The following is a 225,160-nucleotide window of genomic DNA, read 5'->3' on the forward strand; positions in this document are numbered from 1 at the left end:
CGTGGTCGGCGCACAGGATCTCCACGGCGCGGCCGACGGTGTCGGGATCGATGCCGTAGAGCTGCACCGACCGCACCTGCTCGCCCTCGGCGAACGTCAGCATCGACAGGCTGACCCGGTCGCCCTCGACGAGCCCGCGACTGGTGATCATCTCGCACACGTACAGACCGGCGCCCTGCTCGGCGCACAGACGTCGGAAGGCGACGTTGGTGACGCCGGCCATGGGGGCGAGCACGACCGGCACGTCGACGTGGACGCGCCCGAGGTCGAGGCCCCGCGTCAGGACAGCCATCGCACCGCCGTCGTCACGTCGCCGGGCTGGAAGTCGACCGACTCCACCGCCGTGCCCTCGGGCACGAAGTACAGCAGGCAGCCGCGCACCGTCCGGCCGGCGGCCAGCGTGGCGCCCAATCTCGGCGCCTTGCACGTGGAGAGGCCGGACGGGGCGGGCGTGGCCGGGACGAGCACGTCGCCCGCGGCGCGCACCCACCACGGCGCGCCCCCGGGGAACGCCGCGTCGGCGGGGCCGCGATTGCCCATCACGACTCGAACGTAGTACGCCTGCATGCCGTCGGGCACGGCGAACAGGGCGAGGTCGCGGGCGGGCGCCTTGGTCACGCCGGCGACGCCGAGGGTGAGCGCGGTGGCGTCCTCGGCGCCGTCCGGCGGGTAGTCGACCGCGAGCGACTTCCCCAGAGCCGTCTCGGTGGGGGCCGGGGCCTCCTGCGGCGCCGGGTCCTCACCGCCCGAGCAGGCTGAGAGCGCGAGCAGCAGGGCCGCGGCGGCGAGCGCCCGCATGCTCAGCAACCGACGAGGCGCGACGCGAGGTACCCGCTGACCTGGTCCAGGCCGATGCGCTCCTGCGACATGGAGTCGCGCTCGCGGATCGTCACGGCGTCGTCCTCGAGCGTGTCGAAGTCGACCGTGATGCAGTACGGCGTGCCGATCTCGTCCTGGCGGCGGTAGCGCTTGCCGATGGCCTGCGCGTCGTCGAAGTCGACGTTCCAGTTCTGGCGCAGCTCGGCCGCGAGGTCGCGCGCCTTCGGCGACAGGGCCTCGTTGCGCGACAGCGGCAGCACCGCGGCCTTGACCGGCGACAGGCGCGGGTCGAGGCGCAGCACGGTGCGCTTGTCGACGCCGCCCTTGGCGTTCGGGGCCTCGTCCTCGGTGTACGCGTCGACGAGGAACGCCATCAGCGAGCGGTTGACGCCGGCCGCGGGCTCGATGACGTAGGGCGTCCAGCGCTCGTTGTTGGCCTGGTCGAAGTACGACAGGTCCTGGCCCGAGTGCTGGGCGTGGGTCGACAGGTCGAAGTCGGTGCGGTTCGCGACGCCCTCGAGCTCACCGAACTCCGAGCCGGCGAAGCCGAAGCGGTACTCGATGTCGACCGTGCGCTTGGAGTAGTGCGAGAGCTTCTCGGCCGGGTGCTCGTAGAGGCGCAGGTTGTCGGGGTTCACGCCGAGGTCGGTGTACCACTTCAGGCGCGTGTCGATCCAGTACTGGTGCCACTCCTCGTCCTCGCCGGGCTTGACGAAGAACTCCATCTCCATCTGCTCGAACTCGCGCGTGCGGAAGATGAAGTTGCCGGGCGTGATCTCGTTGCGGAAGCTCTTGCCGATCTGGCCGATGCCGAACGGCGGCTTCTTGCGCGAGGAGGTCATGACCTGCGAGAAGTTCACGAAGATGCCCTGCGCGGTCTCGGGGCGCAGGTAGTGCAGGCCCTCCTCGGACTCCACCGGGCCGAGGAACGTCTTGAGCAGGCCGTTGAACATGCGCGGCTCGGTCCACTCGCCGCGGGTGCCGCAGTTCGCGCACACGAGGGTGGACATCTCGACCGCGTCGGGATCGTCGAGGCCGTGCTTCTCGGCGTACGCCTCCTGGAGGTGGTCCTGGCGGTAGCGCTTGTGGCACTGCAGGCACTCGACCAGCGGATCGACGAAGGCGGCGAGGTGGCCGGAGGCCTCCCAGACGGGGGTCGGCAGGATCACCGAGGAGTCGAGGCCGACGACGTCGTCGCGGCCCTGCACCATGGAGCGCCACCACTGGCGCTTGACGTTCTCCTTGAGCTCGACGCCCAGGGGCCCGTAGTCCCACGCGGAGCGGGTGCCGCCGTAGATCTCGCCGCACTGGTAGACGAAGCCGCGGCGCTTGCACAGGCTGATGACGGTGTCGATGACTGATGCCATGGGAAGGAAATCCTGTCCGGCTGGATGTCGGCGGGCCACTGCGCGTCGTCGTGACAACGCGCGCCCGAGGTCAGCGATCCACGATACCCCCGACCGCGAACGAGTCTGCTCGAACCCCTTGACGAGACTTAGTTAGTTTGGTGCACTAACTGCGTGACGACGACCACAGTGAACCGCCGAGCCGTGGGCAAGGTGCGTCCGGCCGACACCCGCCGGCACCACCGCACCCTGCTGCTGCAGCACCTCGTGGACCAGGGCCCCACCACACGGGCCGACCTGGCGCGCGAGACCGGTCTCACCCGCGTGACCGTCTCCGACCTCGTCGCCGAGATGCTCGCCGAGTCGCTCGTCGACGACATCGGCGCCCGCCCCGGCACGCACCTGGGCAAGCCCGCCACCCTCGTGGCGATCTCGGAGAGCGCGCCCGTCATCGTGGCCGTCGACCTCTCCGACGACTCCGGCTTCGACGGCGCTGTCGTCGACCTCCACGGCCGGGTCCTCCTGCGCGAGCAGGCCCCCTTCTCCCGCGGTGCCGACGCCGTCGACGACGTCTCCCGACTCGTCGCCCGCCTCGTCGAGCGCGCTCCACGTCGCGTGCTCGGCATCGGCGTCGGCACCCCGGGCATCATCGACGACGAGGCCGGCGTCGTGCTGCAGGCCCCGAACCTGGCCTGGGACGACGTCCCCCTCGCCGCCACGCTGGGCGAGCGCCACGGACTGCCCGTGTGTGTCGGCAACGACGCCAACATCGCCGCGGTCGCCGAGGGCGCCTTCGGCGACGGCGACGACGCCGGCCTGCTGATGGTCACGATCGGCCAGGGCGTGGGCGGCGGGATCCTCGTCGACGGCCACCCGGTGGCCGGTCCGCTGCGCTCGGCCGGCGAGATCGGCCACATCGTCGTCGATCCCGACGGCGCCGCCTGCGCCTGCGGCAACCGTGGCTGCCTCGAGACGCTGCTCAGCGCGCCCGCGCTGCGCGCCGCCGGCTCAGACGCCGCCCGCAGCCACGTCGGCGACCTCCTCGGCTCGGTCCTGACGCCGATCGTGACGACCCTCGGCATCGCCGACGTCGTCCTGCACGGACCGACCGACCTGCTCGACGGACCCGTGCTGGAGGCAGCACGCGCGGCCGTCGCGCGCCAGAGTCTCCCCTTCGTCGCCCAGCGCATCAGGATCCGCCTGGTCGCCCACGACGAGCTCGTCCTGACCGGGGCGGCGGCGCTGGTGCGCCATCGCGAGCTGGGAGTCGTGTGAGGTGCGCCGCGCCGAACACTCCACCACCACCATTCATGGGAGGCACATCATGAAGCTCCGCAAGTTCGCGGCGAGCGCGGCCGTGGCCGGACTCGCCCTCAGCGCGCTCGCCGCGTGCGGGAGCGGCGACGACGAGGGGTCGTCCGACTCCGGGTCCGACACCATCACGCTCTGGCTCGCCGGCAAGGAGGACACCCCGAAGGAGGCGTCCGACTGGCTCGAGAAGGAGTTCGCCGCCGAGCACGACGGCAAGACCCTCAAGATCGAGCGCATCGACTGGGGCGAGCTGCTGACCCGCCTCAACACCGCGCTGCCGAGCGACAAGTCGCCCGACGTCGTGGAGATCGGCAACACCCAGGCCGCCTCGTTCACCAGCATCGGCGCGTTCACCGACCTCACCGACAAGGCCGACGAGCTCGGCTCGATGGGTCCGGAGTCGTTCGTCGAGGCCGGCACGTGGGACGACAAGCTCTACGCCGTGCCGTACTACTGGGGCTCGCGCTACGTCTTCTACAGCAAGAAGGCCCTCAAGGACGCCGGACTGGAGCCGCCGAAGACACTCGCCGACTTCAGCACCGCCGCCGCGAAGCTGAAGACCGAGGGCGGCGACAAGTACAGCGGCTTCTGGCTGCCCGGCCAGGACTGGCGCAACGGCATCAGCTGGGTCTTCGCGCACGGCGGCGACATCGCCGTCCAGGAGGGCGACCAGTGGGTCGGCAAGCTGTCCTCTGCCGAGTCGGTGAAGGGACTCGAGCAGTGGCAGCAGCTGGCCCAGGACGCCACGACGGCGCCGAAGGACGGCAAGGACGAGGAGGCCTGGACCCCGTTCAACAACGGCGAGGCCGCGATGTTCATGGCGCCCAGCTGGGCCCGCTGGTCGGTGGCCGAGGACAAGGCCGAGGACCTCGGCGCGTTCGCGCTGCCGGGCGTCGACGGCGACGCGGCCCCGGTCTTTGCCGGCGGCTCGAACATCGCCGTGTCGGCCAAGTCGAAGAACCAGGACCTGGCCTTCGACGTGCTCAAGCTGATCTACAGCGACGACTACCAGCAGCTGCTCGCCAAGAACGGCCTCGGCCCGGCGAACGACGAGTTCACGTCCCTCATGGGCGACGACGAGTTCGCCACCGCGGCCGTCGAGGCGGCCAGCAACTCCAAGCTCACGCCGACCTCGCCCAACTGGGCCGCGGTCGAGACGTCGAGCGTGATGGAGGAGTTCTTCGGGGCCATCGCGAGCGGCGAGGACGTCGCCACCGTCGCGAAGGCCACGGACGCCAAGCTCGAGGCCGAGCTCAACAAGTGACGCCTCGACACTGAAGGAGCCGGTGGGGCCCGGTCGATCGGCCGGGCCCCACCGCCTGCCACGAACACACTGCGCAGGGGAGGGAGGGAACGATGAGCACACAGACGATGACCCGTCGGGTCGGACCGTACGCACTGCTGGTGCCGTCGCTGGTGATCCTCGCGATCGCCATGGGATATCCGCTCGTGCGCCAGGTCGTGATGTCGTTCCAGGAGTACGGCCGGGCCCAGCAGTTCGGCCAGCCGGCGCCCTTCGTGGGCCTGGACAACTACGTCGACCTGTTCACCGACGCCCAGATGTGGGCGGTGGTCGGCCGGTCGCTGGCCTTCTGCGCGGTCAACGTGGCCGTCACGATGCTGCTCGGCATCGCGATCGCCCTGCTGCTGCGACGCGTGTCCCGCGGCCCCCGGCTGACGCTCCAGATCGCGATGCTGCTCGCGTGGGCGATGCCGGTGATCGCCGCGATGACCTCGTGGCAGTGGCTCTTCGACACCCGGTACGGCGTCATCAACTGGACACTCGTCAAGCTGGGCTTCGAGTCCTTCGACGGCCACAACTGGCTGACCAACCCGTGGTCGTTCTACTTCGTCGCCACCGTGATCGTCGTGTGGATGAGCGTGCCGTTCGTGATGTTCACCGTCTACGCGGCACTGACCCAGGTGTCGGAGGACGCCCTCGAGGCCGGCGAGCTCGACGGCGCCAGCCCGTGGCAGCGCTTCCGGCACATCGTCTACCCGACGATCCGCCCCGTCCTGACGATCACGCTGCTGCTGCAGGTCGTGTGGGACCTGCGCGTGTTCGCCCAGATCTACTACCTGCAGGGCGTCGGCGGCACCCCGAGCAAGACCCATCTGCTCGGCACGTACATCTACACGCTCGGCATCGGCCAGAGCGACTACGGCATGGCGTCCGCCCTGGCGATGTTCGTGCTGGTGCTGACGCTCGTCCTGACCGCCGGCTACGTCCGCGCCCTGCTGAGGGAGTCCCGATGAGCCGCACCCTGAGCCGACGCCTGTGGGGCGCCCTGGCGATCGTGATCGCGGTCGTGTGGGTGTTCCCCGTCTACTGGATCCTCAACAGCGCGTTCCAGCCGGCCGACCGGCTGCGCTCCCCCGAGCCCGCGTGGTTCCCGCGCGACCTCACCGGCTCGGGCTTCGCCCGAGTCTTCGACGACGCGTTCCTCGACTCGTTCAAGCTCAGCATCACGGTCACGCTGCTCGCCGTCGTCTGCGCCGGACTGTGTGCGTTCCTGGGCGCCGTCGCGATCTCGCGCTTCCGCTTCCGCGGGCGCGTCCAGTTCATCCTCGTCGTGCTGGCAATCCAGATGATCCCGCCCGAGGCGCTGTTCATCAGCCAGTACAAGATGCTCGGCGACGCCGGGCTCTACAACACCGTCGGCGGTCTCGGGCTGCTCTACGTCGCGATGATCCTGCCGTTCACGATCTGGATGCTGCGCGGCTTCGCCGACGGCGTCCCGATCGATCTCGAGGAGGCGGCGATGGTGGACGGCTGCAGCCGCACCCGCGCGTTCTTCACGATCACCTTCCCGCTGCTGGCTCCCGGCCTGGTCGCCGCCAGCGTGTACGGCTTCCTCCAGGCGTGGAACGAGTTCACCCTCGCGGTGGTCGTGATGGATCCGTCCAACCGCACGCTGCCGCTGTGGCTGCGCGGGCTGTCCGACGTCTCGAACGAGGCCATCGACTGGCCCGGCGTCATGGCCGGCGCGACGATGGTCGCCGTCCCGGTGATCGTCTTCTTCATGATCGTGCAGGGCCGGATGACGTCCGGCCTCGTCTCGGGGGCGGTGAAGGGATGAGCGGCTCCGTGCGCGCCGACGCCCACGGCGTGATGCTGGCGGCCTTCCACGGGCCCGACGTGCCCGCGTGGCTCGGTCCGGCGTTCGAGGGCGGCCTGGCGGGGATCTGCCTCTACGGGGACAACCTGCCGGCCGACGGCGACGTCCGGCCGGTCGCGCGCGCCGTCGCGGCGCTCGATCCGACGCGGGTCCTGGCGCTCGACGAGGAGGGTGGCGACGTCACGCGGCTGCACATGGCCGACGGCAGCCCCCACCCGGGCAACGCGGCGCTCGGCGTCGTGGACGACGTCCAGCTCACGCGCACGATCGCCGCCGGCATCGGGGCGGAGCTCCGCGAGGCGGGCGTGTGGCTCGACCTCGCGCCGTGCGCCGACGCGAACAGCAACCCGGCCAACCCCGTCATCGGGACGCGCAGCTTCGGCGCCGACCCGGGCCTCGTGGCCCGCCACGTCGCCGCGTTCGTCGAGGGCCTCGCCTCGGTGGGCGTCGCGGCCAGCGTGAAGCACTTCCCCGGCCACGGCGACACGAGCGCCGACTCCCACCTCACGCTCCCCCGCGTCGACGCGTCCGCCGAGGTCCTGCACGAGCGTGAGCTGGTGCCGTTCCGCGCGGCGATCGCCGCGGGTGCCGCCTCGATCATGACCTCGCACGTCGTGCTGGCCGCGTTCGACCCGGACCGACCCGCCACGCTGAGCTCGGCTGTCCTCACCGGACTGCTGCGCGAGGAACTCGGCTACGACGGCGTGATCGTCAGCGATGCCCTCGACATGGCGGGCGCGAGCGGCACGCTGGGACTCGGTGGCGCCGCGGTCGCGTCCTTGGCGGCCGGTGCCGACCTGCTGTGCCTCGGACCGGAGGCGTCCGCGGAGCCCCGTGCGCTCGCGGAGGCCGTCGACGCGGTCGTCGCCGCCGTCGAGTCCGGAACGCTGGACCGCGGGAGACTCCGCGACGCGGCCGCCCGGGTCGAGCGGCTGCGCGCCACGTGGTCGGAGCGGCCTCCCGTCGAGGCGGGCGCCGTCGAGGCCGGTCGCGTGGCCGCCGAGAAGGTCGCGTCCGAGGTCGTGTCGCGGCTCGGCGTGGCTCCCCTGCACGGCCGCGCCACCGTGGTGCGCATCGACACCGGCACCAACCCGGCGGTCGGCTGGACCGACTGGGGCCGCCTCGACGTGGACGCCGAGGTGGTCGACCTGACCGCGCGCGACCTCGACGGTGTCGGGCCCTTCGGCGGCGAGGTCCTCGTGGTCACCCGTCGCGCCACGGCTCATCCCGACGTCTGGGCGTGGGTAGCGCAGCAGCTCGAGGCGAACCCCCAGGCCCGTCTCGTCGAGCTGGCGTGGCCCGACCCGCGACTGGCCGGACGCCCCGACGTCGTGTGCACGATGGGCTCGTCCGCCGCCCTGCTGGCCGCCCTGTCGCGGGCGCTGAGGGGTGAGGTCTCGTGACCCCGATCCTCGTGGGCCTCGACATCGGCGGCACGTCCGTCAAGGCCGTGGCGGTCTCCCCCGGCGACCCCACCGGGCCCGCCCTGGCCGAGGTGCGTCACCGCACCGAGCCCGGCGAGTCGGGCATCCGCGCCGGGATCACCGCCGCCGTGCACTCCCTCGCGGCCGAGGTCGGACCCGACGCCGAGGTGGCCGGCATCGGCGTCGGCATCCCGGGGTTCGTCAGCCGGGGCGCCGTCTCGCACGCCGTGAACCTCGGCCTCGGCGCCGAGCCGCTCGACCTGCTCCCGACCCTGCGCTCGCTCACGTCCGGCCCGGTGGGGGTCGAGAACGACGTCAACACCGCCGCGCTCGGCGCGGGCGGCTGGGTGGCGCGGCACGACCCCGGCGTCGACGACTACGCCTTGCTGAACATCGGCACCGGCCTGGCCGCGGGACTCGTCCTCGACGGCCGGCTACGCGCCGGTGCCACCGGGATGGCCGGCGAGATCGGCCACCTGGTCTTCGACCGCAGCGGTCCGACCTGCCCGTGCGGCCAGACGGGCTGTCTCGAGCTCTACGCCTCCGGCAGCGGGATGCGGCGCACGTGGAGTGGCACCGCGCGCCAGCTCCTCGACGCCGCGGCGGCGGGCGACCCCGTCGCCGTCCGCACGGCCGCCGACCTCACCGCCGGCATCGCGCACGCGATCACGCTGCTGGCCTACGCGCCTGACGTCGCCCTGATCCTCGTCACGGGTGGGGTCGTCTCGCGCAACCCCGCGCTGCGCCGGGCCGTGACTGCCCGACTCGACCACGACGACCACACGGTGGTCGGCCGCGCCGTCCCGGTCGGCGACCGCGTGCGCTGGCTGCCCGAGGACGTCGCCGTCGGCACCCGCGGCGCCGCCCTCCTCGTCGCCGAGGGGGTGCGGGTCTGATGGAGGTCGTCATCACGTCCAGCCCGGGCGAGGTCGCGGCGGACGCGATCTCCGGGCACGTGCACCCCGGCGCGGTGCTGGGGCTGGCCACGGGCTCGTCGCCGCTGCCGGTCTACGAGGAGCTGCTGCGCCGGCGCGACGCGGGCACCCTGTCGTTCGACGGCGTGCGTGCGTTCACCCTGGACGAGTACCTCGGCCTGCCGCGGTCGCACCCGCAGAGCTACCACTCGGTGATCCGCCGCGACTTCACCGACCGCGCGGGGATCGAGGTCGACGGACCCGACGGCGAGGCCAAGGACGTCCCCGCCGAGGCGGCACGGTACGAGGCCGCCATCGCGGCCGCCGGCGGCATCGACGTCCAGCTGCTCGGCATCGGCACGGACGGCCACATCGGCTTCAACGAGCCCGGCTCGTCGCTCGCGTCGCGCACCCGCACCAAGACACTCACGCCGCAGACCCGGCAGGACAACGCGCGCTTCTTCGACTCGGTCGAGGAGGTGCCAGTCCACGTGCTGACGCAGGGCCTCGGCACGATCCTCGACGCGCGCCACGTCGTCCTCGTGGCGACCGGAGCGACCAAGGCAGCAGCCGTCGCGGCCGCGGTGGAGGGCCCCGTGAGCGCGTTCTGCCCCGCCTCGGTGCTCCAGCTGCACCCGCACGTGACGTTCGTCGTCGACCCCGACGCGGCGTCCGAGCTGCGGCTCCTCGACTACTACCGCTTCACGGTCGCCCACAAGCCGGACTGGCAGCCGTGGTGACCATGACCCCGACGAAGGGAGCAGCACCGTGGCATCGGTGACGTTCGACCAGGCGACCCGCATCTTCGACGGCCAGGAGCGGCCGACCGTGGACGCGATGGACCTGGCCATCGAGGACGGCGAGTTCCTCGTGCTGGTCGGTCCGTCCGGCTGCGGCAAGTCCACGACCCTGCGCATGCTCGCGGGACTCGAGGACGTCGACTCCGGTCGCGTCCTCATCGGCGACCGCGACGTCACGCGGTTGGCGCCGAAGGACCGGGACATCGCGATGGTGTTCCAGAACTACGCGCTGTACCCGCACATGACCGTGGCCGAGAACATGGGCTTCGCGCTGAAGATCGCGGGCATCCCGAAGGCCGAGGTGCGCACCCGGGTGGAGGAGGCGGCCACGATCCTCGACCTCGTGCCCTACCTCGACCGCAAGCCCAAGGCGCTCTCCGGTGGCCAGCGGCAGCGCGTGGCGATGGGCCGCGCCATCGTCCGCTCGCCGCAGGTCTTCCTGATGGACGAGCCGCTGTCGAACCTCGACGCCAAGCTGCGCGTGCAGACCCGCACCCAGATCGCCGCGCTCCAGCGCCGGCTCGGCACGACGACGGTCTACGTCACCCACGACCAGGTCGAGGCCATGACGATGGGCGATCGCGTCGCGGTCATGGAGGCCGGCGTCCTGCAGCAGGTGGCGACGCCGCGCGAGATCTACGACCACCCAGCCAACGTCTTCGTCGCCGGCTTCCTCGGCTCCCCCGCGATGAACCTGCTCGACCTGCCCGTCGTCGATGGCGGCGTGCGGCTCGGCGACGCCGTGGTGCCGATCGAGCGGTCGGTCCTCGCGCAGGCCGGGCCCGTCGTCACCATCGGCGTGCGGCCCGAGAACCTCGGCATCAGCGAGCAGGGGCTGCCGATCACCGTCTCGGTCGTCGAGGAGACCGGCGCCGACGCGTACCTCTACGGGCACACCGAGAGCCTCACGGACAACCTCGTCGCGCGCACCGACTGGCGCAACCCGCCCGAGAAGGGCAGCGAGATCCGGCTGTCCCCGCTGGACCTCTCGCAGGTGCACGTGTTCGACCCGACCACGGGGGGCCGGCTCTGATTTGACAACCGTTCTCACTCTTCTTGAGAATGGTTGTCATGAAGCTGCTTGCCGGTGCCGCCTGCACCGCCCTCCTCGCCGGAACCCTCGTCGCGTGCGCCGGGTCGGGTGACGACGACGGTCGCACCTCGGTCGTCGCGTCGTTCTACCCCGCCGCGTTCCTCGCCGAGCGCATCGGCGGCGAGAGCGTCTCCGTCGAGACCCTGACCTCCCCCGGCGCCGAGGCCCACGACCTCGAGCTCACCGCCAAGCAGGTGGTCGACGTCAACGAGGCCGACGTCGTCGTCTACCTCACCCACTTCCAGGAGGCCGTCGACCACGCCGTCGAGGACGCCGACCGCGACTCGGCCACCACGGTCGACCTGGCCGCCGGCGTCGAGGAGATCGCCGACGAGGAAGGTCACGACCACGACCACGACGAGGACCACGAGGGGCACGACCACGACCACGGCGGCATCGATCCGCACGTGTGGCTCGACCCGGCGAACATGGTGACCGCCGCCGAGGGCGTGCGCGACGCGCTGGTCGAGGCCGACCCCGACCAGGCCTCCACCTTCGAGACGAACGCCGATGAGCTGATCGCCGAGCTCGAGGCGCTCGACGCCGACTTCACGAAGGGCCTCGCCTCGTGCGAGCGCACCGAGTTCGTCACGTCGCACGCGGCGTTCGGCCACCTCGCCCACGCGTACGACCTCACGCAGGTGCCGATCAGCGGCATCGACCCGCAGTCCGAGCCCACCACGGCGGCGCTCGCGGAGATCACCGAGCAGGTCAAGGAGCACGGTCTGACGACCGTGTTCACCGAGCGACTGGCGTCGTCGGCGCTCGCCGAGACGGTCGCCCGCGAGACCGGTGCGGCCACCGCCGTGCTCGACCCGATCGAGGGCCTGTCGGACGAGACGGCCGACGAGGACTACGTTTCCCTCATGAGGCAGAACCTCGAGGCACTGGTGAAGGCGAACGGCTGCCAGTGACCGACCCCTCCACCCCCGTCATCGACGCCACGGGCGTCCGGGTCGACCTCGCCGGCACTCAGGTGCTGCGCGGGGTCGACCTGCGAGTCATGCCGGGCGAGTTCGTGACCATCCTGGGGGCGAACGGCTCGGGCAAGTCCACGCTCGTGCGCGCACTCGTCGGCCTGCTGCCGCACCGCGGCTCGGTCCGGCTCTTCGGCACGCCCCTCGACCAGTTCCGCGACCACCAGCGCGTCGGCTACATGGCCCAGCGTCCCGAGGTGTTCTCCGGCGTCCCGGCCACCGTGACCGAGGTCGTCGTGAGCGGCGCGCTGTCGCGCCGGCCGCGCTTCGGCTGGCCGTCGCGCGCCGACCGGGCCGCCGCGGCCGAGCTCATCGAGCGCGTGGGGCTTGCCCACCTCGCGAAGCGGCCCCTCACCCACCTGTCCGGTGGCCAGCAGCAGCGCGCGCACATCGCTCGCGCCCTGGTCGCCGACCCCGACCTCGTCGTCATGGACGAGCCGATGGCCGGCATCGACGCGCACAGCGCGGAGGTCTTCGCCGACCTGCTGGGCGAGCTGGACGAGCGCGGCACCGCGATCGTCATGGTCGCCCACGAGCTCGGCCCGCTGGCGCCGCTCGTCGACCGCGCGGTGCACCTGGACTCCGGACTCGTCGAGTACGAGGGGCCGGCGCAGGGGCCCGGGACGCACGACCACGCCCACGACCACGCGCACAGCAGCGAGCCCGCGGTGACGCGTCCCGTGCCCGCCGAGGGACCGCTCCCGGGAGGCGCCGCATGAGCGTCCTCTCCTACTCCTTCATGCAGTACGCGCTCGTGGCGGCGATCGTCACGGGCCTGTCGGCACCGGCCGTGGGCACGTTCGTCGTCCAGCGGCGCCTGGCCCTGCTCGGCGACGGTCTCGGCCACGTGGCGCTCACCGGCGTCGCGCTCGGCCTGCTGACGGGCGTCGCTCCGCTGACCACCGCGATCGTCGTGGCCGTCGGCGGCGCGATCCTGCTCGAGATCCTGCGCAGCGTCGGCCGCACCAGCGGGGACCTCGCACTGGCGATGCTCTTCTACGGAGGCCTCGCGGGCGGCGTGCTGTTGACGAACCTCGCCGGCGAGTCCGCCGCCACGCTCAACCAGTACCTCTTCGGCTCGATCATCACGATGAGCCGCACCGACCTCGTGATCGTCGTCGCTCTCGGCCTGGTCGTGATCGCCACGACGATCGCCCTGCGTCCGCAGCTGTTCGCCGTGTGCCAGGACGAGTCCCAGGCGCGCGTCATGGGCATCCCGGTGAGGCTGTACGGCATGCTCATCGCGGTGCTCGCGGCCGTCACGATCACCGTCGCGATGCGCACGGTGGGACTGCTGCTGGTCTCGGCGCTGATGGTGGTCCCGGTCGCGGCGTCCCAGCAGGTCACCCGCAGCTTTCGCTCCACGCACCTCGCTGCCATGGCGATCGGGCTGTTCTCGGCGGTCACCGGCCTGCTCGTGAGCTACCAGATCGACACCCAGCCGGGCCCCACGATCGTCGTGATCGCCCTCGCCGTGTTCGTCGTGACCGCCCTGGCCCACGCACTGACACACGTCCGCACCCGACAGGAGGCACCTCGTGGTTGAGGCACCCCGCAACACCCGCCAGCGCCGAGCCGTCGCCGAGCTGATGGAGGACCTCGACGGGTTCTCCTCCGCGCAGCAGATCCACGCGATGCTCGCGTCGCGCGGCGAGAACGTCGGCCTGTCCACGGTCTACCGCACCCTGCAAGCGCTCGCCGACGCCGAGGAGATCGACGCGCTGCGCTCCGATGACGGCGAGACGCTGTACCGCCAGTGCAGCCGCGGTCACCACCACCACCTCGTCTGCCGCGCGTGCGGTCGCACGGTGGAGGTCGAGGGCCCCACCGTCGAGCGCTGGGCCGACCGGGTCGCCGAGGAGAACGGCTTCGCCGACGTCTCCCACACGCTGGAGATCTTCGGCACCTGCGGATCATGCAGGTCCTGAGCCGATCCGCATGGCTGCCACTCGCCGAGGCGCACCGTGAACGCGCCCGGCGGCACACAGCACCCCACCTGGCACGGCGGGCCGACGGCGAGAAGCACCCCGTCGCGGACTTCCTGTTCGAGTACTACAACCTGTCCCCGGGCGCGCTCGAGCGCTGGCACCCGGGGCTCGGCGTCGGTCTGGCCGATGCACCCGAGTACGCCGCGCTGGGGGCCTACGTCGAGTCCGACGGCGTCGCGACGGTGGACGCCTCCCGGCTGGGGAAGCGGCTCTCGGGGCTGCGGTGGACCCGCGAGCTGCTGGCACGAACGGCTGCCCGGTCCCCGCGCACCGGCTGCTTCGGCCTGCACGAGTGGGCGATGGTCTACCGCGAAGCCGACGACCGCCGACATCCCGCTCCCCTGCGGCTCGGCGCCGCCGGCACGGACGAGGTGGTGGAGTCGAACCGGCTCGTCTGCACGCACGTGGACGCGTTCCGCTTCTTCACCGACGAGGCGCGCCCGCTGAACGTCGAGGTGCTCGGCCGTGAGCACCAGCTCGACCGCGAGCAGCCCGGCTGCCTCCACGCGACGATGGACCTCTACCGGATCGCGTTCCGGCTGCTGCCGTTCGTCGAGGCGACGATCGTCCTCGACACGTTCGAGCTCGCGCTGGCCGTGCGCGAGGTCGACATGAAGGCCTCCCCCTACGACCTCGCGGACCTCGGCTACGAGCCCATCCGCATCGAGACGCCCGAGGGCAAGGCCGAGTACGTCCGCCGCCAACGCGGGTTCACCGAGGCGGCGGCCCCACTGCGCGCGAGGCTCCTCGAGCACGTCGAGCAGCTGCTCGGCCAGCCGACTATCGTCAACCCGTGACGACCCCCACGATCACCGCACGTCCCGGCCCCGAGCTCAGCGCCCGTGAGGTCTATGAAATCTGGCGCATCCGCGACGTCGTCTTCGCGGTCGAGCAGCAGTGCGACGAGCCCGACGTCGACGGCGTCGACCTGGCCGACGACTGCACCCACCTGTGGATCGCGGACGCGAACGGCTTCGTCCAGTCCTACCTGCGCACCTACCTGTCGAACGGCGTCCGCAAGGTCGGCCGCGTGGCCACCCTGAAGGAGGCGCGCGGCCAGGGCCTCTCGGGCGCCCTCGTCCGCGAGGTCGTGAACCGCTGGGGCGACACCGAGATCCGGCTCGGCGCCCAGGCCTACCTCGAGAACTGGTACGGCTCGTTCGGCTTCGTCACCACCGGCCCGCACTTCATGGAGGCCGGCATCGACCACGTCCCCATGACCCGGCAGGCGACTCCGTAGATGAGCGCGGCGCGCGTGCCCCGCGCCCTCGTCGTCGGCGAGGCGCTGATGGACGTCACGCGCATGCCCGACGGCAGCGTCGCCGAGCATCCCGGCGGCTCGCCGCTGAACGTGGCGGTGACCATGGCGCGTCAGGGCATCGACACGACGCTCGCCGCTCACGTGGGCGACGACCACTTCGGCGCGCTGATCCGAGCTCATCTCGCCGAGAGCGGCGTGACGCTGGCGAACGCGAACGTCTCCCTGCCCACCGCGTCGGCGACCGCGACGATCGGCGCCGACGGCTCGGCCACGTACGAGTTCGACCTCCGCTGGAACCCGAACGAGCTGCCCGACCTGGAGGACTTCCACCTCGTCCACGTCGGCTCGATCGGTGCGTGGATGGCGCCCGGCGCCGACGTCGTCCTCGACCTCGTCCGACGCGCGCACGCTGCCGGTCGGGCGGTCGGCTTCGACCCCAACGTCCGGCCCGCGCTCGCGCCGTCGGTCCCGCTGCTCCGCGAGCGCGTCCTCGAGCTCGCCGCCCTCAGCCGGTTCGTGAAGCTGAGCGACGAGGACGCCGACGTGCTCGCCGAGGACCCGGGAGGCCCGCTCTCGGTGCTGCGGCTCCTGGCCGGTCATGGACCCGCGCTGGCGGCCCTGACTCGGGGCGGGGAGTCGGCGCTGCTCTGCTCCGGGTCCGACGAGGTCGAGGTCCGGGTCCCGCCGGTCGAGGTCGCCGACACGATCGGCGCCGGCGACACCTGGATGGGAACGCTGCTGGCCGAGCTGCTGCGGCGGGGCTGGGCCGACCGGACGTCGTTCGCGGCCGACGAGCTGCAGTCCCTCGGACACGCCGCCGTGGCGGCCGCAGCGATCACCGTCTCCCGCCCCGGCGCCGACCCGCCGTGGCGCGACGACTGACCGATTCCGTGGGTAGCGTGCAGCGCATGGACATCAAGCTCGAGAACGTCGGCATCGCGGTGCGCGACCTCGAGGCGGCGATCGCCTTCTTCACCGACCTGGGGCTGACGGTCCTCGGCCGCGACACGGTGAGCGGCTCGTGGACCGACACGGCCGTCGGCCTCGACGGCAACCACGCCAACATCGCGATGCTCCAGACGCCGGACGGCCTCGGCCGGCTCGAGCTCTTCGAGTACCTCCACCCCGACGCGATCGAGACGGAGCCGACGCAGCCGAACGAGATCGGCATGCATCGCGTGGCCTTCTCCGTCCCCGACCTCGATGCGGCGCTCGAGATCGCGGCGCGTCACGGCTGCCACCCGCTCCGCGGCGTGGCGACCTACGAGGACATCTACCGGCTCACCTACGTCCGCGGGCCCAGCGGCATCATCGTGATGCTGGCGCAGGACCTGCGCCAGTCGGACTGATCAGTCGCCGAACTCCTGCTGCAGCGCGGCCAGGATCTCGGGCGCGGCCTCGAAGAACCGGTCCTGGCCCTCGTCGCCGATCTGCAGGAGCGCGAGGTCCGTGAAGCCCGCCTCGGCGAACGGCCGCACGGCCTCGACCACGGCGCCGATGTCGTCGCCGCACGCGATCTGGTCGGCGACGTCCTCCGGCCGCACGAACTGCGTGGCGGCGTCGAACGCGGACGGGCCGGGCAGCTCGGCGTTGACCTTCCAGCCGCCGGCGAACCAGCGGAACTGCTCGTGGGCTCGTGTCACCGCCCGCTCACGGTCAGAGTCCCACGAGATCGGCAGCTGACCGACCTTGCGCGCCGGGGAGTTCGCGCCGACCGCCTCGTCGTAGTTCGCGACGGCGTCGGCGTCGGGCTCGACCGCGATCATGAAGTCGCTCCACGGAGCGGCGACCTCGATGGACTGCGGGCCGCTGACGGCGACGCCGATGGGCACCCGCACTTCGGGCAGGTCCCAGAGCTTCGCCGAGTCGACCCGGTAGTGGTCGCCCACGAAGTTCACGTAGCCGCCGTCGAACAGCTCGTTGATGATCTGCAGTGCCTCGGAGAACGCCTCGTGGCGCACGTTGACCGGGTCCCAGCCCTCGCCGACCACGTGCTCGTTGAGGTTCTCGCCCGCGCCCAGGCCCAGCGAGAACCGACCACCGCTCAGGACACCGAGGGTCGCGGCCTGCTGCGCCACCACCGTGGGGTGGTAGCGACCGATCGGGCACGTCACGTAGGTCATGAGCTCCAGCGCCTGCGTCGCCTGGGCGACCGCGCCGAGCGTCACCCAGGCGTTGGGGCTGTGGCCCTGCTCGTCCAGCCACGGGTTGAAGTGGTCGCTCATGACGGCGAACGGGAACCCCACCTCCTCGGCCTTCCGGGCGTACGTCACCAGGCTCGTCGGCGGGGACTGCTCGCACATGAGGGTGCATCCGATGGAGAGACTCATGCCGGGGGTGTACCCGGGACGGCAGGCCGTCACTCACCTCTCTCCACTTTTGGAACGCGTTGAACCGTTCGTTCACCCAGAACGGTTCAACGCGTTCCAAAAGTGGAGAGGGCGCGCGCCAGGCCGAAGCCGAGTGCGACGCCCGCGGCGACCAGCGCCACGGTCACCATGGGATGCACGGCCATGAACCCGAGGAACAGCGTGACGACGGCGACAGCCAGGGTCGCGCGGGCGCCCAGCACGAGGGCCTGGACGCAGCCCATCACGGCTCCGGCCAACAGCGGGAGCCACACCGCAGTGCTGCGGACGTCGTCGTCCAGGAAGAACGCGGACCCGTACGAGGAGTCGTAGATCGCGTACGCGACCAGGTAGTTCGCCACGGTGGACACGACGACGCCGATCCCCAGGAAGGCCATGCGTCCGAGCCCGGTCTGCTCCGTCGTCGTCACATCCGTCACCCTAGATCCGGGGGCGTGTGCTGTCCGCGGATTCGTCGAGGGGCTCGCGCCGAGGCGACGGGTGCGTCAGACTCGCGGGGATGCGTTCCCGACTTCCCGCCGTCCTGGGCACGGTGCTGGCCCTGGCGCTGCTCGCCGGCTGCAGCGGCTCGGACGACGAGCCCACGCCCAGTGCCAGCACCACCTCGAGCGCGACACCGACCGCGACGACGCCGGCTCCCTCACCCACCGCCACGAGGCCCGCTCCCCCGCCGGCCTCGCGGATCCGTGAGGTTCCCCCGGCGCAGTGGGACCGGATCGTCGCGGCCGGCATGGTGCGCCCGGAGTGCCCGATCCAGCGTCGTGACCAGCTCCGCCGGGTCGACCTGAACTTCGTCGACTTCGCAGACCGCACGCGCCGCGGCCACCTGATCGTCAACGCCGACGTCGCGCCGAGCATCCAGCGGATCTTCGACCGCCTCTACGAGAGGAAGTTCCCGATCCGCAAGATGAAGGGCGTCGAGGCCTACGGCGGCGACGTGGCCAGGAGTCTGGCGGCGGACAACACCTCGGCCTTCAACTGCCGTCGCGCCGACCAGATCAACGCGCCGTTCAAGGACTCGCCCCACGCGAACGGGCGCGCGGTGGACATCAATCCGCTCGAGAACCCGTGGATGGACCTGCGGTGCGACTGCTGGACGCCCTCGGCTCGCCACGCCGAGCGGACCCCAGGCCGAGGCAAGATCCTCGAGAAGGGTCTGGTGTGGCGGCTCTTCGATCGCGAGGGCTGGATCTGGCAGAACATCGACGTGCCGGACTACATGCACTTCGACACGGGATACCCGTCGCGCCCCTTCTGACCCCGCGAGTTGCGCCTCGGGGTGAAGATTGACCCGTGCTCGGACTCGAGATGGTCGTCCTGCTGGGAGTCGCGCTCGTGGCGTGCGGCGCGCTCGCCAGCCGTTACCCGATCGCCCCCGCCATCCTGCTGGTCGTCGCCGGCGTGCTCATCGGGTTCGTCCCGCACCTGCGCCACGCGCATCTGCCGCCGGAGATCATCCTCCTCGTCTTCCTTCCCGCTCTGCTGTTCTGGGAGAGCCTGACGACCTCGTTGCGGGAGATCCGGAACAACCTGCGCGTCGTCGTGCTGACCAGCACCGCGCTGGTGGTGGTCACGGCGGGGGCCGTCGCAGCCACCGCCCACTACGTGCTGGGCATGGCGTGGGGACCCGCATGGGTCCTGGGCGCGGCGCTCGCGCCGACTGACGCGACGGCCGTCGGCGTCCTGGCCCGCAACCTCCCGCGCCGCACCGTCACGACCCTTCGTGCCGAGAGCCTCGTCAACGACGGCACCGCGCTGGTCCTCTACGGGCTCGCCGTCGGGGTGACCGTCGGCGAGGAGCACCTCACCGGGCTCCACGTCACCTGGCTCGTCGTGCTCTCGTACGGAGGCGGTGTCCTGGCCGGCGGCCTGGTCGGCCTCCTCAGCTGGCAGATCCGCCGCCGGATGGACGACCCCATGCTCGAGGGCATCGCCATCCTGGTGACCCCCTTCGCGGCGTTCCTCGCGGCCGAGTCCATTGAGGCCTCGGGCGTCCTGGCCGTCGTCGCGTGCGGACTCTTCCTGAGCCAGGTGGCACCCCGCATCACCGGTGCCGCCACGAGGCACCTCGTCGTCCCGTTCTGGTCGCTCGCCACGACCGTGCTGAGCAGCGCGCTGTTCGTGCTGATCGGTCTCGAGGCGCAGTCGGCGTTCCGCAACCTCTCCAGCGAGTCGATGGGTCGGGCGCTGCTGGACATCCTCCTGGTGGCGGCGGTCGTCATCGGCGTGCGCTGGGTGTGGACCTACACGACGCCCTACGCGATCCGCACGGTCGACCGCCGTCCTGCGCAGTGGGCACGGCGTGTGAGCGCACGCCAGCGCACCGTGAGCGCGGCGGCCGGCTTCCGCGGGGCCGTGTCGCTCGCGGCGATCCTCGCCGTGCCGCGCACCCTGGAGTCCGGCGCCCCGTTCCCCGACCGCGACCTCATCGTGCTCATCGCCTGCGGTGTCATCATGCTGAGCCTCCTCCAGGCGCTGCTGCTGCCGGCGATCGTCCGGTTCGCCCGCCTGCCCGCCGACGACTCGGTCGCCGAGGAGATCCAGCTCGCCGAGGTCTTCACCCTCGACGCGGCGATCGAGGCCATCGACGACACCGCTCTCGAGCTCGGCGTCGGCGATCTCGTGACGGCCAGGGTGCGGCACGAGCTCGACAAGCAGCGCCGCCTCGTGAAGGCCGCGGGCGTCGACGGCGACCCCGTGGTCGAGCACCACGGCCAGTACACGAGCCTGTCGCTCGCCCTCCTCGCCCGCCGCCGCGACGCGCTCGTGCAGCTGCGCGACGAGCGTCGCATCGACGACATCGTCCTGCGCCAGGTCCAGGCCCGGCTCGACATCGAGGAGATCCGCTTCTCCCGCACCGCTCCCCCGGAGTGACCCGGGCGAGATGTGTAGCGGTACCCACCCTTTTCGCGCGGAACGGCCGAAATTCGGTGGGCACCGCTACAGAACTCGCGTCGCGACGACGGCGTAGAGGGTGACCGCGAAGACGAAGGAGCCGCGGGCGGCGCTCTCCTCGAGCTGGCGACGCCAGTCGGCCGCCTCCCCTGCCGCAGCCGCTCGACGGGCGGCGGCCTCGACGACGAACGAGAGCGGCGGCAGGTCCAGCTGGCGCGGGCGCAGCATGAGCACCTCGGTGGTGACGCGGGCATCGACGAACCCGTGACGAAGGACCAGGTCGAGCAGCTGGGCGCCGGCCTCGGGAGAGGTGACACCGCCCCAGTCCTCGTGCCACGCCGCCTTCAGGTGCGGGTCCCCGGGCCACGTCGCGAGCGTTCGCCAGTCGGTGTCGATCAGGCCGATCCGGCCGCCGGGCCGCAGGACCCTGGCCATCTCACCCACCGCCACCGCGGGATCCACGAGGTGCTGGAGCACGCGCTCGCTGCGCACGAGGTCGACGGAGGCGTCGTCGAGGGGCAGCGCCTCGGCCGATCCCTGGACGAACCGCGCGGGGTTGCGGGAGGCCTCGCCTCGCCGACGCGCCTCGGCCAGCATCGTCTCGCTCGGGTCCACCCCCGTGGCCGATCCCGTCGGCGCGACCGACACCGCGAGCCCACGAATGTCCTCGCCGGTGCCGCAGCCCACGTCCAAGGCCTCCATCCCCGGCAGCGGGTCCAGCGCCTCCAGCAGCCACGCGTGCAGCCGCAGGATCGACGGCAGCTGCGCCTGCACGTCGAGCGCCATCAGCGCGGCCAGCTGCGCCGCGTCGGAGGAGGCGTCGACCGCGTGGAACGACGGCGAGTCAGCGCTCATCGTCGGACTCCTTTCGTGCCGTGACCAGCCAGGCGGCCGAGCCGAAGTCCACCCCGTCGGGGCCGGCGTGCTCGGCGAGGCTCTGGCGAAGCCGATCGACCGCGGCCGCGCGCTCGTCCTGGGGCAGCTCGTCCAGGAGCCACGCGAAGAGCCCGCGGAGGAAGCCGAGGGCGTCGTCCACGTCCTTGCCGAACCACTCCCGACCCTCGAGCCCCTTCACCGAGACCTGCGCCCACCCAGCGGCACCGAGCACCTCGCGGATCCGCTCGGGCCTCGAGAGGGAGAACATGCCCGGAGCGTCGAGGTCCGTCGTGGGTCCGGGCGTCCCACCGAGCACGCCGAGCGTCCCGCTGATCCACTCGTTGCGGTCGGGCGGCTGCCACGTCAGCAGTACCAGGCGTCCACCGGGACGCGTGGCGGTCCGCAGGTTCGCGAACGCGGCGACGGGGTCGCCGAAGAACATCGAGCCGGTGCGCGAGAGGACCACGTCGTAGTGGTCCGGCTCGAACGCGTGCACCTGCGCGTCGGCGCGGACGAAGCTCCCGTTGCGGACGCCTTCGGCATCAGCGCGGCGTCGGGCGACGTCGAGCAGCTCGCGCGACAGGTCCACGCCGATCACGTCGCCGTCGATGCTCGCGCGTGCCGCACGACGCGTCGTCAGGCCACCCCCGCACCCGACGTCGAGGACCCGATCGCCGGGCCGCACCGAGACGGCGGCCTCGAATCGATCCTGGAAGTCGGCCACCGCGCGGTCGAACCGGTCGGCGTGCGCGGCCCAGTAGGCGCCGCCGGGGCCGTCCCACGACTCGGCCTGCGTCAGGTTCGTCTCGTGGACCTTCGCGTGCCCGTCGCCGGATTCCATCGCCACCTCCGCGCCTCGTCCGAGGCCTTCTCCTAGTGACCGCCCTGCACCGGGTCCGCGTCAAGAGACCGGTCTGCACGGGTCTGGACGGGGCCCGCGCCGTGGGTCATCCTGACGAGATGGAGCCGTCCCCCGACGCCTCGAAGGCCTTGGCCCGCGCACACGAGCACGCGCTGTCCTGGCTGGCCGGGCTGCCCGACCGGCCGGTCCCGCCGGCCTCGTCCGTCGCGGACGTGATCGAGGCGCTCGGCCCGGAGCTGCCGGAGGGACCGACCGATCTCGTCGAGGTCGTCGACCTGCTCGCCGAAGCGGCAGGGCCGGGACTCACGGCGATGCCGTCGGGCCGCTTCTTCGGGTTCGTCATCGGCGGCACCCACCCGGCCGCGCTGGCTGCCGACTGGCTGACGTCGGCGTGGGACCAGAACGCCGGACTGCGGACCGTCACGCCGTCGGCCACGGCGGCGGACGACATCGCCGAGAGCTGGGTCCTCGACCTGCTCGGCCTCCCGCGCGAGGCGGCCGTCGGCTTCGTCACCGGCGGCACGATGGCCAACTTCACGTGCCTCGCCGCCGCTCGTGACGCCGTCCTCACACGGGCCGGCTGGGACGTCGGCACGCGCGGGCTGCTCGGGTCGCCCGGCGTTCGTGTGCTGGCCGGCGAGGAGCGGCACGACTCGGTCGACCTCGTGCTGCGCTACCTCGGACTGGGCGCGCCCGAGCTCGTGCCGGCGGACGACCAGGGCCGGATCGACCCCGCGGCGCTGCGAGCGCGACTCGAGGAGGACGACCGACCGACCGTCGTGTCCCTCCAGGCGGGCAACGTCCACTCCGGCGCCTTCGACCCGTTCGAGGAGGCGATCGCGGCCGCACACGACCACGGCGCGTGGGTGCACGTCGACGGCGCCTTCGGACTGTTCGCGGGCGCCACACCGACCCACCGGCACCTCGTCCGCGGCTACGAGGCCGCGGACTCCTGGGCGACCGACGCCCACAAGACCCTCAACGTGCCCTACGACTGCGGGCTCGCGATCGTGCGCGACCCCGCCGCCCTGCGCGCCGCGATGTCGATGCACGGTGCCTACCTGATCCGCGACGAGGCCGGCGACCCGTTCGAGAAGGTCCCCGAGCTCTCCCGCCGCGCCCGCGCCTTCACGGTGTGGGCCGTGCTGCGCTCCCTCGGCCGCACCGGCGTCGCCGAGCTCGTCGACCGGATGGTCGGGCACGCGCGTGCGTTCGCCGACGGCATCGCCGAGATCGAGGGTGCTACGGTCCTCAACGACGTCGTCTTCACCCAGGTCTGCGCGGCCTTCGGGGACGACACCCGCACCCGGGACGTCGTGCGCCGCATGTGGGAGGACGGCACCGCGTGGACCACCGGCTCGGTCTGGCGCGACCGCGCGGTCCTTCGCATCTCGGTGAGCAACTGGTCGACGACCGACGCCGACGTCCGACGCACGCTGGAGGCCCTCCGGAACGCTGCGTCCTGACGGCGCTCGCCCTCACAGCCGCGGGTCGACGGGCTCCGACTCCATCGCGAGGACCGCGAAGACGCACTCGTGGACGCGCCACGTGGGCTCTCCATTGACGTGCCGTTTGAGTGCCTCCAGACCCAGGGCGTACTCCCGCAGGGCCATCGACCGCTTGTGGCCGAGGTTGCGGTCCCGGAGCCGCGAGAGGTTGTCGGGCTCCGTGTAGTCGAGGCCGTAGATGATGCGCAGGTACTCGCGCCCACGGACCTTCACACCGGGCTGGACGAGTCCCTTCGCCCCTCGCGTGAGGTTGCCGAGGGGTTTGACGACCATGCCCTCGCCGCCGGCGCCCGTGAGCTCGTTCCACCACACGACGCCGGCACGGACAGAGGTCTCGTCCGAAGGATCCACGACGAGGCGCGCGGTCGTGGTGAACAGGTCGCCGTCGCTCTCCACCAGACGATCGGCGATCGTCAGGTGCCACAGGTGGTCGCGGGTCTCAAACGTCTCCGAGTCGGAGGCGAGCACCTGGAACGGGGCGATCCGGAGGCCATCCAGCCCGTCGACGTCCCAGACGTACCTGCGGTACGCGGCGGTGAACGCGTCGGCGTCCGCCCGGCGGCGAGCAGTGCGGTCCGTCAGAGCACCCACGTCGAGGCCGCGTGAGGCAGCTGCGTCCACGACTCGGAGCGTGGTGGCAAGTCCGGCTCGGGCCGCCGCGCCCACCGCGGCATACTGCTCGCGAATGAGTGCGCCCGCCTTCGTGGACCACGGCATGATCTCCGCGTCGAGCACGACCGACCCCGTCCCCAGCTCGTCCCACAGTCCCGCCCTCGCGAAGGCTGCCGCCGCCCGGTCGAGAACCGCCCTTTCCGTTCCGGCGTCGAAGAACGCTCGGCCGGTCCGCGTGTGGACGACACCCCCACCGTCGCGGTCGACGACCAGCACGGCACGCGAGCCCATGTGCTTCTCCTCGCAGATCACCCGACCGGCACCGGTCCGGGCGAAGTGGGCGAAGGCCTCAGCGGGGTGCTCGAGGTGATCCTCCAGCATCGAGGTGTCGCTCGGCGACATGGTCGGCGGCAGGTAGACCAGACGCTTCGGATCGACGGCGAACCGGCTCATCACCTCGAGCGCGCCGGCGGCATTCTCCTCGCGCAAGGAGATGCGGCCCATGACCGAGGTCTCGATGATCCGCGGACCGAGCACGTCCTCGAGGCGCAGCGTGTCCGGCTCGCGCTCGGGCGCCGCGAGGGGTCGGACCGGCTCGTAATAGGTTCCGGCGGCCTCGACCTGGACGACCTCTCTCTCGGGATAGCGCAGCGCCGTGAGGGAGCCGCCGAACACGCATCCCGTGTCGAGGCACATCGTGTTGTTGATCCACTGAGGCGTCGGCGTGGGCGTGTGGCCGTAGAGCACCATCGCTTGGCCGCGGTAGTCCTCGGCCCACGGGTAGCGGATCGGCAGGCCGAACTCGTCGGTCTCGCCGCTGGTGTCGCCGTAGAGCGCGAAGGCGCGAACCCGGCCGGAGGCGCGCCCGTGATAGCTCTCCTTGAGCCCCGCGTGCGCCACCACCAGTCGGCCCTCGTCCATCACGAAGTGCGCGATGAGCCCGTCGACGAACCGCGCGACCTCCGCGCGGAACTCCTCGGTCTCGGACTCGAGCTGCTCAAGCGTCGCCTCGAGGCCGTGGCTGACCGTGACCTTACGGCCGGACAGGGCGTTCGACAGCTTCGCCTCGTGGTTGCCCGCGACGCAGAAGGCGTGACCCGCCCCGACCATGCCCATGACGAGCCGCAGGACACCCGGGGAGTCCGGGCCGCGGTCGACGAGGTCGCCGACGAAGATCGCGCGACGTCCGTCGGGGTGCGCCGCGTCGACGGCCCGCCCGGAGTCGTCGCGGACGATCGCGTAGCCGAGGCCGTCCAGCAGCTGCTCGAGCTCGGCCCGGCAGCCGTGCACGTCGCCGATGACGTCGAACGGACCCGTGACGTCGCGGAGATCGTTGTGCAGCCGCGTGCGCTCGAAGGTCGCGGCCTCGATCTCCTCCACGGACGACAGCACGTGGACGTGACGGAAGCCCTCGCGTCGCAGGGACTTCAGGGAACGGCGCAGCTGGTCGTGCTGTCGCTTCACGACAGACGCGCCGAACGTCCGGTCGGGCCTCTCCTCGTTGCGCGCGACGGACACGGCCGGGGGCACGTCGAGCACCACGGCGGTGCTCAGCACGTCGTGCTCCTTCGCGACCGCGATGAGGCTCCGGCGTGCGTGCGGCTGCACGTTCGTCGCATCCACCACGGTCAGCAGCCCACGCGACAGGCGCTTGCCGACGATGTAGTGCAGCAGGTCGAAGGCGTCCGTCGTCGCCGACTGGTCGTTCTCGTCGTCCGAGACGAGGGCACGGCAGACGTCCGACGACACGACCTCGGTGGGCAGGAAGTGCTGTGCCGCGAAGGACGTCTTGCCCGAGCCGCTCGCGCCTACCAGCACGACGAGCGACACCTCGGGCACCTGGAGGACGCTCATGCCGCCGCCTCCTCGACACGACGGAACACGGCCAGCTGGGTCGGCGTGCCCCGCTCCGCGTCCTCGGCGCCGATGCCCGAGCGTTCGACCTCGTAGCCGTACCGCGCGGCGACCCCGTCGGTCCACGCGGCGAACTCGTCGCGCGACCACTCGAAGCGGTGGTCGACATGGCGAAGACCGCCGGCCGCGAGTGCGGGATAGAGCGCGTTGTACTCGCGGTTCGGCGTCGTCACGACGACGGAGGCGGGCCGCATGTAGCCGAAGACGTTCGACGCGAGGGCGGGCAGCCTGTCCTCGTCGACGTGCTCGACGACCTCCATCAGGACGGCCAGGTCGAAGCCGACCAGACGCGCGTCCTGGTACTGCAGCGAGGTCAGCCACAGGTCGAGTCGCTCGGCCTGTCGCTCCGTCATGCGGTCGATCCGGAGCCGCTTCGACGCGATCTCGAGCGAGCCGGCCGACACTTCGGTGCCCACCACCCGTGCCACGCCCTGGACTTCCAGGAGCTGACGCAGGAGCGCGCCCTGACCACAGCCCAGGTCGAGGACCGAGGCCGGGCGGAGCCGCTCGACCTGCTCGATGACGGCCTTGTGCCGCAGGCGGACCAACGCCGGCTCGCGCTCCTCGTCCGAGGGCTCGTGGTCGGTCGACCCGTCGAGCTCGGTCAGGCGCTCACGGGCCTCGTCGACCATCGCGCGCTGGCGAGCCAGGTAGCGGCGCGTGATCAGCTCGCGCTCGGGGTGCGTCGCGAGCCACCCCGTCCCGGCGCGCACCAGCTTGCCGACCTCGTCGGAGCTGACCCAGTAGTGCTTGCCGCCGTCCAGCACCGGCACCAGCACGTACAGGTGGTTGAGCGCGTCGGAGAGCGTCAGCGTGCCGACCAAGGTCACGGCGCAGAACTCCGAGTCGCCCCAGCCCGGCAGCTCGGGATCGAGCGCGATCGGCTCAGCGACGACCTCCCAGCCGAGCGGTGCGAGCAGTCGCGTGATGAGGTCGGCCCCGCCGGGCATCGTCGGGACCTCGATCCGCAGGTTCAGCGGCTGATCGACGAGCTCGGGCCGGGGCTTGCACTGGCCGTTGAGGGCGCTGCGGAAGACCTTGCCCATCGCGACCGACAGCAGCGACGTCGCGGCGTAGGGACGGTCGTTCACGTACTGCCCCAGCGTGAAGCCCTCCGCCTTGCCCCGCCGCCCGCGCACGAGGCCGATCGGATCGACCTCGAGGACGAGCGCGACCGTGCACCGTTCGGGAGAGACCTCGGGGTACATCACCGTCGCGGTCCCGCCAAAGACGTCGAACGTCTGCACGCGGTCGGGGTGCTTGTGGAGCAGGTACCCGAGGTCGCTCGCGTCGACGAGGGAGTCGCTCCGGGTGGCGGTGATGGTGAGCAGCACCCACCCATTGTGGCGGTCCGAACTCGCCGACCCGCCGATACCCGCGAAGTCGTGTCCTATCCTCCCCGTGTGCCCGATCAAGCCCTGGAGCTGAGCTTCGACGCCGCGTCCGCCGGTGCCGTCGAGGCCCAGTGGGAGGCGCTCCGGGAGGTGGGCCTGCCGTCGCAGGCGGACCACAAGTCCATGACGAACGCACCGCACGCCACCGTCGTGGCCGCGGTCGCCGTCGACCCCGCGGTCGTCTCCGTGGCGCGGGACGCCATCGCACCACTGCTCCCCGCCCGGATCGAGGTCCGCGGACTCGTCCTGTTCGGTCAGGGACCGCGCTACACGATCGCGCACCTCGTCGAGCCCGAGCGCGAGCTCGCTGCCGCCGTGGCCAGGATCCGTGAGCTGGTGCCGGCACTGCGCCACCCGGTCTGGACCCCGCACGTCACCTTGGCCCGGCGCGTCCCGCAGCGACTCGTCCCGACGGCCTTCGAGGTCCTGCAGTCCTCCGAGACCCCGCGCGAGCTCATCGCCGACCGCCTCCGCTGGTGGGACCCGGCGCTCGAGCTCATCGAGGACCTCGCGGCCGCGCCTGGGGACTGATCCCTTGCCCGTGGCAGCGGAACGGCGCATCGTGAGCACATGAGCGTCGACACCCACGGCTGCATCCGCTACATCGTGAGCGACGTCGAGGCGGCGGTCGACTTCTACACGAACCAGCTCGGCTTCACCCTGCTGAGCCACCCGGCGCCGCCCTTCGCCGACGTCGCTCGCGGCTCGCTCCGCGTGCTCCTGTCCGGGCCGGGCAGCTCGGGCGCGCGTGCCACACCGCCGGACGCCGACGTTCCTGGGCGGAACCGCATTCACGTGGTCGTCGACGACCTCGCCGCAGAGGTCGAGCGGCTCGACGCCGGCCGCGTCACCCTGCTGACCGACGTCGTCAGCGGCCCCGGCGGCCAGCAGGTCCTGGTTGCCGACCCGGACGGGAACCTCGTCGAGCTCTTCCAGCCGGCTTCGCGGTCCTAGTGGTACATCGCCGGGATCACCCGACGATCGTCGCGGACCACGGGGTGCTTCGACTCCGCCACGACACGCTCGATGGCATCGACCGTCCCCGCAACACCGGCGAAGTGCGAGTCGACGTCGTACGCCACGCACCATGAGCGGTCCGTCGGCCAGACGAACGCCGGTGGGAAGTGACGTTCGCGGCCGGAGGTCGTCCAGGTGCGAAAGTCCGCGAGCGACCCGGTCGCCATTGCGCAGCTGCGCAGACGCATGAGGTCGATGCGGTCGACCGCCGGGAGGGCCGGGTCGTACGGGTAGCCGTCCCACATCAGGAAGCGCAGGTCGTCGAGTCCGGACCCCGCGGCCAGGAGCTCCACGGTCTCGACAACGACATCCGACTCGACGGGGGCGGCGTCGAAGACCTCGTCGGCGACGTCGGCCTCCTCCTGACCGTCGTGTGCCGGGTCCGGAAGCGTCAGGACACGCGCGTAGGCCTCGAACCCGGGCGGTCCGACCGTGAGGGTCCTGCCGAACGAGCGCGGGTCCTGGCTCGCCTCGAGCCACGCGGTCGCTGCGCGTACCAGGTCGAAGTGCAGGGTCATCGAGCGTCCTCGTGGTCTGTCGGGGAGCGGAAGTGGGGACTGGTCGCCTGCCAGCGCCGTCGGGCGGCATCGCGCGCGAGCGCCTCTCGCCGGAGGCGCAGGGAGCGCCACAGGAACCAAGTGGCGTAGATAGTCCATGCCGCAGGGATGACCCACCGACCGACACCGGTCCGCGTCGGGCTGACGAGGAAGGTGACGGCGAGCGTCAGTGCGCCGAGAGCGAGGAGCAGTTGACTGATCCAGCCGGGCCTGTCGTACTCCGCATGGGAAAGGTCGTCCGTGATCATGGTGACTCCTCCTCGCTCTCGTCGTGCTTGGGCCACGCGCGGTCCGTCGCCATCTCAAGCAGTCCGAACTCGATCGCGAGCCACGTCACGAGGAAGATGACGGCCGCGACCACCAGTCCGGTGCGGGCCTCGACGACGAACGCCACCAGCATCGTCGGGATCGTGAGTACGCAGAGCGCCTTGAGCACGAACCCCATGCCTCGAGTTTCCCAGCGAACGCCTGCGCCGTCCGCGGTTACTCCAGATCGCGACCGCTCGGCTCGATAGATCCCGATTGTCGCTCAGTTGTGCCTGGGCGTCCCGATGGGGCTTGCATGCATCCGTGCCGCCGCCTGCGAGGTCTGACGAATGACGGCGTCGGGTGTGATCGGCGCTGGCCAGAGCTGTAGCAGGTACCGGTCAGGGCCCAACTCCGCCGACGGGAGCTCTCGTGCCTCGTCGAGTCCGGAAGCGTGGAGGCGCGCCCGATGAGGACCACTGGCTGGCAGTGGAACGTCCCGCCAGTCGTCGAAGGTCGCTAGAACGATGTCCCCGGCTGGAACGTCGATCGACACCTCGACCACGTCCTCCCACGACTCGTCGAGGGACGGCTCGCTGTCGAGCCAGTCGATCGCGAACCGGATGCCGCCCGTGTGGAGGCCGATGAGAAAGACGAGCTGCCCGGCGGTCTTCGCGCCACAGAGTCCGTTCCGCTGACCTGCCATGTCGAGCTCAGCAGGGTCGTCGCCACGCTCCTGAAGATGGCCAAAACCGTAGTGAACCTCAATAGTCCCGTCGAACACCAGCGTCATGGCTGAATGGTCGCACGGACGTCAGTGTCGCGGGGATGACGCGGAGTTGGAGGCCCGCTGCCCTCGGATTCCAGTGCGATCGACCCTCGTGCAGCCGCCCCGGACCGGTGTCCGAGGGTCTCACTAGGTTCGGTGCATGACCTCGGAACTCCCGGCTCGCGCCTTCGACGCGGCGCGTCGTGCCCGCGCTCGGGCGGAGTTCGCGGAGTGGGAGCTGATCGCCCAGCACCACACCCGGCGCGTAGCCGAGATCGACCGTTCCGACGAGATCGCCCTGAGCAAGGATCTGGCCCGCCGCGAGGTCACGCTCGAGATCGCGCAGGCGCTGAAGGTCACCGAACGCCGCGTCTGGGCCGTGGTGTTCGAGGCCGAGACCCTGCAGGAGCGCACGCCACTGGTCTGGGAGGCGTTCCGCGGCGGCGACCTCGACGCCGGCCGGGCGAGCGCGATCGCCGACACCGCCGAGCGTCTCGTCGAGCGCGAGAGCTGGGCCCGGCTCGAGCGCTCCGTGATCGGCTACGCGGCCACGCACACGCTCGGCGAGCTCCGCACGTGGCTGCGCCGATTCCGCGCCCGGCTCGAGCCCGAGGAGACCGCGGTGGAGACGGCGAAGGCCCTCGAGGAGCGTCGCGTCTCAGTCACCCACAACACCGACGGCACCAGCTGGCTCAGCGCCCTGCTGCCCACCGGACTCGCGATCGCCGCGGCCGAACGACTCCGCCGGGCGGCGAAGGCCGAGCCCGGGATCCATCCCGAGACCGGCGTGCGGGACACGCGCACGCGCGACCAGAAGCAGGCCGACATCCTCGTCCGGTGGCTCACGTCCTGCACCGGCACCACCACCGACATCCACGCCGAGATCGCGATCAGCATCGCCGCCACCGACCTCGTCGGGTACACCGAGGGGCCCGGCCTCACCCGCGACGGAGAGCCGCTCGACGCGGCGTGGGTCCGCGAGCTCGCCGCAAGCGAGCACACGGTGTTCCGCCGACTCGTACTCGACCCCGTCGGCCGGGTCATGGACACGACGGTCCTGGCCTACCGACCCTCCGAGTCCCTGCGGCAGGCACTCCACTGGAGGGACGGCACCTGTCGGGTCGCGGGCTGTCGGGCCGGTGTTCGAGACCGATCTCGACCACGCCAAGGACTACGACTCAGGCGGCGAGACCTCCGCGCGGAATCTCAGGTGCCTCTGCCGGAAGCACCACAACATGAAGTCCCACGGTCACCTCGACGACCGCTTCCTCGGCGAGCCCGCAACCTACGGCAGCGCGACCCCGTGAGACCGCAGGCCGAACGTCAGCGCGTCCACGAGGGCCTCGAACGACGCCTCGATCATGTTCGGGCCCACGCCCACGGTCACCCACGAGCTCTTGCCGTCGGTCGTCTCGATCAGCACGCGCGTCACCGCGTCGGTGCCGTGCCCCTGATCGAGGATCCGCACGCGGAAGTCGATGAGGTGGAACTGCGCCACGTCCGGGTAGATCCGCTCGATCGCCTGGCGCAGCGCGTGGTCGAGGGCGTTGACCGGACCGTTGCCCTCCCCCACCACCGCGTGGCGCACGCCGCCCGCCACGACCTTGACGATCGCCTCGGCACCGCCGTCGCCCGCCGAGCCGGCGATGACCCGCCACGACTCCACGTCGAAGTACGCCGGGCGCACGCCCGTGACCGCCTCGGTCAGCAGCAGCTCGAAGGACGCGTCGGCCGCCTCGAACGTGTAGCCCTCCTGCTCCATCTGCTTCACCTGATCGGTGATGCGAGTCAGCAGGTCGTGGTCGCCCGACAGGTCGAAGCCCAGCTCGCGACCCTTCAGCTCGATCGTCGCGCGGCCCGCCATCTCCGAGACCAGCAGGCGCATGTCGTTGCCCACCAGCGCGGGATCCATGTGCTGGTACAGGTCGGGATCCACACGGATCGCGCTCGCGTGCAGGCCGGCCTTGTGCGCGAACGCCGAGACGCCCGTGTACGGCTGGCGCGCCACCGGCGGGTAGTTCGTGATCTCGCTGATCGCGTGCGAGATGCGCGTCGCGTCGGCCAGCACGCCCTCGGGCATCACGCTCATGCCGAGCTTGAACTCGAGGTTCGCCACGCACGTGACGAGGTCGGCGTTGCCCGTGCGCTCGCCGTAGCCGTTGATGCAGCCCTGCACGTGGGTCGCGCCTGCCCGCACCGCCTCGATCGAGTTGGCCACCGCACAGCCGGTGTCGTTGTGCGCGTGGATGCCCAGGCGCGCGCCCGTGCTGTCGCGCACGTCGGCCACGATCTCGCCGACTTGGTGGGGCAGCATGCCGCCGTTCGTGTCGCACAGCACCGCCACCTCCGCACCGGCCTCGGCGGCCACCCGCACGACCTCCAGCGCGTAGTCGCGGTTGTCGAGGTAGCCGTTGAAGAAGTGCTCGAGGTCGAGGAACACGCGCTGGCCCTCACCACGCAGGTGCGTCACGGTGTCACGCACCATCGCGAGGTTCTCCTCCAGCGTGGTCCGCAGCGCGCGGAGCACGTGCTGGTCGTGGCTCTTGGCCACCACCGTCACCACCGAGGCGCCCGAGTCGCGCAGCGCACCCACGAGCGCGTCGTCGGCCGCGGCGCCGCCGGCGCGACGCGTCGAGCCGAACGCCGCGAGCGTCGCGTGGCGCAGGTCCAGCTCCTTGGCGGCCAGGGCGAAGAACTCGGTGTCCTTCGGGTTCGAGCCCGGCCAGCCGCCCTCGATGTAGCCCACGCCGAGGTCGTCCAGGTGCTGGGCGATGGCGAGCTTGTCCTGCACCGAGAGGTTGAGACCCTCCTGCTGGGCGCCGTCGCGCATCGTCGTGTCGTAGACGTGGAAGTCCGCGGGGTCGTGCTTCCCGAAGGTGGTGCTCATGGATCGTCCTGGTGTCTGGGTGTGGCCACAAAAAAACCTCCCGGGTACGGGAGGCGGCGCGTCTGAGGTTCTGCTTCAGACGCGCTGTTGAATGATGATCACGAACGTGCTCATGGCAGCAGGGTACACCCCTGCCGCCACGAGCCCGTCGCGGCTCAGACGCCGCCGGACCGGTCGGCCGGCTTCGGCCCGAGGTGCGCCAGCGTCTCGGGTCGCAGGATGCGCTCCAGCTCGTCCTTCGGCAGCAGGCCCTTCTCCAGCACCAGCTCGGCCACGCCCCGGCCCGACGCCAGCGCCTCCTTGGCCAACTCGGTCGCAGTCTGGTAGCCGAGGTAGGGGTTCAGCGCGGTCACCAGCCCGATCGAGTTGGCCACCTCGATCGCGAGGTGCTCACGGTTCGCGGTGATGCCCTTGACGCAGTTCTCGGTGAGCGACGTGATCGCCGTCCGCAGGCGGTAGAGACCGGCCGACAGCGAGTAGCAGATCACCGGCTCGAACGCGTTGAGCTGCAGCTGGCCCGACTCCGCGGCCATCGAGACGGTGACGTCGTGGCCGATGATCTGGAACGCCACCTGGTTGACGACCTCGGGAATCACCGGATTCACCTTGCCGGGCATGATGCTCGAACCCGCTTGACGCGCCGGCAGGTTGATCTCGCCGAGTCCGGCGCGCGGGCCGGACGACAGCAGCCTCAGGTCATTGCAGATCTTCGAGAGCTTCACCGCGACGCGCTTGAGCACGCCCGACATCTGCACGAACGAGCCGCAGTCCTGCGTGGCCTCGATGAGGTCGACGGCGGTGACGAGCGGGAGCCCCGTGATCCGCGAGAGGTGCTGGCGCGCGAGTGGCACGTAGCCGTCGGGGGCGTTCAGCTGGGTGCCGATCGCCGTCGCGCCGAGGTTGATCTCGTGCAACAGCATGACTGCCTCGCGCAGTCGGGTGCGGTCCTCGGCGATCATCAGCGCGTAGGTGCCGAACTCCTGGCCGAGCGTCATCGGCACGGCGTCCTGCAGCTGGGTGCGGCCCATCTTCAGCACGTCGTGGAACTCGACGGCCTTCTCCGCGAACGCGGACTCGAGCTCGCCCATCGCCGCGATCAGGTCGTGCGTCGCGTTGATGACCGCGATCTTCACGGCGGTAGGATAGACGTCGTTCGTCGACTGGCTGAGGTTGACCTGCTCGTTCGGGTGCAGGCGGTCGTAGCCGCCGAGCGGGTGACCGAGGATCTCCAGCGCCCGGTTGGCGATCACCTCGTTGGCGTTCATGTTCGTCGAGGTGCCCGCGCCGCCCTGGATGACGTCGACGACGAACTGGTCGTGCAGGGCGCCGTGCCGAATCTCCTGACAGGCCTGGACGATGGCCGCGTGCCGCTCGTCGTCGAGCAGGCCGAGGTCGTGGTTCGCCTCGGCGGCGGCCTCCTTCACGGCGGCCAGGGCCTGGGGCAGGTAGGGACTGATGGCGATGGGGACACCGGTGATCGGGAAGTTCTCCATGGCGCGCAGGGTGTGCACGCCCCAGTAGACGTCCGCCGGTACCTCACGTTCTCCGAGCAGGTCGTGCTCGATCCGAACGTTCGTGAGATCGGTCATACGACCATCCAAGCACTCGAGAGCGCCCCGCGCCCCGGTCAGCGCAGCTCGGCTCCGAGTGTCGCGGCGGCCGCGACGATCTGCTCGCGGGCGGCCTTGATGTCGGCGTCCGTGAGCGTGCGGTCCTCGGCGCGCAGGCGCACCTTGAAGGCGAGGGACTTGCGGCCCTCGCCGACCTGGTCGCCCGTGTACACGTCGAACAGCCGCACTGACTCCAGCAGGGGGCTGGCGCCGGCGATCACCGACTCCAGCTCGCCGGCGGGGAGGTCGCTCGCGACCGTGAACGCGAAGTCCTCCTTCGCCACCGGGAAGGCCGAGAAGTGGGGCTTCGGACCGATGGCCGGAGCCGCGGCGATGAGCGCGTCGAGGTCGAGCTCGGCCGCAGCGACGCGACCGGGCAGTCCGTGGGCCTCGGCGACCTTCGGGTGCAGCTCGCCGGCGTGACCGACGACCGTGCCGTCGATGCTCAGGCTCGCGCAGCGACCGGGGTGGAACGGCGCGAGCGTCGCGGCCTCGACGGTGAGCTCGACGTGCAGGTTCGCCGCGACGAGCTGGGCGATCGCGAGCGCGTCGGTCCAGGCGACGGCGCGACCCGGCCCGGCCCAGCCGGAGCGCGTGCGCTCCCCCACCAGCACGAAGCCGGCGTGGCGGGGCTGCTCGGGCAGCGCCGCGTCGAGGGCGGCGAGCTCCTCGTCGGTGGGGCGACGGTCGACGCCCAGGATCGGCGCCGCGGGGCTGCCGGGCTTCGGGCTGAAGACGCGACCGATCTCGCTCAGCGCGACCGACTCGTGTCCGCGTCCGATGTTCAGCGATGCGGCGCGCAGCAGGCCGATGAGGACCGTGGGCGTGAGCCCGGGCTCCTCCGCCGACAGCGGGTTCGCGAGCCGGACGAGGTCGCGGCGCGAGTCGTCGGCGGGCAGGCCCAGCCTGTCGAGGTCGGCAGGACCGACGAACGGCAGCGTGGTGACCTCGACCAGACCGGCCCCGGCCAGCACGTGGCCGACGCGGCGGCGCAGCTCCTGCTCGCGCGACAGGCCGCGACCGCCCGTGGGCGTGGGCAGCACCGACGGCACGTTCTCGTAGCCGGCGGTGCGCAGCGCCTCCTCGACGAAGTCGTAGGGGTCGTTGAGGTCGAAGCGCCAGGACGGAGGCGTGACCGAGAACCGGTCGGCCTCGCGCGTGACCGTGCAGCCGTTGCGCTCGTACGTGTCGTGCGCCTGCTCGGGTGTGATCGGCAGGCCGCTGATCCGCGCGGGCAGGTCGACGGGGAACGAGACGGGCTCGCGGCCCGGAGCCGTGCCGACGACCGTGGCGCCGGGCGCCAGGGTGCCGCCGGCCAGCTCGACGAGGAGCTCGGCGACGCGCGTGGCGCCCACGAGCGGCAGCTGCGGGTCGACGCCGCGCTCGTAGCGCTTCGCGGCCTCGGACGGCAGCTTGTGCCGCTTGACGGCGCGGAAGATCGTGACCGGGTCCCAGTACGCGGCCTCGACCACGACGTCGGTGGTGCTGGCGTCGATCTCGGTGTGGGCGCCGCCCATCACGCCGGCGATGCCGATCGGGCCGCTGGAGTCGGCGACGAGCAGGTCGTCCGGGGTGAGGGCGCGGTCGACGTCGTCCAGCGTCGTGATCCGCTCACCCGCCGCGGCGCGACGCACGACGATGTCCCCGTCGATCTTGGCGCGGTCGTAGCAGTGGTTGGGCTGGCCGAGCTCGAGCATCACGTAGTTGCTCACGTCGACCGTGAGCGAGATCGGGCGCATCCCGGCGTCGGTGATCCGCTTGGCCATCCACGCGGGCGTGGTGGCGGCGGGATCGATGCCCTCGACGACGAGCGTCGTGAACACCGGGCAGCCCTCGGGGTCCTCGACCCGGACCGGATACGCGGGCGCGTCCGCGGACGGCACCTCACGGTCGGCGGGATCGGAGAACGGCACGTCGAACGCCAGGGCGGCGTCGCGGGCCACGCCGCGCAGGCTCAGCGCGTAGGCACGGTCGGGGTTGACCTCGAGGTCGAGGGTCTGCTCCCCCAGGCCGAGCAGGGCGATCGCGTCGTCGCCGGGCTCGGCCGAGCCGGGGGGCAGCACGACGATGCCCTTCGCGGTGGTCTCGTCCTCGGCCAGCCCCAGCTCGGAGGTGGAGCAGATCATGCCGTCGGAGACGTGACCATAGGTCTTGCGCGAGCCGATCTCGAAGCCGAGCGCGGGCAGGTAGGTGCCCGGCAGCGACACGACGACGAGGTCGCCGACGCCGAAGTTGTGCGCACCGCAGACGATGCCGCGCGAGGGCACGTCCTCACCCGGGGCGTCGGGCACCGACGGGTCGTTGTGCGCGCCGACGTCGACCCGGCACCAGTTGATGGTCTTGCCGTTCTTCTGCTCCTCGGGCGAGATCGCCAGCACGCGACCGACTGTCAGCGGTCCTGACAGGCCGCCGCCGACGATCTCCTCGAGCTTGAGGTCGTACATCGTCAGCCGGTCGGCCAGCTGCTCGGTGGTGACATCGGCAGGAAGTTCGACGAGCGACCGCAGCCACTCCACGGGAACACGCATGTCAGAGACCAACTCCGAAGGGCTCGGTGAAGCGGACGTCGCCGTCCCACAGGTCGCGCAGGTCGGCGATGTCGTAACGGCTGGTGACGGTGCGGTCGAGGCCCATGCCGAACGCGAAGCCCGAGTACTCCTCGGGATCGACCCCGCAGGCGACCAGGACGCGCGGGTTCACGACGCCGCAGCCGCCCCACTCGACCCAGCCCTCGCCGCCACACGTACGGCACGAGGCGACCTCGGCCGGATCGTTGTGGCACACGTAGCAGAGCAGGTCGACCTCGGCGCTGGGCTCGGTGAACGGGAAGTACGAGGGACGGAACCGGGTGGTGATCTCGGTGCCGTAGACGGCGCGCGCGAAGTGGTCGAGCGTGCCCTTGAGGTGCGCCATCGACAGGCCCTTGTCGATCGCCAGGCCCTCGACCTGGTGGAAGACCGGCATGTGCGTCGCGTCGGCCTCGTCGGTGCGGTAGACCCGCCCGGGGCACACGACGTAGATCGGCGGCTTGCGCGTGAGCATCGTGCGCGCCTGCACCGGAGAGGTGTGGGTGCGCAGCACCATCGCGGCCGACTCCGGGTCGAGCCAGAACGTGTCCTGCATCGTGCGCGCGGGGTGGTCGGGACCCAGGTTGAGCGCGTCGAAGTTGAGCCACTCGGCCTCGACCTCGGGACCCTCGGCGACCTCCCAGCCCATCGCGACGAAGATGTCGGCGACGTGCTCCTGGATCGTGGTGATGGGGTGGCGCGCGCCGACGGGCTCGACGTCCACCGGGAGGGTCACGTCGACGGTCTCGGCGGCGAGCCGGCGCTCGAACTCGACGGCCTCCACCTCGGCAGTGCGGGCGGCGAGCGCCTGGTTCACGGCACCGCGGGCCTGGCCCACGCGCTGGCCGGCGTCCTTGCGCGCGGCCGGGGGCAGCGCACCGATCTCGCGGTTCGCCAGCGCGAGGGGCGAGCGGTCGCCCGTGTGGTCGATCCGCACCTGCTTGAGCGCGTCGAGGGAATCGGCGGCGGCGATGGCCGCGAGGGCCTCGTCACGCATGCGTTCGACCGCGTCGGCGCGCAGGGGCGTCACCTCGACGGGGTCGTAGTCGGAGTTGGGCGCAGACACGCCCTCCAGTCTATCGGCGCGTCAGGAGGTGAGGGTGTCCGGCTCGTTGATGGGGAACCACACGCAGATCGACGCTCCCCCGCCCTCGGCGTCCTCGATGACGATGGAGCCACCGTGCTGGTCGACGACGCCGCGCACGATGAACATGCCCAGGCCGCTGCCGGCGCCCGGCCCCGACCGCCAGAAGCGGCTGAAGATGCGGACGCGGGACTCCTCGGGGATGCCCTGGCCGTTGTCCACGATGCGCACGGCGACGCCCTCGAGCTCGCCACGCTTCTCGCTCGACACGACGACCTCGCGCAGGCCCTCGCCGTGCCGGATCGCGTTCTCGATGAGGTTCGTCAGCACCTGCGTGACACGGTCGGCGTCGCCCCAGACCACCGGCGCCTCGCCGTCGACGCGCGCCGTCGGCGCGGTCTCGGAGGCGCTGAAGACCGAGCCGAGCACCCGGTCCGCCAGCTCGTCGAGCCGCACGGGCTCGGTGCGCAGCGACAGGCGCCCGGCGTCGATGCGGGCGGCGTCGAGCAGCTCGGTGATGAGGCGGCTCAGCCGGTCGGCGTCCGCATCGATCGTCTGCAGCATGAAGAGGCGCTGCTCCTCGGTGAAGGCGTCCCAGCGGCTCAGCAGCGTGGCGGAGAAGCCCTTGATGCCCGTCAGCGGCGACCGCAGCTCGTGCGCCACCGTGGCGACCATGTCGGACTTCTCGCGGTCGCGCTGCAGGCGCACGCGGGCGTTGCGCATGCTGACGATGACCTTAACGACCTTGCCTGCCGGGCGCTCGCGCACGAGCGAGGCCGTGATCAGGTACTCGCTGCCTCGCGGGGAGTACCAGGACGACTCGCTGATCCGGCTGCGGATGGCGAGCCCGTCGTAGGGCTGCACCGAGTCGAACCAGCTGTTGCCGGCGAGGTCGTCGAACGGCACGGCGTCGCGCAGATGCATGCCCAGCATCTCGTCGCCGACCGCACGGGCCCAGTAGCGGACCCACCGGTTCGCCAGGGTGACCCGGGCGTCGGCGTCCGCGACGATGATCCCGTCGGGGAACTCTTCGAACGGCACGGCAGGAGCCTAGCCCTGCTCACGCGCCGAGGTGTACAGACAGACCGCAGCGGCCGTGGCGAGATTGAGGCTCTCGGCCCGGCCCAGGATCGGCACGTGCACCACGCGGTCGGCTGCCGCGGACCACTCCGCGGGCAGGCCGTGCGCCTCGTTGCCCATCAGCCACGCGGTGGGTGCGGTCAGGTCGAGGTCGTCGTCGAACAGTCCGGTGTCCCCCGCGCCGTCGGCGGCCAGCACCTGGCTGCCGCGTCGCTGGAGCTCGGCGATCGTCGCCTCGACGTCGCGCTCCACGGCGATCGGGAGGTGGAAGAGCGAGCCGGCGGTGGACCGCACGACCTTCGGGTTGAGCGGGTCGACGCTGTCGCCGGCGACGACGACCGCCGCGGCACCCGCGGCATCGGCACAGCGGATGACGGCCCCGAGGTTGCCGGGGTCGCGGATCTGCGCACACACCACGACGAGTCGGGGGTCCTCGGGGAAGTCGTCGAGGGTGGTGAGCATCGAGCGGCAGCGGGCCACGAGGCCCTGCGGGGTGACGGAGTCGGCGATCTCCTCGACCACGTCGTCGGTGACGACGTGCCAGGTCTCGGCGAGCCCGACCAGCTCGGGGTATCGCTCCGTGGCGTCGACGGTGGCGAACACCTCGATCACCACGCCGCCCTCGGCGAGCGCTTCTCGCACTGCCTGGGGGCCTTCGGCGAGGAACTCGCCGGTCTTGGCCCGGAACGCACGCGTGGCGAGCCGCCGAGCGGTCTTGACCCGTCCTGAGCGGACGGTCAGATCGCCGGGGCTCGCCACGTGTGCTGCTGAGCCGGAGCTCAGACGGCCGAGTCGGCCTTGGGAGCGTTGACGTCCTCGGGGAGGTTCGCCTTGGCGACCTCGACGAGGGCGTTGAACGCCGCGATGTCGTTGACGGCGAGATCAGCGAGGATCTTGCGGTCGACCTCGACCTCGGCGGCCTTCAGGCCCTGGATGAAGCGGTTGTACGTGATGCCCTGCGCGCGGGCAGCGGCGTTGATGCGCTGGATCCACAGACGACGGAAGTCGCCCTTCTTGGCCTTGCGGTCGTTGTACGAGTAGACCAGCGAGTGGGTGACCTGCTCCTTGGCCTTGCGGTACAGGCGCGAGCGCTGGCCCCGGTAGCCGGAGGCCCGCTCGAGGACTTCGCGGCGCTTCTTCTGCGCGTTCACCGAACGCTTGACGCGTGCCACAGTGTTACTCCTTCAAAATCTACGAAAAGTTCGGGGCGCTCAGAGACCGAGCAGCTTCTTGACCTGCTTGGTGTCAGCCTTCGACACCTCGGTCGTGCCGGCGAGGCGGCGCTTCCGGGTCGAGGACTTGACCTCCAAGAGGTGGCGGCGGTTGGTCTGCTCGCGGCGGAGCTTGCCCTTGCCGGTGATCTTGACGCGCTTCTTCATGCCCGAGTGGGGCTTGAACTTCGGCACGGTTATGCCTCCATGTCTGGGTCGAGGTTCTCGGAGCGACGGCGCGGCTTCTTCTCCGTCGCGTTCTTCTGGTGTTCTTCGCGGTGCGCCTTCTCGGCCTCGGCCTCGGCGACACGCTCTGCCTCGCGCGCGGCGGTGGTCTCGGCCTTCTCGGCCTTGACCTCGGCCTGCGCCTCGGACTTCTTCTTGTGAGGGCCGAGCACCATCGTCATGTTGCGACCGTCCTGGCGGGCGTTCGACTCGATGAAGCCGAGATCCTCGACGTCGGCGGCCAGCTTCTGCAGCAGGCGGAACCCGAGCTCGGGTCGGTGCTGCTCGCGGCCACGGAACATGATCGTGATCTTGACCTTGTCTCCGGCCTTCAGGAACCGCACGACGTGACCCTTCTTGGTGTCGTAGTCGTGCTGGTCGATCTTCGGGCGGAGCTTCATCTCCTTGATGACCGTGTTCGTCTGGTTGCGTCGCGACTCGCGCGCCTTCTGGGCGGCTTCGTACTTGAACTTTCCGAAGTCCATGAGGCGGCAGACCGGGGGCCGGGCCTGAGGGGCGACCTCGACGAGATCGAGATCGGCCTCGGCGGCCAGGCGCAGGGCATCCTCGATGCGGACGATGCCGACCTGTTCACCGCTCGGTCCGACGAGACGGACCTCCGGTACGCGAATGCGCTCGTTGACGCGCAGATCTGTGCTGATGGATCCTCCTGAGATCGGGTTTGGAGGACACGAAAAAGGTGGCCTCCGTCGAAGCGAAAGCCACCACTCGCACCATACGGTGCCGCGCGCGGTGAATCGTTCGAGAACGACTCACTGCGGGTGACCCCCGGATCCGTGAACCCGGCAGGTGGGAGTGACCTCCACTTCGATCAACAAGCATAGCAGCCGAAACCTTCCCCGACGAACTCGACCCGGTGCGTCGTGGATCACGACTACCGTGTCGGCCATGCAGAGTGAGCTCTTCGCCCAGTCCAACCTCGAGAAGCAGACGACCGAGCGCTTCGTCGTCCAGAACCCGCAGATGCTGCGTGTCTCGCTGGGCGAGGACGTTCTTGCGGTCAAGGGCGCGATGGTCGCCTTCCAGGGTGCGGTGGCCTTTCACCACGAGAGCGCGGGCTCGATGGGCCGGCTGCTGAAGAAGGCCGTCAGCGGCGACGACGTCCCGCTGATGCGCGTCTCCGGGCAGGGCGAGGTCTTCTTCGCCGACACGGCTGGCTTCGTCTTCCTCGTGCACCTCGACGGTGACGCGCTCAGCGTGAGCGGCCACAACCTGCTCGCGTTCGACGCTTCGCTGCGCTGGGACATCAAGCGGCTGAAGGGCGCGAACATGATGACGGGCGGTCTGTTCAACATGGAGCTCTCGGGCACGGGCACCGTCGCGCTGCACGCCGTCGGACAGCCCGTCGTGCTCGACTGCGCGCAGCAGCCCACGCACGTCGACGTGAACGCCGCCGTCGCGTGGTCGTCGTCGCTGCAGCCCCAGGTGGTGAACTCGATGAACATGAAGTCGATGCTCAGGGGCGGGTCCGGCGAGGCCTTCCAGTACCGCTACCACGGGCCGGGCTTCGTCGTCGTCCAGCCGAGCGAGTGGGACAGCGGCGTGAGCGGCTCCTCCGGCGGCTCCTCGGGCGGCAGCGGCATCCTGGGCGACCTGTTCAACTGACTCGACAGGTCAATCGGCACGAAACACCGCCGTCATCCGACGCGCGCACACTCGATCCATGATGTGGCGCGTGCGGACGACCCTGGAGGACAGGCCGGGCATCCTGGCCGAGATCGCCCTGGCGTGCGGCCGGGCCGAGGTGAACATCGCGAGCATGCAGGTCTTCCCCGGGGATCCCACGGTCACGGACGAGTTCGTGGTGACCGCGCCCGAGGGCATGACCGACCTGCAGCTCGCCGAGGTCTTCGAGAAGGCCGGCGGCGGTCGCGTGGCGGTGACGCGCACCGGGCCGGACGCGCTCGACGACGAGGCCACGCGCTACCTGCGGGGCGTGCACGAGGTGCTCGAGGCCGGACGCGACGTCGAGAGCGTCCTGCGCGATCTGCTGGGCACGACTCCCCCGGACGTCCTGGACTACCGCGGGCACGACGTGCTCGACCTCCAGCGGCGCAACGGCACGAGCCTGCGGATCAGCCGAGCCGTGCCGTTCACCCCCACGGAGCGGTCGCGCGCGCAGGCGCTGCTGTCGCTCGTCAGCGACGCCGGGATGGACGTGCCGCTGCTCCAGCCCGCCGAGCGCCATCCCCTCCCTCTCGTCCGGCCGGCCACCCTGGCCGACATCGACGCGGTCGCCGCGCTCCACCAGCGCTGCAGCGCCGAGACGCTCTACCACCGCTACCAGGTGCCGCTGCGGATGCCGATGACCACGCGGATGGCCCGCCGGCTCGTCATGCCCGACAGCGGGGTGGCGATCGTCGTGCAGTCGGGCCTCGACCTCGTGGGGCACGGCCTGATCGAGCGGGTCGAGCACCGCTGGACGTTCCACCTGCTCGTCGAGGACGCGTGGCAGGGGCGCGGCGTCGGCACGATGCTCGTCAAGCAGGGCGCAGGACGGGCGCGGGCCCTCGGTGCCGAGCGACTGACCTTCGTCACGGCCACCTCGAACGACACCCTGCTGCGCACCGTGGGACGCGCGGGCTTCGTCGCGCGGGTGGAGCGGCACGACGGGAACATCCACGTCACGGTGCCGCTCGCGGGGGTGTCACCCCTCGTCGACTGATCCGCCGACCGGCTCGATCCACGCGGTGCCCGCGGGGGTGCGCACGAGGACGTGCTCGGCGGCCACGTGCTCGAGGTCCTCGGTCTCGATGACGCCGAACGTCGGCTGGCCGAGGTCGAGCAGCATGGCCGAGGCGCCATCAGCCAGCGCCGCGCGCGCGGCATCGCGACCGTGGACGGGAACGGGCCGCGACTCGGGGTTCCAGCGGCTCATCGTCTCCAGCGACGTGAACGCGAGCAGGGCCGTGCGGCCGTCGGCACCCGTCATCAGCACGGCGGCCATGTCGGAGTTCTTGTCGCTCCCATCGGTGGCCAGCTCGCCCAGCACCGCCACCACCGGGACGAACACGCGCGCCGTCCCGATCGTGGCGAGCACCGTGGTGTCGTCGGTGAGGTCGAGCGAGGGGTCGAGCCCGCCGTCGTCGTCGGGGAACGCCGGCTCGGCCAGCGAGCGACCTCCGCCGAAGCTGTCGCCGTGGCTCATCGCACGTGGCCGGAGAGCCAGCTCACGGCCGCACGGGCCGGGTCGCCCTCGCTGCCCTGGATCGCGAAGAGCGCGAAGCGCTGGCCGTCCTTCGTCTCGAGCGTGGGCCAGGGGGCGCCGGGGCGCATCGACACGAGGGCGATCTCGTCCCACGCGAGCGAGCGGCGGCGCCAGCCGTTGACGAAGGTCAGCCCTTGCTCGTCGGCGGTGACGCGGCTGAGCGTGACGAACAGCGCGAACAGCGCGACGAAGCCGATCAGCACCCAGATCGTCACGGTCTGCGACGTGGTGAACTTGTAGTCCTCGGGCAGCCGCAGGCCGATCACGAGCGCCAGGATCGCGAGCACGACCGCCGCCGCCCACATGACGAGGATGACGCCGGTGGGCCGGAACGTGCGGCGGGTGGACTCGCTCATCGTCAGATCCGGCACGACAGGATGTCCGTGACGAGGATGCCGCGGCCGCCGAGGGCGTACAGCTCGTCCATGATCTTCTGGGTGGCGTCGCGCGGGACCATCGCCCGGACCGCGACCCACCCCTCGCGATGAAGGGGCGAGACCGTGGGCGACTCGATGCCGGGCGTGAGGCGCACGGCCTCGTCGACGTTCTGGACGCGGATGTCGTAGTCCATCATCACGTAGGTGCGGGCGACGATGACGCTCTGCAGGCGGCGCTGGAAGACCGCGAAGCCCTCGGGCTGCTCGGAGGCCGACCGCGAGACCAGCAGGGCCTCGGACGTGAGGATCGGGTCGCCGAAGACCTCCAGACCTGCCTGGCGCAGCGTGGTGCCGGTCTCGACGACGTCGGCGATCGCGTCGGCGACGCCGAGCCTGATCGACGTCTCGACGGCGCCGTCGAGGCGCACCACCTGGGCGTCGATGCCCAGCCGCTCGAGGTGCGCGCGGACGATGCCGGGGTACGACGTGGCGATCCGGCGGCCCTGCAGCTCGGACTCGCTGGTCATCTGGCCCTCGGGGGCGGCGAAGCGGAAGGTGGACCCGGCGAAGCCGAGCTCCATCACCTCGTCGGCCTTCGCGCCGGAGTCGAGCAGCAGGTCGCGACCGGTGATGCCGACGTCGAGGGTGCCCTCGCCGACGTAGATCGCGATGTCTCGGGGACGGAGGTAGAAGAACTCGACGTCGTTGTCGGTGTCGACGCTGACGAGGTCCTTGGCGTGGCGGCGCTGGCGGTACCCGGCTTCGGTGAGCATCGCGGCAGCGGCCTCGGCGAGGGCGCCCTTGTTGGGGACGGCGACCTTGAGCATGTGGGGATTCCTAGAGGTGGGAGTAGACGTCATCGAGGGAGATGCCAGCGGCGATCATCATCACCTGCGCGTGGTACAGCAGCTGGCTGAGCTCCTCGGCCGCACGCGCAGGTCCCTCATGCTCGGCGGCCATCCACGACTCGGCGGCCTCCTCCACGAGCTTCTTGCCGATCGCGTGCACGCCCGCGTCGAGCTCGGCGACGGTGCGCGAGCCCTCGGGGCGGGAGGCGGCCTTCTCGGACAGTTCCGCGAACAGGCCATCGAACGTCTTCATCGTGGCCATCCTATCGGCGGGGCCTATCGGCGGGGCGTCAGGCCCCGGACGGTCACCCATGCGGACAGCGCGGCCTCGGCGGCCTCGCGGCCCTTGTCCTCGGGCGAGCCGGGCAGTCCGGCGCGGTCGAGCGCCTGCTGCTCGGTGTCGCACGTGAGCAGGCCGAACCCGACCGGCACGCCGGTGTCGAGCGCGACGCGGGACAGACCGTCGGTGGTGGCGGCGGAGACGTACTCGAAGTGCGGCGTGCCACCGCGGATGATGACGCCGAGCGCCACCACCACGTCGTATCCGGCCTTCGCGCAGGCCTGGGCGATGATCGGCAGCTCGAACGAGCCGGGCGCGCGCAGGACGGTGACGTCGGTGACGCCCGCCTCCTCGAGCGCACGCTCGGTGCCGCCGAGGAGGCCGTCCATGACCTCGGTGTGCCAGCTCGAGGCGACGACGGCGACCTTGGCGCCGCTGCCGTCGACCTTCAGCTCGGGTGCTCCGTGTCCGGCCATCTCAGTTCTCCTCGTCCAGCTGCAGGTCCGGCAGGTCATGACCCATGCGGGCGGCCTTCGTCTGCAGGTACCGCAGGTTGTCGGGGGTGGGCGCGATGACCACGGGGAGCCGCTGGGCGACCTTGACCCCGTACTGCTCCAGCTGCGTGGACTTGTCGGGGTTGTTCGTCAGCAGCCGCACCGACGTGACGCCGAGGTCGCGCAGGATCTGGGCGCCGGCGGCGTAGTCGCGCTCGTCCTCGCCGAAGCCGAGCGAGAGGTTCGCGTCGACCGTGTCCTGGCCCTGGTCCTGGAGCTCGTAGGCGCGCAGCTTGTGCAGCAGGCCGATCCCCCGGCCCTCGTGGCCGCGCAGGTAGACGACCACGCCGGCGCCCTCGGCCACGACCTGCGCCATGGCGGCCTCCAGCTGGGGACCGCAGTCGCAGCGACGCGAGCCGAAGACGTCGCCCGTCAGGCACTCGGAGTGCAGGCGCACCAGCACGTCCTCGGTGCCGGGCTCGCCGTGGACGAGCGCGATGTGCTCGGCGCCGTCGATGCGGTCGCGGAAGCCGAGCGCGCGGAACGTGCCGAACTCGGTGGGCAGGTGGGAGTCGGCGAGGCGCGAGACCTGGGACTCGTGCAGGCGCAGGTACACCTGCAGGTCGGCGATCGACACGAGCGCGAGGTCGTGCTCGTCGGCGAACGCGCGCAGCTCGGGGGCGCGCTTGAGGGTGCCGTCGTCGTTCATGACCTCGCCGATGACGCCGGCGGGCGTCAGGCCGGCCAGGCGGGCGAAGTCGACCGCGGCCTCGGTGTGGCCGGCACGCTCCAGCACGCCGCCCGGCTTCGCGCGCAGCGGCACGATGTGCCCGGGCTGGACGAGCTCGAACGGCTCGGTGGCCGAGTCGGCCAGCACGCGGCACGTGCGGGCGCGGTCGCTGGCCGAGATGCCGGTCGTGACACCGTCGCGTGCGTCGATCGAGACCGTGTAGGCCGTGCGGAGGCGGTCGCGGTTGTGCGGGGTCATCAGCGGGATCGCCAGGCGGTCGAGGATCTCGCCGACGACCGGCGCGCAGATGAGGCCGCTGGAGTGACGGACCAGGAAGGCCATCAGCTCGGGCGTCGCCTTCGACGCGGCGAAGATGATGTCGCCCTCGTTCTCACGGTCCTCGTCGTCGACGACCACGATCGCCTTGCCGTCGCGAATGTCGGCGATCGCGCGCTCGATGCTGTCGAGGCGGACCCCGGTGTACTGCTCCTCGCTCATGAGTGAGCTCCCTTCTCGAGCAGGCGCTCGACGTACTTGGCGATGACGTCCACCTCGAGGTTGACGCGGTCGCCGGGCTTGCGGGTGCCGAGCACGGTGTCGGCGAGAGTGGTGGGGATCAGCGAGACGCTGAACCAGTCGTCGCCGGCCTCGACGACCGTGAGCGACGTGCCGTCGACGGTGATCGAGCCCTTGTCGACGACGTAGCGGGCCAGCTCGGCCGGCAGGCTGAACCGCACGACCTCCCAGTGCTCGCTGGGCGTGCGGTCGAGGAGGGTGGCGGTGCCGTCGACGTGGCCCTGCACGATGTGGCCGCCCATGCGGGCGCCGGCCTGCATCGCGCGCTCGAGGTTGACCTCGGCGCCGGGCGCCAGGTCGCCCAGGCTCGTGCGGACGAGCGACTCGCGCATGACGTCGGCGCTGAACGTGTCCTCGGTGGGTTCGATCACGGTCAGGCAGCAGCCGTTGACGGCGATCGAGTCGCCGTGGCCCGCGTCCGACGTGACGACCGGGCCGCGGATCGTGATCCGCACGGAGTCGCCGAGGTCCTCGAGGGCCACGACGGTGCCCTTCTCCTCCACCAGTCCGGTGAACATCAGTCCATGTCCTCTCTGGGCATCCGGCCGGGAGTGCCGATGATGCGGATGTCGGGGCCGACCATCGTCAGGTCGGTGATGTCGATGGGGCGGATGTCCGCCAGCGTGGTGGCCTCGCCCTCGAGGGCGGCGCGGCCGGAGCCGAGCATGGCCGGGGCCATGTAGCCGATGACACGGTCGATGAGGCCCTCGCCCCAGAACGCGCCCGCCAGGCGGGGTCCGCCCTCGAGCCACACGTGGTGGATGCCCTCGGCCTGCAGCTCGGCGAGCACCTCGTGGGGGTCGCGCGAGGCGATCTGGCGCGTGGGCGCGACGCGGTCGAACACGCGGTAGTAGGCCGGGATCTTGGACTCGCCGACGATGACGCGCAGCGGCTGCTGGTCGTACGGCAGCGGCTTGTCGTCCTCGTCGCGCACCGTGAGGCGCGGGTCGTCCGACAGCACCGAGTAGGTGCCGGCCATGATCGCGTCGCACTCGGCACGGAAGCGCTGCACGTCGCGGCGCGCGGTCTGGCTGGTGATCCACTTGCTGGTGCCGTCGGGAGCCGCGCTGAGCCCGTCGAGCGTGGCCGCGTACTTCCACGTGACGAACGGGCGGCCGTGCAGGTGGCGGTGCGCCCAGAAGCGAACGAGGTGGTCGGTCTCGTCGGCGAGGACGCCGCCCTCCACCTCGACGCCCGCCTCGACGAGCGCCTTCGCTCCCCCGGCACCTTCGGCCGGGTCGGTGGTGCCGAACACGACGCGGGCGACACCGGCGCCGATGAGCGCCTGCGTACACGGGCCGGTGCGGCCCGTGTGGTCGCAGGGCTCGAGGGTGACGACGGCGGTGGCGCCGCGGGCGCGGTCGCCGGCCTGCGCGAGCGCGTCGACCTCGGCGTGCGGGGTGCCCGCGCCGCGGTGGACGCCCGTGGCGATCTCGGCGCCGTCCGCGTCGAGCAGGACACAGCCCACCTGCGGGTTGGGCAGCGTGCGGCCCACGGTGCGGGCCGCGTCGATCGCGCGACGCATCGCGTCGGTCTCGGTCTGACTGGCCACCGGTCTCCCTGCGGTCGGGCTCACGACACACCGGGGACGGCTCGGACGCACGGGGCGGCCGAGCAGCGTGCGCCTTCCATCCGGACTTTCACCGTCGGTACCGGAATTCCACCGGTTCAACCTCGGCCCTGCGAGAGGACCTCGGGTCGCGGACTGTCACCGCCGGTTCGGACTTGCACCGACCCCGGAGCACGCGAGCGAATTGCTCGTACGGGGGAAGTCTAGCGGCTCAGTGACAGGCGCCGACGGCCGTCTCACGCAGGCGCTCCACCATGGCGCCTGGATCGTCGGCGCCGTAGACCGCCGAGCCCGCCACGAAGGTGTCCGCGCCGGCCTCGGCGCAGCGCTCGATCGTCTCCAGCGAGACCCCGCCGTCGACCTGCAGCCAGATGTCGCCGCCGACCTTGTCGAGCAGGGCGCGGGTGCGGCGGATCTTCGGCAGGCACAGGTCCAGGAACCGCTGGCCACCGAAGCCCGGCTCCACGGTCATGATCAGCACCATGTCGAGCTCGGGCAGCAGGTCCTCGTAGGGCTCGATGGGCGTCGCGGGCTTGAGCGCCATCGAGGCACGAGCGCCCTGGGCGCGCAGCTCGCGGGCCAGCCGCACCGGGGCCTTCGCGGCCTCGACGTGGAACGTGACGCTGGAGGCGCCGGCCTCGACGAACTGCGGGGCCCAGCGGTCGGGGTCCTCGATCATCAGGTGCGCGTCGATGGGCTGGGTCGCGGCCTTCGCGAGGGCCTCGATCACGGGGGCGCCGAGCGTCAGGTTCGGCACGAAGTGGTTGTCCATGACGTCCATGTGCAGGAAGTCGGCCGTGGGGATCCGGGCCGCCTCCCCCGCCAGGTTCGCGAAGTCGGCGTTGAGCAGGCTCGGCGTGATGCGCATGGGGCCGAGCGTATCGGTCAGGATCGGCGCAGCAGGGCCAGGTACATGGCGTCGGTGCCGTCGGTGTGCGGCCACCAGTGGTGCTCGGACTCGACGGTGACGTCGGAGCGCTCGGCGGTGACGGCCTCGACGACCTCGCGGGTCTCGGCGGGCAGCGGCGAGCACGTCGCGTAGCCCACCACTCCCCCGGGCCGGACGAGGTCGAGCGCGCGCGTCAACAGCTGGCGCTGGAGCTCGACGAGCTCGGGCACGTCCTCGGGACGGCGGCGCCAGCGGGCCTCCGGCCGACGACGGAGCGCACCGAGTCCGGTGCACGGCGCGTCGAGGAGCACGCGGTCGAAGGACTCCTCCTCCCACGGGCCCTCGCGGCCGTCGTGGACGACGACCTGGACGTTGCTGAGCGCGCGCACGGACTGCCGGACGAGCTCGGCCCGGTGCGGCTGGACCTCGTTGGCCACGAGGCTCGCGCCACGCTCGGCGGCCAGCGCACCGAGCAGCGCGGCCTTGCCGCCGGGGCCGGCGGCGAGGTCGAGCCAGTGCGTGTCGTAGCCCTCGACGGGCGCCTCGGCCGTGGTGATGGCGACCATCTGCGAGCCCTCGTCCTGGACCCCGGCGCGGCCGTCGCGCACGGCAGGCACGAAGCCCGGGTCGCCGCCGCCGGTCATGATCCGGGCGTACGGGCTCATCCGTCCCGTCTCGCCGGGCAGTGACCTCGGGTCGATCAGGCCGGGACGGGCGACGAGCGTGACGTGCGGCGGCACGTTGTCGGCGGCGAGCAGCCCCTCCAGCTGGTCGGGGCCCACCGCGTCCTCGAGCGCCGCGACGACCCACGTCGGGTGCGAGTACCGGATCGCCAGCGCCGCGTGCCGGTCGAGACCGGCGGTCAGCTCGGTGATCCAGGTGTCGAGGTCCTTCTGGCCGATCTTGCGCAGCACCGCGTTCGTGAAGCCGACGGGCCGGTGCCCGATCCGCCGGCGGACCAGGTTGACCGTGGTGTCGACCGCCGCGTGCGGGGGCACCCGCATCGCCAGCAGCTGGTGCACGCCGAGCCGCAGGGCGTCGCGGACCGCGGGGTGGACGGTGCCGGTGGCGACCCTGTCGATGATCGCGTCGTACGTGCCCTGGTGGCGGATCGTGTTGCTGGTCAGCTCGGTCGCCAACGCGGCGTCCCGGTCGGAGAGGTCCTTCAGCAGCGTCGGCAGCAGCAGGTTGACGTAGACCTCGCGCGTGCGGACGGCCGACATGACCTCGAAGGCCACCTCGCGGGGATCGGTGATGGCGCTCATCCGAACACCACCTCGGTCGCTCCGCCGAGGCCGCGGCCCCAGTCCGCTGCGCGCATCGCCTTCTTGCCGTGCGGCTGGACCTCGCCCAGGACGACGTCGGTCGTGGTCGTGCCCACCCGGACCTCGCGCTTGCCGATCGCGGCGACGCCGGGCTCGAGCGTGGACTCCTCGGAGATCGTCAGCGGACCGACCTTGACGCGGGCCCCGTCGAGCTCGGTCCACGCGCCGGGCGCGGGCGTGCAGCCGCGGATGTGCCGGTCGACGGCGAAGGCGGGGCGCTTCCAGTCGATGCGGGCGTCCTCGGTGGTCAGCTTGTGGGCGTACGAGACGTTGTCCTCGGGCTGGCGCACCGCGCCGATGTCGCCGCCCTCGATGTGATCGACGACGTCGACGGTCAGCACGGCGCCCTGGTCGGAGAGGCGGTCGAGCAGCGTGCCCGTGGTGTCGTCCTCGCGGATCCGCTCGGTGATCGTGCCGAGCACGGGGCCGGCGTCGAGCGCCTCGACGAGGCTGAAGACCGTGGCGCCGGTGATCTCGTCGCCGGCCATGATCGAGCGCTGGACCGGTGCGGCACCGCGCCAGGCCGGCAGCACCGAGTAGTGCAGGTTGATCCAGCCGAGCTCGAGCGCGTCCAGCACGTCGCGACGCAGCAGGGCGCCGTACGCGACGATCACGCCCAGCCGCGCCTGCGTGGCTGCGAGCGCCTCGAGGAACTCCGGATCGGAGGTCGAGGCGGGCTTGAGGACGTCGATGCCGTGCGCCTCGGCGGCGACCGCGACGGGCGACGGCTGCAGCGAGCGGCCCCGGCCGACGCGGGCGTCGGGACGCGTGATCACCGCCGCCACCTCGTGGCGGCTGGCGACGAGCGCCTCGAGCGTCGGCACGGCGGTGGCCGGGGTCCCGGCGAAGACGATTCTCACCCGGCGAGTCTAGGTCGTCGGTCGGGAGCGCTCAGAACGCGACGGGGTCGATCTGGATCCGCACCGGCGGCTCCTTGGCCGCGCTGCGCTCGGCCGCGAGCTGCTTGAGCACGGTGGCGAGGGCGAGACCTTCGCGGCGGGGCACGCGCAGGATGAGTCGCTCGCGGCCGGGCTCGACCGGCACGGGGCCGAGCACGTCGACGAACGCGGGCCAGTCCCGCTTCGCGAGGACGCCGATGACGTCCTCGGGTCCGTCGACGGTGGCGAGCCGGCCCACGGGCGGGAGGTGTGTCTCGGCACGGTCGGTGAGCTCGCGCGCCGCGACCGTGACCGGATCGGCGCGCACGAGCGCCTGCAGGACCGTGGAGTCCCCCACCGCGACGGCTCGCGCGCCGAACGCCGCCAGGGCGAGCGCGTTGAACCAGCGGCGGTGCGACTCCTCGACGACGCGGACGTCGTCGCGGCCGAGCATGAGCCACGTGTCGAGCAGCACGACCACCGCGTAGCCACCGGAGACCGTGGGCTCGGCGCCGGGCGTGGCGAGGACGAGCGGTGAGCCGTCGCCCTCGACGTGGTCGAGCACGGCGCTGCCGCCGGAGGTCAGCACCGTGCGGTCGGGGAACGCTGCCCCGAACTCCTCGGCGGTGCGCAGCTGCCCGACCACGGGGGCGCGCAGGCGGGTGCCGCCGCACTCGCCGCAGCGCCAGGCCGGGACCTCGGTGGCGCACCAGCGGCACACGAGTGGGGCGTCGGCGCGGTGCTGCAGGAGCGGGCCGTGGCACTGCGGGCACGTGGCCGGCGTGCGGCAGTCCTGGCATGCCAGCGACGTGCGGTAGCCACGACGAGGCACCTGGACCAGCACCGGGCCCTCGGCGTTGCGGACGGCCTGGAACACGGCCGCGGGCAGCCGGGCCGCGGCCGCACCGTGCTCGGTGCCGTCGGTGACCTCGACGAGCGGCCACTCGCGGCGCCGTGAGGACTGGTCGGCGACGATCTCGGCGCACCAGCCCTGCTGGACGAGTGACTGCGCCTCGGCGGTGCGGGCGTGCCCCGCGATGAGGACGCCCGCACCGGCCTCGATGGCGCGGGTGAGCAGCACCTCGCGGGTGTGCGGGTACGGCGCTCGCGGCTCGGCGTGCAGATCGTCGCCGTCGTCCCAGATCACGACGAGGCCCAGGTCCTTCACCGGTGCGTAGGCGGCGCCCCGGGTGCCCAGCACGACCCGGACCTCGCCGCGCGTGACGCGCAGGAAGCTGCGGTAGCGCGCGGCCGGCTTGTCGGCCGCGGTGAGCACGACGTGGGCGTCCGGTCCGAGCGCCTCGGCGAAGACCTCGTGCCAGCGGGTGGCGTCGCGGACGTCGGGGACGCAGACCACCGCTCCACGACCCGATCGGACGACGGCGGAGACCGCCTCCGCGACGGCGCGCTCGGGCTCGTGGCGCGGCAGCACGTTGAGCACCGCACGCGGCGACTCCCCCTTCGCGAGGGCCTCGACGAACGTCGCACCGTGCAGGTAGGCGTGCCACGAGGCGCTGCCGATGTCGGGCGGCGTGGGCGCGGGGTCGGACGGCGGGTGCGCCTCGGCCCGCGCATGGCGCGGCGGGATCGCGAGCCTCAGGACGTCGGCGACGGTGCCGGCGTAGCGGTCGGCCAGCGTGCGGGCCAGGTGGGCCGTCTGGGGCGCGAGGACGGGCTCGGAGGAGACGACCTTGGCGACCTGGGCGAGCTTGCCCTCGTGCTCGGAGCCGTCGGCCAGCTCGAGGACGAAGCCGTCGACCAGCCGTCCCGCGAAGCGCACCTTGACCCGGCAGCCGGGGACGACGCCGTCGGCCAGCTCGTCGGGAACCGCGTAGTCGAACGGGCGGTCGAGATGCGACAGCGGCGTGTCGACGAGGATCCTCGCGACACGCCGCTGTGCTTCACTCACTCGGCTGTTCTACCAGCCGGAGCTGACATCGCTCACACCCCGGCGGCGGCGCGCAGGGCGTCGGCGCGGTCGGTGCTCTCCCACGGCAGGCCGGGGCGGCCGAAGTGACCGTAGGCGGCCGTCTCGGCGTAGATCGGGCGCAGCAGGTCGAGGTCGCGGACGATCGCGGCGGGGCGCAGGTCGAAGACCTCGAGGACCGCCTGACGGATCGTGTCCACGGGGACGACCTCGGTGCCGAACGTGTCGACGTAGAAGCCGACCGGGTGGGCCACGCCGATCGCGTACGCGACCTGGACCTCGGCCTTGGTGGCCAGACCCGAGGCGACGATGTTCTTGGCGACCCAGCGCATCGCGTAGGCGGCCGAGCGGTCGACCTTGCTCGGATCCTTGCCGCTGAAGGCGCCGCCGCCGTGACGGGCGTAGCCACCGTAGGTGTCGACGATGATCTTGCGGCCGGTCAGGCCCGCGTCGCCCATGGGGCCGCCGATGACGAACTTGCCCGTGGGGTTGATGTGCGACTTGTAGCTCGACGCGTCGATGTCGTACTGGCTCAGCACCTCGTCGATGACGTGCTTCTTCAGGTCGGACGGGAGCTGGTGCTCGAGGTCGACGCCCTCCTCGTGCTGCGTGGAGATGACGATCGCCTCGACGCGGACGGGCTTGTCGTCGTCGTCGTACTCGATGGTGACCTGGGTCTTGCCGTCGGGACGCAGGTACGGGAGCGTGCCGTCCTTGCGGACCTTGGTGAGCTGCTCGGAGAGGCGGTGCGCGATCGTGATCGGCAGCGGCATCAGCTCGGGGGTCTCGTCGCAGGCGAAGCCGAACATGAGGCCCTGGTCGCCGGCGCCCTGGAGGTCGAGCGGGTCGGTGGCGCCGCCGAGGCGGGCCTCCTCGGCCTTGTCGACGCCCTGCGCGATGTCGGGCGACTGCGCGTCGAGGGTGACCTGCACCGCGCAGGACTCGCCGTCGAAGCCCTTCGTGGAGGAGTCGTAGCCGATCTCGAGCACCCGGTCGCGCGCGATCCGCGCGATGTCGGCGTACGCCTCGGTGGTGACCTCGCCGCCGACGAGCACGAGGCCCGTGGTCACGAACGTCTCCGCGGCGACGCGGCTCTTCGGGTCCTGCGCGAGGAGGGCGTCGAGGATGCTGTCGCTGATCTGGTCGGCGATCTTGTCCGGGTGACCCTCGGTCACGGACTCCGAGGTGAAAAGACGGCTCACGGTTACCTCTCTGGCTGATGGACTACGACGTGCTGGACGTCGTGACGACTGTAGTGGGCGGGTGGTGACGGGGCCCGTTCATTCCACGCGTTGGACGACCGCGTCCCAGATCGCGTGGGCGATCTCGGCCTTCGCTGCGCGGGGCACCGGGTGCTCGGCACCCTCGGCCGTGAGGATCGTGACCTCGTTGTCGGGCTGGCCGAACGTGCGCTCGGAGCCGACGTCGTTGACGACCAGCAGGTCGCAGCCCTTGCGCGCCATCTTGGCGCGGGCGTGGTCGAGGACCGACCCGTTGGCGTCGCCGGTCTCGGCAGCGAACCCGACGATCACGGGCGAGCGACCGGAACGGGTGCGCACGAGCTCGACGAGGATGTCGGGGTTCTCGGTGAGCTCGATCGTGGGGGCGACGCCGTCGGCCTGCTTCTTGATCTTGGCGTCGGCGAAGGCGGTGGGCCGGAAGTCGGCCGGGGCGGCGGCCATGACGACGGCGTCGGCGGACTCGGCGGCCTTGAGCACGGCCTCGCGGAGCTCGGCAGTGGTGACGACGCGGACGACGTCGACGCCCGCGGGCACGGGGACCGAGACGTTGGCGGCGACCAGGGTGACGGTGGCGCCGCGGGCGAGCGCCGCCTCGGCGAGGGCGATGCCCTGGCGGCCGGACGAGCGGTTGCCGAGGAACCGGACCGGATCGAGGAACTCGCGGGTGCCGCCGGCCGAGACGACCACGTGCTGGCCGGCGAGATCGTGCGGGCGACCCTGGAGGACCTGCTGGCAGATCGCGAAGATCGCGTCGGGCTCGGGCAGCCGGCCCGGGCCGGTGTCGGCGCCGGTGAGACGGCCCGAGTCGGGCTCGATCACCAGGACGCCGCGATCGCGCAGCGTGGCGACGTTGGCGACCGTGGCGGGGTGCTCCCACATCTCGGTGTGCATGGCCGGGGCCATGACCACCGGACAGCGGGCGGTGAGCAGCGTGTTCGTGAGCAGGTCGTCGGCCAGGCCGTGCGCGGCGCGCGCCAGCGTGTTGGCCGTGGCCGGGACGACCACCACGAGGTCGGCCGTCTGGCCGAGCTTGACGTGGGGCACCTCGGGGACGTTCTCGAAGACCCCCGTCTGCACGGGGTTCCCGGAGAGGGCCTCCCACGTGGGGGCGCCGACGAACTCCAGCGCCGACTCGGTGGGCACGACGCGGACGTCGTGCCCCGCCTCGGTGAAGAGTCGCAGCAGCAGCGCCGCCTTGTAGGCGGCGACGCCGCCGGTGACCCCGAGGACGATGCGACTCATCGCCGGAAGGCTCAGGCCTCGGTGGGGGTCTCGGTCGCGACGGCGTCGGCCGGCACGTCCTCGACGGTCAGCAGGCCGGCGTTGATCTCGCGCAGCGCGATCGACAGCGGCTTCTCCTGGACCTCGGTCTCCAGCAGGGGGCCGACGTACTCGAGCAGGCCCTCGCCCAGCTGGGAGTAGTAGGCGTTGATCTGGCGGGCGCGCTTGGCGCTGTAGAGGACCAGCTTGTACTTGGAGTCCGCCTTCTCGAGCAGGTCGTCGATCGGCGGGTTGGTGATGCCTTCGGCGGCAGAACGTGTCGTGGACACTCAGAATCTCCAGAAGTTTCGAGGTTCACCCGGCAGGGTCGGCTGGCGGGCGTGATCTGAACAAGTCTACCAACTCGCGCCCCGCTTCCTCGACTTCGGTGTTGACGATGGTGGTGTCGAACTCCGACACCGCCGCCAGCTCCTCGCGTGCGGTGGCCAGGCGGCGCTCGCGCTCGGCCTCGGTCTCGGTGCCGCGTCCGACGAGGCGGCTGACCAGCTCGTCCCAGCTGGGCGGGGCCAGGAAGACGAGGTAGGCCTCGGGCAGGGCCTCGCGCACCTGACGGGCGCCCTGCAGGTCGATCTCGAGCAGCACCGACTCCCCCTGCGCCAGCTTCCTCTCCACGGGCGCGCGCGGGGTGCCGTAGCGGTTGACGCCGTGGACGGTGGCCCACTCGAGCAGGCCGTCGTTGTCGACGAGCCGGTCGAACTCCTCGGGCGAGACGAAGTGGTAGTGCGTGCCGTCGACCTCGCCGGGGCGCGGCGGGCGCGTGGTCGCCGACACCGACATGGCGATCTCGGGGTGGTGCTCGCGGATCCAGGCCGCGACGGTGCCCTTGCCGACCGCGGTGGGTCCGGCGAGGACGATGAGCCGGCCGCGCTCAGCCACGGCGACTGATCTCGGCCACGAGCCCCTTGGCCTGGTTGGTACCCAGGCCGCGCAGGCGCCGGCTCTCGGCGATGTTCAGCTCGGCCATGATCTGCTGCGCGGTGAGCTTGCCGATGCCGGGGATGCTCTGGAGCAGGTCGAGGACCTTGATCTTGGCGACGGCCTCGTTGCGCTTGGCCTCGGCCAGCACGTCGGCGATGCTGGCGCCGGAGTGCCGCAGGCGGTTCTTCACCTCGGCGCGCACCTGGCGCGCGGCGGCGGCCTTGGCCAGCGCCGCTCGGCGCTGCTCGTCGGTCAGTTCGGGAAGTGCCATGGTCTCCTCACTTCTTCGACAGGTCGATGCCGCACTCGTCGTGCACGTGCTCGACCACGTCCTCGCGTTCGGCCTTGGTGTCGTTGAAGGCCTCGTGGGCGGCGGTGATCTGGTCGATGTCCTGCTTGGACAGCGCGTTCACCTTCACCTCGTCCTTCATGTCCTCCAGCGCCAGGCCGGACGTGCGGTGCGCGATGACGACCTTCTTGGTCGACACGGCGATCGACTTCCACTCCTTCTTCACGTCGGCCGGCGCGACGCGCGAGATCTTCGTCGTGACGTCGGCGTAGGTGGAGAAGGCGGCGTCGCTCTGCTCGCCGAAGGTGGCCAGCGGCTCGCGCCCCGCGTCGACCGCGTCGCAGTACGGTCCCCCGCCCGAGCAGCCCGCCAGGGTCGCGAGACCGAGGACCACGGACAGCAGCAGGGAGGGTCGTCGCACCCCGACAGGTTACTAGCGCGAGCCCTCGCTCCAGCGGTCCGTGCGCCGCGTGTATCAGCGCGTCCTCTTCCTGCCTCGTCTCGGATGTGCGCACAATGAACTTCGTGACCAGTGAGAAGTCACCCGAACCAGCAGCTCCCGACGAGGGCCCGTGGATTCGCTCCGGCGAGGCCTTCGCCCGCTGGCGTGACGGGGACCGTGGAGCGATCGACGACCTCGTCCGGGAGATGACCCCCGTGCTGTGGCACGTCGTGCGGGCGTACCGCCTCGACGAGGACGTCTGCGAGGACGTCATCCAGTTCACCTGGCTGACCCTCGTGCGCAAGGCCGACGCCGTGGAGAACCCCCGCGCGGTGTCGTCCTGGCTCATCATCACGGCCCGGCGCCAGGCGTGGCGGGTCGCCTCACGGAACCGGCGCGAGGACCCGGCCGACGACGAGCTGCTCGCTCCCGTCCTGCCCAGCTCCCCCGCCGCCGAGTCCGAGGCGGTCGAGGCCGACGAGAGCCACCGGCTGTGGTCGGCGGTCGCCCAGCTCAACGAGCGCTGTCAGCGCCTGCTGCGGGTGATCGCCTTCGACGACCGTCCCGACTACCAGCACATCTCCGAGGACCTGGGCATGCCCGTGGGCAGCATCGGACCGACGCGTCGGCGCTGCCTCGAGAAGCTCAAGGCCGTCATCTCCGGCGAGGGGGCCACGTCATGACCGAGCGCGATCCGATCTTCACCGATCTGCGAGCGATGTACGAGGACCTCGATCCGCCGCCGGCCCACCTGGCCGACGCCATGATCGCGGCCATCGCCGCCGAGAACCTCGACGCCGACTACGAGCTGCTGAGCCTGTTGGGTCGCAGCACCGAGCTGGTGGGCACCCGGGGCTCGGGCGTCATCACCATCGAGTTCTCCCACGACGAGACGTCCATCCTGCTGCGCGTGGCCGAGGTCGACGAGACCACCCGCCGCGTGGACGGCTGGGTCACCGGCGCCGGCGCCAGCCACGCCCGCCTCACCGCAGGCGACCAGACCTGGACCGCCGACGTCACCGACGGCCGGTTCGAGTTCGAGTCGCTGCCCGCCGGGCTGATCCGCATCTACTTCTCGGGTGACACCGAGCTCGCCACCCCCACCTTCGAGATCTGAGGACCCACATGGCCCCCGAGAACAACGACGAGCGTCGCGTCCCGAGGCTGGAGCAGTTCGACGAGTGGACCCGTCACCGCTCCGTCGCCGAGGAGCAGGGGAGACTGCTCGCCGCGGAGTCCGGCGCGCAGGTCGACGGCGTCCGCGCCAACGCCACCGCCTACCTCAGCACCCGCCTGCTGATCTCCACCCTGATCGACGTCGAGGCCGCGATCGAGGTGCTGCGCGAGGCGGCTCGGCCCTTCGACTGGACCGTCGAGGAGGATCCCGACTACCCCCGCATCACGCTGGAGGAGTCCGAGGAGGAGCGTCGCAGCCGGGTCGAGCGCTACCCGTGGGCCACCGGCTCTCTCGGTCTGGCCCGGGTGATCATCGCCGCGACGCAGAACTCCCCCACCCGTCCGCCGGACGCGTGGACCCTGCTTCAGGCGGCGCGTGCCAGCAACCCCGAGGGTGACCTCCTGCGGGGCATCGGTCTCGACCACGTCCTCACGACCTCCCCGTTGACCCGGGGCAACCCCCTGACGCGGGGCAATCCGCTCACCCGGGGGAACCCGCTCACGCGCGGCAATCCGCTCACGCGCGGCAATCCGCTCACGCGGGGGAACTCCTTCGCGATCGAGTCCTACGCCGACCAGGGCAGCGGTGGTCGTCAGCCGGTGGCCTTCGTGGGGCCTGCTCCGGTGCGCAGTCCCGACGACCCCGACGCTCCGCGCCGGCCGCGGATCGGCGTGGTCGACACCGGCTGCGGCGAGCACACCTGGTTCACGTCCGCGGTCCACGACGGCTCCGGCCTGCTGGAGGGCGCGACGATCGGCCGGACCGACGCCGAGAGCGACCCCGAGCGGGTCGGCGACGTATCCGGGCCGCTCGACGGCTCACTCGACGAGGCGTCGGGACACGGCACCTTCATCGTGGGACTGCTTCACCAGGGCGCTCCCGACGCCGACATCCACTGGTGGCGGCTGCTCGACTCCGACGGCACGACGCCCGAGTCCGACCTGGCCACGGTGCTCATGCAGATCGCGAAGCTCGTGCGGCTGGGCGACGAGAAGGGACTGGCGCTCGACGTCCTGAATCTCTCGTTCGGCTACTACCACGAGACGCCGGTGGACCACCTCTTCGATCCCACGCTCTACGAGATCCTCGCGGCGATCGGCCGCACGGGCACCGTGGTCGTGTGCTCGGCGGGCAACGACGCCACCACGCGCCCGATGTTCCCGGCCGCCTTCGCGCCCTGGGACGGTGCGGAGCAGATCGTGAAGCACGATCCGCGCAGCACGCCGATCGTCGCGGTGGGGGCGCTGAACCCGAACCTCGTGACCGACGCGCTGTACTCGAACGCCGGCCCCTGGATCAGCGTGCACCGGCCGGGATCCTCGCTCGTCAGCACCATGCCGGCGTTCCAGGGTGGGCTGGAGCCGGTGGCCCGCATCCGCCACGGTCAACGCGACCGCGAGGCGATCGATCCGGACGACTTCCGCGGGGGCTTCGCGGTGTGGAGCGGCACCTCGTTCGCGGCTCCCGTGTACGCCGCCGAGCTGGCTCGAAGGATCGGTCGACACCTTCCGGCGCCCGACGCCCCGGCCCTGTCGTCGGAGAAGATCGTGGAGCAGAACACCGCAATCGTGGCCAAGCTGGCAGACGCTCGACCATGATGAAGGCATGCTCGCCGCGCAGGAACTCCATCGCCGGGGCCTCGAGCACCTTCATCAGTGGCGCTTCGCATCGGCCCGCCGGGAGTTCCGCCGTGCGCTGACGCGCGATCCCTCGGACGAGCTCCGCGCGCGGATCCTCGTCAGTCTGGCCCTGGTCGTCGCCGAGCTGGGTGAGCCGGACGCGGGCCTGGAGCTCTGCGCGGAGGCGCACGCGATCGGGGTCGACTCCCCCGAGATCACCGCCCTGATCACGAGCCAGGAGGCGGCGCTGCACCAGCGGCGCGGTGAGTACGAGCGGTCGCTCGCGCTGTACGAGCAGTCGATCGACGACCTCCCCGACGGCTCGCTCGAGCTCGCGAACAGCCTGAACGACCTCGGGGTGGTGCGCCTGAGGGTGGGTGACTTCGCCGCCGCGGAGGCCGACTTCGCCCGCACCGCCGCGGCCTTCGAGGAGCTCGGGGACGCGATCGGGCACGCCACGGCGCTGCACAACCGCGGATATGCCGCGATGCGGCGCTGGGACCTCGCGGCGGCCCTGCGCCTCATGGAGGAGGCGCGACCGGTGCTGGCGGAGGGCTCGCAGGTCGGGCTCGCTCTCGTCGACCAGGACCGTGCGGAGGCGCTGATCCACGCGGGCATGTCGAGTGAGGCCGTCCCGCTGCTCACCTCGAGCGCCGCGATCCTCGGTCGACACCGCCACCACCAGATGCGGGCGGAGTGCGAGTTCGTCGCGGCCAGGGCGATGCTCGCCACCGACCCGCAGCGGGCGCTGCGTCTGGCCCGGCGCACCGCCCAGCGCCTGCGCCGGATCGGCAGCGAGTCCTGGGCCCTGCGCACCGAGGTGGTCGTCGCCGTCGCCGAGGCACGTCTGGCTCCGGTGTCGTCGGCGTGGCTCGAGCGCACGGACCGGCTTGCGGGCGACCTGCGGGGCCACCACCTGGACCACGAGGCTCAGCTCCTCGACCTGAACGCGGCCCGCGCGGCCACGGGCATCGGCGAGGTCGACGTCGCTCTCGCGCGGCTCGAGCGCGGCCGCACGAGCGAGACCGACTCGCTCACGGAGCGGCTCCTCGAACGCGCGGCACTGTGCGATCTCGAGCTCGCGGCGGACAGGAGCTCCGAGGCGCTCGTACACCTGCGCACCGGCCTCGACCTCCTGCACGACTGGCAGTCGTCGTTCGGCAGTCTCGACATGATGAGCTCGGTCGTCGGCCACGGCCGTGGCCTCGCGACGACCGGGATCCGCATCGCGCTGGCGGACGGCGATCCCGAGGTCGTGTTCGAGTGGTCGGAGAGGGCGCGAGCCCTCACGTCGCGGGTCGTGCCGGTACGGCCGCCCCGCGACGACCGAGCGGCGGCCGACCTCATGGAGATCCGCACCCTCACCGTCACCGAGCCCGAGCCCGGCACCGCGGAAGCCCGTCGGCTCGCCGAGCTGCGCGAGCGGGTTCGTCGGCGGGCCTGGCTCGACGCGGGGTCCGGTGAGGTGCACCAGATCAGCGATCTCGAGGACGTCGAACGCGCGCTCGGTGCCGATACCGCCCTCGTCAGCTACCTCTGGGACGGCGACGCCCGCCTGCTCGCGCTCGTCGTGACCGACGCCGTGCGCCAGCTCGTGGACCTCGGTCCGTCCGCACCACTCGTCCGCGTGCTCGCGGGTCTGCGTGCCGACCTGGACGTCAACGCCAGCGTGCTCGGCGACGCGATGGCTCGGGTCGTGCGCCTCGGCCTCGAACGGCGCCTGGCCGACGTTGCTGCCGCGCTCGTGCAGCCGGTGCTCGACCTGATCGGTGACCGGCGGGTCGTCCTGGCGCAAGCCGGCATCCTCGCCGGTGTCCCGTGGTCGATGCTGCCCGGGCTGGTCGGACGTCCCGTCACCGTCGCCTCGGGCGCCACACGCTGGCTCGCCGTCCGCGGGCTGCCCCAGCCTCGCTCCGCCGGCCTCGTGGCAGGACCGGGCGTGCCGCGCGCGATCGAGGAGGTCAAGCAGTCGGCAGCGCGCTGGCCGGGCGCGGTCGCTCTCACCGACGGCGACGCGACCGTCGCGGGAACCCTCGAGCTCGCCGGACGGGTGGACCTCCTGCACGTGTCGGCTCACGGCCGTCACGCCGTGGAGAACCCGCTCTTCTCCGGGCTGCTCCTCGCCGACGGCCCCCTGTTCGGGTACGACCTCGACCAGCTGGCCGAGGTGCCCGAGGTCGTCGTCCTCTCGGCGTGCGAGGTGGGTCGCTCGACGCAGCGCTGGGCCGAGGAGTCGCTCGGCATGGTCAACGCGTGGCTGCACGCCGGCGCACGATGCGTGATCGCCTCGCCCGCGGCGGTGGCGGACGACGAGGCCTGTGAGGTCCTGCAGGACGTGCACCGTCTCATGGCCGCCGGCACTCCCCCGGCCGTGGCCCTCGCCGAGGCCACCGCCGACCGGCCGACCTCGTTCGTCAGCTTCGGCGCCGGCTGGTGACGGCTGGCGTCAGAGCAGGGACAGGGCGTCGTTGGTGGCGGCGGCCGCGGCGCGCAGGGCGGTGACGTCGGGTCCCTTGGACAGGACGTCGCGCGAGGTGCTCGGGACGATCTGGTCGGTGACGGTGCCGAAGAGGCGGCGCAGGTCGTCGACCGTGCCGCCCTGGGCGCCGTAGCCCGGGACCAGGATCGGTCCGTTGAACTCGAGGCGCTGGGTGTCCAGGTGCGCCACGGTGGCGCCGATGACGGCGCCGAACGACCCCATCGGGTCGGCGCCCTCGTTGGCGTGGCCCAGCTCGACCAGGACCTCGTCGCCCACCGACATGCCGGAGGACGTCGTGGCGGCCTGGTAGCGGATCGCCTCCGGGTTGGAGGTGAACGCGAGCACGAACACGCCCGCGTCGTTCTTCTCCGCGGCGGCGAAGAACGGCGTCAGCGAGCCGAAGCCCAGGTACGGGCTCACGGTGATCGCGTCGGCCGCCATCGGGGCGTCGTCGTCGAGGTAGGCGTCGGCGTAGGCGCCGGCGGTGGAGCCGATGTCGCCGCGCTTCACGTCGAGGATCGTCAGCGTGCCGGTGTGCCGCAGGTCCTGGAGCGTGCGCTCCAGGATCGCGACGCCGGCCGCGCCGAACCGCTCGAAGAACGCCGACTGCGGCTTCACGAACGCCACCTTGCCGGCGAACGCCTCGACGCACGTGGCGGCGAAGCGGTCGAGCCCGTCGACCGAGTCCTCCAGCCCCCACTCCTCCAGGAGGTGGGCGTGGGGGTCGATGCCGACGCACAGCGGACCGTACGCCTGCATCGCCACGTGGGCGCGGCTGCCGAAGCTCATCGCGCGACCGTCTCCGCCCAGGACTGCAGCGGCCGCACGCCGATGCTGCCGGCGATCTCGGCCTCGATGCCCTGCACCGCGGCGGCGAGCGCCTGCACGGTGGTGAGGCACGGGATGCCCTCGGCCACCGCGGCCGTGCGGATCTCGTAGCCGTCGACGCGCGCGTTGGCGCCGCTGGAGAGGCCGTGCGGGGTGTTGACGATCAGCTGGACCTCGCGGTCGTTGATCTTCTGCACGACGGTGCTGCCCTGCGAGCCCTCCTCGTGGAGCTTGCGCAGCACCGTGGCCTGCACGCCGTTGCGCTGCAGCACCTCGGCGGTGCCGCTCGTGGCGAGGATCTCGAAGCCGAGGTCGGCCAGGCGCTTGATCGGGAAGATCATGTGGCGCTTGTCGCGGTTGGCCACCGAGACGAAGACCGTGCCCGAGGTGGGCAGGCCGTTCTGAGCACCCGAGGCCGACTGGCTCTTGGCGAACGCCGAGCCGAACGACGCGTCGATGCCCATGACCTCGCCCGTCGAGCGCATCTCGGGACCGAGCAGCGTGTCGACATATCGACCGTCGTAGGTGCGGAACCGGTTGAACGGCATCACCGCCTCCTTGACCGCGATGGGCGCGGTGGCCGGCAGCCGGCCCCCGTCGCCCTCGGCGGGCAGGACGCCGGCCGCGCGCAGGTCGGCGATCGACTCGCCGAGCATGAGGCGCGCGGCGGCCTTCGCCAGCGGCGTGGCCGTGGCCTTCGAGACGAACGGCACGGTGCGCGACGCGCGCGGGTTGGCCTCGAGCACGTAGACCGTGTCGGAGCTCAGCGCGAACTGGATGTTGATCAGTCCGTGCACGCCGACGCCGCGGGCGATCGCCTCGGTGGAGGCGCGGATCTTGTCGATCTCGAGGCTGCCGAGGGTGATCGGCGGCAGCGCGCAGGCCGAGTCGCCGGAGTGGACGCCGGCCTCCTCGATGTGCTCCATGACGCCGCCGAGGAACAGCTCCTCGCCGTCGAAGAGCGCGTCGACGTCGATCTCGACCGCGTCGTCGAGGAAGCGGTCGACCAGCACCGGCCGGTCGGGCGAGATCTCGGTGGCGTTCTCGATGTAGGTCGAGAGCGACTCCTCGTCGTAGACGATCTCCATGCCGCGGCCGCCGAGCACGTACGAGGGGCGCACGAGCACGGGGTAGCCGATCTCGTCGGCGATCTGCTTCGCTCCCTCGAACGTGGTGGCGGTGCCGTGCTTCGGCGCCGGCAGACCCGCGGCGGTGAGCACGCGGCCGAAGGCGCCACGCTCCTCGGCGAGATCGATCGCCTCGGGCTGGGTGCCGACGATCGGGACGCCCGCGGCCTTCAGGCCCGCGGCCAGACCGAGCGGCGTCTGGCCGCCGAGCTGCACGACGACGCCCGCGACGGGTCCGGCCTGCTGCTCGGCGTGCACGACCTCGAGCACGTCCTCCAGCGTGAGCGGCTCGAAGTAGAGCCGGTCGCTGGTGTCGTAGTCGGTGGAGACGGTCTCGGGGTTGCAGTTGACCATGACGGTCTCGTAGCCCGCCTCGGACAGCGCGAGCGACGCGTGCACGCACGAGTAGTCGAACTCGATGCCCTGGCCGATGCGGTTCGGGCCCGAGCCCAGGATGATGACGGCCTCGCGCTCGCGCGGCTCGACCTCGGTCTCCTCGTCGTAGGACGAGTAGTGGTACGGAGTCTTGGCCGAGAACTCGGCGGCGCACGTGTCCACGGTCTTGTAGACGGGACGGACGCCCAGCGCGTGCCGGACGCCGCGGACGACGTCCTCGGACAGGCCGCGGATCCGGCCGATCTGCGCGTCGGAGAAGCCGTGGCGCTTGGCGTGCTGGAGCAGCTCGGGCGTGAGGCGCTCGGCGGCAGTGAGCTCGGCGGCGACCTCGTTGAGCAGCGCGAGCTGGTCGACGAACCACGGGTCGATCGCAGTGGCCTCGAAGACCTCCTCGGGCGTCGCCCCGGCACGCAGCGCGTCCATGACCTCGCGCAGGCGGCCGTCGTGCGGCACCGACGCCGACTTCAGCAGCGCCTCCTTGTCGAGGTCGACCCATTCGCGCTCCCACGAGAACACGGCATCGGGACGCTCGAGCGAGCGCAGCGACTTCTGCAGCGCCTCGGTGAAGTTGCGGCCGATGGCCATCGCCTCGCCGACCGACTTCATGTGCGTGGTCAGCGTGGCGTCGGCGGCCGGGAACTTCTCGAACGCGAACCGCGGGACCTTGACGACGACGTAGTCGAGCGTGGGCTCGAAGCTCGCCGGAGTCTCCTGCGTGATGTCGTTCGGGATCTCGTCGAGGGTGTAGCCGATGGCGACCTTCGCGGCGATCTTGGCGATCGGGAAGCCGGTGGCCTTCGACGCCAGCGCCGACGAGCGCGAGACGCGCGGGTTCATCTCGATGACGACGATGCGGCCGTCGACCGGGTTGACCGCGAACTGGATGTTGCAGCCGCCGGTGTCGACGCCGACCTCGCGGATGACGCCGATCGAGATGTCACGCAGACGCTGGTACTCGACGTCGGTCAGCGTCATCGCCGGGGCGACGGTGATCGAGTCACCGGTGTGGACGCCCATCGGGTCGAGGTTCTCGATGGAGCAGACGATCACCACGTTGTCGGCGGTGTCGCGCATGACCTCGAGCTCGTACTCCTTCCAACCGAGGATCGACTCCTCCAGGAGGACCTCGGTGGTGGGGCTCAGCGCCAGGCCGGAGCCGGCGATGCGGAGCAGGTCGTCGTGGTCGTACGCCAGGCCCGAGCCCGAGCCGCCCATCGTGAACGAGGGCCGCACGACGACCGGGTAGCCGCCGAGCGTCTCGACGCCGGCCTCGCACTCCTCCATCGTGTGGCAGATGACCGAGCGGGCCACCTCGGCGCCCCACTCCTTCGGCAGGTCCTCGACGATCGCCTTGAAGGTCTCGCGGTTCTCGCCCTTCTCGATCGCGTCGATGGACGCGCCGATCAGCTCGACGCCGTACTTCTCCAGGATCCCCGCCGCGTCCAGCTGCATGGCGCAGTTGAGCGCGGTCTGGCCGCCCAGGGTGGCCAGCAGCGCGTCGGGGCGCTCGGCGGCGATGACCTTCTCGACGTACTCGGGGGTGATCGGCTCGACGTAGGTCGCGTCGGCGAACTCCGGGTCGGTCATGATCGTGGCCGGGTTGGAGTTCACCAGGACGACGCGGATGCCCTCCTCGCGCAGCACGCGGCAGGCCTGCGTTCCCGAGTAGTCGAACTCGCACGCCTGGCCGATGACGATCGGGCCGGACCCGATGACCAGGACGGACTCGATGTCAGTGCGCTTCGGCACGGGCTGCCTCCATGAGGTCGGTGAAGCGGTCGAAGAGGTAGCCGGCGTCGTGCGGACCCGCGGCGGCCTCGGGGTGGTACTGGACGCTGAACCCGGGGCGGTCCAGCAGGGCGATGCCCTCGACGACGTCGTCGTTCAGGCACACGTGGGTGACCCGGGCCGGGCCGTAGGGCGTCTCGAAGTCCTCGTCGAGGGGCGCGTCGACGGCGAAGCCGTGGTTGTGCGCCGTGATCTCGACCTTGCCGGTGGTGCGGTCCTGCACGGGCTGGTTGACGCCGCGGTGGCCGTACTTGAGCTTGTAGGTCCCACGGCCCAGCGCACGGCCGAAGATCTGGTTGCCCAGGCAGATGCCGAAGTAAGGTGTGCCGCGCTCGAGGACGCCCTGCACGAGCTCGACCTGGTGGTCGGCGGTGGCGGGGTCGCCGGGGCCGTTCGACATGAACACGCCGTCGGGGTTCAGCTCGAGCACCTCGTCGAGCGTGGAGGTCGCGGGCAGCACGTGCACCTCGATGCCGCGCTGCGCCATCAGCCTGGGGGTCATGCCCTTGATGCCGAGGTCGAGCGCGACGACCGTGTACTTCTTGTCGCCCTCGGCCGGCACGACGTGCGCCTCGGGGACGGTGACGTCGGCGAGGTAGTTCGACCCGGTCATCTCGGGAGCGGCCGTGACCTGCGCCAGCAGCTCCTCGGCGTCGAGCTCGGTACTGATGCCGGCCCGCATCGAGCCGCGCTCGCGCAGGTGACGCGTGAGGGCGCGGGTGTCGATGCCGCTGATGCCGACGACGCCGCTGTCGGTGAGCAGGTCGTCGAGGCTGCGGTCGGCGCGCCAGTTCGAGCGCTGGCGGGCGGGGTCGCGCACGACGTATCCGTCGACCCACACCTGCCGGGACTCGAAGTCCTCGGCGTTCGCGCCGGTGTTGCCGACGTGCGGGGCCGTCATCACGACGATCTGGCCGCGATACGAGGGGTCGGTGAGCGTCTCCTGGTAGCCGGTCATGCCGGTGTTGAAGACGATCTCGGCCACGGTGGTGCCGGTGGCGCCGTAGGAGCGGCCGCGGAACGTGCGACCGTCCTCGAGGACCAGGATGGCGGGGGGATGCGTCACTGACCGATTCCTTCCACGAGATGTCCGCCCAAGACGGTGGCCTTCCCGGCGAGGAACGTCGCGACCACGCGGCCCGGCAGCTCCCGTCCGGCATAGGGGGTGTTGCGCGACAGGCTGGCCGTGTCGGCGGGTTCGATCGTACGCGTGGCCGCCGGGTCGTAGAGCACCACGTGGGCCGGTTCGCCGACCGCCAGCGGGCGGCCGTGATGTGCGACACGCCCGATGCGCGCCGGGGTGGCGCTCATGACCTCGGCGACGCGCTCCCAGCTGAGGGCGCCGGTGTCGACCATCGTCTGCTGGACGATCGACAGGGCGGTCTCGAGACCGATCATCCCGAAGGCGGCGGCACCCCACTCGCACTCCTTGTCCTCCATGGGGTGCGGGGCGTGGTCGGTGGCGACGATGTCGATCGTGCCGTCGGCCAGACCCTCCCGGACGGCGAGGACGTCGTCCTTGCTGCGCAGCGGCGGGTTGACCTTGTAGATCGGGTCGTAGCTGCGGACGAGCTCGTCGTCGAGCAGCAGGTGGTGGGGCGTGACCTCGGCGGTGACGTCGATGCCGCGGCTCTTGGCCCAGCGCACGATCTCGACCGAGCCGCGCGTGGACAGGTGGCACACGTGCAGGCGGCTGCCGACGTGCTCGGCGAGCAGGACGTCGCGGGCGATGATCGCCTCCTCGGCGACCGCGGGCCATCCGGTGAGGCCGAGCTCGCCCGACAGCGGGCCCTCGTTCATCTGCGCGCCCTCGGTGAGGCGCGGCTCCTGGGCGTGCTGGGCGATGACGCCGTCGAACGCCTTGACGTACTCCAGCGCGCGGCGCATGAGGACCGCGTCGCTCACGCACTTGCCGTCGTCGCTGAAGACGCGGACCTGGGCGGCCGAGTCGGCCATCGCGCCGAGCTCGGAGAGCCGCTCCCCCTCCAGTCCGACGGTGACGGCGCCGATGGGCTGCACGTCGGCGTAGCCGTGCTCGCGGCCGAGGCGCCAGACCTGCTCGACGACGCCGGCCGTGTCGGCGACGGGCTCGGTGTTGGCCATCGCGAACACGCACGTGAAGCCGCCGCGCGCGGCGGCCTGGGTGCCGGTGCGGACGGTCTCGGCGTCCTCGCGGCCGGGCTCGCGCAGGTGGGTGTGCAGGTCGACGAGGCCGGGCAGCGCGATCAGGCCGGTGGCGTCGACCGTCTCGTCACCGGACAGGTCGGCTCCGATCGCGGTGATGACCCCGTCCTCGATGAGGATGTCGGCGGTCTCCGCGCCCAGGATCCGGGCGCCCTTGATGACCGTGCTCATGCGTTCTCTCCTTCAGTGGCTCCACCGAGGAGCAGGTACAGGACTGCCATCCGCACGGCCACGCCGTTGGTGACCTGCTCGACGATGACGGAGCGGTCGCTGTCGGCGACGTCGGCGTTGATCTCCATGCCCCGGTTCATGGGTCCGGGGTGCAGGACGATCGCGTGGTCGGGCAGCCGGTTCATGCGGGCGACGTCGAGCCCGTAGCGACGGCTGTACTCGCGGGCGCTGGGGAAGAACGAGGCGTTCATCCGCTCGCGCTGGACGCGCAGCATCATGACGGCGTCGGCCTTCTCCAGGCTCGCGTCGAGGTCGTAGGAGGTCTCGACCGGCCAGGACTCGACGCCGACCGGAAGCAGCGTGGGCGGGGCCACGAGCGTGACGTTCGCGCCGAGCGTGTCGAGCAGCAGCGCGTTCGAGCGGGCGACGCGGCTGTGCAGGACGTCGCCGACGATCGTGACGTTCTTGCCCGCGAGGTCGCCCAGGCGCGAGCGCATCGTGAACGCGTCGAGGAGGGCCTGCGTGGGGTGCTCGTGCGTGCCGTCGCCGGCGTTGACGACCGCGCCGCGCGTCCACTCGGAGGTGGCGAGGCGGTGCGGGGCGCCGGACGCGTGATGGCGGATGACCACCGCGTCGGCGCCCATGGCCTGCAGCGTCAGCGCCGTGTCCTTCAGGCTCTCGCCCTTGCTGACGCTCGAGCCCTTGGCGCTGAAGTTGATGACGTCGGCCGAGAGGCGCTTCGCGGCGGCCTCGAAGCTGATGCGCGTGCGGGTGGAGTCCTCGAAGAAGAGGTTGACGATCGTGCGGCCGCGCAGGGTGGGCAGCTTCTTGATGGGGCGCTGGGCGACGCTGAGCAGCTCCTCGGCGGTGTCGAGGATGCGCACCGCCTCGTCGCGGGTCAAGTCGCCGGCGCTGAGGAGGTGCTTCACGCGTCGCTCCCCTCGATCGTGACCGAGTCGTCGGTGCCGTCCGTGTCACCGAGCCGCACGCGGACCTTCTCGGTCTTGGAGGTCGGGAGGTTCTTGCCGACGAAGTCGGCGCGGATCGGCAGCTCGCGGTGGCCGCGGTCGACCAGGACGGCCAGCTGCACGGCCTTCGGGCGACCGAGGTCGCTGAGCGCGTCGAGTGCGGCCCGGATCGTGCGGCCGCTCATGAGTACGTCGTCGACCAGGACGACGACGCGCCCGTCGATGTCCTCGGGGACGTTGGTGTGCTCCAGCGCGCGCGGGGCCTTCAGGCGCAGGTCGTCGCGGTACATCGTGACGTCGAGCGCGCCCGGCTTGATGGTGGTCCCCTCGACCTCGGCCATCTTCGCGGCGATCCGCTCGGCGAGCTCGACTCCGCGGGTGGGGATCCCGAGGATGACGACACCTTCGGCGTCGCGATTCTTCTCGAGGATCTCGTGGGTGATGCGTGTCAGCGCACGCGAGACATCGGTGGCATCCATGACGGTGCTCAAGCCGACCTCCTTCTCCGCCTCACGGGACGGTGGTTAAAGGATGGTTCGGGGCGACTTTATCAGTGGGCGTCGTTCGGCTCTGCGCACGGTGCGCGCGCCGGACGGGGCCCGGGGGACGAGTCTTTCTACCTCTCGGTCGCTGGGGCGACATCTTGGTACCAAGATGTCGGCGCGAGCGCGACGACGCCTGCCGCCAGGCCGGTGGCCAACAGCAGGTAGACGGTCAAGAAGGTCGCTCCACCGTCCACGACCGATGCGAAGGCCCACGCGAGGGACGCCAGCGACGTCACCGCCCACACCCACCGCGTACGCCCCAGCCGTCCGACCCGCAGCCCGGACAGACCGAGCAGAGCCGCCAAGAGACCAAGTCCTGATCCGAGGGCGGTCACCAGCACGAACGCGGCGTTGACCTCCGACTCGAAGACCACGCCCCCGAGGACCTGCCGGTCGCTCGACGCGTAGGCGACGGCACAGAGGATCATCCAGACGGCGAGGACGAAGCCCGAGAGCGCCGCGACGACCATGGCTGCTCTCGCGCCCCACGAAGGGGGTGTCGGGCCTGTTGCGTGCATCCGTCGAGGGTGGCAGGCCGGAAGCGCGCACCGCAAGTGAACGCCGAGGTGCGCTAGAACGAGACATGCGCACCTTCGAGATCCGACCGATCGGTGTCGTCCGGAACCACCGGACGGACGTGCAGCACTCCGATCAGTGGGGCGCGGTCCACAGCACGATCACCGTCGACGAGCGGTTCGGGGAGGCCTGCCTCCAAGGGCTCGAGAGCTTCTCCCACGTGGAGGTGCTGTTCGTGTTCGACCAGTTCGACGAGCCCAGCGAGCCCGGTGAGCCGCAGCCGTACCGCGGGCGCGCCGACCTCCCGACCATGGGGATCTTCGCGGGGCGCGGGCCACGACGGCCGAACCGGATCGGCGTGACCTGCTGCCGCATCGATGCGGTCGACGGACGCGAGCTCACCGTGGTCGGCCTGGACGCCGTGGACGGCACGCCCGTGATCGACCTCAAGCCGACGATGGTCGAGTTCGTGCCGACCGACGCGCGTCAGCCGGCGTGGGTCAGCGCGTTCATGTCCGAGTACTTCGACGACTGAGCGTCAGAGCTCGGCGAGCAGCTTCTTCCAGAACGGCCGCCACCGCTCACGATCCTCGGCGGAGCCGAGGGCTGCGTGCTGCACGGCGACACGGTCCGCGGAGATGTCGACGTTCACCGACGATCCGTCGGCGAGCTTGGCGCGCCAGTAGCGCCACTTCTCGGTGGACCTCACCTGCGGCTCGGCCGCGAGGGCCACGCCGTCGAACTCCTCGCGGCCCGAGACGACCGCGCACCACCGCTCGAGCAGCTCGTCGAGCGACCCGACCACCTTCTTCGAGGCCGTCACGGCGTGGTCTCCCGCCGCCAGCTGGCCCTTCTCCCGCAGGCCGTGCTGGTGCCCGTACTCGATCGCGATGGTCTGGGACCACCAGCCGTCGTTAAACGGCTTGCCGTTGCCGGCGTGCGTCGTGATGCCGAGATCGTGCACCCGCTGCAGCGCGAGCCGCGCGATCTCGGCATGAGGCGCGGTCAGCGCTCCCTGCGCGGTCAGCCACGCGTCCCAGTCGGTCCAGTCGGTTCCGGTCGCCGTGGAGATGCTCGCCGCCTTCGATGCCATGGGGACGAGCCTGCCATCAACCGCGGCCGATGATGCCCGCTTCTCGAGCGGCGGCCACCGCGGCGGTGCGCGAGCTGACGCCGAGCTTCGGGTAGATGTGCGCGAGGTGGGACTTCACGGTGGTCTCGCTCAGGTGCAGCCGCTGGGCGATGTCGGTGTTGCTGTGGCCGGCGGCGACGAGGCTCAGCACCTCGAGCTCGCGCGCGCTCAGCGACGTGTGGGGCCGCTGCATGCGGGCGAGCAGTCGAGTCGCCACCGAGGGCGACAGCGCGGTCTGGCCCGCGGCGGCGGCGTGGATCGCGGCGGTGATCTCCTCGGGCGCGGCGTCCTTCAGCAGGTAGCCGGCAGCGCCCGCCTCGATCGCCTCGATGATGTCGGCGTCGGTGTCGAAGTTCGTCAGCACGAGCACCGCGGGCGGGTCGGGCAGCGCGCGGATCTCGCGGGTCGCGGCCGCGCCCTCGAACACGCGCTGGAACTGCAGGTCCATCAGCACCACGTCGGACCGCGCGCGCCGGGCCTCGACGAGAGCCTCGGCGGTGGTTCCCACCGCGCCGATGACCTCGATCTGCGGATCGGTCTCGAACAGGGCGGACAGGCCCGTCCGCATGAGCGGATGGTCGTCGACGATCAGGACGCGCACGCTCATGGGCTCACCCCGAAGCTCGCCACGACGCTCGTGCCCCGGCCGGGCTGGGACTCCACGACCACCCGTCCGCCGAGGTCGGCCGCGCGCTCCTGCATCGCGGCCAGCCCGAACGACCGGGACGCTCCGTCGCGCGTGGTCAGGGTCTCCGCGTCGAAGCCCACCCCGTCGTCGACCACGTCGAGGATGATCTCGTCGTCGAGCCGCGTGAGCGTCAGGTCGACGCGCTCGGCCTGCGCGTGCTGGATGACGTTGGCCATCGCGCCCTGGGCGATCCGCAGCAACGCGGTCTCCACCGGCGTCGGCACGGCCCGCCCGTCGGAGGGCACGTCGACCTCGACACGCAGGCCGGTCGTCTCGCGGGTCTGCTCCCCCAGCCGCTCCAGCGCGTCGCCGATGCCGCCGTCGCGCAGGGCCGGGGGCGCGAGGGCATGGATGAACTCGCGGGTCTCGGCCAGCGCCTCCGCGGCCGCCTCGCGTGCCTGCTCGAGCCGCTCGCGCCCCTTCGGCGTTCCGGGATCGCTGCGCTGGGCGGCGTGCAGCAGCATGATGACGCTCGACAGCGACTGCGAGACGGTGTCGTGGATCTCGCGCGCGAGCCGCTCCCGCTCGGCCACCACCCCGGCGGCGTGCTCCGCGATCGCCAGCTGGTCGCGGGTGCGTGTCAACTCCTCGATGAGACGCTGCCGACGGGTCACCTCGCGGTTCAGTGCCTCGTAGCCCAGTCCGATGACGATGGCGACGCCTGCGCCGAGGGCAGGGCCGATGATGCCCGCGACGTCGAACCCGCGGTGCAGCCCGAACGCGCCGACGGCGACGACCGTGGCGACCACCACCGCCACGATGCCGCGCACCGTGCCGAGCAGTCGCAGGTAGAGGAAGAACAGCGCGAACGCCAGGTAGGTGGCCTCCACGCTCCACGCCAGCAGCACGATCCACTCGACGGTCAGGGCGCCGACCCACCACCAGCCCCACCGGCCGGACTCGGGCAGCGCGCCGTCGGGCCACACCCCCACGACGTAGGTGGCGGCGAACAGGATCGCCAGGGCGATCACCGCGATGCTCTCGGCTCGCGTGCCGTCGGCGGAGGTCAGCACCAGCACCGTGAGCAGGGCGCCCACCAGCAGGTGCAGGGACAGCGAGAGCCACGCCGAGATCGAGCCGATCCCCCGGCGTCCGTCGTGCGATCTCACGCCCACATCACGGCTCCAGTCTAGGCGTCGCGGGCCGCGCGGGCGTCGTACGAAAGGTGGAGTTCCCGTCCATCCTTCGGGTCCGGCAAAGCGTTCCCGCGCACGATGGCTCGGCCCCGAAACCGAGACACCGTGGAGACAGTGCACGAGGTCATCAGGACCCATGCCCGACCCAGCCCGGAGGACCCGCCCATGTTCGTCGCCTGGCGCGATCTGAGAGTGGCCAAGGGGCGCTTCGCCCTCATCGCCACCGTCGTCACGCTCATCACGATTCTCGTCACCTTCCTGGCCGGCCTCACCGGAGGACTGGCCCAGCAGAACGTCTCGGCCATCACCTCGCTCCAGGCCGACCGGATCGTGTTCTCGGCGGAGGATGCGCAGTCGCCGTCCTACGCCGACTCCGCGATCACGCGCGACCAGGCCGACGCGTGGGAGCGCCGCGACGGCGTGACCGCCGTCGACCCGTCGGGCATCAGCACGACACGGGTGTCCGCGGGCGATCGGCACGAGACGGTCACCGCGTTCGGCGTCGCGCAGGGCGCGTCGGCCGTGCAGGCTCCCGCCCCCGGTCACGTGACGATGAGCACCGAGACCGCGCAGGAGCTCGAGGTCGAGAAGGGCGACCACGTGCGCATCGGCGCGAAGTCGTTCGTCGTCACCACCGAGCCGGACATCACCTGGTACTCCCACCTGCCGGTCGTGCGACTCGACCTGAGCGACTGGCAGGACGTCGGCGCCCGACCCGGCGAGCCCGCGCCCTTCGCCACCGTGCTGGCCGTGTCCGCGTCGGACACCGACTTCGCGGCAGCCGACGCGGTGGCCGGCACCACCTCCGAGGGCGTGCTGTCCTCGCTGACCGCGCTCGGGTCGTTCCGGTCCGAGATCGGCTCGCTGCTGCTCATGGTGGGGATGCTGTTCGGGATCTCGGCGCTGGTCGTCGGCGCGTTCTTCACCGTGTGGAGCATCCAGCGTCAGCCCGACGTGGCCGTGCTCAAGGCGCTCGGCGCGACGAACCGCATGCTCACCCGAGACGCCCTCGGGCAGGCGGCGGTGGTGCTGCTCCTCGGCGTGAGCGCCGGCATCGCGGTGACCGCCGCGCTCGGCGCCGTGGCCGGCAGTGCGTTGCCCTTCGTCCTCAGCCCGCTGACGACCCTGCTGCCCGGCCTGATCATGACCGCGCTCGGACTCGCCGGCGCCGGACTCGCCACCCGCTCCATCACCCGCACCGACCCCCTCAACGCCCTGGGGAGCAACCGATGATCGACCTGTCCCACGTCACCCTGACCTTCCCCGACGGCGCCTCGCGCGTGACCGCGATCGACGACGCGAGCCTGCGCGTCGAGGCCGGAAGCACGGCCGGTGTCACCGGTCCCTCCGGCTCCGGGAAGTCCAGCCTGCTGGCCGTCGCGTCCACCCTGATCACCCCCGACCGGGGCACCGTGACCATCGACGGCGTCGAGACCACCGACCTCAGCCTGACCGAGAAGGCCGAGCTGCGGCGCACGAAGATCGGCCTGGTCTTCCAGCAGTCGAACCTGCTCGGCTCGCTGACGGCCTACGAGCAGCTGCTCGTGATGAACGAGCTGACGACCGATCCGAAGCGACGCGCCGAGCGACACGCCACCCGCGAGCGCGCCGCCGAGCTGCTGGACGCGGTCGGCCTCGCGGGCGACCGGGACAAGCGGCCCGCCCAGCTCTCCGGCGGGCAGCGCCAGCGCGTGAACATCGCCCGCGCGCTGATGCACCGTCCGTCGGTCCTCATCGTCGACGAGCCGACCAGCGCCCTGGACCAGGAGCGCGGCGGCCAGATCGTCGACCTGCTGCTTCGGCTGACCGAGGAGAACCACACCGCGACGATCCTGGTGACGCACGACCAGCGGATCCTGCCGCGCCTGACCAGCGCCCACCGCATGGTCGACGGGCGGCTGCGGGCCCTCAGCGCGTCGGATCGATGATCGTCATCCCGGCGAGCGTCGCGCGGTCGAAGACCGGCAGCAGCTCGGCGGCCTCCTCGAGGCCGATGGTGCGCTCGATGAGTCGCTGGGGCTGGAGGGCGCCCTGCTCGATGAGGGCCATCATCCCCGGATAGTCGGCAGCGGCCATGCCGTGGCTGCCGAGGAGGTCGAGCTCCCAGCCGATGACGCGCTCCATCGGCACGCGCGGGTGCCCCTCGATGGCGGGTAGGAGTCCCACCTGGGCGAGACGACCACGTCGGCGCAGGCTGAGGATCGCATCGGCGCAGGTCTGCTCGCTGCCGACGGCGTCGACCGCGACGTGGCTGCCGTCTCCGGTCAGCTCGGCGACCGCGGAGGGAATGTCGCGGCCGTCGGCCAAGAGGGTGTGCTCGGCGCCGAGGTCGGTCGCGACGGCGAGCGCCTCGGAGTTCCGGTCGACCGCGATGACCCGGGCGCCGAGCGCGCGGGCGATCATGACCGAGCTCAGGCCGACTCCCCCGGCGCCGACCACGGTGACCCACTCGCCCTCGGCGACGCGGGACCGGCCGACGAGTGCCCGGTACGCGGTGGCGAACCGGCAACCCAGACTTGCCGCGGTGGCGAAGTCGACCGAGTCGGGGATGCGCACGAGGTTCGTGTCGGCGGCGTGGACGACCACCCGCTCGGCGAACGAGCCCCCATAGGTGAAGCCGGGCTGCTCCTGGTCGGGGCACACCTGCGCGTCGCCTGCGAGGCACCATTCGCACGTGCCGCAGCCCGCGACGAACGGGACGGTGACGCGGTCGCCGACCTGCCAGTCGCGCACGTCGGGGCCGAGCTCGACGATCTCCCCGGCCAGCTCGTGGCCCGGCACATGCGGGAAGGCGACGCCGTCGTCGTGCCCCGCCCACGCGTGCCAGTCGCTGCGGCACAGGCCGGTCGCGACGACCCGCACCACGACCCCGCCGTCGGGCGCCGAGGGCTCGGGGACGTCGCGGACCTCGGGACGGGACCGGGCGGAATCGAGGACGAGCGCGCGCATCCGGCCATCTTCGCAGGATGCGCGCGCTGTCCGCGGGATTCAGCCCTGGGCGCCCACGAGGTCGGCCAACGGCGTGGGCGTGCTGCCGCCGACGCGCTCGACGACGTCGGTCACCCGGGCCAGCTTGCCCAGGCGGATCGACGTGCCGAAGGAGACGAGCAACGGCGCGAACTCCTCGGGGACGCCTGCGGCGACGAGTCCGCCCCGGTAGGCCTCGTCGTCGACGTTGAGCACCTCGATCGGCCGGCCGGCGAGCTGCTCGGCGAGCGCGGCGAAGTCGTCCGCGGTGATCGCGGCGGGACCGGTCACGTCGTAGACCTCGCCCTCGTGGCCGTCGCCAGTCAGCACGGCCGCGGCCACCGCGGCACAGTCGGCGCGCGTGACGTAGGCGGCGCCGCCGTCGCCCGTGTTCACGAACAGCTGGCCGCTGGCGGCCGCCTGGCGGATCGTGTCGACCTGCATCTCGGCGTAGAGGTTGTTGCGCAGCATCGTCCACGCGAGGCCGCTGGCGCGCAGCGCGTCCTCGGTGGCGGCGTGGTCGGGCACGACGCCGGACGGGTTGTCGGGCGTCGGCTCCGGGATCGACGTGTAGGCGACGTGGCTGACACCCGCACGGGAGGCGGCGTCGATCGCGGCCAGGTGGCCGTCGAGGCGGGCGCCCACGATGTCGGTCGAGATCAGCAGCATCCGGTCGACGCCGGCGAGCGCCTCGACGAGGGCGTCGGGCAGGCCGAAGTCGGCCTCGCGGACGATCGCGCCGCGCTCGGCGTAGGTGGCGAGCTTGGAGGGGTCGCGCGTGAGCAGCACGACCTCGGAGGGATCGACGGTGGCGAGGAGCTGGTCGGCGACGAGGCGGCCGAGCTGGCCGGAGGCACCGGTGACGGCGATGGTCATGAGCATTCCTGATCTGTAGTCACGATGATGGCGATTCGTTCGCAACTGTAGTCATCATGGTGGCGATATGGCAAGATGGGGTCGTGGCCCGTTCGACCAACACCCAGTTCGCGGTGGCAGTGCACGTCCTCACGTACCTCGCCGCCAGTGCTGCGGCGGGTCGCACCACCCCCGTCGGCTCCGAGGAGCTCGCCGGCAGCACGGCGGTGAACCCCGTCCACGTGCGCAAGGTGCTCGGCCCCCTGCGCGAGGCCGGTCTCACGGCGTCGCGGCCCGGCGCGCACGGCGGCTGGGAGCTGGCCGTCGACCCCGCCGCGGTCACGCTGGCCCAGGTCTGGAGCGCCCTGCAGGGCGAGGACCCGGTGCTCGGCATCCACGGTCCCAACCCGGCCTGCCCCGTCGGGAGCAGCATCCAGGGCGTGCTCGTCGCGCTGGAGCGACGCGTGGCCGACGCGATCGTCGCCGAGCTCGACTCGATCTCGCTGAGCGACGTCCTCGACGAGGGCGGGTTCGACGCTGCCGACTTCGCGGCGCTGGACGACATCGCCTCGGCCTAGTCTGGCCACGTGCCCGAGGGAATCTGGTGGACGTCGTCCGGTGAGGGACCCGCCGTGGTCGTGCCGCGGCTCAACGTCGACTGGACCGCCGTCGACCTCTCTCCCCTGACCGACCGCTTCCGCGTAGTGATCGTGTCGCCGCGAGGCTTCGGTCCCAGCGAGCGGCCCGGCGGCTACGCGATGAGCGGCTTCGTCGCCGACATCGAGCAGGTCCTCGACCATCTGGACGTCGACTCGTACACCGCGTTCGGCTACTCGATGAACGGGGTCATGGCCGTGCGACTGGCGCTGAGCAGCCCGCGCGTCGTCGCCGTGGCGTGCGGTGGCTTCCCTCTCACCGCCGACCTCGCCGGCATGGGTGACCGGGCGCGCGCCCGCAACGAGGCGGCACGGCACGATCCCGATGCCTGGGCCGAGGTCCTCGCGACCTACGACCCCGTGGCGGCCGAGGCCTTCTGGGACGACGTCGCCGCGCTTCCGCGGAACGCGCTGGCCGACCTCGACCGCCCCCTCCGCACGTGGTGGGGAGAGGAGGACGCCCTGGTGGCGTCGTTCCTCTCCCCTGCCGAGCTCCGCAGCGATCTGGACGCACGCGGCATCCCGTACGAGGCCGTGCCGGGACTCGACCACGACGGTATGCTGCGGCGCCTGGACCTCGTCCTGCCGTCCGTCGTGGACTGGCTGGCCGTGCACCTCGACTAGCGCAGTGCCCTCGCCAGCGCGGGGATCATCACGGCCGCCGCGACGAGGTGGAGCGCGATCAGCGCCAGCGCCGTCGCAGCGCTCGCGCCCACCACCAGCGGCGGCACCAGCGAGACCGCCGTGAGCGTCACCGCGACCCGTACGAACCACGCCGCCGGCCGAGGGCTCCAGCGAGCCAGCCCGAGCGCCATCGCGACTCCGGCCAGCGAGAGCATGGTCGTCACCGACGTGAACCCGGCGACCGGGATGGACTCGCCACCGTCGGGGATCTCGAAGTCGACGCCCGCCGCCTTCGCGAGCGCGCCGCCGGCCGTGGTGACGGCCGCCGCCACGACCGTCGCGACGATCCCGGTGAGGGCGACCCGGCCCAGCCGCGGGCGCACGGCCTGCGCCACCGCCGCGCGGCTCACGACTCCTCCAGGCGCTCGGGCAGCCCCAGCCGCGGGAACTGGTCGTCATGGAAGGTGACGATCTCGGCGATCTGCCCGTCCTCGACACGCAGCACGTCGACGGTCAGCGGCAGGTACGCCTTGTCGGCCTCGCGCCAGAGGTAGGCGCCGATGGCGGGCTGCCGGTTGACCGAGGTCGGCACGATCCGCAGGCCTCGCATCTCCGGGAACCCGCCCGCGGTCCAGTCGGCGACGACCGCGTCGCGACCGATCTGCACACCGGGCGTCGGCGGCATGGAGCACCGCACGTCGTCGCGCAGCATCTTGGCGATCGCGTCGATGTCGGTGGCGAGGCAGGCCTCGCTGTAGCGGCGCACGACCTCGCGTGTCTGCGCGTCGTCGGCGCCGCCGGTCCAGTCCTGCCGCTCGGCGGGGAGGTGCTCGCGCATCCCCGCGCGAGCCCGCTGGAGCGCGCTGTTCACGGAGTTCACCGAGTCGCCCAGCAGCTCGGCGACGTCCTTCGCCGGCCAGCCGATCACGTCGCGCAGGACCAGCGCGGCTCGCGGGCGCGGCGCCAGGTGCTGGAGCGCGACGATGTACGCGAGCTCGATCGTCTCGCGGGCGACCGCGGCCGTCTCGGGCTCCTCGGACTCGTCCGCGCGCAGCTCGTCGAGCAGCCGGTCCGGGTACGGCTGCAGCCACAGCACCTCACCACCGGTCGCGGGCTCGGGGCGCCGCTTCGCGATCAGGTCGAGCGCCGCGTTCGTCGCGATCCGGTACAGCCACGCGCGGAACGTGGAGCGCCCCTCGTAGGTCTCACGCCGTCGCCACGCCCGCAGGAACGTCTCCTGCACGGCGTCCTCGGCGTCCTCGAACGAGCCGAGCATCCGGTAGCAGTGCACGTGCAGCTCTCGCCGGTGCCGTTCGACCATCGCGGAGAACGTCGGCTCGTCGACCTCGGTCATGTCGCTCCGCTCCCCCACTCGCGTGTCCACACTCATGGTCATCCTCTTCCGTCTCGTCATGTCCTGTCACAGGTATGACGGGAGGGAGCGCCGGAACTCATCACCGGCGCGTGAGACCGGCGCCGTCCTAGGCGCCGCGGTCGGCGGTGCCTCGGCTGAGCGCGAGGTGGCCGCCGAGGAACCCGGCCCCCGCCGCCACGAGGTTCCCCGCGAGGGCGAACCGTGCTCCGGCCCCGTCATGCCCACGCAGCCGCGCGACGAGGGAGCCGAGGAAGAGGAAGGTGGCCACGTCCGTGGCGGCCGAGTGCGCCGCGCCGATGCGGCGCTCCGGGCCGGCCAGCTCGGTCCAGTCCCCCGCGCCCGCGAGGGCGGTCGGCACCGAGGCCGCCAGGCCCGCAGCGGTGAGCACCGTGGCGCTGCGACGTGCGCTCTCGCCCCCGACGACGTCGAGGATCGTGGCGCTGAGCCAGCAGCCGAGGGTGACGTCGGTCAGCGGCGGGTGCACCGAGTGCCCGAACGCGTCGGTGTGGAGCGGACTGCGTCGTGCCCAGTCGAGCAACGGCCCGTAGACCCGCTGCTGGGCGTTCCCGATCGCCTCCGCCACCGGGCTCTCGCCCACCCTGCGGATCACACGCTCTGCCAGCGACGCGGACACGCTCTCACGGTACGCCCGCCGCGCGCCCGGGAACAGGCCTCAGGAACGCGGGCGCCGCAGCACGACCTCGTCGTCCTCCTGCTCCCCGGTCTCGACGAAGCCGAGCGAGCGGTAGAGCCCCAGCGCGCCCTCGTTATCCGGAGCGACCGAGAGCGCGGCTTCGCGGTACGCCGTGCCCGACAGCGACGGCTCCTCGCGCTCCCACAGGTCGAGCAGCGCCCGCACGGTGGCGCGACCGAGACCCTGCCCCTGGCGCTCGGCGTCGATGACGAGGCCGCCGATCCAGTGACTGCCGTCGTCGGTGTCCACGGCCCACATCACGTGGCCGACCACGGCGCCGTCGTCGTCCTGGACCGCGTACGAGCGCCAGAGCCCGTCGTACGCCGAGAGGCACAGGTAGTACGCGGCGTCGGCGACCCACTCGCGCTGGGTCTCCGCGGCCTTCACTCGGGTGATGTCGCGCCAATTGCCGGCGGCGGCCGGAGCCAGGGTCACCATGTCTGCATCCTTCGTTCGGTGTGACTGGTGAGCCTAGCGAGGCGAGGCCCGCGTGAGATGCGTCACGTCGGTCAATCTTCGTCTCTCGCGCTTTTCCCTGGAACGGCAGGTCGCACGTCGAGTAACTCCGCGTTCCGTCCGAAACCCTCCGGTTGGGGTTCGCGCCAGAAGCCTGCCTAGTCTCCCTGAGGCCCCAACGGGCCAGGTCGTGAGCGCGCTGAACTCGCCGAGGCTCACGGGACCAGTCAACGCATCTCAATCGGCGAGCCGGGGAAACCAGCACGGCGTCGCGCCCAGCGCGCGACTTGGGGCTCACCACCGCACGGTGGGGCACACCTTCACTGCCAGCCCGACAGGTCTCTCCTCGAAGGCGTTGAAGGAGATCCCCCATATGCGACACGTCGCACGAGTGCTCGCTGCCACCATGGCCGCGTCCGTCCTGTCCATCGCCGCTCCCGCCGCCCAGGCGGCCCCGGTGACCACCTCCGCCGCCGCGACCTCCGCGGTCGCCTCCTCCACCAGCTCGCCCACCGCGGCCGAGCTCCGCAAGCAGCGCATCCTCAAGAAGAAGAAAGCGCTCAAGCGCAAGAAGTACGTCATCGCGCGCAAGAAGGCGATCAAGCGCAAGCGCGCGATCATCCGCGGCAAGAAGATCATGAACGCCGCCGCGAAGCAGAAGGGCACCCCGTACCGCTGGGGCGGCTCGAGCCCGTCCGGCTTCGACTGCTCCGGCCTCGTCAAGTACGCCGTGAAGAAGTCCGTCAAGAAGAGCATGCCGCGCGTCGCTGGTGCCCAGATGAAGAAGGGCAAGAAGGTCTCCAAGGGCGACAAGCGCAAGGGCGACCTGATCGGCTTCTACAACGGGTCGGGCGTCTACCACATCGGCATCTACGCCGGTGACGGCAAGATCTGGCACTCCCCCCGTCCGGGCAAGAGCGTCGAGAAGGTCAAGATCTGGACCGGCTCCTACAAGGTCCGCCGGGTCTGATCCCGCAGCACCCCGTCGAAGGGCGAGTCACCGATGGTGACTCGCCCTTCGTGCGTTCACCCCGCCCTACGGCGTGACGACGACCTTGCCGAGGGCGCGACCCGCGCCGACGTGCGCGAGCGCCTCGGGCACCTCGTCGAGCGTGAACGTGCGGTCCACGTGCACCCGCACGTCGCCGGCGGTGACGAGGTCCGCGAGCGGCAGGAAGTGCTCCGGGCCCTCCTTCACGACGAGCACGCCGAGGGAGCGACCCGTCGCAAGACCGAGGACCGATCCCGCCGTGAGCACCCGCAGCAGGGTGCCGACCGAGCCGCCGACGCAGCGGTAGGTGCCTCCGCGCGTGACCGAACGGCGGTACGCGAAGACGGAGCGGTGCGCGAAGAGGTCGAGCACGAGGTCGTTCGGCTGCCCGCGGGTGAAGTCCTCGCGCTCGTAGTCGATCACCTCGTCGGCGCCGAGCGAGCGCATGTGGTCGAGCTTCGAGGCATGGTCGACGGCGGTGACGTGGGCGCCTCGCTGCTTCGCCAACTGGATCGCGAAGGTGCCCGAGCCGCCACCTGCTCCGTTGATCAGGACGCGGGCGCCCGGCCGCACCCTCGCCATCCCCTGGAGCGCGATCGCGCCGGCCTGCGGGATCGTCGAGGCCTCCACGAAGCCGAGTCCCTGCGGCAGCGGCGCCAGCGCGGACTCCGGTGCGAGTGCGAGCTCGGCGAACCCGCCCTTGAGCGCGAGGTTGTCGCCGAACACCCGATCTCCCGGGCGGAAGCGGGTGACACCCTCTCCCACGCTCTCCACGACCCCCGCGATGTCCGAGCCGAGCGTCGGTCGCGCGGGCGCGCGCAGACCGCCGATCCGCGCATAGAGCGGTGACCCGGTCAGGCACTCCCAGTCGCTGAGGTTCAGCGCCGTCGCCGCTACCCGGACCAGGACCTGCCCCGCGGCCGGCGACGGCACGGGCACGTCCTCGACGCGCAGCACCTCAGGCCCGCCGTAGCGGTCCTGGACCACGGCTCTCATGGGGTCTGACGCTCCCGCCATCGGGTGATCCGCTCGCGGACGGTGCTCTCGAGGCCGGGGTCGTCGACCCCCTCGGCGTGGATCGTCCACGTCCAGCCATCCGCGGTCATCCAGGTCGTCCCCTCGAAGTCGAGGTCGTCCGGGGACGCGGCGCCCTGTACGGAGACGCGAGCGCGCGGCGCGAGGCCGATCCAGATCGTGTCTGCCACGACGTCGACGTCCTCGAATTCGAACGACACCTCCGCCACAAGGCCGTTCACGGCGAGCGAGTCCCGAACCTCCGACCCACGGCGAGCGCTCTCGCGCAGGTGACGCCGCAGCGAATCGGGGACGGGCCCGTCGGACACCACCTCCCCGTCGGGCCCGACAGCCACGCCGACGTAGGCGAACCACCCGCTCTCCGTGACCTCGCCGTCCCACCTCAGGAGCTGCGGATCGATCGCGTCGACCACCTCGAGCTCGTGCCAGCGCAGGATCTCCTCGCCGTCCTCGACGATCTCGAGCGGCATGCCGGTCGTGACGTCGAGGACGTACGTGAGACCGAGCTCCTCGTCCTCCGGGTCCGGGAGCGTGAAGGTCGCGGTCTCCCGGCCGAAGCGCTGACCCCGGACCACGGTTCCGTCGAGCCGTCGTTCGCGCAGGTCCAGCTCGCCCAGCTCCGGCCGGCGGATCAGCACCCACGGCTCGTCCTCCTCGTCGTGGTCGAACACGCCGGGACCGCTCTCCACCGGAACGCCTCCGCCCACGGGGAAGTCCAGGCTCCGCTCCGGCTCACGGATCGAGCGCAGCTCGCCGTCGGCCGACTCCACCCGACGACGCTCCCCGTGCTTCCAGACCCGGAAGCGCTCGCCATGGAGCGCGACCGTTCCGCGCACCGGCGGCTCCGCGGCCTCCCCACACGTCAGACGCACCAGCAGCTCGACGATCTCCTCGTTCACACCGCGACGCTAGCGCTCGGCGGTGCCGCGATGGGACGGTTCAGCCCAGCGGACCGCCCGGCGCCAGCGCGAGCCTCGCGAAGCGCTCGCCCATGAGCCGGTGAGTCTCGGCGCTCGGGTGCAGCGCGTCGGGCAGCGGGTGCGCCTCGGCGTCAGCCTCGCCGTAGAGGCTGGGCCCGTCGAGCAGGTACAGGTGCGGGTCGTCCACGCGGCGGGCCTCGACGATCTGGCGCAGCTGCTCGCGGATGACCCGAAGCGTCAGCCTCCCTATCGCGACGTCGGCCGGGTCCCCCGTGGCCATGAAGCGCACGGCGTCCGTGCCCAACGTGGACGGGTCAGGGAGGCCCGGACCGGGCGTGTCCTCGTGGATCGGACAGAGGATCGGCGAGACCACCAGCAGCGGGGTGTGCGGGTGGCCCTCGCGGATCGTGTCGAGGAACCCGTGCACCGCCGCGACGAATCCCCGGACGCGCATCAGGTCGGCATTCACGAGATTGATCCCGATCTTCACGCTGATCACGTCGGCCGGCAGGTCGCGCATCGTGCGCGCGGTGGCCGGATCGAGCAGGGCGCTGCCGCTGAAGCCGAGGTTCACCAGGTCCACGCCTACCGACGCCGCGGCGATCGCCGGCCACGTGCCGGTCGGCGTCAGCGCGTTGGAGCCGTGGCTGATCGAGCTCCCGTGGTGCAGCCAGACGCGACGGCCGGACGCGCCGACGGGCTCCACCGCGGCGTCCGCGCGCAGCGAGACCAGCTCGGTGAGCTCGTTGTGGGGCAGCCAGAGCTCGAGCGTCTTGGATCGCGCCGGGAGGTCGCCGAACGTGATCGTGCCCGGCTCGCCGCGCGTGACCTCGCGACCACCGGTGGTCATGTCGATCATGAGCAGGTCTCCGCCGTCGACCGAGGCACGCCCGAACGGCTCGCCGTCGACGACGAGCTCGTACACCCCCGCGGGGCGTGCGGGCGCTCCGACGTAGCCGACGCGCGTCGGACGGGCGGTCAGCTCGATCGTCGACGCGGTCGTCCGCATGACGAGGCGGACACCGGACGGCTGGGCCTCGGCCATGAGCAGCTGTGGGTCGGGCAGCTGACGCCGTGCCCACGCCGGCAGCCGGTGTGGCTGGACGCCGGTCGCGGTGTGCTCGAGCTCGACCACCCCGCGGAACAGCTCGCCGGTCAGGGGGACGTCGTGCAGGTCGGGGTCGGTCATCGGGTGGTGTCCTCGTCGGTGGGCCAGTGGGTCAGGGCGCTGTCGAGCGCCTGGGTCATGCGGAGCCACGACGCCTCCGGGTCGGGCTCGGAGCGGTCGAAGCCGCCGTTCACGTGCAGGCGGACGAAGCCGTTGATCGTGCTGCCGATCAGGCGGACGGCATGGGTCAGCTCCGCCTCGGGGAGGTCGTAGCCGCGCACGACCGCCAGCATCAGCGCGGCCACGCGACCACCCGGGGCCTCGGCGTCCGGGGCGGTGATGCGGACCTGCGTGGCCTCCCATCGGCCCGGGTGCTCGTTCGCGTACGTGCGGATCGTGTCGACGAGGGCGCCCAGCGCGTCACGATCGGCGCGACCGGCGAGAGCGAGCCCGAGCCGGTCCGCGAGCTCGGCCAGGGCGAGCGTGCTGACCCGACCTCGCAGGTCGTCGGTGCCGCGGAGGTGGAAGTACACGCTGGCCGGCTTCACACCGACGCGCCGGGCGACCTCCGAGACGGTGACCTGGTCGAGGCCGAGCTCGTCGGCGAGGCCGGCAGCCGTCGCGGTGAGCGACTCGGCCGTGAGCGGGGTGCGGGCGTCCATCCATCTACTTCCTGTAGTTCGTCACCTACAGGGTATAGGTGCACACAACGCGGCACCCCGCCGGTGCGACGATGTGGCGATGGACGTGCTGGAGTTCGCCGACGGGCAGGCGTGGGACACGTGGCGCGAGGAGCATCACGACACCGCGACGGAGGCCTGGCTGCGCATCCGACGCAAGCACGCCGACCTGCCGCTCATCACGATCGGCGACGCCCTCGACGGCGCACTGTGCCACGGCTGGATCGACGGGCTCCGGCGAGATGCGGCCAGGCGGGCTCGCGTCGCTCGAGGCAGCCCGCGCTGATGGCCGGTGGGCCTCCGCCTACGCGCCCCAGTCCGCGGGCGAGGTCCCGCCCGACCTCCGAGCGGCACTCGCCGAGGTCCCCGGGGCCGCGACCGTCTTCGACCGGCTCGGTCGCACCGAGCAGTACGACCTGGTGCTGCCACTGCTCAAGGCACGCAGCGCCGAAGCCCGGTCGCGTCACGTGGCGGCCGCGGTCGACCGACTCCGTCCCGACTAGGGCTCAGCCCGACACCCTTGCGCGCTCCACCCGGACCAGCCACTGCCGGATCAGGGCGCCCAGCACCTCGGGCTCCTCGTGCGGCAGCGCGTGACCGGCCTCGTCCACCACCGCGACCGTCGCGCGCGGGTGGACGTGCAGCAGGTCGGCCGCCGCGGCGTATCCCACGGTCGAGTCGCGCCGCCCCGCGACGACGAGCGTCGGCCCCGGGTAGGGCTTGGCCGCGAGGGAGAGACCCCAGTTCTCGCCCATGCGCTCCATCGCCTCCTCGTCCACGAGGTCGGCGGCCGGTGCCACGTACCGCTCGTAGCGCTCGTACATCTCGGGCGTCTGCACCACGAAGTAGCCCCGGAACACGTGGTCGCCGATCCCGTTCGACCTCACGACGGGCCGGTGCTCGGGGACGTCCTGCTCGTCGGGGAGCACCGGGCAGACGAGGGCGAGCCCGGCCACCTGCTCCCACAGCCGGGCCGCCATCGCCTGGGCCAGGTAGGCGCCCCACGAGTGACCGACCAGGAGGAACGGCTCGGGTCCGACCTCGGCCAGGACGAACCGGATCATGAGGTGCAGGACGTCGTCGGACGAGTGCAGCTCATCCGCAGCCGGCGACCGACCCATCCCCGGCAGGTCCGGGTAGATCCGGCGCAGGCCCGCAGCCTCGAGGATCGGGTCGAAGCAGGCCTCGGCCTCGCGGTGGTCGACTCCCGCACCGTGCAGCACCACCGCCGGGCGGCCCTCCCCGTGCCGGACGACGTGGAGTTCCCCGGGCTCCATGTCTCGCAAGATAGTCCTCGTCGCCGAGGAAGTCAGCCCATCTTGTCGACCCACCGCGTGAGCAGGCCGCGCTCGTCGACGTCGTGGTAAGCCGGCGGACCGGGCACGGGGTCGCCGCGCAGGCACGCGATGACCTCGGCCGGGCCGTAGAGGTGCTCCTCGACCGCGGTGGTCCAGTGCACCTCGGGCGAGAGGCTCCGCTCCAGCCGCGTCCAGTCCCTCCGCTCGATGAGGCTCAGGATGTTGCCGACGGCGGGCACGAACTCAGCCACGGGTCCTCCGGGACGGGTCGGGGTCACGCGGGTCGCCGAGGCCGAACGGGCCGGCCGCCGTGACGCGGAGGTCGTCGACACCGACCGCGTGCCCGGCCGCGCACCTCACGGCGATCTCGACGGGCTCGCCGCAGCCGTCGTGGCTGAGCTCGGGCGGGTAGGGCGGCGGGTCGTGCCGGTTGCCCCACTGCAGCAACGCGAACACGGCGGGGAGCAGGTCGGCGCCCGCCTCGGTCAGCACGTAGGCGTGACGCAGACGGCTGCCGGGCTCACGGTACGGATGCTTCTCGAGGATCCCGACAGCTGTCAGCTCACGCAGCTGCGCGGCCGTGGTGGCGTCGGTCAGTCCGGCACGCGCGGCGAACTGGTCGAACCGCGTGGCGCCGTAGAACGCCTCGCGCAGGACGAGCATCGCCGAGCGCGTGCGCAGCGCCGCCATCGCGCGCTCGATCGGGCAGTAGGCGCCGATGGGCTCCTCGCCGCGCGACGCCAGTGCACCCCCGAGCTTGATGGGCATACCCGCACAGTACGCCTGACTCGCGTGCCGTGAAGTCAGGTTCCGGCACTCGGATCCTCGCTCCCCGGGCGGGCGACGGCGTGCGCCCTCGCCCACTCCAGGGCGCGGTCCGCGACCTCCTCCCACCCGGGTGCGGCGCACGTCCAGTGGTCGCGTCCGGGCAGCTCCACGTACTCGGTGAGGGCCGGCGACTTCCGGTAGTGCTTGGCGTTGGAGCGGTTCACCGAGGGAGGCATGATGTGGTCGCGCTGCCCCGCGATGAACAGCAGCGGCGCACGGTCGGCCGCGTAGTCCACCCACGTCTCCTGGTGGCCGGGCTTGAAGTTCGCGAACAGGCCGTACTCCCAGATCCACCGCCCCGGCGCCGGGATGTGGAACCGGTCCCACACCGCGCGCGACTCCTCGGCCGTGAGCGTGTTCGTGAACGCGTAGTGGAACTCCTTGGGCGTGAAGCTTACGGCCCGGCGGATGTTCGCGGGGCTCTTCAGCGCGGGCAGCAACGACCGCGCCTGCGAGATCGGGCTCACGCGGACCCCCTCGGTCGGCGCGGAGTCGATGACGACGCCGGCGGCGCCGAGGCCCCGCGCCAGCAGGAGCTGCGTGAGCGTCCCGCCGAAGGAGTGACCCATGATGATCGGCGGCTCGTCGAGTGCCTCGATCACCGAGGCCAGATGGTCCACAGTCTCCGGCACGGTCAGGTCGGCGATGACCTGCGGTTTCTCGCGGAGCGCCTCCACCTCGATCTCGAAGCCGGGATAGGCGGGCGTCAGGACGGTCAGGCCCTGCGACTCGTAGTAGGTCTTCCAGTGACTCCAGCTGCGCGGCGTCATCCAGAGTCCGTGGACGAGGACGACGGTGGGGGGTTCGGACATGGGGATGCCTCTCGACGGCATGGGTTCGTGCTGCCCTGGCGGGCGGTGGGAGGGCCGTTCCCCGTGAGCTCGGGCCTGGTCCCGCGCGTGGTGTCGCGCTGCGCTCTCGTCGCTGACTCTAGTGCGCTGTAGTCAGATCGCACGAGACCACGCTTCGGGTGAATTCCCGGGTTTCCATCCAGTGACGGCACGGGCGTGACAGCCTTCGCTGGTGAGCTTCAGGGGTCTCGGGATGCGGCGTCTGCTCGGACTGTCGGCAGCTCTTGCGACGGTCGCGGCCTTGCTGATCGCGCTCGAGCGCAGGTCGCCGGATCTCGATCCCGTCTCGTTCGGGAGTGGCCCCAGCGCCTTCGGCGTGTACGCGCCGAAGGGAACCGGGGCCTGGACCGCCCACTCGGGTGGCTTCACGACGTGCCTCACCCGTCCGGGCCAGGCCGTCATCACCGGGGCCGAGCTGATCGATGCGCAGGGAGTCCTCGACTCCCGCTTCGTCGTCCGCCGCGTGACGGGCGCCGCGCACGAGGGCGGCGCGGTCCCGATCTACAGCGCGACCGGCGTTCCCGAGAAGGAGGCCGGTCACGCCACGGGCGTCCGGGTCGAGCCGGCGGTCGGGGCCGCCGTGGCACGCGAGTGCCCCTCGAGCTCCGAGCCGGACGCGCCGTTCACCGAGCTCATGGTCGTTCTCACGACCGGTGAAGGCGGTGCCACCGTCCGCAAGGCGCGGGTGGAGTACACCTTCGACGGCGAGGCCTTCGAGACAGAGCTCGACTGGACCTTCCGCCTCTGCGGCCGCAGCGAGAGCGACGAGGAATGCGGCGAGGGCGTCCCCTGACGAGTCGCGCGTTTCTGTCAGTGCCGCCCACTAGGTTGGGTGCATGACTTCGGGGAGCGTGGCTGACGTGTGCGACCTCGTGCGTCGCGCCCGCGCCGTGGCCGAGCACGAGGAGTGGGACTGGGTCGTCGCGCACCACGCGCGCCGGGTCGCCGAGATCGACCGCTCCGACGAGATCCCGCTGTCGAAGGACCTCGCCCGCCGCGAGGTCGTCCTCGAGATCGCCCAGGGCCTGCACGTCACCGAGCAGACGGTGTGGGCGATGGTCCACGAGGCCGCCACCCTCAAGGAGAGGGCCCCTCGCGTGTGGAGCTCCTTCCGCGTCGGCGACATCGACGGGGTGCGAGTGTCCGCGATCGCCGACACCGCCGAGCGGCTCCGCACGCCGGAGGCGCTGGCGATGCTCGAGCAGACCGCACCCGAGTACGCCGCCACCCACACGATCACCGAGCTGCGCGCCTGGCTGCGCCGCCTCCGCGCCCGGCTCGAGCCCGAGCAGGTCGCCACCGAGACGGCGGAGGCGCTCCAGCAGCGCCGGGTCTCCATCACCCACCAGAGTGACGGCACCAGCTGGCTCAACGCCCTGCTGCCGACCGGCCTGGCCATCGCGATCGGCGAGCGGCTCCGCAAGGCCGCCCGGGCGGTCCCGTCGGTCGATCCCGAGACCGGCGCTCGCGACGCGCGCACGCGCGACCAGAAGCAGGCCGACCTCGTCGCCGACTGGCTCACCTCGTGCACCGGCACCACCAGCGACATCCGCGCCGAGATCGCCATCAGCATCGCCGCCACCGACCTCATCGGCCTCACCGAGGGGCCGGGCCTCACCCACGACGGCGAGCCCGTCGGCGCCGAGTGGGTCCGCGAGCTCGCGCAGTCCGAGCACACGATCCTGAGGCGCCTCGTCCTCGACCCCGTCGGCGAGGTGCTCGACACCACGGTCCTCAGCTATCGACCACCCGAGTCCCTGCGCCGGGCACTGCGGTGGAGGGACGGAACCTGCCGGGTCGCCGGCTGCCGGGCACCGGTGTTCGAGACCGATCTCGACCATGCCGAGGCCTACGACAGTGGCGGAGCGACGTCCGCGTCGAACCTGCGATGCCTCTGCCGCCGTCACCACAACATGAAGAGTCACGGTCACCTCGCCGACCGCTACCTCGACGCGCCCGTCCGACGGATCGAGCGCTATCTGCCCTGCCCTCCGATCATCATCGAGACCGACATCGTCGACCCCCGTCGCGCCGCGTGACCCACGTCCGACGGCAGACTGGCGATGTCCGGTCTTCGGGAAAGGCGCCATGGATGTCAGCACGTTCCACCTGGCGTTCCTGCTCCCGGCGCTGATGGGGCTCTTCGCGCAGGTCGGCGGCGTGCAGGAGCCGGCGATCTGGCGGATCAGCTCCATCGTCATCGCCGTCGGCGGCTGCGCCACGACCCTGCGCCTGCTCGCGACCGACACCGATCCCGCGCTCCTGGCCATCCGGGTCGGCCAGCAGGCGGCTCAGACACCCTGAGGCACCCGGTCCCACCAGGGCGCCGCGCGTTCGAGCTGCCCGGCGAGCTGAAGAAGGAGCGCGTCGCTGCCGAGCGGGCCGACGAACTGCGCGCCGATCGGCAGTCCGTCAGGCGTCCAGTGCAGCGGCACACTGGTCGCGGGACGACCGGTGAGGTTCGCCAGCTGCGTGTAGGGCACCCAGCCGAGGTTCTCGCTGATCAGCTGGTCGACGATCGGCGTGAACCGCAGGATCGACCCCGCGCGCGCCTTCAGCAGCACCCGCTGCAGCCGCTCGATACGGGCCGGCAGGTCGAAGGCGCCGATCCGCGGCGGCGGCGTGGCGGTGGTCGGCGTGAGCAGCAGGTCGTACTCCTCGTGGAACGCGGCGAGACGACGGACGTGCTCGTGGCGCCCCTCGACGGCGCGCACGTAGTCGGTGGCGCTGGTGGCCCGGCCGAGCGCGGCCATGACGCGCGTGTCGGGCTCGAAGGCGTCCTCGCCGAGACCCGACAGCTCGCGCGCCTCGGCGACGGAGACGGCGCAGTGGACGAACCACGAGGTCAGGAAGTCCTGCGCCAGGCGCGCGTCGTCGACGGGCACCGGGACCTCGACGACCTCGTGTCCCAGCTCGGTCAGGAGCGCGGCCGCGTGCTGGACCGCGGCGCGGGCCTCCGGGTGCGGGTCGGGGTTGATCGAGCTCTGCCACGACATGCCGATGCGCAGGCGCCGCGGCTCCTCGGCGAGCGCGGCGGCGAAGCCCTCGCCCGGCAGCCCGCCGGGCAGGTAGGCCGACACGCTCGTCGAGCCGGAGAGCACGTCGAGCATGGCCGCCGTGTCGCGCACGCTGCGCGAGACGACGCCGTCGGTGGCGGTGCCACCCAAGGGCTCGCCGTGGCTGGGGCCGAACGGAATCACGCCGCGGCTCACCTTCAGGCCGAAGAGTCCGCACGCCGAGGCGGGGATGCGGATCGAGCCGCCGCCGTCGCTCGCGGCCGCGCAGGGGACGATGCCCGCGGCGACCGCGGCCGCGCTGCCGCCGGACGAGCCACCGGGCGTGTGGTCGGTGTTCCACGGATTGCGCGTGGGACCGAAGACGTGCGGCTCGGTGATGCCCTTCGCTCCGAACTCCGGGCTGTTCGTCTTGCCGAAGACGACCAGTCCGGAGTCGATCCAACGCTTCACGACCTCGGCGGTCTCGGCCGCAGGCACGTCACGCAGCGACCGGCTGCCGCCACTGGTCGGGACGCCGGCGAGGTCCTGGTGGAGGTCCTTGAGCAGGAACGGCACGCCGTCGAACGGCCGGCCGCCCTCCGGCTCGGGGCCCGACGCCTGCGGAGGCTCGACGTCCCGCACGATCGCGTTCAGCCGCGGGTTGACCTCGGCCGCGCGGGCGCGCGCCAGCCCGAGCAGCTCCTCGCGCTTGATCTCCCCCGCCCGCACCATCTCGGCGAGCCCGACGGCGTCGCGGCTGCGGTAGTCCTGGAAGTCCTGCGTGGAGGTCATGGCCGTCCCCTCTTCGTGATGGCGATCCTCAGAACCTACCGAGTCAGGAAGTCCACCAGGGCTCGATTGAACTCGTCGGCGTGCGAGACGTTGAGGCCGTGGGGCGCGCCGGGGACGAGGACCAGCTCGCTGTGGGCCACGGCCTCGTGCGTGCGACGTCCGGAGCCCTCGAAGGGCACGATCCCGTCGGCGTCGCCGTGCAGCACGAGAGTCGGGACGGTGATCAGCTTCAAGTCCTCGCGGAAGTCCGAGAGACCGAAGGACTGCATCGCCTCGAGCGCGGCCAGCTGGTCGGCCATGGCCGTCAGGCGCAGCGCGTCCTGCCGCTGCGCCTGCGTCACCAGTACGGGGCCCTCGCCGTTCGCCGCGAAGAACTGGTCCACGAACCCGTCGAAGAACGTCCCGCGGTCGGCCGTCAGCTGGGCGCTCATCTCGGCCGCCTCGGACGGTTCCAGCGGGCCCTGCGGGTTGTTCGGCCCCTTCATCATCATCGGCGGCACCGCGGCGGCGAAGACGACGCTGCGCAGTCGCTCCTCGCCGTGGCGGGCGACGTAGCGCGCGACCTCGCCGCCACCCATCGAGAAGCCGACGAGGGACACGTCCCGCAGGTCGAGCGCCTCGAGCAGGCTGGCGAGGTCGTCGGCGAGCGAGTCGTAGTCGTATCCGGTGCGGGGCTTGTCGCTGCGGCCGAATCCGCGGCGGTCGTAGGTGATCACGCGCAGGCCCGCGTCCGTCAGGGCACCGATCTGCTCGCTCCACGACTCCCCCGACAGCGGCCAGCCGTGGATCAGCACGACCGGCCGTCCCTCACCGCCGTGGTCGTCGACGTGCAGGTCGACGTCCTTGAGTCCGAAGAGTCGCGAGTCCACCGTGATGTCCGCCATGTCGCCTCCTGAGCGATCGGTTGCTCGGTGGAGTACCCACGTGCCCCGGACGCAATCGGCGGCGGGGCGATCACTCGCCGTGGTCGCTCTGGGTCGATACGGCCCAGATCACCGCGACGTTGAAGGCGATCAGCACGATCGACCACAGCGGGTAGTAAGGCATGAAGGCGAACTGGGCGACGATGCCGATCGACGCGATGATGACCGCGCCGATGCGCGCCCAGTTCCGGCTGCCGAGCAACCCCGCACCGACGGCCAGGGCCAGCACGCCCAGCACGACCTGGATCCAGCCCCACGTCGTCAGGTCGAACGCGAAGGCGTACTCGGCGCCGACGACGAAGACCTTGTCCTCGGCGATCGCCGAGAAGCCTTGGATGAGCTGGACGACACCGATGCTCAACAGCATCACCGCCCCGAACCCGACGATCCCCCACGTCCACGCCTGCTTCGCCGAGCCCTCGTACGGCCGTCGATCACTCATGATGTCGTTCCTCTCGGTGGTCCTGTCGGTCACGCTAGGCGCGGCGCCGGGACGAGGAACTCACCCCGCTCGGATGATTCAGGCGGGCGTCAGCGCATCGGTGAGCAACGCCACGAGGGTCTCGAGCTGCAGGTCGGCCGAGTCGGCGATCTCCTCGTCGGAGCCGTCGAGCGCGCGGGCGGCGAGGCCGGCCTTGCTGTCGATGAGCTCGACGATCTTGGTGTCGATCGTGCGCGACGCGACGATGCGCCACGCGGTGACGGGCTCGTCCTGGCCGATGCGGTGGACGCGGTCGATCGCCTGCGTCTGCTCCGCGTCGGTCCACGACAGCTCCGCGAGGACCATGTCGGAGGCGACCTGCAGGTTGACGCCCACGCCGGCGGCCGACAGCGAGCAGACCACCACGGAGACGTCGGGGTCGTTGACGAAGGCGTCGATGCTCTTCTGGCGCGCCGAGGGCGTCTGGTTGCCGCGGATCGACGAGTAGCGCAGGCCGCGCTGCTCGAAGGTCTGCTCGGCCACGTCCATGACGTCGACGTGCTTGGCGAAGAAGACGACCTTGCCGACGCTGTGCGCCAGCTGGGCCGTGTAGTCCGCCGCGAGGCTCGCCTTCGCCTGACCGATCCGCCGCATCATCGTGAAGACGTTCTCCTCGGACTTCGAGGAGTCCTCGCGCTCCGACGCGGCGATCCGGCGCACGAGGTCGTGGTCGATCCCGTCGGTCCTCTCGTCGCGGGCCTCGATGGCGCGCTCGTACCGCGAGACGAGCCGCCGGACGAGCTCGGCCTCGGCCGCCCGGATCGAGCGTCCGGCCTCGTCGTCCAGCTCGACCCGCAGGTCGGCGATGCGGCGGGCCGGGATGTCGGCGGCGACGTCGACCTTGCGGCGCCGCACGATGCCCATGTCGATGACGCGGGAGCGCGCGGCCGGGAAGAAGCCGGGGTCGAGCGGCGTCAGGCCGGTCTCCTCGAGCGCGTGCATCAGCTCGGGACGGGGCTTCTTCTCGTCGATCCAGCCCAGGTACTGCCAGATGGCGCGGAAGTCCTCGATGTCGTTGATCAGCGGCGTGCCGGTCAGGGCCATCAGCAGGGGTCGCGGGGTGCGGGCGCGGATCCGCTCGGAGAGCTGCAGGACGTGCTGCGAGCGCTGCGACGACTTGTTCTTGATGAAGTGCGCCTCGTCGAGGACCATGCCGCGGAAGCCCAGGTCGCCCAGCCAGCCGACGTGGCGGTCGAGCACCTCGTAGTTGACGATGACGATGTCCGCGAAGCCGTCGATCGTGTCGCCGTCGCCGTGGATCACGGTGGCCGCGTGCCGCGGGGTCCAGATGTTCGCCTCGCGCGCCCAGTTGGCCTTCACGACGTTCGGCACGACGACGAGCAGCGGGTAGGCGTTCGCGGCCTGCGCGGCCAGCAGCGACTGGGCGGTCTTGCCGAGTCCGGGCTCGTCGGCCAGCAGGAAGGTCCGGTGTCCGTCCGCTGCCGCGGCGACGAGCTCGGCCTGGTGGCGCATCAGCTCCATGCCCTCGGGGACGGGGACGTCGATGGGCTCCGGCAGATCCATGCACGCAGGGGCGCCGCTGGCGGCGCGCTCGAACGACGAGAGCAGCGGTCCGATCAGCTCCCAGCCGGCCAGCCGGCGCGGCGGCGGCGTGCGACGCTCGACGGTCTCGAACTGCGGGGCGAGGAACGGGTCGGCGAGGCGGCGCGAGATGACCGACTGCGGCACCACCTGACGCGACACGGGCGCCGGGGTGGGGTCCTCCTCGACCGGCTCCTCCGGCTCCTCGGGAGCCTCCATCCCGGCCGCGGCCAGCATGTCCCGCTTGAGGTCCTTGGCGGCGTCGGACACCGCGGCGTCCTCGGCCAGCAGGGACAGCAGCGAGGTGTCGAGGGCGGCCGTCTTCGCGAGGATCGTGCCGATGCCGTCCAGACGCTTGAGCTGCTCGGCCCTCTGGGGCTCGCTCATGCTCGCGTCGGTCTTGATGCGGGTGCGCTCCTCGCGCGCCAGCAGGGCGACGGTCTGGAACTTGGTCCGGTTCGACTGCGTCGCGCGTCCGCGCTGGACGCCCGCCTCGACCTCACGCACGGCGCGCGCGAGCACGGGGATGATGCCCTCGTTCCCGGCGGCGCGTCCGCGCCGCTGGTTGCGGGAACCGGCCCCGGTGGAGCCTGACTGACGTCGGCCTCGAGTGGCCAAGCTTCTCTCCTCTGATCACACGCTGACCACACAGGACGACAGCGCAGCAGGAGCCTGCGAAGGCCCCTGATCGGTTGCTCTGCACGACCAGCGAGCTGAATGAGCGGCCGTCCCGGGCTCGTGGCTGCGCGATGCAGCACCAGAAGACTGGCAACGGGGGAAGCGACGCTCTGACAAGACCAGTTTACGCAGATGGGCGCGCCCGACCCGCAGCACCCGAGCGCGCGCCGCGCTGGCGCTCGCCCGGCGCCGCTGAATTCCCGTGGCGAACGCCGGACACCACGTCCCGCTGACCACTACGGTCACTGGGTGAGTGACAAGACGGCCCGATGCGCGTGAGCCGCGGCATGCATCACCTGAGCATCGGCTTCGTTCCGAACTGGTCGGCCGTGGGCGGCGGATGGTTCGCGACCAAGCCCAGTGGGGCCACGGCTCGGGGCGACCGCAGCGCGCCGCCCTTCATCGCCAGCATCTGGCGTCGCCTGTCGAGCGGCCACGAGCACGCGGGCCTGCCGGACAGCTGCGAGGACCTTACGCCCGTCGTGGACCGGGCGGTGGCGCTGTTGACCGAGTCATACCGCCCGGTGGACTTCGACGAGCTCGATCTGACCCTCGGGTGGACCGACGAGAAGTCGCGGCTGGAGTTCCTCGAGGTCACGAGGCGTCTGGAGACGAGACTGCGGCGCAGGCTCCGTCGTCAATGGACCGTGAGGGTGAGCCCGAGTCCCGGGGTCGTGGAGGTCACTCTCATGGGCGAGTACATGTGCGACTGGCCCCTGTGGACCCACGACGGTCTCAGTGACCCCGACGACTGGACGATGCTCTCCGACGACCTGAAGGAGAAGCTTCGCGCGTGGGCGGTGACGGCGGATCCGGACCACGTGCCCGGACCGGACCCGCTCGTCACCGAGCAGCTGCTCCAGGAGCTGCGGAGCGTGTTGGGAAGCCGTTTCGTGGTCTACGGATTCGACTCCGACGCGTAGACGGTCCTCAGCCGAGGACGGACGCGACGTCGACGGTGCCGTCCGCCTCGTCGATCGCCTTCGCCAGGCTGTCGACATGCTGGTCGTCGAGCGTCAATCCGGCCTCGTCGAGGCCCTTGCGCAACTCGTCGCCGATCGTGCCGCCGGGTGCGCCGTCCTGGTAGGCACCCACGCGGTTCACGACGAACTGGATCGCCTCGAGCTTCTCCGGTGTCAGATCAGTCATGCCCGCGACGCTACGCGAACTCGACGGCTTCGCATCCCGAGCGGAAGTCGGCGCGTGCGGTCGTCCGTCTCGACGCTGCCGCCACCGACTCACTCCGAACCCGAGCCAGAAGATCGGCAGGGCGAAGAAGACCGCAACGATCCCGAACGTCCACATCGCGAACTCCAGCGACTCTCGTCCGCCGTGGACCACGTCCTGGTAGACCTTCGTCTGACGTCCCTCCGGCACCCTGATCACCTCAACCCTCTCGCCCACCTCGTTCCAGTTGCAGACTTCCTCTTCGGTGAACTCGGCCGGCAGCCCGGGCGGAGGATGTTCGGACCTCCACGTGACCTCCCATTTCGGGTCAGAGCGTCCGCGCCCACCCGACGGGCAGTAGCCAGGCCCGGCTTTCTGCCGTTCGATGACCGTGGCCATCTCCCTTGGGCCATCGGCCGACTGTCGGAACTCCCAGTACGAGCCGAGCCCCACCACGACGGCGAACACCAGCCCGAACGCGATCGAGGAGCGAGTGGGCCGATCCTTTCCTGGCCGGAGGAGGTTCCAGATCCTCGATCTCATGGGCGGCGCATCATCCAGGAGACTCAGCTCGCCCGGACTTTCTCGCCAGGGAGCCCCGATGCGCCAGGACGAACGCCACGGCATAGACGACTCCGATCACCGGCATCATCCGCAGCGCGATGAAGATGTAGGCGTTCTCTTCGTCAGCGATCGGCCCGAGAGCGACGTACGCCAGGTAACCGGTCACCAGCGCGGCCGCCCGGCGGCGAGGTACGCCGAGACGACAGCCACGACAGGCACATGCCCGTCCCCAGCCGTCATCGAATCTCCCCCGCCGTCGTCGCGTCACCGGGCCTCGCGGCCGTAGTCAGACTAGGGCCAACGTGCCGAGGCCACGCCGCTTTGGCTCAGGCCAGGACGCTGGGGCCGAGCGGAAGGTCAGGCGCGAGCTCGCCCAGCAGCGCCCGCACCCGAGCGTCGAGGTCGGCGACGATGCGCCGCACGGTCGCCTCGTCCTGTCCGCCCGGGTCGTCGACCGGCCAGTCGCGGTAGGTGACGCCGGGAACGTAGGGGCACTCCTCGCCGCAGCCGAGGGTGATGGCGAGGTCGCTGGCCGCGATCATCTCCCGCGTCAGGTGCTGAGGGTGCTCGCCCGAGGTGTCCAGGCCAAGGGACTCGAGGACGTCGGCGACCTCCGGGTGGATGTGCTCGCCGGGCTGGGTGCCCGCCGACAGCGCGACGACGCGGCCCTGGGCGTAGTGCTCGGTGAGCACCCGGGCCGCGACCGAGCGGCCTCCGTTGCGGACGCAGGCGAAGACGACCTGCGGGACGTGCTCGGTCATGGACTTGCTCCTTCGGTGGTGTCGGGGAACCAGCGACGCGCCCAGAGGCTGACGTACACCAGTCCGACGAGGATGGGAACTTCGATGAGGGGGCCGACGACTCCAGCGAGCGCCTGACCGCTGGTCACGCCGAAGACGCCGATCGCGACGGCGATGGCGAGCTCGAAGTTGTTGCCGGCCGCGGTGAACGCGACCGTGGTGGCGCGCGGGTAGCCCAGTCCGACGGCGCGAGCGAGGGCGAGCGAGCCGGCCCACATGAGCGCGAAGTAGACGACCAGCGGCAGGGCGATGCGAGCGACGTCGAACGGCTGACTCGTGATGGTCTCGCCCTGAAGGGCGAACAGGACGACGATCGTGAACAGCAGCCCGTACAGCGCCCAGGGGCCGAGACGTGGCAGCAGCTCGCGCTCGTACCAGCTCCGGCCCCGGCGGGCCTCACCGATCCGGCGCGTGAGGTAGCCGGCGGCGAGCGGCACGCCGAGGAAGATCAGCACGCTGCGCGCGATCTCCCAGGCGGACACGTCCAGTCCGGTCGTGGACAGGCCCAGCCAGCCGGGCAGGACGTCGAGATAGAACCAGCCCAGACCGGCGAACGCCACGACCTGGAAGACGGAGTTCACCGCGACGAGGACCGCGGCGGCCTCCCGGTCGCCGCAGGCGAGGTCGTTCCAGATGATCACCATGGCGATGCACCGGGCGAGCCCGACGATGATCAGGCCCGTGCGGTACTCCGGCAGGTCGGGGAGGAACAGCCACGCCAGCGCGAACATGAGCGCCGGGCCGATCACCCAGTTGAGCCCGAGTGACAGCGCCATCATGCGGCGGTCGCGGGCGACGTGGCCGACCTCGTCGTAGCGGACCTTCGCCAGCACCGGGTACATCATGACGAGCAGGCCGAGCGCGATCGGCACGGAGATCCCGCCCACCGTCACGGCATCCAGTGCGTCGGCGACGCCCGGCACCGACCTCCCCACCAGGAGCCCGGCCATCATCGCCAGTCCGATCCACACGGGCAGGTAGCGGTCGAGGGTGCCGAGCCGACGCTCGGCCTCGGCCTGTGGAGTCGCGGTCATGCGACAGGCTTGGTGGCGCGGACGATCGCGCCGTGCATGCCGGGGACCGCCTCGTGGGTGAACTCGACCTCGGCGTCGACGAATCCGACCGCGGCGAGCCCCGTGAGGTACTCCTGCTTCGACAGGGCTCCGGCGATGCAGCCGACGTAGGAGCCCCGATCGGCGCGATCGTCGGACGTCAGGTGGTCCTCGGCGACGACGTCGGAGATGCCGATGCGGCCGCCGGGAGCCAGCACGCGGAACATCTCGGCGAGCACCTTCGGCTTGTCCACCGACAGGTTGATGACGCAGTTCGAGATCACCACGTCGACCGAGGCATCGGGCAGCGGGACGTCCTCGATCGTCCCCTTCAGGAACTCGACGTTCGTCGCGGCGGCCTTCTCCGCGTTGGCGCGAGCGAGCTCGAGCATCTCGTCGGTCATGTCGACGCCGTAGGCGAACCCGGTCTCCCCCACCCGGCGGGCCGAGAGCAGCACGTCGATGCCACCGCCCGATCCGAGGTCCAGGACCTTCTCCCCCGCTCGCAGCTCGGCGACCGCCGTGGGGTTGCCGCAGCCGAGGCTCGCCGCGATCGCCTCCGCGGGCAGCACTTCTTGATCGGTGCTGTCGTAGAGCGCGGCGCCGAAGGACTCGTCGACCGTCGCGTCGCCCGTGCAGCAACCGGTCGCTTTGCCTCCCCCGACGGCCGTGGCGGCCTGCGCATAGCGCTGGCGCACCTCGTCGAGCAGCTGTTCCTTCGTGGGCGATGCGCTGGTCATGGCGGACTCCTTCTCATTCGATCGACGGTCATCGATGTATCGAGATTCATCTATCTATCGACGTTTGTCAATACGTCTGCCAGACTGGGGTCATGACCGTCCGCAGTGCCCTCCCCGTCATCGACCAGGTCGACTGCTGCTCCCCCGTCACCGGTGGAGCGCTCGAGGTCGACGAGGCCGAGCACCTCGCGCGCATGTTCAAGGCGTTGGGCGACCCGACGCGCGTCCGACTGCTGTCCCTCATCGCCGCCCAGGCCGAGCGCGAGGCGTGCATCTGCGACCTGACCGAGCCGGTCGGTCTCTCCCAGCCCACGGTCTCCCACCACATGAAGCAGCTCGTGGACGCAGGCCTCGTCGTCCGCGAACAGCGCGGTCGCTGGGCGTTCTACCGGGTCGTCGACGACACCCTGCGCTCGCTCAGCAGCGCCCTCAGGCCTTGACCTCCGGCTGCAGCCACAGCACGCCGCTGGGCGGCAGCTGCAGGAGTGCCGACGCCGGCTGGCCGTGCCACGGCTCGTCGGTGGCCTGTACCGCTCCGAGGTTGCCGACACCCGAGCCGCCGTAGATCTCGGCATCGGTGTTGATCACCTCGGTCCACGTGCCGGGGAGCGGCAGACCCACGCGATAGTCGTGGTGGGGTCCTCCGGAGAAGTTGGCGACGCAGGCCAGCTGCGAGCCGTCCGAGCCGAGGCGCAGGAAGCAGATGACGTTGCCGGCGGTGTCGCTGGCGTCGATCCAGCGGAACCCGTCCGGCGTTGAGTCTGCCGACCACAGCGCGGGGTCCGAGCGGTAGTGCGTATTGAGGTCGGTGACCAGGCGCAGGATGCCCGCGTGCAGCGGATCGTCGAGCGCGGCCCAGTCGAGGGAGCCCGACTCGGCCCATTCGCTCGCCTGGCCGAACTCGCCTCCCATGAAGAGCATCTGCTTGCCCGGGTGGGCCCACATGAAGGCGAGCAGTCCGCGCACCCCGGCCGCCTTGTTCCACTCGTCGCCCGGCATCCGCTGCCAGAGCGACCCCTTGCCGTGCACGACCTCGTCGTGCGACAGCGGCAGGATGAAGTGCTCGCTCCAGGCGTAGTCGATCGAGAACGTCATCTCGCCGTGGTGGTAGGAGCGGTGGATGGGGTCGTGGCCCAGGTACGAGAGCGTGTCGTGCATCCAGCCCATGTTCCACTTGAAGCCGAACCCCAGGCCGCCGCTGCTGGTGGGGCTGCTGACGCCCGGCCACGCGGTGGACTCCTCGGCCACCATGACGACACCGGGATGGTGCTTGTAGACGGTCGCGTTGAGCTCCTGGAGCAGCTGGACGGCCTCGAGGTTCTCGCGTCCCCCGTGCCGGTTGGCCACCCACTCCCCCTCGTTGCGCGAGTAGTCGAGGTAGAGCATCGAGGCGACCGCGTCCACGCGCAGCCCGTCCAGGTGGAACTCCTCCAGCCAGTACAGAGCGTTCGCGACCAGGAAGTTGCGCACCTGCGGGCGCCCGAAGTCGAAGACGTAGGTCCCCCAGTCGGGCTGCTCGCCGCGGCGCGGGTCCGGGTGCTCGTACAGCGGGGTGCCGTCGAAGCGGGCCAGCGCCCACTCGTCGCGCGGGAAGTGGGCCGGAACCCAGTCGACGATGACGCCGAAGCCGCGCCGGTGCAGCTCGTCGACGAACCAGCGGAAGTCGTCCGGCGAGCCGAATCGCGACGTGGGCGCGTAGTAGGACGTGACCTGGTAGCCCCATGATCCCCCGAACGGGTGCTCCGCGATCGGCATGAGCTCGACGTGCGTGAAGCCGGTCTCCGCCAGGTAGTCCGCCAGCGCGCCGGCCAGCTCGCGGTAGTCGAGGCCGGGGCGCCACGAGCCGAGGTGCACCTCGTAGATGCTCATCGGCGCGTCGAGCCACGACGTCGCGTCGCGCTGGGCGATCCAGGTGTCGTCGGACCACGCGTGGCGCGACTCCACCACCACCGAAGCCGTGGCGGGCGGCACCTCCGTGCCGAAGGCCATCGGGTCGGCCTTCTCGCGCCAGTGGCCGTCCGGGCCATGGATGCGGAACTTGTAGCGGGAGCCCTCCCCCATCCCCGGGATGAAGAGGTCCCACACGCCCGAGCCGCCCAGCGGTCGCATGGCGTGCTCGTCACCGTGCCAGCCGTTGACGTCGCCGATGACCTGCACGGCACGCGCGTGCGGCGCCCAGACCGCGAGGCTCGTGCCGCGCACCGGGCCGTCCTCGGAGTCGTGGGTGGTGACGTGGGCGCCGAGGACGTCCCACAGCCGTTCGTGTCGTCCCTCGCCGATCAGGTGCAGGTCCAGCTCTCCGATGGACGGGGGCCACGCAGAGGTCTCGCTCACAGGCTCACTCACCTTCGGTCACGATCCGTGCGATCGATGCCAGCGGCACGGTCAGCCACTCGGGTCGGTTGGCGTGCTCGTACGCGACCTCGTAGACCGCCTTGTCGAGCTCGAGGGCACGCAGCACGTCGGCACTCTCGCGCGGGTCCCGGCCGGCCACCTTGCCGTAGCCGTCGCAGAACGCGTCGCGGTTGCGTCGCGCCCAGGCCATCGCGCCCGCGGCCCGCTCGGGGTCCTCCGGCTGGCCGACGAGCAGCTGCTGCGCGGCGTAGTCGAACGACCGCAGCATCCCGGCGACGTCGCGCAGGGGCGAGGCCAGGGCCGCGCGCTCGGCGTGGCTGGCCGCGGGCTCGCCCTCGAAGTCGAGCAGGAGCCACCCGTGGATCGTCCTCAGGACCTGTCCCAGGTGCAGGTCGCCATGGATGAACTGGGTCGCGATCGGTACGGGCGCGTCCAGGATGCGCTCGAACACGGGGCGCAGGGCATCCGCGTGCTGCGCCAGCTCCGGCACCTGCGCGGACACCCGCTCGAGCCGGCCGAGCATCGAGTCGAGCACGCTGTGGAGCCTGTCCTCACCGACCTCCTCGGTGCCGAGCGCGCGAGCCAGGTCGGCGTGCACCGTCGCGACGGCCTTGCCCAGCCTGTAGGCCTCGCCGGCGAAGTCGCCGCCGGACTCCTCGGGCGGCAGTCCCGTCGGATCGGTCAGGTAGTCGCGCACGCTGGTCGTCGCCATGACCCACCCGTCGGCCGCATCGGGCATGAACCGCTGGAGCATGCCGATCGTGACCTCCTCGCCGTCGACCTCGGCGCTGATCGATCCCAGCGGCTCGGCGATCTGCTCCGAGCCGATCTCGTGCAGGGCGCGATGCAGCACCAGGTCCTTGTTCACACCGGGGACCAGCTTGCGGAAGAGCTTGAGGATGTACTGGCTGCCGTAGACCAGGGACGTGTTGCTCTGCTCGGTCGTGATGGGGTGGGCGCGCAGGCCGGTGGCGAGGTCGGCACCGGACTCGTGCTCGAACGTCAGCGCCTCGACCTGTGCCCCCTCGGCCATGAGGTCGAGCAGGCACGACGTCAGATCGGCATCGCCGCTCGCCTCGTAGCAGGTGAGACCGTCCTCGAGCCCGATCGACGCCGGCGCGGGCACGTTCGGCAGCTGGGACTGGCGACTGCCGATGAGCAGCTGGTACAGCTCGCGACGGTCGTCCTGCTCCACCCGGACCACGAGGTGCAGCAGCAACGGGTCGCCCTCGAGCAGGGTGGTCCACGAGACGGGGTGCACCGCGGTGATCTCGCGGTCCTTGCCGCCGAACCATCGCTGGGTCGGCAGCCAGGCCGGGAGGGCGGCCGCGAGCTGGGCCACCAGCTCGTCACGCGGGACGGTCGGATGCTCGTCCTGTCCGCTCATATCTGGCTCCTCCTCTCGCCCTCGTCGCCGATCTCCACCAGCTGGAACCAGTAGAAGCCGTGACCGGGCAGGGTCAACAGGTAGGGCAGCTCGCCGATGCGCGGGAAGCGCACGCTGCCGGTGAGCTCGACCGGCGTGCAGTCGAGGTGCTCGGAGAGATCGAGCTCCACGGGCTGCGGGAACCTCGACAGGTTGTTGACGCACAGGACCACGTCGAGCCCGCCGTCGGCGCGCTCGTACACGCGCTTGTACGCCAGCACACTGGGGTTGGAGCCGCCGAGGTCGACGAACTCGCCCTCCGCGAACGCCGTGTGCTCCTTGCGCACCGCGATCATCTGGCGCGTCCAGTTGAGCAGCGACGCGGCGTTGCCCTGCTGCGCCTCGACGTTGATCGCCTCGTAGCCGTAGGTGGGGTCCATGATCGGCGGCAGGTAGACGCGGCCCGGGTCCGACCGGGAGAAGCCGGCGTTGCGGTCGGGCGACCACTGCATCGGCGTCCGGACCGCGTCGCGGTCGCCGAGCCAGATGTTGTCGCCCATGCCGATCTCGTCGCCGTAGTAGAGGACCGGCGAGCCGGGCAGGCTCAGCAGCAGTGCCGTGAACAGCTCGAGCTGGTTGCGGTCGTTCTCCAGCAGCGGCGCCAGCCGGCGTCGGATGCCGATGTTGGCCTTCATCCGCGGGTCCGATGCGTACTCGCGGTACATGTAGTCGCGCTCGTCGTCCGTGACCATCTCGAGGGTCAGCTCGTCGTGGTTGCGCAGGAAGATGCCCCACTGCGTGCCGGACGGGATCTGCGGCGTCTGCGCCAGGATCTCCGAGATCGGGAAGCGCGACTCGCGGCGCACCGCCATGAAGATGCGCGGCATCAGCGGGAAGTGGAACGCCATGTGGCACTCGTCGCCGCCGACCGCGGGATCGCCGAAGTACTCGACGACGTCCGCGGGCCACTGGTTGGCCTCGGCGAGCAGGATCCGTCCCGGGTACTCCTCCTCGACCGTCGCCCGGACCCGGCGGAGGTACTCGTGCGTCCGCGGGAGGTTCTCGCAGTTGGTGCCCTCCTCCTCGAACAGGTACGGCACGGCGTCCAGCCGGAAGCCGTCGATCCCGAGATCGAGCCAGAAGCGCAGGGTGTCCAGCATGGCCTCCTGCACCTCCTCGTTCTCGAAGTTGAGATCGGGCTGGTGGCTGAAGAAGCGGTGCCAGAAGAACTGTCCGCGCACCGGATCGTAGGTCCAGTTCGACGACTCGGTGTCGACGAAGATCACGCGCGCGTCGCTGTACGCCGAGTCGTCGTCCCGCCAGACGTAGTAGTCGCCGTAGGGGCCGTCGGGGTCGTTGCGCGACTGCTGGAACCACGGGTGCGCGTCCGAGGTGTGGTTGAGGACCAGGTCGGTGATGACCCGGATGCCCCGCTGGTGGGCCTCCTCGAGGAGGTGGACGAAGTCGTCGACGGTGCCGAACTCGGGCAGCACCGCGCGGAAGTCGCTGATGTCGTAGCCGCCGTCGCGCAGCGGTGAGGCGTAGAACGGCGGCAGCCACAGGCAGTCGACGCCGAGCCACTGGAGGTAGTCGAGCCGGCCGGCCAGGCCGCGCAGGTCGCCCGTGCCGTCGCCGTTGGAGTCGGCGAACGCTCGCACGAGGACCTCGTAGAACACCGCCCGCTTGAACCACTCCGGGTCGTCGGGCGCCTGCTCGGCGTGCGCGAACTCGTCGGCCTGGGGCTCGGTGAGGGTGCCGTCGTCGGCGATCGACTCGCCGGTGTGCGGGGTGTCCTCCAGCCCGACCAGGGCTGCGTCCGGGGCTGTCGTGACGTCGTGGACCTCGTCGTTCACCTCAGGCCCCCTTCCTGGTCAGGCTGATGATGTGGGCGCAGGCGCGCGTGGGGTCGAGTCGCACGTAGTTGGAGTCGCTCCAGTCGTACGTCTCGCCGGTGACCTCGTCGTGGGCGACCAGGTGCTCGCCCGGCTCGAAGCCCAGGCTCGGCAGGTCGAGCCACATCGTGGCCTCCCGCGACTCGTGCGGGTCGAGCGAGACGACGACCACGACGGTGTCGCCGGACTCCGGATCCTGCTTCGAGTAGGCGATCAGGGCCTCGTGGTCGACCTCGTGGAACCGCAGCGTGCGCATCTGCTGCAGCGCGGGGTGCGCGCGACGGATCTCATTGAGCCGCGTGAGCCACGGCTGGAGCGACCGGCCCTCGGCCAGCGCGGCCGCGTAGTCGCGGGGGCGCAGCTGGAACTTCTCCGAGTCGAGGTACTCCTCCTTGCCGGGTCCGAGCGGCTCGTGCTCGTACAGCTCGTAGCCGGAGTAGACGCCCCACGTCGGGGAGAGCGTCGCCGCCAGTGCCGCCCGGAGGGCGAACATGCCGGGGCCGCCGACCTGCAGGTGCTCGGGGAGGATGTCGGGCGTGTTGACGAACAGGTTCGGCCGACCCTCGTCCCACCGGTCCCGGTGGTCCTCGCCGAACTCGATGAGCTCCTGCTTGGTCGTCCGCCACGTGAAGTAGGTGTAGCTCTGGGTGAAGCCGAGCCGCGCGAGCCCCCACAGGCGGGCCGGACGCGTGAACGCCTCGGAGAGGAACAGCACGTCGGGATGCTCGCGCTTGACCTCGTCGATCAGCCACGCCCAGAAGTTCGGCGGCTTGGTGTGCGGGTTGTCGACCCGGAAGATCCGGACCCCGCGCTCGACCCAGTGCAGCGTCACCCGCAGCATCTCGGCGTAGATCGCGTCCGGCGCGTTGTCGAAGTTGAGCGGGTAGATGTCCTGGTACTTCTTCGGCGGGTTCTCCGCGTAGGCGATCGTGCCGTCGGGGAGCGTCGTGAAGAACTCGGGGTGCGCCGCCACCCAAGGGTGGTCCGGCGCGACCTGCAGCGCGAGGTCCAGGGCGACCTCCAGCCCCAGCTCGGTCGCTCGCGCGACGAGGGCGGCGAAGTCCTTCTCCGTGCCGAGCTCGGGGTGGATCGCGTCGTGTCCGCCCTCCGCGGCGCCGATGGCCCAGGGCGAGCCGGGGTCGTCCGGCCCCGGCGTCAGCGTGTTGTTGGGGCCCTTGCGGTTGACGCGGCCGATCGGGTGGATCGGCGGGAAGTACACGACGTCGAAGCCCATCTCGGCGACCCGGTCGAGCTCCTTGGCGGCGGTCGCGAAGGTGCCGTGGACGGGCACGCCCTTCGCGTCCACGCCGCCGGTCGAGCGGGGGAAGAACTCGTACCAGGACCCGTAGGCCGCACGGGTGCGGTCGACCCACACGGTGCGCTCGGGGCCAGTCGTGACGAGCTCGCGGACCGGGTGGTCGTGCATGATCCGGCGGACCTCGTCGGCCAGGGCCGGCCCGGTGCGTGCGCCGAGCGGGAGGCTCGCGTCGCGCAGCGCCGTGGCGGCGCCCTCGAGCGTCGGCCGGTCCTTGGCGCGCTCCTTGCGCGCGGCGACCTCGTCCAGCAGGCGCGCCGCCACCTCGAGATCATTCGCGAGCTCGTCCGCGGTCTGCCCCGCGGCCAGCTTCACCTCGATGGCGTGCACGACGGTGGCCCACGGGTCGCTCCACGCGTCGACGCGGAAGGTCCATAGCCCGACGGAGTCCGGGACGATCACGCCGCCGAACGTGTCCGTGCCCGGGTCCTGCTCGCGCAGGCGGGACGTGCGGTCGCGCCGCGCCCCCGGGCCTCGCCACACGACCTCGGCCGCGACGGCGTCGTGCCCCTCGCGCCACACGGTCGCGGTGACCGGCACGTGCTCTCCCACCACCGCCTTGGACGGATAGGTGCCGTCTCCGGACACCGGCTTCACGTCGTCGATGCCGATTCGAGCTGTCATGCAGTGCACTCCCCCACGCGTAGATGGCTTCGCTCGCCCCACCAACGTTGGTGTACCCCGCGACTGCCCGCAACACGCGGACCCGGCGGTGTGCCGTGGACTACTTCGTCGCGGTGACGGTGAGCCGCTCGTGTTCGAGGACGATCTCGCCCTCCACGGGGGGTGCCACGTCGCCGAACCGGCACGCGACGCGGAAGCGGCCTCGATGCATCACGAGCCACGAGTCGTCGTCCGCCACGTCGACGGTGAAGTCGCTCAGGGACGGGTCCGAGAGCTCGGGGTGCTGCCGTCGCAGCGCGATGAGCGAGCGGTACACGTCGAGCATCCGCGCATGCTCGGGATCGGCGAGCTCGTCCCAGTCGAGGGTGGAACGCTCGACGGTGGCCGGGTCCATCGGATCGGGCACCTCGGACTCGCCCCAGCCGTGCCGCCCGAACTCGCGGCGCCGGCCCGCGCGCACCGCCTCGGCCAGCTCGGGATCGGGGAACGAGGCGAAGAACTGCCACGGCGTCGAGGCCGCCCACTCCTCGCCCATGAAGAGCATCGGCGTGTAGGGCCCGAGCAGCACGATCGCGGCGCCGCACGCCTGGAGATCGGGTGGGAGCGTCGCCGAGATGCGATCCCCCGTGGCGCGGTTGCCGATCTGGTCGTGGTTCTGGAGGTAGGCCAGGAACGACGTGCCGGTGAGCTCGTGGACGTCCACGGGCCTGCCGTGCGTGCGGCCGCGGAACGACGACCGGGTCCCGTCGTGGAAGAACGCGCCGCGCAGCGTCTTGGCGAGGGCTCCCGGCGCGGCGAAGTCGGCGTAGTAGCCGTCGGTCTCGCCGGTCAGTCGCACGTGCAGCGCGTGGTGCAGGTCGTCCGACCACTGGGCGTCCATGCCGAGTCCGTGGCTCGACCTCGGGCGCACCGTGCGAGGGTCGTTCAGGTCGGACTCCGCGACGAGGCTGAGCGGCCGGCCGAGGACGGCCGACATCCGCGCGGTCTCGGTTGACAGCTCCTCCAGGATCGGCATCGCGCGCGTGTCGACCAGGGCGTGGACGGCGTCGAGTCGCAGTGCGTCGACGTGGAACTGCTCGAACCACATCATCGCGTTGTCGACCACGAAGCGGCGGACCTCGTCGGACTGCGGCCCGTCGAGATTGAGCCCCGGCCCCCAGTCGCTCTGACCGGCGAAGTACGGCCCGAATCGGTCGAGGTAGGCGCCGGACGGACCGAGATGGTTGTAGACGACGTCGAGGACGACCCCGAGCCCTCGCGCGTGGCAGGCGTCGACGAGCCGCTTGAAGCCGTCGGGTCCGCCGTAGGGCTCGTGGACGGCGCTCCACAGCACGCCGTCGTAGCCCCAGCCCGCAGTGCCGTCGAACGAGTTGACCGGCAGCATCTCGACCAGGTCGACGCCCAGCTCGACGAGGTGGTCGAGGCGCTCGATCGCGGCGTCGAACGTGCGGCCCGGCGTGAAGGTGCCGACGTGGAGCTCGTAGATCACGGAGCGCTCGAGCGAGCGTCCGGCCCAGTCGTGGTCGGACCACGCGAAGGCATCCTGGTCGTAGACGCGCGAGGCGCCGTGCACGCCGTGCGGCTGCCACGTCGAGCGCGGGTCGGGCAACGGGGTGTCGTCGTCGCCGAGCAGGAAGGCGTACTCGGTCCCGGCGGACGCCTCGACGTCGGCCGTCCACCAGCCGTCGTCAGCCCGTCGCATCTCGTGATCGACGTCGCCGATCCGCACGCGCACCCGCTCGAGGTCGGGACACCAGACCGTGAACGTCATCGGCCGTCTCCCCGGACGAGGAGCGCCATCGGGTAGCGGCCGAGCACGGACGCCACGCGCACCTGCCCGGCGTCGACCGAGGCTCCGGTGAGCGCGTCGGTCCAGGGCCCTTCCGGGAGCTCCAGCGTGGTCTCGCCCCACCCGCCGGCGCGCTCGAGCCCCACGGGCAGTCGGGTCGCCAGCACGACGAGGTCCTCACTGCGTGCGTAAGCCAGCAGGTGGTCGGCCGCAGGACCGTCAGCGGCGAGCGGTCGATAGCCGCGGAAGAGCTCGGGCCGGTCCCGACGCAGACGGAGCGTGCGTCGGACCAGCAGCAGCTTGGCCGTGCCCGACGCGTCGACCTCGGGGAGCTCGCCTTGAGCTCCCCGCTCCAGCAGCTCGCGGCGCAGGCCGTGGTCGACCTCACGTCGGTTGTCCGGATCGACGAGCGAGAAGTCCCACAGCTCGGTGCCCTGGTAGACGTCGGGGACGCCGGGCATCGTCAGCTGGACGAGCTTCTGGCTGAGCGAGTTGGACCATCCCGGCGCCTCGATGCGGGCGACGAACTCGTCGATCTCGCCACCGATCTCGTCACGGACCCTGCGCGGCCACTCCGCCACAGCGTCCTCGAACGGCTCGTCGGGCTCGGTCCAAGTGGTGCGGAGCTTGGACTCCCGCGCCGCCTTGAGCAGGTAGTCGGCGAGCCGCTCGTCGCTGATCGGCCAAACGCCGACGAGCGTCTGCCACGCGAGCAGGTTCAGCGCCGGCTCGTCGAGGCCGCAGCGGTCGGTCCACTCGACGACCTTCCCGGCGAACTCGTCGGCCACCTCGGCAAGCACGGCCAGGCGCGCCCGGGTGTCCTCCGAGCGCTTGGTGTCGTGCGTCGTCAGTGCCGTCATCGCGGTCGGCTGGGACGCCTCGCGTGCGGCGGCGAGCCGGTGGAACTCCTCCACCCCGACGCCCCAGACGTCCGGCGAGCCGCCGACCTCGTTGAGCGCGGCGAAGCGGGTGTACCGGTAGAAGGTCGTGTCCTCCGTTCCCTTGGCCACGACCATCCCGGACGTCTGCTGGATGCGCGTCGCGAGCTCGCCGCCCGGGTCGGCACGGACCTGACGATCGAGGGCCGTGAGCGCGTCGCCGAGGGCGGGACGTCGGAACCGTGCCCTCGCGATCGCCTCGCCCCACGAGGACTCGACCTCGGGGAGGTAGGAGCGGTAGACGCCGAACGCGATCATCGTCTCGGCCACGGCCGCCCGAGCCGCCTCCCCGTCGACCCCCTCGACCAGCCCGGCGATCCGGCGCACCTCGGCGACCAGGATCTTGTCCGTGACCATGCGCCGGGCGTCCTCCTCGACCGCCGCGTAGTCGGTGGGCACGCCGAGCCGGTCGGCCAGGGCGGTGAACGTGGGCTCTCCCGCGGGGTCGAGCAGCACGCCGAACACCTCGCGCATCGCGTCGTAGCCGGTGGTGCCGTCGACCGGCCAGCCGGCGGGCAGGCTCTCCCCCGGATGCAGGATCTTCTCGATCACGATCCAGGCATCGGGTGCGGCCTCCCGCAAGCGCCGCACGTATCCGCCGGGGTCGGCGAGTCCGTCGGGGTGGTCGACCCGCAGTCCCGTGACGTCGCCGCGCTCGACCCAGCGCAGGATCTCCCGATGGGCCTGCTCGAACACCTCGGGGCGCTCGACGGTCACCGCGGCGAGCGTCGTGATGTCGAAGAACCGGCGGTAGGTGAGCTCGGCGTTGCCGCGGCGCCAGTCGACCAGCTCGTAGTGCTGGCGGGCGTGCACCTCCTGCGGCGTCCCGTGGCCGGTGCCGGCGGCCAACGGGAAGCGGTGGTCGAAGTAGGTCAGGTGGTCGCCCTCGACCGACAGCTGCGCGACGTCCGCGTCACTCGCGAGGATCGGCACGAGGATGCGCCCGCGCGACCAGTCGATGTCGAAGTGGTGGGCGTACGGGGACGCCTCTCCCTCGCGCAGCACGCTGAGCCACCACGGGTTCGCCTCGGGCACCTCGACCGACATGTGGTTCGGCACGATGTCGACGACGACGCCGAGGCCAGCCTCGCGCGCGGCGTCCACGAGGTCGCGGAAGGCGCGCTCGCCGCCGAGCTCGTCGCGCAGTCGCTCGGGGTCGACGACGTCGTATCCGTGGGTCGATCCCGGCGTCGCCTCCAGCACCGGGGACAGGTACAGCGCTCCCACGCCCATCGTCGCCAGCTGGACCACCAGCCCGCGCGCGTCGTCGAAGCCGAACCCGGGCCGCAGCTGCAGCCGGTACGTCGACGACGGTGCGGTCATGAGCCGACTCGTTGCAGCACCACGAGCGAACGCGGCGGAGCCGTGAAGCTGGCGAGGGCGCTGAGCGTCTCGGCACCCGGCTGCTCGACCGAGCCGGTCGAGCTGTCCACGACGACCTTCCATCCGGAGCCGTAGTCCTCGGGTGGGAGGGTGAACTCCGCCGGCTCGCTGTGGGCGTTGAACGCCAGCACGAACGAGTCGTCGGTGACCCGCATGCCGCGCGCGTCGCGGTCGGCGATCGCGTCACCGTTCAAGAACACCGCGATGGACTTGCCGAGCTCGTCCTCCCAGTTCTGCTCCTCCATCTCGTCTCCGGAGGGGGTGAACCACTCGATGTCCCGCAGCTCGTCGGCCTTGCGGACCGGCTTGCCCTCGAAGAACCGCCGGCGACGGAAGATCGGGTGACGCTGGCGGAAGGCCGCCAGCGCGGAGGTGAACTCCAGCAGCGCGCGCTCCTCCGCACGCGAGTCCCAGTCGACCCAGCTGACCTCGTTGTCCTGGCAGTACACGTTGTTGTTCCCGCCCTGGGACCGGCCGAGCTCGTCCCCGTGCAGGATCATCGGCACGCCCTGGGACAGCAGGAGGGTCGCCATCAGGTTGCGGCGCTGGCGGCGACGCAGCTCGAGGACCTCCTCGTCGTCGGTCGGCCCCTCGACGCCGCAGTTCCACGACCGGTTGTCGTCGGCACCGTCACGGCCGTCCTCGCCGTTCGCCTCGTTGTGCTTGTCGTTGTAGGTCACGAGGTCGTTGAGGGTGAACCCGTCGTGCGCCGTGACGAAGTTGATCGAGGCGTACGGCCGCCGGCCGTTGTCCTGGTAGAGGTCGGACGATCCGGCGATGCGGGAGGCGAACTCGCCCAGCGTCGCGGGCTCCCCGCGCCAGAAGTCGCGCACGGTGTCGCGATAGAGGCCGTTCCACTCCGACCACAACGGCGGGAAGTTGCCGACCTGGTAGCCGCCGGGACCGACGTCCCAAGGCTCGGCGATGAGCTTGACCTGGCTGACCACCGGGTCCTGCTGGACGAGCTCGAAGAACGTCGCGAGCTTGTCGACGTCGTAGAACTCGCGGGCGAGGGTCGCGGCGAGGTCGAAGCGGAAGCCGTCCACGTGCATCTCGGTGACCCAGTAGCGGAGCGAGTCCATGATGAGCTGCAGCGTGTGCGGGTGACGCACGTTCAGCGAGTTGCCGGTGCCGGTGTAGTCCATGTAGTGCTGCTCGTCGCCCTCGACGAGCCGGTAGTAGGCGCAGTTGTCGATGCCGCGCATCGACAGGGTCGGTCCGAGGTGGTTGCCCTCCCCCGTGTGGTTGTAGACGACGTCGAGGATGACCTCGATGTCGGCCTGGTGCAGCGCCCGCACCATGCCCTTGAACTCCTCCACCTGGCGGCCCGGGTGGGCGGCGTAGTCCGCGTGCGGCGCGAAGAAGCCGATCGTGTTGTAGCCCCAGTAGTTCGTCAGGCCCTTCTCGACCAGGTAGTGGTCGTTCAGGAACTGGTGCACGGGCAGCAGCTCGATCGCGGTCACGCCGATCGACTTCAGGTGCTCGACGATGGACGGATGCGCGATGCCGGCGTACGTGCCACGCAGGGACTCCGGGACGTCGGGGTGCGTCATCGTCAGGCCCTTGACGTGGGCCTCGTAGATCAGCGACTCGTTGTACGGCGTCCGCGGCAGCCGGTCGTTCGCCCAGTCGAAGTAGGGGTTGATGACGATCGAGTACGGCACGTGTCCCGCCGAGTCGTCCTCGTTCATCTGCTCGGGGTCGTCCAGGTCGTACGCGAACAACGATCGGTCCCACTGGACCGGTCCCGAGATCGCCTTGGCGTACGGGTCGATCAGCAGCTTGGCGGGGTTGCAGCGGAAACCGCGCTCGGGGTCGTACGGGCCGTGCACCCGGAAGCCGTAGCGCTGTCCCGGCGCGACGCCGAGCAGGAACCCGTGGTGGACGAAGCCGTCGACCTCCTCGAGGCGGACGCGTGTCTCGTTGCCGGACTCGTCGAACAGGCAGAGCTCGACGAACTCGGCCGACTCGGAGAAGACGGCGAAGTTGGTGCCGGTCCCGTCGAACGTCGCGCCGAGCGGGTAAGCCGATCCGGGCCAGGGCTGCACAGGTTCTCCTCGATGGGTTGAGTCACACGGACGGCCGCGAGGCCTGTAGGGGGGCAATGCTTGCACGTACCCGGTGGTCGGCGAAGAACTCGTCGAGGCCCATCGGGAGCCGGATCCGCCAGTTGGGATACTCGTCGACCGTGCCGGGAAGATTGGGCTGCTGGACCTGGCCCGCGGCGTCGGCCGGTGAGCTGAGGACCAGGCGGGACGCGGCACGGGCGATCACCGCGTGGAGCGCGACGACGGGATCGTCCTCGTCGATGCCCTCGGCGCGGAGCAGGTCGAGCATGGCTGCACGATCGGCCGCGGCCTCGGCGTAGGCCTCCTCTGCCGACCCGGCCAGCAGGCCGAGCTCGGCCTGCACGCGGACGCGCTCGTCCCGGAGCCAGCCGGTGGCGGTGGGGAGGTCATGGGTGCTGATGCTGGCCATCGTCTCGGGTTCCCACTGCTCCGGCGGCACGTGAGGCTGGCCGGGCGCCTCCCAGTCGCGCTCGAACCAGAGCACGGCCGAGCTCAGCATCCCGCGCTCGTGCATCGTCTCGGTGACCACGTCCTCGACGGTCCCGAGATCCTCGCCCACCACGATGGCGCCGGCTCTCCACGCCTCCAGGGCCAGGATGCCCAGCATGACGTCCGCGTCGTAGTGGACGTAGGTGCCGCGGTGGGCCGGCTCGCCCGGCGGGATCCACCACAGTCGCCAGAGTCCGGCGATGTGATCGACACGGATGCCGTCGGCGTGGCGCAGGACGCTGCGGATGACGTCGCGGAAGGGCGCGTAGCCCGAGGCGGCGAGCCGGTCCGGGCGCCATGGGGGCAGCCCCCAGTCCTGGCCGAGCGGGTTGAAGGCGTCGGCCGGACACCCCACCCGGACGTCGGAGGCGAAGGCGTCCTGCTGCGCCCAGGCGTCCGCGCCGCCCGGATCCACGCCGACCGGCAGGTCGTGCACGATCCCGACGGCCATGCCCGCGTCGTGGGCGGCCGCGCGCGCCGTGTCGAGCTGCTCCCGGCACAACTCTTGGAGCCATGCATGGAAGGCGATGCGATCGGCGAGCGAGTCCTGCGCCTCGGCCACGGCGTCCCCGGCCGGGTCCCGCAGTGCCTCCGGCCACTCGCGCCAGTCGGCCCCGTGCAGCTCCGCCAGGGCCGAGAAGGTGGCGAACGCCCTCAGGTCAGGGTCGATCTGCTCCTGGTTCGGCGGTCGGGTCGCCCAGAGCAGCTCGAGAGCGTCCAGCTTCGCGGTCCAGACCTCGTCGTAGTCGATCAGCTCCGTCCTGGAGTCGGGCCTGAGCGCCAGCACGTCCCGCCGGGTCGTCTCGTCCGCTTCGAGGAACGCCGCCGTCTCGGTGACCCGGAGGTAGAGCGGGTTGGCGTAGCGCCGGCTGGACGGGGAGTAGGGCGACCGCTGCAGCGGCTTCGAGGGCACGAATGCCTGAACCGGGTTGACGAGCAGCACCCCAGCGCCCTGCTCGGTGCCGGCGCGCCGGGCCATCTCGGCGAGGTCGCCGTAGTCCCCCATGCCCCAGGACCGGTCGCTGCTCAGCGAGTACAGCTGCAGCATCCAGCCCCAGGTCCGCGGCACCTCGGGCATGCGGCTCGGCGCGACGATCAGGGTCACGTCCTGGGTGTCCGTCATCAGTCGGTGCCACCCCAGCGGCAGGTCGGAGAGGCGCTCCACGCGTGACGAGGTGCCGTCCTCGAGCACCAGCGTCGCCGGGACATCCAGCTCGCGTGTGGCGCCGTCGGTCATCACGATCGTCGGCGGGAGGGCGGCCTGCGCCTCCCTCTGGCGCACCGCCTCGAGCTCACGCCGGATCGCCTCCGGGCCGCTCGCGTCGACGCCGAGCTGGGCCAGGACCGCCACGACGATGTCGTCGTCCACCTGCACCATCTGGCGATCGGAGCCACGGAACGACGTGGCGACGTGGTGCGCGGCCGCCAGGTCGGCCAGCCCGCGGGAGGTCGTCACCCGTCAAGCATGGTCGGCTTCGACGGCCGCCGCCAACCGAGGAGTGCGGCTTCCGACTCCCCGACCGGATAGAGTCCGGCCATCGATCGAGGAGAAGATGCTCGTGTTCACCCAGCGTCATGACTCACGTCCCGCACTCCAACAGGCCTTGGACGCAGCCTCCGGGCTGAAGCCCGGTTCCTGGGCCAGCGTCGAGGCACTGTCCATGCTGGCCGTCGAGGCGAGAGCCCATGGACGTCCCGAGGCGGACGACCTGTACGCGACCGCACGGAAGGCCGCGCAGGGCCTGAAGCACGGGTCGGTCGAGAGCGTGCGGGCCCTCACCTGGCTGGCCCGAGCCGAACGCGATCCGGGGCGCACCCCCTGATCACCGGGGTCGCCGGAGAGGGCCGTCAGCTCGAGGACACCGAGTGACTTTCACTCCACGGTGAGGTCCGGCGCCCGAGACGTGCCGCTGGCGGCTGACGGAGTAGGCGAGTGACCCGTCAAGCGTCAATCCTTGTCAGGAGTCACGATGGCGAAGTCCGGGTCGCCCGGATCGAGCACGCCCGCGAGGCGGGACAGAACCGTCGCATCGCCACTGAGCTCGATGCCGGCGGACGCCAGCCTCTCCGCCGTCACGTCGCCCAGGGCGAGCGTGTGGAGCGAAGCTCGGGTCGCGGTCAGGGGTGGCGTCGGCTCCAGTCGGCTGCTCACCCTGATCGGGCTGACGGGGGTCATCGTGACGGCGCTCGGACCGTGGGAGAGCCGGCCACTCGCCGAGTCCCGAGGCAGGGACGCCTGGATTCCCTTGCTCGAGGTGCTCCTGGTCGCCGCGACCTTGGGCTGGGTCTCCGCACACGGCGCCATCGTTCCGCCCGCACATGGAAAGTGGCCCCCGTCTGCGTTTGCGCAGATCAGGGGCCACTTCGCAGGTGTGTCCGAGGGGGGACTTGAACCGGAGGGAGGCTCCTTGGCGTTCCGGGCAAAACCTGGATTGGCCTGCAATCCCGGTGCGCGGTTACCTACCGTTGTCTCCCGTTACCTCCGAAGCGTGCCCCCTGAGGGTGCACCGATCTTCAGTTCGTCAAGCCAAGCGTAGTCATCGGCCCTGGTACATCCCGTCCGAGTACGCCGTAGCGCTGCCGCGACCTCCAGGCCGCCTCGCAAGACGCCGACCGGCTGTCAACCGAGCATTGTCGACATGACTGCAGCAGCGCACTCAGCACCACAGGTCATCACGTCACCGAACCGTGCAGCGCGCCCAGCGGTCCCTTTCGAGCCTCAGCCTCAGTCCTTGTCCGGCGTCACGATCGCGAAGTCGGGGTCGCCCGGGTCCAGGACACTCGCAAGCCGAGACAGGACGGTCGCATCGCCGCTCAGCTCGATGCCAGCGGACGCCAGCTTCTCCGCCGTCACTCCACCGAGGGCGAGCGCAGGAAGCGAGACCTTCGTCGCCGTCAGGGTCGCGTCGGCCTCATCGGACTGCTGAGCCGTGGTGTAGGTGAGCGCTCCGTTGGAGAGACGCAGTCGATAGCGCTCATCGAGGTCGGTGAGAACGACGTCGATGGTGAGCCTCTCGTCCCATGCCGCCGGACCATCGATCTGAATCGCGATCGCGTCGAAGAGCAACCCGGGGGTGAGAGCGCTGACCACGTCGGCAGAGGCCGCGACGGTCGGCGTGCCGAAGGAGCCGTCGCGCAGCTCGGTCGCCCCTGAGAGGAAGAAGTTGCGCCAGATGCCGTTCTCGATTCCGTAGCCCAACTGCTCGAACGTGTCGGCGAGCAGCTCGCGTGCCGCGGCGTGGCCCTGCTCAGCGAAGACGACGTGGCTGAGGATCTCGGCCGCCCAGCGGTAGTCACCTTCCTCGTAGGCCTCTCGCGCGGCCTCGACGATCGCGTCGGCGCCGCCGGCGAGCTTGACGTAGCGCTGACCCTGAGCCACGGGCGGGTGCTGCCACAGGTGGGCGGGATTGCCATCGAACCAGCCCATGTACCGCTGGTAGATCGCCTTGATGTCGTGACTCACCGAGCCGTAGTAGCCGCGAGCGTTCCACGCGTTCTCCAGGGCTGGGGGCAGTCGCAGCTCCTCCGCGATCTCGATCCCCGTCCATCCCTGGTTGATGAGTCGCAGCGTCTGGTCGTGCAGGTAGGCGTAGAGGTCCCGCTGCGTGTCGAGAAACTCGCGGATGCGGTCCTTGCCCCACGTCGGCCAGTGGTGCGACGCGAACACGACCTCGGCCTCTCCCGCCCACAGGTCAATCGTCTCGGTGAGGTACTGCGACCACGCATGCGCATCGCGCACCAGAGCCCCCCGCAGGGTCAACAGGTTGTGCAGAGTGTGCGTGGCGTCCTCCGCAGCGCACAACGCCCGATGATCCGGGAAGTACACCAAGATCTCCACGGGGGCCTCGGTGCCGGGCGCGGACTGGAAGACCATGCGGACTCCGTCGACGACCTCCTCCTGACCGGTGTGCCTCACGTCCAGCGTCGGCGCGATCAGCGTGATCTCGCCCGTCGAGACCGTCTGGCCCAAGCCGGCGCCCACAGCACCACGCGGACCGCGCGCCAGCGCGGCCCCGAACATGTAGGCCGATCGGCGCGCCATGGCCGTCCCGGCGTAGACGTTCTCGGACGCGGCATGCTCCGTGAATCCGGCGGGCGCGATGATCGTGACGCGACCGGCATCGACGTCCTCCTGCGTCGTGACGCCCTTGACTCCTCCGAAGTGGTCGACGTGCGGATGCGTATAGATCACGCCGGTGACCGGGCGGTCGCCACGGTGCTCGCGATACAGCTCGAGCGCAGCCGCCGCCGTCTCCTTGGTGACCAACGGGTCCAGGACGATGACGCCTTCGTCCCCCTCGATGAACGAGACGTTCGCGAGATCGAAGCCACGCACCTGGTAGATGCCCTCGACCACCTCGTACAGGCCCTGCTCGGCCACCAGCTTGGACTGACGCCACAGGCTGGGGTTCACCGTGTCCGGAGCGTCACCGGTGAGGAAGTCATACGTGTCGTTGTCCCAGACGACGGTGCCCTCGTCGTTGGTTATCGCGTTCGGCGTGCGAGCGCCGAGGAAGCCCCTCCGCGCGTCCTCGAAGTCTCGAGTGTCGGAGAACGGAAGCCGCTCCAGCACCTCCTGCTGTCCCTCGACGACGATCCGTTCGGGGTCCTTCGGCGACACTGCCATCACGATGTCCTCTCCATGTCTTGGGACGATCTCGTCCCCGCTGTCATGGTCGATCTCGAGCGGACCCGCTCACATCACCCGTCGGAGGTGATACCCGCGGGCACGCGCAGCCGAATCTCAGATCTTGATCGGAAAGGTCAGCATGACGGCCACGCCGGCGAGGCCTATCGCGATCGCGAGCATGAGCAGCACCCGTCTCATGCGCGTGGCGATGTCGCGTTGCGAGAGTGCGGTCAGGAAGAGCACGAGAGCGAACAGGACCGTGAGCAGTGCGTAGTTGTCGCCTCGCTGGTTGTGGACGAGTGCCGCCTCGAACCTGTCGTCGGCGCGCTTGTTCAAGACCGCTGCTTCGTTCGTGCCCGGCGGGACGTACTGCTCCATCCTGAACGGGCCGAGCGCTTGGCGGCCGTCGGCGTTCCACGCGTCGAACGCGACTCGAAACTCGGGGGTGAACCGGTCCTCGATGAACGTCCTGAGCTCGTCCCGGTCGTCCTGCACGGCACGGACCCATTCGGTGTAGATGGTGAGGTCGTACTGCCGGGCGGCGTTCGCGCGGCTCTCTTCGGCGGTCGACTGGATGCGGGCTCCCGATGCCTGGCTGAAGGCGATCGACATCTCGCCACCCCACTTCGATGCCTCGAACCCGCACCACGCGGTCAGGACCGCGGTGATCGACAGGACGAAGACGCACACGACATCGAAGGTCTTCGTGAAGCTCTCGTCGGCTCGGCTCATGGGGGTCCCACTCCCCTACTCGGTGTTTCCGACGGCAGTCGCGAAGATCACGGCGTTGCGGTCGTCGGTCGGTACGCACGTGATGACGGCCAATGCGTCGTGGTCGCTCTCTCCCCAGATGCGTGGGTCTGCCGCTGTCTCCTGCTTGGAGGCGATCATCGTTCCCGTGACCTGATAGCGGACCGAGCCGGCATCCAGGAGGTCGCCCGGGTGAACCCGCAGCGCTGGATTCGCCCCCTCGACGTCGACCAGGGCATTCCCCGGACCCCGGCCGCCGCGCACCGCATGCAGAGCAATCACCGACGTTCCGGGGCCGCCCAGCTCGGCCGTCTCGCGGTACCAGAAGGCGTCGGTCAGCGTCGGTGGATTGATCTCGCCGTTGGCGACGACGGCGCTCAGCAGAGGTACCGACAAGTCGACTGACGCCACCTCGAACCGCTCCCCCGTCTCGCGGACGGCCGACCCCTCCGCGTCCGGCCGACGATCCCACTCGACCGTCCGGCCGTCGAGGTCCTGGCTGGCGTACCCTGACGGGTCATCCCGCATCAGAAAGTAGGCGGCACCCAGCGCCAGGGCGAGGGCGAACGCCGCTGTCATGACGAGCAGGAGCGAGCGGCGGCTCGTCATGGCCTACGACGATGCCGGGCCACGCCCGCCGCCAGCGCCACCAACAAGGCAACGAGAGAGCCCCAGAGAAGCAGACGGCTGTTCTCCACAACGCGGCCGCCGGTGTGGGCCTCGGGACCGCTGCTCGCGGGATCCGAGTCGTCGGTCGGCCCCAGCTCGGCTGGGTCGAAGGTGTTCGTGACCACGACCTCGGCAACCTCGTCCCCACCGACCGTCAGCGCCGTCGGCGAGATCGAGGTGTCATCGGCGCCACCGTCGTCCGGCTCGCTCACGACGCACTGGGCACCGACCGGCAGATCGTCGAAGACGACGGACAGACCATCGGCTCTGGAGAGAACCCGCTCGCCGTCGTCGCTGATCGGAATCTTCGTCTCGACGCCGTCGACATCGAGCGTGCAGGCGAGTGCGACCGTGAACTCCAGGCCGGGATCGAGCTCGTCGACCCCGTCACCCCGCAGCCGCTTCTCGATTCGCACGGAGCCCAGATCGAAGGTGTTCGTCGCGGTGACGGTGACCGGATCGTCCGAGGTGATCTCGAAGGGACCCGCGGGATCGACGACCGAGCGCGTTGCTCCTCCGGTACCGGTCTCCTCCGCGGTGCAGGTGGCGCCGACGTCCATGTTCTCGATCGTCGTGGTCAACGGCTGGTCCCCGCCCAGCACGACGTCACCGTCCCAGACGGAGTCACCGCGCACGTCCTGACAGGACAAGTGAATCGTGAACGGGCCGGCTCCGAAGGTGGCGGCGCCGTCGCCTTCGACGATCTTCGTGAGCACGAGGGATCCCACCGCGAAGACGTTCGTGAAGGTCACCTCGTTCGTGACGACCGGGTCATCGCCATCGGGGGTCAGGACCAGGTCGAGCGACTCCGAACCCGTCTCGGTGCCGTCGGCGGTGGTGCCGGACGACTCCGTCTCCTCGGCTCCCCCGCGGTCGGTCTCGGTCGCCACGCACTCGGAGCCGGCGGGAAGCTCGCTCAGGGTCCAGGTCTCGCCCGAGTCGAAGACGGCGACCATCGGGCGCGTCGGGCCGTAGCCGGCGGCGTAGACCGGTTCGTCCAGGAAGGTGCACGTGACGCGGAACCGGAAGGGCCCGTAGACGATCGGATTCCCGTCCTGATCGACCGCCGAGTCCCGAACGTCCTTCGCCAGACGAAGCGACGCGTCCTCGTACGTATTGGTCGCCGTGACCAGAGCCACCGGCTCGCCCTCGCGCGCCACCGTCACAGTGGTGGTGTCGAACGCGGTCGCTCCGGCCGCCGTGACGTCCTCGCTGACGGTGCACTCCGACCCCCAGGGCACGCCGTCGATGCGAACGACCTCCCCAGCCTCGAGCACGACCGGCGACTGATCCCCCAGATCCACCGGCTGCCCGACCGAGGTGCATTCGATCGTCAGCTCGAAGGAGGACGGGGCGTACTCGGAGGCGGGGCCCTCCACGACCTTGGTGATCTCCAACGGCCCGGTGGCCAGCGCGACCCCGACCTTGTTCCCCTCCGCTCGCGGCGCCAGGCCGAGGGTCCCGGCATCGTTCGTCCGACCGGCCTGGGCCACGGTGTTCCACGCGATCGTGTCGGAGCCCACGGTCGGCGACTGCGCTGGAGCCGTGGTGGTGAGGTCCAGTCGCACCGTGCCGGTCGGCTGGAGCAACTCGTCGAAGAAGTCCATCTCGAACTTCAGCGCTCGGGCGTCTGCGGGCAGTTGCACGGTCCAGCCGTCCGCAGGGTCGGCGCTCTCGTCGATGAGGGTCCACTCCCCGTCCGGACAGCCGTCCAGGGTCTCCAGGTCGGTGGTGCAGATGTCGTCGTCGGCGTCGTAGAAGACTCGGATCGAGCTCACGTCGCCGAGGCTGGCGCCGGCGAACCGCAGCGAGGTGGGCGTGGGGCGCCACTGCGACTCGCGAGGCAGCGTCACGATGGCCCCGGTGTCCCCGACGGCAGGCAGCCGATCGAGTGCGTACACCTGATCCATCGGCAGGTTGCCCGTGTTGGTGAAGGTCATCCGCCAGACGTCCTCGCCACCGGGCTTGGTCACGGGTACGCACCCGCCCGCATAGAAGCCCTCGGAATCGGCGTCGCAGCCCGCGTCACGGGTGTCGAGCACTCCCAGCTCGCTGTCGACCGCTTGCACGGTCTTGGTGCCGCGCAGTGCCCCGGCCGTGGTCGGGTAGACGGTCGCGGAGGTGCGGCACTCCCCCGTGTCGGGATCGAGCGACGTCTCGCAGCCGTCCCAGGCCCGGTCACCGACGATCCCCGTCGTGTTGGTCACCGTGGTGTTGCCCGGCAGCCCCGGTCGGAACACGAGGTCGACCGTGATCGTGTAGGTCTGTCCGACCTCCAGGACCGTGTCCTCCGGGAAGGTGAAGGTGAGCAGATCGGGCCCCTCCGCGACCGACACAGCTGCGGGATCGGTCGGCATCGGTGGTCCGCTCGCCGGATCGGGGGCGGGCCCGCTGAGGGCATAGCCGTAGTGCTCGTCGGTGTCAGGGTTCAGCACCAGCAGAGGTCCATCGGCGTCGGTCGGAAGCCGGTCGGTGATCACCGGGTCGACGATCGGCACGTCGCCGGTGTTGGTGAAGGTCAACTCGTAGGGGATGGACGCGCCGGGGGCTTGTGCGCCGCTGGGCGACTTGGTGACCTGCACCGCGTTGTTCGCGTGACGGTAGAGGATCGGCGCGGTGACGTCGTCCTCGGCTTGAAGGGGATCGCCGTTCGCGTCGACGTCGGCGGCGAGGGCATCCCCCGTGATCGTGTTCGTCGCCTGCCCGGCAACGGTCTCTCCCGGCGCCGGCTCGCTCCCGGCCAGATCGCTCGGGACGTCGCCGCCGGTGTGCATATGCTCGCGTCGCTGAACCTCCAGCGGAACGAGCTGGGTCGGGGTGGCGGGGTTCTCCCAGATCTGGCCGTCGGCACGGGTGAAGGTGAGGCGCAGACCCTGCACGTCCCCTGCGGCGATCCCCTCCGGAAGCACCAGCGACGTGGACTCCTCGCCCTCGGTCCACGTGGCACCCTCGAGCTCGACCCCGGAGCTAGTCTCGACGAAGGTGCCGCCCGTCAGGACGTCGACCCGGACCTGATCGATCGGGGCGGTGAAGGCGAAGCCGTCACCGAAGCCGACGAAGTCGTACTGGTTCCAGAACGAGGCGTCCACGTCCGTCAGCACCATCTCGACTGCTCGCGAGGGTCCGCTGGGCTGGCCGGAGAGGGTCATCGTGACTGGGGCGCGATCGGGCTCGGTCTGGCTGGCCGGGTCGAACGACTTCTGGACCTCGAGCCCGATGCCCGATGCCAACAGGTCGATGTCGGCGCTGTCGCTCGCGGTGCTGCTGACCTCCGGAGTGTCCGGGTAGTCGATGAGATCCTCACCGACCGTGGTCGCCCGATTGTCGACTGTGGTCCCGGGCTCTACCGGCGCACCATCGGCCCGTGAGGTCGGGCGTAGACGGGTGTCCGCCTCGACGACCGCGTGGGCTCCTTCAGTGATGCGGCCCGTGTAGACGAGCTCGAAGCCCACGACGTCGGTCAGGTCCGACTCAGGCGCCAGCAGGGCCTCGGAGCGGCTGAGGATCCGAGTGCCACCGCCCTCGAGCGTCAGGGTGACGGTGAGCCCGTCGGCGCCGATGTCGGCCGGATCGGTGATCGACACGAAGCCACGCAGGTTGAAGGAGTCGAACGGATCGGCCAGTCCGGTGGGGTCCGTGATGGTCAGCCGATCGATCTGGCGGGGGGTGGTGTTCTCCGCGTCGAGTGTCATCCGTGCGGTGGGCCAGGAGTCCGGGAACGGCACTCCGGGTGCGGGCACGCTCAAGGGTCCTCCCGTCCAGTCCTTCGTCAGCGAGACCGTGAGCGGCACCGGGGAGATGGTGATGATGTCGCTCGCGTCCTGGTCCACGTAGACCTCGTCGTCGACGATCACGCTGGCGCGCGCGGTGTTGCGCACGTCGCCGGGCTGCTCGGCGACGTTGTAGGTCGCAGAAGCGATCACCGGGAGGGTGGGATCGGATCGTCGATCGTCGCGCAGGCGCATGACGGCATGGATCTCCCGGTCGTTGCCGCTGGAGGCCGCGACGCCGGAACCCACCTGAGGCGCGGTCGGATCGCCGCCGATCCGGTCGGCGCGGGTCGGGCTCTCCTCATAGACCAGACGGAAGGCGATGATGTCGTTCTGAGAGCCGGTGGGGACGTCGTACCCGGGGAAGGTGCCGTCGCACGCCGCCGGACACGGATCACCGGGTGCGTCGACCCACCCGCCGGCCGCGAGGCTGAAGAGCTCGACACGTGCCACGCGGTCGTACGTCAGGTGCGGATCCGTGGCAGGCGTGATCGGATCGATCCGCACGAGGTCGAAGGTGTCGAAGACGGAGTCGGGAACCGTGGCGGCACTCGGCTGCGGCTGGTCCGAGATGACCATCTGGTCGATGTTGCTGGCACCGCTGGTGGACCAGTCGATACGGAAGCCCGCCTCACGACCCGTGCGCTCGCCGAGCAGGTCGACGTCCCAGGCCTTGTCGATGAAGTCGGCACTGCCCGGGTCGGGTGGCACGAGATCGATGTCCGGGCACTCCGCCGTGTCCGCTGAGGCTGGATCGGCGTCCGGTGCGCTGGCCGAGGAAGCCGCGCAGTTCTCCACGTCGAGGTCTGTTCCAGCCGCCTCCGGCCGCAGCTCGTAGCTGATGTTCGGACTCACCGTCGTGCCCGGTGGGAAGCCGTCATCGCTGTCGTAGACGAACCTGATGCCCTGCGCGTTCTCCTGGACCTCGGGCGGCAGTGGCCCGCTGAAGATCTGTGGACCGGCGAGGTCGACCATCCCCGGGACGTCGACCCACTCCTCTCCATCCCAGTACTGGACGGTCAGCGTCGCGTCCGCCGGGATCGGCGTCTCGGTGATCGCGGTGGGGGCGAAGGAGTCGTACCAGGAGTCCGATTCGAGGTCGGCCGGGTCTTGGACGATGATCTCGGTGGCGTCCGTCGTCGACGCCGGGAACTCCTCCAGCGTGCCGCTGAGCAGCACCGTGACGACCTGTCCGGGGATCGAGAAGATCTCTGTCGGGCTGATCCGCTTGGACACGTCCACGTCCAGCCGCCGCTGGTACGTGATCAGGTCGTCCGTGGCCGTGGCGTCGCCCGAGAATCCGCCGGGCGCGGTCGTGTCGACGTCGATCGTGTTGGGACGCGTGAACTGCGGCAGCGGCTGGGTGTCCGGCGCGGTGACGCCGAAGTTGAGGGTGGCCGTCGCCCCCGGCACGATGGGGCCCGTGAACTCGACCGTGAAGCCGGTGACCTGGCTGCCGTCGGGCGGGTCGGGAAGGGTGTTCGGCTCCGTGGTCTCGAGCGTCGTGCTGGTGCCGTCCGCGAAGTCGTAGGTCACGGAGGCACCGGTCGCACCGGTCGGCCAGACGAGGGGGTCCTCCCACCCGGTGAACGTCAACCCGTTCTCGAAGGGGTTCGGTCCCGCTGATCCGGGCTCGGCGATCGTCATCGTGTCGAGGGTCAGCTCACTGTCGTTCGTGCCGGTCAGGCTCACGGTGCTCGTTCCACCGACCGCGATCTCGTCCGGCGTGAAGGTCTTCGTGGCGCCGGTGTCCAGATCCGAGGACGTGATCGTGTACTGGGCGTCGGCCGTTGCCGGGTCCGAGGTCTGCTCGTCGGTCGCGACCACCGTCGAGACCTCATTGTCGATCGCTCCGACACCTGCCTCGGCGATGTTGTCGCGCTGCTCCAGGGGCACGGACGCCGTTCCCTCAGCGCCAGGCGGAATGTCATCGCCGTCGGTGCTGATGAAGGTGATGCGGAGTCCGGTGACGTCTCCCGGCGTGACTCCGGTGGGCAGCGTGGCCGGCGGAGCGCCAGGGGTGCCCTCGACCCACGCACCGTCGACATACGCGTCGACCTGGACCTGCTCGGCTCCGTCGGGGAGTGCGATGTCGAGGGTGCTGCTCGTCAGACCCAGGTAGGTGAACGGATTCGGGGCGGCAGCCGGGTCCGACGGGTCGGTGATCTGCACGGTGGCGACGGGGACGTTGGACTCGTTGCCGCCGCTGAGGCTCAGCGTCGTCCCCGTCCCGGGAACCGCCAAGCCGCTGGGCGGCTCGAAGGCCTTCGACGCCCCGGCCTCGACGACGATGGGGATGTCGGGGACCACGACGAAGGTGCCGTCGTCGGGTTCGGTGTTGGTGCCGTCCGCCGTCGCCACGTTGACGAGGTCCTCGCCGTCGAGCTGAGGATCGATGTCCGGATCGACCCTCACGGGGATGTTGACGGTAACGGTCGCCCCAGCGGGCAGACCCTGCGATCCCGGCGGGTCGGTCAACGGCTCGGTGAACGTGACCGTGACGTCATCACCGGACGTCTGGACCGTGCCGCTGGCGCCCTGGACCGTCACCGTGCTGTCGGCGTCGAGGATGATGCCCTCCGGCAGCGGGTCGGTGAGCACCGCGTTGGTGCACCCTCCCGAACCGATGTTCGTGCACGAGATCGTGATGGAGTACACGAACGAATCCCCCGGCTCGACGACCTGTCCGCTCGTCCATCCAGTGACGGTCTTCGTGACATCGAGCTCGCCCGGATCCTCGGCCACTGCCGTCGGCGCCCAGGCCACCCCGCCGAGTGCCAGGATCATCGTCAGCACGGCGAACATCGCCGTACGGCCTCCCACCTTGACGCCGCGCAGTGAAGTCGCCATGCGGAACCTCCCACCCCGAGTCGCTGACTACCGTCGTTCCACCATGAACTGCTCGCCGGACTCCGTCACCACCCTCAGCGGGTGAGCTTCAGGCGCTTCGCAACCCTGGACAGGGACGTCTCCTCCCACACCACGCGACCCACGAGAGCGGACGCGACCATCACTCCCGCGAAGCCGATCAGCCACGTCGTCACCGCCAGAATGACGCCCAGCGTGCCGAACTGATCGGCATTCGCATCGACGTAGATCGGCATGACCCGCGCCGAGATGCGGTTGTAAAGCACGCCGAGACATCCCGTGAGCCATGCGCCGAGCGCCAACGACGCCCAAGAGACGCGGCCGAACAGCAGCATCCACGCAGTGACCCACCAGATCGCCGAGAGGATCACGCACTGGAGGCCGAAGCCGATCGCGTCGCCCAGCCCACCGTCGATGCCGCGGATGAGGGTGCGGAGCGCGGCAACGAACTGCAGCGTGACGAGCCAGCCGATCAGCCAGGTCAGACATCGCCTGAAGCCCGACACGCCCCCGATGTGTCCGATGCCCCAGACGCTCTCGTACATGCGCTGAATGGCACGGGCGAAGCTCGAGGCGGAGAAGATCGTGATGAGCAGCCCGATGACCCCGGTCTGCGTGCGAACCTGGTCCAGGCTCACCTCTCCACCGATCACCGCGGTCCCCTCGGCGCCGACCCCAGCGGCCGTCGCGAACACCCTCACCGCGGCATCCGACAGCTGGGGCAGGAACGCCGAGAGGACCACGAGCACCGGAATCAGCGCCAGCAGCCCTTGCGCAGCGATCAGCATGCACCGGTCGATGAACTCGATCCGCATGAACTCCGCCAGGAGTCTCGCGGCGACCGGCACGCGCGCGAGCCGCGAACGAAGCCGGCCGCCGACCCCAGGTCCGGGCTCGTCAGTGTCCATCGGCCGTGGCATCCACGGTCAGGACAGCGCCTTGTTCTTCAATGCCGTGAACTCCTGCTCGGTGATCGTCCCCGCATCGAGCAGGCTCTTCGCCGACGCGATCTGGTCGGCCGGCGAGGGCGTCGCGGCCACCGAGCGGATGTAGTCGTCCGCCTCGGCCTTGGAGGCCTCGATCTCCGCTGCCGTGCGCGACGCCATGCCGCCTCCTCGCACCACGAGGTACGCCAACGCCGTCACCATGGGCAGGACGATCAGGAAGAAGACCCACACGGCCTTCCACCACCCTGACAGCGACCGATCACGGAACAGGTCGACGATGACCTGGAACATCACGATCAGATAGGCCACCAGGAAGAAGATGCTGATCGAGAGCCAGAAGAAGTCCCAGAAGTCGTCCACCATGTGCCTCTTTCGTCGTTCGACGGGCCGCGCCGGGTGCGCGACTCCTACCGTCGGTACGGATCATGGCGTTCTTGACGTCGGCATGGGATCACACTCGCGAGGTGATCTGCGCAGGCGGGGATGCGCTCGCTCGGATCAGCTGGGGGTTTCCGGCGCGTCATTCCCACCGGAGAGGAGGGGGCCCAGCCACGTTCGCTCGGGATCGGTGTCGATGAAGATGGCGCGGACGAGGATGGTCATCGGGACGGCGATCAGCGCACCGATGCCACCGAAGATCGCGGTCCAGACCAGCAGGGAGAGGAAGCTGATCGAGGCGGACAAGCCGACCGCCTCCCCCACGACACGCGGCTGGACGACGGTCTGCAGCAAGAAGTTGACGACCGAGTAGACGACGACGACCGCGACCGCCGTCCCGAGACCGTGGTCCAACAGTCCCACGACCGCGGGGGGCACCAGTCCGATGATGAAGCCGATGTTGGGGATGTAGTTCGTCAGGAAGGCCAGCAGTCCCCACAGCCACGGGTCCCGGATGTCCAGCAGGTACAGGGCGCCCACATCGACCAGAGCCACCGCCGCGCCGAACAGGGTGGAGACGCGCAGGTAGGACCGGGTCCCGTCGGCGAAGATCGTCAGAGCCTCCGCCATCGTGCGACCGCGGTTCGACAGCGTCGAGAGCTTGCGCACGAACCCGGCGCTGTCGGTCACCAGGAAGAACAACAGGATGACGATGAAGAAGAAGCTCGTGAGCACCCCCGTCAGGCCCCCGAGTACGCCCGCCGCGAAGTCGACAAGCTTTCCGACGTCGATCCGCGCCAGAATGCTCCGCGACTCGTCCTCGTCCAGGCCGATGCGAGCCATCCAGTCACCCAGCTCCATGATCTTCGCGTGCAGCTCGGCGCTGTACTCGCCGAGCAGCGCCGAGAACCTCAACGCGGTGGCCAAGGCTGCCCATGCAAACCCGAGAACGATCAGATAGACGAGCACCACGCTGGCGGCCGTGCCGAACCACTCGGGAAGTCCGCGACGCGTGAACACCGTGCGGAGGGGCGCCGCCGAGATCGCGAAGATCAAGGCCAGGAGCACGGGTGCGAGCGTGTCCGCGAACGACCGCAGCGCGAGTGCCCCCAAGAGCACTGACGTGAAGGTCAGGACGAGGACCGTTCCCCGCGGGAGCACCGGCCGGTCGACTGCCGTTCGCGACGGTTCCATGAGCACGATGCTCCCCCCGTTCTCGGAACGTTCTCTCATTCCCTCGGGGTGAAGTCTCGCGGGCGACGACGCTGTCGCTCAAGCGCTCCCAGCGCGCCACCGATCCGCAGCCTCGCGCGCCTTGGCCAGGGAGCTCCCGACGCGGTCCTCGGCCTCGAATACGTGGTCACGGCCGATGATCGCGATGACCCCCGTGGCCTCCAGCTGTCGTGTCACGGCACGGCTCACACCCGCCACCATCAGCGTGCCGCCTGCTCGATTCAGCTCTCCGGCATAAGCAGAGACCGCCCGGATGAACGTGCTCCCCAGATCGTCCTTGCCGCGCAGACGCAGGATCACGACCGTCCCCCTGCAGGACGCCGGAACTGACGGGAGCTGCGCCAGGAACACCGGAGCAGCAGCGAAGAACAGGCTGCCGTAGACGGTGACGATCACCTCGTCCTGCGGGGCGAGCGTGCGCGGCGGCTCGCCCTCGATCGGCATGACTGACGCATCGTCGAATGTCCACCGTCGGACCACAACCGTGTTGGACTGACGCGCGACGTGAAGCACCACGGCAATCGCCACCCCGGCGAGGACCGCGTACTGCAACGGCAGCAGGAGTGTGAGCCCGAACGTCGTCACCAGGACGGTCGCCGGCACCGGCCCCGTGCGGACCACCAGCATGATGTCGTGAATCTTGAAGGTCCGAAGTCCCACCACGATCAGCAATGCCGCCAGAGCAGGCATCGCGACGTAGCCCATGATCTGCGCTGACAGCACGATCGCCAATGCCATCGTCACGGCGGCGACGACGTTCGCGGTCGCCGTCCGAGCACCTGCCGAGCGCACCAGTGACGTCGCCGACATGGACCCACCCACGGGCATTCCCCGCATCAGACCTGTGACGATGTTGGCGATCCCCTGCCCGCGGAAGTCGGTCGACGGATCCGGGTACCGGCCGTCGGGGTTGGGTACCGAACCACTCACGGCCGCGCCCTGGACCAGCCCGATGAGCGCGAGGGAGAGCGCCGGGAGGATCAGAGCCGGGACGAGCTCGAGCGCTGGCATCTGTGGTGTCGGCAAGGAGTCGGGAACCGTCGTCAGGTCTGCGAGCACGCTGACGTCATCGGGGAAGAGCGCGGCCACTCCGGACGCGACGATGATCGCGAGCACCAGTCCGAGGGGGCCGATGCGCGTGCGCTCGAGTCCCAGGATCAGGGCCACGGTCAGCAGGCCGATGATGATCGACAGGAGGCTGAGCCGGCCGGGATGGAACACGGTGTCGAGCGCGCGCAGGACGCGATTGGCGCCCTCGCTCTCGTAGCCGGTGAAGTTGTCGAACTGCCCCAGGACGATGTTGACGGCGACAGCGTTGACGAACCCGATCAGCACCGACGCCGGGATGAAGCGCACGAGACTGCCGAGCCCTGCGATGCCCAGACCCAGCATGATGACGCCCGTCAGCACCGCGAGCGTGGCCAGGGCCGGCCCCGCCTGCTCGCCGCTCTGCGTCAGGGGAACGTCCGAGATCGTCACCGCCATCGCCCCCGTGACCTGGACCGTCATGAAGAACGATCCCGTGGCGAACGCGCCCGCCAAGGTGCCCATCAGGTACCCGTAGAGCCCGAAGACGGGATTCACCCCCGCGAGCAGCCCCGCTGCGAGCCCGTCCGGCACGCTCTCGACACCGAGCACGAAGCCGGCTTTCGCGTCGGCAGGCAGCGTCTCACGCGACCCGAAGCGTCGCCGGTAGCGCGACCAAGACCGCCTCACGCCGTCAGGCTACGAAGAAGACACGAACGCTGAGATCACCTCGCGAGGATGAAGCGAGTCGCCCATCGGCGGCAGACAGTGGGGACGACCCATCACACCCACAGGAGAGCATGATGGCTGACGAGACCCCCTACCCGTTCGAGGACACCCAGGACTTCGACGATGCACGACGGGGCCACATCGCCTCGCTCGAGCCCGGAACGATCACTAACGAGGACGGCGAGGTCGTGTGGGACTGCGACGCGTACCAGTTCCTGGACGCCGATGCTCCCGCCACCGCCAATCCGAGTCTGTGGCGCCAGTCCCAGCTGGTGGCCATGAAGGGGCTCTTCGAGGTGACCGACGGCATCTACCAGGTGCGAGGCTTCGACCTCTCCAACATCACCTTCGTCGAAGGCGACTCCGGCGTCATCGTCATCGACCCGTTGATCAGCACCGAGACCGCAGCCGCGGCCCTCAAGATCTACCGAGAGCATCGAGGTGAGCGCGACGTCGTGGCCGTCATCTACACCCACTGCCACGTGGACCACTTCGGAGGCGTCAAGGGAGTCACCACGCAGGAGGCGGTCGATGCCGGCGAGGTGGAGGTGATCGCGCCGGTCGGGTTCATGGAGCCCGCCATCGCCGAGAATCTCTACGCCGGCACGGCGATGGGGCGCCGTGCCGGGTACATGTACGGCGCCGCTCTCCCCCGGCATGCCGGCGGAGGGATCGGAGCCGGGCTCGGACAGACGACGTCGACGGGCACCGTCTCGCTCATTGCGCCCACGACCGAGATCACCGAGACGGGGCAGGAGCTGACGGTCGACGGCGTCAGGATCGTGTTCCAGCTGGCGCCCGGGACCGAGGCTCCCGCCGAGATGCACTTCCACTTCCCCCAGCGCCGCGCGCTGTGCATCGCGGAGAACGCCACGCACACCCTGCACAACATCCTGACCATTCGGGGGGCCGTGGTCCGCGATCCGAATGCGTGGGCGCACTACCTCAACGAGGCGCGCGAGCTGTTCGGCGACGACTCCGACGTCGTCTTCGCGTCACACCACTGGCCGACCTGGGGCAACGAACGCGTCGTGAGGTTCCTCGAGACGCATCGCGACCTCTACGCGTATCTGCACGGGCAGACCCTGCGCCTGCTCAACCAGGGCCTCACCGGAATCGAGATCGCAGAGAGTTTCCCGATGCCACCCGGGCTCGAGCGCGAATGGAGCACGCACGGCTACTACGGCAGCGTGAGCCACAACGTGAAGGCGATCTACCAGCGCTACATGGGCTGGTACGACGGCAACCCGACTCGACTGTGGCAGCACCCGCCCCAGGAGGCGGCGACACGCTACGTCGAGTTCATGGGCGGCGCGGACGCCGTGGTGAGCAAGGCTCGCTCCTCCCAGGAGTCCGGAGATCTGCGCTGGGCGGCGCAGGTCCTCGATCACGTCGTCTTCGCCGACCCCGACCACCAGGGCGCGAAGGAGCTCCTCGCGGACGTGCTAGAGCAGTTGGGCTACCAAGCGGAGAACGGCACGTGGCGCAGTGCCTTCCTCTCCGGGGCGATGGAACTGCGCCACGGCAACTTCGGGACGCCCACGAAGACCGCGTCCGCCGACATCATGGCGAACCTGACGCCGGAGCTCTTCTTCGATGCCCTCGCCGTCAAGGTCGACGGTCCCGCAGCGTGGGATCTCGACATCTCCCTGCGCTGGGACTTCCCGGACCACGGATCGAGCCATCGGACCTCGCTGCGGCATGGCGCATTCACCTACGGCAAGCCACGAGCGGGCGAGACGGTGACCGTGCTGACCGTCCCCAAGCCCGCGCTCTCCCGGCTGGCTGTCGGCGATGTGGACGGCGCGCGCGAGGCGGGGCTCCAGGTCGACGGAGACGTCGAGTCGCTCGTCCAGCTCTTCGATGTGCTTCAGGCGCCCGATCCGGGATTCAACATCATTCTGCCCTGACCGCGTCGTCCACGGTGGCGTGGACCGAGAACACGGGCTGGCCGGTGCGCGACGTCCGGATGATGTCGCGCACCTGGCCAGTCTGTCCCGCCAGGCGCAGACGAATCCCGCGAAGCGCGAGCTCGTCACGCAGCTCGACGAGCATCGACGCACCGCTCACGTCGATGAACGGCGTCGTCTCGGCATCGATGACCACGAGCTGGGTCTCCGGCAGCAGGAGCCCTCGAATGCGGTCTCGAACGAAGTCGGTGTTCGCGAAGAACAGGCCGCCTTCGACCCGGACGACGAGCACGGTCGGATCCGTGTCGAGCGAGGGATGGCGCTCCGCGTCGAGCCACAAGGCGTCGCCGCCACGATCCTCGCGAGCCAGGACGGGCACATGAGGCCTGGAGGCTCGGTACAACAGCGTGAGAACCGACAGTGCGATGCCGATGAACAGACCCGGGAGGGTGTCGAACAGCAGCACTCCGACCATCGTCCCCACGGCCGCGATGAAGTCGATCCGCGCCGCGCGTCGGTAGATGTCACCCAGTGGCTGAGTCCACACACGCCAGAGCCGCTTCAGCGCAGCGAAGTCGACGAGGTCGATCACTGCCGCGATCACGACCGCCGCGAGAACCGCCTCGGGAAGGTTCTCGAACAGACCGGTGAGCAGGAGCAGGGTGATCACGGTGAGCCCTGAGACGATGATCGTCGAGACCTGCGACTTCGCGCCGGCAGCCCCGTTGACCGCCGTCTTGGACAGACTGCCGTTGACCACCATTCCGTTGACCAGCCCTGAACCGAGGTTGGCGGCGCCCATGCCGATCAGCTCACGGTTGGCGTCGATCTCGTAGTGCTCCCGGGCCGCGTACGTCTTCGCCGCCCCCAGCCCTTCCGCGAATCCGATCAGCAGGACGCCCACCGCAGGGCCCACCAGCCCCAGATACTCGCCCCATCCCATGTCGGGCAGCCCGACCGTCGGCAGACCGGCATCGATGTGGCCGACGATCTCGATCCCCCGCTCCTGAAGGTCGAAGGCGGTCACGGCGAGGATGCCCAGCAGCACGGCCACGAGCGACCCCGGCACCCTCGGGACGAACCGACGAAGGCCGAGGATCAGCGCGAGGGCTGCGGCTCCGATGGCCAAAGTGGGTCCGTGCACGTCACCGAGCTCGCCGAGGAGCCCCCAGGTCTTCTCGACGAAGCTGCCGGACGGCTTGTCCACACCGATGAGAGCCGGCACCTGACCGACGATGATCGTCAGCGCCAGTCCGATGATGAAGCCCTTGAGGACCGGCTCGGAGATGAACGCCGAGAGAAACCCCAGTCGACACAAGCCTGCGACGATGCCGAGAAGCCCCACGACGAGGGCCAGTCCCACCGTGAGCGCGGCGTAGGCGTCCGCATCGGCCGGCGCGGCACCGGCGACGACGCTCGCCGAGAGCGCAGCCGTTCCGGACATGGAGGCGACGACCAGGTGCCGAGAGCTGCCGAAGGCGGCATACAGAGCCAGCGCGGGCACAGCCGCGTAGAGCCCGACCACGGGACTCACCCCGGCGATGGTCGCGTAGGCGAGGGACTCGGGCACCAGGACGGCCCAGACGGTCAGGGCCGCTACCAGATCCTTGCGCAACCATGCCTTGCGGTAGCCGCGCAACGAAGGGAACAGGAGAACGCCCGCCCGTTCTCTCATGACAGCTTCTCCATTCGCAGAATCTTCAGTCCCAGGACCTCACATCGCGCCACGACGCCGAACAGCTCCGGCTCGTCGCGGACCGGGAGAAGCAGCGTCGTGTGGTCGAAAGCATGCTCGACTTTCACCGGACGAAAGCTGTCCAGTAGATCCGGAGTCATCTCACCCTTGATCCAGAACTCGTAGGTTTCGTCCATGTCCGCACCTGTCGCTCATCGGTCATCGGCACTAGCGTCTGACTACAGGCGAGGGATCGCGTCGTTCGCAGAGGGTGATTCCCGCGCGAGACAGAGGGAGTAGCCATGCCGTCGAGCTCGGGTCGCGGAACACCGATGGGACCCATTGGCCGCGAGATGACTAGGCGGGATCGCATCCTGCGACGGCTCGACGCCATCATGGAACTGCCTGCATTCGTGGTCTGCGCCGGAGCGGGATCGGGCAAGACGCTCGCCGTGGCGTCCTGGTGCCGGGATCGGGATGATTTCGACCTCGCATGGCAGAACGTGGGGTCGCTCAGCCCGGGCCCAGCCAGCTTCTGGTCCGAGCTCGTCGCCACGATCGCCGACGCCGTCGGCGAAGGCCCGACGTTGGACAATCTCTCGCCGGTGCTGGCCATGAACGCTCCTGAGCTGGTCGCCGAGCGGCTCAAGAGATGGGCAGCCTCGAGAACCAGACCTCTTGTGGTCGTTCTCGACGACTTCCACGCGATCACCGACCTGGCGCTACTCGAGGATCTGCAGCGCCTCATCTCATCGGCGCCGCCATCGCTCCACTTCGTCATGATCTCCCGCCACGACCCACCATGGCCCCTGCACCGCATGCGCCTGGAGGGTTCGATAGCCGACCTGCGCGGAGCCGAGCTCGCATTCACGAGCGCCGAGGCCGAGGAGCTCTTCGCCCTCGTTGGGCTCGGCATCGATGCTGAGGACGTCGCCGATCTCGTTCTCCGCACCGGCGGATGGGCCGCAGGCCTGCGCCTGGCCGCGCTGCACCTGCGCCTAGCGGCCAACCGTGATGACGCGCTGAAGAGCATCTCGGGCCGTTCTGAGTACATCGCGGACTACCTGATGCGCGAGGTCTATGACGAATTGCCCGAGAGCTGGCGGTCCTTCCTGACCAAGATCAGCATTGTGGATCGCATCAGCGCCGATCTCGCGCGAGCGCTCGGCGCCTCGGCCGAGGCTGGCGCTCTTCTCGAACAGCTCGCGCGTTCGCACACGTTCGTCCACGAGATCGGACGTGAACCTGGCTGGTACCGCTTGCACCCGCTGCTCCTCGACTTCCTCCGTTCACGCGTCACGGACCGACCACAGAGTCAGGAACTTCATCGGTTGGCGGCGCGGTGGTTCGACGACCAGGGCCGTCCGTGGACTGCCCTCCTGCACGCACTCGACGCCTCGGACCACGAGTTCGCCGGCGAGCTGATCGGGCGCCATGTCGTGACCTGGTCGGTCCTGCGACCGCCGCGCGAGCTGGAACGCGTGCTCTCGGCTCTCACGCCGAGCGAGCTCCGGTCAGATGTTGGTCTGGTGATCGGCCTCGCCGCAGCCCGGGCCATGGCCGGACGACTCGATGACGTCGGAGAGCTCCTGGCTCAGGCGCATTCGCTCGTCGACTTGGACACCGGCCGTCGCCGGGCGCGGTACGAATTTCTCCTGGATGTCATCGACGTCGGTACTGCGCGTTGGAGAGGCGACCTGGTGCGCCTCGCCGGTGGGCTCGAACAGGTGCCAGTTGATGCCGCGACACTGAGCCAGCTCGGTCTGGAGGACTGGCCGACGATGCAGGCACTCGTCATCAACAACACCGGCGCGGCGCAATTGTGGCTCGGAGACTTGACTGCCGCGCGTGATCGCCTCGAGCAGATCGCTCGCCGCGACCCGGGCGACAGCCTCGAGCTACCGGTGCTGAACGCCAGGGCACATCTGGCCTACCTGGAATGGACGGAGGGCAACCTCAGCGAGGCCGCCGAACTCGCGTCCTCCGTCATCGAGAGGTTCGCCGAAGCGGGACTCAGCGACGCAGTGCAAGCGGCCTGTGCTCATCTGGCCATGGCAGGCGTCGCCCTGGACCGCAACCAGACCGCTCTCGCCGACAGCTGGCTCGATACGGCGGAGGCAGCTCTGCACGAGCCACACGTACAGCTCGCCGCCATAGTGCTGCGGGCTCGCACCCTTCAGGCACAAGGACAGGGGTATGAGGGTGGTCGCATCGTTCGAGACACGCTCGCCGACCTTGGAGACTCCGGGCTGCCGACCCGGTTGAGGGAGCAGGCCGAGGAGACGGCCGCGCGGCTAACTGCGGGCGTCGACGCCTCTCCGTCCGTGTCCGATCACACCACGCGACATCACCTCCTCGAGAAGATCCGCAATACCGCGGAGACCGGTGACCTGGACGCGATGGAAGGGGCGCTCGACCTCGCGGCGCCCCATGACTTCAGACTGCCGTTCCTCCAGGACGACTCCCTTCGAGGGGTCCTGCTTCGGCGAGTGGAGACAGGGACGGCACATCCGGAGTTCGCCTCCGAGCTCTTGTCGGACATCGCCCGCGTCTCATCGGATTCCCGCAAAGGACAACTTCGCGGGCACTCTCAACTCACCCAGACCGAGGCCACCGTGTTGCGGTACCTCGCGACCCCCATGAGCACCGCCGAGATCGCCAAGGCCCTCTTCGTCTCGGTCAACACCGTGAAGACTCACCAGCGTGCCATTCACCAGAAGTTCGGGGTGACCACGCGGCGGGACGCGGTGGCCATGGCCAGATCCAACGACTTGCTGTGACCTGGGCGGGAGCCTCGTTTCACCAGCTGCCAATTCCCTGGCCAACCAGAGCGACACCGATCACCGCCAGTACCACGGTCATGACAGCGGCGTTGTGGACCACCAAACCTGCGCGCAGTCGAGCGAGTGGACCCTCGACGGCTTGGCCTGCTCCGAGAGCGACGACGACTGGCAGTGCGACCGAGCATCCCGCGAGCAACGTGAAGATCACGACCGTCATCACGGAGCCGCCGGCGCTCAGGTCGGCAGATCCGATGGTGACGCCGGCTCCCGCAGCCATCAGCAAATTCTTCGGATTGACCGCTGCCAACAGGAAGCCGAGCCCAGCGGCTCTGACCGCGTTCATCGCATCGATCGCGGACATCCATTTCGGCAATCGCGCATCCTCCCCGGGAACCGGGCGTGATCGCCACTGCCGCGCAGCGAGAACGAGCATCAGGGCCCCCAGAGCGATCTTGATCGTCCCAGCAACGGGTGCCGAGCCCGTCGAGTCTTGGCCCGGCAGCACCGACGCCGCCAGGACGAAGGTGCCCGCCGCCACGATGATTCCCGACAGCCACCCCGCCAGGAACCCGAGACTCGTCGCCCGCGCCCGCGGCGACAGCAGCATCAGAATTGCCGCGATCACCGGAAGCGGGCTGATCGCGACGCCCATCGCCAAGGGAAGGACCTCGCCCACCACGTCATTCATGCAGTCCGCCTTCCGTCACCTTGGCCCGACGGTAGGTCCCGTGGCCCCTCAGGGCCTCCTTCGATGAGTAGGAGGTGGTGTGCTCCCCGTCAACCATCGAAGACCATGGGGCGCGAGAGAGTCATTCCAGCGACACGCGTGTGATGCCTGCCATACAGGAGGAAAGCGAAAACCCCTCCGGATGGAGGGGTTTTCATGTGTGTCCGAGGGGGGACTTGAACCGGAGAGCCACTCACCGGCATTCCAGCGAAATTCCGATTCGTTCTGGAATTGCAATGGTCGTTATCTACGGTTTGGCCCCGTTGCACCAGAAATGTGCCCCCTGGGGGTGCACCGATCTTCAGTTCGGGTTCGTACAACTCAGCATAGGGCAGTGAATACGTCGCTCACCCTGACGCGGTTGGACGTCGGTTGCCCGATACGAGGCGTGGCGGCGAACGCTGCACCGCCCGGGCCTATCGCGTGCGCCCTGCGGAAGAAGGTGGCGCGGGTTCGCTTTTGCAGCAGAAGATCTCGCCGCTCATCGCAGCATCCGGCCACGCAGCGTCGAAAGCGACGGAATTCGCTCACAGAAGCTCGTGGCAACGAAATCCACTTGATCTGATCCGCGGCAGCGTCCTCACTGGAGGACGCTCCTGCATGCGGCGCGATTACGGAAACCAGGGCGACCCGTCCGCCTATCGTGACAGCGCTCACCGGCCTTTCCGGCGCCAAGAGCGATCTACGGCTGGACCGCGTACCGAGCGCGTAGGCGATCACATCAGTGAACTCATAGCGTTGTAGATCGAGGGTGCGAGTCCAGCGGGCGTGGGCCTACATCTTCGAGGATTTCATCGACGGTGAGTCCGGCAAACGAAGACTCGTCGTTCCACAAGCCGAAGACGGGGTCAATCTGGCGGATCGTGAGATTCCCGACAACTCCTTGGTGCACGAATGGATCGGTGTCAAGAAGCGCTCGCAACTCGGTCCGGTCCTGCGCTGCCATCAACAGGTTTCCTTCTCGTACTGACGCACCGACCGTGGGGCCGGAAATCCGTAGCGTTTCATTGCACACTTGATCCTCGATCCAGCGCAAATGCGACTCCAGATGAACGCGCCACAGCGCCTCGTCCGGGTGGGTGTAGTGGACATAGAAGATCGGCACGGTTGTCCTCCGGTCAAGCGTTGAACCTGGTTGGGTCGGCGATCGAGGTCAGAGCCGAAAAGACTGAGTCCTCTACGACGACTATGCCGCGACGTCGCGATTCCGCCCGAACCTCGCGGGAACGATCAAAGGGGACGCGAACTGGCCGGCCCGGATCGACTGGACGGGACGCACGAATGCGATTGGCGTGCTCTGCAACTCGGCGCTTGTAGTCATCTGCATCCGTCAGAAGCCCGGGATCGATCGCTACGAGCAAAAATCCTAGGTCGCCGATCTCCTGCCGCCGCGGGAGGGCTGGCGACCCCGTGAGCATGCCGAGAAGGTGCACTGAGAGCGAAAGGCCGGAGCCGCGATGGCCACCCCAAACGGTGAACGCCCCGGCCAGCGCTTCAGCGGGAGTTGTGGTCGGCAGACCGGCCGGATCGTATGCCGAGCCGGCCGGCAGCTCATCCCCGAGGCGTCCGGCCAATACCACCTCGGCGTAGGTGATCGACGACGTTCCTGAGTCCCAGATGATCGGATCCTCAGTGCTGGGGAAGCCGAAGGCGATGGGGTTGGTGCCGAGAAGAGCTTCTGAGGACCCGTGCGGGGCCACGGTCTTGCCTCCATTGCCCGCCACCAGTCCCACCAGACCAGCAGCTGTGACTTGCTCCAGGTACCATGAGAACATCCCGGTCAACCACGTATCGCGGGCCGCCGCGACGCAGATTCCATGGCTCGTCGCCTTCTCGATCGCCAATTCGGTGGCGCGTTGCGCAACGACATAGCCCAGTGTGTCTCTGCCATCGATCGTGACGGCGATGGGAGTTTCGCGCTCCACCCGCCAACCAGGACTCGGCTTCGACGAGCGCAGTCTTTCTGCCACGGAGAGTGCTCGTGGCAGGCCTCCATACGCAAGACCCCGAAGCTCGCAGTCGATCAGGTGTTCGGCTGTTTTCGCCGCATCTTCGGTGGTCAGACCTGAAGCGGTCAACGCATGGGTGACTAGCTCCGTGGCCTCCACGACGGACAGTTCCTTTGTCATGAACGCACGCTCCAATTGAAGGCGCTGACCTCATCGCTCGGCTGATGACTCGGCACTGAGCCGATTTTTCGGACGAAGCCGAGCGTAGGGGCTCCAACTTCGTCGGCGAGCCAGTTCGATGCGGCGATGACAGCGTCGAGATCGACTCCGCTGTCAACACCAAGCAGGTCGAGCATCTGGACCACGTCCTCAGTGCAGATTCCGCCGCCCGGTGTGTCGGGCATGGCCGGGTGACCGCCTGACCCGCCGAGCGACACATCGATATTGCGCACACCGAGGTTGATGAGCTCGACCACGTTTGCCAGTCCCATGCCCCGCGCGTCGTGCACCTGGACGGTCAGACGGCCGAGGTCGTTGAGCTCGACGGCGCCTTCGACGAGGTTGCGCATCTGTTTCGGCGCGGCGTAGCCAGCAGAGTCGGCCAGTATCCAGTCGTCAACCCCGATCTCCCGCAGCCTGCGACCGATTGGCGCGAACGTCTCGGCGCCGCGCGCAGGCTCGGACGGGCCACCCCAGGCGAAGATCACGTATGTGCCCACCGTCGTGCCCGACCCTTCGGCAACCTCCCGAAGGTGAGCCAGTAGCTCGAGGGAGTCCTCGGGCGTGCGCCCGATGTTGTTGCGGGCGAAATCGTCATCTGCCGACAGAAGGAACCACGCCCCGTCCATGCCCGCCTCGATGGCGTCCCGCAGCCCTCGCTCGTTCCCAATGCAGCACTCGAACCGCACCCCGGCCGGCCGCCGGACGCGCGCCATGACCTCAGCTGCATCAGCCAGCCCGGGAACCAGGTCGGGTCGCACGAACGAAGTGGCCTCAATCGCAGGCAGGCCCGCGGCTGTCAGCCGGTCGATCAGCTCGACCTTGTGTTCGGTCGGTGCTTGGTACGCCTGGAACGTCAGGCGGGGGGCGATGTCCTTCAGGCGGACTGAGCGCTCAGCGGTCATCAGCGGATCCTCGTCGGCGCGTGGCCATGCTGCTGCGAGTCCCAGGTGCGTTCCTGCAGGCCCTGAGTCCGTAGGACTGCCTTCTGGATCTTGCCCGTAGGCGTACGTGGCAGCACACTCACTGCGCGGTAGTAGCGAGGCACCATGAAGTGCGGCAGGTGTTCATCGCAGTGGCGGAAAAGCGCCTCGAAGTCGAACCCGTCGACCTCCCCGACCTCGACGACCGCCAGCACCTCATCCTCTCCTAGCTCGGACGGCGTGCCGATGGCCGCCGCCTCGATCACGCCGGGGGACGCCATCAACACGGTCTCGACCTCGTACGACGAGATGTTCTCACCACGCCGCCGAAGCGCGTCCTTCTTGCGGTCGACGAAGTAGTAGTAGCCATCACTGTCGACGTAGCCCAAATCACCGGTGCGCCACCACATGCCACGCATCGTGGCGAGAGTGGCCGCCGCATCATCGACGTAATGGGAGAACATGACATTCGCCGCGAGCGGGCGGTACACGATCTCCCCGACCTCACCGACCGGCACCTCGAACCCCGCCTCATCCTGGATCTGCAACTGTGTGGTGCGTGTCGGCCTTCCAATCGATCCCACTTTGCGGGCGTCGACCGGGTTGTAGGTGACGTTCTTGATCTCGGTGAGCCCGTAGCCCTCGACGATATGCACGCCGAACCGGTGCTCGAACGGCAGCAGGACGTCTGGCGGTGCCGGCGCAGCGAAGACCCGCCGCACCCGATGCGTCCGATCTCGAGCATCGGCCGGCTGCGCCAACAGCATCGGCAGGACCGAGCCGAGCGCGTTGAACATGGTCACGTCGTGGGTGCGGATGTCGTCCCAGAAGCGGCTCGCGCTGAACTTCTCAGACAGCACGACAGTCGCTCCTGCATAGAAGCCGTGCAGGCAGACGTTGAGTTGAGCCGCTCCATGGAACATGGGCAGACAGGTGTAGAGGACGTCACGCGATGTTGTCCCCATGCACTCGAGATTCTCGCGCGCAGCAACCAACGCCATGAGGTGGGAGGTCACGACACCCTTGCTCTTGCCGGTGGTGCCGGAGGTCAAGGCGATGGCGGCGGTGTCATAGGGACGCACAAGCACTTCGGGACGACTGACATCGGACTTGAGCAACAGTTCGTCGTACCCAAGGACGGAGACGTCGTCCGGCACCGTGACAGGTGCGTCGTCGACCAAGATGAGGTAGCGCAGGGTCGGCACCCGGTCGCGAACGGCGAGAATCGCAGGGACGAACGCCGACTCGGTCACGAGGGCGACGGCTCGGGTCAGCGTGAGAGCGTGCTCGAGGAACGTTCCCTTATACGCGGTGTTGACCGGCACCGTGACGTAGCCGCCACGGGCGATGCCCAGCCAGCTCGTGACCCACTCGAGGCGATTGCGCAACATCACAGCGACGGAGCCGCCTTGCTCTACGCCCAGCTCTTGCAGACCGCCGGCCACCTGACTCGCCATGTTGTCGAGCTCTCCGTAGCTGAGCTGGCCACCGGCCGTCAGAAGTGCAGGCTTGTCAGGCATCGCTGCCGCGCGGCGTGCCAGCAGGCCACCGATCGTGCCGCCGCCAAGATCGGCGAGTTGCCTCTCGCTCATGTGTTCCTCCGTGTTCTTCTCGTGTTCAGTGTGATCCGCGGATGGCGGGATTTCAGGTGCTCGTCGGCCGGCCCAGGTAGTCGCTGTGCATCACGTCGAGTTGGGTCAAGTCGACGGCCACGCCACGACCGTCGCGGATCGTCAAGGCGGTGTCGCTGATCTGTGCCAACGCTCGGACGTTCTGGTCCACGAGTAGCAGCCCGACACCACGGTCGTCCGCAACACCACGCAGTGCGATCAAGAGGTCCGAGACGACGGCGGGAGCCAAGCCGAGGCTTAGCTCATCGACCATGAGCACGCGTGCATCGGCTGCCAGACCGCGTGCGACCGCGATCATCTGCTGTTGGCCGCCGGACAGATCGCCTGCCTTCCTGTCGAGGTGCGGCTCAATCGCGGGGAACAGGGTCAGCATCTCTCCCAGCGACTTCCTACTCAAGCGGCGGCCGAGTGCAGCTGCGCCGAGCTCGATGTTCTGGCGGACCGTGAGCGTGCTGATCAAGCCGCGACCCTCCGGCACGTGACTTAGCCCGCGTGCCGCGGTGGCGTCCGGTCTGCGCGGCAACGGTGTGCCCGCCAGCGAGATCTCCTCGGCGCGGTGCGGTGTCATGGCCGACAGGGCACGCAGGGTGCTCGTCTTGCCGGCACCGTTCGGTCCGACCAGTGCGACGATCTCACCGACGCTGACTGTCAGGTCAAGGTGGTCGACGACGCGTGCTGCGCCGTAGGCGACGGCGAGACCGCGCACCGTCAGTAGGTTGTCACGAGACATGAGCGGCTCCCAAGAAGACATCGACGACGCGGGAATCCTCGACGACGGCGTCGGGCGTGCCCGTCGCGATCGGTCGCCCGAAATGGAGGGCGGTGGCGGAGTGAGCCACGTCCCGCAGGAAGCCCACATGGTGGGCGATGACGAGGATCGTCAGACCAGCCTCGCGGTTGACCTCAGTGAGCACTCGAGCGACGGATTCGATGTCCTCGTCCTGTAGTCCCGCGGTCGGCTCGTCGAGCAGCATCATGCGGGGCGACGAGACGACGGCCCGAGCGATGTCCACGAGCTTCTGGTCCGCCAGGGACGTGGCGGTGGCGGGGCGTCCCCACACCGACTCGGGGAGCCCAACCATGGCCAGGGCGTCCTTGGCGGCATCGCGAGTTCGTGCGTCACGTGCGAGCGTCGAGGGCAACGGGAGTAGGTCCAGCAGGACGCTCGACGACTCATCGCCGTAACAGCCGAGCTGGACATTCTCTAGGACCGAAAGGTCGCCGACGAGCGACGGGTTCTGGAAGGTCCTGGTGAGTCCCAGTCGCCGAATCTGTTGCGGACGTAGTCCTTTGAGCGGAGTGCCGTCGAAGACGATGCTTCCTTCGTGCGGCTGGATACCGCTGATGCAGTTCAGGATCGTCGTCTTGCCGGCTCCGTTAGGGCCGAGCAGGGCATGGATCTGTCCTTCGACGATGCGGAGGGACGTTCCGTCCAGTGCCCGCACTCCACCGAAGGTGACTTGAAGATCGTCGACCGTCAGGAGATTCGGCGCCTCCTCACGCGGAACCGGCGAGGGTAGACCAGCAGTGCGCGTCACCCGCACGTACTCGGTGGGGTCCGTTGACGATGGGTCGGGTTGCCGCCGAACGAGCCCGCGGAGCCTCTCGTAGAGGCCGAATCCGCCTTCGGGCAGAGCGATCAGCACAATGATGAGCACTGCGGCGTAATAGAGCTCGCGGCCCGCGCCCGCCTCCCGGGTTACCTGCGACAGGAGTGTCATCAGGACGGCTCCCGCGATCGGGCCGGCAATGCTGCCGAGCCCTCCGACGATCGTCATGACCAGCAACGTCAGCGACATGGCTGGCAGGAAGTTGGTGGGCATCAGGTACCCGAGGAGTTGGGCGTAGACGAATCCTGCGAGGCCGGCCGCTCCGGCGGAGAAGACGAAGGCGATGACTTTGCTTCGAGACACGTCAATGCCCAGTGCCGACGCAACAACGGGGCTTCTCTTGATGACACGGAGCGCCTGCCCCTGTCGCGAGTCGGCGAACCGTGCGCTGAGTAGCGCGGTCACTGCCAGGAGCGCCCAGGCAAGGTAATACAGCGAGGAACCGTAGCTGAGGTCCAGACCACCCAGAGCCGCCGGCGGGACCGCTAGACCTGCGGCCGCATTCGTGAGCGGCGAAAGCCAGTCGACACCGAGCAACAGCATGACTAGATAGCCCAGAAAGAACGTCATGAACGCGCCTCCCAGCTGTCCGATGCGCATCATCGGCACTCCGAGGACGCCCGCAACGACCATGGGCGCCAAGACGGCCGCCGGCAGAGTGGCCCATGTGCTCCATCCGTACTGGGTGCCCAGAATCGCGGTGGCGTAGGCACCGATGCCTACGAAGGCGAAGTTCCCGATCGAGAACTGACCGCCATAGCCTGAGAGGATGTCAAGCCCGACTGCCGCGATGGCGAAAACGAGCGCCAGGGTCAAGGAGTCTTGAGTCCGGGCGTCGATGCCCAGCAAGGGCGGAAGCAGCAGGATCACCAGGACGACGAGTACAGGACGGGTCATCCTACTTCGGGCGCGTGAGGTCAATGCCATGAGAGGTACTTCCTTTCGGAGTTCACAAGCGTTCCGTCGTCGAAGCTCCGAAGATCCCCTGGGGGCGGGCGACGAGCATGGATAAGACGAGCGCGAAGACCACGAGCGTTGCTGTCTCGCTATCGACGTAGACCGACGTCGTGCTGTTCGCGATGCCGATGATGATGCCGCCGAGGAAGACCCCCCCGAGGCTGTCCAGACCACCGATCACTGCCGAGGCAAACGCCAGCAGCAAGTAGACGTCCATCATCTCGCTCGAAACGAGCGCGATCGGCGCGATCAGCACTGCGACGACCGCCGCGATGCCCGAAGCGAAGGCCCACGCCAGCATGGTGAGGCGGCGAGTCCGGACGCCGAGGAGCCGGGCGACATCCGCGTTCGCCGCCAAGGCGAGGAACGTCAGCCCCGTGCGGGTGTGGGAGAAGTAGAACCGCATCCCGACAGCCAGTATCGCGGCGACAGCGATCGTGCCGAGCGTCAGCCATGAGACCGGAGCGCCCCCAATGGTGAACGCCGCATCGCGGGGAAAGATCGCCGGGAACCGAAATGGCTGCCCGTGCCCCCAGAACAACCGGGTCGAGGCCACCAGCAGAAGCAGGAGGGCGAGCGATCGCATCGTGATGTTCAAACTTCCGGCGCTGTCGGCTGGGCGCAGCAGAACGATATAGACGACACCTCCGAGGGCGATCATGATGATCAACCCGATCCCTGCGGAAGCCACGACGCCGAGTCCGGTGTCACGCGCGACCTGCAGGGTGATGAAGGCGGCCATCGTGGCCAACGCTCCCTGCGCGAAGTTCGCGACACCGGTCGCCTTGTGCAGCAGCACGATGCTGAATCCGAGCAGCCCGATCACCATGCCGAGGGCAAGGCCCGTGATGAGGGCGCCGAGCAGCAGGCTCATTCGCCCACCAACGGGGCGTCGAACGCCGGGACCATCGCCCCGTCCTTGAACGACACGGCATGCACCTGACTGACGCCGAGGTGGTCGCCCGCCGCGAAGGCGAGTGTTCCCAGGACGGGCGCGGCGTCCTCACTCTTGAAGCCGTCCAGCCCCTTGAGGATCGATTCGCGGGTCACGTCGTCGCCAGCTGCCTCCAGTGCGCTGACGAGCGCCTGAGCGTTGGAGCAGCCAGTCAAGGACAAGGAGTCCGCCTCGAGGTCCGGCGCGTACTTCTCGAAGGCCGCGATGCACGAGGCGGCGCTTTCATCGGCGGCGGCGGCTGGCACCGAGGTCGCCAGCACCTTGGTGAGATCGACGCCCTCGTCGATGCCTGACAGGAAGCCAAAGGTCGGTGTGGACGTCGACGTGATCACGGCCTTCGCTGGAAAGGCGTTCTGCGAGGCCATCGTGTTGATGAGCTTGGCACTGTCGCTGGAGTTGGTGACCGTGGCGATGTAGTCAGCTCCGACAGATTTTGCCTTCAGCACGACGGAATTCATGTCGGGTTCGTTGAGAGTGACCTTGGTGTCGCCCGCGTAGGTTCCACCGGCGTCCTCGACTGCTGCTCTGATGTCCTTCAGGCTTTCCTCGATACCCGGAAGGGCCAACGTGATGACGTAGAGAGAGCCGGGCCCGTCCTTCTCCATCGCGGCGGTTGCCATGGCGCTCACCATGTCCCCGTTGCTTGGGATGAGGCTGAAGAATGTGTCGGTCTTTGTGGCGCCAGGCACATCAGCCCAGGGAAACAGGAAGGGAATCTTCTGCTGCTCCGCAAACGGGGCGATGGCTGCCGCGGTCGGACTGCCGCAGCCGTTGAAAAGCGCGACGACATCCTCGTCCCGCGCAAACTCGCGCACGTTGGTGAGTGCCTCTGACGCCTGGTAGGCGTCGTCCTCGACCCGATCGACGATCTTCCGGCCGTTGACACCGCCCTCGGCATTGACGCTTTTGATCCAGGCCTCGGCCCCCTTCGCGATCGGAACGCACGTGTCGACGCCCGGGCCGGTAAGAGGCATCGACGTGCCGACCACGATCGAGTCGCCGGAACCGCCGGCAGTCCCATCGCTGGCTCCGCAGGCTGCCAAGGCGGCCAGGGTCGCAACTGAGAGTCCGGCGAGCGCCAGACGGCGGAAGGCCCGTCGGTTGTCAAGGAGTTTCATGGATGTCTTCCTTCTGATCGGGGACGGCAAACCGGGCGACTCACGCGTCCGCACTGTCGGTGACCCGCGTCACACATTAACCAGCATGCTGAAATGTAATAAGCATGCTGTCATATGTCAACACGTTCTTGGTGGCGTTCAAAATCGTCACCCTCCGCGTATGCTGCGACCGTGTCCGACGAACGCGATGAGCCCGATGAACTCACCTATCTGCTGGACGGCGTCTTCCGTCTCGAACGGGCCGTCACGCGCATCGGCAACCTGCGATTGACCCCGTGGCACTTATCGCTCTCTAGCTACGCCGCAATGCGGATCATCGAGACAAAGCCCCGCCTGTCACTTGCCCAGCTCTCGCGCCGGTGCTTCGTGCGGCCTCAAACGATGACGCGGATCGTGTCGACCCTGCGAGACCGCGGGTACGTCGAACGCACGGCAAATCCCGAGAGCGAGCGCGCGATGTCGCTGACGCTCACGAGGGAGGGAATCAGTGTGCTCCGCGAGATGGACGCCGAGGTGCTCCAGATCAACGACAGCTTCGCGCGCGCCCTTGACGGCGATGAGCGCGCCGAGCTGGTGCGCATGCTCCGTACCACGGCGATCCTCGTCGAAGAGGAGCTTCGCGAGCTGGAGCGCTAGATTTGTACCGCGGCACGCGGCACCGGCACACCCGGTCCAAGTCCGCGCGCCCGGAGCACTCGACCGTCTCCCCCGTGGCCGTCGACCGAAGTGACGACGAGGTCCTGCAGGTGGTCGCCGGAGAAGCAGAGTGAGGTGACCGTCCGCTCCACCTCGAGGTGACCTCGCTCGGTACCGTCCGGCGCGAGCACGAGTATGGCTCCCGCGTGCAGGGTGGCTACCCACACGCTGCCGTCAGCGGCGACCGCGAGACCGTCGCCCGTGCCGCGCTTGATGTCGGCAAAAGGTCGGGCCGGGCCGATTGCTCCGCCCTCGCTGATCTCGTGGACCACAATATGATTCCGCACCGAGTCGACGTGGTAAAGGGTTCGCCCGTCCGGGCTGACACCGATACCGTTCGGAAGCAGGATATCGTCGTTCACAACCGTGACCGATCCGTCGAGTTCAAGACACAAGAGCTGGCCGGGTGGAGGATCCGCTGGCACAACGGGTCCCTCCGGACGGTAGCCCAGAGCACCGACCAGCACGCGCCCGAGATGGTCGACGACCATGTCGCCGAAGGCGATACGGCGCTCGTCTTGCTCGATCAGCACGACAGTCGGCGAGTCGTCCGGTGCGGCGCGCCTCGCCGCCAAGTTGCGCCCAGATACGAGTATCCAACCGTCGCGGTGAATGGCCGTCCCACTGATCCCGCGCCGGTGTCGCACGACGACACTGGGAGCGTCGCCATCGACGCGCCACACCCCGCCGGCTGTCTCGTCAGCCACGAGCACGCCCGCCGCGGCGTCGAACAGCGGCGCCTCGACAAATCCCATCCCTTTGGCCAAGACCTCGAACCGCTCTACCTTCATGACCGCGGCCTCGCCGTCGTGAGTCCCGGGAAGCCGGCGAGCATCGATTCCCACGTCAGCGCGGCAAGTTCGTGCTCCGCGCCACCGCGGCTGACATGGTCGAGAGAGGCTCGTCCCGTGGCGTCCGCGACGGCTACCGTCACCGCGGCGTATGCACTGGGCGAGACACCTGACTCGACCCGCAGCCGAGACATGAACGCCAGGAGGTCCTCCGTCGGCAGGTTTCCAAGGACGTCCGGGTGGCCAGGGAACCATGCGTCCCCGCCCAGCCCGCCGGCGGCAGACTCGAACCAGGACGCGCCGGCCAGGAGCCCTGCGAACACATTCGCCATGACGAACCCGTTGCGGACATGCAGGTGCAGCCCGACGTCAACCGAGGGATGCCGACGCTTGACCCGCCGTGTCGCCTCGTACACCTGCAGCGGGTCAGCCATGCCGAGCGAGTCCGCGAGGTACAGGCTCTGGGCCCCAGCCGCAACCACCCCGTCCACAAGGCCATCGATGGTCGAGGGCAGGACGCGGCCGCCGGGCACGGAGAAGAACGCCGCAGCCACGCCGGCCGTTACCTTGGCGCCACTACGAGAGAGGTCGACTGCGGCGGCAAGCTCGTTCAATAGCTCGTCAGTCCCACGACCCTGGTTACCGCGATTGGCCTCGTCGCTGGTGGAGACCAAGAAGACCAGCTCATCCACCCCTGCATCGACCGCACGCTGCGCGCCTCGAAGGTTGGGCACGAGGCCCCGATATGTCACAGATGGATCGCGCGGCAGAGCGGCGAGCAGCCTCTCGGCGTCGGCGAACTGGGGCAGCACGCGGGGGTGAGCGAATGACGTGACCTCGATCCGCCGCACGCCGGCTTCCAGCATCAACTCCACGACGCGCAGTTTGTCGCGCAGAGGCATGACCTCAGGCACAGTTTGTAGCCCGTCACGCAGGACCACCTCGACAACCTCCACCGTCGCGGGCAAAGGCAGCGGAAAGACGTCCACCATTGGCAATCACCTTCTCTGGTGCGGTAAATTATAAGCATGCTTACACTACGACCCTCGGAGGCCTGACTCATGGGGATCCTGGATGGAATCCGCGTCGTCGAACTCGGCGGGCTGGGGCCGTCGGCCTGGGCTTGCACATTCCTGGCCGACATGGGCGCGGACGTCGTGCGCATCGACCGCCCCGGCCGCTCGGATATCGACTTCACCGACACATGGATGCGCGGACGCTCCCACGTGCGGCTCGACTTGAAGACCAGCTCTGGACACGCCGCGGCATCTAGCCTCGTAAACGCCGCCGATGTCGTTGTCGAGTCTTTCCGCCCCGGCGTTGCCGAGCGGCTGGGGCTTGGTCCGGAGTTCTGCACGCGCCGGGACCCCCGGCTCGTCTACGCCCAGATGACGGGGTGGGGACAGGAGGGACCGTACGCACACCTCGCTGGACACGACCTCAACTACCTGTCGATTGCCGGCGCGCTCGACACCCTTGGCCCGCGAGGTGGAAAGCCACTACCGACCTTGTACTACGTTGGCGATTGGGCCTCTGGAACGATGCTGCTCATCACTGGGATCATCGGAGCGCTCTACGAGCGCGAGCGGTCGGGCCGGGGCCAGGTCGTCGACGCGGCCATCGTTGACGGCGCGAGCCTCATGCTGATGCAGGTCATGGACCTGCGGGCCAAGACCGGATGGACCGACGCCCGCGGCGTGAACGAACTCGATGGCGGCGCTTGGTACTACGACACCTACGAGACCGCCGACGGGCGCCACATGGCACTGGGTGCATTCGAGCCCATCTTCCGCCAGGCCGCCCTCCGCACTCTCGGACTGGCGTGCGACGAAGCGCGAGTCGTCGACCGAACGCAATGGGAGCTGATCCGTGCCGAGGTGACCGCCGCGTTTCTTACGCGAACGCAGGCCTCGTGGATCGAGATCTTTGCCCAGGTCGACGCCTGCGTGACGCCCGTCAGATCCCTCGCCGAAGCCGCCGCAGAGCCCCACCTCCGAGCGCGGCGAACCTATGCCTCACACGACGGTAGCGTCCAGGCGATGCCCGCCCCACGGTTCAGTCGCACCCCGAGCACACCCGGGGCGTCCGCCCCCGCCTTCGATGCCGCCCACTGGGGCATCGAGCTTCCCTGACGCCCTCACCCGTCGGGGCGTCAGAGGGCCTTCTTCACCTTCAGCAGGAAGTTCTCGAGCTTCGGGTCCCAGGCCGCCTCAGCACCGGTGGTCACCAGGAAGGCATCGACACCGAGTTCTCGGTAGCTGGCAAGGGAGTCAAGGACTCGGTCATACGAGCCAACGAGCGCCTGAGAGTTCGCAAAGCCGCCGAGCAACTTGGTGAGGCCCGTCCAGAAGCAGTCATCGTGCAACTCCTCATCCGTCAATGCGAGTGCCCGCTGCCGACCCACAGAGTTGTCGCCCTTCGACGACCGGAGGAACTTGTTCGTGCCCTGCGCCTCCAAGATCTGGCGCTCCACATCACGCGCCTCGGCCCACGCCTCGTCATCCGTGTCACCGACGAACAGACGCAAGCTCAACGAGAACTTGATGTCACGGCCATATGCGCCTGCAGCCGCCCGTACGCGGTCGATACGCTCCTTCGTCCCCGACAGCGGTTCGCCCCAGAGCATGTATAGATCGGCGTGCCGAGCTCCGAAGTCGACCGCCTCGTCACTCTCGCCACCCATGAAGATCGGGACCTGCCCTTGGACCGGACGCATCTGCAGGTCCACCGCGTCAACATCGTAGAACTCGCCGTGATGGTCGAACGGCCCCTCGTGCGTCCAGGCGCTCCGGACGACGTCGAGGTACTCGATGGCGCGTCGGTAGCGGTCAACCTTGGGAAGGTCGTCGCCTTCGCGGAGCAGGTCCTTGTCCGAGCCGCCGACGACGACGTTCAGGGCGAGCCTTCCTTCCCCTAGGACGTCGAGCGTCGCGAAGTACCGAGCCGCCGCCGTCGGCGACATGACGCCGGGGCGGTGCGCCAAGATCGGGGAGACTTTGTGCGACTGCGCCAGCAGATACGGGACCGTGGCATGGTTATGGGGCCAAATCGATGAGTAGCCGACGAGGACACGATCGATGGCCTTCGACTCGTCCATAGCTCTCACCTGCTCGATCAGGGCTGCCGGTGAGGTGTCCGTGCCGGAGATCGGCTGGATGCCAGTAAAGAGCTCGACCATGATTTCTCCTAGTTTCAGTTGTTCGCGACCGTGGCGAGGTCCGCCGCGGTGAGGTTGATTGAGCGTGCAAGTCGTTTGAGTTCGTCCCTGTAACGAGTGATGTCATCGACGGTGGACGTGGGTGGCAGGCCGTAGGCGGTCAGCGCCAGCCGTACCGCACCCGCGTCGTCGAAGACTGGGACGGCGACGGTCCTCACGGCGTAAGCCTGGCCCGCGACCAGATCCTCTGGCTCGTCCGAACCGAGCGGATCGATGGCCTCTTCGACGGCACGGACCTGCTCCGGCGTAGGCGCGTGAATGGACACACGAGCTAGAGCCCGCTCAAGTTCGCTGTAGGACGGAGTGCCGGTCGTGGCCGACCAGCCGCGCGACCGTACCCGCTCGACGAGGCGACGGACGTGACCGGACTGGCCTTCATCTAGCCCGCCGCGTCTCAGCCAATCCTCGGAATCTGACCATGCAGCGAAAACAATCCCAAGTGGCGGCACGTAGGGCATCCGTTGACCGACCCTCGTCGGCAATCGGCTCGGGTCAGGATGACCACTTGTCGCGACCGCAACGAGTTCATCTTCAAGCCGTGCCGTCGCCAGCACCTCGACGCCGAGCCGCTGAGAGGCCTCGGCCATGCCGGGATGCAGCTGGTCCACGATGCGGAGCTGCTCGACGAGGTCTGGGGCACCGACTGCAGAGATCGAGAGTGGCGCGAAACGCCCATATCCGCCCTGGAAGAACAGAAGGGGAATCGCGGGGTCCTCGACTTTGAGGTCGAGGACACGACCCACCACAATCCAGTGGTCGCCAGCGTCGTGCTTCGATTCGATCTCACAGTCGATCCAAGCGACCGCCCCTTCGAGGATCGGCAATGCCGACGGCCCCTCGCGCCATTCGAGCCCGTCGAACTTGTTGGCCCCCTTCGCGGCAAGTTGTCGACACACCGCTTCCTGGTGCGATGCGAGGACGTTGACACAGAAGGCGCCCCTCCGAGCAATGGCCTGAAAAGTCGTGGAGGACTTCGCGGGCAAGAAGGCCACCAGCGGCGGATCGAGGGACACCGAGGTGAACGAGGACACGATCATGCCGGTGGGCGTGCCGTCATCTTCGACCGATGTGACTGCAACGACACCACTGGGGTAGTGACCCAAGACCCGACGGAACTCGACGGACTCGATCGGCTCCTGCCGCGGAGCCTGGTGCGCGGATGTAAGCATGCTGTTACGTTAGGAGCATGTCGCAGAGAATGCAAGCATGCTTACATTTCGATCGGCACGACAACCACTAGGAGCGCCGGTTGCCCTACCAGCGCTTCTCCATCCAGCCCCCACGCGTGCCACACAAAGAGGAACTGTCAGTGAACATCCGAACCATAGGCTTGATCGGAAGCGGCCACATCGGGACCGTCGTAGCCCGTCTGTCCATCGCAGCCGGCTATCAGGTCGTGCTTTCCAATTCACGGGGGGCCGCTAGCCTCACCGAACTCGTCAGAAACCTAGGCCCCATGGCTCGGGCGACCACAGCTCCTGAGGCGGCACGTGCCGGGGACATCGTCGTCGTAGCGGTACCGCTGAAGGCGTACGACAACCTGCCGGTGGACGCTCTTGACGGGAAGATCGTGATCGACGCGAACAACTACTACCCCGAGCGCGACGGGATCGTAGAGACGATCCGCGACGGGTTGCAGTCGACAAGCGAACTTCTGCAACAGCGCCTCGCAGGCGCGTCGGTCGTCAAAGCTTTCAACAACATCTTCTTCCGCGCCCTCGAAGCACTGGCGGAACCTGCGCACAAGGAGGAACGATCAAGTCTTCCGATCTTCGGGGACGACCCTGACGCCAAGGCCGCCGTCATCGACTACCTGGACACCATTGGCTACGACGCACTCGACGGAGGCGACCTCGCCGAGAGCTGGCGGACAGAGAACGGCAAGCCAGCGTATGTCTACCCCTACAGCGTCAATCGAGATGTCACCCAATTCCAACACGTGGACAGGAAGACACTTACGCGCCTCCTGAGGGAAGCAGTCCGCGGGCAGGGAGAGCCCCGCACGGCGAGTTCCCCCCGCTGAGCGCTGCGTTCCAGATAGCGCGCCCACTCAAAGCACGAGGGGCTGCGGCATCACTGGCGCCAGGTTCGGTAAGCCGCCAGGGCGGCGGTTGAGTCACGATGTGCTCTCGCACTCGACCGGAGCTAGTCCCGGAGCATGGCCTCTACGACTTGGCTCAACCCGCTCCGAGGTGTCGTCAACTCGGTGTGATGGAACCCCGGACCTTGCGATCTGGTCCCCCTGCGGTCCCCCACCGGTCCACGCAGTCCGCGCGTGCCCCCTGAGGGTGCACATTTGCCCCTTGTCCCGCCACTGGCGAAAGCGAAAACCCCTCCAATTGGAGGGGTTTTCGTGTGTGTCCAAGGGGGGACTTGAACCGGAGGGACGCTCCGTGGCGTTGCAGGCAGAATCCGGATTGGCCTGCAATCCCGGTGCGCGGTTACCTGCCGATGCCTCCAGTTACCTCCGAAGTGTGCCCCCTGGGGGTGCACCGATCTTCAGCTCGTGTTGCCGAGCTTAGTCGTCACCCATTGCTACCTGGCGGGCAGGCTACGGCCTGTTCGCCGCGCCGTTCGACATCCCTCCGTGAGCACACCCGAGTTCAGATGTCACCACGAATGGCTGATCGCCGAATTGCAGATACAAAGCTGACGGTGGTCGGCGCACGGACGCTCCATCGACGGCGCATACAGGGACAGCAATTCGAGGAGGTCTTCGACGTTCTCCTCATAGGGGTGGTGGGCGTGGAGCGATTCTTCAAGGGCCGCGGCTGCGACCGCGGAGTCGTCCCCGTCGAGAATTCGACGGCCGCGGCGGTAACCTCTGGCGCGATTGTCATCCAACTATCACCGTCACAATGTGCATCGGTCCCGAGTCGCGGATGGCTACCCAGGCGCTCGCAGGTCCTTGGAGGCGATCTTCGCGGCAAGGACGTCTGCCAGGGCGTCGCCGATGTGGCCGATCCCCTCGTCCCGCTCTCCTGCGCAGCAAACGAAACTGATGTATCGGTGTCCGAGTTCCTGGACCGTCTTCAACTTCACCACGGAGGACTCAGCCGGCTGATACAGACTGGGCAGCAGTGCGACGCCACCTGATGAGAGGAACGCCGTGACGATCGCATAATCATCCTCGCGCAGGTTCACCCGCGGCGTGAAGCCGTACCGCCGACCGAGTGCTTCCAGCGCGCTGTCGTCCGCCTCTCCGGCACGCTGGCGGCCGATCCAATGGTCGCCGGCCAGCGATCGCAGGTCGATGGTCGTCTGCTTTCGCGCTGCTGGGTGGTCGCGATGCACCCAAAGTTGATAGGGGTCGAGCGCCAGGGTACGGATTTCGAGACCGTCCTCCGCGTCCGTGCGCAACGGCTCGAACGAATAGACGATCGCACAGTCAGAGGCACCCTGCTTGACGTTGACGAGGTGCTCGCGCAGTGGCCCGTGCACCAATTCGATCTCCGAGCGCAGACGCCCCTCGCGACGCAGCCGGCTAATGGCCGGCGCCAGGAGGAGGGCCCCGGCCGTCCTAAAGGTGCCCACTCGCCGCACCGACGGAGTTTTCGACTCGGCCACCCTCACCACGCCCTCGTCGAGGGTGTCCAGCACCGACCGCGCGTACCCGAGGAAGAGCTCACCCTGCTCGGTCAGCGTCGCCCCGCGAGGCCCTCTTGTGACCAGGGACGCCTGCAGATGCGACTCAAGTCCACGGAGGTGGTGCGCAATGGTCGGCTGGGAGTAATGCAGCTGTCGAGCTGCGCCTGCGAGCGAACCGGTTTCCCTGATGGCACGGAGAACTGCCAACTGCCGTAGGTCAAGCATCCATACAGCGTATGGCGCTGCCAATGAAAGTCGTGCTCTACCCCCCACCGATGGATGAATACAGACTGTCACCCGACCCACCCGGGAGACGCTGGTCACACCGGAGGGCGTACCTCCCGGACGGACGAGCCGTCACCCCACGTAGCTATGAAGGAGCACCCATGGACCGCATCAAGGGCCGCGTCGCTGTCGTCACCGGTTCGAGTTCGGGCATCGGTCGTCAGATCGCCATGACCTACGCCCGCGAGGGAGCCAAGGTCGTCGTCTCGGACCTGAACGAGGCGCCCCGCGCTGAGGGATACGAAGGCTCCGAGGCCGCGACAACGGTCGAGGCGATCCGCCAGGCCGGCGGCGAGGCGAGCTTCGTCCGCTGCGACGTCACCTCCAAGGCCGAGATCGACGCCCTGGTCGACCACGCCGTCGAGACCTACGGGCGTCTTGACGTGTTTGTCAACAACGCGGGCATGCTTCCCGCACGCAAGCTCCTCCACGAGTACACCGAGGCGGAGTGGGAGATCAGCGTCGGGGTCAACGCCAAGGGGACGTTCTTCGGAATGCAGGCCGCGGTCCGTCAGTTCCTCTCGCAGGGCAACGGTGGCGTCATCGTCAACATTGTGTCCACCGGCGGCCTCCAGGGCCACCCGGGAGTCTCGGTCTACAACGCGGCGAAGGGCGCCGCGGCGCAGCTCACGAAGTGCGCCGCCGTCGAGTACGGACCGGAGCAGATCCGCATCAACGGCATCTGCCCGACGAACGTCCAGACCGCCCTGATGCGCGATTCCTACGACAACCCCGAGAGCAGCGAGGCGTTCACCTCCACGCTCCCGTTGCAGCGGTGGGGCCGACCCACGGACATCGCCGATCTGGCGCTCTTCCTGGCCAGCGACGAGTCCTCGTTCATCCACGGTGCTCTCGTCCCCATCGACGGTGGCGAGATCCTCGGCCGTTACTCCGTGTGAGAGCCCGTCGAGCCAAGGGAGCAGCCATGAGTGAAGAGGCATCCGCCCAGAAAGCCGGTCGGCCCGTTATCAGCGTCCGGGACCTCGTCAAGCGGTACGGGGACCACACCGTCCTCACGGGGGTCTCCTTGGACGTCCAGGCGGGTGAGGTCGTCGCCATTATCGGCCCGAGCGGGGGCGGCAAGAGCACGTTCCTGCGCTGCATGAACTACCTGGAGGAGCCGTCTAAGGGGACGATCGCGATCGACGGCGTTCCGATCGCGGCCAACCCGCCCCGTGCTACGAAGGCAGAGCTGCTCGCGGTTCGGCGGCGGATCGGCATGGTGTTCCAGAGCTTCAACCTCTTCCCGCACATGACGGTCCTGAAGAACGTCACGATGGCGCAGCGTCTCGTGCTGGGCAGGAGCGAGGACGAGGCGCACGAGCGCGCCGTGTCGCTGCTGGACCGGGTGGGTGTGGCGAGCAAGGCCGACGCCCTGCCGTCACAGTGCTCGGGTGGCCAGCAGCAGCGCGTCGCAATCGCACGTGCGCTCGCCCTGAAGCCGGTCGCCATGCTCTTCGACGAGCCAACGTCTGCCCTCGATCCTGAGGTCGGCGTGGAGGTTCTCTCGGTGATGCGCGAACTGGCGGCCGACGGCATGACCATGGCCGTCGTCACCCACGAGCTCGGGTTCGCCCGAAATGTGGCCGACAGGGTCCTTCTCCTGGCCGACGGCGAGATCGTCGAGCAGGGCACCCCGGACCAGGTGCTGACCCATCCGACCCATGAGCGGACGATCCGGTTCCTGTCCGCCGTGATGGACCGATGACCATCGACGCCGGCCTGGGACCCGCTCTCGAGCTCCTCCTGCAGGGAATCTGGCCGACCCTGCTGGTCACGGCGTGTGCCTATCTGATCGCCGCAGCGCTGGGCATGGTCGTCGCCCTGATGCGGGTCTCCCCCGTCAAGGCCCTGCGCCTGTGCGGCGCCGCCTACGTCGAGGTCCTGCGCGGGATGCCGTCGCTCGTCATGGTCCTGCTCATCTACTTCGGGCTCTCCGACTTGTTGCCGATGCCGCCGATGGTGGCCGCGATCACCGGTCTGGCCCTCGTCAACACGGCGTACCTGGCCGAGTACTACCGGGCGGGGATCGAGGCGGTGCCCCGCGGACAACGGGAAGCAGCTGAGGCCCTGGGGCTCACCGGACGGCAGGTCTTCTGGCGCATCATCTGGCGCCAGGGCGTCCGGGTGGCGTTGCCTCCCTCCACGAGCCAAGCCATCGGCATGTTGAAGGAGTCGGCCGTGATCTCGGCCATCGGTGTCGCCGACATCACCTTCCAAGCCCTCACCGCCGCGCACCGCGGAGCGCCACCGATCCAGCTGTTCGCCATCGCCGGCGGACTGTACCTCTGCCTCAGCATCCCGATCGCCGTGCTCTCTCGCACCGTTGAGCACCGCATGCAGAACAGGACCGCAGCATGATCGAAGACTGGATCGCGTGGTTCCCCGAGCTCCTCGACGGCCTGCAGATCAGCCTGACCGTGGCCCTCGCCTCCATCGTCCTTGGACTGGTCCTAGGAACGCTGGTCGCGCTGGCTTCGGTGAGCGGGCATCGGCCCGTCCGGTGGCTCTCCGTCGCGCTCGTCGAGGTGCTCCGGGGTGTCCCGGCGCTCGTGCTGATCTATCTCGTGTACTTCGGCCTTCCGGGCGTGGGCCTGACCCTCGAAGCCTGGACCGCCGCCGTGCTGGCCATCGGCGTGAACACCGCGGCCTACATGGGCGAGATCATTCGCGCGGGGCTGCTCCACCTACCGCCGGGCCAGTCCGAAGCCGCCCAGAGTCTTGGGCTCACTCGCCTGCAGGAACTGCGCGCGGTCGTGCTGCCGCAAGCACTCAGGACGGTGTTCCCTTCCTTGGTGAGCTACTCGGTGATCGTCTTCCAGGCGACCTCACTGTGCTACCTGATCGGCGTCCGAGAGCTCCTCTCCGTGGGCTTCTCAATCGGTTCGGTGACGTTCGAGTACCTCAGTGTGCTGACCCTGGTCGGCCTCATCTACGTCGTCGTCTCGATCGCAGGGTCGCGTCTGGCCCATGCCGTCGAGGCACGCAGCAAGCAGAAGACGTCCATCCCACGCAGTTGATGCGATACCCCCAAGAGAACGGAACACCTCATGAAGAAGACCCTCTCCACCCTCCTCGGTGTCGCCCTGTGCGGCATCACCCTCGCGGCATGTGGCTCCAGTGACGCGAACGGCTCGTCCGTTCCCGCCGACTGCGAGCCGATCGCCGAGGTCAAGACGCTCAAGGAGGGCAAGCTCACCGCCCTCGTCGCGGAGTACCCGCCTTTCATCTACAAGGACGGGAACGATGTGACGGGCGCAGACGGCGAGCTGCTCAAGCGCGTGGCAGCCAGCCTGTGCCTTGAGCCTGACATCAAGCAGACGTCGTTCACCGCGATCATCGAGGGCCTGAAGTCAGGCCGCGCGGACATCAGCGCTGGCGACTGGACCCTCAATGCCGAGCGCAAGAGCATGTTCCAGGTAAGCGATCCGGTCTACCAGGATCTTCAGGGCGTCATCTCCCCCGACGGACTCGACACGGTCGACGACATCATGGGCAAGAAGATCGGCACCGCGGCGGGTTACCTGGTCGTGCCGGACATGCAGAAGGCGTTCGGCAAGGAAAATGTCAAGCTCTACCAGTCCGACGTCGAGGGCTACCAGGACCTCAAGGCCGGTCGCATCGACGCGTACTTGAGCGGACAGGGCGCATTGGCGTTCCTGCTCTCGCAGAACAACGACACCACGATGAAGAACGTCGCGCTCCAGCCGGACGACCGCATCCCGGCGACCGTGAACCCGTCCGTCGCCGTGGCACTCGTGGCGAAGGACAACCCGGACCTGCGCGATGCCGTGAACGAGGTCATCGCCGAGTACCGCTCGTCCGGCGATCTGGCGAAGGTCCTGGACGAGTCGGGCGTCGACCCGGCGTCGGCTGACATCGGCTGATCCAGCGAACCACCAGCACACACACCCGCGTCCAGACACCGTCCCGTCTGCCACGCCATCCACCCTGCAACGAAAGGCTCCATCGTGGCCCACATGCCAGACTTGTCTGCGCTGTTCGCCCCCCAACACATCGCCCTCCTCGGAGTGTCCAAGGATCCGACCCGCGACAGCAACGCGTACCTGCGCGTGCTGGTCGACAACGGCTATCGAGGACGGATCACCGTCCTGGGGGCGGGTGCGTACGGCGATCCGAACGTCATCAAGTCCGTCGACGAGCTTCCCGAGGACGTGGACGTCGTCTTCAACATGCTGCGACCCGAACTCGCGGAGAGCACGCTGGTCACTGCTGCCGAGCGAGGGGCCAAGTTCGGCATCGTGTTCGCCGGCGGGTTCGCGGAAGCTGGGGTCGAGGGAGCCGCACAGCAGGAGCGGATCGTCGCCAACTGCAACGCCCACGGGATGCGCATCGTCGGTCCCAACTGCATGGGGCTCTTCAACACCTGGCATGACACCAACCTGAGCGAGATCGACGACGTCCTGCGTGGTCCGATCGGTGTGGTCTCCCAGAGCGGCAACAACGGTCTGACGATGGTTCACGAAGCCCGGCGCTACGGACTGGGGCTCTCGTCCTTCGTCAGCTTCGGCAACCAGGCCGACATCCCGGCTCACGCCTACATCAAGCACCTCGGTGACGATCCGAACACCAAGGTGATCGCTTTCTATCTCGAAGGATTGCCGCCGGGACTCTCCGAGGAGTTCATCGAGACGTGCCGTGAGGTCTCGCAGCACACGCCGATCGTCGGTCTCAAGGGTGGACGAGGAAGCGCGGGAAGTCGTGCCGCAGCGTCGCACACGGCGTCCCTGTCCCAGGCGCCTCAGGCCTACTCGGCCCTCTTCCGTCAAGCAGGGATCATCGAGGTCGAGCACCTTCATCACCTGTACCCCGCGGCCGAGGCGCTCGTGCGCTGTCCCCCGCTGGCCGGCGATCGCATCTCCGTCGTGGGGTCCGGTGGCGGTCACTCCACGGTGATCGCCGACGCCATCGAGTCCGTCGGGCTGGCCGTTCCCGAGTACCCCGTCGAGGTCCAGGAGGACATCTCGACCCGCCTGCCCTTCGGTGCTCCCGTGAAGAACCCGGTCGACATGACCGGCATGTATCTCAAGGACGCCACGCTGTTCGCGTCGCTCAGCCAGGTCACGCTGGACCGTGCCGCCCACGACGGCGTCGTGTGCTTCGGCCTCTACGGACCCGAGCACTGGCCCGCGACACAACCCGACCCCCAGCTGGTTCCCACCGAAGCGGGGCCCGCCCTCGGTGACCTGCAACGATCTCACGACAAGCCCGTGGTCTTCTTCACGGTCTACGCCGACCAGCAGCACGACCACCTCGTTCAGCTTCGTGAGGCCGGCATCCCCGTCTACCAGGACGCCGAAACGGCAGCGGCTGCGATGCGGGTGCTCCGCGAGCGTGGTCGTCAACTGGGCCTGCGCGGCGTCGACGTTCCTCCCGAGGAACTCGCGAGCGGGAGCCCGTCGACCACCGTGCTCGACGAGTCCCAGTCCGTCGAGCTTCTCCGCCTGCGCGGAGTGCCGTTCCCGTTCCAGCAGGTCGTGCGCAGCGCGAACGAGGCGCGACAGGTGGTCGAGTCGATGACGCGTCCGGCCGTCATCAAGGGCGTCCTGCCCGGCGTCGGTCACAAGTCCGAGCTGGGAGCGGTGAAGCTGGGAATCACGACGGGCGACGGAGCCGCCGAGGCGGTCGAGTCGATCGTGAGCAGCGTGGGTGAGCAACTCGGCATCGATGCGCTGAAGGGCTTCTTGGTCGTGGAGGACCTGGGACGCAACCGTGAGCTCATCGTCGGCGTCCAGCGGGACGACATCTTCGGCGCACTCGCGGTCATCGGTGCCGGTGGCGTCTACACCGAGCAGGTCAAGGACGTCGCTGTCGGAGTCCTCCCGCTCGACGTGGCCGAGGTGGAGCGCATGATCGACTCGCTGCAATCTCGTCCCGTCTGGAGGGGCAGCCGCGGCGAGCGACAAGTCGACCTCGACGCGCTCACCAAGGTCGTCAACGCACTGCACGAGCTCCTGCGCGATGACGAATCGGTCATGAGCGTGGATCTCAACCCGGTGATGGTGACGCCCCAGGGTAAGCTGTACGCCGTCGATGCGGCCATCCACGCGAGGGCCGAGGCATGAGCGACGTCACGATCGCCCGCCAGGACTCGATCGTCACCTTGACATTCGATCGTCCGGAGAAGCTCAACGCCCTCACCTTCTCGATGTACGCGACGGTCCAGGCGGAGATCGAGCGCGTGGCCCACGATTCGACGGTCGCGGCGATCTTCCTCCGCGGAGCAGGCCGATCGTTCTCGGCTGGATGGGACCGCAACGAGGCGGTGCCCGATCTCGCCGAGGCGCTGCGCCGGACGAACGCCTGCCGTTGGGCGATCTGGGACTCCCCTCACCCGGTCGTGGCGGTCACGCAGGGGCATTGCCTGGGCGGTGCATTCGAGCTGGTGCTGCCGGCGGATCTCGTCATCAGCACGGACGACTGCCTTTTCGGAATCCCCGAGGTGGCCGACGGCGTCGCCGCGGGGTTCAACATGCTCCCATGGCTCACCAATCACAAGAAGGCCAAGGCGTGCATGCTCACCGCCGGGATGTTCGGCGGACGGGCCGCCCTGGAGTGGGACCTCGTCACGCACCTGACCTCGGCAGAGCACTTGGAGGACACCGTGACGTCCGTCGGGGAACGCCTGCGCCACGTCGGCTCGAGCACGCTGGCGGCTATTAAGCAGGACACGAACCAGGTCTATGAGTCCCTTGGCATGCGCGAGCAGATCGACCGGAGCGTCGCTCGGCATGACGGTGTGAGGTTCCTCGATGAGTAGCCTCGGTGGGGCTCCGGGACGTCCCCGCCCGCTGCCACGGCGGATCCCGTTCGCCGCAATTTCAGACCTCGTCGGTCAGCAGTTCACCAGCCTCCCCTTCTCGGTCAGCGCCGACGAAGGCGCGTCCTTCATGGAACTGACCTACTTCACGCCGCTGGACAGCACGCAATGGTCGAGTCAGGTCGCTGGAGACATTCTCGAGGGATTCCACACTCTCGCTCTGGTGGACCCGTTACTCAACGAGCACATCCGCTTCGACCGCTCGGAGTGTTACGTCCTCAACTACGGGGTCGACCGGGTCCGTTTCCCCAGCCAGCTTCGCGCCGGGCAGGAGCTCGTCTTCACGATGGCCGTGACCGACGTGACGCCGCGAGCCGAAGGAGTCGTCCTGACCCTCGAGTTCGACATCACCGCGCAGGGATCCGACAAGCCGGGCGTCGTCGGTTCGTGGCGCCTGTTCATTGCACCCCACAAGGGCGCGAATCCGTGACCATCTCCGTCCAGTTCCCCTTCTCTTCGCAGGAGCCTCCCATGACTCATCAAGACCACTACATCGCCGGCGCCTGGGTGAGGGCATCCGGCCACCGATCGATTCCAGTCGTGAACCCCTTCACGGAGCAGGTCATCGCCGAAGTCCCCGACGGCACACCGGAAGACGCTGTCGCCGCCGTCCTGGCTGCCCGCACCGCTTTCAACGAGTGGGCTGCCACTCCACTTGCGAAGCGGACCCAGCTCGTCCATGACCTTGCGGAAGCGCTGCGGGCACGGCGCGCCGAGCTGATCGAACTCACAATCGACGAGCTCGGCGCGCCACGTCGCGACGCCTCGGCCTCGCAGGTCGATCTCCCGATCGACGTGCTCGACTGGCTCGCCGAGGCAGCCGACGAGGTCGAGTTCAAGTCGACCGACGGAAACGTCACCGTCCTGCGGGAGCCCTTCGGCGTCGTCTCATGCATCACGCCGTGGAACTACCCGCTGCACCAGCTGGTGGTGAAGGTTGGTGCCGCCCTGGTCATGGGGTGCACGGTCGTTTTGAAGCCCAGCGAGGTGACACCCCTCAGCGCCATCGTCTTCGCCGAGGAAGTCAACCGGGTCGGGTTCCCGGCCGGAGTCTTCAACCTCGTGAACGGCCGCGGCCCGGTCGTGGGCGAGGTGCTCGCCTCCCACCCCGAAGTGGACTTCGTAAGCTTCACGGGCTCAACCGCGGCCGGGACGCGCGTGGCGGAGCTGGCCGCTCGGACCGTGAAGAAGGTCTCATTGGAACTCGGCGGCAAGTCCGCCTCCGTGATCCTTCCTGATGCGGACTTCGACTTCGCAGTCAAGCAGACGGTGGCTCGCTGCTTCGAGAACTCCGGCCAGGCCTGCAGCGCCTTGACGCGCATGCTGGTTCCCCGCTCGGAACTGGCTCGTGCCGAGGACATCGCGGCCGTCGCCGCGTCGGAATACCTGCTCGGTGACCCCCGGGACCCGCAGACGGTGCTCGGGCCCGTGGTGTCCGATGCCCAGCGCGCACGCGTCCGAAACCACATCGACCGTGCCATCGACGACGGCGCACGCCTCGTCATCGGTGGGTCAGAGCAACCAACGGACCAAAGCCACGGATACTTCGTCAAGCCGACCGTGCTGTCGAGGGTGACACCCGACATGCCTATCGCGCGGGATGAAGTATTCGGTCCCGTGCTGGCCATTTTGGGGTACGACGATGTCGACGAAGCTGTCCGCACCGCCAACGCCACGGACTACGGTCTCTCCTCGGCGGTCTGGGGCACGAACGCCAATCTCGTTGACGAGGTCGCCCGGCAGATGCGCGCCGGACAAGTCATCGTCAACGGGGGTGCCTGGAACTTCCGGGCCCCGTTCGGCGGCTACAAGCAATCCGGCCTGGGGCGCGAGTCGGGAGTGTTTGGCCTCGAAGAATTCCTAGAGATCAAGGCGCTGCGCGCCTGATCAACCTGAGAGAGCGAAGATGCGTGTCAGACACGTCACCATCCTGGCCCATCTCGGACCTCCTGCCCCTCAGCAGATGCGCAGCCCAGGGGTCTCTCCGTCGGCGCGTCCAGCCGACGCTCGCTCGTATCCGAGCGAGCGTCGGCTGCGCCCATTTCTGGGGTGGCCGACGCTTCTAACGCGCCCGGTCTGGGCTTGGACGCACTTCCGACTTTCCGCGCATCCTGGCGATGTGACGCACCCCTTGCTGCATGCCCCAGTCCACCTATGGGTGCGCAGCGTCCAGACGTACGGCCGAAAGTGGCCCTGTAGCTTCCGGGCGACAGGAGGTGGCGAGAGACCTAGCCCTCTCTGACGCTTCGGCGGCGTGAGCACGGTCGCGTCGTTGGTGGACGTCGGCGGCAGTCCGGTCCCTGCCTCCCACTTCTTCCGGATACCGGTCGCGGTATGCAGCGACGATCCGAAGTTCGTGCATCCAACGATCCAGCGCTTGCCGTCCAACGGGAGGCGGACCGAGGCGTCGCGTCCAAGGTTCCCCATGGGCGAGAGCAGCGTGCGCCAGCGCTCGGGCTTGGGCTTCGATGGCTGCTTGCAGTTGGGCCAAGGCATCGGCGATTTCTCCTGGCATGGCTCCGTCTGCGGCAGGGATGAGACCCCCGATGAAACGCACCTCGTCCCGGGGCACTTCAGGTTGCGTAACCCGTGCCTCGCGCGCGAGACGGTCAATGAGCACGGCTCCGATATCCTCCGCATCTTGTAGCGATCGACGATTGACGATCCGAGGCAGTCGTTCCGCGAGAACCATGCCTGCGGCTTCGGCCCGGCGGAGCTCGGCGGAGAGGGGGCCAAAGGACTCCGCACGGATGATCGCGGAGACCTGCTCATCCGCCAGTCCGCTCCTCCTGAGCATGTCAACCCACCGATCGTGTTGGGCGACGGCCGCGAGTGTTTCGTACTCAGCCGCGACCTGGGCGATTGAAGACCAGCGCCGCTGTTCGGCCTCGATCACTTGGTGCGCAGAGAGCTCGGCACCAGAGTGCCGCAAGACGCCGAGCATGACGGCTCTTGCGGATGCATCTCCGGCGTCTGCGGCGTGGGTGTCGTCTGGGCAGTCGAGCGCGACATAGGCCGCGTTCCGCTCTCGGCCGCGGGTCATGGAAACGTACAGGCTCTCCTTCGTTGTCGTACGTGACACCACGACGTGTGCCGTGTCGACCGTGAGGCCTTGTGCCCGATGGGCGGTGACGGCGTATCCGAGTTCGACGTGCTCGGCGACATATGTCGCCGGCAGAGTCGCCGCACTGCGTCCGGGCGGGCTCGGTCTTTCGACGTCAAGCGAGCCGTCGCGACCGACACTCGCGACGCGCCACCGGTCCCCGTTTCGGACCCAGCTACCACTCCCCTGCCCGAGCCTACGGTCGTTGGTCCGCGTGATGACGATGTCACCGGCGGACGCTCGAGTGCCATCGGCCAGAAGGACGTCACGGCCGGCGCTTGTGTCGCCGTCCAGGATCCGTTCTGCTCGGGCTCGGGTGTTCAGGTCGATCACCGAGCTGGCGGACTCGGCCACGAGGACGCTCTCGCGGCCGGCTCGGACATCGGCGCGCCATGCGAGATAGGCGGCGTCGTTCATGTCTCCTGTGGCGCCTTCACGAACGCGGCCGTGGCGGATGTAGGTGTCGATGGCTTGGTCACTCCCGCGCCGGAGCTCGAGGGAGGCTCGCTTCTCCCACTCGTGCGTGAAGCGATGAACATCGCTGAGTTCGGGGACGTCGTCCCGGTTCTGTGCCAGGAGATTGAACGCTCCCCCAGCATCAACCGATTGGAGCTGTGCCCAGTCGCCGACCAGCAGCACTTTGGCACCGGCTTCAGCCGCCAGGGCGGTGATCCGGTCCAGGGTGAGCGTCCCGGCGAGGGTCGCTTCGTCGATAATGACAAGTTGGCCGCGTTGCAGTTCGGTTCCGCCGTGGTCGTGGTCGTACAGCCATTTGGCGGTGTTTTCGCACGCGATGCCCAGATCGTCCGCGAGGACCTGTGCCGCGGTTGCGCTCGGCGCAAGCCCAATGACGCTCCCTCGACCGTGCTGGGCCTGCCAGTCCAGACGAAGCGTGCGCATCGCGGTGGTCTTGCCTCCCCCCGCCGGCCCCACCAAGAGATCGAGTCGCCGTCCTGACGACGCGATGTTCCGGAGTACATCCCCTCCCCGCTCGGTTCGGCTCACTGCGGATTCGTCTTGAAGCGAGTACCGCGAAGACTCGCCGAGGCTCAGAGTGGGAGCCGTCCTGTCGTTGGCGCGCGCCAGGAGGCGGTCTTCCGCGCCGAGAAGTTCAACCGAGCTGTAGACGACGCCGTGCCGAGGTCGAAATTGCGAGGTGCCGTCTGCACGCGTAAAGATCGCCGGGGTGGCCGCGAACTCTGCCGGAGTCAGAGCGAGTGATTGTCCCTTGGCGTCGGCGACGATCATGGCCGTGACGTCTTCTCGATCCTGGGCGCTGGCGAATCGCCAGCCCATGGTCTGACGCGCCGCCTCGGCCCAGAGGTTCCAGTACCGCCATGTCGATCGCTTCTCACTCACAGTGTGGACGACGGCCGCTGCTGTCGACGAGATGACGTCGAGGCTGATGTCATCGGCGCGGAGCGCGGGTTGCGGTCGAGTTGCTCGAAGGAGCCCTCGGGTCCACGCCGACCCGTCTCTCCCGAGAACTCGGCCGGCGCGTGCACGCCATTCTTCTGTCAGGTCAGCCAAGGAGCGCACCTGCTTGTCTGGGCGGCTCGCGAGGGTCGCGTGGGCGCGAAGTCGGATGACTGTCGTGCGGGACGGCCTCCGTCCATGCTGAGCGACATAGTCCTCGATGAGGCGGTCCTTCTCCAGCTCGATGGCGCGGGCGCGCCCGGAGAAGTGCTTGACAAGGAGGTCGGGCACCAGCGCCAGCTCCCACGCCGGAGTGCGGTCCTGGCCCCGCTGACGCTGCTCCCACTCCAAACCAAGATTTCGGCTGAGGCGGTCAGCGAGAACGGCGTTGTAGTGCTCAGAAAGCGCCACAACGGCAGCGTGGAGTGGACGGCTGTCGAGGCTGCGCCACTTTCCATCGCTCTTGGTCATGACCTTGTTGGAGATGACGACGTGCGTGTGTAGCTGCGGGTCGCCGACGCGTGAGTCCCAGTGGTCGAAGGCAGCCGCTGCCACCCCAACGACCTCGACTTGGGCCACCGCACTTTCGCCGTTGCTCCGCCCGACCCGCGTGGCCGCGACCTCCCGCTCCAAGAGCGCCAGTACCTCGCTGACGGCGGCGTGGTGCTCCTCGACGATCCGGGCCTGCGTTCCGGCGTCCGCGACTCCCCATAGGACCGACACCGACTTCGGCACTGAGAACGTGAAGTCGAATCCCGCCACCGCTCGGCTCTCGCCATGAGCTTGCTCCTCGGACTCGATGACGCCGAGCGCGGCGGACCGCTGGTCCGGGCTGAGCGCGGCGCTCAGGGTCGCAGCACGACTGGCCACTCGGTCGCGGATCGAGGCGTACTGCGGGAATGCAAGTCCGAGCTTCTCTCCAGTGCGCGGATCTCGTCCGGCACCAAGCAGCAACGCGAGTTGCTCCTCCGTGACCGGCTCTCCTGGAGACAGTGTCCCCTCGCTCAGGGCCTTGAGTCCCGCTCCCATCCAACGGCCTGGCGGTGTGCCTGCCTCGGCGTAGTAGCGGGTCATCGGCGTCGACAACGCGCGGTTGCCGTCGGCGGCCACGACGCTCTTGAGCAGGTATTTGTATCCGTCCCCGGCGGACATGACCTTCATCGATACCGTCATCGGCTTTGCACCTCCCGCTCAGCGAAGGTGTCCAGCGGGGACCACAGCACCAATTTGCGCCGACTTATCCACAGGTTGCCCTTCACGGAGCCCACCTCAGGTGCCAGACGTGTAACCCTCCAAACACCGGTCGCGAACACCCAGGCGGCAGGGGGTGTTCGGAACCCGCGGCACACCTACGCAGCAGGACATCGACTTCGGGAGGCGGAATGGACGATGGAAGACAGTTGCATCTGGTCCTCCACCAGTGACTCAATAGGTCGTGATGGCGTTCTCACCGGCCGTCGGCGACCACGTCATCTGCATCCCCCGCGCATCAACCGAGGGGGAAGGCAGGCATCGGGGGCCATGACGATCGCACGAAGCACGCGAGTTCTGGCGACGGCAGCACTGCTGTTCGTCGTTCTCGCAGCCTGCTCGGACAGCAACGGCGACCCCGCGACGAGCGACTCGACCTCGACGACGTCCCCTGCGTCCGCTACGACGCCACCAACCGAGTCTCAGAAGGCCGCGTCGGTAGCGGAGGCGAAGCTCCGCGAGTACTTCGCAGTCCGCAATCGCCTCCGTCAGGACCCGAGCCAGTCATTCGGGGCCTTGAAGAGGATCGCGATCAGTACGGAACTCACTGCCCAGCAACGGCTCTTCGAGAAGGCCCGACGCGACCGCGTCCATCAGACCGGTGAGACGAGGATCGCCGAGTTGAAGGTTCGGAACATCAACCTCGACAACTCTGATCCACAGGCCGGCAAGGTTCCCGTCGTGCAGATCGATGTCTGTTACGACGTCAGCGATGTAGACCTGGTTAACGAAGACGGCCAGTCCGTCGTGAGTGCCGATCGGCCCGAGACGGGTTGGATCAGGTACACGGTTGCGAACTACGAGTGGGATTCCGATCCCGATGGCGCGTGGCGAGTTGCTTCGGGCCAGGACATCGAGCGAACGCCATGCGCCGCGCTCTGATCGACATCGTCCTCTGCCTCCTGACTGCCTCTTGCGTTTGTGCGCTCGGCCTCTCGGCTTCAGTAGCTGCACCGGAATGCCAAGTGGTCGACCCCGAGAGCGGTGAGTGCTTGGTGACGGTCGAGGTCCCGTCTGAGCCGAGCGACCCCGGTGACATTGGAGAAGCTCCGAAGGACTCAGGTTCGGGGGCCAGTTGCTACTGGGATGGGACCAAGAGCGGGATCTCGAAGCCTCCTCCTGGGCCGGTGCCGTGCAGCACCGACTTCGGGTACTGGTCGAACGCCCTGAACTGCTATGTCCGTCTCGCCGATCCGCAACCGGTCGCCGGCGACCCGGCGTGGCAGGGTCACGAGCCGGGCGACGGCAACGTCTACGAGTGCTGGCAGCCACAGACCGATCTGCAGATCCAGGTCTGGTCGGCGACTCCGCCGGTGAACTCGGGAGCGGGTCCGACGCCGCGAGAGGTCGCCCAGATCGCCGTGGACCGAATGGGACTTCGGGCGATCGACATCGGGATCGTGCCCGAGCCTGGCCCTGACCGCATCGGGATCGTGGGGATGCCGGTCTGGATGTGGGTCGCCTCGCCAAGCCGGCAAACGTGGGGACCGATCACCGCGTCCGCGTCCGCGGGCGGCATCACGATCACCGCCACCGCGCGGGTGGAGAGCATCCGCTGGGACATGGGCGACGGCACGGAGATCACGTGCCGCAACAAGGGCACGGCCTACAAGGCGGCGTTCGGGAAGTCGAAGTCGCCGACGTGCGGTCACACCTACGAGACATCGAGCGGTGGCCTGCCCGACGACACGTTCACGGTCACCGCGACATCGGCGTGGGTCGTGTCGTGGGAGGGCGCCGGCCAGAGCGGAGTGATCCGCCTGGACGGGTTGCAGAGGTCGGTCCGCGTGGCCGTCGGCGAAGCGCAGGTGCTCGTGCAGTAGCGAGCCTCCGGGGTGAAGGGCAGTGAACATGAGTACAGCCGTTCGAGACGACAGGACCATCGACCACGGGCCAGACGGTCCGGCCGGACCCCCCCTCGCTCCCCCACCCAAACTGAGGCGCCGACCGGGGCTGGTCGCAGCCGCAGTCATCCTGATCGGCCTGGGCGGGCTCCTCGGAGCGTGGGCCTGGACCGCGGCCACCAACAGCACCGAGGTGCTGGTGGCCCGAGCCGACATCGCCCGCGGTTCAGTGATCGAGGCCGACGATCTGGCCCGGGTGCAGATCAGTACCGACCCCGCCCTGGACCCGCTGCCGGGCGCGGCTCTGGACACGGTGGTCGGCAAGCGCGCCGCACTCGATATCGCCGAAGGTGGCCTGGTCACCCGCAGCGCGGTAGCTGCGACCGTCGTACCGGCCGACGGTGCATCGGTCGTCGGTGTCGCGGTCACGCCGGCCCAGGCACCGTCGGAACCGTTCCAGGTCGGCGACAACGTCCGCGTCGTCGTCACACCCGCGGCCGGGGAGGCGGCCCCCGCTCAGACCCCCGCCTTCAGTACGGCCGAGATCGTGGGCACCCGATACTCCGAGGAGACCGGCCAGCTGGTCGTGGATGTGCAAGTCGCCGAAGGTGAAGCGGCCACGCTGGCTGCACGAGCGGCCACCGGCAATGTCGCCATCGTTCTGGACAGTCGGGAGCGGTGAGATGGCCGTCATCACGCTCGCTTCCGCGTCCGGGTCGCCCGGCGTGACGACGACCTGCCTGGGATTGGCCTTGTGCTGGCCGCGCCCGGTGTTGCTGGTGGAGGCCGACCCCACCGGCGGGTCCAGCCTGCTGGCCGGCTATTTCAGGGGCACCCGCGAATACCGCGCGGGCGTCGTCGAGTTGGCACTCACCGGCACAGATCTCACCGACACCCTCGCCGAGGTTGCCGAGCCGATCAACGACACGCCCGTCTCGTACGTCGCCGGCACCAGATCTCACACCCAAGCCGCCGCGCTGCGGGACCTCTGGGAGCCACTGTCGGTCGTCCTCGGAGACCTCGAGGCGACCGGCCAGGACGTCATCATCGACGCCGGACGGCTCGGACTGACCGGCTCCCCCACTCCTTTGCTCGACAACGCCGACCTCGTCCTGATCGCGACCAGGACTTCACTGCCCGCACTGTCGGCCACCAGGTCGTGGGGCGACGCCGTCGCCCGGTCGCTCGTCCATTGGCGCGAACCTCAACTGCTCCTCGTCGGCGAGGGCGATCCCTACCGCGCCCGCGAGGTCACCGCGGCAGTGAAACTCCCGGTCCTCGCAACGCTCGCCGACGACCCGGAGTCCGCGGCAGTCCTCCACCGTGGGGCACCGCCATCGCCCAAGTTCGACTCCGCTCCCTTGGTGCGCAGCTTGAACGCAGCGGTCGCCGCGGTCCATGCGGTCGTCCGCGCCCAGCGTCTCGACCTCGTCGAAGGAGCAGCGCGATGACGACTGAACCCACCGACAGTCTGGCCGCCGAGCTTCTCGACTTGCCCCTGTTCGCCACCCCACTGCCCCTGCTGAGTGTGCCCGCCGGGCCAAACGGCCACCAGACCCTGCCACTGCCCACCTCCGACGCGGCGAGCGCCGTCCCCGTCGACTGGCCGCTCGTCGCGACGTTGCGGGCCCAAGCATCCGATCGACTCAGCCAGGCCGTGGCGTCCGACCGCGGCCGGCTGCCTCAGACAGCGCAGCAGGAACTCGGCCGAGCGATCGTGCTGGACCTGATCGAATCGACGCTGACCGATCGAGTCAACGACGGCGCCGCGACGATGACCCCGATCGAGCAGGACGCGACAGCCCGCGCCGTGTTCGACTCGCTGTTCAGACTCGGCCGGCTGCAGCCGCTGGTGGACGACGACCGGGTCGAGAACATCATCATCACCGGTCACGACCGGGTCCTGCTCGAGCTCACCGATGGCAGTCTCCTCGAGGGTCCACCGGTGGCGGACTCCGATGAGGAGTTGATCGATTTCCTCGTATTCCTCGCGTCTCGGAGCGAGGTCAACGCACGCGGATTCTCCGAAGCTCAGCCGCGTCTGCACCTGCGCCTCGACGGCGGCTCGCGACTCGCCGCGGCGGCGTGGGTGACACCGCGACCCTCGGTGGTGATCCGCCGGCATCGGCTGATGCAGATCACCTTGGACGAGCTCGTTGGCCGGGACATGCTCACGCCCGTGGCGGCGTCGTTCCTTCGTGCCGCGGTCCGGGCACGCAAGAGCATCGTCGTCTCCGGCGGCCAAGGCGCCGGCAAGACCACCCTGGTCCGCGCGCTGTGCGCCGAGATCGACCCGCTGGAAGCTATCGGCACCTTCGAGACCGAGTACGAGCTGCACCTGCACGAGCTCCCCGACCGGCACCGCATCGTGCACCCCTGGGAAGCCCGACCCGGGTCCGGCGAGCGAGGCCTGGACGGACGCCAAGCCGGTGAGTTCACTCTCGACGAGGCCCTGGTGGATTCGTTCCGGTTCAACCTGCAGCGCCAGATCGTCGGCGAGGTCCGGGGCCGCGAGATCTGGGCCATGATCAAGGCGATGGAGTCCGGCACCGGCTCGATCTCCACCACCCACGCGTCCGACGCCATCGCTGCGCTGCGCAAGCTCGTGACCTGCGCGATGGAAGCCGGCTCGCACGTCACTCACGACCTGGCCACCAGCAAACTCGCCGCCACCATCGACCTCGTCGTCCATCTGGACATGACGACCGAGACCGTCGACGGCGCCGCCAGGCGACGGCGCCGGGTGGCCGAGATCATCGCCGTCGACCCCGGCGAACGCGAAACCGGCTACGCCGCCACCCACGTCTTCGCCCCCGGCACGGACGGTGTCGCCGCCCCATCCGTCCTACCCGACGGGTATCGGGCACTGGCTGCCCGCGGGTTCGATCTCGCAACTTACCTGGCGCAGCAGGAGGCGCGGCCATGATCGTGCTCATCCCCGCTCTCGCGGGTGCCCTCGTCGTCTCTGGCGTGATGGGCCTGGTCATCGGCCTACAGCCGAGCGAGCACGTGGACCGGCCGGCCCGACCACATCGAACCCCGCGACTGTCCAAACAGACACGGCGACTGCTGCTCGCGGGCGTTGCCGCCGGCGTTTTGGCGTTCGCGATCACCGGGTGGGTGCTGGCGCTGGTCGCTACGCCGGTCGCATTCGTCGGTCTCCCGGTCCTGCTCTCGTCGTCATCGGCGCAGCAGCGGATCGTGCGGCTCGAGGCGATGGAGGAATGGACCCGCACCCTCGCCGGTGTGCTGACCGTGGGCGTCGGACTTGAGCAGGCGCTGGTCACGTCACTGCGCTCGACCCCGGCAGCGATCGAGCCGGAGGTCACCCGTCTGGTGTCACGGCTGCGGGCCCGGTGGAAGACCGAGGACGCCCTGCGCGCGTTCGCCGACGAGCTCGACGACGCCACCGGTGACCTTGTCGCCGCGAACCTCATCCTCGGGGCGCAACGCCGCGGCGCCGGGCTGGCCAGCGTGCTGGAAGGGCTCGCCGAGTCCGTCGCCGCCGACGTGCGCGCACGCCGCCAGATCGAAGCCGACCGGGCCAAACCCCGGGCGACCGCGCGCTGGGTCACCCTCATCAGCGTCGGGGTGCTGGTCGTCCTGGCGATCTCCGGCACCTACGTCGAACCGTACCGATCCCCGCTCGGGCAGGTCATCCTCGTCCTGCTGCTCACCGCCTACGTCGCCACCCTCGTGTGGACGAAACGCATGGCGATCGGCCGACCGATGCCCCGCTTCCTGGCCACCACCGACGGAGTCGCGCCATGACCACCGGACTGCAGCTGATGCTCGCCGCTGGGATGCTGATCAGCCTCGGACTCGTGCTGCTGTCCGTGCGGTTGCTGCCGGCCGAACCCGATCTGGTCGACGCGCTCAACCGGCTCTCACCGCAACGACGGATCAACGCCGGCGACGACACAGGCGGAGCACCTCGCGGCAAGGAACGCGTCGGCGTGTGGGCGATCAAGCACCTGCCCCCGGTGCTGTGGGTCCGGACCCCGATCCGTGAGCTCGCGTTGCTGCGGATCCCGGTCGCCCGGTTCTACGGCGACAAGCTCGCCTTCGCCGGCCTCGGTCTGCTTATCGCGCCACTGCTGGCGTTGCTGTTCGACCTGCTCGGGCTCGGCCTGCCGTTCGTGATCCCTGCGCTCGGGTCCGTGGCCCTGGCGGGCGTGATGTTCTTCCTGCCGAACTACAACGCCGTCGACGACGCCCGCAAGGCCCGCATCGAGTTCTCTCGCGCCCTGGGCGCCTACATCGACCTAGTCGCCCTCGAACGCAACAACGGCGCCGGGGTGCGCCAGGCGATGGAAGCGGCCGCGAACGTCGGCGACTCGTGGGTGTTTCGCCGCCTCAGCGAAGAACTCACCCGATCGCGGTGGTCCGGGCAGCCCCCGTGGGACGCCCTGCACGCGCTGGCCGACGAACTCGGGCTCCCCGAGCTGGACGACTTCGCCGACATCATGCGCCTGTCCGGAGAGGAGGGCGCCTCCGTCTACACGAACCTGCGCGCCCGCTCCGCGGCCATGCGCACCGCCATGCTCGGCGACGAGATCGCCGAAGCCAACGCCATCGGCGAGCGCATGACCATCCCCGGCTCCCTGCTCGGCGTCATCTTCATGGCCCTGCTCGTCACCCCAGCCCTGCTGCGGATGTTCATCAACACCTGACCCTCAACGGAAGGACCACTCATCATGAGTCGACTCACCAGCGTGCTGCTCATGCTTCAACTCGCCCTGGACCACGATCGCCGGCGCGACCGCGGATCGGTCACCACCGAGCACGTCCTGTGGGCGGTCGCCGTGATCGCGATCGTCGCCATCGCCGTCGCCGCCATCCGGGCCTATGTCCAGTCACAAGCCGGACAGATCAACTGACCGGCCCGCCGAGCGCGGCTCGGTCACGGTCGAACTGATCATCCTGCTGCCCGCCCTGTTCGCGGTGATGTTCCTGGGCATGCAGGCCGCCCTGTTCCACCACGCCCGCGCCGTGGCGATCGCCGCTGCCCAAGAAGGTGCCCATGCCGCCGCCAGCGAGACCGGCCGCGAATCCGACGGCGTCACCGCCGCCACCGCGTTCATCGCCGACGCCGGCGGTCGCGACGTCCTCACCTCGTCGCGGGCCACCGCCACCCGCACAGCCACCACGGTCTCGGTGACCGTCCGCGGCCGAAGCCTCAGCGTCATCCCCGGCTGGTCGCCCACCGTCACCCAGTCGGCATCGCTGCCCGTCGAACGGCTGACCGCGCCATGACCGCGCGTCCAGAGCACGGCTCGGCCACCATCGAGGCCGTCATCGGACTGCCCGCGTTCATCCTCTTCGTCGGGCTGATCATCTTCGGCGGTCGCACCGCCATCGCCCACGGAGCCGTCGAGTCCGCCGCCGCTGACGCTGCCCGCTCCGCGTCGATCGCCCGCACCAGCGACCACGCCCGCACCGACGCAAACGCCGCTGCCCGCGCCAGCCTGGCCAACCAGCAGATCGACTGCACCCGGATCACGGTCGAGGTCGACGTCTCCGGCTTCGCCACACGCGTCGGCGAACCCGGCTCCGTCGACGTGACCGTCACCTGCCGCGTCGACCTGTCGGACCTGGCCGTCCCCGGTGTCCCCGGCTCCCGGATCATCCGGGCACACACCTCCAGCCCGATCGACACCTGGACGGAACGCTCATGACCTGCCGCGAACGCGAGCGCGGCTCGATCAGCCTGTGGCTCGTCACCACCAGCATCGTGATGACCATCCTGGTCGGTCTGGCCGTCGACCTCGGCGGCCAAGTCCACGCCAAGCAACGCGTCCACAACCTCGCTGCACAAGCGGCGCGCGCCGGTGGCCAACACGTGGCCGCCGCACCGGCCGCCGAAGGCCGCTACCTCGCCGTCGACACCTCGGCTGGCCGATCCGCGGCCCGCGAGTTCCTCTCGGCTGCCGGCGTCAGCGGGTCGGTGTCGGTCCACGATGGCGACACCATCACCGTCCGCGTCGCCGACACGTACCGCCCCAAGTTCTTGAGTCTCGTCGGCATCGGTGACCTGCCGGTGACCGGGCGCGCGTCGGCGCGCCTCGTCCGCACCATGGAAGGGAACGAACAATGACCGGTCAACGCCTGCGCGGCCTTGCCGCGACCCTTGCCATCGTCGTCCTGGTCGCCGGCGTGCCCGTCCTCATGCTGGCGATCGGCGCCACCCCATCGCCAGACGAGGTCATCGACCTGCCCAGCCTCCTCACTCGGCGTGACGACGGCACCCTGGCTCTGCTGCTGCTCACCCTCGCCGTCTGGGCTGCCTGGGCTGTCGTCGCCGCCACCCTGGTGACCGAGATCGTCGCCCAGATTCGCGGCTTCCGGATCCCAGCGTTGCCCGGTCTCGCCCTCCCACAACAGACCGCCCGGAAGCTCGTGACAGTCGCCGCCTTGGCCTTCATAGCCACACCCGGAACCGTTCCCACCCTCCCGGTCCCGGCGACTCACGCCGCCGTTCCTGTCCCGCGGCTCGACGCCGAACCTCCCGCGGCCGCACCCACGGCTCCGCCACCCCGCGAGGCCGACCCGCCAGCAGCGGAACACGTCGAGCCGGATCCGCCCACCACGACCTACACGACAAGGCGCGGCGACAGTCTGTGGAAGATCGCCCAGCAGCTACTCGGCGACGGCACCCGCTACGCCGAGCTGATCGACCTCAACCACGACGTCCTGGGCGACCGACCCGACTTCCTCCCCATCGGGCTCGCGCTACGCGTCCCCATGACCGAGGACACCCACGCCCGCAGGACCGCGGGCAACTACGCCGTCCAAGCAGGTGACACCCTCTGGGACATCGCCGACCGCGAACTCGGCGACCCGGAACGCTATCGCGAGATCTTCGACGCCTCCACACACATCGCGCAGCCCGACGGCGGCCGACTGACCGACCCAGACCTGATCATGCCCGGCTGGACACTCGCCCTCCCGGCTACGGGAGGGCCCGCAGCGCGCGACCCGGCGACGCAGAAGCACACTGATCCCTCCCACCCCGATGACTCCCAGCATGAAACGGGACCCACCCGCTCGCCGCACTCGGTCGAGCAGACGACCGAGGCCGTCATCGACGTGACACCGTCATCGACTCCTTCCGCCTCCGTAGCCGATGGTGAGGGTTCGTCCGGGTGGTTGGTCCCCGGCTTAGCGGCAGGTGGAACCGTGCTGGCGGGATGCCTGTTCCTGGCGCTGCGAGCACTTCGCCGCGCCCAGCTGCGTTACCGCCGTCCCGGCCAGGTCCTGGCGCCAACGCCGACCGACCTCCAGCCGACCGAGAAGACCGCCGTCGAAGTCGGTGCCGGCGTCGCACGCACTCTGGAGTTCCTCGACCGCGCCCTGCGGCATCTGGCCGCTGAGTTCGACGGCCGCGCTGAACCTCATCCGAAACTCGAGCGCGTCTCCCTGACCGCCGAGACGCTGGACGTCCACCTCGCCGAACCCGCCACCATCCCAGCGCCAGCACCGTGGTCCGCCAGAGCAGGGCGGTGGACGCTCACCACCGGCGCCGACATCCCGGACATCGACACTCTGCCTCCCTACCCGCTGCTCGTGAGCGTCGGCCAGAGCGACGCTGGCGCACTCGAACTGCTCAATCTCGAACGCTTCGGCAGTATCGATCTGACCGGCGACACCGAGCGAGTGGACGCCCTCGCCCGCCACCTCGTCGCGGAGCTCGCGCTGAGCCCTTGGTCCGTCCTCGTCGAGGTCCACACCGTCGGCATCGCTTCGGAACTACAAGGGCTCGATGACCTCCGCCTGCACCACCACGCCGAGGCTGTCGACATCAGAGCGCTAGTCGATCAGATCCGCGTATCGCACGCCGCCGATTCAGGAGATCCAGACCCCTTCCGGGTCGTCATCGCCGCCAGCGGCATCGACGTCGGTGAGTTGCGTGATCTCGTCGCTGCCCCTGCGCAACGGCTCGGCGTCGCGGTGGTCGCGATGGGCTCGTCTGCGAGGCCCGCCGCAATGACCCTGCAGGTCGACTCGGCGGGTCGACTCCGCATCGATGGGTCGAACCGAAGACTGCAGGCTGCAGGACTGACGACGTCCGAGGCGACGACGTGCGCTGCCATCGTCGACGCCGCCCGCCAGACCCCTACCGTGCCCGTCCCGGTCTTCGAAGACCCCGTCGACGACCTGCAGGCCCTTATCGACCAAGCAGGGGCTGTCCGCGAGGACCTCGTCCAGCCGCGCCCCTCGGGGCCCGCCGGCGATCGCTCTCTCCTGCCCGACACAACTGCGGACTACGCAGACGCTGCCGCCACTACCGCCGAGGACGTCGCCGAGCTCGCGCCGATCATCCCGCAAGACGTGGCCGAGGAGGTGCTCGACGCAGACCCCGATCTCGACCGTGACCTCGCCGCCTGGCGCGACCCTGAGGCCCGTCTCCCCAAACTCACCGTTCTTGGTCCGGTGGCCCTCTCTGCCCACGGGTCGACCGCGCCCTCCGAGCGACGCCGGCCGGTGCTCCTCGAACTCGCCGCGTACATCGCCCTGCACCCCGAAGGAGTGGTGTCTCGAGAACTCGCAGAGGTGTTTCGCCGTAGTGAATCGCGCATGCGCAATGACGTCAGGGACCTCCGTGCCTGGCTCGGGTCGAGCCCCATCACCGGCCTCCCCCACCTGCCCGCAGGCGACGCGTCCCGCCTCTACCAAGAAACCGGCACCCCTGGTTACCAAGTCGACGACCTCCTCGTCGACCTCGAGTTGTTTCGCCGCCTCAGAGCACGCGGGCACGCCCGCGGCGCCGAAGGACTCGACGACTTGCTCGCCGCTCTCCGTCTCGTCACCGGCCCACCGTTTGCCCTCCCGAGCGGCCACGGATGGAGCTGGCTCTACGACGACAATCGAATCCACGAGACCGCCGCGACCGCAATAGCCGACGTCGCTCACCTCGTCGTTGCGCGAACCATGACTGAAGGCAACATCGAGACAGCCAGGGCCGCAGCGCAGATCGCGTGCTCCGCGATCCCTTTCGACGAGGTATGCCAGCTGGACCTCTTGAAGGTCGCGTTCGCTGAGGGACACACCCAGGCCGCAACTGAGATGCTGGACCGCGACGTGCTCAACCGCACGGATGAGTACATCGGCACGGTCGAACCGCCGGATCGAACCAGGACCATCACCAGCACGCCGGACTGGAAGAAGCGCCGCACGTCCTAAGCGACTCGCTCCGCCATGCCAGCTCGGTCCGCGTAAATGCAGCCGTGGGGCATATGCGGCGAAAAGACGCAGACTCCTACGTCACCGATTCCGGCACCCCGGGACAGCCCCTGACGCTATCCAAAATGGCGGCGGAAGCGCTGCGTCTCGCCTCGGATTACGGCGCGAAACCCGCCTTGTTCGTACGCATGGCGCGCGTCGTACCAGTGGTCAACGCGATCACGGCGCCGCTCGGCTCGCAGTTGATCGGTGGATAGGACTTTGAGACCACTACTCGACGTCCACTTCTTCTGAAGGTCGCGAATCTGGCGAACTACCGAGACCAGGTCGGCCGCGTCGTCTCGCGGCGGGACCGTGTGCTTGTACGGGGACAGATCTAGAAGCAAGGGAGGATCCCGATGCACCTTCCCAGCCATGTCCTCGTAGGTCACGTGCACTTCATATGAGAGCGGAGCGGTCTGATCCTCGTCGAAGAATGCTGGCCCGGAACCAAGCGGGAGACGGATGCTCCGTCCCGGCGCCATCATCGGAATCGGCTGATCGAAGATGGAGAAGTTCGCAGAGCGCCGGTCGTTGGGTGGAACGAGTTCCTTGTCGAACGACACGGTGACATCCCGGGCAGGGTTCCTACCTGTGTTGCGAACCTCAAGGAACACGGACAAGCCCTTGAAGTAGAAGTCCACGATCACATACGGCCGGTACTCGAGTTCCCGTAGACGCCGCGATTCACGGAGTTGGCGAATCGCGATAACGCCGAGAACGATGTAGACGATTAGCGCGCCGACGCCGCCGAATGCCGCCCACTCGGACGCTTGCCACGTTCTGAAGTCCACAGCGCGACAGTATGCGATGGGTCCGCCATGGCCTCCGGACCAGATGGAGCTTCGGTGGGTTGGGTGGCGGGGCTGTCTCGCCGATGTGTGACGGCACGACGTGCTGGGACTAGTCGCCGATATGCAGCGAAAGGACGCGCTACGCGCCCTGGAGCTACGTGTCCTGGAACGCACGAGACGGCGTCTAAATCCAGTCAGCGATACCTGGAGATGGGGCGAAACCGTCGCTTACGCCTGAGCGATCGTAGTACCTCGTTACCTCTGCCTTCGGATACTTCGACACTCGAACGCTGACAAGCGCTGGTGCCTTCTCAAGCTCGTGCAGAGACTTGCTTGCGGGGCGGATACCGAACAACTCCAAGTGTTTGAGATTCGGCGGTAGCGTCAGCGGTCGAAGTGAAATGACCTCCGTGACCTTCCCGGACGAGTCCCAACTCGGCAGCGTGGATAGGCGCAAGGTGCGGAGGTTGGTCAGTCGCCCCAAGGGCTCCAGGTCAGTCACACCGGGCATGTGGAGGACGCTGAGGTACTTCAACCTGGAGAGTGAGCCGATCGGCTCCAGATCGCGGTCCGGGTACGAGGCGACGACCAGGGTTTCGAGATTCTGGTAGTGCTGCCCGATTGATGTGAGTGACGCGTAGTTGCAGTGCCAGACGCGCAGAGCTTGGACGAAGGCAGTCTCAGGATCTGTCGGCAACGTCTTGGATCTGTCGCGCATTAGGTCCCGAATCACGGCGTCAGCGTAGTCCCACTACGAGGTTGTCGAAGGCCTCGGAAAGAACGCTGCCTTCGCGGCGGTATGACGCGCCATCTTGCGAACCCGGGCGGGCCAGCGTCCGGAGTGTCCCGGAATCCAGCACCTAGCCTGCGGACGACGCACGCTGTTTCAGCGTCTTCAGCACAATGCCCGCGAACTCCTCAGCTTCGTCGCTGCCCGCGCCGGGCAAGGTGAAGGCGCCGGCGTCATGTTCGATGACCCACCCTGCGTTCGCTTCCAGGAGTTGGGGCGGACCCCAGTACTGAGTTTGGGAAACACGAACCCCGGTGACCGAGTTGAGCGGGAACGTTCGCGCATCCACTTGGGCGGCGGGTTCGTCACGCCGCATGAACCCGCGGTGGAGTTCGAGGTACCAGTCGCGAGCAGGCCCGACTCCGCTCACCACGGTCACCATTGAGCCGTCTAAGGACGCGATGTTCCACAGAGTGGGCTCGTCGTCCTTCTGCTGGATGAACTCGGCAACCAGCAGCTGCGGCTCCAGGCCGGCGAGCAGCATGAACGGGTGCAGGACCTCGAACGGCGGCGCGCACCCGCGGGTCGTTCGGAACGAACTGAATCGTTCGACTAGGACCTTGGTTTTCTCGGCGTCGAATCGCATGAGCCAACTCCAGCACGTGCCTCCGACACAATGAGGCGCCATCGCGCTGGTCGTTGGGGTTGCCCGGGCCCGTAATTTGTCGGTGGTTCTTCCTAACCTTGTTCTCGGAGGGTCGAACCAGGTGATGCTGAGGGGGGTGTCGAACAGGTGGCTACTACTTTGAGTTCGCATGTGGCGGTCAAGGTGAAGGCACAGCTGCGGTGCGGGCGGTGCGGCGAAACTCCAGGGCTGTGTGCGCCCGTCCGTGTCGCGGCACCACCGTCGGTGCGTTGCGACCACCCGACCCACACCTCAGCCGACCACGACGCAGCCGGTGAAATCGTGTGCCCGATCTGCTCGGTCCCCTGGCGCCTCTCCGACGACCTCCTCACCGTCCTCCTCGAAGAGGAGATCTACCGAAACGCCGACCGCTGCCAGCGGAACGGTGTTGTTGAGGTCCGGTGCGGATACTGATGACCATGAAGGTCTTCATCTCCTCGGTCCGCCGCGGCCTCGCCTCCGAACGCGATTACCTGCCCGACCTCATCCGAGCCACCGGGAACGTTCCGATGCGGTTCGAAGACTTCGGCGCCCAAGACCTCACCAGCCGCGGCGCCTGCCTCGGTGGTGTCCAGGACGCAGACGTGTACCTCCTCATCCTCGGCGCCGAGTACGGCACCGAGATGGGCGACAGCGGCGTCGCCGCCACCGAAGAAGAGTTCAACGTCGCCATGGAACGCGGCATCCCCATCCTGGTTTTCGTCAAAGCCGGCATCGACCCCGAACCTGCCCAGCAGGACTTCATGGACCGGGTCGGGAACTACCAGGAAGGGCGCTTCTGGGCCGGGTTCGCCGACAACGCCGAACTTGGCGTGCGCGTCACCAAAGCCCTGAACGAGCAGCAGATTCCAGCGCCGCCGTTCCAACAGGTAGCCCTCACTCACCAGGTCGAGGTCGCGTGGCGCTCCCAGCAGAGCTCCATCCCCGGCATCCGGGACAGCCACACCCCGGTCCTCGAGGTTCACGTCGCGCCCATCGAGCCGACACCACTGCGGCCGGTCGCAGCACTCGGCGACCTCGCCGTCCGCCTCGCCGGCGACGCACGCCAGCAGGGGTTCTTCGGGCACGGCGACCCGCTCGACATCGACTCAGACACCAACTACGCCTGGGCGGTCCGTGTCGACGACGGCCAACGCCGCGGCGGCGGATGGAACGAGCTCCGCACCGACCCGTACGCAGGCATCTACGTTTCCCGCCCCGGCGCCGTCACCATCTTCCAAGCGCTCCCCAGAGACACCATGGGCGCAATGGTCGACGACAACGACCTCACCCAGCGCTTCACCGTTCTCCTGCGACACCTCGTCGCGTACCTCCCGGCGTCGGCGAACATCACAATCGCCGCAGCCATCGACCCCGCCGACAGCGTGACCCTCGGGGACCCCACCGCTGTCGGGCACCGTAACAGCGGAACGATGGGTGCCTTCGGCCGCGGCCCTATCTACGCACCGCCAGCGGACCAGATCGCGACCAGCACCCTCGGAACGCACCTGCACGAGGTCGCCCGCGACTTGGCCGCTCGCATCGTTCAGCAGCTCCGCGACACCCGCTGACGGGGAGTGGCTTCCCAGCCAGTTGATGCACCCCGCTGGCCCTTCTGCCTGTTTAGTCCTGCGTTCGGCGCTGGCGGTCTTCGTCAATCGCTCGCTTGGTTCTCAGGCGCCCCCAGTGCTCGAAGAGTGAGTCCGGAAGAAGTTGCGCGGACAGTTCCCACCACTCGTCAGCCTCGGACCATCGTTGGGCAACAGCATCCGCATCCAAGTGCCGGGTCGTCACGCTGTTCTCAATCGTGTTCCGAGCATCGGCAATCAGCTCTTCGTCGGTCTTCGAGGCATAGGTCGGGTTGACCTGTGCCATGGCCTTGCGCCAGTTCGCCCGCGCGACCGGGTTCTCGATGACGTCTCGCATCGTCTCGCGCGTCCTGTCCGTGGTCCTGTTGTAGGCCGACGGGTCCTCTTTGCCACGCACAAAGTCGTCAAGGTCCCGCTTCAGCGCACGAATCAAGAAATCCTCGGCGACACCGCCGTCGTTGATCGCAACCTCTAGAACCTCCCGCAGCGCACCCATCGCATCGCCACGAGCCATGTGTTCAGGGAAGAAACCAGCGGTGAAGTTCAACAACGTGAACGACCCGTAGGTATGCCACCAGTGCGGCTCCAGCTCGGTTTCCCTGTCGAGAAACTGGATGAACAACTCGACGAGTTCGCCAGGCACGCCGCTTATACGTGGACGCGCGCCATGTCCTGCGCCTGAACTCATGAAACAACCCTAGCCACAGGGACACGCAAAGAACGTGGCCGACGAACACGATATCCGCCGCAACTACCGGACGCCGCCTTCGTCGACGAACACCACTTGCTCGCCCTCTTCGTCCCCACGCAGAACAGCGATTCCGGGATCGCGGCCGTGCGTCATTCTGGGCGGAAGGCAGCATGGCGTTCTGCAGCAAGAATGGGGGAACCCTGCTCGATGTCGCGGCGGCCCGGCCCAAATCGAGCACCCGTTTGCGATCACTTCGGACGTGAATTGTCCCGCGTTCGTCCACCGGGGTGCCCCCGCGGCGTCGCGACGCGTCGCGCCATCCGCCGTCGCTGACCGGTCCCGGTCCGCTCATGAATGTCCCACATAGGAGTCTGGCTCGCATCGGTTTCTGAACAGGGGGTGTTCGGGGGTGTTCGCGTGGCGAGGGGCCTGAACTTTCTGAACAAATTTGCGAACGGCCTCTGATCTGCGGAAACGCTTCGCGAACGCCCCCAACAGTCCGGTCGCGTTCAGGGCGTTCGGACCGGGAATCGCCGGTGCTGGGTGCACATTCAGGGCATGAGGAGAGTCCAGAAGCCACCAGCGCCGGCGGATCGCTGGGGAGCTGAACTACACGAGGCACTCGCGCTCGCCTCGTCCCAAGCGGATGCGTTGAGTTTGTTGTTGAGTCGGCACATTCCCGTGTTTCCCTGCGTGCCGGGCGGGAAGACTCCGCTGACGGCGCATGGGTTCCACGACGCGACCGCCGACATCGCGCAAGTCGGCCCGTGGTGGACGCGGTGGCCTGACGCCAACATCGGCGTACCGACCGGAGCGCGGTCGGGCATCGATGTTGTGGACGTGGATGTTCACCCTCTTGGTTCGGGGTTCGCTGCGTTCGAGCGTGCGCGCCTCGAGGGTCTGGTCGATGGCTGGTCGTGGCTGGTGCGGACGCCGTCGGGCGGGGTCCACGCGTACTTCCCGAGTGAGCCGGGTCGTGAGCAGCGGTCGTGGCAGGTGCCCGGCAAGCACATCGACTTCCGCGGCGACGGCGGTTACATCATCGTGCCGCCGTCGGCGGTCGCGGACTCCGACGGATCCGGTGGCGTGTACAGGTCCATCGCGGTCGCCACCCATCACGAACCCGCTCCCATGGACGCGCGAGCGTTGCGCGCATTCCTGGATCCACCGAAGCCCATGGCCAGACCGATCGACGCGCCAGCTCTCGACGCTCGACCGGAGCGACTCGCAGCATGGGTGGCGAGTCGGCATGAGGGCGGAAGGAATGCTGGCTTGTTCTGGGCGGCGTGCCGGATGGTCGAGCAAGGTCTCGACTTTCCCACCACGGCGGCGATGCTGAGTCGAGCCGGCTGCGAGGCGGGCTTGTCCGAACGGGAGTCGATCACCACCATCCGCTCGGCCTACCGGGTCGCAGCCCCAGCAGCGGCCCCTTGCGCGAACCGATCGATCCCCGTCGAGGCAGTCGGACGATGAACACGCAACAGCGGTACCAACGTCGCGTCGACCGTTCCGCTCGCGAGAACGGCGTCTCGCCGGTCCTGGTTGGCCCTTCGGAGGACGCCATTTCTGGGGATCTGACGAAGCCGGGCTCGCTTGGACAATCGCCCTCGATGAACAGACCGCGCCGGACTATCGCCTGGGTGCGCGTCAGCGAACTGCACGCCGTGCTGGGGTCGCGCGCCGTCGGGCGAGGCATCGATCTGCAGAACGAACTGGCAAGCCGGGCGCGCGCGGCACGCACCCAGCAGAATCACGTCGCGAGTCTCCACGATGACGCGCCCGCGGCCATCGGCCGCACCAGCCGCTCCGGCACACGTGAGTGATCGGACGGAGGGTCGAACGCTATGACTGTCCATGCGGATCTCGAGTCCACCGAGGGACTGCGGTTCCTGTTGCTGCGCCTCGCCTACTCCGGGCCACGCGCATGGCAGGACGAAGCCGAGGCAACCGAGCTGGTCGAATTCCTGACGACCAAGTACGGCGCTCTCGCCCGCAAGTACGGCCTGGAGCCGGCTGACGCAGCGGCCGCCGCTTTCGACGTCATGCGCACCAGGTCGGCCCGAGTCGCCGACGACACGTGGGCGGTCATCACCCGCGCCGTGCAGCTGACGCTGATCTACGAGGCGCGGGCGCAAGGACTCCTGTGTTCGAACCAAGCAGCTCGGCGGCCCGAGCTGGCGGACTGCCATGACGCGGAGCGGTTCAGCGACCGCGAGCGAGCTCTCGCGGAGTTCCATCCCGCATTCCATGTCCACGACACCGAGACCTCCCCTGACACCAGCGACGACCGCCTTGAGGAGTCGACCAACTCCTTCGTCGCGCTGGATCGAGCGGTCGAACTGTTCACCGAGAACGGCTGGCCGCCGGCCGCGGCCCGAATGGTCCTGGAGTACGTGTGCTCCCAGTTGAGTAGCTGCGGGGACCGCCAGCGCGCCTACGAGTACCTCCGCCGCGACGTCCGAGGTCGCCGCCAGTTGGACCTGGACCAGCGGTCGTGGATCCGCTTGCTGCGCGTGGTGCTGGGTGACCCGCGCCGAGACTTCGCGGGCACCCGCCTGGGACGCGGCGTCCTCCTCCGACTCTGCTTGGGTGAAGAACTCGCCGAGCTGTGCTGCGACGACGAGGTCACCGCGATCATCTGGGAATCGTCACCGACGGCTGCGGGAGACGCTCATGCCTGAGACCGCGGGCCACATCGACCTCGAGCGCCGGACGGACTCGATCCGGGTCGGCGTCAGGCACCGTCGCACCACCGGCGACCTGTCCGCGTTGGTGGCGTCGATCGGACGCGTGGGCCTGTTGCAGCCGATCACGATCACCCCGGACGGTCTGCTCATCTGCGGATATCGCCGCTTGGAAGCGGTGAAGCAACTGGGGTGGCGCACCCTTCGGGTTTGGGTGCGGCCTGGGCTGTCCGATGACCTGGCTCGTCTGCTGGCCGAGCGCGATGAGAACACCACGCACAAGCCGCTCACCGCGCTGGAAGCCGCCGCACTCTACGACGAAGTCAAGACGCTGCTGAGTGAGGATGCCGCTCGTCGCCAGCAGCTCTCCCGATTCGGTCGCGAAGATGACGTTTGCGCAGGTCAGCCCGGTGCCGCCGAATCGGCGGCACCGCGGCGCGGCCACGGAGACGTGCGCCGGCAGGCCGCGGAGTTGGTGACACACCGGGCGTCCTACAACCAGCTGGAACAGATCCTGCAGATGGAGCGTGTGGCGGCCGATCGGGGCCGTCCGGCGGACGTGCGCAAAGTCGCCGAAGACGAACTCGAACAGATCCGCAACGGCGGCGCAGTCGATCCGAGCTACCAGCGGTTGCGCGCGGTGGTGACAGCGGCGGAGCAACGACCCACGCCCGCCGACGATTTCGATGAGATGGCCGCCGCCGCTTTGGCACGGAAGAAGGAAGAGGACCGGCGACGTGCCCGCCAGAACAAGGCCCGGCGCGCGGCGAGTCTCGCGTCGATCAGGCGAAGCCCGCGATCCTTCACGCTGCTGTGGGCCGAGATGTTGGGCTGGACAGGTCGATACGACGCCGAACAGCTCGCCCGGGAGATCAAGGACGACGACTGGCAGCTGTTCCGCAACGTCCTGGACGAGTCGACCGCGTTCGCCCGTGAAGTCGAGGCACTTCGGACGGGAATCGCCACCTGAGTGGTGCCACCTCTACCGAAGGTCCCACCGTGCTCAGTCTATCCCTCACTCGTCATCGCCCCCGTCTGCTCATCCCGGCCGCGGCGGGCGTGTCTGTCATGTTGATGCTCGGCGCCGTCGTCATCGCGTTCACTTCGCGGCCGTCCGAGCCCGCCACCCGTCCCGGAGTCGCATCACTGCCCGCGATGTCAGCTACGGCCACAGACGCCCAGATCGGCTCAACCACAGTGAGCGTCCCGCGCACTGCCGACCCGCGGCAGTTCGTGCGTGACGTCGCCGTCGCAATCTTCGCCTGGGACACCCGGACCGCGTCATGGCCCGAGGAGCTCATCGAGCCGTTCCTGAAGATCGCGGATCCGACCGGTGAGTCCTCCCCCGGGCTCGTCTCAGACCTGGCCAGCTACCTCCCGACCCAAGCCGCGTGGGTGGACCTGCGTCGCTACAAGACTCGCCAGCGCCTCGACGTCGCGGCGGTCATCACCCCGAAGCTCTGGGCCACCGCAATCGAGCAGGCCGACGGTGAGCTCGCACCCGGGACAGCCGCGTTCACCGTCGAGGGCACGCGGCATCGCAGCGGCATGTGGGAAGGTCGGCGGGTTGCCTCCGAGCACGACGTCGCGTTCACGGTCTTCGTCGTCTGCGCGCCGACGTATCCCACCTGCCATCTGCTGCGGTTGTCGCGACTCGACGACCCGCTCGAGTAGGACGCCGGGATGCGAGTCCTGGTCGTGGGTGCACTGGTCTCAGTCCTGTTCGGACCAGCGGCCGTCCTGCTGAGCGTGGGCCTGCTGGTGAACCCGGCTGCACAGGCATCGTGTCTGACGGGCGAACCAGCGTTGAGGGTTGGCCCGGTTCCGGATCATCTCGACGCAAGGACCGCCGACGGGACATCGGTCCGTCTGGACCGCCGGCAACTCACCCACGCGGCGACGCTCGTCCAGGTCGGGAGCCGCCTGGACGGCGTCGGCCGCCACGGGATCACCATCGCTCTGATGGCTGCGTTGACGGAGTCGGGGCTGCGGATGCTCGCGAACTCTCGCGCCCACCCCGACTCGATGTCGTTCCCCCACGATGGCGACGGCAGTGACCACGACAGCCTCGGCCTGTTCCAGATGCGCCCCAGCACCGGTTGGGGACGAGTGCCGAAGCTGATGGACCCGACGTATCAGGCGCGCGCTTTCTTCGGCGGCCCGACCGGGCCAAACCGCGGGTCACCGCGCGGGCTCCTCGACATCCCCGGCTGGAAGACGATGCCCACGGGTGCCGCTGCGCAAGCAGTCGAAGTCTCGGCATACCCCGACCGATACGCGAACTGGCAACCCGTCGCGACCCGCATCATCGCAGCGCTCACCGCCGCGAACTCCGCCGCCAGAAGCGAACCGGAGTCGAGCCGAGTGGTGTTTCCACTCCCCCGCGGTTCCTGGATCCGCACGAGCGGATTCGGAATGCGGCGGCACCCCATCACCGACGTCCACAAGCTCCACACCGGCGCTGACTACGCCGCCCCGGCAGGGACGGCGATCCTCGCGGCAGCCGACGGCCGCGTGACTTTCACCGGCGCTGCGGCGGGATACGGGAACCTGATCCTGATCGAGCACACGGTCGACGGCCGACGCATCGCGACCGGATACGCGCACATGTACGCCGACGGCATTCACGTACGGGCCGGTGACCTGGTGACGGCCGGCGAGCGAATCGCCGACGTCGGCGTTGCCGGCTACTCCACCGGCGCCCATCTGCACTTCGAAGTCCGCCCCGGCGGCTCCGACGCCGCACCCATTGACCCCGAACCGTGGCTCGCCGCCGGTGGCGCCTCCGAACTCACAACCGACGCACCCGGGACCGGAACGAGCTGCGCCACACAGGCGGACGACGCCGCGAGCTTTGACGGGGCAAGCCCGGGTCAACTCGTCGACGACCCCACGACCTCCGGCCGCATCACCGCCCGCACCGCTCACGTTCTCCAGCAGGTCAAGCAACGCTTCCCCGGATCGTCGTGGGCTTGTTGGCGACCCGGCAACCCACGCAACAACGATCACACGGCCGGCCGCGCTTGCGACGGCACCTTCGGCAACGCCATCGGCACCCGCGCCACCGGCGCCGCCCTCGATGCCGGCTGGAGAACGACGAACTGGCTCAAGGCGAACGCCGAGCGGCTCGGTATCGAGTACCTCATCTGGCAAGGCCGGATCTGGTCCGTCAGCCGCGCCGCGGAGGGATGGCAGCCGTATGACGGCGGCGGCACGTTCGACCCCAGATCAGTCACCGGCGGACACTACGACCACCTGCACGTCACCGTCTCCTGACCGGCGTACGCACCTGCATGACGTGACCCAACGACTCTCCTTCGCCGCAGGACTGACGAACCCGGACTTCGGGGCGGTTGGCTCCTCCTCGACGCTGCGCCACCTCGTCGGGGCACTGCTGGCCTACGGCCTGCTGACCGCCGTGCTGATGATCGTCGTCTGCGCAGCGATGTGGGCACTCGCTTCAGCGCAAGGCAGCTGGCACGCCGCCAGCAAGGCCAAGACCGGCATCGTCGTCGCCCTCGCAGGAGCTGTGCTCACCGGTGGCGCGCTCGCGTGGGCGAACTGGCTCCTCGATCTCGGAGCCACGCTTTGAACTCTCGCGCCGCCGCCGGGCAACCAGCGCACCTGTGGAGCAGGACCGAACCCGCCAGGAGGCGACCGTGCTGACCCTCAACCCGACCCGACTTGCGACCCGTCTGCCGGCCAACGTCGACATCGACCCGAACTCCAACGGGCTCCCGGGGATCCGCCAGCTCAGTTCCATCGTCGGCGCCTCGATGACCGTCGGGCTGATCCTGGCGGTGCTCGCGGTCGTCATCTCCGCGATCGTGTGGGCGCTCGGCGCCAACTCGTCCAACCCGCACATGGCCGGCCGCGGCAAGCTCGGCGTGCTGGTCGGGCTAGGAGCGGCGATCGTCACGGGCGCATCCGTCGCGCTGGTGAACTTCTTCTGGAACGTCGGCCAGGCGGTCTGACCAGCCATGGCCGACGTGTGCGACGTCCCGGTAATCGCAGCGGTCTGCTCCACCGCCGGCGAGGGTGCCGCGACCCTGGTCGCTGCCCCGTTCGACTGGCTCGCCGTGAGCATGGGCAACGCGGCAGCCTGGATGTTCGAGTCCGTCTGGGCGGTCTTCGACTCCACCACGATGGTCGACGTGACGTCCGGCCAGTTCACCCGGGTCTACAACATCCTGTTCGGGGTCGCGGTGTTCGTGATGCTCGGGTTCTTCACGCTGCAAGTCATCGGCGGGATGATCCGGCGCGAACCCGCGGCGCTCTCGCGGGCCGCGCTCGGGCTTGCGAAGTCGATCCTGGGGTCCTTCGTCGCGCTCGCCCTGATCGCCACCGCACTGGAGGTCACCGACCGGATCAGCATCGGCATCGTCCACGCCGCGGGCACCAACATGGATGCGATGGGCGAACGGATCGCCCTGCTTGCCACGGGGATCGGGTCGCTGCAGGTCGCAGCGCCCGGTGCTGGCGCGATCATCACGATCCTCGTCGCTGGCTTGGCGCTCGGCGCCGCGGTCATCGTCTGGCTCAGCCTGCTGATCCGCAAGGCGCTGCTGCTGATCGCGATCGTGTTCGCGCCCGTCGCGCTCGCTGGGGCGAGCTGGGACCAGACTCGCGGCTGGGTGTCCAAATGGGCTGCGTTCGTGCTTGCGCTCATTCTGTCCAAGGTCGTCTTGGTCGTGATCTTCCTGCTTGCGACAGCGCAGGTCTCGGCTCCCATCGACAGCGACCTGAGGTCGGTCAGCGAACCGATCTCCGGCGTCGTGCTGATGCTCGTGGCCGGGTTCGCCCCGTACCTGACCTACAAGGCCATCGGGTTCATGGGATTCGACATGCACCACGCGATGTCCGCCGAACAAGAAGCCAAGTCCGCGCTCAACCGCCCTATCCCCATCCCGATGAACCGTCGTCTCGGGCAGGCCCCTCCGGCCGTCCTTGGTGGAGCGAACTCCGGCTCGAAGCACGGGGTGCCTGCTCCCATCCCCAGACCTTCAGCTCCCGAAGCCGCGGGTGGTTCGGCGGCCGCCGCAGGCGGCGTCGGTGCCGCGGCCGTCGCCGGAGTGCAGGCGGCCAAGGCTGGCTCCACGGTTGGCACTGCCGCGGGCAGTTCAGCGTCTCGGCAGGCCGACGGGGCGTCTCCCCCGCAGCCGGCACCTCCTGTCCAGCAGGTCGCGGATCCCTTCACCGACTCCCCCGGAACACGGTGACCCCCGTGACTACCCCCGTCACGGGCACCGAGACCCCAGGCCTGCATGCGGTGAAGTTCTCGCGCCTCAGCCGTCGCGGAATCCTGCTCGGTCTGTCTCTGAGTCAGCTCGTCACTGTCGGCGTCGGTGCGGTCGTCCTGGTGATCGGGCTCTATTCCGGCGCCTCGGCAGCATTGGCGATCGTGGCCCCCGTGGTCCTGGGGTGCGCGTTCATGGCGTTCGTTGGGGTGGGCGGCCGCAAGGTCATCGAATGGGCGCCGATCGCCTCCGTCTGGGTGTGGCGCATGGTGGGCGGGCAGCTCGTGTTCCGGCGCCGGGTCGTGCGACCACGGCCTGCCGGCACGTTGTCGTTGCCCGGTGACGCAGCACGACTACGGCTATGGGTCGACCTCGACAGCGGCGCGGTGATGGTCCACGACCCGCACGCGGGCACACTCACCGCTGTCGTCGCGGTGGCGCATCCCGCGTTCCTCCTGCTGGACCCGGCCGAGCAACACCGGCGCGTCACCAGCTGGGGACGAGTCCTCACCACGGCCTGCCGTTCCGGACGCATCGCGGCACTCCAAGTGAGCGAACGCACTTTGCCCGACTCCGGACGTGGCCTGAGCGACTGGTGGACCCAACACGGCCGACGCGACGGCTCGTGGACCTCAACGATCTACGAGGAGCTTATCGATCGGGCCGGACCGGCAGGAGAACGCCACGCGAGCACGGTCTCCCTCTCCATCGACCTGAAGAGGTCCGCTCGCGCCATCCGTGCCGCAGGCGGAGGCAACCGCGGCGCGGCTGACGTGCTGCGACAGGAGATGTCCACCCTGACCTCGGCCTTGCGGTCCGCCGATCTCGCCCCGACGGACTGGCTCGATCCCGGCGAGCTCGCCGTCGTCCTGAGATCGGCCTACGACCCCGGCGTCGCCGCCGCGCTGGAACGACACGGCGAACTTGGCCGCGACCTGGCCAGCGCGGGACCGGTCGCCGTGAACGAGGACTGGGGCCGGCTCCGCAGCGACTCGGCGCACCACTGCGTGCTGTGGATCAGCGAATGGCCCCGCTCCCTCGTCTACCCCGGGTTTCTCGCGCCGATCCTGTTGTCCTCAGGCATCCGGCGGACCTTCAGCCTGCTCTACACGCCGATGCGCACCGATCAGGCCGCACGCGACATCCGGCGCAAGAAGACCGAGTACATCTCCGACGCCGCGCAGCGTCAGCGGATCGGGCAGATCGAAGACGCCCAACAGCACGCCGAATACCAAGACGTCCTCCAACAGGAAGCAGACCTCGCCGCCGGGCACGGAGTCCTGCGCCTCACCGGGCTGATCGTCGTCAGCGCACCCGACCCCGACCAACTCGAACGCGCCGTTGCCGACGTCGAACAGGCCGCCATCCAAGCCTCCTGCGAGACACGCCGCCTGTGGGGACAACAAGCACGAGCGTTCGCCAGCGCCGCCCTCCCCCTGTGTCGAGAGATCTGACGGCGCTCGGCCCGCGCTTGTCTTACCTCCTCTGGAGAACGACTCCCGAACCAGCCGAGCACCCCGTTGGCGGCGCGAATTGCTCCTCCGCCAGGGGTTAGTGACACCGCTACCGCTGAGACTTTCGATATCCCGCAGCCTTCGCCGCACCCTCCGTCGCGAAGCACTCCTCGGGCTTGGTGCGGTCGTAGTACGCGCCGCCGGGGACGTGGTAGATCATCGAGCTCGCGTTGCCTTTGATTGGGTGGCTGGACGGGCAGTCCCACTCAGACACGGGGGGCTTGCTGCCGCCACCGCCACCGCCACCGGACTTCTTCTTTTTCTTCTTCTTGGCCTCGGGCTTGCCCTTGGTCGGCTTCTCCACCATCGTGCGGTCCTTGCCGCACGCCTTGAGCCGGTGATCCAGGGCCTTCTTCTCGACCGGGTCGACGGTCAGGTTCCAACGCCACTTCACCGCGACCCAGCGCGCCGCGTAACGGCACTTGCCGACCCGGGGCTCCCAGTCCGCTGGGTCGAGACTGCCCTTGGCCTGGTTCGTGCTGCGGCCAACGGCCAGCAGCGAGTGCTTGTACTTGATGTCGTTGGCAAATCCTCGCCGCATGTTCGCGTTCCAGCGGTAGCCGCCGGAACGCCACGCCTCTGCGAGCGCGACGCGGTGGTCGATGTCCAGCGAGCGAGCGGACTTGCTCTTGCGACCGTTGTACTCGTTCACCCACACGCCCCTCTTCACGGAGCAGTTCTTAGTCTTCTTGACCTTCTTGCGCGACTCCGTCCTGAGCACCTGCTCACGGGTGTCGCACTTGCCCTTCTTGATGACCCAGTGGTCCCAGTCATCACGGTCGTACCAATCGGCACGACGCTCATCGGCGACCTTCAACATCTTGAGGAGCTTGGCCGCGGGCACCTTCCTCGGTGCCGCCTGGGCAGGACTCGACCCGAGGGAGACGAGCCCAAACATCAACGGGAATGCAAGAAGCAGAGCGAGAATCCGGCGCATGCACCGCAGCGTAGGCACGACGAGACCGCAACCTCAGCGGTTTACGGAGATTGGCCTTCAACGGCTCGATCCCGGTCCATCTCAGGGACTCTTGTCCGAGGTCGCTCGTGTCCGCCCCAAGGTCGACGGTTCGCGCCGCTCACCTTCCAGATGACCTGACTGGAGTGGCCCATGATCGACGACCCTGACGCCCAGGCGGAAGCCGCACGCCGCGCCCTGCACGCGCTCGCTGCGGCAACCGAACGCATGAACGACCGGCACGAGATCGGTGCCGTACTCGCGTCGCTGAGTGCTGCCACCGCATCGCTCAGCGAGTCGCTCCACCAACTCGCGACCGCCCGCGACCACAGCCGAGACCGGGAGGGCCGGCCGCGGTCGCGGAACAGCCAGCTTTCGCAGTACCCGATGTCGTGGGAGCTTCACCGCGCCGGCGAGATCCTGCACCAGGTGTCGACCCTGCTTCAACACGCTCGAGATGCCGCCGCCCACGACGCCCTGCCGCAACCGCAGGTCACGCAGTCCGTCTCGAGTCCCTCACATTCGAACCATTCGAATGTCGCACTGTGAAGCGGCGGACCGACGACCGGATCCTCAGCACCGTGCTGGTCTCCCCACCGCGCGAGCGGCGAGGCAGACGCCACGCCAGAAAGGACGCGGCGAAGAGTCTCATCGCGGGCGCGATCGCCGAACAGAAAGCGCTCGGGCGCGCCTACGCGCGGGAACTACAGGCCGAGCAGAACGCAGCAGAGTTCCTCCCCCGGTCCGGCGAGTCCGGACCGGCGGCGTTGCGGACGCCCGGACGGTTGCGGTTGCCTCGCCACCAAGACACCTCGGCGACCCTGGCCGGCGCCTACCCGTTCCTGGCCGAAGGCGGGACCGGCAGCGAGGGTGTGTTTGTCGGCCAGGACCTCTACAGCGGAAGCTCCTTCGTCTACGACCCGTGGGTCCTGTATTCGCGCGGCATGATCACCGCCCCGAACGTGGTGATCGCCGGCATCGTCGGTGCCGGAAAGTCATCCCTGGCCAAGAGCCTCTACACCCGATCCATCCCGTTTGGCCGCCGCGTCTACGTGCCCGGCGACCCCAAGGGCGAGCACACGGCCGTCGCCGAAGCCGTCGGCGGCAAAGCGATCGCGCTCGGACACGGCATGGCGACCCGACTCAACCCCCTCGACGAGGGACACCGTCCCGCAGACCTCGACGACACCGAGTGGAGAGCGCAACTCGCGGCGCGGCGCCGCGATCTACTCGGAGCGCTTGCGGAGACCGTGCTCGAGCGCCGCCTCACGCCACTGGAGCACACCGCCCTCGACGTCGCCCTAGAGGACACCGTCCGATCATCGGACGTGCCGGTGCTGCCGATGGTCGTCGACCGCCTGCTGTCCCCGACCGCACGAGCCGACCCGGCCAGCCGGTTGACCGAGGACGGTCGCTTGGCCGGTCACGCCCTGCGGAGGCTGGTCGCCGGGGACCTGGCCGGGCTGTTCGATGGGCCATCCACGGTCCGATTCGATCCGACCCTGCCGATGGTGTCGCTCGACCTGTCGCGGGTGTCGGAGAACGCAACCCTGATCTCGGTGCTGATGACCTGCGCGTCGGCGTGGATGGAGTCCGCCCTGCTCGACCCGACGGGAGGGCAACGCTGGGTCATCTACGACGAGGCGTGGCGGCTGATGGCGCACCCGGCGCTGCTGCGCCGTATGGATGCTCACTGGCGTCTCGCGCGGCACTACGGGATCGCGAACATGCTGATCTTCCACAAGCTGTCGGACCTAGACAACGTGGGTGACCAAGGCTCGGCGATGCGCGCCCTGGCCTCGAGCCTGCTGGCCAACGCGGAGACCCGCATCGTCTACCGCCAGGAGTCCGACCAGCTGGGGTCCGCCGCGGCCGCGCTGGGACTGACCGGCACCGAGGAGGCGCTGCTGCCGACCCTCGGGACAGGGCAAGGGCTGTGGCGGATCAAGCACCGCTCGTTCGTCGTGCAGCACCAGCTGCATCCAGCCGAGCTCGCGCTGTTCGACACCGCAGGCCGGATGCATGCGCAGCGACCTGAGCACCTGGAGAACGAGGACTCGACCCGAGGCGATGGTGACCGATGAGGACGCACGTGAACGATGGGCTGACGCATGAGGCGAAGCTCGAGACGCTGCAGAAGCAGCTCACCGAGGCAGTCGGTGCGCTGGTGACCGGCGATGACTGGCGACGCGCGCTGGAGTTCGCGGCCCGGTTCCGCGCTCGTTCGTTCAACAACACGCTGTTGATCTGCGCGCAGCATCAGGCCGCGTATGCCGAGGGGCGGGTGCCCGAATCCTTCCCGACCTACGTGGCGGGTTTCAGGCAATGGCTCTCGCTGGGCCGACATGTCGACAAGGGCCAGTCCGGGTATGCGATTCTCGCTCCGGTGACCGCCCGATTCGCGTCGTCCGTACCGAGCGACGGCAGCTCGTGGCGTCGTCTCGGTCGCGGTGAACGACCCAGGGCTGGGGAGACCGTTCGGTCCCGGATGGTCGGGCTACGGCCGGCGCACGTGTGGGACGTGTCGCAGACCAGCGGCCAGCCACTGCCAGAACAGCCTCGCGCGACGCTGCTCACCGGGCTCGCGCCCGAAGGACTGTGGGACGGTCTCGCCGACCAGATCACCGCGCGGGGGTTCGGTCTGCGCCTCGTGTCGACCGCCACGGCGATCGGCGGTGCGAACGGGCTGACGGACTACGCCACCCGGGAGGTGTCGGTGCGGATGGACATGGACGATGCTGCCCAGGTCAAGACGCTGGCGCACGAGCTGGGTCATGTGATGCTGCACGGACGCGACAACGCGGACGCCCTGCTGCATCGCGGTGTCGCTGAAGTGGAGGCCGAGTCGGTCGCGCTCATGGTCGGCGCGGCACACGAGCTGGACACACGGAGCTACACCGTCCCGTACGTGGCCTCCTGGGCGTCCAGCGTCGACGGTAAGTCCGCGGTCGAGGTGGTTCAGTCCACCGCCGAGCGGGTCCGCACCGCGGCCGCCACCATCCTCGATGCACTGCCCACTTCGCAGATCGCAGACGGAACCCCGCCTGGCCTCGACCGGCGGACACCCGTGCCAGGTCCGCCGACGCGCAGCCCCGAGATCGCCTGCCGTCGGGCCGTGGAGGTGACCGGACCATGAGCATCCACGTGTCCCCGCCCTACCGCCGCGCCGTGCGGCACAACTTGGATGTGCCGGTGGTCCTGCCCCAGGTCAACGTCATCGTCGATGAGCACGGCGGACTGAGCGTCCAAGTCGACGCCGAGCCACACCGCGCAGGCGAGAATCTCCAGCGAGCAGACCTCCAGCGCGTCGTCACCAACATCGCCGCCGACCTCGGCTCCGCAGTGCGCGTCGACGTGCGCGAGCACGATGGGACCGTGTTCACCGACATCATCACGCCACCGACAAATCCGTCGGCGGCCGCTGAGAAGCAATCCGCGCCGACGTCACCCGCCGGCGTGCTCACCCGGGTGGGGTTCGCGCCGCACCAACCCGTGGCTGTCGCGGTCGTCGTCGCGCATCAGGCCGCCGACGACTCCGGCACCGTGAGACTGGCCCTTCCCCCGTCACTCGTGGCGACCTACGGCGACAAGATCGTCGTGGTACCCGAGACGGCGGCCACCGCCGAGGGTGCAGCGTGAATACACGAGGTCGCGGCATCGACGACACGCTCGTGAACCTCGGCCTGATGACCGTCGCCGTGCTCGGCCTGATCTGTGCCGTACTGCGTCTGGCGGGCGGCGTGGCCGCGTGGTTCACCGGTGCCGAGTCCCCCACGGTGGGATGGGCGGGCGCCGCTGGCGTGCTGACCGATCCGCGCCACCCCGCAACCGTCCTCGGCTCGGAGCGACTCTCCCCGTGGGCGTACTGGTCCGTGGTCGCCGCGATGGGCGCCATGGTGACCGCCTGCGCGCTGCTGACGTGGACCCGCGTCAACGCCTGGCGCCACCGGTCACGGCACGATCTGCGGCGCCTCGAGGGAGTCGCCACCAGCAGCGACGTGAAGACAGCGGCCTCCCGCCGGGCCCTCCTGGCACGAGCCCACACACTGCGCCCCTCCCTGAGCAAGCCAGCGGCCGCCTCCGTCGGCTACCGACTCGGCCGATCCCGCGGACACGACGTGTGGGCCTCAGTGGAGGACTCGATCCTGGTCCTCGGCCCACCCCGGTCAGGCAAGGGACTCCACGTGGTGATCAACACGATCTTGGATGCTCCCGGGGCAGTCATCACGACCGCCACCCGGCCCGACAACGTCGCGGCGACCCTCATGACACGTCAGGAACGGGGACCGGTCGCGATCTTCGATCCACAACGCCTCGCCGAAGGTCTCCCGGCGGGGCTGCGTTGGTCTCCGGTTCGTGGGTGCGAGGACCCGCTGACCGCGATGATCCGCGCCGCCGGGCTCGCCTCGGCGACTGGTCTGGCGACCGGCGGCGTGGAGTCCGGCGGCTTCTGGGAGGGCAAGACCCGCACCGCTCTCCAGGCGTTGCTGCACGCCGCCGCGCTCGACGACCGCACCCCGCGCGAACTGTTCACCTGGACGTTGTCACCGTCGTCGGCGTCCGACGCGGTCGCGATCCTCGCCAGCCACTCCGATGCCGCAGCCGGCTGGGCCGACTCGCTCGAATCGATGATCCACGCCGACCCGCGCACCCGCGACTCGATCTGGATGGGCGTGTCCCTCGCACTGTCGTGTCTGGCCGATCCCCGCGTCCTGGACGCGGTCACGCCAGGCTCGGGCGAGCACTTCGATCCCACCGAGTTCCTCACCCACGACGGAACCCTGTACCTGTTGGCCACCGGAGCCGGCGCCGGCGCGTCCTGGTCACTCGTCGCGGCGTTCATCGAGGACCTCGTCGAGACCGCTCGACATCTCGCCGCTGCGTCCCCCGGCGCGCGGCTCGACCCTCCGCTCCTGCTGGCCTTGGACGAGATCGGCAACCTGTCGCCCCTGCCCTCGCTGCCAGTGCTGATGGCCGAAGGCGGCGGCACCGGCATCACCACCCTCCCGGTGCTGCAGTCCCAGTCTCAAGCACGGGACAAGTGGGGCGACCACGCCGCGGGCGCGATCTGGGACGCGTCGATCGTCAAGGTCATCCTCGGCGGCAGCTCCTCGGCAGCTGACCTGCGCGACCTCTCCTCGCTGATCGGCGAACGCGACGAGAACTCGGACACCATCTCGGTCGGCGACTACGGTTCGCGGTCCATGCAGCGGTCCATCCGGCGCGTGCCGGTACTGCCACCAGAGACCATCAGGACACTGCCATTCGGCACCGCGCTCCTGCTCCTGCGCAGCGCGCCCCCACTGGTCACCGAGCTCCGGCCGTGGACCAGCCGGCCCGACGCGGACCGACTCACCCAGCAACGCGCGAGCATCGAAGCAACGCTGCGCCGCCGCTGAGGGTCCTCAGTAGTCCTGGCTCGCGACGTCGACATACGTTGCGCGGTTGGGCGAGGCGTTGGGATCGATCCACACCGGAACCAGCCGGTCCGCATGGATCCAGTCGACGTGAAGGGCGAGCGAGGTCTGGATCCGTTCAGGGTCATCGACCACATAGATCACCTTGGCCTCCCAGCTGCCACGGCGAGCACGACGCCAGCCCGTCACCAGCCCGCGAGCCGGCACCTGCCATCGATGGCGCTTGATCAACACGAACCGAACGGACCGGTACGGCGGCCACGCGTCGCGCCGTCCCGGATTCGCTCCCATGGAAGTCAGGATACGTCGATGTCGAACACCCGTTCGCATGCACAGGCGCCGGGTCGAGGCGTGCACCTGAAATGTGAGAGCGACTCAGGACGACCAGGAGGACGCCATGACCATTCCTACCCAGATGAGCATGCACGGGTTCATCGCCACCGCTCCCGAGCTGAGCTTCACCAGCACCGGCGCAGCCCGGTTCCACGCCCGCGTCGGCGTCGAGCAGTTCCGCAAGGAGACCGACGGGACCTTCACCCGACTCGACCCCGCGTTCGCGGACCTGGTGATGTTCAACAAGACCGCCGAGCGCGCCTACTCGCGCTTCCGCGTCGGCGACCAGTTCGTCGCCTCCGGCTACGTCCACCAGTACGACCGAGACACCAACCAGCGAACCCTCGAACAGTTCGTCGCCCGTCGCATCGGCCACGACTGCGCCCGCACCCGCTACAGCGTCGACCGCTCCCCTACCCACCAGCCCGATCCCCCGGCCGACCCGATGACCGTCACCGACACGTCCACCGCCGTGGGCCTCTGAATCCAGTCATCATGAGCACCGCACATCAGGAGCCCCTGTTCACCGACGACGAGCTCGACCAGCCGCCGTTCGAACCGATGACAGCGTTCCCTGACGGCCTGTTCAGGCCGCTGAACTGGAACCTGCTCACCGCCGACGAGGCCGAATCCGAATGGCTCGACCTCAACGCCTGGGTCAACTGGCTCCGCACCAGCTACGGCCTTCCGCCCACGGTCATCCCGCCGTTCTGGCACCGCCACGACGAACTCGTCTGGGAACTCTCAGCCCTGCACCAGCACTGGCTGAACTCCTACGACCCCGACGGATCACCCTCCGGACCGCTGGCATGGCACCGCGACTTCGCCGACGCCAGATACCGGCTGCGCGAATGGGTCTCGACTTGCGGCACCAAGCTCGACCGCGACCGCCCCACCCGCCAAACCGCGTGGCCCGGCGAACCGGCAACCGTCACCACCCTCGAGACGGTGATCGAGGACCGCGACGCCGACTTCGTCCAGTTCGTCCTCGCCGACGTCGACGCGCGGCGCCGCGTCGAAGCCCGGGTCCGGGATGGCACGTGACGCCACGCAGACATCGCCGACCCAGTTCTCCACAGATCCAGAGACGACGCCGTCACGACCGGCCTCTCGCTCACACCGTGGTCTCAACAGCCCTCGAAAGGTCCATGCCATGCTCCTCGCCCACGCCATCGCCCTGGCACAAGCTCGGTCCGCGATCGCCGCCCTCGCCGACCACGCCACCACCAGTGACGCCGCCGTCGAATACGAACGCGCCCTACTACAACTGGACTGGACCCACCACGACATCACGCCCGGCATCACGCCACTACTCGACGACCCCAGCGACGTGTTGCTCGGGATCGCCGAAACCGCAATCGACCAACTCTGCGACTTCGGCGTCGACGCGCTCGAACTCGAACTCGTGCTGTCCATGCTCGACGCCGCACGCCAGAAAGACCACTGCTGATGTACGGGCAGAACACCCGCGTCATCCGCGAACAACTCGCCATCCTGCTGCGCCAACGCCGCATCCAGCACCGGATCGGCGGACCGGGGATTCCGACCCTGCCCGTGACCACGACGTCGGCCGAACGCCGCCTCCTCGGGCTCCAGCTCGGCCGCTACCGCCACGCCGTCCTGATTTGGGCACTCGAAGCCGTACGCGCCGTCGATCCGAGCCCCCACATCCCGCTCACGGACCGGCGGAACAGGTCAGCCGCGTCCGAACTCCAGATCCGATTGGAGGAATGGGCGCGCCGATCGATGCGACGACCCAGCATCGACGAACTGAACTGCCCGCAGCGCTACCCAATCCTTACTGCGTGGCAGGCGGCCGCGCGGGCCGCGAGTCTCGGCGAACACGACTTCGGCGCTGGCATCAGCTTCAGCTCGCTGCGTGGCGACCAGGTGCGGACTGTCCTCAAGGACGCAGCAACTGTCACCCGTGCCCTGGTCGTCCTTGACCAGCGGTACGGGAGCATCCCCGGCTGGCACCGCCTCGGTCACGCACTTCGCGTGGACGAAGCCGCCGATCACTGCATCGAACTCGCGGCGTCCTGCGGCACGGACCCCAGCGTCGACCTCCTCGGTTGGCGGCCGAGGATCCAGCTGATCGAGGGACCAGCACCTTCCGGCCTAGCGGGCGTCCTGCACGCGCACCACAATCTGCTCGCGACGCTGAACTCGATCCCAGACGCCCGCGACCTTCGCCGGATCGTCGCGTCCCAGCTGATCGTCTCGAGGACGCTCGGTGGCCTGGCAAGGGAGGACACTCCCCTCTACGAGGAATCTCGTGACCGCGAGCAGAGATATGAGCGTCTGCAACGCTGGACACGAGACCTTTACGGGCAGGCGGGTCATGGCACACCCGCCGTGCCTCATGCGTTCCTCGCCGCTAGCCGTGCCAAGGCTCTGGCCCACGAGGACCTGCACGATGCCCAGCAACTGCAACGTCTCTTGGCGCTCTCGAGACAGATCGACGACCGCCTCGGCCGAATCATCGAAGCAGGAGCACGTGAACGGCTCTTCTTCGAACGCGTGCCGCTGCCGCAAATAGATAGTCGATCTGCCGCGCTCGTCAAGGTCCAGGCGGCTGAATACACGCCCATCAGTTCGCCTGCCGCGGCCGGCCTTGTGGCATTCGCGCGCGAGAACTTCCGCGGCCGGAATCGGGGTGAAGGTCGTCAAGTCCCGTCCCAGCACAGCCGAGCTCAGCTCGATGCAGCACTCCGACGGCAGAACTGCGCGGGAGATGGTCCTGTCGCCGCCGTCTGACGCCCCTTCCAGCATGGAAGGTGGCCCACTTCACCCAGAAAGACGCCATGGCTGCACACTTGGAGCCACGCTGGGACGGTGCTTCCCACGAGGGTTCGCGACGCTGGATCCCTTCGCTCGGAGCGCTATGCGTGCCGACGTTCGACTCGCCAGGCAGGACCGAAATGTACGGTGACGTCGTCCGGAGTAGGAGAAGATATCCCAAACCGAGCCGGACCGCACGGCTCGACGGCACGGGAGTCGCGTCATGTCCACCAAGACGGTCAAGTTCTTTAGGCCAGTCCTCGTTCATCAAGATGGGAGTCGTGAGGACCCGAATGACGACTTCTGGTCCGACGCCCACACGGTCATCGCTGGCCTCGACTCCAAGGAGCGAGGCATCAACTACCGAGCTGCTTCGTACTTCGGCGAGGCCGGAACTGGTAGCGCTCGCGCATATCAGTACATCCGAGTTGGGCGGGTCCGCTACCGCGCTGATTGGCCCGAGACGATCGACCCGAACGGCCACGTCGACGAACTGAATCTCGACGGCCGCGATATCTTCGAGGGCGGCTACGTCGTCCCTTTCGGGACTGAGACGCGGGTGGCGGTCATAGGTCCGATTCGGGGGCTCGTCTCCGTGAACGCGATCGAGTGGTGGCTCGGCCAGACCCTCGGACTCGCCAATACAGATGTGACCCTTGAACTGGTCCCGGAGGTGGACCCGGCCCTCGCTCGCAAGCTCAACGAGGCAATCGGCGTGAGTCGGCTGTCAGTGCGGATGCCCAAAGGCACCGCACTCAACTTGGACGTCGACAGCCAGGTCGAAGAAGCGTTCGCGACGGCGCACGAGGCGTCTGGGGACGACCTCAACGTCGACATCGCCTTCTCCTTCGGTCACCAGCGACCTCAGCCTCAGAAGGCCAGCATGCTCCAGAAGGCGGCACGGAAGATCGCCGAGTCAGGCGCCGCTGAGCGCGTCGACGTCAGCCTCATGCTTGATAACGGCGACGGCGGTTACACCGTCGAGCAGCACGAACTTATCCGCGACCGCGTTGCCGTCACGGTCGAGTTCAACGTCGAGGACGACAGCCGGCTCAGTACCGACGAGATACTCGATGCGGTGCACACTGCGATCACCAAGTTCCGCGCCCGCTGATCGCCGGTTGTCGGTCGTCGGTGGCAGGGTGGTCTGCATGCGGAAAGTGATCGGCCTTCTGAAGGACTACCCATCGCTCGCGACGGTAGTCCTTGCGGCGGGGGTAGCCCTCCACTGGCTGCTGTACGACACCGTTTCGCTCTTCCCCGACGTCGCTGGACGAATGGCTAACTTCAACCAATCCTGGTCGGTCTACCTCGGATTCGCTGGGATTGTCGCCATCATCGCCGGTTTTGCTGGAGTGATAGCGGTCTTCGCGCTTGGGTCCCCCAGCGCCAGCTTCTCCCGCCTGCGTTATCGCGGCGGCGACCGTCTCGGTGCGAACTGGCTTTCACCTATCGCCGCCTCGCTGGCAGCCGCCCTCGGCAGCGCGTTGTGCGCCTTGATCGCGCTATCGGGATATGGCCTGCTTGCCTGGTGGTTGTTCGAGTTCCTGTTCGTATTGTCGGCGATTTCGGCACTCCGGCTCGTGTGGCTGTTCAAGCGTCTCATCGGCGTAGTCGGCGAGGACGACCGAGCCGCTGAGGAGCGGGAGCCAAAGCGTCCCTCGCTGGCAGAAGTCCGCCAGCGAGACGCTGGGTGACAACACCCTCGGCGCGACTGCGAGCGACAGCTCACCTGGACTGACAACCCAACCGGCACATAGGTCCCGCGAAACCTTGATGACCAATCTCGACGACGAGGCCGGAGCAGCGCTTTCATGCGAGCTTCACGTGTCGCGGAGCTCGCCACCTTTCTCTCCGGGCGCACGGGTGCCGCCGCCAAGAGGAGCCGAGACCCCCTCCACAAGCGGGCACACGAAGGGTACGACCGGATCGACCCGTTCAGAGTTGGCAACTTTTTAACGGCGTCGTAGGTGAAGTGGGCTCGGATCTCGAACCTGCCGGTCCCTGCTCCCGTCCGTTTAAGCCCCCGGCCCGTAGATCTTGACCGCGCCAAGTGCACCCGGCGGATTCGTGGCGTAGTCCAGCAGCCTGCGATACCCGTGGTCGCTGACAGCTGGCGGGAACAGGACGAACGGACTCGTCATCACACCTGAGCCTAGCCAGTCGAGCGCGTCCATTAGAGGGATCTCGATGTAAGCCACAACGCGGTGCGTGAGGGCCCCATCGTCGCCTGGCAAGAGCTTCGCGGGTGCGACAAGAAGTCCGTGCTGCGCGTGCGGGCGCAAATACACGGATGGCACGGCGTAACGAAGGTCGACGATCCTTGATTCCTCGCCAATCGAGTACCCAGGGATGTTGGTCGGTCGGAGTCGGCCAGTATCAAGTACCGCCACGTAAGCCATCGGCGTCGGAAAGTCGGTCCCTCTATCCTCAGACGGCCCTTTTGCAGCTCGCTCAGCGTCAGGAGATCGCCGCGCGTGAAATGCATGACGCACGCCAGCGGTTTCCTCCGTGTGACACGCGAACCACAGTGCGATCCAGATGTTGTCGACTACGTCGAGCCAGCGTGTGCGGATCCCGTAGTGCTGCAGGAGCGGCTCAACGACGGCCCTGAAAGTGCTACCCACTAGCGGGCCTGCAGGGCCGCGGGCGATCTGTTCGGCACAACGATGGGCAGTCCCGAATGGGAAGGGCCCCTCCCCACACCGACAATCGGCAGCGGCGAGTGACGTGATGTACTCACCGATAGCGGCAGCCAACGCCGCGCGCTCCGCTTCAGAGGCCGGCTTGCCGTCGTGCCTCCTTAGGCCCGACGCATACATAGTCGGGAACATCCGCGCTTGTCCTCGATAAAGGACTTGGCCACCATCAGCCGTGAACTTCAGCCAGCCGATCAGTTGAACAAGGGCATTTGGATCGCTGACGCGGAAGACGCGGTGTCCACTCTCGACTCGCTCTGAGACGCCAGAAATCGAGACGGCACCGCGCTTCACCAATGTCACGTCACGAACGTATGCGCAAATGACGCATGAGAACGTTGAAAGGCCGAAAGCGAGTCTGAGTGCATTCAAGGCGAAACGGGCGGCCGGATGGCTCTTTGGTCGCGCCCCACATCACCGGACAGGAGGTTGATAGGCCTGAGTTCTGGGCCGCCAAGATTCGCCTTCTGAATCCGCTCCTCTCGGCCGGCGACAGGTCGACGAACTCTCTGGGCTCCTGGTTTGGTCAGGCCCCGTCTCGTTCATCGATCGCCAAGCTACTTCTTCGAGTACCGGACTTTCGTTGAGAATGAACCTCGTGCTGGAAAGTAGTCGCGAACTTGGGCCTCATACTCGGTGAAGTTGTAGTCAGCATCGAGTTCGCCGTCCGTGATGGTCTTCACCTGCACGCGAACGTTCCGCGGGTGCCAAAGGCATCCCTTTTTCGGCCTGATGTGGGTGACAATTCGGCCGTCTTCGGGGTACCACCGCTCCCGGACGGTCTTTCCACATTTGCCTACTGATGGGTAAGTTTGCCAAGACTTTTTCCACGACTTCGGGCCCCTCAGTGCCGAAAATCCTCCGTCTCCGGGGATTCCGAACGCTTCCTGAAACTCCGGGCCTCTCTTCGACTTCGTGTCGATTCGGAGGGTGAAGGCACCCGACGGCAACGCTTCGTCCATGTTGACCGGATTGATCCGCACGACAATGCGGACGCCCTTCGCGTTGTTCGTCACCTTTACGGCGCGAATGTCGAGCAGTCCCGCTTCGCCGCCCTTCGCGTCGGACCAATACCGGGATCGCGCCTGGGCGGTGCCGGCAACGCTCACCATCATCGCAGCGAGGATCAAAATCAGAACGGGAACCGTCAGGGTGCGTCGGGCCATGAAGTAAGGCTAGGTCGCGTTAGGCCGGACGTCCGGAAAGCCGTGAGATCTGAGCATGAATTCGAGGGCTGGATTCATTTGCTTTCTTCGCTGCTCGCAAGTCCCACGCGTTGAAGCGCAACACCTACGTGTCAGGACTCGTGACGCCAGAACAGGTCACGACGCATCGTCGGTGCCGGACACAGACCCAAGCCGACCACACAGGTGGGAGCAGCGAATGGGAACAACGAAACGACTGCCGGTCTACGTCAGCCTGGAGGAAACCGCAGACATGCTCTCTGTGTCCACGAGGACGATCCGCCGGCGCATCAGTGACGGGACGATCCCGGCGTATCACTGCGGCAAACGTCACATCAGGATCAGGCTGGACGATCTTGAGAACGCTCTCGAACGCATCCCGGCGGTGGGCTGGTGAGGTCGTTCTGCGGACTTCTTTCCGGTTCCTTGAACTACGTGGGAACTACGCCGAGAAAAGCGAAAACCCTGAAAGCGTTGCAATTCCAGGATTTTTCTCGGGTGGGCGATACTGGGTTCGAACCAGAGCGGCCAGCATCGAGTTTCCGCGGTCAGGACTTGCTCACAACACCTACAGCACAGCCCGCCGTGCGCCAGTCCTCTGTCGGATGGCCATGACGGGCACGGGGACTGAAGGGGTGATTGGGATGACGCGAGCTGTCGACACGACGACTATGACTGTCGGTGACCACCTGCTCACAATCGCGGAGGCCGCGGCGTACCTGAACGTTCCGCCGCGCTGGGTCTCGGACGCCGTCCGGGCGCGCCGCATCCGCTGTACACGGATCGGCAAACACGTTCGGATCCGGCCGGAGCATTTGGAGGAGCTGATCATCGCTGGAGAGCAGCCCGTGCTCGAACCGGCGACGAGCGTTGATTCGCTCAGGCGTCCTTCGAGCGCGCGATCGCGACTGTGATCCGACTACCCGTCGCCCCGGACCAATCGCATCACCGGCCGGATGCGCCCGCCGCTCAAAGCGGTCTCGATGATTTCCGAGATCAGCTCGTCGCCTGCGGGCAGCAGGTGCCCGTAGGTGTCGATGGTGGTGGTGATCGATTCATGGCCCAGCCGAGCTTGGATGTGCGGCAGTGGTGCGCCGCCGGCGATGAGCCAGGCGACGTGGGTGTGGCGCAGGTCGTGGAAGCGGAACGGCGCGATCCCGGAAGCTTGAAGATCGCGCTGGAGTGGCTGCCACACGCGCTCGTAGAAGTCGCTGTTGTGGATCGCCAGTCCGGTAGGAGAGAGGAACAGGACGTCGTCCGCCGGTCGACCCTCAACCAAGGGACGCAGCAGGTCCACGAGCGCTGGTGCGATCGTGACGGTGCGGCGTGACTTCGGGGTCTTGGGGTTGCCGAGGTGATGTCCGCGCATGGCGTGCTTGGGCCGCACGAGCTTCTTGAGCCATCCGGGCGTCTCGGTTTCGCCGTCCTCGCCGTCCCGCTTCCATGCCTTGTTGACCCGGACGGTGCCGTGCTCGAGGTCGATGTCGCTGCACCACAAAGCGGTGACCTCCCCGAATCGCAGGCCGGTGCCGACGGTGAGGGTCAGCAGGTCCTGGGCGTCGGCGGCGAGCTGGGCTGCGATGCGGAACTCGTCCTCGGTCAGGAAGCGCAGGTCGGCCTGGGACTGGCGGATCCGCGACCGCTTGGGCGCGGTGCGCGCGCACGGGTTCACGTCGACCTGGCCTTCCTCCTTGGCGTAGGTGAAGATGCCGAAGAGCAGACCGTGGTAGTTCGCCTTGGTCTTGATGGAGCGGTCCCAATCGATCAGCCAGGCCTTGATGTCCTTCTCGCTGATGGCGTCGACGCGCCGGTGAAAGATCCGCGCGCCGCGGACGTCGGTGCGCTCTAGGACCTTCACCTGCGACAGGTAGCGCTTGCGCTGCCCCGGCGACAGATCGACGATCTGGCGGACGTACTCCTCGGCCACCTCGGCGAAGTACGGCGGCGGCACGTAGTGGTCAGCGGGCGATCGGACGAACCCCTCGCCCTTGACCCAGCCATCGGGCCAGCGGCTGCCGGCTGCTTCGACCATCTTCTTGAAGCCTTCGGCGCGCGCGAGGTTTTGCGCGTCGGTGCCGGCGCTGAAGGTTTCGTCTTGACGGACGCCGCTGCGGCCTCCACCCATCCGCCATTCGACGCGCACCGAGAGTCCGCCATCGGTCCTGCGTCGCTTCTGAATCCATGCCATCTGGGTGCTCCTCTGACCCTCGTTAGGTGTCATCGGTGCGCTCCGCGGGAGCCCATGTGCCGCCATGGTGCCGCCATGGCCGCAAATGCAAAGTGGCCCCGTCTGCGTTTCCGCAGATCAGGGGCCACTTCGCAGGTGTGTCCGAGGGGGGACTTGAACCCCCATGCCCGTAACCGGGCACTAGCACCTCAAGCTAGCGCGTCTACCAATTCCGCCACCCGGACAGGTGCGTTGTTCAACAGCAGTGAACTCTATCAGGCCCCTCGCGAGGCCATGAAGAAGGCCCCGGGAAGTATGAGTTCCCGGGGCCTTCGGATCGATGGTGCGTGATGGCTGCCTTCGTTTCCGGTCGCCCGTGAGGTTCCTTCCCACACCTGCATCACCAGGGGTGTTGCGTCGGGCTTGCGCCGTCTACGTGGAGGGAGTCGGGGCTTCCTTCCCGCTCTCCCGGAGGAGTGCGTGAGTCATTTCTAGAGCACCGTGACCCACGACACAAGAGTCTTTTTCGAAGTCACCGCAGGAATTTTCGCGTCCACAGGTTGTCCACACTCACGCGCGCTCCGATCCACAAGCCGTCCACAGCCGCCGTCCACACCTGTGGATCACAGGACCTGCGCGACGGCGTGGATGACGAGTCCCGCGAGGCCTCCGACGACCGTGCCGTTGATGCGGATGAACTGCAGGTCGCGGCCGACGTGCAGCTCGATGCGCTCGGCGGTCTCCTGCCCGTCCCACCGCTCGACCGTCGCCGAGATGACCGTGGCGATCTCGGATCCGTAGTGCTCGACCACGTAGGCCGCGGCGTCGCCGGCCCAGCCGTCGATGCGGGCGGCGAGGGCGGGGTCGGACTGCAGCCGCTCCCCCAGGGTCTCGATCTCCTCGACCACCCGACGACGCAGCACGCCGTCCTCGGCGGCGAGCGCATCGATCAGTCCGCGGCGGAACGAGTCCCACAGCTTCACGGCGGTCGTGGCGGCCTTCGTCTGGGTCAGCAGACGCTCCTTGAGGCGCTCGGCCCGCTCCATCGCCTCGGGGTCGTGCTGCAGGTCGTGCGCGAGCGCGACCAGCCAGTGGTCCAGCGCGATCCGGGCGTCGTGGCGCGGATCGTCGCGGATGTCCTCCACCCACGTGAGCACCTCGCGGAACAGCCGCTCGGCGATCAGCGTGTTCGCCCAGCGCGGGGCCCAGTCGGGCGCGCGGGCGATGATCAGGTCGGTGATGCGCTCGGGGTGACGCTGCAGCCAGCCGTGCAGCTCGTCCAGGCCGAGGTCGACCAGTCCCGTGTGCGCCCCTTCGTCGAGGACTTCCGCCAGCAGCTGGCCCACCGCGGGGCTCAACGGCTCCTCGAGCATGCGCGGCACGATCAGCTCGGTGACCACCGCCTGCACGTCCTCCTCCTTGACCCGCCCGAGCAGGTCCGAGGCGACGCGAGCGCCCTCGTCGACGAGCCGGTGCGCGCGACCCGGCACGCCGATCCACGCGCCGACACGCTCGGCCGGGCCGGCGGCGGCGATCCGGTCGCGGATGACGTCCTCGCGCAGGAAGTTCTCCGAGACGAAGTCCTGCAGGCTCGCGGCGAGCTGGTCCTTCTTCCGCGGGATGAGCGCCGTGTGCGGGATCGGCAGCCCCAGCGGGTGCCGGAACAGCGCCGTGACGGCGAACCAGTCCGCGATCGCGCCGACCATCGCAGCCTCGGACGCCGCGTTCACGTATCCCCACGCCCCGTCGCGACCGTGCGTCAGCGCGAAGACGATCGCGGCGACGACGAGCAGCGACGTGGCCAGCGTCCGCATGCGCCGCAGGCCCGCGCGCCGCGCCTCGTCGTCGCCCGTCATCGGCAGCACCGGGCTCATCACATCCGTCATGGCGACACCCTAGGCGCGCGCGCTCGGCGAGGCGCGCAGGCGATCTCCACCTAGAATCTGGCGCATGACGTTCAACGAGGGCGCACGCCTCGACACGAGCCAGGTCACCGGCGGCAAGGGCGGCGCCGTGATCGGCGGCGGCATCGGCGGCCTGGTCCTGATGCTGCTGTTCGCGTTCCTCGGGGGCAACCCGCTCGACGGCGGATCGTCGTCGGGCTTCGACGTCAACCAGATCCTCACGGGCGGCAGCAACTCCTCGTCGATCGACGTCAGCGAGTGCCAGACCGGCGCGGACGCGAACGAGAACGACGTCTGCCGCATCGTCGGCACCGTGAACAGCGCCCAGGACTACTGGACCGACGCGCTGCCGGCCGACATCAACCGCCAGTACCGCGAGGCGCAGACCGTGATCTACTCCGGCGCCACGCAGTCGCCGTGCGGCACCGCCTCCAACCAGACCGGCCCGTTCTACTGCCCGTCCGACGAGCGCGTCTACATCGACGCCTCGTTCTTCGACCAGCTGAGCAGCCAGTTCGGCGCCGACGGCGGCAATCTCGCGCAGATGTACGTCGTCGCCCACGAGTACGGCCACCACGTCCAGAACATCCTCGGCATCCTCGCCCGCGGTCAGGACGGCCAGACGGGCCCGCAGAGCGGCGGCGTCCGGATCGAGCTGATGGCCGACTGCCTCGCCGGGGTCTGGGCCCACCACGCGGCCAGCACGCAGGACGAGCAGGGCACGGCGCTCATCCAACCGCTGACCCGGGCCGACATCGAGTCGGCGCTCTCGGCGGCTGCGGCCGTCGGCGACGACCACATCCAGGAGACGCTCGGCGGCGGCCGGGTCAACCAGGACTCGTGGACCCACGGCTCGAGCGAGTCCCGCCAGCGCTGGTTCACGACGGGATACGAGTCCGGCAACCTGAACTCGTGCGACACGTTCAACACGAACGACCTGTGACCACCGCACCCCGGCGCCTGCGCGCCGAGGTCTGGATCGTCCTCGGCCTCTCCCTCGGCCAGTCCGCCGTCTACGCGGTCGTCAGCCTGCTGCGCAAGCTCTACGAGGGCTCGTTGCGCGACGCCACCGCGAGCCTGAACCAGTCGCGCGACGCGATCCCCTGGATCGACCTCACGTACCAGCTGCTGGCGATCGGCTTCGCGCTCGTGCCCGTCGCGCTCGCGCTCTACCTGCTGAGCCTCGAGCAGGCTCCGCCGGTGCTCCGGCGGCTCGGGCTCGACCGCGGTCAGCCGTGGCGCGACCTCGGCTTCGGCGCGGCCCTCGCGGCCGTCATCGGCATCCCCGGGCTCGCGGTCTACTTCGGCGGCCGTGCTCTGGGCATCACCGCCGACATCGTGACGAGCCCCGAGCAGCTGTACTGGTGGTCGGTGCCCATCCTCATCCTGTCGGCCGTGCAGAACGCACTGCTGGAGGAGGTCATCGTCGTCGGTTACCTGATGACCCGGCTCAAGCAGTTCGGCTGGGGACTGCCGGCGATCATCGCCACCTCGGCCCTGCTGCGCGGCAGCTACCACCTGTACCAGGGCTTCGGCCAGTTCCTCGGCAACGCGGCGATGGGCGTCGTGTTCGCGTGGTGGTTCCACCGCACCGGACGGGTCATGCCGCTGGTGATCGCACACACCATCCTCGACGTCGTCGCGTTCGTCGGGTATGCCCTCTTCGCCGACGCCATCGGCCTGCGGTGAAGATGGGAGCGATGAGACTCGAGTTCGACCCCGCCCTGCCGATCGCCGCCCGGCACGACGAGATCCGTGACGCCCTCCGCGACCACCAGGTGGTCGTGGTGGCCGGCGAGACCGGATCGGGCAAGACGACGCAACTGCCGAAGATCCTCGCCGAGCTCGGACGGAAGCGGATCGCGCACACCCAGCCGCGCCGGATCGCCGCGCGCTCCGTGGCCGCCCGCATCGCACAGGAGGTCGACGTCGAGCTGGGCGCCGAGGTCGGCTACGCCGTGCGCTTCGACGACCGCTCCGGCCCCGACACGGTCATCCGGCTGGTCACCGACGGCCTGCTGCTCACCGAGCTGCAGCACGACCGCCGCCTGCAGCGCTACGACACGATCGTCATCGACGAGGCTCACGAGCGGTCACTCTCGATCGACTTCCTGCTGGGCTACCTGCGCGAGCTGCTCCCCCGCCGCCCCGACCTCAAGGTCGTCGTCACGTCGGCCACGATCGACGTCGAGCGGTTCGCCCAGCTGTTCAGCACCCCCGAGCGACCCGTGCCGGTCATCGAGGTCAGCGGCCGCACGTACCCGGTCGAGGTCCGCTACCGCCCGCTCGAGCGCGACGACGACGTCATCGACGGGATCGTCAGCGCCGTCCGCGAGCTGCCGCGCGAGGGCGACGTCCTCGTGTTCCTGCCCGGTGAGCGCGACATCCGCGACACCGCCGAGGTCCTCGAAGGCACGTCGCTCGGCGACGTCGTGCCCCTCTACGGCCGCCTCTCCGCCCATGAGCAGCAGCGCGTGTTCCAGACGGGTCCGCGACGACGGATCGTGCTGGCCACCAACGTCGCCGAGACCTCGATCACCGTCCCCGGCATCCGGTACGTCGTCGACCCGGGCCTCGCGCGCATCTCCCGCTTCAGCGCCCGCCTGAAGGTGCAGCGGCTGCCCATCGAGCGGATCTCGCAGGCCAGCGCCGCCCAGCGCGCCGGCCGCTGCGGCCGCGTCGCCGACGGCATCTGCATCCGCCTCTACGACGAGGAGGACTTCGAGTCCCGGCCGGAGTTCACCGACCCCGAGATCCAGCGGACCAACCTCGCCAGCGTCATCCTGCAGATGGCCGCGCTCGACCTCGGCGACATCCGGGAGTTCGGCTTCCTCGACGCGCCCGACCACCGTGCCGTCGCCGACGGCCTCACGCTGCTGCGCGAGCTCGACGCGCTCGCTCCGCGGCTCGACGGCGGCGATCGACTGACGAGGATCGGTCGCACGATGTCCCGGCTGCCGCTCGACCCCCGTCACGCGCGCATGGTGCTGGCCGCCGACCGGCTGGGCGTCCTGCCCGAGGTGCTCGTCATCGTGGCGGGACTCTCGATCCAGGACGTGCGCGAGCGCCCGCTCGACAAGCAGCAGGCCGCCGACACGATGCACGCGCGCTTCCGACAGCCCGACTCGGACTTCCTGAGCCTGCTGAAGCTCTGGGGCTACCTGCAGGAGCAGCGTGACGAGCTCTCGCACACGAAGTTCCGCCGGATGTGCCACGACGAGTTCCTGCACTACCTGCGCGTGCGCGAGTGGGCCGACGTGAACTCCCAGCTGCGCCGCACGGTGCGCGAGCTCGGCCTCAAGCCGGGCAAGGTCCGCAGCGAGCCCGACGCCGACGCGATCCACCGCGCCCTCCTGCACGGCCTGCTGTCGCACGTGGGCCTGCGCGACGCCGAGACCCGCGAGTACCTCGGCGCCCGTGGTGCGCGCTTCATGGTCTTCCCCGGCTCGGGCCTGGCGAAGAAGCCGCCACGCTGGCTGATGGCCGGCGAGCTGGTCGAGACCTCGCGCCTCTTCGCGCGCGACAACGCCCGCATCGACCCGGCGTGGATCGAGAAGGCCGGCGGCCACCTGCTGAAGCACCAGTACTCCGAGCCGCGCTGGTCGGCGAAGCGCGGCGCGGCCGTGGCCACCCAGCGGTCCACGCTCTACGGCCTGCCCGTCGTGGTCGACCGCACGGTGATGCTCGCCCAGCACGACGCCCCGCTGGCCCGCGAGCTGTTCATCCGGCACGCGCTCGTGGGCGGCGAGTGGCGCACCCATCACCGCTTCTGGCAGCGCAACCAGGACCGGCTCGCGACGATCGAGGAGCTCGAGGAGCGCGTCCGCACCCGCGGCATCCGGGTCGAGGACGAGACCCTCGTGGACTTCTACGACGCTCGCGTCCCCGCCGACGTCGTCTCGGTGCGCCACTTCGACGCGTGGTGGAAGAAGCAGCCCGACAAGCGCATCCTCGACTTCACCGACGACCTGTTCCGCACCGACGTGGACGCGGAGGCGTTCCCGACGTCCTGGACCTCGCAGAGCGCCGACTTCGACGCCGTGCTCGACGTGTCCTACCGCTTCGACCCGCAGGCCGCCGACGACGGCATCACGATCACGGTGCCGGTCGACGACCTGCTGACGATCGACGGCGACGAGTTCGCGTGGGGCGTGCCCGGCCGGCGTCTCGAGCTGGTCACCGAGCTGATCCGTGGACTTCCCAAGTCCGAGCGACGGCGGTTCGCGCCGGCCGCGCAGTCCGCCGAGCGCGTGCTGCCGTCGCTGGACACGTCGCGCGACCTGCGCGGTGAGCTGGGGCGCGCCCTCGAGGTGGACCCCTCGCTCATCGACCCCGCGGCGCTGCCGGCGCACCTGCGCCCCACGTTCCGCGTGGTCGACGGCGAGAAGGAGCTGGCCTCGGGCAAGGACCTGGAGGCGCTGCGGCGGGAGCTGGAGCCGCGCCTGCGCCGCGACCTCCAGCAGCGCGCCCGGCGCGAGGAGCGCACGGGCATCAAGGACTGGGACTTCGGCGAGCTGCCCGTCAGCATCACCGCCGGTCAGGTCACCGGCTACCCCGCGATCGTCGACGAGGGAGACAGCGTGGCGCTGCGGGTGCTGCGCACCGAGGCGGAGCAGCGCGTCGCCACCGTGCGCGGCACGGCGCGGCTCATCGCGCTGTCCACCGGCTCACCGCTCAGCACGGTCGGGCGGGCGCTGTCGCTGCAGGACAAGCTGCTGCTGTCCACGTCGCCGCAGGGCGACGCGGCGGCCGTCATCGAGGAGTCGTGGCTGACGGCGCTGGACCACCTCGTGGTGCAGCACGGCGGTCCGGTGCGCGACGAGGCCGCCTACCGCGCCCTGCGCGATCTCGTGCGCGCCGATGCGGTGCCGCTGACGGAGCGGATCGTGCGCCAGGTGATCACGGCGTTCCAGGCGCTCGGCGACCTGAACCCCGGTACCGGCGAGGCCGCCGAGGACGTGCGCGTGCAGGTCTCGTGGCTCGTCCACCCCGGGTTCATCCGCGACATGGGCGCCGACCAGGTGGGCCGGCTCGCGGTCTACCTGCGGGCCGCGGCCAAGCGCCTGACGTCCACGAAGGACGCCGGCGAGATCTGGGACCTCGAGGCACGGTTCCACGAGCGCACGAAGGACCTGCGCCCGTGGCAGCGCCTCACGCCGCCGGTGCGACGCGTGCGCTGGATGCTCGAGGAGCTGCGGGTGAGCACCTTCGCGCAGGAGCTGCGGGCCGTCGGGCCGATCTCGCCCCAACGGGTGGCGAAGGCGCTCGCCGAGATCTAGCTCAGCCGACGCCGAGCAGGTCGATCACGAAGACCAGCGTGCGACCCGAGAGGCGGTGTCCGCCGCCGGCGGGGCCGTAGGCCAGCTCCGGCGGGGCGATGAGCTTGCGACGGCCGCCGACCTTCATGCCGGGGATGCCCTGCTGCCAGGCGCCGATCAGCTGGGGCAGCGGGAAGCGGGCCGACTGGCCACGGTCCCAGGAGGAGTCGAACTGCTCGCCGGTCTCGAAGTCCACGCCCACGTAGTGGACGTCGACGACGCCGCCGTTGACCGCCTCGTCGCCGTCACCGATGGTGATGTCCTCGATCACGAGGTCGGTCGGGGCGGGGCCGGGGGTGAAATCGACTTCGGGCTTTTCACTCATGTCTGCCATCCTTGCACGCATGCGCGCGACAGTCCTTCACTCCCCCGGCGACATCCGACTCGACACTCTCCCCGATCCCGACCTCGAGGCCGACACCGACGCGATCGTGCGCGTCGTGGCCGCGTGCGTGTGCGGCAGCGACCTGTGGCCCTACCGTGGGCTCAACAAGCCGCAGACCGAACCGCACCAGATCGGCCACGAGCACGTGGGCGTCGTGGAGCGGGTCGGCAGCGACGTCTCCGCGCTCTCGGTGGGCGACTTCGTCATCGCGCCCTTCATGTACAGCGACAACACGTGCGTCCACTGCCGCAACGGCGTGCAGACCTCGTGCGTCAACGGCGGCGGCTACACCGGCTGCCAGGCCGAGCTGGTCCGCGTCCCGCAGGCCGACGGCACCCTCGTCACCGTCCCGGGCGAGGTCGGCGACGACCTCCTGCCCCACGTCCTGGCGCTGACCGACGTGTTCCCCACGGGCCACCATGCGGCCGTCAGCGCCGGCGTCACCGCCGGCTCCACCGTCGTGGTCGTCGGTGACGGCGCGGTCGGCCTCTCGGCGGTGCTGGCCGCGAAGCGCCTCGGTGCCTCCACCGTGGTGGCGATGTCGCGCCACGCCGACCGGCAGGCGCTCGCCACCGAGTTCGGCGCCGACCACATCGTGGAGAAGCGCGACAAGGAAGGCGCCGCCGAGGTGCGCGAGATCCTCGACGGCATCGGCGCCGACGCCGTGCTGGAGTGCGTGGGCACGAAGGAGTCGATGAAGCAGGCGTTCCTGTCGCTGCGTCCCGGCGGCACGGTCGGCTACGTGGGCGTTCCCCACGGCGTCGAGCTCAACGTCCCGGCGATGTTCGGCCGCAACCAGGGCCTCGCCGGCGGCGTCGCGCCGGTGCGCGCGTACCTCGACGAACTGCTGCCCGAGGTGCTCTCGGGCGACCTGCGGCCCGGCGCGGTCTTCGACCACACGTTCGCCCTCGACGAGGTCGCCGACGCCTACACGGCGATGGACGAGCGGACCGCGATCAAGGCGCTGCTGCGTCCCTGATCGCGGCCCGTCGGGTCACCGCAGCTGCGAGCTGCTCAGGCCCAGCAGTCGTCGCGCGACGATGAGCTGCTGGATCTGCTGCGTGCCCTCGAAGATGTCGAGGATCTTGGAGTCGCGCGCCCACTTCTCGAGGAACTCGGTCTCGCTGTAGCCCAGCGAGCCCGCGAGCTCGACGCACTTGAGCGTGATCTGGTTGCCCGCGCGGCCGGCCTTCGCCTTGGCCATCGAGGCCTGCAGCGAGTTGGCCTGCCGGTTGTCGGCCATCCAGGCGGCCTCGAGGGTCAGCAGCAGCGCGGCCTCCCAGTCGGCCTCCATCTGGAGGAACTCGGCCACGACGTGCGGCTGGAGGGCCGGCGCGCGGTCGTAATCCACCACGAGACCCGACTGCTCGATGAGGTCGCGCATGACCTCCAGCGAGGCGCGGGCGCAGCCCACGGCCATGCCGGCGACGAGCGGCCGGGTGTTGTCGAACGTGGCCATCGCGCCCGCAAAGCCCTGCTTCGTGTCGATCTCGGGACTGCCGAGCAGGTTCTCGGCGGGCACGCGGCAGTTCTCGAGCACGATCACGGCAGTGTCCGAGGCGCGGATGCCGAGCTTGTGCTCGAGGCGCTCGACCCGGATGCCGGGCAGCGACTTCGGCACCACGAACGACTTGACCGCGGCGCGGCCGAGCGACTTGTCGAGGGTGGCCCACACGACCACCGAGTCCGACCGCTCGCCCGACGTGACGAAGATCTTCTCGCCGTTGAGGATGTAGTGGTCGCCGTCCTTGATGGCCGTGGTCTTGATGGCCGCCGAGTCCGAGCCGAAGCTGGGCTCGGTGATGGCCATCGAGGCCCACGTGCCCTTGAAGCGCTCGGCCTGCTCGTCGGTGGCGACCGAGGCGATCGCCGAGTTGCCCAGCCCCTGGCGGGGCATCGACAGCAGCAGGCCGACGTCGCCCCAGCACATCTCGATGACCGAGAGCACCGATGCCATGTTCGTGGCGTTGCGGACGCCCTGGTCCTTCTTCTTCGTGTCGTCCTTGACGCGCACGCCGGCGGCACCGGCGCCCGTGCTGTTGCCCGACTCGTTGAGGCCGTCGATCAGCGAGGCCAGGAGGTCGAGCTCCTTGGGGTAGCTGTGCTCGGCCAGGTCGTACTTGCGCGAGTTGGCGCGCAGGAACTCGTTCGCGACGTCGTGCGCCTGCTGGACGAAGCCGCGGAACTTCTTGGGGGTCTCGAGGTAGATCATGATCGCTGCGCCCTCAGACGAGGACTGCTCCTTCCATCACGCCGACGGCACGCAGGTCGCGGTACCACCGTTCGACCGGGTGCTCCTTGACGAACCCGTGGCCACCGAGCATCTGCACGCCGTCGGTGCCGATCTTCATGCCGTATTCGGCCGCCAGCCGGCGGGCCAGCGCGGTCTCACGGGCGAAGTCGGCGCCGCGCTCGGCGCGCGACGCGGCCTTGAGGGTGACCAAGCGCATTCCCTCGAGCTCGATCGCCATGTCGGCGACCGTGAAGGCCACGGCCTGGCGGTGGGCGATCGGCTCGCCGAACGCCTCACGGGTCTTCACGTACTCGCTGACGTACTCCAGCACCGCGCGGCCGGTGCCGAGCGCGAGGCCGGCCCAGGCGATCCGCGAGAGGCGGACCATCTCGCGGTAGTCGTCGGCCGAGCCGAGGATCGCGTCCTCGGCCACGTGGACGTCCGTGAGCTGGATCCGCGAGAGGCCGGCGGCCCGCAGGCCCATGCCCGGGTCGGCCGCGACGGCGACGCCGTCGGTGCCGGTCTCGACGATGACCATCGACGGGCCACGGCCCTCGACGTCGGCCGCGACGACCAGCAGCTCGGCCTCGGCGCCGCGGACCGCTCCGGACTTCACGCCGTTGAGGACGTAGCCGGACTCGGCGCGCTTCGCGACCGTGGCGAGCGTGAACGGATCGAACATCGGGACCGGCTCGGTCACGACGAGTGCGGCGGCCGGGACGTCGCCGTCGGTGAACGACGGCAGGTAGGTCTGCTGCTGTCCCTCGGTGCCCCACAGCGAGATCGCGGTGGCGACGGCCGACGGCGCCAGGCACGCGACGGCCTGGCCCATGTCGCCGTGCGCGAGCGCCTCCGCGACGAGGACGCCGGTGACGGCGGAGCGCTGCTCGGCCAGTCCGCCGAGAGCCTCGGAGATGTTGACGAGGCTGAGCCCGAACTCGGAGGTCTGCGCCAGCACCTCCTTGGGCGTGTCGTCGGCGGACTCGGCCTGCTCGGCACCGGGGCGCAGCACCTCGGCGGCGAACTCGCCGATGACGTCGACCATCATCTGCTGGTCCTCGGTGGGCGTCAGGTCGAACACGCCGGACGGCTGCGCCGACTCGACACGACTGCCCTGCGAGCTGCCGGAGACCTTGGTGAACGTGCGCTGTGCCGCGCCGATCGCCTGGAATCCTGCCTTCGTCGATCCGTGGACCGCCCGCTCGGCGAACTTGCGCAGACCGATGCGATCCAGCGTCTCGGAGGCCGCCAGCTTGTTCAGTGCGCGAAGTCCGTAGGCCATGGGGTCTCTACCCGCCACGTTCACTCCCTTGGTGATTGAAGACTCGGTGATTGGAGACTCAGTGGAAACTGTCGTTTACAGTTTCACATACCGAGAGTATCTGAAACACGAGTCAGTTGCCAGCGTTTGCGCGTGTCGGCCAGTCGATAGGCTGAGGCGTGCCCGAAACGCCCTCCGCCGACCAGTCCCGCCCGCTGCCCACCGGTGGCTCCGTCCGCCCCATCACCCGCTGGGGAACGCCGGTCATGCACCACGAGCTGCGCGACGTCACCGCGTTCGACGACGAGCTCGCCACCCTCGTGGCCGACATGGTGGCCACCATGTACGCCGCCGAGGGCGTCGGCCTCGCCGCGAACCAGGTCGGCGAGGACCTGAAGGTCTTCGTCTTCGACTGCCCCGACGCCGACCACCAGCGCATCACGGGCGTCGTGTGCAACCCCGTGCTCCGCCTCCCCGACGGTACCGACCGCAAGCTCGACGTCGCCGACGAGGGCTGCCTCTCGCTGCCCGGCGCGTTCACCGAGTGCGGCCGCCCCGACCACGCCTGGGTCACGGGCGTCGACCACACCGGCGAGCCCGTCGCGTTCGAGGGCACCGGCCTCCTGGCCCGCTGCCTCCAGCACGAGACTGACCATCTCTTCGGCACGGTCTTCGGCGACCGGGTGCCCGAGAAGGCGCGCAAGAAGCTCTACAAGCAGCACAAGTCGCTCGCCGAGGACTACCCCGACGACTGGCCCGTGGGCGAGGGCCCTAGCGACGACTGAAGTGCCAGCAGGCGATCGCCGTCGACGCCGCCACGTTGAGCGAGTCGATGCCGGCCGCCATCGGGATGATCACCCGGTGGTCAGCCTCGCGCTGCCAGTGCTCGGTCAGTCCCGGCCCCTCGGAGCCGACGATCACCGCCGCGCGCTCCGCCGGCTCGACGTCCTCGAGGCTGACCGCGTCGTCGGCCAGCGTCATCGCGTAGGTCGTGAAGCCCAGCTCCCGCAGCAGCGCGGGCGCGCCGTACCAGTCGTCGAGACGGGCCCACGGCAGCGAGAACACCGCACCCATCGCCACCTTGATCGAGCGCCGGTACAGCGGGTCGGCGCAGCGCGGTGAGAGCAGCACGGCGTCGAATCCCAGCGCCGCCGCGTTGCGCATGATCGCGCCGATGTTCGTGTGGTCGACGAGGTCCTCGGCCACGAGCACGCGGCGGGCCGCGGCCAGCACCTCGCGGGGCTCACGCTCCTGCGGCCGCTGCATCGCCGCGAGCGCCCCGCGGTGCACGTGGAAGCCGGTGACCTGCTCGATCGCCTTCTCGGTCAGCACGTAGGCGGGCGCGTCGGTCGCCTCGAGGACGTCGGACAGGTTGTCCAGCCAGCGCGGGGCGAGCAGCAGGGACTTCGGCGTGTGCCCGGCGGCGACCGCACGGTGGATCACCTTCTCGCCCTCGGCGATGTAGATCCCCCGCTCCTGCTCGACGGTCGTTCGCAGCTGCACGTCGCGCAGGTCGGTGTAGTCGCGGAGCCGCTCGTCGCGGGCGTCATCGAGTGCGATCAGGTCGGCCACCGCACTAGGTTAGGTGGCATGAGCCTCGACCGACCCGTGACTCCCGATCCGTACCCGCTGCTGCCCGCCGCCGAGTCCTTCACCGTCACCAGCGACGACGTGACCGACGGCGCCTCCCTCAAGGAGGACCAGGTCAACGCGCACGGCGACACCTCGCCGCAGTTGGCGTGGAGCGGAGCCCCCGAAGGCACGAAGTCCTTCGTCGTCACGTGCTTCGATCCCGACGCGCCGATCGTGTCGGGCTTCTGGCACTGGGTGGCCGTCGACATCCCGGCCGACGTCACCGAACTGGCCACCGGCGCCGGCGCGAGCGACGAGACGCTGCCCGGCGGCGCCTTCCACGTGCGCAACGACGGCGGCGGCCTCAACTTCATGGGCGCGGCCCCGCCGGAGGGCGACCAGCCCCACCGCTACTACTTCGTGGTGCACGCCGTCGGCGAGGAGACGCTGGGCGTGGACCCGTCGGCCTCCCCCGCCGTCGTCGGCTTCAACCTGGCGTTCAAGACGCTGGGTCGCGCCATCATCCACGGCACCTGGCAGTGGTGAACCCGGGTCGCCGGCGCTACTTCGCGTAGCTGTCGGCGATGCCGCGGACCTTCTTCACGTAGGCCATCGAGTTGTTGTAGGCGAACACCGCCGGCACCCAGCCCTCGCCGGCGAGGTCGCGCTCGCGGTCGCACAGGTGGTTCGCGGCGCCCAGGGCCGCGTCGTCGATGTCGTGCGGGTCGGCGCGGCCGTCACCGTCCGCGTCGGCCCCGTACTGCTCCCACGACGAGGTGAGGAACTGGAACGGGCCGACCGCGCGGTCCCACTCCTCGTCACCGTGCAGGGCCGTGGACTCCTTCGTCGCCTCGATGGCCCGCGTGCCGTTCTCGCCGTTGAGCGGCGGACCGATGATCCGCTTGCTCGGCACGCCGGCCGCGTCGAGGCCGGCGCCACCCAGCGTGCCGTGCGCCGACTCGACCGAGCCGACGCCCGCGAGGGTGTTCCAGCGGAGGTTGCACTCGGGCGCCGCCTCGCGTTGACTGATCTCGGTGCGCGCGTAGGCCTGCATCGCGCGCACCGGGATCTGCCGGTCGGCGGCCGTCTCGGTGACCCAGTCCGCGTCGGGCTCGGTGGTCGAGCCCTCGGCGAGGGGCACCTCCTCGGCCTGCTGCGCCGCCGGCCCGCTGATGGGGTCGTCCTCGCCGCCGCGGCCCACCACGAGCCACGCGACGAGGATGCCCACCGTGGCGAGCACGGCGGCACCGAGCAGCAGGAT

220 protein-coding genes, 1 tRNA gene, 2 pseudogenes and 1 riboswitch (2 of these 224 running past the window's edge) are annotated in these 225,160 nt (G+C 69.4%); of the genes and pseudogenes, 99 read left to right on the plus strand and 124 right to left on the minus strand.

What is annotated here, in order from left to right; genetic code table 11:
• The 3 genes in view from dusB to BJ975_RS07010 are tightly spaced (at most 2 nt apart) and all read right to left on the minus strand, a layout consistent with a single transcriptional unit that may run on beyond the window.
• Positions 1-292, minus strand: partial view of a tRNA dihydrouridine synthase DusB gene (dusB, locus tag BJ975_RS07000; protein WP_179424450.1) — the 5' end (the start) only. It extends 845 nt beyond the left edge of the window; the window shows 292 of its 1,137 coding nt (coding positions 1-292); the start codon lies at positions 290-292; its stop codon lies off the left edge, out of view.
• Positions 280-798 carry a hypothetical protein gene (locus BJ975_RS07005; RefSeq protein ID WP_179424451.1) on the minus strand — a complete coding sequence of 173 codons (519 nt, stop codon included), beginning with the start codon at positions 796-798 and terminating at the stop codon, positions 280-282. Before BJ975_RS07005 ends, dusB begins: the two co-directional genes overlap by 13 nt.
• Positions 799-800: 2 nt before the next feature.
• Complete coding sequence (locus tag BJ975_RS07010) at positions 801-2,186, minus strand: glycine--tRNA ligase (protein ID WP_179424452.1); 1,386 nt, start codon at positions 2,184-2,186, stop codon at positions 801-803.
• Positions 2,187-2,339: 153 nt separating this feature from the next.
• Here BJ975_RS07010 and BJ975_RS07015 point away from each other — a divergent pair, with 153 nt between their 5' ends.
• From BJ975_RS07015 to BJ975_RS07090, 16 genes are all read left to right on the plus strand, one after another.
• On the plus strand, positions 2,340-3,440 hold the full coding sequence (locus BJ975_RS07015) for an ROK family transcriptional regulator (protein ID WP_179424453.1): 1,101 nt from the start codon (positions 2,340-2,342) through the stop codon (positions 3,438-3,440).
• A 49-nt stretch (positions 3,441-3,489) separates the two neighbouring features.
• Positions 3,490-4,740, plus strand: a complete 1,251-nt coding sequence (locus tag BJ975_RS07020) for an extracellular solute-binding protein (protein ID WP_179424454.1) — start codon at positions 3,490-3,492, stop codon at positions 4,738-4,740.
• Between the two features lie 92 nt (positions 4,741-4,832).
• A complete protein-coding gene (locus tag BJ975_RS07025; RefSeq protein ID WP_218845754.1) occupies positions 4,833-5,732 on the plus strand; it encodes a carbohydrate ABC transporter permease in 900 nt (299 codons plus the stop codon).
• The gene (locus BJ975_RS07030) at positions 5,729-6,556 is read left to right on the plus strand and encodes a carbohydrate ABC transporter permease (RefSeq protein WP_179424455.1); all 828 of its coding nucleotides are present in this window, start codon (positions 5,729-5,731) and stop codon (positions 6,554-6,556) included. Before BJ975_RS07025 ends, BJ975_RS07030 begins: the two co-directional genes overlap by 4 nt.
• Entirely contained in the window at positions 6,553-7,998 is a 1,446-nt protein-coding gene (locus tag BJ975_RS07035; RefSeq protein WP_179424456.1) for a glycoside hydrolase family 3 protein, read from the plus strand. Before BJ975_RS07030 ends, BJ975_RS07035 begins: the two co-directional genes overlap by 4 nt.
• Entirely contained in the window at positions 7,995-8,915 is a 921-nt protein-coding gene (locus BJ975_RS07040) for an ROK family protein (protein ID WP_179424457.1), read from the plus strand. Before BJ975_RS07035 ends, BJ975_RS07040 begins: the two co-directional genes overlap by 4 nt.
• Positions 8,915-9,673 (plus strand): glucosamine-6-phosphate deaminase, encoded by a 759-nt coding sequence (gene nagB, locus BJ975_RS07045; RefSeq protein ID WP_179424458.1) that lies wholly within the window; start codon positions 8,915-8,917, stop codon positions 9,671-9,673. The genes BJ975_RS07040 and nagB overlap by 1 nt, the downstream gene beginning before the upstream one ends.
• A gap of 28 nt (positions 9,674-9,701) precedes the next feature.
• On the plus strand, positions 9,702-10,766 hold the full coding sequence (locus BJ975_RS07050) for an ABC transporter ATP-binding protein (protein WP_179424459.1): 1,065 nt from the start codon (positions 9,702-9,704) through the stop codon (positions 10,764-10,766).
• 38 nt (positions 10,767-10,804) lie between these two features.
• Positions 10,805-11,740 carry a metal ABC transporter substrate-binding protein gene (locus BJ975_RS07055; protein WP_179424460.1) on the plus strand — a complete coding sequence of 312 codons (936 nt, stop codon included), beginning with the start codon at positions 10,805-10,807 and terminating at the stop codon, positions 11,738-11,740.
• Positions 11,737-12,522, plus strand: a complete 786-nt coding sequence (locus BJ975_RS07060; protein ID WP_317628298.1) for a metal ABC transporter ATP-binding protein — start codon at positions 11,737-11,739, stop codon at positions 12,520-12,522. The genes BJ975_RS07055 and BJ975_RS07060 overlap by 4 nt, the downstream gene beginning before the upstream one ends.
• A complete protein-coding gene (locus BJ975_RS07065) occupies positions 12,519-13,349 on the plus strand; it encodes a metal ABC transporter permease (RefSeq protein WP_179424461.1) in 831 nt (276 codons plus the stop codon). Before BJ975_RS07060 ends, BJ975_RS07065 begins: the two co-directional genes overlap by 4 nt.
• Positions 13,342-13,731, plus strand: a complete 390-nt coding sequence (locus BJ975_RS07070; protein ID WP_179424462.1) for a Fur family transcriptional regulator — start codon at positions 13,342-13,344, stop codon at positions 13,729-13,731. The genes BJ975_RS07065 and BJ975_RS07070 overlap by 8 nt, the downstream gene beginning before the upstream one ends.
• On the plus strand, positions 13,719-14,588 hold the full coding sequence (locus BJ975_RS07075) for a 3-methyladenine DNA glycosylase (RefSeq protein ID WP_179424463.1): 870 nt from the start codon (positions 13,719-13,721) through the stop codon (positions 14,586-14,588). Before BJ975_RS07070 ends, BJ975_RS07075 begins: the two co-directional genes overlap by 13 nt.
• The gene (locus tag BJ975_RS16720; RefSeq protein ID WP_179424464.1) at positions 14,585-15,031 is read left to right on the plus strand and encodes a GNAT family N-acetyltransferase; all 447 of its coding nucleotides are present in this window, start codon (positions 14,585-14,587) and stop codon (positions 15,029-15,031) included. The genes BJ975_RS07075 and BJ975_RS16720 overlap by 4 nt, the downstream gene beginning before the upstream one ends.
• Entirely contained in the window at positions 15,032-15,934 is a 903-nt protein-coding gene (locus BJ975_RS07085; RefSeq protein WP_179424465.1) for a PfkB family carbohydrate kinase, read from the plus strand.
• Positions 15,935-15,960: 26 nt separating this feature from the next.
• Positions 15,961-16,401 carry a VOC family protein gene (locus BJ975_RS07090; RefSeq protein ID WP_179424466.1) on the plus strand — a complete coding sequence of 147 codons (441 nt, stop codon included), beginning with the start codon at positions 15,961-15,963 and terminating at the stop codon, positions 16,399-16,401.
• Here BJ975_RS07090 and BJ975_RS07095 read toward each other — a convergent pair whose 3' ends face one another.
• Positions 16,402-17,382, minus strand: coding sequence for a TIGR03557 family F420-dependent LLM class oxidoreductase (locus BJ975_RS07095; protein WP_179424467.1), 981 nt, complete (start codon positions 17,380-17,382; stop codon positions 16,402-16,404).
• An 86-nt stretch (positions 17,383-17,468) separates the two neighbouring features.
• On the minus strand, positions 17,469-17,831 hold the full coding sequence (locus tag BJ975_RS07100; RefSeq protein WP_179424468.1) for a hypothetical protein: 363 nt from the start codon (positions 17,829-17,831) through the stop codon (positions 17,469-17,471).
• An 89-nt stretch (positions 17,832-17,920) separates the two neighbouring features.
• On the opposite strand from BJ975_RS07100, the gene BJ975_RS07105 reads away from it, so the two are divergent.
• Positions 17,921-18,679, plus strand: a complete 759-nt coding sequence (locus tag BJ975_RS07105; protein ID WP_179424469.1) for a M15 family metallopeptidase — start codon at positions 17,921-17,923, stop codon at positions 18,677-18,679.
• A 35-nt stretch (positions 18,680-18,714) separates the two neighbouring features.
• Positions 18,715-20,295: a Na+/H+ antiporter gene (locus tag BJ975_RS07110; protein WP_179424470.1), complete on the plus strand. Its 1,581-nt coding sequence runs from the start codon at positions 18,715-18,717 to the stop codon at positions 20,293-20,295.
• A 66-nt stretch (positions 20,296-20,361) separates the two neighbouring features.
• Here the strand turns inward: BJ975_RS07110 and BJ975_RS07115 are convergent, their stop codons facing one another.
• Together BJ975_RS07115 and BJ975_RS07120 are read right to left on the minus strand one after the other, a co-directional pair.
• Positions 20,362-21,171, minus strand: coding sequence for a methyltransferase domain-containing protein (locus BJ975_RS07115; protein ID WP_179424471.1), 810 nt, complete (start codon positions 21,169-21,171; stop codon positions 20,362-20,364).
• Complete coding sequence (locus tag BJ975_RS07120) at positions 21,161-22,033, minus strand: class I SAM-dependent methyltransferase (protein ID WP_179424472.1); 873 nt, start codon at positions 22,031-22,033, stop codon at positions 21,161-21,163. The genes BJ975_RS07115 and BJ975_RS07120 overlap by 11 nt, the downstream gene beginning before the upstream one ends.
• A 119-nt stretch (positions 22,034-22,152) precedes the next feature.
• Here BJ975_RS07120 and BJ975_RS07125 point away from each other — a divergent pair, with 119 nt between their 5' ends.
• Positions 22,153-23,520, plus strand: coding sequence for a pyridoxal phosphate-dependent decarboxylase family protein (locus tag BJ975_RS07125; RefSeq protein ID WP_179424473.1), 1,368 nt, complete (start codon positions 22,153-22,155; stop codon positions 23,518-23,520).
• Positions 23,521-23,532: 12 nt separating this feature from the next.
• Here the strand turns inward: BJ975_RS07125 and BJ975_RS07130 are convergent, their stop codons facing one another.
• Together BJ975_RS07130 and BJ975_RS07135 are read right to left on the minus strand one after the other, a co-directional pair.
• Entirely contained in the window at positions 23,533-26,028 is a 2,496-nt protein-coding gene (locus BJ975_RS07130) for a polynucleotide kinase-phosphatase (protein ID WP_179424474.1), read from the minus strand.
• Entirely contained in the window at positions 26,025-27,422 is a 1,398-nt protein-coding gene (locus tag BJ975_RS07135) for a 3' terminal RNA ribose 2'-O-methyltransferase Hen1 (RefSeq protein ID WP_179424475.1), read from the minus strand. Before BJ975_RS07135 ends, BJ975_RS07130 begins: the two co-directional genes overlap by 4 nt.
• A gap of 69 nt (positions 27,423-27,491) precedes the next feature.
• On the opposite strand from BJ975_RS07135, the gene BJ975_RS07140 reads away from it, so the two are divergent.
• On the plus strand, positions 27,492-28,013 hold the full coding sequence (locus BJ975_RS07140; protein WP_179424476.1) for a 2'-5' RNA ligase family protein: 522 nt from the start codon (positions 27,492-27,494) through the stop codon (positions 28,011-28,013).
• Between the two features lie 39 nt (positions 28,014-28,052).
• The gene (locus BJ975_RS07145; protein WP_179424477.1) at positions 28,053-28,436 is read left to right on the plus strand and encodes a VOC family protein; all 384 of its coding nucleotides are present in this window, start codon (positions 28,053-28,055) and stop codon (positions 28,434-28,436) included.
• Here BJ975_RS07145 and BJ975_RS07150 read toward each other — a convergent pair.
• From BJ975_RS07150 to BJ975_RS07165, 4 genes are all read right to left on the minus strand, one after another.
• Positions 28,433-29,017: a hypothetical protein gene (locus BJ975_RS07150; protein WP_179422412.1), complete on the minus strand. Its 585-nt coding sequence runs from the start codon at positions 29,015-29,017 to the stop codon at positions 28,433-28,435. The two genes, BJ975_RS07145 and BJ975_RS07150, sit on opposite strands and share 4 nt — an antisense overlap.
• On the minus strand, positions 29,014-29,304 hold the full coding sequence (locus tag BJ975_RS07155; RefSeq protein ID WP_179424478.1) for a hypothetical protein: 291 nt from the start codon (positions 29,302-29,304) through the stop codon (positions 29,014-29,016). Before BJ975_RS07155 ends, BJ975_RS07150 begins: the two co-directional genes overlap by 4 nt.
• Positions 29,301-29,501, minus strand: coding sequence for a hypothetical protein (locus BJ975_RS07160; RefSeq protein ID WP_179424479.1), 201 nt, complete (start codon positions 29,499-29,501; stop codon positions 29,301-29,303). The genes BJ975_RS07155 and BJ975_RS07160 overlap by 4 nt, the downstream gene beginning before the upstream one ends.
• A gap of 84 nt (positions 29,502-29,585) precedes the next feature.
• Complete coding sequence (locus tag BJ975_RS07165) at positions 29,586-30,095, minus strand: hypothetical protein (protein ID WP_179424480.1); 510 nt, start codon at positions 30,093-30,095, stop codon at positions 29,586-29,588.
• Between the two features lie 136 nt (positions 30,096-30,231).
• Here BJ975_RS07165 and BJ975_RS17255 point away from each other — a divergent pair.
• Positions 30,232-31,119 (plus strand): annotated as a pseudogene (locus BJ975_RS17255) (DUF222 domain-containing protein); the annotation flags it as partial.
• A 237-nt stretch (positions 31,120-31,356) separates the two neighbouring features.
• On the opposite strand, the gene cimA reads toward BJ975_RS17255, so the two are convergent.
• The 9 genes from cimA to infC all read right to left on the minus strand — a co-directional run bounded on the left by cimA (position 31,357) and on the right by infC (position 41,412).
• Positions 31,357-32,958, minus strand: a complete 1,602-nt coding sequence (gene cimA, locus BJ975_RS07175) for a citramalate synthase (protein WP_179424481.1) — start codon at positions 32,956-32,958, stop codon at positions 31,357-31,359.
• Positions 32,959-33,113: 155 nt separating this feature from the next.
• Positions 33,114-34,547, minus strand: a complete 1,434-nt coding sequence (locus BJ975_RS07180; protein ID WP_179424482.1) for an aspartate ammonia-lyase — start codon at positions 34,545-34,547, stop codon at positions 33,114-33,116.
• A gap of 38 nt (positions 34,548-34,585) precedes the next feature.
• Entirely contained in the window at positions 34,586-37,096 is a 2,511-nt protein-coding gene (gene pheT / locus BJ975_RS07185; RefSeq protein ID WP_179424483.1) for a phenylalanine--tRNA ligase subunit beta, read from the minus strand.
• A 1-nt stretch (position 37,097) separates the two neighbouring features.
• Entirely contained in the window at positions 37,098-38,201 is a 1,104-nt protein-coding gene (gene pheS, locus BJ975_RS07190; RefSeq protein WP_179424484.1) for a phenylalanine--tRNA ligase subunit alpha, read from the minus strand.
• Positions 38,202-38,222: 21 nt separating this feature from the next.
• A complete protein-coding gene (locus BJ975_RS17100; RefSeq protein WP_179424485.1) occupies positions 38,223-39,260 on the minus strand; it encodes a sensor histidine kinase in 1,038 nt (345 codons plus the stop codon).
• 9 nt (positions 39,261-39,269) lie between these two features.
• Positions 39,270-40,058, minus strand: a complete 789-nt coding sequence (locus BJ975_RS07200; RefSeq protein ID WP_179424486.1) for a TrmH family RNA methyltransferase — start codon at positions 40,056-40,058, stop codon at positions 39,270-39,272.
• 20 nt (positions 40,059-40,078) lie between these two features.
• Complete coding sequence (gene rplT / locus BJ975_RS07205) at positions 40,079-40,471, minus strand: 50S ribosomal protein L20 (RefSeq protein ID WP_179424487.1); 393 nt, start codon at positions 40,469-40,471, stop codon at positions 40,079-40,081.
• A 39-nt stretch (positions 40,472-40,510) separates the two neighbouring features.
• Positions 40,511-40,705 carry a 50S ribosomal protein L35 gene (gene rpmI / locus BJ975_RS07210; protein WP_179424488.1) on the minus strand — a complete coding sequence of 65 codons (195 nt, stop codon included), beginning with the start codon at positions 40,703-40,705 and terminating at the stop codon, positions 40,511-40,513.
• Between the two features lie 2 nt (positions 40,706-40,707).
• On the minus strand, positions 40,708-41,412 hold the full coding sequence (infC, locus tag BJ975_RS07215; protein WP_317628318.1) for a translation initiation factor IF-3: 705 nt from the start codon (positions 41,410-41,412) through the stop codon (positions 40,708-40,710).
• A 232-nt stretch (positions 41,413-41,644) separates the two neighbouring features.
• Here infC and BJ975_RS07220 point away from each other — a divergent pair, with 232 nt between their 5' ends.
• Both BJ975_RS07220 and BJ975_RS07225 read left to right on the plus strand, forming a co-directional pair.
• Positions 41,645-42,361, plus strand: coding sequence for an AIM24 family protein (locus BJ975_RS07220; protein WP_179424489.1), 717 nt, complete (start codon positions 41,645-41,647; stop codon positions 42,359-42,361).
• Positions 42,362-42,431: 70 nt separating this feature from the next.
• Positions 42,432-43,421: a GNAT family N-acetyltransferase gene (locus BJ975_RS07225; protein WP_179424490.1), complete on the plus strand. Its 990-nt coding sequence runs from the start codon at positions 42,432-42,434 to the stop codon at positions 43,419-43,421.
• Here BJ975_RS07225 and BJ975_RS07230 read toward each other — a convergent pair.
• The 18 genes from BJ975_RS07230 to BJ975_RS07315 form a co-directional block, all read right to left on the minus strand.
• A complete protein-coding gene (locus tag BJ975_RS07230; protein WP_179424491.1) occupies positions 43,404-43,904 on the minus strand; it encodes an SseB family protein in 501 nt (166 codons plus the stop codon). The two genes, BJ975_RS07225 and BJ975_RS07230, sit on opposite strands and share 18 nt — an antisense overlap.
• A complete protein-coding gene (locus BJ975_RS07235) occupies positions 43,901-44,320 on the minus strand; it encodes a PH domain-containing protein (protein ID WP_179424492.1) in 420 nt (139 codons plus the stop codon). Before BJ975_RS07235 ends, BJ975_RS07230 begins: the two co-directional genes overlap by 4 nt.
• A gap of 2 nt (positions 44,321-44,322) precedes the next feature.
• A complete protein-coding gene (gene hisG, locus BJ975_RS07240; protein ID WP_179424493.1) occupies positions 44,323-45,168 on the minus strand; it encodes an ATP phosphoribosyltransferase in 846 nt (281 codons plus the stop codon).
• 10 nt (positions 45,169-45,178) lie between these two features.
• Complete coding sequence (locus tag BJ975_RS07245) at positions 45,179-45,442, minus strand: phosphoribosyl-ATP diphosphatase (RefSeq protein WP_179424494.1); 264 nt, start codon at positions 45,440-45,442, stop codon at positions 45,179-45,181.
• Between the two features lie 23 nt (positions 45,443-45,465).
• The gene (ribH, locus tag BJ975_RS07250) at positions 45,466-45,945 is read right to left on the minus strand and encodes a 6,7-dimethyl-8-ribityllumazine synthase (RefSeq protein ID WP_179424495.1); all 480 of its coding nucleotides are present in this window, start codon (positions 45,943-45,945) and stop codon (positions 45,466-45,468) included.
• A 1-nt stretch (position 45,946) separates the two neighbouring features.
• Positions 45,947-47,191, minus strand: a complete 1,245-nt coding sequence (locus BJ975_RS07255) for a bifunctional 3,4-dihydroxy-2-butanone-4-phosphate synthase/GTP cyclohydrolase II (protein WP_179424496.1) — start codon at positions 47,189-47,191, stop codon at positions 45,947-45,949.
• A complete protein-coding gene (locus BJ975_RS07260; protein WP_179424497.1) occupies positions 47,188-47,787 on the minus strand; it encodes a riboflavin synthase in 600 nt (199 codons plus the stop codon). Before BJ975_RS07260 ends, BJ975_RS07255 begins: the two co-directional genes overlap by 4 nt.
• A complete protein-coding gene (ribD, locus tag BJ975_RS07265; protein ID WP_269306857.1) occupies positions 47,787-48,821 on the minus strand; it encodes a bifunctional diaminohydroxyphosphoribosylaminopyrimidine deaminase/5-amino-6-(5-phosphoribosylamino)uracil reductase RibD in 1,035 nt (344 codons plus the stop codon). Before ribD ends, BJ975_RS07260 begins: the two co-directional genes overlap by 1 nt.
• 64 nt (positions 48,822-48,885) lie before the next feature.
• A riboswitch (FMN riboswitch) is annotated at positions 48,886-49,017 on the minus strand.
• A 33-nt stretch (positions 49,018-49,050) separates the two neighbouring features.
• Positions 49,051-49,707, minus strand: a complete 657-nt coding sequence (rpe, locus tag BJ975_RS07270; RefSeq protein ID WP_179424498.1) for a ribulose-phosphate 3-epimerase — start codon at positions 49,705-49,707, stop codon at positions 49,051-49,053.
• 17 nt (positions 49,708-49,724) lie between these two features.
• The gene (locus BJ975_RS07275) at positions 49,725-50,993 is read right to left on the minus strand and encodes an RsmB/NOP family class I SAM-dependent RNA methyltransferase (protein WP_179424499.1); all 1,269 of its coding nucleotides are present in this window, start codon (positions 50,991-50,993) and stop codon (positions 49,725-49,727) included.
• The gene (gene fmt, locus BJ975_RS07280) at positions 50,990-51,913 is read right to left on the minus strand and encodes a methionyl-tRNA formyltransferase (RefSeq protein ID WP_179424500.1); all 924 of its coding nucleotides are present in this window, start codon (positions 51,911-51,913) and stop codon (positions 50,990-50,992) included. Before fmt ends, BJ975_RS07275 begins: the two co-directional genes overlap by 4 nt.
• Positions 51,914-51,944: 31 nt before the next feature.
• The gene (locus tag BJ975_RS07285; protein WP_317628299.1) at positions 51,945-53,840 is read right to left on the minus strand and encodes a primosomal protein N'; all 1,896 of its coding nucleotides are present in this window, start codon (positions 53,838-53,840) and stop codon (positions 51,945-51,947) included.
• A gap of 32 nt (positions 53,841-53,872) precedes the next feature.
• Positions 53,873-55,060, minus strand: coding sequence for a methionine adenosyltransferase (gene metK, locus BJ975_RS07290; RefSeq protein WP_179424501.1), 1,188 nt, complete (start codon positions 55,058-55,060; stop codon positions 53,873-53,875).
• Positions 55,061-55,138: 78 nt separating this feature from the next.
• Positions 55,139-56,341, minus strand: coding sequence for a bifunctional phosphopantothenoylcysteine decarboxylase/phosphopantothenate--cysteine ligase CoaBC (gene coaBC, locus BJ975_RS07295; RefSeq protein ID WP_179424502.1), 1,203 nt, complete (start codon positions 56,339-56,341; stop codon positions 55,139-55,141).
• Positions 56,342-56,352: 11 nt separating this feature from the next.
• Positions 56,353-56,649 carry a DNA-directed RNA polymerase subunit omega gene (gene rpoZ / locus BJ975_RS07300; RefSeq protein WP_179424503.1) on the minus strand — a complete coding sequence of 99 codons (297 nt, stop codon included), beginning with the start codon at positions 56,647-56,649 and terminating at the stop codon, positions 56,353-56,355.
• Between the two features lie 25 nt (positions 56,650-56,674).
• On the minus strand, positions 56,675-57,256 hold the full coding sequence (gmk, locus tag BJ975_RS07305; RefSeq protein ID WP_179424504.1) for a guanylate kinase: 582 nt from the start codon (positions 57,254-57,256) through the stop codon (positions 56,675-56,677).
• A complete protein-coding gene (mihF, locus tag BJ975_RS07310; protein ID WP_179424505.1) occupies positions 57,249-57,569 on the minus strand; it encodes an integration host factor, actinobacterial type in 321 nt (106 codons plus the stop codon). Before mihF ends, gmk begins: the two co-directional genes overlap by 8 nt.
• A gap of 7 nt (positions 57,570-57,576) precedes the next feature.
• Positions 57,577-58,008 carry a hypothetical protein gene (locus BJ975_RS07315; protein WP_179424506.1) on the minus strand — a complete coding sequence of 144 codons (432 nt, stop codon included), beginning with the start codon at positions 58,006-58,008 and terminating at the stop codon, positions 57,577-57,579.
• Positions 58,009-58,112: 104 nt separating this feature from the next.
• Here BJ975_RS07315 and BJ975_RS07320 point away from each other — a divergent pair, with 104 nt between their 5' ends.
• The 4 genes from BJ975_RS07320 to BJ975_RS07335 are packed head-to-tail and all read left to right on the plus strand — an operon-like array spanning position 58,113 to position 63,262.
• Positions 58,113-58,712 (plus strand): RNA polymerase sigma factor, encoded by a 600-nt coding sequence (locus tag BJ975_RS07320; RefSeq protein WP_269306845.1) that lies wholly within the window; start codon positions 58,113-58,115, stop codon positions 58,710-58,712.
• Positions 58,709-59,146, plus strand: a complete 438-nt coding sequence (locus tag BJ975_RS07325) for a hypothetical protein (RefSeq protein ID WP_179424508.1) — start codon at positions 58,709-58,711, stop codon at positions 59,144-59,146. The genes BJ975_RS07320 and BJ975_RS07325 overlap by 4 nt, the downstream gene beginning before the upstream one ends.
• 8 nt (positions 59,147-59,154) lie before the next feature.
• Positions 59,155-60,804, plus strand: coding sequence for a S8/S53 family peptidase (locus tag BJ975_RS07330; RefSeq protein WP_179424509.1), 1,650 nt, complete (start codon positions 59,155-59,157; stop codon positions 60,802-60,804).
• Positions 60,805-60,811: 7 nt separating this feature from the next.
• Positions 60,812-63,262, plus strand: a complete 2,451-nt coding sequence (locus BJ975_RS07335) for a CHAT domain-containing protein (RefSeq protein WP_179424510.1) — start codon at positions 60,812-60,814, stop codon at positions 63,260-63,262.
• A 9-nt stretch (positions 63,263-63,271) separates the two neighbouring features.
• Here BJ975_RS07335 and pyrF read toward each other — a convergent pair whose 3' ends face one another.
• The 7 genes and pseudogenes from pyrF to BJ975_RS07370 all read right to left on the minus strand — a co-directional run bounded on the left by pyrF (position 63,272) and on the right by BJ975_RS07370 (position 71,781).
• The gene (gene pyrF / locus BJ975_RS07340) at positions 63,272-64,093 is read right to left on the minus strand and encodes an orotidine-5'-phosphate decarboxylase (RefSeq protein ID WP_179424511.1); all 822 of its coding nucleotides are present in this window, start codon (positions 64,091-64,093) and stop codon (positions 63,272-63,274) included.
• A complete protein-coding gene (gene carB / locus BJ975_RS07345) occupies positions 64,090-67,404 on the minus strand; it encodes a carbamoyl-phosphate synthase large subunit (protein WP_179424512.1) in 3,315 nt (1,104 codons plus the stop codon). Before carB ends, pyrF begins: the two co-directional genes overlap by 4 nt.
• Positions 67,388-68,509 carry a glutamine-hydrolyzing carbamoyl-phosphate synthase small subunit gene (gene carA / locus BJ975_RS07350; RefSeq protein WP_179424513.1) on the minus strand — a complete coding sequence of 374 codons (1,122 nt, stop codon included), beginning with the start codon at positions 68,507-68,509 and terminating at the stop codon, positions 67,388-67,390. The genes carB and carA overlap by 17 nt, the downstream gene beginning before the upstream one ends.
• Positions 68,506-69,798 (minus strand): dihydroorotase, encoded by a 1,293-nt coding sequence (locus tag BJ975_RS07355; RefSeq protein WP_179424514.1) that lies wholly within the window; start codon positions 69,796-69,798, stop codon positions 68,506-68,508. The genes carA and BJ975_RS07355 overlap by 4 nt, the downstream gene beginning before the upstream one ends.
• Positions 69,795-70,727, minus strand: a complete 933-nt coding sequence (locus BJ975_RS07360) for an aspartate carbamoyltransferase catalytic subunit (protein WP_179424515.1) — start codon at positions 70,725-70,727, stop codon at positions 69,795-69,797. Before BJ975_RS07360 ends, BJ975_RS07355 begins: the two co-directional genes overlap by 4 nt.
• Positions 70,724-71,287 (minus strand): annotated as a pseudogene (gene pyrR / locus BJ975_RS07365) (bifunctional pyr operon transcriptional regulator/uracil phosphoribosyltransferase PyrR); the annotation flags it as partial. The gene BJ975_RS07360 and the pseudogene pyrR, both read right to left, overlap by 4 nt.
• Before the next feature lie 95 nt (positions 71,288-71,382).
• Positions 71,383-71,781 (minus strand): hypothetical protein, encoded by a 399-nt coding sequence (locus tag BJ975_RS07370; protein WP_179424516.1) that lies wholly within the window; start codon positions 71,779-71,781, stop codon positions 71,383-71,385.
• Between the two features lie 113 nt (positions 71,782-71,894).
• Here BJ975_RS07370 and BJ975_RS07375 point away from each other — a divergent pair, with 113 nt between their 5' ends.
• Positions 71,895-72,362, plus strand: coding sequence for an SAM-dependent methyltransferase (locus BJ975_RS07375; RefSeq protein ID WP_179424517.1), 468 nt, complete (start codon positions 71,895-71,897; stop codon positions 72,360-72,362).
• Positions 72,363-72,365: 3 nt separating this feature from the next.
• Here BJ975_RS07375 and BJ975_RS07380 read toward each other — a convergent pair whose 3' ends face one another.
• From BJ975_RS07380 to BJ975_RS07390, 3 genes are read right to left on the minus strand one after another with little or no spacing between them, the layout of a single operon-like run.
• A complete protein-coding gene (locus BJ975_RS07380) occupies positions 72,366-72,920 on the minus strand; it encodes a hypothetical protein (protein ID WP_179424518.1) in 555 nt (184 codons plus the stop codon).
• A 16-nt stretch (positions 72,921-72,936) separates the two neighbouring features.
• On the minus strand, positions 72,937-73,566 hold the full coding sequence (locus BJ975_RS07385) for a response regulator (protein ID WP_179424519.1): 630 nt from the start codon (positions 73,564-73,566) through the stop codon (positions 72,937-72,939).
• A complete protein-coding gene (locus tag BJ975_RS07390; protein ID WP_218845755.1) occupies positions 73,563-74,756 on the minus strand; it encodes a sensor histidine kinase in 1,194 nt (397 codons plus the stop codon). The genes BJ975_RS07385 and BJ975_RS07390 overlap by 4 nt, the downstream gene beginning before the upstream one ends.
• A 132-nt stretch (positions 74,757-74,888) precedes the next feature.
• On the opposite strand from BJ975_RS07390, the gene BJ975_RS07395 reads away from it, so the two are divergent.
• Positions 74,889-76,016: an ABC transporter permease gene (locus BJ975_RS07395; protein WP_317628300.1), complete on the plus strand. Its 1,128-nt coding sequence runs from the start codon at positions 74,889-74,891 to the stop codon at positions 76,014-76,016.
• Positions 76,013-76,711: an ABC transporter ATP-binding protein gene (locus BJ975_RS07400; RefSeq protein ID WP_179424522.1), complete on the plus strand. Its 699-nt coding sequence runs from the start codon at positions 76,013-76,015 to the stop codon at positions 76,709-76,711. The genes BJ975_RS07395 and BJ975_RS07400 overlap by 4 nt, the downstream gene beginning before the upstream one ends.
• Here the strand turns inward: BJ975_RS07400 and BJ975_RS07405 are convergent.
• Together BJ975_RS07405 and BJ975_RS07410 are read right to left on the minus strand one after the other, a co-directional pair.
• A complete protein-coding gene (locus BJ975_RS07405) occupies positions 76,692-77,732 on the minus strand; it encodes an alcohol dehydrogenase catalytic domain-containing protein (RefSeq protein ID WP_179424523.1) in 1,041 nt (346 codons plus the stop codon). The genes BJ975_RS07400 and BJ975_RS07405 overlap by 20 nt on opposite strands.
• A gap of 39 nt (positions 77,733-77,771) precedes the next feature.
• Positions 77,772-78,626, minus strand: a complete 855-nt coding sequence (locus BJ975_RS07410; protein ID WP_179424524.1) for an SDR family oxidoreductase — start codon at positions 78,624-78,626, stop codon at positions 77,772-77,774.
• Between the two features lie 83 nt (positions 78,627-78,709).
• On the opposite strand from BJ975_RS07410, the gene BJ975_RS07415 reads away from it, so the two are divergent.
• Together BJ975_RS07415 and BJ975_RS07420 are read left to right on the plus strand one after the other, a co-directional pair.
• Positions 78,710-79,183 carry an Rrf2 family transcriptional regulator gene (locus tag BJ975_RS07415; RefSeq protein ID WP_179424525.1) on the plus strand — a complete coding sequence of 158 codons (474 nt, stop codon included), beginning with the start codon at positions 78,710-78,712 and terminating at the stop codon, positions 79,181-79,183.
• Between the two features lie 9 nt (positions 79,184-79,192).
• A complete protein-coding gene (locus tag BJ975_RS07420) occupies positions 79,193-79,885 on the plus strand; it encodes an alpha/beta fold hydrolase (RefSeq protein WP_179424526.1) in 693 nt (230 codons plus the stop codon).
• Here BJ975_RS07420 and BJ975_RS07425 read toward each other — a convergent pair.
• From BJ975_RS07425 to BJ975_RS07440, 4 genes are all read right to left on the minus strand, one after another.
• Positions 79,882-80,295, minus strand: coding sequence for a DUF6069 family protein (locus BJ975_RS07425; protein ID WP_218845757.1), 414 nt, complete (start codon positions 80,293-80,295; stop codon positions 79,882-79,884). The two genes, BJ975_RS07420 and BJ975_RS07425, sit on opposite strands and share 4 nt — an antisense overlap.
• The gene (locus BJ975_RS07430; RefSeq protein ID WP_325064602.1) at positions 80,292-81,299 is read right to left on the minus strand and encodes an RNA polymerase subunit sigma-70; all 1,008 of its coding nucleotides are present in this window, start codon (positions 81,297-81,299) and stop codon (positions 80,292-80,294) included. The genes BJ975_RS07425 and BJ975_RS07430 overlap by 4 nt, the downstream gene beginning before the upstream one ends.
• A 67-nt stretch (positions 81,300-81,366) precedes the next feature.
• A complete protein-coding gene (locus tag BJ975_RS07435; protein WP_179424528.1) occupies positions 81,367-81,894 on the minus strand; it encodes a hypothetical protein in 528 nt (175 codons plus the stop codon).
• A gap of 39 nt (positions 81,895-81,933) precedes the next feature.
• A complete protein-coding gene (locus BJ975_RS07440; protein ID WP_179424529.1) occupies positions 81,934-82,392 on the minus strand; it encodes a GNAT family N-acetyltransferase in 459 nt (152 codons plus the stop codon).
• Between the two features lie 424 nt (positions 82,393-82,816).
• Between BJ975_RS07440 and BJ975_RS07445 the strand changes: the two genes are divergently transcribed.
• On the plus strand, positions 82,817-83,380 hold the full coding sequence (locus BJ975_RS07445; protein ID WP_179424530.1) for a C40 family peptidase: 564 nt from the start codon (positions 82,817-82,819) through the stop codon (positions 83,378-83,380).
• A gap of 66 nt (positions 83,381-83,446) precedes the next feature.
• Here BJ975_RS07445 and BJ975_RS07450 read toward each other — a convergent pair whose 3' ends face one another.
• Genes BJ975_RS07450 through BJ975_RS07465 form a run of 4 tightly spaced genes read right to left on the minus strand, consistent with a single transcriptional unit; the run spans position 83,447 to position 87,126 of the window.
• On the minus strand, positions 83,447-84,397 hold the full coding sequence (locus tag BJ975_RS07450; RefSeq protein ID WP_179424531.1) for an NAD(P)-dependent alcohol dehydrogenase: 951 nt from the start codon (positions 84,395-84,397) through the stop codon (positions 83,447-83,449).
• Positions 84,394-85,335 carry a hypothetical protein gene (locus BJ975_RS07455; RefSeq protein WP_179424532.1) on the minus strand — a complete coding sequence of 314 codons (942 nt, stop codon included), beginning with the start codon at positions 85,333-85,335 and terminating at the stop codon, positions 84,394-84,396. The genes BJ975_RS07450 and BJ975_RS07455 overlap by 4 nt, the downstream gene beginning before the upstream one ends.
• Positions 85,336-85,375: 40 nt before the next feature.
• Positions 85,376-86,545 (minus strand): SGNH/GDSL hydrolase family protein, encoded by a 1,170-nt coding sequence (locus BJ975_RS07460; protein ID WP_179424533.1) that lies wholly within the window; start codon positions 86,543-86,545, stop codon positions 85,376-85,378.
• A complete protein-coding gene (locus tag BJ975_RS07465; protein WP_179424534.1) occupies positions 86,542-87,126 on the minus strand; it encodes a TetR/AcrR family transcriptional regulator in 585 nt (194 codons plus the stop codon). The genes BJ975_RS07460 and BJ975_RS07465 overlap by 4 nt, the downstream gene beginning before the upstream one ends.
• 79 nt (positions 87,127-87,205) lie before the next feature.
• Between BJ975_RS07465 and BJ975_RS16530 the strand changes: the two genes are divergently transcribed.
• Together BJ975_RS16530 and BJ975_RS16535 are read left to right on the plus strand one after the other, a co-directional pair.
• Positions 87,206-87,430, plus strand: a complete 225-nt coding sequence (locus BJ975_RS16530; protein WP_218845758.1) for a YdeI/OmpD-associated family protein — start codon at positions 87,206-87,208, stop codon at positions 87,428-87,430.
• On the plus strand, positions 87,387-87,647 hold the full coding sequence (locus BJ975_RS16535) for a YdeI/OmpD-associated family protein (protein WP_218845759.1): 261 nt from the start codon (positions 87,387-87,389) through the stop codon (positions 87,645-87,647). The genes BJ975_RS16530 and BJ975_RS16535 overlap by 44 nt, the downstream gene beginning before the upstream one ends.
• A gap of 3 nt (positions 87,648-87,650) precedes the next feature.
• On the opposite strand, the gene BJ975_RS07475 is transcribed toward BJ975_RS16535, so the two are convergent.
• The 4 genes from BJ975_RS07475 to BJ975_RS07490 are packed head-to-tail and all read right to left on the minus strand — an operon-like array spanning position 87,651 to position 90,082.
• A complete protein-coding gene (locus BJ975_RS07475; protein ID WP_179424535.1) occupies positions 87,651-88,421 on the minus strand; it encodes an alpha/beta fold hydrolase in 771 nt (256 codons plus the stop codon).
• A 32-nt stretch (positions 88,422-88,453) separates the two neighbouring features.
• Positions 88,454-88,693 (minus strand): hypothetical protein, encoded by a 240-nt coding sequence (locus BJ975_RS07480; RefSeq protein ID WP_179424536.1) that lies wholly within the window; start codon positions 88,691-88,693, stop codon positions 88,454-88,456.
• Complete coding sequence (locus tag BJ975_RS07485; protein WP_179424537.1) at positions 88,686-89,210, minus strand: winged helix-turn-helix transcriptional regulator; 525 nt, start codon at positions 89,208-89,210, stop codon at positions 88,686-88,688. The genes BJ975_RS07480 and BJ975_RS07485 overlap by 8 nt, the downstream gene beginning before the upstream one ends.
• A 35-nt stretch (positions 89,211-89,245) precedes the next feature.
• A complete protein-coding gene (locus BJ975_RS07490; RefSeq protein ID WP_179424538.1) occupies positions 89,246-90,082 on the minus strand; it encodes an alpha/beta hydrolase in 837 nt (278 codons plus the stop codon).
• A gap of 211 nt (positions 90,083-90,293) precedes the next feature.
• Between BJ975_RS07490 and BJ975_RS07495 the strand changes: the two genes are divergently transcribed.
• Genes BJ975_RS07495 through BJ975_RS07505 form a run of 3 tightly spaced genes read left to right on the plus strand, consistent with a single transcriptional unit; the run spans position 90,294 to position 92,425 of the window.
• A complete protein-coding gene (locus tag BJ975_RS07495) occupies positions 90,294-90,914 on the plus strand; it encodes a hypothetical protein (protein WP_179424539.1) in 621 nt (206 codons plus the stop codon).
• Positions 90,915-90,957: 43 nt separating this feature from the next.
• Entirely contained in the window at positions 90,958-92,160 is a 1,203-nt protein-coding gene (locus BJ975_RS07500) for an HNH endonuclease signature motif containing protein (RefSeq protein WP_179424540.1), read from the plus strand.
• Positions 92,161-92,209: 49 nt separating this feature from the next.
• Positions 92,210-92,425, plus strand: a complete 216-nt coding sequence (locus BJ975_RS07505; protein ID WP_179424541.1) for a hypothetical protein — start codon at positions 92,210-92,212, stop codon at positions 92,423-92,425.
• Here the strand turns inward: BJ975_RS07505 and BJ975_RS07510 are convergent.
• From BJ975_RS07510 to BJ975_RS07525, 4 genes are all read right to left on the minus strand, one after another.
• Entirely contained in the window at positions 92,413-93,909 is a 1,497-nt protein-coding gene (locus BJ975_RS07510; RefSeq protein WP_179424542.1) for an amidase, read from the minus strand. The genes BJ975_RS07505 and BJ975_RS07510 overlap by 13 nt on opposite strands.
• Before the next feature lie 35 nt (positions 93,910-93,944).
• On the minus strand, positions 93,945-94,793 hold the full coding sequence (locus tag BJ975_RS07515) for an alpha/beta fold hydrolase (protein WP_179424543.1): 849 nt from the start codon (positions 94,791-94,793) through the stop codon (positions 93,945-93,947).
• A gap of 70 nt (positions 94,794-94,863) precedes the next feature.
• The gene (locus tag BJ975_RS07520; protein ID WP_179424544.1) at positions 94,864-95,274 is read right to left on the minus strand and encodes a DUF7144 family membrane protein; all 411 of its coding nucleotides are present in this window, start codon (positions 95,272-95,274) and stop codon (positions 94,864-94,866) included.
• Positions 95,275-95,352: 78 nt separating this feature from the next.
• The gene (locus tag BJ975_RS07525) at positions 95,353-97,473 is read right to left on the minus strand and encodes a DEAD/DEAH box helicase (RefSeq protein WP_179424545.1); all 2,121 of its coding nucleotides are present in this window, start codon (positions 97,471-97,473) and stop codon (positions 95,353-95,355) included.
• A 329-nt stretch (positions 97,474-97,802) separates the two neighbouring features.
• On the opposite strand from BJ975_RS07525, the gene BJ975_RS07530 reads away from it, so the two are divergent.
• Positions 97,803-98,456, plus strand: a complete 654-nt coding sequence (locus BJ975_RS07530; protein WP_179424546.1) for a hypothetical protein — start codon at positions 97,803-97,805, stop codon at positions 98,454-98,456.
• A gap of 7 nt (positions 98,457-98,463) precedes the next feature.
• Here BJ975_RS07530 and BJ975_RS16730 read toward each other — a convergent pair whose 3' ends face one another.
• From BJ975_RS16730 to arsM, 5 genes are all read right to left on the minus strand, one after another.
• Complete coding sequence (locus BJ975_RS16730; RefSeq protein ID WP_223303257.1) at positions 98,464-99,243, minus strand: hypothetical protein; 780 nt, start codon at positions 99,241-99,243, stop codon at positions 98,464-98,466.
• Between the two features lie 10 nt (positions 99,244-99,253).
• On the minus strand, positions 99,254-99,430 hold the full coding sequence (locus tag BJ975_RS07540) for a hypothetical protein (RefSeq protein ID WP_179424547.1): 177 nt from the start codon (positions 99,428-99,430) through the stop codon (positions 99,254-99,256).
• A 160-nt stretch (positions 99,431-99,590) separates the two neighbouring features.
• Positions 99,591-100,025, minus strand: coding sequence for an arsenate-mycothiol transferase ArsC (locus tag BJ975_RS07545; RefSeq protein ID WP_179424548.1), 435 nt, complete (start codon positions 100,023-100,025; stop codon positions 99,591-99,593).
• Positions 100,022-101,098: an ACR3 family arsenite efflux transporter gene (gene arsB, locus BJ975_RS07550; protein WP_179424549.1), complete on the minus strand. Its 1,077-nt coding sequence runs from the start codon at positions 101,096-101,098 to the stop codon at positions 100,022-100,024. The genes BJ975_RS07545 and arsB overlap by 4 nt, the downstream gene beginning before the upstream one ends.
• Entirely contained in the window at positions 101,095-101,856 is a 762-nt protein-coding gene (gene arsM, locus BJ975_RS07555; protein ID WP_179424550.1) for an arsenite methyltransferase, read from the minus strand. The genes arsB and arsM overlap by 4 nt, the downstream gene beginning before the upstream one ends.
• Before the next feature lie 92 nt (positions 101,857-101,948).
• Between arsM and BJ975_RS07560 the strand changes: the two genes are divergently transcribed.
• Positions 101,949-102,296, plus strand: a complete 348-nt coding sequence (locus BJ975_RS07560) for an ArsR/SmtB family transcription factor (protein ID WP_179424551.1) — start codon at positions 101,949-101,951, stop codon at positions 102,294-102,296.
• Here the strand turns inward: BJ975_RS07560 and glgB are convergent.
• The 8 genes from glgB to malQ form a co-directional block, all read right to left on the minus strand.
• The gene (gene glgB, locus BJ975_RS07565; protein WP_317628301.1) at positions 102,286-104,190 is read right to left on the minus strand and encodes a 1,4-alpha-glucan branching protein GlgB; all 1,905 of its coding nucleotides are present in this window, start codon (positions 104,188-104,190) and stop codon (positions 102,286-102,288) included. The two genes, BJ975_RS07560 and glgB, sit on opposite strands and share 11 nt — an antisense overlap.
• A gap of 4 nt (positions 104,191-104,194) precedes the next feature.
• Positions 104,195-105,598: a maltokinase N-terminal cap-like domain-containing protein gene (locus BJ975_RS07570; protein ID WP_179424553.1), complete on the minus strand. Its 1,404-nt coding sequence runs from the start codon at positions 105,596-105,598 to the stop codon at positions 104,195-104,197.
• Positions 105,595-107,430, minus strand: a complete 1,836-nt coding sequence (treS, locus tag BJ975_RS07575; protein WP_179424554.1) for a maltose alpha-D-glucosyltransferase — start codon at positions 107,428-107,430, stop codon at positions 105,595-105,597. Before treS ends, BJ975_RS07570 begins: the two co-directional genes overlap by 4 nt.
• A gap of 1 nt (position 107,431) precedes the next feature.
• The gene (locus BJ975_RS07580) at positions 107,432-109,408 is read right to left on the minus strand and encodes a maltotransferase domain-containing protein (protein WP_179424555.1); all 1,977 of its coding nucleotides are present in this window, start codon (positions 109,406-109,408) and stop codon (positions 107,432-107,434) included.
• A 100-nt stretch (positions 109,409-109,508) separates the two neighbouring features.
• Positions 109,509-111,179: a malto-oligosyltrehalose trehalohydrolase gene (treZ, locus tag BJ975_RS07585; RefSeq protein WP_179424556.1), complete on the minus strand. Its 1,671-nt coding sequence runs from the start codon at positions 111,177-111,179 to the stop codon at positions 109,509-109,511.
• Positions 111,176-113,458, minus strand: coding sequence for a malto-oligosyltrehalose synthase (gene treY / locus BJ975_RS07590; protein ID WP_179424557.1), 2,283 nt, complete (start codon positions 113,456-113,458; stop codon positions 111,176-111,178). Before treY ends, treZ begins: the two co-directional genes overlap by 4 nt.
• Positions 113,455-115,566, minus strand: a complete 2,112-nt coding sequence (gene glgX / locus BJ975_RS07595; RefSeq protein WP_179424558.1) for a glycogen debranching protein GlgX — start codon at positions 115,564-115,566, stop codon at positions 113,455-113,457. Before glgX ends, treY begins: the two co-directional genes overlap by 4 nt.
• Before the next feature lie 22 nt (positions 115,567-115,588).
• Positions 115,589-117,532, minus strand: a complete 1,944-nt coding sequence (gene malQ, locus BJ975_RS07600) for a 4-alpha-glucanotransferase (RefSeq protein WP_218845761.1) — start codon at positions 117,530-117,532, stop codon at positions 115,589-115,591.
• A gap of 97 nt (positions 117,533-117,629) precedes the next feature.
• Between malQ and BJ975_RS07605 the strand changes: the two genes are divergently transcribed.
• A complete protein-coding gene (locus tag BJ975_RS07605; RefSeq protein ID WP_179424559.1) occupies positions 117,630-117,899 on the plus strand; it encodes a hypothetical protein in 270 nt (89 codons plus the stop codon).
• A 125-nt stretch (positions 117,900-118,024) separates the two neighbouring features.
• Here the strand turns inward: BJ975_RS07605 and BJ975_RS07610 are convergent, their stop codons facing one another.
• The 9 genes from BJ975_RS07610 to BJ975_RS07650 all read right to left on the minus strand — a co-directional run bounded on the left by BJ975_RS07610 (position 118,025) and on the right by BJ975_RS07650 (position 133,037).
• Entirely contained in the window at positions 118,025-118,252 is a 228-nt protein-coding gene (locus BJ975_RS07610) for an alkyl sulfatase C-terminal domain-containing protein (protein WP_179424560.1), read from the minus strand.
• A 549-nt stretch (positions 118,253-118,801) separates the two neighbouring features.
• The gene (locus BJ975_RS07615; protein WP_325064603.1) at positions 118,802-120,457 is read right to left on the minus strand and encodes an alkyl/aryl-sulfatase; all 1,656 of its coding nucleotides are present in this window, start codon (positions 120,455-120,457) and stop codon (positions 118,802-118,804) included.
• 363 nt (positions 120,458-120,820) lie between these two features.
• Positions 120,821-121,438 carry a hypothetical protein gene (locus BJ975_RS07620; protein WP_179424562.1) on the minus strand — a complete coding sequence of 206 codons (618 nt, stop codon included), beginning with the start codon at positions 121,436-121,438 and terminating at the stop codon, positions 120,821-120,823.
• A gap of 15 nt (positions 121,439-121,453) precedes the next feature.
• Positions 121,454-122,065 (minus strand): class F sortase, encoded by a 612-nt coding sequence (locus BJ975_RS07625; RefSeq protein ID WP_179424563.1) that lies wholly within the window; start codon positions 122,063-122,065, stop codon positions 121,454-121,456.
• Complete coding sequence (locus BJ975_RS07630) at positions 122,062-128,745, minus strand: DUF5979 domain-containing protein (RefSeq protein ID WP_179424564.1); 6,684 nt, start codon at positions 128,743-128,745, stop codon at positions 122,062-122,064. Before BJ975_RS07630 ends, BJ975_RS07625 begins: the two co-directional genes overlap by 4 nt.
• 74 nt (positions 128,746-128,819) lie before the next feature.
• The gene (locus BJ975_RS07635; protein WP_179424565.1) at positions 128,820-129,578 is read right to left on the minus strand and encodes a hypothetical protein; all 759 of its coding nucleotides are present in this window, start codon (positions 129,576-129,578) and stop codon (positions 128,820-128,822) included.
• Positions 129,579-129,689: 111 nt separating this feature from the next.
• Positions 129,690-130,073, minus strand: a complete 384-nt coding sequence (locus tag BJ975_RS07640; RefSeq protein ID WP_179424566.1) for an SHOCT domain-containing protein — start codon at positions 130,071-130,073, stop codon at positions 129,690-129,692.
• A 135-nt stretch (positions 130,074-130,208) separates the two neighbouring features.
• The gene (locus tag BJ975_RS07645) at positions 130,209-131,282 is read right to left on the minus strand and encodes an AI-2E family transporter (protein ID WP_179424567.1); all 1,074 of its coding nucleotides are present in this window, start codon (positions 131,280-131,282) and stop codon (positions 130,209-130,211) included.
• 78 nt (positions 131,283-131,360) lie between these two features.
• Positions 131,361-133,037 (minus strand): SulP family inorganic anion transporter, encoded by a 1,677-nt coding sequence (locus BJ975_RS07650; RefSeq protein ID WP_218845762.1) that lies wholly within the window; start codon positions 133,035-133,037, stop codon positions 131,361-131,363.
• A 113-nt stretch (positions 133,038-133,150) separates the two neighbouring features.
• Here BJ975_RS07650 and BJ975_RS07655 point away from each other — a divergent pair, with 113 nt between their 5' ends.
• Positions 133,151-134,986, plus strand: coding sequence for an alkyl/aryl-sulfatase (locus BJ975_RS07655; RefSeq protein WP_179424568.1), 1,836 nt, complete (start codon positions 133,151-133,153; stop codon positions 134,984-134,986).
• On the opposite strand, the gene BJ975_RS07660 is transcribed toward BJ975_RS07655, so the two are convergent.
• The gene (locus tag BJ975_RS07660) at positions 134,973-136,661 is read right to left on the minus strand and encodes a SulP family inorganic anion transporter (protein ID WP_179424569.1); all 1,689 of its coding nucleotides are present in this window, start codon (positions 136,659-136,661) and stop codon (positions 134,973-134,975) included. The two genes, BJ975_RS07655 and BJ975_RS07660, sit on opposite strands and share 14 nt — an antisense overlap.
• Positions 136,658-136,858: a hypothetical protein gene (locus tag BJ975_RS07665; protein WP_179424570.1), complete on the minus strand. Its 201-nt coding sequence runs from the start codon at positions 136,856-136,858 to the stop codon at positions 136,658-136,660. Before BJ975_RS07665 ends, BJ975_RS07660 begins: the two co-directional genes overlap by 4 nt.
• A 105-nt stretch (positions 136,859-136,963) precedes the next feature.
• Here BJ975_RS07665 and BJ975_RS07670 point away from each other — a divergent pair, with 105 nt between their 5' ends.
• Positions 136,964-139,441 (plus strand): LuxR C-terminal-related transcriptional regulator, encoded by a 2,478-nt coding sequence (locus tag BJ975_RS07670; protein ID WP_179424571.1) that lies wholly within the window; start codon positions 136,964-136,966, stop codon positions 139,439-139,441.
• Between the two features lie 19 nt (positions 139,442-139,460).
• Here the strand turns inward: BJ975_RS07670 and BJ975_RS07675 are convergent, their stop codons facing one another.
• The 9 genes from BJ975_RS07675 to BJ975_RS07715 form a co-directional block, all read right to left on the minus strand.
• Positions 139,461-140,132, minus strand: a complete 672-nt coding sequence (locus tag BJ975_RS07675; protein WP_179424572.1) for a GAP family protein — start codon at positions 140,130-140,132, stop codon at positions 139,461-139,463.
• Between the two features lie 769 nt (positions 140,133-140,901).
• Positions 140,902-141,276: a YciI family protein gene (locus BJ975_RS07680; RefSeq protein WP_179424573.1), complete on the minus strand. Its 375-nt coding sequence runs from the start codon at positions 141,274-141,276 to the stop codon at positions 140,902-140,904.
• Positions 141,277-141,289: 13 nt separating this feature from the next.
• On the minus strand, positions 141,290-142,300 hold the full coding sequence (locus BJ975_RS07685; RefSeq protein ID WP_179424574.1) for an Ldh family oxidoreductase: 1,011 nt from the start codon (positions 142,298-142,300) through the stop codon (positions 141,290-141,292).
• Complete coding sequence (locus tag BJ975_RS07690) at positions 142,297-143,244, minus strand: beta/alpha barrel domain-containing protein (protein ID WP_179424575.1); 948 nt, start codon at positions 143,242-143,244, stop codon at positions 142,297-142,299. The genes BJ975_RS07685 and BJ975_RS07690 overlap by 4 nt, the downstream gene beginning before the upstream one ends.
• Complete coding sequence (locus BJ975_RS07695) at positions 143,244-144,854, minus strand: AMP-binding protein (protein WP_179424576.1); 1,611 nt, start codon at positions 144,852-144,854, stop codon at positions 143,244-143,246. Before BJ975_RS07695 ends, BJ975_RS07690 begins: the two co-directional genes overlap by 1 nt.
• 52 nt (positions 144,855-144,906) lie before the next feature.
• Positions 144,907-145,623 (minus strand): ABC transporter ATP-binding protein, encoded by a 717-nt coding sequence (locus BJ975_RS07700; RefSeq protein ID WP_179424577.1) that lies wholly within the window; start codon positions 145,621-145,623, stop codon positions 144,907-144,909.
• On the minus strand, positions 145,613-147,373 hold the full coding sequence (locus BJ975_RS07705) for a branched-chain amino acid ABC transporter ATP-binding protein/permease (protein ID WP_179424578.1): 1,761 nt from the start codon (positions 147,371-147,373) through the stop codon (positions 145,613-145,615). Before BJ975_RS07705 ends, BJ975_RS07700 begins: the two co-directional genes overlap by 11 nt.
• Before the next feature lie 79 nt (positions 147,374-147,452).
• The gene (locus BJ975_RS07710) at positions 147,453-148,334 is read right to left on the minus strand and encodes a branched-chain amino acid ABC transporter permease (protein WP_179424579.1); all 882 of its coding nucleotides are present in this window, start codon (positions 148,332-148,334) and stop codon (positions 147,453-147,455) included.
• Positions 148,331-149,533, minus strand: a complete 1,203-nt coding sequence (locus BJ975_RS07715) for an ABC transporter substrate-binding protein (RefSeq protein ID WP_179424580.1) — start codon at positions 149,531-149,533, stop codon at positions 148,331-148,333. Before BJ975_RS07715 ends, BJ975_RS07710 begins: the two co-directional genes overlap by 4 nt.
• A gap of 171 nt (positions 149,534-149,704) precedes the next feature.
• Here BJ975_RS07715 and BJ975_RS16945 point away from each other — a divergent pair, with 171 nt between their 5' ends.
• Positions 149,705-150,169 (plus strand): MarR family winged helix-turn-helix transcriptional regulator, encoded by a 465-nt coding sequence (locus BJ975_RS16945; RefSeq protein ID WP_218845766.1) that lies wholly within the window; start codon positions 149,705-149,707, stop codon positions 150,167-150,169.
• Here the strand turns inward: BJ975_RS16945 and BJ975_RS07725 are convergent.
• Positions 150,166-151,020, minus strand: a complete 855-nt coding sequence (locus tag BJ975_RS07725) for an SMP-30/gluconolactonase/LRE family protein (protein WP_179424582.1) — start codon at positions 151,018-151,020, stop codon at positions 150,166-150,168. The two genes, BJ975_RS16945 and BJ975_RS07725, sit on opposite strands and share 4 nt — an antisense overlap.
• Positions 151,017-152,012, minus strand: coding sequence for a beta/alpha barrel domain-containing protein (locus BJ975_RS07730; RefSeq protein WP_179424583.1), 996 nt, complete (start codon positions 152,010-152,012; stop codon positions 151,017-151,019). The genes BJ975_RS07725 and BJ975_RS07730 overlap by 4 nt, the downstream gene beginning before the upstream one ends.
• A 69-nt stretch (positions 152,013-152,081) precedes the next feature.
• Here BJ975_RS07730 and BJ975_RS07735 point away from each other — a divergent pair, with 69 nt between their 5' ends.
• A complete protein-coding gene (locus BJ975_RS07735) occupies positions 152,082-153,152 on the plus strand; it encodes a CaiB/BaiF CoA transferase family protein (RefSeq protein WP_179424584.1) in 1,071 nt (356 codons plus the stop codon).
• A gap of 20 nt (positions 153,153-153,172) precedes the next feature.
• Here the strand turns inward: BJ975_RS07735 and BJ975_RS07740 are convergent, their stop codons facing one another.
• Together BJ975_RS07740 and BJ975_RS07745 are read right to left on the minus strand one after the other, a co-directional pair.
• On the minus strand, positions 153,173-154,198 hold the full coding sequence (locus BJ975_RS07740; protein ID WP_179424585.1) for an LLM class flavin-dependent oxidoreductase: 1,026 nt from the start codon (positions 154,196-154,198) through the stop codon (positions 153,173-153,175).
• A gap of 14 nt (positions 154,199-154,212) precedes the next feature.
• Complete coding sequence (locus BJ975_RS07745) at positions 154,213-155,406, minus strand: flavin reductase (protein ID WP_179424586.1); 1,194 nt, start codon at positions 155,404-155,406, stop codon at positions 154,213-154,215.
• Positions 155,407-155,546: 140 nt separating this feature from the next.
• Here BJ975_RS07745 and BJ975_RS07750 point away from each other — a divergent pair, with 140 nt between their 5' ends.
• Complete coding sequence (locus BJ975_RS07750; protein WP_218845768.1) at positions 155,547-156,260, plus strand: NADPH-dependent F420 reductase; 714 nt, start codon at positions 155,547-155,549, stop codon at positions 156,258-156,260.
• A 587-nt stretch (positions 156,261-156,847) separates the two neighbouring features.
• On the opposite strand, the gene BJ975_RS07755 is transcribed toward BJ975_RS07750, so the two are convergent.
• Positions 156,848-157,081 carry a hypothetical protein gene (locus BJ975_RS07755; RefSeq protein WP_179424587.1) on the minus strand — a complete coding sequence of 78 codons (234 nt, stop codon included), beginning with the start codon at positions 157,079-157,081 and terminating at the stop codon, positions 156,848-156,850.
• Positions 157,082-157,123: 42 nt separating this feature from the next.
• Positions 157,124-158,050: a LysR family transcriptional regulator gene (locus BJ975_RS07760; protein ID WP_179424588.1), complete on the minus strand. Its 927-nt coding sequence runs from the start codon at positions 158,048-158,050 to the stop codon at positions 157,124-157,126.
• A gap of 161 nt (positions 158,051-158,211) precedes the next feature.
• Between BJ975_RS07760 and BJ975_RS07765 the strand changes: the two genes are divergently transcribed.
• From BJ975_RS07765 to BJ975_RS07805, 9 genes are all read left to right on the plus strand, one after another.
• Positions 158,212-159,009, plus strand: coding sequence for an SDR family NAD(P)-dependent oxidoreductase (locus BJ975_RS07765; protein WP_179424589.1), 798 nt, complete (start codon positions 158,212-158,214; stop codon positions 159,007-159,009).
• Positions 159,010-159,035: 26 nt separating this feature from the next.
• Positions 159,036-159,818: an amino acid ABC transporter ATP-binding protein gene (locus BJ975_RS07770; protein WP_179424590.1), complete on the plus strand. Its 783-nt coding sequence runs from the start codon at positions 159,036-159,038 to the stop codon at positions 159,816-159,818.
• Positions 159,815-160,471: an amino acid ABC transporter permease gene (locus BJ975_RS07775; RefSeq protein WP_179424591.1), complete on the plus strand. Its 657-nt coding sequence runs from the start codon at positions 159,815-159,817 to the stop codon at positions 160,469-160,471. The genes BJ975_RS07770 and BJ975_RS07775 overlap by 4 nt, the downstream gene beginning before the upstream one ends.
• The gene (locus BJ975_RS07780; RefSeq protein WP_179424592.1) at positions 160,468-161,130 is read left to right on the plus strand and encodes an amino acid ABC transporter permease; all 663 of its coding nucleotides are present in this window, start codon (positions 160,468-160,470) and stop codon (positions 161,128-161,130) included. The genes BJ975_RS07775 and BJ975_RS07780 overlap by 4 nt, the downstream gene beginning before the upstream one ends.
• 30 nt (positions 161,131-161,160) lie before the next feature.
• Positions 161,161-161,997, plus strand: coding sequence for a substrate-binding periplasmic protein (locus BJ975_RS07785; protein WP_179424594.1), 837 nt, complete (start codon positions 161,161-161,163; stop codon positions 161,995-161,997).
• A 93-nt stretch (positions 161,998-162,090) separates the two neighbouring features.
• Positions 162,091-164,196 carry an acetate--CoA ligase family protein gene (locus BJ975_RS07790; RefSeq protein ID WP_179424596.1) on the plus strand — a complete coding sequence of 702 codons (2,106 nt, stop codon included), beginning with the start codon at positions 162,091-162,093 and terminating at the stop codon, positions 164,194-164,196.
• Entirely contained in the window at positions 164,193-164,891 is a 699-nt protein-coding gene (locus BJ975_RS07795; RefSeq protein ID WP_179424598.1) for an enoyl-CoA hydratase/isomerase family protein, read from the plus strand. Before BJ975_RS07790 ends, BJ975_RS07795 begins: the two co-directional genes overlap by 4 nt.
• Complete coding sequence (locus BJ975_RS07800) at positions 164,884-165,381, plus strand: hotdog family protein (protein ID WP_179424600.1); 498 nt, start codon at positions 164,884-164,886, stop codon at positions 165,379-165,381. Before BJ975_RS07795 ends, BJ975_RS07800 begins: the two co-directional genes overlap by 8 nt.
• 41 nt (positions 165,382-165,422) lie before the next feature.
• Positions 165,423-166,838, plus strand: coding sequence for an aldehyde dehydrogenase family protein (locus BJ975_RS07805; RefSeq protein ID WP_179428126.1), 1,416 nt, complete (start codon positions 165,423-165,425; stop codon positions 166,836-166,838).
• Positions 166,839-167,103: 265 nt separating this feature from the next.
• On the opposite strand, the gene mobF is transcribed toward BJ975_RS07805, so the two are convergent.
• Positions 167,104-170,643, minus strand: coding sequence for a MobF family relaxase (mobF, locus tag BJ975_RS07810; RefSeq protein WP_218845772.1), 3,540 nt, complete (start codon positions 170,641-170,643; stop codon positions 167,104-167,106).
• A gap of 348 nt (positions 170,644-170,991) precedes the next feature.
• On the opposite strand from mobF, the gene BJ975_RS07815 reads away from it, so the two are divergent.
• The 12 genes from BJ975_RS07815 (at position 170,992) to BJ975_RS07870 (ending at position 181,748) form a co-directional block, all read left to right on the plus strand.
• A complete protein-coding gene (locus BJ975_RS07815; RefSeq protein WP_179424602.1) occupies positions 170,992-171,603 on the plus strand; it encodes a hypothetical protein in 612 nt (203 codons plus the stop codon).
• A 113-nt stretch (positions 171,604-171,716) separates the two neighbouring features.
• Positions 171,717-172,544, plus strand: coding sequence for a hypothetical protein (locus BJ975_RS07820; protein WP_317628303.1), 828 nt, complete (start codon positions 171,717-171,719; stop codon positions 172,542-172,544).
• A 220-nt stretch (positions 172,545-172,764) separates the two neighbouring features.
• Complete coding sequence (locus BJ975_RS07825) at positions 172,765-173,247, plus strand: SAF domain-containing protein (RefSeq protein WP_325064604.1); 483 nt, start codon at positions 172,765-172,767, stop codon at positions 173,245-173,247.
• A 1-nt stretch (position 173,248) separates the two neighbouring features.
• Entirely contained in the window at positions 173,249-174,016 is a 768-nt protein-coding gene (locus tag BJ975_RS07830) for a hypothetical protein (protein WP_179424608.1), read from the plus strand.
• Entirely contained in the window at positions 174,013-175,491 is a 1,479-nt protein-coding gene (locus tag BJ975_RS07835) for a CpaF family protein (protein ID WP_179424610.1), read from the plus strand. The genes BJ975_RS07830 and BJ975_RS07835 overlap by 4 nt, the downstream gene beginning before the upstream one ends.
• Positions 175,488-176,336 carry a type II secretion system F family protein gene (locus tag BJ975_RS07840; RefSeq protein WP_179424618.1) on the plus strand — a complete coding sequence of 283 codons (849 nt, stop codon included), beginning with the start codon at positions 175,488-175,490 and terminating at the stop codon, positions 176,334-176,336. The genes BJ975_RS07835 and BJ975_RS07840 overlap by 4 nt, the downstream gene beginning before the upstream one ends.
• Complete coding sequence (locus BJ975_RS07845) at positions 176,333-177,238, plus strand: type II secretion system F family protein (RefSeq protein WP_179424626.1); 906 nt, start codon at positions 176,333-176,335, stop codon at positions 177,236-177,238. The genes BJ975_RS07840 and BJ975_RS07845 overlap by 4 nt, the downstream gene beginning before the upstream one ends.
• 24 nt (positions 177,239-177,262) lie before the next feature.
• On the plus strand, positions 177,263-177,445 hold the full coding sequence (locus BJ975_RS07850; RefSeq protein WP_179424628.1) for a hypothetical protein: 183 nt from the start codon (positions 177,263-177,265) through the stop codon (positions 177,443-177,445).
• The gene (locus tag BJ975_RS16950; RefSeq protein ID WP_179424630.1) at positions 177,414-177,821 is read left to right on the plus strand and encodes a TadE/TadG family type IV pilus assembly protein; all 408 of its coding nucleotides are present in this window, start codon (positions 177,414-177,416) and stop codon (positions 177,819-177,821) included. The genes BJ975_RS07850 and BJ975_RS16950 overlap by 32 nt, the downstream gene beginning before the upstream one ends.
• Positions 177,818-178,243, plus strand: coding sequence for a TadE family protein (locus BJ975_RS16955; protein ID WP_179424632.1), 426 nt, complete (start codon positions 177,818-177,820; stop codon positions 178,241-178,243). Before BJ975_RS16950 ends, BJ975_RS16955 begins: the two co-directional genes overlap by 4 nt.
• The gene (locus BJ975_RS07865; RefSeq protein ID WP_179424634.1) at positions 178,240-178,662 is read left to right on the plus strand and encodes a pilus assembly protein TadG-related protein; all 423 of its coding nucleotides are present in this window, start codon (positions 178,240-178,242) and stop codon (positions 178,660-178,662) included. The genes BJ975_RS16955 and BJ975_RS07865 overlap by 4 nt, the downstream gene beginning before the upstream one ends.
• A complete protein-coding gene (locus tag BJ975_RS07870; RefSeq protein ID WP_179424637.1) occupies positions 178,659-181,748 on the plus strand; it encodes a LysM peptidoglycan-binding domain-containing protein in 3,090 nt (1,029 codons plus the stop codon). Before BJ975_RS07865 ends, BJ975_RS07870 begins: the two co-directional genes overlap by 4 nt.
• A gap of 116 nt (positions 181,749-181,864) precedes the next feature.
• Here the strand turns inward: BJ975_RS07870 and BJ975_RS07875 are convergent, their stop codons facing one another.
• The 3 genes from BJ975_RS07875 to BJ975_RS07885 all read right to left on the minus strand — a co-directional run bounded on the left by BJ975_RS07875 (position 181,865) and on the right by BJ975_RS07885 (position 183,957).
• On the minus strand, positions 181,865-182,581 hold the full coding sequence (locus BJ975_RS07875; protein WP_179424639.1) for a hypothetical protein: 717 nt from the start codon (positions 182,579-182,581) through the stop codon (positions 181,865-181,867).
• Positions 182,582-182,765: 184 nt separating this feature from the next.
• Positions 182,766-183,314, minus strand: a complete 549-nt coding sequence (locus BJ975_RS07880) for a leucine-rich repeat domain-containing protein (RefSeq protein WP_179424641.1) — start codon at positions 183,312-183,314, stop codon at positions 182,766-182,768.
• A gap of 127 nt (positions 183,315-183,441) precedes the next feature.
• Complete coding sequence (locus tag BJ975_RS07885; RefSeq protein ID WP_179424643.1) at positions 183,442-183,957, minus strand: hypothetical protein; 516 nt, start codon at positions 183,955-183,957, stop codon at positions 183,442-183,444.
• A 171-nt stretch (positions 183,958-184,128) separates the two neighbouring features.
• Here BJ975_RS07885 and BJ975_RS07890 point away from each other — a divergent pair, with 171 nt between their 5' ends.
• On the plus strand, positions 184,129-184,410 hold the full coding sequence (locus BJ975_RS07890; RefSeq protein WP_179424645.1) for a hypothetical protein: 282 nt from the start codon (positions 184,129-184,131) through the stop codon (positions 184,408-184,410).
• Positions 184,411-184,415: 5 nt separating this feature from the next.
• Positions 184,416-185,546: a DUF4062 domain-containing protein gene (locus BJ975_RS07895; RefSeq protein WP_179424647.1), complete on the plus strand. Its 1,131-nt coding sequence runs from the start codon at positions 184,416-184,418 to the stop codon at positions 185,544-185,546.
• Positions 185,547-185,598: 52 nt separating this feature from the next.
• Here the strand turns inward: BJ975_RS07895 and BJ975_RS07900 are convergent, their stop codons facing one another.
• Positions 185,599-186,252, minus strand: a complete 654-nt coding sequence (locus BJ975_RS07900; RefSeq protein ID WP_179424649.1) for a hypothetical protein — start codon at positions 186,250-186,252, stop codon at positions 185,599-185,601.
• A 561-nt stretch (positions 186,253-186,813) separates the two neighbouring features.
• Here BJ975_RS07900 and BJ975_RS07905 point away from each other — a divergent pair.
• The 10 genes from BJ975_RS07905 (at position 186,814) to BJ975_RS07950 (ending at position 195,630) form a co-directional block, all read left to right on the plus strand.
• The gene (locus BJ975_RS07905; protein WP_179424651.1) at positions 186,814-187,728 is read left to right on the plus strand and encodes a bifunctional DNA primase/polymerase; all 915 of its coding nucleotides are present in this window, start codon (positions 186,814-186,816) and stop codon (positions 187,726-187,728) included.
• Positions 187,725-188,078 (plus strand): hypothetical protein, encoded by a 354-nt coding sequence (locus BJ975_RS07910; RefSeq protein WP_179424653.1) that lies wholly within the window; start codon positions 187,725-187,727, stop codon positions 188,076-188,078. Before BJ975_RS07905 ends, BJ975_RS07910 begins: the two co-directional genes overlap by 4 nt.
• A 21-nt stretch (positions 188,079-188,099) precedes the next feature.
• Positions 188,100-188,936, plus strand: coding sequence for a hypothetical protein (locus BJ975_RS07915; protein WP_179424655.1), 837 nt, complete (start codon positions 188,100-188,102; stop codon positions 188,934-188,936).
• On the plus strand, positions 188,929-189,909 hold the full coding sequence (locus tag BJ975_RS07920; protein WP_179424657.1) for a ParB N-terminal domain-containing protein: 981 nt from the start codon (positions 188,929-188,931) through the stop codon (positions 189,907-189,909). Before BJ975_RS07915 ends, BJ975_RS07920 begins: the two co-directional genes overlap by 8 nt.
• Positions 189,910-190,013: 104 nt before the next feature.
• Positions 190,014-190,613 carry a hypothetical protein gene (locus BJ975_RS07925; RefSeq protein WP_179424659.1) on the plus strand — a complete coding sequence of 200 codons (600 nt, stop codon included), beginning with the start codon at positions 190,014-190,016 and terminating at the stop codon, positions 190,611-190,613.
• Between the two features lie 9 nt (positions 190,614-190,622).
• Positions 190,623-192,215 carry a M23 family metallopeptidase gene (locus tag BJ975_RS07930; protein WP_179424661.1) on the plus strand — a complete coding sequence of 531 codons (1,593 nt, stop codon included), beginning with the start codon at positions 190,623-190,625 and terminating at the stop codon, positions 192,213-192,215.
• A gap of 22 nt (positions 192,216-192,237) precedes the next feature.
• Positions 192,238-192,531, plus strand: a complete 294-nt coding sequence (locus tag BJ975_RS07935) for a DUF6112 family protein (RefSeq protein ID WP_317628304.1) — start codon at positions 192,238-192,240, stop codon at positions 192,529-192,531.
• Between the two features lie 34 nt (positions 192,532-192,565).
• A complete protein-coding gene (locus BJ975_RS07940; RefSeq protein WP_425545966.1) occupies positions 192,566-192,913 on the plus strand; it encodes a DUF6112 family protein in 348 nt (115 codons plus the stop codon).
• Between the two features lie 6 nt (positions 192,914-192,919).
• Entirely contained in the window at positions 192,920-194,158 is a 1,239-nt protein-coding gene (locus BJ975_RS07945) for a conjugal transfer protein TrbL (RefSeq protein ID WP_179424663.1), read from the plus strand.
• 5 nt (positions 194,159-194,163) lie between these two features.
• Positions 194,164-195,630, plus strand: coding sequence for an SCO6880 family protein (locus tag BJ975_RS07950; protein WP_317628305.1), 1,467 nt, complete (start codon positions 194,164-194,166; stop codon positions 195,628-195,630).
• 109 nt (positions 195,631-195,739) lie between these two features.
• Here the strand turns inward: BJ975_RS07950 and BJ975_RS07955 are convergent, their stop codons facing one another.
• Positions 195,740-196,627, minus strand: a complete 888-nt coding sequence (locus BJ975_RS07955; RefSeq protein WP_179424665.1) for a sunset domain-containing protein — start codon at positions 196,625-196,627, stop codon at positions 195,740-195,742.
• Positions 196,628-196,798: 171 nt separating this feature from the next.
• Between BJ975_RS07955 and BJ975_RS07960 the strand changes: the two genes are divergently transcribed.
• From BJ975_RS07960 to BJ975_RS07980, 5 genes are read left to right on the plus strand one after another with little or no spacing between them, the layout of a single operon-like run.
• Complete coding sequence (locus BJ975_RS07960) at positions 196,799-197,194, plus strand: hypothetical protein (protein WP_179424667.1); 396 nt, start codon at positions 196,799-196,801, stop codon at positions 197,192-197,194.
• Positions 197,191-198,729 carry a VirB4 family type IV secretion system protein gene (locus BJ975_RS07965; RefSeq protein ID WP_317628306.1) on the plus strand — a complete coding sequence of 513 codons (1,539 nt, stop codon included), beginning with the start codon at positions 197,191-197,193 and terminating at the stop codon, positions 198,727-198,729. The genes BJ975_RS07960 and BJ975_RS07965 overlap by 4 nt, the downstream gene beginning before the upstream one ends.
• On the plus strand, positions 198,726-199,781 hold the full coding sequence (locus BJ975_RS07970; RefSeq protein ID WP_179424669.1) for an ArdC family protein: 1,056 nt from the start codon (positions 198,726-198,728) through the stop codon (positions 199,779-199,781). The genes BJ975_RS07965 and BJ975_RS07970 overlap by 4 nt, the downstream gene beginning before the upstream one ends.
• Complete coding sequence (locus BJ975_RS07975) at positions 199,778-200,284, plus strand: hypothetical protein (RefSeq protein ID WP_179424671.1); 507 nt, start codon at positions 199,778-199,780, stop codon at positions 200,282-200,284. The genes BJ975_RS07970 and BJ975_RS07975 overlap by 4 nt, the downstream gene beginning before the upstream one ends.
• Positions 200,281-202,044 carry a TraM recognition domain-containing protein gene (locus tag BJ975_RS07980; RefSeq protein ID WP_325064605.1) on the plus strand — a complete coding sequence of 588 codons (1,764 nt, stop codon included), beginning with the start codon at positions 200,281-200,283 and terminating at the stop codon, positions 202,042-202,044. The genes BJ975_RS07975 and BJ975_RS07980 overlap by 4 nt, the downstream gene beginning before the upstream one ends.
• Positions 202,045-202,050: 6 nt before the next feature.
• On the opposite strand, the gene BJ975_RS07985 is transcribed toward BJ975_RS07980, so the two are convergent.
• Positions 202,051-202,353, minus strand: coding sequence for a hypothetical protein (locus BJ975_RS07985; RefSeq protein WP_179424673.1), 303 nt, complete (start codon positions 202,351-202,353; stop codon positions 202,051-202,053).
• Between the two features lie 106 nt (positions 202,354-202,459).
• Between BJ975_RS07985 and BJ975_RS07990 the strand changes: the two genes are divergently transcribed.
• The 6 genes from BJ975_RS07990 (at position 202,460) to BJ975_RS08015 (ending at position 206,873) form a co-directional block, all read left to right on the plus strand.
• On the plus strand, positions 202,460-202,879 hold the full coding sequence (locus tag BJ975_RS07990) for a single-stranded DNA-binding protein (protein ID WP_179424675.1): 420 nt from the start codon (positions 202,460-202,462) through the stop codon (positions 202,877-202,879).
• Between the two features lie 11 nt (positions 202,880-202,890).
• Positions 202,891-203,439, plus strand: coding sequence for a hypothetical protein (locus BJ975_RS07995; RefSeq protein ID WP_179424677.1), 549 nt, complete (start codon positions 202,891-202,893; stop codon positions 203,437-203,439).
• Between the two features lie 109 nt (positions 203,440-203,548).
• Entirely contained in the window at positions 203,549-203,845 is a 297-nt protein-coding gene (locus tag BJ975_RS08000) for a hypothetical protein (RefSeq protein ID WP_179424679.1), read from the plus strand.
• On the plus strand, positions 203,845-205,152 hold the full coding sequence (locus BJ975_RS08005) for a hypothetical protein (protein ID WP_179424681.1): 1,308 nt from the start codon (positions 203,845-203,847) through the stop codon (positions 205,150-205,152). The genes BJ975_RS08000 and BJ975_RS08005 overlap by 1 nt, the downstream gene beginning before the upstream one ends.
• A gap of 247 nt (positions 205,153-205,399) precedes the next feature.
• Positions 205,400-206,290 carry a hypothetical protein gene (locus BJ975_RS08010; RefSeq protein WP_179424683.1) on the plus strand — a complete coding sequence of 297 codons (891 nt, stop codon included), beginning with the start codon at positions 205,400-205,402 and terminating at the stop codon, positions 206,288-206,290.
• A gap of 37 nt (positions 206,291-206,327) precedes the next feature.
• Positions 206,328-206,873 carry a hypothetical protein gene (locus tag BJ975_RS08015; RefSeq protein ID WP_179424685.1) on the plus strand — a complete coding sequence of 182 codons (546 nt, stop codon included), beginning with the start codon at positions 206,328-206,330 and terminating at the stop codon, positions 206,871-206,873.
• A 321-nt stretch (positions 206,874-207,194) separates the two neighbouring features.
• Here the strand turns inward: BJ975_RS08015 and BJ975_RS17260 are convergent, their stop codons facing one another.
• A complete protein-coding gene (locus BJ975_RS17260) occupies positions 207,195-208,010 on the minus strand; it encodes an FRG domain-containing protein (RefSeq protein WP_396336573.1) in 816 nt (271 codons plus the stop codon).
• A 422-nt stretch (positions 208,011-208,432) separates the two neighbouring features.
• On the minus strand, positions 208,433-209,041 hold the full coding sequence (locus BJ975_RS08025) for a hypothetical protein (protein ID WP_179424689.1): 609 nt from the start codon (positions 209,039-209,041) through the stop codon (positions 208,433-208,435).
• A gap of 217 nt (positions 209,042-209,258) precedes the next feature.
• On the opposite strand from BJ975_RS08025, the gene BJ975_RS17265 reads away from it, so the two are divergent.
• Both BJ975_RS17265 and BJ975_RS17270 read left to right on the plus strand, forming a co-directional pair.
• A complete protein-coding gene (locus BJ975_RS17265; protein WP_179424691.1) occupies positions 209,259-209,456 on the plus strand; it encodes a helix-turn-helix domain-containing protein in 198 nt (65 codons plus the stop codon).
• Positions 209,457-209,730: 274 nt separating this feature from the next.
• Entirely contained in the window at positions 209,731-209,973 is a 243-nt protein-coding gene (locus BJ975_RS17270) for a helix-turn-helix domain-containing protein (RefSeq protein WP_179428140.1), read from the plus strand.
• A gap of 5 nt (positions 209,974-209,978) precedes the next feature.
• On the opposite strand, the gene BJ975_RS08040 is transcribed toward BJ975_RS17270, so the two are convergent.
• From BJ975_RS08040 to BJ975_RS08050, 3 genes are all read right to left on the minus strand, one after another.
• Complete coding sequence (locus BJ975_RS08040; RefSeq protein WP_179424693.1) at positions 209,979-211,247, minus strand: tyrosine-type recombinase/integrase; 1,269 nt, start codon at positions 211,245-211,247, stop codon at positions 209,979-209,981.
• Positions 211,248-211,385: 138 nt separating this feature from the next.
• Positions 211,386-211,471, minus strand: a tRNA-Leu gene (locus BJ975_RS08045).
• Between the two features lie 378 nt (positions 211,472-211,849).
• Positions 211,850-213,112, minus strand: coding sequence for a DUF445 domain-containing protein (locus BJ975_RS08050; RefSeq protein ID WP_179424695.1), 1,263 nt, complete (start codon positions 213,110-213,112; stop codon positions 211,850-211,852).
• A gap of 64 nt (positions 213,113-213,176) precedes the next feature.
• On the opposite strand from BJ975_RS08050, the gene ypfJ reads away from it, so the two are divergent.
• Genes ypfJ through hrpA form a run of 3 tightly spaced genes read left to right on the plus strand, consistent with a single transcriptional unit; the run spans position 213,177 to position 218,409 of the window.
• Complete coding sequence (gene ypfJ / locus BJ975_RS08055) at positions 213,177-214,073, plus strand: KPN_02809 family neutral zinc metallopeptidase (RefSeq protein ID WP_179424697.1); 897 nt, start codon at positions 213,177-213,179, stop codon at positions 214,071-214,073.
• The gene (locus BJ975_RS08060) at positions 214,070-214,819 is read left to right on the plus strand and encodes a CPBP family intramembrane glutamic endopeptidase (protein WP_179424699.1); all 750 of its coding nucleotides are present in this window, start codon (positions 214,070-214,072) and stop codon (positions 214,817-214,819) included. The genes ypfJ and BJ975_RS08060 overlap by 4 nt, the downstream gene beginning before the upstream one ends.
• Positions 214,820-214,830: 11 nt before the next feature.
• Positions 214,831-218,409, plus strand: a complete 3,579-nt coding sequence (gene hrpA, locus BJ975_RS08065; protein WP_179424701.1) for an ATP-dependent RNA helicase HrpA — start codon at positions 214,831-214,833, stop codon at positions 218,407-218,409.
• 1 nt (position 218,410) lies between these two features.
• Here the strand turns inward: hrpA and BJ975_RS08070 are convergent, their stop codons facing one another.
• The gene (locus BJ975_RS08070; RefSeq protein ID WP_179424703.1) at positions 218,411-218,773 is read right to left on the minus strand and encodes an FKBP-type peptidyl-prolyl cis-trans isomerase; all 363 of its coding nucleotides are present in this window, start codon (positions 218,771-218,773) and stop codon (positions 218,411-218,413) included.
• Positions 218,774-218,792: 19 nt separating this feature from the next.
• Here BJ975_RS08070 and BJ975_RS08075 point away from each other — a divergent pair, with 19 nt between their 5' ends.
• Positions 218,793-219,812 carry a zinc-dependent alcohol dehydrogenase family protein gene (locus BJ975_RS08075; protein ID WP_179424705.1) on the plus strand — a complete coding sequence of 340 codons (1,020 nt, stop codon included), beginning with the start codon at positions 218,793-218,795 and terminating at the stop codon, positions 219,810-219,812.
• 15 nt (positions 219,813-219,827) lie between these two features.
• Here BJ975_RS08075 and BJ975_RS08080 read toward each other — a convergent pair whose 3' ends face one another.
• Both BJ975_RS08080 and BJ975_RS08085 read right to left on the minus strand, forming a co-directional pair.
• Positions 219,828-221,045 carry an acyl-CoA dehydrogenase family protein gene (locus tag BJ975_RS08080; RefSeq protein ID WP_179424707.1) on the minus strand — a complete coding sequence of 406 codons (1,218 nt, stop codon included), beginning with the start codon at positions 221,043-221,045 and terminating at the stop codon, positions 219,828-219,830.
• Positions 221,046-221,058: 13 nt separating this feature from the next.
• Entirely contained in the window at positions 221,059-222,348 is a 1,290-nt protein-coding gene (locus BJ975_RS08085; RefSeq protein WP_179424710.1) for an acyl-CoA dehydrogenase family protein, read from the minus strand.
• A gap of 158 nt (positions 222,349-222,506) precedes the next feature.
• Here BJ975_RS08085 and def point away from each other — a divergent pair, with 158 nt between their 5' ends.
• Entirely contained in the window at positions 222,507-223,112 is a 606-nt protein-coding gene (gene def, locus BJ975_RS08090) for a peptide deformylase (protein ID WP_317628307.1), read from the plus strand.
• Here def and BJ975_RS08095 read toward each other — a convergent pair.
• Positions 223,099-223,899 carry a TrmH family RNA methyltransferase gene (locus tag BJ975_RS08095; RefSeq protein ID WP_179424712.1) on the minus strand — a complete coding sequence of 267 codons (801 nt, stop codon included), beginning with the start codon at positions 223,897-223,899 and terminating at the stop codon, positions 223,099-223,101. The two genes, def and BJ975_RS08095, sit on opposite strands and share 14 nt — an antisense overlap.
• Before the next feature lie 18 nt (positions 223,900-223,917).
• Here BJ975_RS08095 and BJ975_RS08100 point away from each other — a divergent pair, with 18 nt between their 5' ends.
• Positions 223,918-224,445 (plus strand): YbhB/YbcL family Raf kinase inhibitor-like protein, encoded by a 528-nt coding sequence (locus tag BJ975_RS08100; protein WP_179424714.1) that lies wholly within the window; start codon positions 223,918-223,920, stop codon positions 224,443-224,445.
• A gap of 16 nt (positions 224,446-224,461) precedes the next feature.
• Here the strand turns inward: BJ975_RS08100 and BJ975_RS08105 are convergent, their stop codons facing one another.
• Positions 224,462-225,160, minus strand: the 3' portion of a protein-coding gene (locus tag BJ975_RS08105) for a lytic transglycosylase domain-containing protein (protein WP_179424716.1). Its footprint extends 12 nt past the window's final position; the window shows 699 of its 711 coding nt (coding positions 13-711); its start codon lies beyond the right edge, outside the window; the stop codon is at positions 224,462-224,464.

It is taken from the genome of Aeromicrobium tamlense, from assembly GCF_013408555.1.
Lineage (GTDB): Bacteria > Actinomycetota > Actinomycetes > Propionibacteriales > Nocardioidaceae > Aeromicrobium > Aeromicrobium tamlense.

Excerpts from the sequence above, each read along its gene's own strand:
- BJ975_RS07005 (WP_179424451.1), bottom strand. The coding sequence starts at position 798 with ATGCGGGCGCTCGCCGCCGCGGCCCTGCTGCTCGCGCTCTCAGCCTGC.
- BJ975_RS07010 (WP_179424452.1), bottom strand. The coding sequence starts at position 2,186 with ATGGCATCAGTCATCGACACCGTCATCAGCCTGTGCAAGCGCCGCGGC.
- BJ975_RS07020 (WP_179424454.1), top strand. The coding sequence starts at position 3,490 with ATGAAGCTCCGCAAGTTCGCGGCGAGCGCGGCCGTGGCCGGACTCGCC.
- BJ975_RS07025 (WP_218845754.1), top strand. The coding sequence starts at position 4,833 with ATGAGCACACAGACGATGACCCGTCGGGTCGGACCGTACGCACTGCTG.
- BJ975_RS07030 (WP_179424455.1), top strand. The coding sequence starts at position 5,729 with ATGAGCCGCACCCTGAGCCGACGCCTGTGGGGCGCCCTGGCGATCGTG.
- BJ975_RS07035 (WP_179424456.1), top strand. The coding sequence starts at position 6,553 with ATGAGCGGCTCCGTGCGCGCCGACGCCCACGGCGTGATGCTGGCGGCC.
- nagB (WP_179424458.1), top strand. The coding sequence starts at position 8,915 with ATGGAGGTCGTCATCACGTCCAGCCCGGGCGAGGTCGCGGCGGACGCG.
- BJ975_RS07055 (WP_179424460.1), top strand. The coding sequence starts at position 10,805 with ATGAAGCTGCTTGCCGGTGCCGCCTGCACCGCCCTCCTCGCCGGAACC.
- BJ975_RS07065 (WP_179424461.1), top strand. The coding sequence starts at position 12,519 with ATGAGCGTCCTCTCCTACTCCTTCATGCAGTACGCGCTCGTGGCGGCG.
- BJ975_RS07075 (WP_179424463.1), top strand. The coding sequence starts at position 13,719 with ATGCAGGTCCTGAGCCGATCCGCATGGCTGCCACTCGCCGAGGCGCAC.
- BJ975_RS07085 (WP_179424465.1), top strand. The coding sequence starts at position 15,032 with ATGAGCGCGGCGCGCGTGCCCCGCGCCCTCGTCGTCGGCGAGGCGCTG.
- BJ975_RS07090 (WP_179424466.1), top strand. The coding sequence starts at position 15,961 with ATGGACATCAAGCTCGAGAACGTCGGCATCGCGGTGCGCGACCTCGAG.
- BJ975_RS07095 (WP_179424467.1), bottom strand. The coding sequence starts at position 17,382 with ATGAGTCTCTCCATCGGATGCACCCTCATGTGCGAGCAGTCCCCGCCG.
- BJ975_RS07105 (WP_179424469.1), top strand. The coding sequence starts at position 17,921 with ATGCGTTCCCGACTTCCCGCCGTCCTGGGCACGGTGCTGGCCCTGGCG.
- BJ975_RS07115 (WP_179424471.1), bottom strand. The coding sequence starts at position 21,171 with ATGAGCGCTGACTCGCCGTCGTTCCACGCGGTCGACGCCTCCTCCGAC.
- BJ975_RS07120 (WP_179424472.1), bottom strand. The coding sequence starts at position 22,033 with ATGGAATCCGGCGACGGGCACGCGAAGGTCCACGAGACGAACCTGACG.
- BJ975_RS07125 (WP_179424473.1), top strand. The coding sequence starts at position 22,153 with ATGGAGCCGTCCCCCGACGCCTCGAAGGCCTTGGCCCGCGCACACGAG.
- BJ975_RS07130 (WP_179424474.1), bottom strand. The coding sequence starts at position 26,028 with ATGAGCGTCCTCCAGGTGCCCGAGGTGTCGCTCGTCGTGCTGGTAGGC.
- BJ975_RS07145 (WP_179424477.1), top strand. The coding sequence starts at position 28,053 with ATGAGCGTCGACACCCACGGCTGCATCCGCTACATCGTGAGCGACGTC.
- BJ975_RS07150 (WP_179422412.1), bottom strand. The coding sequence starts at position 29,017 with ATGACCCTGCACTTCGACCTGGTACGCGCAGCGACCGCGTGGCTCGAG.
- BJ975_RS07155 (WP_179424478.1), bottom strand. The coding sequence starts at position 29,304 with ATGATCACGGACGACCTTTCCCATGCGGAGTACGACAGGCCCGGCTGG.
- BJ975_RS07160 (WP_179424479.1), bottom strand. The coding sequence starts at position 29,501 with ATGGGGTTCGTGCTCAAGGCGCTCTGCGTACTCACGATCCCGACGATG.
- BJ975_RS07165 (WP_179424480.1), bottom strand. The coding sequence starts at position 30,095 with ATGACGCTGGTGTTCGACGGGACTATTGAGGTTCACTACGGTTTTGGC.
- cimA (WP_179424481.1), bottom strand. The coding sequence starts at position 32,958 with ATGAGCACCACCTTCGGGAAGCACGACCCCGCGGACTTCCACGTCTAC.
- BJ975_RS07180 (WP_179424482.1), bottom strand. The coding sequence starts at position 34,547 with ATGACCGATCTCACGAACGTTCGGATCGAGCACGACCTGCTCGGAGAA.
- pheT (WP_179424483.1), bottom strand. The coding sequence starts at position 37,096 with ATGCGTGTTCCCGTGGAGTGGCTGCGGTCGCTCGTCGAACTTCCTGCC.
- BJ975_RS07220 (WP_179424489.1), top strand. The coding sequence starts at position 41,645 with ATGCAGAGTGAGCTCTTCGCCCAGTCCAACCTCGAGAAGCAGACGACC.
- BJ975_RS07230 (WP_179424491.1), bottom strand. The coding sequence starts at position 43,904 with ATGAGCCACGGCGACAGCTTCGGCGGAGGTCGCTCGCTGGCCGAGCCG.
- BJ975_RS07235 (WP_179424492.1), bottom strand. The coding sequence starts at position 44,320 with ATGAGCGAGTCCACCCGCCGCACGTTCCGGCCCACCGGCGTCATCCTC.
- hisG (WP_179424493.1), bottom strand. The coding sequence starts at position 45,168 with ATGCTCAAGGTCGCCGTCCCCAACAAGGGCGCCCTCGCCGAGGCCGCT.
- BJ975_RS07245 (WP_179424494.1), bottom strand. The coding sequence starts at position 45,442 with ATGAAGACGTTCGATGGCCTGTTCGCGGAACTGTCCGAGAAGGCCGCC.
- ribH (WP_179424495.1), bottom strand. The coding sequence starts at position 45,945 with ATGGCCGGACACGGAGCACCCGAGCTGAAGGTCGACGGCAGCGGCGCC.
- BJ975_RS07255 (WP_179424496.1), bottom strand. The coding sequence starts at position 47,191 with ATGAGCGAGGAGCAGTACACCGGGGTCCGCCTCGACAGCATCGAGCGC.
- BJ975_RS07260 (WP_179424497.1), bottom strand. The coding sequence starts at position 47,787 with ATGTTCACCGGACTGGTGGAGGAGAAGGGCACCGTCGTGGCCCTCGAG.
- rpe (WP_179424498.1), bottom strand. The coding sequence starts at position 49,707 with ATGCGCATCACGCCGAGCCTGCTCAACGCCGACTTCGCGAACCTGGCG.
- BJ975_RS07275 (WP_179424499.1), bottom strand. The coding sequence starts at position 50,993 with ATGAGCGCCATCACCGATCCCCGCGAGGTGGCCTTCGAGGTCATGTCG.
- coaBC (WP_179424502.1), bottom strand. The coding sequence starts at position 56,341 with ATGAGTCGCATCGTCCTCGGGGTCACCGGCGGCGTCGCCGCCTACAAG.
- mihF (WP_179424505.1), bottom strand. The coding sequence starts at position 57,569 with ATGGCACTTCCCGAACTGACCGACGAGCAGCGCCGAGCGGCGCTGGCC.
- BJ975_RS07325 (WP_179424508.1), top strand. The coding sequence starts at position 58,709 with ATGACCGAGCGCGATCCGATCTTCACCGATCTGCGAGCGATGTACGAG.
- BJ975_RS07330 (WP_179424509.1), top strand. The coding sequence starts at position 59,155 with ATGGCCCCCGAGAACAACGACGAGCGTCGCGTCCCGAGGCTGGAGCAG.
- BJ975_RS07335 (WP_179424510.1), top strand. The coding sequence starts at position 60,812 with ATGCTCGCCGCGCAGGAACTCCATCGCCGGGGCCTCGAGCACCTTCAT.
- pyrF (WP_179424511.1), bottom strand. The coding sequence starts at position 64,093 with ATGAGCTTCGGCAGCCGCGCCCACGTGGCGATGCAGGCGTACGGTCCG.
- BJ975_RS07355 (WP_179424514.1), bottom strand. The coding sequence starts at position 69,798 with ATGAGCACGGTCATCAAGGGCGCCCGGATCCTGGGCGCGGAGACCGCC.
- BJ975_RS07370 (WP_179424516.1), bottom strand. The coding sequence starts at position 71,781 with ATGGTCGTCGCGGCGCTCTCGGGCTTCGTCCTCGCCGTCTGGATGATC.
- BJ975_RS07375 (WP_179424517.1), top strand. The coding sequence starts at position 71,895 with ATGCGCACCTTCGAGATCCGACCGATCGGTGTCGTCCGGAACCACCGG.
- BJ975_RS07380 (WP_179424518.1), bottom strand. The coding sequence starts at position 72,920 with ATGGCATCGAAGGCGGCGAGCATCTCCACGGCGACCGGAACCGACTGG.
- BJ975_RS07385 (WP_179424519.1), bottom strand. The coding sequence starts at position 73,566 with ATGAGCGTGCGCGTCCTGATCGTCGACGACCATCCGCTCATGCGGACG.
- BJ975_RS07400 (WP_179424522.1), top strand. The coding sequence starts at position 76,013 with ATGATCGACCTGTCCCACGTCACCCTGACCTTCCCCGACGGCGCCTCG.
- BJ975_RS07405 (WP_179424523.1), bottom strand. The coding sequence starts at position 77,732 with ATGCGCGCGCTCGTCCTCGATTCCGCCCGGTCCCGTCCCGAGGTCCGC.
- BJ975_RS07410 (WP_179424524.1), bottom strand. The coding sequence starts at position 78,626 with ATGACCATCGCCGTCACCGGTGCCTCCGGCCAGCTCGGCCGCCTCGTC.
- BJ975_RS07430 (WP_325064602.1), bottom strand. The coding sequence starts at position 81,299 with ATGACGAGACGGAAGAGGATGACCATGAGTGTGGACACGCGAGTGGGG.
- BJ975_RS07440 (WP_179424529.1), bottom strand. The coding sequence starts at position 82,392 with ATGGTGACCCTGGCTCCGGCCGCCGCCGGCAATTGGCGCGACATCACC.
- BJ975_RS07445 (WP_179424530.1), top strand. The coding sequence starts at position 82,817 with ATGGCCGCGTCCGTCCTGTCCATCGCCGCTCCCGCCGCCCAGGCGGCC.
- BJ975_RS07450 (WP_179424531.1), bottom strand. The coding sequence starts at position 84,397 with ATGAGAGCCGTGGTCCAGGACCGCTACGGCGGGCCTGAGGTGCTGCGC.
- BJ975_RS07460 (WP_179424533.1), bottom strand. The coding sequence starts at position 86,545 with ATGACCGACCCCGACCTGCACGACGTCCCCCTGACCGGCGAGCTGTTC.
- BJ975_RS07465 (WP_179424534.1), bottom strand. The coding sequence starts at position 87,126 with ATGGACGCCCGCACCCCGCTCACGGCCGAGTCGCTCACCGCGACGGCT.
- BJ975_RS16530 (WP_218845758.1), top strand. The coding sequence starts at position 87,206 with ATGGACGTGCTGGAGTTCGCCGACGGGCAGGCGTGGGACACGTGGCGC.
- BJ975_RS16535 (WP_218845759.1), top strand. The coding sequence starts at position 87,387 with ATGCGGCCAGGCGGGCTCGCGTCGCTCGAGGCAGCCCGCGCTGATGGC.
- BJ975_RS07475 (WP_179424535.1), bottom strand. The coding sequence starts at position 88,421 with ATGGAGCCCGGGGAACTCCACGTCGTCCGGCACGGGGAGGGCCGCCCG.
- BJ975_RS07485 (WP_179424537.1), bottom strand. The coding sequence starts at position 89,210 with ATGCCCATCAAGCTCGGGGGTGCACTGGCGTCGCGCGGCGAGGAGCCC.
- BJ975_RS07490 (WP_179424538.1), bottom strand. The coding sequence starts at position 90,082 with ATGTCCGAACCCCCCACCGTCGTCCTCGTCCACGGACTCTGGATGACG.
- BJ975_RS07500 (WP_179424540.1), top strand. The coding sequence starts at position 90,958 with ATGACTTCGGGGAGCGTGGCTGACGTGTGCGACCTCGTGCGTCGCGCC.
- BJ975_RS07505 (WP_179424541.1), top strand. The coding sequence starts at position 92,210 with ATGGATGTCAGCACGTTCCACCTGGCGTTCCTGCTCCCGGCGCTGATG.
- BJ975_RS07510 (WP_179424542.1), bottom strand. The coding sequence starts at position 93,909 with ATGACCTCCACGCAGGACTTCCAGGACTACCGCAGCCGCGACGCCGTC.
- BJ975_RS07515 (WP_179424543.1), bottom strand. The coding sequence starts at position 94,793 with ATGGCGGACATCACGGTGGACTCGCGACTCTTCGGACTCAAGGACGTC.
- BJ975_RS07520 (WP_179424544.1), bottom strand. The coding sequence starts at position 95,274 with ATGAGTGATCGACGGCCGTACGAGGGCTCGGCGAAGCAGGCGTGGACG.
- BJ975_RS07530 (WP_179424546.1), top strand. The coding sequence starts at position 97,803 with ATGCGCGTGAGCCGCGGCATGCATCACCTGAGCATCGGCTTCGTTCCG.
- BJ975_RS16730 (WP_223303257.1), bottom strand. The coding sequence starts at position 99,243 with ATGAGATCGAGGATCTGGAACCTCCTCCGGCCAGGAAAGGATCGGCCC.
- BJ975_RS07545 (WP_179424548.1), bottom strand. The coding sequence starts at position 100,025 with ATGACCGAGCACGTCCCGCAGGTCGTCTTCGCCTGCGTCCGCAACGGA.
- arsB (WP_179424549.1), bottom strand. The coding sequence starts at position 101,098 with ATGACCGCGACTCCACAGGCCGAGGCCGAGCGTCGGCTCGGCACCCTC.
- arsM (WP_179424550.1), bottom strand. The coding sequence starts at position 101,856 with ATGACCAGCGCATCGCCCACGAAGGAACAGCTGCTCGACGAGGTGCGC.
- BJ975_RS07560 (WP_179424551.1), top strand. The coding sequence starts at position 101,949 with ATGACCGTCCGCAGTGCCCTCCCCGTCATCGACCAGGTCGACTGCTGC.
- BJ975_RS07570 (WP_179424553.1), bottom strand. The coding sequence starts at position 105,598 with ATGAGCGGACAGGACGAGCATCCGACCGTCCCGCGTGACGAGCTGGTG.
- BJ975_RS07580 (WP_179424555.1), bottom strand. The coding sequence starts at position 109,408 with ATGACAGCTCGAATCGGCATCGACGACGTGAAGCCGGTGTCCGGAGAC.
- treZ (WP_179424556.1), bottom strand. The coding sequence starts at position 111,179 with ATGACGTTCACGGTCTGGTGTCCCGACCTCGAGCGGGTGCGCGTGCGG.
- treY (WP_179424557.1), bottom strand. The coding sequence starts at position 113,458 with ATGACCGCACCGTCGTCGACGTACCGGCTGCAGCTGCGGCCCGGGTTC.
- BJ975_RS07605 (WP_179424559.1), top strand. The coding sequence starts at position 117,630 with ATGCTCGTGTTCACCCAGCGTCATGACTCACGTCCCGCACTCCAACAG.
- BJ975_RS07610 (WP_179424560.1), bottom strand. The coding sequence starts at position 118,252 with ATGACCCCCGTCAGCCCGATCAGGGTGAGCAGCCGACTGGAGCCGACG.
- BJ975_RS07620 (WP_179424562.1), bottom strand. The coding sequence starts at position 121,438 with ATGAGCCGAGCCGACGAGAGCTTCACGAAGACCTTCGATGTCGTGTGC.
- BJ975_RS07625 (WP_179424563.1), bottom strand. The coding sequence starts at position 122,065 with ATGACGAGCCGCCGCTCGCTCCTGCTCGTCATGACAGCGGCGTTCGCC.
- BJ975_RS07630 (WP_179424564.1), bottom strand. The coding sequence starts at position 128,745 with ATGGCGACTTCACTGCGCGGCGTCAAGGTGGGAGGCCGTACGGCGATG.
- BJ975_RS07635 (WP_179424565.1), bottom strand. The coding sequence starts at position 129,578 with ATGCGGATCGAGTTCATCGACCGGTGCATGCTGATCGCTGCGCAAGGG.
- BJ975_RS07640 (WP_179424566.1), bottom strand. The coding sequence starts at position 130,073 with ATGGTGGACGACTTCTGGGACTTCTTCTGGCTCTCGATCAGCATCTTC.
- BJ975_RS07645 (WP_179424567.1), bottom strand. The coding sequence starts at position 131,282 with ATGGAACCGTCGCGAACGGCAGTCGACCGGCCGGTGCTCCCGCGGGGA.
- BJ975_RS07655 (WP_179424568.1), top strand. The coding sequence starts at position 133,151 with ATGGCTGACGAGACCCCCTACCCGTTCGAGGACACCCAGGACTTCGAC.
- BJ975_RS07660 (WP_179424569.1), bottom strand. The coding sequence starts at position 136,661 with ATGAGAGAACGGGCGGGCGTTCTCCTGTTCCCTTCGTTGCGCGGCTAC.
- BJ975_RS07665 (WP_179424570.1), bottom strand. The coding sequence starts at position 136,858 with ATGGACGAAACCTACGAGTTCTGGATCAAGGGTGAGATGACTCCGGAT.
- BJ975_RS07670 (WP_179424571.1), top strand. The coding sequence starts at position 136,964 with ATGCCGTCGAGCTCGGGTCGCGGAACACCGATGGGACCCATTGGCCGC.
- BJ975_RS07675 (WP_179424572.1), bottom strand. The coding sequence starts at position 140,132 with ATGAATGACGTGGTGGGCGAGGTCCTTCCCTTGGCGATGGGCGTCGCG.
- BJ975_RS07685 (WP_179424574.1), bottom strand. The coding sequence starts at position 142,300 with ATGACAAAGGAACTGTCCGTCGTGGAGGCCACGGAGCTAGTCACCCAT.
- BJ975_RS07690 (WP_179424575.1), bottom strand. The coding sequence starts at position 143,244 with ATGACCGCTGAGCGCTCAGTCCGCCTGAAGGACATCGCCCCCCGCCTG.
- BJ975_RS07695 (WP_179424576.1), bottom strand. The coding sequence starts at position 144,854 with ATGAGCGAGAGGCAACTCGCCGATCTTGGCGGCGGCACGATCGGTGGC.
- BJ975_RS07700 (WP_179424577.1), bottom strand. The coding sequence starts at position 145,623 with ATGTCTCGTGACAACCTACTGACGGTGCGCGGTCTCGCCGTCGCCTAC.
- BJ975_RS07710 (WP_179424579.1), bottom strand. The coding sequence starts at position 148,334 with ATGAGCCTGCTGCTCGGCGCCCTCATCACGGGCCTTGCCCTCGGCATG.
- BJ975_RS07715 (WP_179424580.1), bottom strand. The coding sequence starts at position 149,533 with ATGAAACTCCTTGACAACCGACGGGCCTTCCGCCGTCTGGCGCTCGCC.
- BJ975_RS07725 (WP_179424582.1), bottom strand. The coding sequence starts at position 151,020 with ATGAAGGTAGAGCGGTTCGAGGTCTTGGCCAAAGGGATGGGATTTGTC.
- BJ975_RS07730 (WP_179424583.1), bottom strand. The coding sequence starts at position 152,012 with ATGGTGGACGTCTTTCCGCTGCCTTTGCCCGCGACGGTGGAGGTTGTC.
- BJ975_RS07735 (WP_179424584.1), top strand. The coding sequence starts at position 152,082 with ATGGGGATCCTGGATGGAATCCGCGTCGTCGAACTCGGCGGGCTGGGG.
- BJ975_RS07740 (WP_179424585.1), bottom strand. The coding sequence starts at position 154,198 with ATGGTCGAGCTCTTTACTGGCATCCAGCCGATCTCCGGCACGGACACC.
- BJ975_RS07745 (WP_179424586.1), bottom strand. The coding sequence starts at position 155,406 with ATGCTTACATCCGCGCACCAGGCTCCGCGGCAGGAGCCGATCGAGTCC.
- BJ975_RS07760 (WP_179424588.1), bottom strand. The coding sequence starts at position 158,050 with ATGCTTGACCTACGGCAGTTGGCAGTTCTCCGTGCCATCAGGGAAACC.
- BJ975_RS07765 (WP_179424589.1), top strand. The coding sequence starts at position 158,212 with ATGGACCGCATCAAGGGCCGCGTCGCTGTCGTCACCGGTTCGAGTTCG.
- BJ975_RS07770 (WP_179424590.1), top strand. The coding sequence starts at position 159,036 with ATGAGTGAAGAGGCATCCGCCCAGAAAGCCGGTCGGCCCGTTATCAGC.
- BJ975_RS07775 (WP_179424591.1), top strand. The coding sequence starts at position 159,815 with ATGACCATCGACGCCGGCCTGGGACCCGCTCTCGAGCTCCTCCTGCAG.
- BJ975_RS07780 (WP_179424592.1), top strand. The coding sequence starts at position 160,468 with ATGATCGAAGACTGGATCGCGTGGTTCCCCGAGCTCCTCGACGGCCTG.
- BJ975_RS07785 (WP_179424594.1), top strand. The coding sequence starts at position 161,161 with ATGAAGAAGACCCTCTCCACCCTCCTCGGTGTCGCCCTGTGCGGCATC.
- BJ975_RS07790 (WP_179424596.1), top strand. The coding sequence starts at position 162,091 with ATGCCAGACTTGTCTGCGCTGTTCGCCCCCCAACACATCGCCCTCCTC.
- BJ975_RS07795 (WP_179424598.1), top strand. The coding sequence starts at position 164,193 with ATGAGCGACGTCACGATCGCCCGCCAGGACTCGATCGTCACCTTGACA.
- BJ975_RS07800 (WP_179424600.1), top strand. The coding sequence starts at position 164,884 with ATGAGTAGCCTCGGTGGGGCTCCGGGACGTCCCCGCCCGCTGCCACGG.
- BJ975_RS07805 (WP_179428126.1), top strand. The coding sequence starts at position 165,423 with ATGACTCATCAAGACCACTACATCGCCGGCGCCTGGGTGAGGGCATCC.
- mobF (WP_218845772.1), bottom strand. The coding sequence starts at position 170,643 with ATGACGGTATCGATGAAGGTCATGTCCGCCGGGGACGGATACAAATAC.
- BJ975_RS07815 (WP_179424602.1), top strand. The coding sequence starts at position 170,992 with ATGACGATCGCACGAAGCACGCGAGTTCTGGCGACGGCAGCACTGCTG.
- BJ975_RS07830 (WP_179424608.1), top strand. The coding sequence starts at position 173,249 with ATGGCCGTCATCACGCTCGCTTCCGCGTCCGGGTCGCCCGGCGTGACG.
- BJ975_RS07835 (WP_179424610.1), top strand. The coding sequence starts at position 174,013 with ATGACGACTGAACCCACCGACAGTCTGGCCGCCGAGCTTCTCGACTTG.
- BJ975_RS07840 (WP_179424618.1), top strand. The coding sequence starts at position 175,488 with ATGATCGTGCTCATCCCCGCTCTCGCGGGTGCCCTCGTCGTCTCTGGC.
- BJ975_RS07845 (WP_179424626.1), top strand. The coding sequence starts at position 176,333 with ATGACCACCGGACTGCAGCTGATGCTCGCCGCTGGGATGCTGATCAGC.
- BJ975_RS07850 (WP_179424628.1), top strand. The coding sequence starts at position 177,263 with ATGAGTCGACTCACCAGCGTGCTGCTCATGCTTCAACTCGCCCTGGAC.
- BJ975_RS16950 (WP_179424630.1), top strand. The coding sequence starts at position 177,414 with ATGTCCAGTCACAAGCCGGACAGATCAACTGACCGGCCCGCCGAGCGC.
- BJ975_RS16955 (WP_179424632.1), top strand. The coding sequence starts at position 177,818 with ATGACCGCGCGTCCAGAGCACGGCTCGGCCACCATCGAGGCCGTCATC.
- BJ975_RS07865 (WP_179424634.1), top strand. The coding sequence starts at position 178,240 with ATGACCTGCCGCGAACGCGAGCGCGGCTCGATCAGCCTGTGGCTCGTC.
- BJ975_RS07870 (WP_179424637.1), top strand. The coding sequence starts at position 178,659 with ATGACCGGTCAACGCCTGCGCGGCCTTGCCGCGACCCTTGCCATCGTC.
- BJ975_RS07885 (WP_179424643.1), bottom strand. The coding sequence starts at position 183,957 with ATGCGATTCGACGCCGAGAAAACCAAGGTCCTAGTCGAACGATTCAGT.
- BJ975_RS07895 (WP_179424647.1), top strand. The coding sequence starts at position 184,416 with ATGAAGGTCTTCATCTCCTCGGTCCGCCGCGGCCTCGCCTCCGAACGC.
- BJ975_RS07900 (WP_179424649.1), bottom strand. The coding sequence starts at position 186,252 with ATGAGTTCAGGCGCAGGACATGGCGCGCGTCCACGTATAAGCGGCGTG.
- BJ975_RS07905 (WP_179424651.1), top strand. The coding sequence starts at position 186,814 with ATGAGGAGAGTCCAGAAGCCACCAGCGCCGGCGGATCGCTGGGGAGCT.
- BJ975_RS07910 (WP_179424653.1), top strand. The coding sequence starts at position 187,725 with ATGAACACGCAACAGCGGTACCAACGTCGCGTCGACCGTTCCGCTCGC.
- BJ975_RS07915 (WP_179424655.1), top strand. The coding sequence starts at position 188,100 with ATGACTGTCCATGCGGATCTCGAGTCCACCGAGGGACTGCGGTTCCTG.
- BJ975_RS07920 (WP_179424657.1), top strand. The coding sequence starts at position 188,929 with ATGCCTGAGACCGCGGGCCACATCGACCTCGAGCGCCGGACGGACTCG.
- BJ975_RS07925 (WP_179424659.1), top strand. The coding sequence starts at position 190,014 with ATGCTCGGCGCCGTCGTCATCGCGTTCACTTCGCGGCCGTCCGAGCCC.
- BJ975_RS07930 (WP_179424661.1), top strand. The coding sequence starts at position 190,623 with ATGCGAGTCCTGGTCGTGGGTGCACTGGTCTCAGTCCTGTTCGGACCA.
- BJ975_RS07945 (WP_179424663.1), top strand. The coding sequence starts at position 192,920 with ATGGCCGACGTGTGCGACGTCCCGGTAATCGCAGCGGTCTGCTCCACC.
- BJ975_RS07955 (WP_179424665.1), bottom strand. The coding sequence starts at position 196,627 with ATGCGCCGGATTCTCGCTCTGCTTCTTGCATTCCCGTTGATGTTTGGG.
- BJ975_RS07960 (WP_179424667.1), top strand. The coding sequence starts at position 196,799 with ATGATCGACGACCCTGACGCCCAGGCGGAAGCCGCACGCCGCGCCCTG.
- BJ975_RS07970 (WP_179424669.1), top strand. The coding sequence starts at position 198,726 with ATGAGGACGCACGTGAACGATGGGCTGACGCATGAGGCGAAGCTCGAG.
- BJ975_RS07975 (WP_179424671.1), top strand. The coding sequence starts at position 199,778 with ATGAGCATCCACGTGTCCCCGCCCTACCGCCGCGCCGTGCGGCACAAC.
- BJ975_RS07985 (WP_179424673.1), bottom strand. The coding sequence starts at position 202,353 with ATGGGAGCGAATCCGGGACGGCGCGACGCGTGGCCGCCGTACCGGTCC.
- BJ975_RS07990 (WP_179424675.1), top strand. The coding sequence starts at position 202,460 with ATGACCATTCCTACCCAGATGAGCATGCACGGGTTCATCGCCACCGCT.
- BJ975_RS07995 (WP_179424677.1), top strand. The coding sequence starts at position 202,891 with ATGAGCACCGCACATCAGGAGCCCCTGTTCACCGACGACGAGCTCGAC.
- BJ975_RS08000 (WP_179424679.1), top strand. The coding sequence starts at position 203,549 with ATGCTCCTCGCCCACGCCATCGCCCTGGCACAAGCTCGGTCCGCGATC.
- BJ975_RS08005 (WP_179424681.1), top strand. The coding sequence starts at position 203,845 with ATGTACGGGCAGAACACCCGCGTCATCCGCGAACAACTCGCCATCCTG.
- BJ975_RS08010 (WP_179424683.1), top strand. The coding sequence starts at position 205,400 with ATGTCCACCAAGACGGTCAAGTTCTTTAGGCCAGTCCTCGTTCATCAA.
- BJ975_RS08015 (WP_179424685.1), top strand. The coding sequence starts at position 206,328 with ATGCGGAAAGTGATCGGCCTTCTGAAGGACTACCCATCGCTCGCGACG.
- BJ975_RS17260 (WP_396336573.1), bottom strand. The coding sequence starts at position 208,010 with ATGTTCCCGACTATGTATGCGTCGGGCCTAAGGAGGCACGACGGCAAG.
- BJ975_RS08025 (WP_179424689.1), bottom strand. The coding sequence starts at position 209,041 with ATGGCCCGACGCACCCTGACGGTTCCCGTTCTGATTTTGATCCTCGCT.
- BJ975_RS17265 (WP_179424691.1), top strand. The coding sequence starts at position 209,259 with ATGGGAACAACGAAACGACTGCCGGTCTACGTCAGCCTGGAGGAAACC.
- BJ975_RS17270 (WP_179428140.1), top strand. The coding sequence starts at position 209,731 with ATGACTGTCGGTGACCACCTGCTCACAATCGCGGAGGCCGCGGCGTAC.
- BJ975_RS08040 (WP_179424693.1), bottom strand. The coding sequence starts at position 211,247 with ATGGCATGGATTCAGAAGCGACGCAGGACCGATGGCGGACTCTCGGTG.
- BJ975_RS08050 (WP_179424695.1), bottom strand. The coding sequence starts at position 213,112 with ATGACGGATGTGATGAGCCCGGTGCTGCCGATGACGGGCGACGACGAG.
- ypfJ (WP_179424697.1), top strand. The coding sequence starts at position 213,177 with ATGACGTTCAACGAGGGCGCACGCCTCGACACGAGCCAGGTCACCGGC.
- hrpA (WP_179424701.1), top strand. The coding sequence starts at position 214,831 with ATGAGACTCGAGTTCGACCCCGCCCTGCCGATCGCCGCCCGGCACGAC.
- BJ975_RS08070 (WP_179424703.1), bottom strand. The coding sequence starts at position 218,773 with ATGAGTGAAAAGCCCGAAGTCGATTTCACCCCCGGCCCCGCCCCGACC.
- BJ975_RS08075 (WP_179424705.1), top strand. The coding sequence starts at position 218,793 with ATGCGCGCGACAGTCCTTCACTCCCCCGGCGACATCCGACTCGACACT.
- BJ975_RS08080 (WP_179424707.1), bottom strand. The coding sequence starts at position 221,045 with ATGATCTACCTCGAGACCCCCAAGAAGTTCCGCGGCTTCGTCCAGCAG.
- BJ975_RS08085 (WP_179424710.1), bottom strand. The coding sequence starts at position 222,348 with ATGGCCTACGGACTTCGCGCACTGAACAAGCTGGCGGCCTCCGAGACG.
- BJ975_RS08100 (WP_179424714.1), top strand. The coding sequence starts at position 223,918 with ATGAGCCTCGACCGACCCGTGACTCCCGATCCGTACCCGCTGCTGCCC.